The 228065-nt window shown below is 59.2% G+C and carries 228 protein-coding genes and 2 tRNA genes (1 of these 230 cut by a window edge); 129 read left to right on the top strand and 101 right to left on the bottom strand.

All coding sequences use genetic code 11. From position 1 onward, the window contains the following. Positions 1 to 122: 122 nt before the first annotated feature. The 17 genes from BOSE62_RS14680 to BOSE62_RS14600 all read left to right on the top strand — a co-directional run bounded on the left by BOSE62_RS14680 (position 123) and on the right by BOSE62_RS14600 (position 16949). On the top strand, positions 123 to 1379 hold the full coding sequence (locus BOSE62_RS14680) for a bifunctional phosphopantothenoylcysteine decarboxylase/phosphopantothenate synthase (RefSeq protein WP_159647467.1): 1257 nt from the start codon (positions 123 to 125) through the stop codon (positions 1377 to 1379). After that, positions 1379 to 1825: a dUTP diphosphatase gene (dut, locus tag BOSE62_RS14675; protein WP_159647465.1), complete on the top strand. Its 447-nt coding sequence runs from the start codon at positions 1379 to 1381 to the stop codon at positions 1823 to 1825. Before BOSE62_RS14680 ends, dut begins: the two co-directional genes overlap by 1 nt. Before the next feature lie 3 nt (positions 1826 to 1828). Further along, entirely contained in the window at positions 1829 to 2227 is a 399-nt protein-coding gene (locus BOSE62_RS14670) for a hypothetical protein (protein ID WP_159647463.1), read from the top strand. A 4-nt stretch (positions 2228 to 2231) separates the two neighbouring features. Beyond that, the gene (locus BOSE62_RS14665; protein WP_159647461.1) at positions 2232 to 3011 is read left to right on the top strand and encodes a HesA/MoeB/ThiF family protein; all 780 of its coding nucleotides are present in this window, start codon (positions 2232 to 2234) and stop codon (positions 3009 to 3011) included. A 90-nt stretch (positions 3012 to 3101) separates the two neighbouring features. Next, positions 3102 to 4394, top strand: a complete 1293-nt coding sequence (locus tag BOSE62_RS14660; protein WP_159647459.1) for an amidohydrolase family protein — start codon at positions 3102 to 3104, stop codon at positions 4392 to 4394. Between the two features lie 101 nt (positions 4395 to 4495). After that, positions 4496 to 6562, top strand: a complete 2067-nt coding sequence (locus tag BOSE62_RS14655; RefSeq protein ID WP_159647457.1) for a TonB-dependent siderophore receptor — start codon at positions 4496 to 4498, stop codon at positions 6560 to 6562. A 280-nt stretch (positions 6563 to 6842) separates the two neighbouring features. After that, complete coding sequence (locus BOSE62_RS14650; protein WP_159647455.1) at positions 6843 to 7829, top strand: GlxA family transcriptional regulator; 987 nt, start codon at positions 6843 to 6845, stop codon at positions 7827 to 7829. A gap of 155 nt (positions 7830 to 7984) precedes the next feature. After that, positions 7985 to 8632, top strand: coding sequence for an outer membrane protein (locus tag BOSE62_RS14645; protein WP_159647453.1), 648 nt, complete (start codon positions 7985 to 7987; stop codon positions 8630 to 8632). A gap of 69 nt (positions 8633 to 8701) precedes the next feature. Continuing rightward, positions 8702 to 9010 carry a hypothetical protein gene (locus BOSE62_RS14640; protein WP_159647451.1) on the top strand — a complete coding sequence of 103 codons (309 nt, stop codon included), beginning with the start codon at positions 8702 to 8704 and terminating at the stop codon, positions 9008 to 9010. A 25-nt stretch (positions 9011 to 9035) separates the two neighbouring features. Continuing rightward, entirely contained in the window at positions 9036 to 9908 is an 873-nt protein-coding gene (locus BOSE62_RS14635) for an SDR family oxidoreductase (RefSeq protein WP_159647449.1), read from the top strand. Between the two features lie 130 nt (positions 9909 to 10038). Further along, entirely contained in the window at positions 10039 to 12153 is a 2115-nt protein-coding gene (locus BOSE62_RS14630) for a tetratricopeptide repeat protein (protein ID WP_159647447.1), read from the top strand. A gap of 205 nt (positions 12154 to 12358) precedes the next feature. Beyond that, positions 12359 to 12811 carry a hypothetical protein gene (locus BOSE62_RS14625; RefSeq protein ID WP_159647445.1) on the top strand — a complete coding sequence of 151 codons (453 nt, stop codon included), beginning with the start codon at positions 12359 to 12361 and terminating at the stop codon, positions 12809 to 12811. 136 nt (positions 12812 to 12947) lie between these two features. Beyond that, complete coding sequence (locus tag BOSE62_RS14620; RefSeq protein ID WP_159647443.1) at positions 12948 to 13316, top strand: nuclear transport factor 2 family protein; 369 nt, start codon at positions 12948 to 12950, stop codon at positions 13314 to 13316. Between the two features lie 43 nt (positions 13317 to 13359). After that, the gene (locus tag BOSE62_RS14615; protein WP_159647441.1) at positions 13360 to 14646 is read left to right on the top strand and encodes an MFS transporter; all 1287 of its coding nucleotides are present in this window, start codon (positions 13360 to 13362) and stop codon (positions 14644 to 14646) included. Between the two features lie 142 nt (positions 14647 to 14788). Next, positions 14789 to 15376, top strand: coding sequence for a VOC family protein (locus BOSE62_RS14610; RefSeq protein WP_159647439.1), 588 nt, complete (start codon positions 14789 to 14791; stop codon positions 15374 to 15376). A gap of 125 nt (positions 15377 to 15501) precedes the next feature. Then, positions 15502 to 15906, top strand: coding sequence for an MAPEG family protein (locus BOSE62_RS14605; RefSeq protein ID WP_159647437.1), 405 nt, complete (start codon positions 15502 to 15504; stop codon positions 15904 to 15906). 110 nt (positions 15907 to 16016) lie between these two features. Next, the gene (locus BOSE62_RS14600; protein WP_159647435.1) at positions 16017 to 16949 is read left to right on the top strand and encodes an SDR family oxidoreductase; all 933 of its coding nucleotides are present in this window, start codon (positions 16017 to 16019) and stop codon (positions 16947 to 16949) included. 59 nt (positions 16950 to 17008) lie between these two features. Here the strand turns inward: BOSE62_RS14600 and BOSE62_RS14595 are convergent, their stop codons facing one another. The 4 genes from BOSE62_RS14595 to BOSE62_RS14580 form a co-directional block, all read right to left on the bottom strand. After that, on the bottom strand, positions 17009 to 18232 hold the full coding sequence (locus BOSE62_RS14595) for a hypothetical protein (RefSeq protein ID WP_159647433.1): 1224 nt from the start codon (positions 18230 to 18232) through the stop codon (positions 17009 to 17011). A gap of 44 nt (positions 18233 to 18276) precedes the next feature. Then, on the bottom strand, positions 18277 to 18435 hold the full coding sequence (locus BOSE62_RS14590; RefSeq protein ID WP_159647431.1) for a hypothetical protein: 159 nt from the start codon (positions 18433 to 18435) through the stop codon (positions 18277 to 18279). A 124-nt stretch (positions 18436 to 18559) separates the two neighbouring features. Then, a complete protein-coding gene (locus BOSE62_RS14585; protein ID WP_159647429.1) occupies positions 18560 to 18907 on the bottom strand; it encodes a GFA family protein in 348 nt (115 codons plus the stop codon). A 1-nt stretch (position 18908) separates the two neighbouring features. After that, a complete protein-coding gene (locus BOSE62_RS14580; RefSeq protein ID WP_159647427.1) occupies positions 18909 to 19625 on the bottom strand; it encodes an NAD-dependent deacylase in 717 nt (238 codons plus the stop codon). A gap of 147 nt (positions 19626 to 19772) precedes the next feature. On the opposite strand from BOSE62_RS14580, the gene dapB reads away from it, so the two are divergent. Beyond that, positions 19773 to 20501, top strand: coding sequence for a 4-hydroxy-tetrahydrodipicolinate reductase (dapB, locus tag BOSE62_RS14575; RefSeq protein WP_159647425.1), 729 nt, complete (start codon positions 19773 to 19775; stop codon positions 20499 to 20501). Positions 20502 to 20539: 38 nt separating this feature from the next. On the opposite strand, the gene BOSE62_RS14570 is transcribed toward dapB, so the two are convergent. Then, positions 20540 to 21124, bottom strand: coding sequence for a hypothetical protein (locus tag BOSE62_RS14570; protein WP_159647423.1), 585 nt, complete (start codon positions 21122 to 21124; stop codon positions 20540 to 20542). A gap of 40 nt (positions 21125 to 21164) precedes the next feature. On the opposite strand from BOSE62_RS14570, the gene BOSE62_RS14565 reads away from it, so the two are divergent. The 6 genes from BOSE62_RS14565 to BOSE62_RS14540 all read left to right on the top strand — a co-directional run bounded on the left by BOSE62_RS14565 (position 21165) and on the right by BOSE62_RS14540 (position 24296). Continuing rightward, positions 21165 to 21425, top strand: coding sequence for a hypothetical protein (locus tag BOSE62_RS14565; protein ID WP_159647421.1), 261 nt, complete (start codon positions 21165 to 21167; stop codon positions 21423 to 21425). 119 nt (positions 21426 to 21544) lie between these two features. Continuing rightward, positions 21545 to 22321, top strand: a complete 777-nt coding sequence (locus tag BOSE62_RS14560) for a glucose 1-dehydrogenase (RefSeq protein WP_159647419.1) — start codon at positions 21545 to 21547, stop codon at positions 22319 to 22321. A gap of 149 nt (positions 22322 to 22470) precedes the next feature. Then, positions 22471 to 22872, top strand: coding sequence for a hypothetical protein (locus tag BOSE62_RS14555; RefSeq protein WP_159647417.1), 402 nt, complete (start codon positions 22471 to 22473; stop codon positions 22870 to 22872). Between the two features lie 102 nt (positions 22873 to 22974). Then, positions 22975 to 23634 (top strand): endonuclease III, encoded by a 660-nt coding sequence (gene nth, locus BOSE62_RS14550; protein WP_159647415.1) that lies wholly within the window; start codon positions 22975 to 22977, stop codon positions 23632 to 23634. A gap of 83 nt (positions 23635 to 23717) precedes the next feature. Continuing rightward, positions 23718 to 24125, top strand: coding sequence for a hypothetical protein (locus tag BOSE62_RS14545; protein ID WP_159647413.1), 408 nt, complete (start codon positions 23718 to 23720; stop codon positions 24123 to 24125). A gap of 94 nt (positions 24126 to 24219) precedes the next feature. Next, positions 24220 to 24296 (top strand) — tRNA-Arg (locus BOSE62_RS14540). Between the two features lie 446 nt (positions 24297 to 24742). Here BOSE62_RS14540 and BOSE62_RS14535 read toward each other — a convergent pair. Together BOSE62_RS14535 and BOSE62_RS14530 are read right to left on the bottom strand one after the other, a co-directional pair. Continuing rightward, on the bottom strand, positions 24743 to 25720 hold the full coding sequence (locus tag BOSE62_RS14535; RefSeq protein ID WP_201295686.1) for an alpha/beta hydrolase: 978 nt from the start codon (positions 25718 to 25720) through the stop codon (positions 24743 to 24745). Positions 25721 to 25856: 136 nt separating this feature from the next. Beyond that, positions 25857 to 28067, bottom strand: a complete 2211-nt coding sequence (locus BOSE62_RS14530; RefSeq protein ID WP_159647411.1) for a TonB-dependent receptor — start codon at positions 28065 to 28067, stop codon at positions 25857 to 25859. Positions 28068 to 28296: 229 nt separating this feature from the next. Between BOSE62_RS14530 and BOSE62_RS14525 the strand changes: the two genes are divergently transcribed. The 6 genes from BOSE62_RS14525 to BOSE62_RS14500 all read left to right on the top strand — a co-directional run bounded on the left by BOSE62_RS14525 (position 28297) and on the right by BOSE62_RS14500 (position 36770). Next, a complete protein-coding gene (locus tag BOSE62_RS14525) occupies positions 28297 to 30054 on the top strand; it encodes an N-acyl-D-amino-acid deacylase family protein (protein ID WP_159647410.1) in 1758 nt (585 codons plus the stop codon). A gap of 75 nt (positions 30055 to 30129) precedes the next feature. Beyond that, the gene (locus BOSE62_RS14520) at positions 30130 to 30741 is read left to right on the top strand and encodes a TetR/AcrR family transcriptional regulator (protein ID WP_159647408.1); all 612 of its coding nucleotides are present in this window, start codon (positions 30130 to 30132) and stop codon (positions 30739 to 30741) included. Between the two features lie 218 nt (positions 30742 to 30959). Next, the gene (locus tag BOSE62_RS14515) at positions 30960 to 31868 is read left to right on the top strand and encodes a glutathione S-transferase family protein (protein ID WP_159647406.1); all 909 of its coding nucleotides are present in this window, start codon (positions 30960 to 30962) and stop codon (positions 31866 to 31868) included. 340 nt (positions 31869 to 32208) lie between these two features. Then, positions 32209 to 34755, top strand: coding sequence for a TonB-dependent receptor (locus BOSE62_RS14510; protein WP_159647404.1), 2547 nt, complete (start codon positions 32209 to 32211; stop codon positions 34753 to 34755). A 67-nt stretch (positions 34756 to 34822) separates the two neighbouring features. Then, positions 34823 to 35368, top strand: a complete 546-nt coding sequence (locus BOSE62_RS14505) for a nuclear transport factor 2 family protein (RefSeq protein WP_159647402.1) — start codon at positions 34823 to 34825, stop codon at positions 35366 to 35368. Positions 35369 to 35420: 52 nt separating this feature from the next. Next, positions 35421 to 36770, top strand: coding sequence for an aromatic ring-hydroxylating oxygenase subunit alpha (locus BOSE62_RS14500; RefSeq protein ID WP_159647400.1), 1350 nt, complete (start codon positions 35421 to 35423; stop codon positions 36768 to 36770). Positions 36771 to 36839: 69 nt separating this feature from the next. Here the strand turns inward: BOSE62_RS14500 and BOSE62_RS14495 are convergent, their stop codons facing one another. Then, the gene (locus tag BOSE62_RS14495; RefSeq protein ID WP_159647398.1) at positions 36840 to 37463 is read right to left on the bottom strand and encodes a TetR/AcrR family transcriptional regulator; all 624 of its coding nucleotides are present in this window, start codon (positions 37461 to 37463) and stop codon (positions 36840 to 36842) included. Between the two features lie 124 nt (positions 37464 to 37587). Between BOSE62_RS14495 and BOSE62_RS14490 the strand changes: the two genes are divergently transcribed. Genes BOSE62_RS14490 through BOSE62_RS14480 form a run of 3 tightly spaced genes read left to right on the top strand, consistent with a single transcriptional unit; the run spans position 37588 to position 42092 of the window. After that, positions 37588 to 39936 carry a TonB-dependent receptor gene (locus BOSE62_RS14490; protein WP_159647396.1) on the top strand — a complete coding sequence of 783 codons (2349 nt, stop codon included), beginning with the start codon at positions 37588 to 37590 and terminating at the stop codon, positions 39934 to 39936. Positions 39937 to 39956: 20 nt separating this feature from the next. Next, positions 39957 to 40817, top strand: coding sequence for an alpha/beta fold hydrolase (locus BOSE62_RS14485; protein WP_159647394.1), 861 nt, complete (start codon positions 39957 to 39959; stop codon positions 40815 to 40817). An 18-nt stretch (positions 40818 to 40835) separates the two neighbouring features. Beyond that, positions 40836 to 42092, top strand: a complete 1257-nt coding sequence (locus BOSE62_RS14480) for a spinster family MFS transporter (RefSeq protein WP_159647392.1) — start codon at positions 40836 to 40838, stop codon at positions 42090 to 42092. Here the strand turns inward: BOSE62_RS14480 and BOSE62_RS14475 are convergent, their stop codons facing one another. From BOSE62_RS14475 to BOSE62_RS14465, 3 genes are read right to left on the bottom strand one after another with little or no spacing between them, the layout of a single operon-like run. Next, the gene (locus BOSE62_RS14475; protein ID WP_159647390.1) at positions 42093 to 42440 is read right to left on the bottom strand and encodes a nuclear transport factor 2 family protein; all 348 of its coding nucleotides are present in this window, start codon (positions 42438 to 42440) and stop codon (positions 42093 to 42095) included. Positions 42441 to 42450: 10 nt separating this feature from the next. Then, the gene (bla, locus tag BOSE62_RS14470; RefSeq protein ID WP_159647388.1) at positions 42451 to 43425 is read right to left on the bottom strand and encodes a subclass B3 metallo-beta-lactamase; all 975 of its coding nucleotides are present in this window, start codon (positions 43423 to 43425) and stop codon (positions 42451 to 42453) included. 52 nt (positions 43426 to 43477) lie between these two features. Further along, the gene (locus BOSE62_RS14465) at positions 43478 to 44239 is read right to left on the bottom strand and encodes a helix-turn-helix domain-containing protein (RefSeq protein WP_159647386.1); all 762 of its coding nucleotides are present in this window, start codon (positions 44237 to 44239) and stop codon (positions 43478 to 43480) included. Positions 44240 to 44373: 134 nt separating this feature from the next. Between BOSE62_RS14465 and BOSE62_RS14460 the strand changes: the two genes are divergently transcribed. After that, entirely contained in the window at positions 44374 to 44796 is a 423-nt protein-coding gene (locus BOSE62_RS14460) for a hypothetical protein (protein WP_159647384.1), read from the top strand. 105 nt (positions 44797 to 44901) lie between these two features. Here BOSE62_RS14460 and BOSE62_RS14455 read toward each other — a convergent pair whose 3' ends face one another. Next, positions 44902 to 45909, bottom strand: coding sequence for an SDR family oxidoreductase (locus BOSE62_RS14455; RefSeq protein ID WP_236554057.1), 1008 nt, complete (start codon positions 45907 to 45909; stop codon positions 44902 to 44904). 81 nt (positions 45910 to 45990) lie between these two features. Between BOSE62_RS14455 and BOSE62_RS17420 the strand changes: the two genes are divergently transcribed. Next, positions 45991 to 46293, top strand: coding sequence for a TauD/TfdA family dioxygenase (locus BOSE62_RS17420; RefSeq protein ID WP_236554055.1), 303 nt, complete (start codon positions 45991 to 45993; stop codon positions 46291 to 46293). Next, on the top strand, positions 46229 to 46816 hold the full coding sequence (locus BOSE62_RS14450; protein ID WP_443028810.1) for a TauD/TfdA dioxygenase family protein: 588 nt from the start codon (positions 46229 to 46231) through the stop codon (positions 46814 to 46816). Before BOSE62_RS17420 ends, BOSE62_RS14450 begins: the two co-directional genes overlap by 65 nt. A 15-nt stretch (positions 46817 to 46831) precedes the next feature. Here BOSE62_RS14450 and BOSE62_RS14445 read toward each other — a convergent pair whose 3' ends face one another. From BOSE62_RS14445 to BOSE62_RS14430, 4 genes are read right to left on the bottom strand one after another with little or no spacing between them, the layout of a single operon-like run. Continuing rightward, positions 46832 to 47386, bottom strand: coding sequence for a hypothetical protein (locus BOSE62_RS14445; protein WP_159647382.1), 555 nt, complete (start codon positions 47384 to 47386; stop codon positions 46832 to 46834). A gap of 11 nt (positions 47387 to 47397) precedes the next feature. Next, positions 47398 to 47814, bottom strand: coding sequence for a hypothetical protein (locus tag BOSE62_RS14440; RefSeq protein WP_159647380.1), 417 nt, complete (start codon positions 47812 to 47814; stop codon positions 47398 to 47400). Next, positions 47814 to 48845, bottom strand: a complete 1032-nt coding sequence (locus BOSE62_RS14435) for a DUF6607 family protein (RefSeq protein ID WP_159647378.1) — start codon at positions 48843 to 48845, stop codon at positions 47814 to 47816. The genes BOSE62_RS14440 and BOSE62_RS14435 overlap by 1 nt, the downstream gene beginning before the upstream one ends. 19 nt (positions 48846 to 48864) lie before the next feature. Continuing rightward, positions 48865 to 51114 carry a TonB-dependent hemoglobin/transferrin/lactoferrin family receptor gene (locus tag BOSE62_RS14430; RefSeq protein ID WP_159647376.1) on the bottom strand — a complete coding sequence of 750 codons (2250 nt, stop codon included), beginning with the start codon at positions 51112 to 51114 and terminating at the stop codon, positions 48865 to 48867. A gap of 244 nt (positions 51115 to 51358) precedes the next feature. Between BOSE62_RS14430 and BOSE62_RS14425 the strand changes: the two genes are divergently transcribed. From BOSE62_RS14425 to BOSE62_RS14415, 3 genes are read left to right on the top strand one after another with little or no spacing between them, the layout of a single operon-like run. Further along, positions 51359 to 51961 (top strand): PadR family transcriptional regulator, encoded by a 603-nt coding sequence (locus tag BOSE62_RS14425; RefSeq protein ID WP_159647374.1) that lies wholly within the window; start codon positions 51359 to 51361, stop codon positions 51959 to 51961. Further along, positions 51948 to 52448, top strand: a complete 501-nt coding sequence (locus BOSE62_RS14420; protein WP_159647372.1) for a hypothetical protein — start codon at positions 51948 to 51950, stop codon at positions 52446 to 52448. Before BOSE62_RS14425 ends, BOSE62_RS14420 begins: the two co-directional genes overlap by 14 nt. Continuing rightward, the gene (locus BOSE62_RS14415; RefSeq protein ID WP_159647370.1) at positions 52445 to 53326 is read left to right on the top strand and encodes a metal-dependent hydrolase; all 882 of its coding nucleotides are present in this window, start codon (positions 52445 to 52447) and stop codon (positions 53324 to 53326) included. Before BOSE62_RS14420 ends, BOSE62_RS14415 begins: the two co-directional genes overlap by 4 nt. A gap of 23 nt (positions 53327 to 53349) precedes the next feature. Here the strand turns inward: BOSE62_RS14415 and arsB are convergent, their stop codons facing one another. The 4 genes from arsB to BOSE62_RS14395 are packed head-to-tail and all read right to left on the bottom strand — an operon-like array spanning position 53350 to position 55708. Then, the gene (gene arsB / locus BOSE62_RS14410; protein ID WP_159647368.1) at positions 53350 to 54420 is read right to left on the bottom strand and encodes an ACR3 family arsenite efflux transporter; all 1071 of its coding nucleotides are present in this window, start codon (positions 54418 to 54420) and stop codon (positions 53350 to 53352) included. Between the two features lie 3 nt (positions 54421 to 54423). Next, positions 54424 to 54930, bottom strand: coding sequence for an arsenate reductase ArsC (locus BOSE62_RS14405; protein ID WP_159647366.1), 507 nt, complete (start codon positions 54928 to 54930; stop codon positions 54424 to 54426). After that, positions 54927 to 55382 (bottom strand): ArsI/CadI family heavy metal resistance metalloenzyme, encoded by a 456-nt coding sequence (locus tag BOSE62_RS14400; RefSeq protein ID WP_159647364.1) that lies wholly within the window; start codon positions 55380 to 55382, stop codon positions 54927 to 54929. The genes BOSE62_RS14405 and BOSE62_RS14400 overlap by 4 nt, the downstream gene beginning before the upstream one ends. Beyond that, positions 55379 to 55708: an ArsR/SmtB family transcription factor gene (locus BOSE62_RS14395; RefSeq protein WP_159647362.1), complete on the bottom strand. Its 330-nt coding sequence runs from the start codon at positions 55706 to 55708 to the stop codon at positions 55379 to 55381. The genes BOSE62_RS14400 and BOSE62_RS14395 overlap by 4 nt, the downstream gene beginning before the upstream one ends. 140 nt (positions 55709 to 55848) lie before the next feature. Between BOSE62_RS14395 and BOSE62_RS14390 the strand changes: the two genes are divergently transcribed. Both BOSE62_RS14390 and BOSE62_RS14385 read left to right on the top strand, forming a co-directional pair. Next, a complete protein-coding gene (locus tag BOSE62_RS14390; RefSeq protein WP_159647360.1) occupies positions 55849 to 56721 on the top strand; it encodes an alpha/beta fold hydrolase in 873 nt (290 codons plus the stop codon). Positions 56722 to 57003: 282 nt separating this feature from the next. Continuing rightward, positions 57004 to 57552: a cytochrome b gene (locus BOSE62_RS14385; protein ID WP_159647358.1), complete on the top strand. Its 549-nt coding sequence runs from the start codon at positions 57004 to 57006 to the stop codon at positions 57550 to 57552. Positions 57553 to 57583: 31 nt separating this feature from the next. Here BOSE62_RS14385 and BOSE62_RS14380 read toward each other — a convergent pair whose 3' ends face one another. Together BOSE62_RS14380 and BOSE62_RS14375 are read right to left on the bottom strand one after the other, a co-directional pair. Continuing rightward, the gene (locus tag BOSE62_RS14380) at positions 57584 to 59155 is read right to left on the bottom strand and encodes a cisplatin damage response ATP-dependent DNA ligase (protein ID WP_159647356.1); all 1572 of its coding nucleotides are present in this window, start codon (positions 59153 to 59155) and stop codon (positions 57584 to 57586) included. Continuing rightward, on the bottom strand, positions 59155 to 60156 hold the full coding sequence (locus BOSE62_RS14375) for a ligase-associated DNA damage response exonuclease (RefSeq protein WP_159647354.1): 1002 nt from the start codon (positions 60154 to 60156) through the stop codon (positions 59155 to 59157). The genes BOSE62_RS14380 and BOSE62_RS14375 overlap by 1 nt, the downstream gene beginning before the upstream one ends. Before the next feature lie 176 nt (positions 60157 to 60332). Here BOSE62_RS14375 and ribB point away from each other — a divergent pair, with 176 nt between their 5' ends. Then, positions 60333 to 61628, top strand: coding sequence for a 3,4-dihydroxy-2-butanone-4-phosphate synthase (ribB, locus tag BOSE62_RS14370; protein ID WP_159647352.1), 1296 nt, complete (start codon positions 60333 to 60335; stop codon positions 61626 to 61628). 115 nt (positions 61629 to 61743) lie between these two features. Continuing rightward, entirely contained in the window at positions 61744 to 62166 is a 423-nt protein-coding gene (ribH, locus tag BOSE62_RS14365; protein ID WP_159647350.1) for a 6,7-dimethyl-8-ribityllumazine synthase, read from the top strand. A 42-nt stretch (positions 62167 to 62208) separates the two neighbouring features. Here the strand turns inward: ribH and BOSE62_RS14360 are convergent, their stop codons facing one another. Beyond that, positions 62209 to 62727, bottom strand: coding sequence for a hypothetical protein (locus tag BOSE62_RS14360; protein WP_159647348.1), 519 nt, complete (start codon positions 62725 to 62727; stop codon positions 62209 to 62211). A gap of 188 nt (positions 62728 to 62915) precedes the next feature. Next, positions 62916 to 63482 carry a type 1 glutamine amidotransferase domain-containing protein gene (locus BOSE62_RS14355; protein ID WP_159647346.1) on the bottom strand — a complete coding sequence of 189 codons (567 nt, stop codon included), beginning with the start codon at positions 63480 to 63482 and terminating at the stop codon, positions 62916 to 62918. Positions 63483 to 63668: 186 nt separating this feature from the next. On the opposite strand from BOSE62_RS14355, the gene BOSE62_RS14350 reads away from it, so the two are divergent. The 5 genes from BOSE62_RS14350 (at position 63669) to BOSE62_RS14335 (ending at position 70523) form a co-directional block, all read left to right on the top strand. Next, entirely contained in the window at positions 63669 to 64163 is a 495-nt protein-coding gene (locus tag BOSE62_RS14350; RefSeq protein WP_159647344.1) for a Dps family protein, read from the top strand. Positions 64164 to 64199: 36 nt separating this feature from the next. Beyond that, positions 64200 to 64322 carry a hypothetical protein gene (locus tag BOSE62_RS17550; protein WP_268893912.1) on the top strand — a complete coding sequence of 41 codons (123 nt, stop codon included), beginning with the start codon at positions 64200 to 64202 and terminating at the stop codon, positions 64320 to 64322. Positions 64323 to 64525: 203 nt separating this feature from the next. Beyond that, the gene (locus tag BOSE62_RS14345; protein ID WP_159647342.1) at positions 64526 to 65443 is read left to right on the top strand and encodes an ImuA family protein; all 918 of its coding nucleotides are present in this window, start codon (positions 64526 to 64528) and stop codon (positions 65441 to 65443) included. Next, the gene (locus BOSE62_RS14340; RefSeq protein ID WP_236554054.1) at positions 65331 to 66887 is read left to right on the top strand and encodes a Y-family DNA polymerase; all 1557 of its coding nucleotides are present in this window, start codon (positions 65331 to 65333) and stop codon (positions 66885 to 66887) included. The genes BOSE62_RS14345 and BOSE62_RS14340 overlap by 113 nt, the downstream gene beginning before the upstream one ends. Before the next feature lie 129 nt (positions 66888 to 67016). Next, entirely contained in the window at positions 67017 to 70523 is a 3507-nt protein-coding gene (locus tag BOSE62_RS14335; RefSeq protein ID WP_159647340.1) for an error-prone DNA polymerase, read from the top strand. 34 nt (positions 70524 to 70557) lie between these two features. Here the strand turns inward: BOSE62_RS14335 and BOSE62_RS14330 are convergent, their stop codons facing one another. Beyond that, positions 70558 to 72474, bottom strand: a complete 1917-nt coding sequence (locus tag BOSE62_RS14330; RefSeq protein ID WP_159647338.1) for a putative bifunctional diguanylate cyclase/phosphodiesterase — start codon at positions 72472 to 72474, stop codon at positions 70558 to 70560. 304 nt (positions 72475 to 72778) lie between these two features. On the opposite strand from BOSE62_RS14330, the gene hppD reads away from it, so the two are divergent. From hppD to BOSE62_RS14315, 3 genes are all read left to right on the top strand, one after another. After that, on the top strand, positions 72779 to 73879 hold the full coding sequence (gene hppD / locus BOSE62_RS14325; RefSeq protein WP_159647336.1) for a 4-hydroxyphenylpyruvate dioxygenase: 1101 nt from the start codon (positions 72779 to 72781) through the stop codon (positions 73877 to 73879). Next, positions 73879 to 74427: a VOC family protein gene (locus BOSE62_RS14320; RefSeq protein ID WP_159648069.1), complete on the top strand. Its 549-nt coding sequence runs from the start codon at positions 73879 to 73881 to the stop codon at positions 74425 to 74427. Before hppD ends, BOSE62_RS14320 begins: the two co-directional genes overlap by 1 nt. Positions 74428 to 74556: 129 nt before the next feature. Beyond that, entirely contained in the window at positions 74557 to 75567 is a 1011-nt protein-coding gene (locus BOSE62_RS14315; RefSeq protein ID WP_159647334.1) for a fumarylacetoacetate hydrolase family protein, read from the top strand. 69 nt (positions 75568 to 75636) lie between these two features. Here the strand turns inward: BOSE62_RS14315 and BOSE62_RS14310 are convergent, their stop codons facing one another. The 3 genes from BOSE62_RS14310 to BOSE62_RS14300 form a co-directional block, all read right to left on the bottom strand. Continuing rightward, entirely contained in the window at positions 75637 to 76929 is a 1293-nt protein-coding gene (locus BOSE62_RS14310) for an APC family permease (protein WP_159647332.1), read from the bottom strand. 153 nt (positions 76930 to 77082) lie between these two features. Further along, positions 77083 to 77745: a glutathione S-transferase family protein gene (locus tag BOSE62_RS14305; protein WP_268893919.1), complete on the bottom strand. Its 663-nt coding sequence runs from the start codon at positions 77743 to 77745 to the stop codon at positions 77083 to 77085. A 152-nt stretch (positions 77746 to 77897) separates the two neighbouring features. Beyond that, positions 77898 to 78368: an Lrp/AsnC family transcriptional regulator gene (locus tag BOSE62_RS14300; protein ID WP_159647328.1), complete on the bottom strand. Its 471-nt coding sequence runs from the start codon at positions 78366 to 78368 to the stop codon at positions 77898 to 77900. A gap of 118 nt (positions 78369 to 78486) precedes the next feature. On the opposite strand from BOSE62_RS14300, the gene BOSE62_RS14295 reads away from it, so the two are divergent. Continuing rightward, entirely contained in the window at positions 78487 to 79521 is a 1035-nt protein-coding gene (locus BOSE62_RS14295) for a PLP-dependent cysteine synthase family protein (RefSeq protein ID WP_159647326.1), read from the top strand. On the opposite strand, the gene BOSE62_RS14290 is transcribed toward BOSE62_RS14295, so the two are convergent. Beyond that, positions 79511 to 81034, bottom strand: coding sequence for a hypothetical protein (locus BOSE62_RS14290; RefSeq protein ID WP_159647324.1), 1524 nt, complete (start codon positions 81032 to 81034; stop codon positions 79511 to 79513). The two genes, BOSE62_RS14295 and BOSE62_RS14290, sit on opposite strands and share 11 nt — an antisense overlap. Before the next feature lie 91 nt (positions 81035 to 81125). Here BOSE62_RS14290 and BOSE62_RS14285 point away from each other — a divergent pair, with 91 nt between their 5' ends. The 5 genes from BOSE62_RS14285 to yghU all read left to right on the top strand — a co-directional run bounded on the left by BOSE62_RS14285 (position 81126) and on the right by yghU (position 86024). Next, a complete protein-coding gene (locus BOSE62_RS14285; protein WP_159647322.1) occupies positions 81126 to 82337 on the top strand; it encodes a CaiB/BaiF CoA transferase family protein in 1212 nt (403 codons plus the stop codon). 35 nt (positions 82338 to 82372) lie between these two features. After that, positions 82373 to 83485 carry an acyl-CoA dehydrogenase family protein gene (locus BOSE62_RS14280; RefSeq protein ID WP_159647320.1) on the top strand — a complete coding sequence of 371 codons (1113 nt, stop codon included), beginning with the start codon at positions 82373 to 82375 and terminating at the stop codon, positions 83483 to 83485. Positions 83486 to 83497: 12 nt separating this feature from the next. Next, positions 83498 to 84694: an acyl-CoA dehydrogenase family protein gene (locus BOSE62_RS14275; protein ID WP_159647318.1), complete on the top strand. Its 1197-nt coding sequence runs from the start codon at positions 83498 to 83500 to the stop codon at positions 84692 to 84694. A 10-nt stretch (positions 84695 to 84704) separates the two neighbouring features. Further along, positions 84705 to 85019: a DUF1330 domain-containing protein gene (locus BOSE62_RS14270; RefSeq protein WP_159647316.1), complete on the top strand. Its 315-nt coding sequence runs from the start codon at positions 84705 to 84707 to the stop codon at positions 85017 to 85019. Positions 85020 to 85133: 114 nt separating this feature from the next. Continuing rightward, positions 85134 to 86024, top strand: coding sequence for a glutathione-dependent disulfide-bond oxidoreductase (gene yghU, locus BOSE62_RS14265; RefSeq protein ID WP_159647314.1), 891 nt, complete (start codon positions 85134 to 85136; stop codon positions 86022 to 86024). Between the two features lie 36 nt (positions 86025 to 86060). On the opposite strand, the gene BOSE62_RS14260 is transcribed toward yghU, so the two are convergent. The 12 genes from BOSE62_RS14260 to gspH form a co-directional block, all read right to left on the bottom strand. Continuing rightward, entirely contained in the window at positions 86061 to 86555 is a 495-nt protein-coding gene (locus BOSE62_RS14260; RefSeq protein ID WP_159647312.1) for a hypothetical protein, read from the bottom strand. After that, a complete protein-coding gene (locus BOSE62_RS14255; RefSeq protein ID WP_159647310.1) occupies positions 86552 to 87532 on the bottom strand; it encodes an MBL fold metallo-hydrolase in 981 nt (326 codons plus the stop codon). Before BOSE62_RS14255 ends, BOSE62_RS14260 begins: the two co-directional genes overlap by 4 nt. A gap of 21 nt (positions 87533 to 87553) precedes the next feature. Beyond that, positions 87554 to 88186: a TetR family transcriptional regulator gene (locus BOSE62_RS14250; protein ID WP_159647308.1), complete on the bottom strand. Its 633-nt coding sequence runs from the start codon at positions 88184 to 88186 to the stop codon at positions 87554 to 87556. Between the two features lie 36 nt (positions 88187 to 88222). Beyond that, positions 88223 to 89095, bottom strand: a complete 873-nt coding sequence (locus BOSE62_RS14245; RefSeq protein ID WP_236554052.1) for a crotonase/enoyl-CoA hydratase family protein — start codon at positions 89093 to 89095, stop codon at positions 88223 to 88225. Between the two features lie 63 nt (positions 89096 to 89158). Then, positions 89159 to 89941, bottom strand: a complete 783-nt coding sequence (locus tag BOSE62_RS14240; RefSeq protein WP_159647304.1) for an SDR family NAD(P)-dependent oxidoreductase — start codon at positions 89939 to 89941, stop codon at positions 89159 to 89161. Positions 89942 to 90003: 62 nt separating this feature from the next. Further along, complete coding sequence (locus tag BOSE62_RS14235) at positions 90004 to 91176, bottom strand: acetyl-CoA C-acetyltransferase (RefSeq protein ID WP_159647302.1); 1173 nt, start codon at positions 91174 to 91176, stop codon at positions 90004 to 90006. A gap of 134 nt (positions 91177 to 91310) precedes the next feature. After that, positions 91311 to 92741, bottom strand: coding sequence for an aldehyde dehydrogenase family protein (locus BOSE62_RS14230; protein WP_159647300.1), 1431 nt, complete (start codon positions 92739 to 92741; stop codon positions 91311 to 91313). Positions 92742 to 92815: 74 nt separating this feature from the next. After that, on the bottom strand, positions 92816 to 94114 hold the full coding sequence (locus BOSE62_RS14225) for a cytochrome P450 (RefSeq protein ID WP_159647298.1): 1299 nt from the start codon (positions 94112 to 94114) through the stop codon (positions 92816 to 92818). 12 nt (positions 94115 to 94126) lie between these two features. After that, the gene (locus BOSE62_RS14220; protein ID WP_159647296.1) at positions 94127 to 95662 is read right to left on the bottom strand and encodes an acyl-CoA synthetase; all 1536 of its coding nucleotides are present in this window, start codon (positions 95660 to 95662) and stop codon (positions 94127 to 94129) included. Between the two features lie 126 nt (positions 95663 to 95788). After that, complete coding sequence (locus tag BOSE62_RS14215) at positions 95789 to 96538, bottom strand: 6-phosphogluconolactonase (RefSeq protein WP_236554050.1); 750 nt, start codon at positions 96536 to 96538, stop codon at positions 95789 to 95791. Between the two features lie 90 nt (positions 96539 to 96628). Beyond that, entirely contained in the window at positions 96629 to 97033 is a 405-nt protein-coding gene (gene gspI, locus BOSE62_RS14210; protein ID WP_159647294.1) for a type II secretion system minor pseudopilin GspI, read from the bottom strand. Beyond that, entirely contained in the window at positions 97030 to 97488 is a 459-nt protein-coding gene (gene gspH / locus BOSE62_RS14205) for a type II secretion system minor pseudopilin GspH (protein WP_159647292.1), read from the bottom strand. The genes gspI and gspH overlap by 4 nt, the downstream gene beginning before the upstream one ends. 124 nt (positions 97489 to 97612) lie before the next feature. Between gspH and BOSE62_RS14200 the strand changes: the two genes are divergently transcribed. The 6 genes from BOSE62_RS14200 to BOSE62_RS14175 all read left to right on the top strand — a co-directional run bounded on the left by BOSE62_RS14200 (position 97613) and on the right by BOSE62_RS14175 (position 104624). Further along, positions 97613 to 98410 carry an enoyl-CoA hydratase-related protein gene (locus tag BOSE62_RS14200; protein ID WP_159647290.1) on the top strand — a complete coding sequence of 266 codons (798 nt, stop codon included), beginning with the start codon at positions 97613 to 97615 and terminating at the stop codon, positions 98408 to 98410. 90 nt (positions 98411 to 98500) lie between these two features. After that, positions 98501 to 100462: an alkyl/aryl-sulfatase gene (locus tag BOSE62_RS14195; protein WP_159647288.1), complete on the top strand. Its 1962-nt coding sequence runs from the start codon at positions 98501 to 98503 to the stop codon at positions 100460 to 100462. A 45-nt stretch (positions 100463 to 100507) separates the two neighbouring features. Then, entirely contained in the window at positions 100508 to 101662 is a 1155-nt protein-coding gene (locus tag BOSE62_RS14190) for an acyl-CoA dehydrogenase family protein (RefSeq protein ID WP_159647286.1), read from the top strand. A 109-nt stretch (positions 101663 to 101771) separates the two neighbouring features. Continuing rightward, on the top strand, positions 101772 to 102815 hold the full coding sequence (locus tag BOSE62_RS14185; RefSeq protein ID WP_159647284.1) for an acyl-CoA dehydrogenase family protein: 1044 nt from the start codon (positions 101772 to 101774) through the stop codon (positions 102813 to 102815). Positions 102816 to 102885: 70 nt separating this feature from the next. After that, positions 102886 to 103863 (top strand): NAD(P)H-dependent flavin oxidoreductase, encoded by a 978-nt coding sequence (locus tag BOSE62_RS14180; RefSeq protein WP_159647282.1) that lies wholly within the window; start codon positions 102886 to 102888, stop codon positions 103861 to 103863. Positions 103864 to 103943: 80 nt separating this feature from the next. Beyond that, the gene (locus tag BOSE62_RS14175; RefSeq protein WP_159647280.1) at positions 103944 to 104624 is read left to right on the top strand and encodes a PspA/IM30 family protein; all 681 of its coding nucleotides are present in this window, start codon (positions 103944 to 103946) and stop codon (positions 104622 to 104624) included. 123 nt (positions 104625 to 104747) lie between these two features. Here BOSE62_RS14175 and BOSE62_RS14170 read toward each other — a convergent pair whose 3' ends face one another. The 5 genes from BOSE62_RS14170 to BOSE62_RS14150 form a co-directional block, all read right to left on the bottom strand. Beyond that, on the bottom strand, positions 104748 to 105182 hold the full coding sequence (locus tag BOSE62_RS14170) for an RcnB family protein (RefSeq protein ID WP_159647278.1): 435 nt from the start codon (positions 105180 to 105182) through the stop codon (positions 104748 to 104750). A gap of 151 nt (positions 105183 to 105333) precedes the next feature. Continuing rightward, entirely contained in the window at positions 105334 to 106293 is a 960-nt protein-coding gene (locus tag BOSE62_RS14165) for an alpha/beta hydrolase (RefSeq protein WP_159647276.1), read from the bottom strand. Between the two features lie 9 nt (positions 106294 to 106302). After that, positions 106303 to 107061 carry a crotonase/enoyl-CoA hydratase family protein gene (locus BOSE62_RS14160; protein WP_159647274.1) on the bottom strand — a complete coding sequence of 253 codons (759 nt, stop codon included), beginning with the start codon at positions 107059 to 107061 and terminating at the stop codon, positions 106303 to 106305. A gap of 128 nt (positions 107062 to 107189) precedes the next feature. Next, complete coding sequence (locus BOSE62_RS14155) at positions 107190 to 108314, bottom strand: acyl-CoA dehydrogenase family protein (RefSeq protein ID WP_159647272.1); 1125 nt, start codon at positions 108312 to 108314, stop codon at positions 107190 to 107192. 15 nt (positions 108315 to 108329) lie between these two features. Next, a complete protein-coding gene (locus tag BOSE62_RS14150; protein ID WP_159648067.1) occupies positions 108330 to 109544 on the bottom strand; it encodes an acyl-CoA dehydrogenase family protein in 1215 nt (404 codons plus the stop codon). A 146-nt stretch (positions 109545 to 109690) separates the two neighbouring features. On the opposite strand from BOSE62_RS14150, the gene BOSE62_RS14145 reads away from it, so the two are divergent. The 3 genes from BOSE62_RS14145 (at position 109691) to BOSE62_RS14135 (ending at position 113726) form a co-directional block, all read left to right on the top strand. Then, on the top strand, positions 109691 to 111925 hold the full coding sequence (locus BOSE62_RS14145) for a molybdopterin-containing oxidoreductase family protein (protein ID WP_159647270.1): 2235 nt from the start codon (positions 109691 to 109693) through the stop codon (positions 111923 to 111925). Between the two features lie 110 nt (positions 111926 to 112035). Next, positions 112036 to 112800, top strand: coding sequence for an SDR family NAD(P)-dependent oxidoreductase (locus BOSE62_RS14140; RefSeq protein ID WP_159647268.1), 765 nt, complete (start codon positions 112036 to 112038; stop codon positions 112798 to 112800). Between the two features lie 110 nt (positions 112801 to 112910). Continuing rightward, complete coding sequence (locus BOSE62_RS14135) at positions 112911 to 113726, top strand: DUF2189 domain-containing protein (RefSeq protein WP_159647266.1); 816 nt, start codon at positions 112911 to 112913, stop codon at positions 113724 to 113726. Positions 113727 to 113735: 9 nt separating this feature from the next. Here BOSE62_RS14135 and BOSE62_RS14130 read toward each other — a convergent pair whose 3' ends face one another. Then, a complete protein-coding gene (locus BOSE62_RS14130; protein WP_159647264.1) occupies positions 113736 to 114554 on the bottom strand; it encodes a universal stress protein in 819 nt (272 codons plus the stop codon). A 340-nt stretch (positions 114555 to 114894) separates the two neighbouring features. Here BOSE62_RS14130 and BOSE62_RS14125 point away from each other — a divergent pair, with 340 nt between their 5' ends. Continuing rightward, entirely contained in the window at positions 114895 to 115929 is a 1035-nt protein-coding gene (locus tag BOSE62_RS14125) for a rod shape-determining protein (RefSeq protein WP_159647262.1), read from the top strand. Between the two features lie 82 nt (positions 115930 to 116011). Here BOSE62_RS14125 and BOSE62_RS14120 read toward each other — a convergent pair whose 3' ends face one another. The 7 genes from BOSE62_RS14120 to thiS form a co-directional block, all read right to left on the bottom strand. After that, a complete protein-coding gene (locus BOSE62_RS14120; RefSeq protein WP_159647260.1) occupies positions 116012 to 116470 on the bottom strand; it encodes a MaoC family dehydratase in 459 nt (152 codons plus the stop codon). Positions 116471 to 116495: 25 nt separating this feature from the next. Continuing rightward, positions 116496 to 117410, bottom strand: a complete 915-nt coding sequence (locus BOSE62_RS14115; protein WP_100093505.1) for an SDR family NAD(P)-dependent oxidoreductase — start codon at positions 117408 to 117410, stop codon at positions 116496 to 116498. A gap of 75 nt (positions 117411 to 117485) precedes the next feature. Next, positions 117486 to 119027 (bottom strand): WS/DGAT/MGAT family O-acyltransferase, encoded by a 1542-nt coding sequence (locus tag BOSE62_RS14110; RefSeq protein ID WP_236554048.1) that lies wholly within the window; start codon positions 119025 to 119027, stop codon positions 117486 to 117488. Positions 119028 to 119160: 133 nt separating this feature from the next. Next, the gene (locus BOSE62_RS14105) at positions 119161 to 120291 is read right to left on the bottom strand and encodes an EAL domain-containing response regulator (protein WP_159647258.1); all 1131 of its coding nucleotides are present in this window, start codon (positions 120289 to 120291) and stop codon (positions 119161 to 119163) included. A 16-nt stretch (positions 120292 to 120307) separates the two neighbouring features. Further along, on the bottom strand, positions 120308 to 120658 hold the full coding sequence (gene sciP, locus BOSE62_RS14100) for a CtrA inhibitor SciP (RefSeq protein WP_159647256.1): 351 nt from the start codon (positions 120656 to 120658) through the stop codon (positions 120308 to 120310). A gap of 369 nt (positions 120659 to 121027) precedes the next feature. Then, positions 121028 to 121381, bottom strand: a complete 354-nt coding sequence (locus BOSE62_RS14095) for a UrcA family protein (RefSeq protein ID WP_159647255.1) — start codon at positions 121379 to 121381, stop codon at positions 121028 to 121030. Between the two features lie 326 nt (positions 121382 to 121707). Further along, positions 121708 to 122703 (bottom strand): sulfur carrier protein ThiS, encoded by a 996-nt coding sequence (thiS, locus tag BOSE62_RS14090; protein WP_159647253.1) that lies wholly within the window; start codon positions 122701 to 122703, stop codon positions 121708 to 121710. Between the two features lie 84 nt (positions 122704 to 122787). Here thiS and aroQ point away from each other — a divergent pair, with 84 nt between their 5' ends. The 11 genes from aroQ to BOSE62_RS14035 all read left to right on the top strand — a co-directional run bounded on the left by aroQ (position 122788) and on the right by BOSE62_RS14035 (position 134902). Next, positions 122788 to 123225 (top strand): type II 3-dehydroquinate dehydratase, encoded by a 438-nt coding sequence (aroQ, locus tag BOSE62_RS14085; RefSeq protein WP_159647251.1) that lies wholly within the window; start codon positions 122788 to 122790, stop codon positions 123223 to 123225. Positions 123226 to 123246: 21 nt separating this feature from the next. Further along, positions 123247 to 123726, top strand: a complete 480-nt coding sequence (accB, locus tag BOSE62_RS14080; RefSeq protein ID WP_236554047.1) for an acetyl-CoA carboxylase biotin carboxyl carrier protein — start codon at positions 123247 to 123249, stop codon at positions 123724 to 123726. Positions 123727 to 123736: 10 nt separating this feature from the next. Next, entirely contained in the window at positions 123737 to 125092 is a 1356-nt protein-coding gene (gene accC, locus BOSE62_RS14075) for an acetyl-CoA carboxylase biotin carboxylase subunit (protein WP_159647249.1), read from the top strand. Positions 125093 to 125500: 408 nt separating this feature from the next. Next, positions 125501 to 126448 carry an RcnB family protein gene (locus BOSE62_RS14070; RefSeq protein ID WP_236554046.1) on the top strand — a complete coding sequence of 316 codons (948 nt, stop codon included), beginning with the start codon at positions 125501 to 125503 and terminating at the stop codon, positions 126446 to 126448. A 110-nt stretch (positions 126449 to 126558) separates the two neighbouring features. Further along, positions 126559 to 127839 carry a metal-dependent hydrolase family protein gene (locus tag BOSE62_RS14065; protein WP_159647247.1) on the top strand — a complete coding sequence of 427 codons (1281 nt, stop codon included), beginning with the start codon at positions 126559 to 126561 and terminating at the stop codon, positions 127837 to 127839. Positions 127840 to 127848: 9 nt separating this feature from the next. Further along, the gene (locus BOSE62_RS14060) at positions 127849 to 128541 is read left to right on the top strand and encodes a prolyl hydroxylase family protein (protein WP_159647245.1); all 693 of its coding nucleotides are present in this window, start codon (positions 127849 to 127851) and stop codon (positions 128539 to 128541) included. Between the two features lie 133 nt (positions 128542 to 128674). Next, positions 128675 to 130507 carry a DUF885 domain-containing protein gene (locus BOSE62_RS14055; protein ID WP_159647243.1) on the top strand — a complete coding sequence of 611 codons (1833 nt, stop codon included), beginning with the start codon at positions 128675 to 128677 and terminating at the stop codon, positions 130505 to 130507. Between the two features lie 144 nt (positions 130508 to 130651). After that, positions 130652 to 131617 (top strand): hypothetical protein, encoded by a 966-nt coding sequence (locus BOSE62_RS14050; RefSeq protein WP_159647241.1) that lies wholly within the window; start codon positions 130652 to 130654, stop codon positions 131615 to 131617. 79 nt (positions 131618 to 131696) lie between these two features. Beyond that, complete coding sequence (locus BOSE62_RS14045) at positions 131697 to 132218, top strand: rhodanese-like domain-containing protein (RefSeq protein WP_159648063.1); 522 nt, start codon at positions 131697 to 131699, stop codon at positions 132216 to 132218. 286 nt (positions 132219 to 132504) lie between these two features. Continuing rightward, a complete protein-coding gene (gene argE, locus BOSE62_RS14040) occupies positions 132505 to 133662 on the top strand; it encodes an acetylornithine deacetylase (protein ID WP_159647239.1) in 1158 nt (385 codons plus the stop codon). A gap of 178 nt (positions 133663 to 133840) precedes the next feature. Next, positions 133841 to 134902, top strand: a complete 1062-nt coding sequence (locus tag BOSE62_RS14035; RefSeq protein ID WP_159647237.1) for a fatty acid desaturase family protein — start codon at positions 133841 to 133843, stop codon at positions 134900 to 134902. Here the strand turns inward: BOSE62_RS14035 and BOSE62_RS14030 are convergent. Genes BOSE62_RS14030 through BOSE62_RS14020 form a run of 3 tightly spaced genes read right to left on the bottom strand, consistent with a single transcriptional unit; the run spans position 134899 to position 137542 of the window. Next, positions 134899 to 135438: a DUF1003 domain-containing protein gene (locus BOSE62_RS14030; RefSeq protein ID WP_159647235.1), complete on the bottom strand. Its 540-nt coding sequence runs from the start codon at positions 135436 to 135438 to the stop codon at positions 134899 to 134901. The genes BOSE62_RS14035 and BOSE62_RS14030 overlap by 4 nt on opposite strands. A gap of 41 nt (positions 135439 to 135479) precedes the next feature. Continuing rightward, the gene (locus tag BOSE62_RS14025) at positions 135480 to 135959 is read right to left on the bottom strand and encodes an asparaginase domain-containing protein (RefSeq protein ID WP_159647233.1); all 480 of its coding nucleotides are present in this window, start codon (positions 135957 to 135959) and stop codon (positions 135480 to 135482) included. Beyond that, positions 135956 to 137542, bottom strand: a complete 1587-nt coding sequence (locus BOSE62_RS14020) for a lysine--tRNA ligase (protein WP_159647231.1) — start codon at positions 137540 to 137542, stop codon at positions 135956 to 135958. Before BOSE62_RS14020 ends, BOSE62_RS14025 begins: the two co-directional genes overlap by 4 nt. A gap of 86 nt (positions 137543 to 137628) precedes the next feature. Here BOSE62_RS14020 and BOSE62_RS14015 point away from each other — a divergent pair, with 86 nt between their 5' ends. Genes BOSE62_RS14015 through BOSE62_RS14005 form a run of 3 tightly spaced genes read left to right on the top strand, consistent with a single transcriptional unit; the run spans position 137629 to position 141473 of the window. Further along, a complete protein-coding gene (locus BOSE62_RS14015) occupies positions 137629 to 138198 on the top strand; it encodes an NnrU family protein (RefSeq protein WP_159647229.1) in 570 nt (189 codons plus the stop codon). Then, a complete protein-coding gene (locus BOSE62_RS14010; RefSeq protein ID WP_159647227.1) occupies positions 138199 to 140934 on the top strand; it encodes an ATP-dependent DNA helicase in 2736 nt (911 codons plus the stop codon). After that, positions 140931 to 141473, top strand: a complete 543-nt coding sequence (locus BOSE62_RS14005; RefSeq protein ID WP_159647225.1) for a SixA phosphatase family protein — start codon at positions 140931 to 140933, stop codon at positions 141471 to 141473. Before BOSE62_RS14010 ends, BOSE62_RS14005 begins: the two co-directional genes overlap by 4 nt. Before the next feature lie 25 nt (positions 141474 to 141498). Here the strand turns inward: BOSE62_RS14005 and BOSE62_RS14000 are convergent, their stop codons facing one another. Continuing rightward, a complete protein-coding gene (locus BOSE62_RS14000; RefSeq protein ID WP_159647223.1) occupies positions 141499 to 141885 on the bottom strand; it encodes a MerR family transcriptional regulator in 387 nt (128 codons plus the stop codon). Positions 141886 to 141914: 29 nt separating this feature from the next. Continuing rightward, positions 141915 to 142214, bottom strand: a complete 300-nt coding sequence (locus BOSE62_RS13995; RefSeq protein WP_159647221.1) for an integration host factor subunit alpha — start codon at positions 142212 to 142214, stop codon at positions 141915 to 141917. 123 nt (positions 142215 to 142337) lie between these two features. On the opposite strand from BOSE62_RS13995, the gene BOSE62_RS13990 reads away from it, so the two are divergent. From BOSE62_RS13990 to BOSE62_RS13980, 3 genes are read left to right on the top strand one after another with little or no spacing between them, the layout of a single operon-like run. Next, positions 142338 to 143135 carry a thioesterase family protein gene (locus BOSE62_RS13990; protein ID WP_159647219.1) on the top strand — a complete coding sequence of 266 codons (798 nt, stop codon included), beginning with the start codon at positions 142338 to 142340 and terminating at the stop codon, positions 143133 to 143135. After that, positions 143135 to 144445, top strand: a complete 1311-nt coding sequence (locus BOSE62_RS13985) for an FAD-dependent oxidoreductase (RefSeq protein WP_159647217.1) — start codon at positions 143135 to 143137, stop codon at positions 144443 to 144445. Before BOSE62_RS13990 ends, BOSE62_RS13985 begins: the two co-directional genes overlap by 1 nt. Before the next feature lie 3 nt (positions 144446 to 144448). Further along, positions 144449 to 145264, top strand: coding sequence for a class I SAM-dependent methyltransferase (locus BOSE62_RS13980; protein WP_159647215.1), 816 nt, complete (start codon positions 144449 to 144451; stop codon positions 145262 to 145264). 230 nt (positions 145265 to 145494) lie between these two features. On the opposite strand, the gene BOSE62_RS13975 is transcribed toward BOSE62_RS13980, so the two are convergent. The 5 genes from BOSE62_RS13975 to BOSE62_RS13955 all read right to left on the bottom strand — a co-directional run bounded on the left by BOSE62_RS13975 (position 145495) and on the right by BOSE62_RS13955 (position 149144). Beyond that, positions 145495 to 146001 (bottom strand): DUF3299 domain-containing protein, encoded by a 507-nt coding sequence (locus BOSE62_RS13975; RefSeq protein ID WP_159647213.1) that lies wholly within the window; start codon positions 145999 to 146001, stop codon positions 145495 to 145497. 8 nt (positions 146002 to 146009) lie between these two features. Continuing rightward, the gene (locus BOSE62_RS13970; protein WP_159647211.1) at positions 146010 to 147305 is read right to left on the bottom strand and encodes an ABC transporter permease; all 1296 of its coding nucleotides are present in this window, start codon (positions 147303 to 147305) and stop codon (positions 146010 to 146012) included. A gap of 4 nt (positions 147306 to 147309) precedes the next feature. Continuing rightward, the gene (locus BOSE62_RS13965) at positions 147310 to 147963 is read right to left on the bottom strand and encodes an ABC transporter ATP-binding protein (RefSeq protein ID WP_159647209.1); all 654 of its coding nucleotides are present in this window, start codon (positions 147961 to 147963) and stop codon (positions 147310 to 147312) included. 411 nt (positions 147964 to 148374) lie between these two features. Beyond that, a complete protein-coding gene (locus BOSE62_RS13960; protein WP_159647207.1) occupies positions 148375 to 148746 on the bottom strand; it encodes a hypothetical protein in 372 nt (123 codons plus the stop codon). Continuing rightward, entirely contained in the window at positions 148743 to 149144 is a 402-nt protein-coding gene (locus BOSE62_RS13955; protein ID WP_159647205.1) for a MerC domain-containing protein, read from the bottom strand. Before BOSE62_RS13955 ends, BOSE62_RS13960 begins: the two co-directional genes overlap by 4 nt. 83 nt (positions 149145 to 149227) lie before the next feature. Here BOSE62_RS13955 and BOSE62_RS13950 point away from each other — a divergent pair, with 83 nt between their 5' ends. Beyond that, positions 149228 to 150463 (top strand): GTP-binding protein, encoded by a 1236-nt coding sequence (locus BOSE62_RS13950; RefSeq protein ID WP_159648062.1) that lies wholly within the window; start codon positions 149228 to 149230, stop codon positions 150461 to 150463. After that, entirely contained in the window at positions 150460 to 151059 is a 600-nt protein-coding gene (locus tag BOSE62_RS13945) for a DUF1826 domain-containing protein (protein ID WP_159647203.1), read from the top strand. Before BOSE62_RS13950 ends, BOSE62_RS13945 begins: the two co-directional genes overlap by 4 nt. A 236-nt stretch (positions 151060 to 151295) precedes the next feature. Here BOSE62_RS13945 and BOSE62_RS17585 read toward each other — a convergent pair whose 3' ends face one another. Continuing rightward, a complete protein-coding gene (locus BOSE62_RS17585; RefSeq protein ID WP_328799783.1) occupies positions 151296 to 151475 on the bottom strand; it encodes an Arm DNA-binding domain-containing protein in 180 nt (59 codons plus the stop codon). A gap of 165 nt (positions 151476 to 151640) precedes the next feature. Continuing rightward, positions 151641 to 151727, bottom strand: a tRNA-Leu gene (locus BOSE62_RS13940). Between the two features lie 250 nt (positions 151728 to 151977). On the opposite strand from BOSE62_RS13940, the gene BOSE62_RS13935 reads away from it, so the two are divergent. After that, entirely contained in the window at positions 151978 to 152919 is a 942-nt protein-coding gene (locus tag BOSE62_RS13935) for a complex I NDUFA9 subunit family protein (RefSeq protein WP_236554045.1), read from the top strand. 22 nt (positions 152920 to 152941) lie between these two features. Here BOSE62_RS13935 and BOSE62_RS13930 read toward each other — a convergent pair whose 3' ends face one another. Next, positions 152942 to 153736, bottom strand: coding sequence for an undecaprenyl-diphosphate phosphatase (locus BOSE62_RS13930; protein ID WP_159647199.1), 795 nt, complete (start codon positions 153734 to 153736; stop codon positions 152942 to 152944). 268 nt (positions 153737 to 154004) lie between these two features. Between BOSE62_RS13930 and BOSE62_RS13925 the strand changes: the two genes are divergently transcribed. The 5 genes from BOSE62_RS13925 (at position 154005) to BOSE62_RS13905 (ending at position 162250) form a co-directional block, all read left to right on the top strand. Continuing rightward, the gene (locus tag BOSE62_RS13925) at positions 154005 to 155459 is read left to right on the top strand and encodes an NAD(P)-dependent oxidoreductase (RefSeq protein WP_159647197.1); all 1455 of its coding nucleotides are present in this window, start codon (positions 154005 to 154007) and stop codon (positions 155457 to 155459) included. After that, entirely contained in the window at positions 155456 to 156019 is a 564-nt protein-coding gene (locus BOSE62_RS13920; protein WP_159647195.1) for a DUF2059 domain-containing protein, read from the top strand. Before BOSE62_RS13925 ends, BOSE62_RS13920 begins: the two co-directional genes overlap by 4 nt. A gap of 1 nt (position 156020) precedes the next feature. After that, positions 156021 to 156719 (top strand): DUF2059 domain-containing protein, encoded by a 699-nt coding sequence (locus tag BOSE62_RS13915; RefSeq protein ID WP_159647193.1) that lies wholly within the window; start codon positions 156021 to 156023, stop codon positions 156717 to 156719. Next, positions 156716 to 161242, top strand: a complete 4527-nt coding sequence (gene gltB / locus BOSE62_RS13910) for a glutamate synthase large subunit (protein WP_159647191.1) — start codon at positions 156716 to 156718, stop codon at positions 161240 to 161242. Before BOSE62_RS13915 ends, gltB begins: the two co-directional genes overlap by 4 nt. 336 nt (positions 161243 to 161578) lie before the next feature. Next, positions 161579 to 162250 carry a glutathione S-transferase family protein gene (locus BOSE62_RS13905; RefSeq protein ID WP_159647189.1) on the top strand — a complete coding sequence of 224 codons (672 nt, stop codon included), beginning with the start codon at positions 161579 to 161581 and terminating at the stop codon, positions 162248 to 162250. Between the two features lie 71 nt (positions 162251 to 162321). Here BOSE62_RS13905 and BOSE62_RS13900 read toward each other — a convergent pair whose 3' ends face one another. Both BOSE62_RS13900 and ubiG read right to left on the bottom strand, forming a co-directional pair. Next, positions 162322 to 162762: a GNAT family N-acetyltransferase gene (locus tag BOSE62_RS13900; RefSeq protein WP_159647187.1), complete on the bottom strand. Its 441-nt coding sequence runs from the start codon at positions 162760 to 162762 to the stop codon at positions 162322 to 162324. Continuing rightward, positions 162762 to 163490 (bottom strand): bifunctional 2-polyprenyl-6-hydroxyphenol methylase/3-demethylubiquinol 3-O-methyltransferase UbiG, encoded by a 729-nt coding sequence (gene ubiG, locus BOSE62_RS13895; protein ID WP_159647185.1) that lies wholly within the window; start codon positions 163488 to 163490, stop codon positions 162762 to 162764. The genes BOSE62_RS13900 and ubiG overlap by 1 nt, the downstream gene beginning before the upstream one ends. Positions 163491 to 163558: 68 nt before the next feature. On the opposite strand from ubiG, the gene BOSE62_RS13890 reads away from it, so the two are divergent. The 5 genes from BOSE62_RS13890 to BOSE62_RS13870 all read left to right on the top strand — a co-directional run bounded on the left by BOSE62_RS13890 (position 163559) and on the right by BOSE62_RS13870 (position 170115). After that, complete coding sequence (locus BOSE62_RS13890; protein WP_100093282.1) at positions 163559 to 164827, top strand: aspartate kinase; 1269 nt, start codon at positions 163559 to 163561, stop codon at positions 164825 to 164827. 90 nt (positions 164828 to 164917) lie between these two features. After that, complete coding sequence (locus tag BOSE62_RS13885; protein ID WP_159648061.1) at positions 164918 to 165895, top strand: NAD(P)H-dependent flavin oxidoreductase; 978 nt, start codon at positions 164918 to 164920, stop codon at positions 165893 to 165895. Positions 165896 to 165963: 68 nt separating this feature from the next. Beyond that, a complete protein-coding gene (locus BOSE62_RS13880; RefSeq protein ID WP_159647183.1) occupies positions 165964 to 166509 on the top strand; it encodes a PH domain-containing protein in 546 nt (181 codons plus the stop codon). Further along, on the top strand, positions 166506 to 168032 hold the full coding sequence (locus tag BOSE62_RS13875) for a PH domain-containing protein (RefSeq protein ID WP_159647181.1): 1527 nt from the start codon (positions 166506 to 166508) through the stop codon (positions 168030 to 168032). Before BOSE62_RS13880 ends, BOSE62_RS13875 begins: the two co-directional genes overlap by 4 nt. A gap of 310 nt (positions 168033 to 168342) precedes the next feature. Continuing rightward, entirely contained in the window at positions 168343 to 170115 is a 1773-nt protein-coding gene (locus BOSE62_RS13870; protein ID WP_236554044.1) for a DUF885 domain-containing protein, read from the top strand. On the opposite strand, the gene BOSE62_RS13865 is transcribed toward BOSE62_RS13870, so the two are convergent. The 9 genes from BOSE62_RS13865 to BOSE62_RS13825 form a co-directional block, all read right to left on the bottom strand. Then, positions 170116 to 170739, bottom strand: coding sequence for a hypothetical protein (locus BOSE62_RS13865; RefSeq protein ID WP_201295684.1), 624 nt, complete (start codon positions 170737 to 170739; stop codon positions 170116 to 170118). A gap of 53 nt (positions 170740 to 170792) precedes the next feature. Beyond that, complete coding sequence (locus BOSE62_RS13860) at positions 170793 to 171332, bottom strand: demethoxyubiquinone hydroxylase family protein (RefSeq protein ID WP_236554043.1); 540 nt, start codon at positions 171330 to 171332, stop codon at positions 170793 to 170795. Then, positions 171325 to 171810, bottom strand: a complete 486-nt coding sequence (locus BOSE62_RS13855) for a disulfide bond formation protein B (RefSeq protein WP_159647179.1) — start codon at positions 171808 to 171810, stop codon at positions 171325 to 171327. Before BOSE62_RS13855 ends, BOSE62_RS13860 begins: the two co-directional genes overlap by 8 nt. Positions 171811 to 171819: 9 nt before the next feature. After that, positions 171820 to 173184, bottom strand: a complete 1365-nt coding sequence (locus BOSE62_RS13850; protein WP_159647177.1) for a S41 family peptidase — start codon at positions 173182 to 173184, stop codon at positions 171820 to 171822. Positions 173185 to 173311: 127 nt separating this feature from the next. Then, complete coding sequence (locus BOSE62_RS13845; RefSeq protein WP_236554042.1) at positions 173312 to 174508, bottom strand: murein hydrolase activator EnvC family protein; 1197 nt, start codon at positions 174506 to 174508, stop codon at positions 173312 to 173314. A gap of 5 nt (positions 174509 to 174513) precedes the next feature. Then, complete coding sequence (locus tag BOSE62_RS13840; protein WP_159647173.1) at positions 174514 to 174936, bottom strand: 23S rRNA (pseudouridine(1915)-N(3))-methyltransferase RlmH; 423 nt, start codon at positions 174934 to 174936, stop codon at positions 174514 to 174516. Between the two features lie 12 nt (positions 174937 to 174948). Further along, entirely contained in the window at positions 174949 to 175272 is a 324-nt protein-coding gene (gene rsfS, locus BOSE62_RS13835) for a ribosome silencing factor (RefSeq protein WP_159648058.1), read from the bottom strand. A 92-nt stretch (positions 175273 to 175364) separates the two neighbouring features. Further along, positions 175365 to 176006, bottom strand: a complete 642-nt coding sequence (locus BOSE62_RS13830) for a nicotinate-nucleotide adenylyltransferase (protein WP_159647171.1) — start codon at positions 176004 to 176006, stop codon at positions 175365 to 175367. Positions 176007 to 176016: 10 nt separating this feature from the next. Continuing rightward, positions 176017 to 177270 carry a glutamate-5-semialdehyde dehydrogenase gene (locus BOSE62_RS13825; protein WP_159647169.1) on the bottom strand — a complete coding sequence of 418 codons (1254 nt, stop codon included), beginning with the start codon at positions 177268 to 177270 and terminating at the stop codon, positions 176017 to 176019. Between the two features lie 247 nt (positions 177271 to 177517). On the opposite strand from BOSE62_RS13825, the gene BOSE62_RS13820 reads away from it, so the two are divergent. Continuing rightward, on the top strand, positions 177518 to 178711 hold the full coding sequence (locus BOSE62_RS13820; protein ID WP_159647167.1) for a M23 family metallopeptidase: 1194 nt from the start codon (positions 177518 to 177520) through the stop codon (positions 178709 to 178711). Then, positions 178704 to 179126 carry a bactofilin family protein gene (locus BOSE62_RS13815; RefSeq protein WP_236554039.1) on the top strand — a complete coding sequence of 141 codons (423 nt, stop codon included), beginning with the start codon at positions 178704 to 178706 and terminating at the stop codon, positions 179124 to 179126. The genes BOSE62_RS13820 and BOSE62_RS13815 overlap by 8 nt, the downstream gene beginning before the upstream one ends. Positions 179127 to 179180: 54 nt before the next feature. On the opposite strand, the gene BOSE62_RS13810 is transcribed toward BOSE62_RS13815, so the two are convergent. Then, complete coding sequence (locus BOSE62_RS13810) at positions 179181 to 180689, bottom strand: YifB family Mg chelatase-like AAA ATPase (protein ID WP_159647163.1); 1509 nt, start codon at positions 180687 to 180689, stop codon at positions 179181 to 179183. Between the two features lie 174 nt (positions 180690 to 180863). On the opposite strand from BOSE62_RS13810, the gene BOSE62_RS13805 reads away from it, so the two are divergent. From BOSE62_RS13805 to dapE, 9 genes are all read left to right on the top strand, one after another. Continuing rightward, a complete protein-coding gene (locus tag BOSE62_RS13805; protein ID WP_159647161.1) occupies positions 180864 to 181595 on the top strand; it encodes a hypothetical protein in 732 nt (243 codons plus the stop codon). Positions 181596 to 181753: 158 nt separating this feature from the next. Then, on the top strand, positions 181754 to 182089 hold the full coding sequence (locus BOSE62_RS13800) for a PGPGW domain-containing protein (RefSeq protein WP_236554037.1): 336 nt from the start codon (positions 181754 to 181756) through the stop codon (positions 182087 to 182089). A 107-nt stretch (positions 182090 to 182196) separates the two neighbouring features. After that, complete coding sequence (rpmH, locus tag BOSE62_RS13795) at positions 182197 to 182331, top strand: 50S ribosomal protein L34 (RefSeq protein WP_082788408.1); 135 nt, start codon at positions 182197 to 182199, stop codon at positions 182329 to 182331. Positions 182332 to 182337: 6 nt separating this feature from the next. Beyond that, positions 182338 to 182796, top strand: coding sequence for a ribonuclease P protein component (gene rnpA / locus BOSE62_RS13790; protein ID WP_236554034.1), 459 nt, complete (start codon positions 182338 to 182340; stop codon positions 182794 to 182796). Next, on the top strand, positions 182793 to 183002 hold the full coding sequence (yidD, locus tag BOSE62_RS13785) for a membrane protein insertion efficiency factor YidD (protein WP_159647159.1): 210 nt from the start codon (positions 182793 to 182795) through the stop codon (positions 183000 to 183002). The genes rnpA and yidD overlap by 4 nt, the downstream gene beginning before the upstream one ends. Before the next feature lie 53 nt (positions 183003 to 183055). Then, complete coding sequence (gene yidC / locus BOSE62_RS13780) at positions 183056 to 184903, top strand: membrane protein insertase YidC (protein WP_159647157.1); 1848 nt, start codon at positions 183056 to 183058, stop codon at positions 184901 to 184903. Further along, the gene (gene yihA / locus BOSE62_RS13775) at positions 184900 to 185520 is read left to right on the top strand and encodes a ribosome biogenesis GTP-binding protein YihA/YsxC (RefSeq protein WP_159647155.1); all 621 of its coding nucleotides are present in this window, start codon (positions 184900 to 184902) and stop codon (positions 185518 to 185520) included. The genes yidC and yihA overlap by 4 nt, the downstream gene beginning before the upstream one ends. Before the next feature lie 62 nt (positions 185521 to 185582). Then, positions 185583 to 186254, top strand: a complete 672-nt coding sequence (locus BOSE62_RS13770; protein ID WP_159647153.1) for a glutathione S-transferase family protein — start codon at positions 185583 to 185585, stop codon at positions 186252 to 186254. 10 nt (positions 186255 to 186264) lie between these two features. Next, on the top strand, positions 186265 to 187392 hold the full coding sequence (gene dapE, locus BOSE62_RS13765; protein ID WP_443028809.1) for a succinyl-diaminopimelate desuccinylase: 1128 nt from the start codon (positions 186265 to 186267) through the stop codon (positions 187390 to 187392). A gap of 31 nt (positions 187393 to 187423) precedes the next feature. Here dapE and BOSE62_RS13760 read toward each other — a convergent pair whose 3' ends face one another. The 3 genes from BOSE62_RS13760 to BOSE62_RS13750 are packed head-to-tail and all read right to left on the bottom strand — an operon-like array spanning position 187424 to position 189986. After that, on the bottom strand, positions 187424 to 187984 hold the full coding sequence (locus tag BOSE62_RS13760; protein WP_159647149.1) for a Smr/MutS family protein: 561 nt from the start codon (positions 187982 to 187984) through the stop codon (positions 187424 to 187426). A gap of 3 nt (positions 187985 to 187987) precedes the next feature. Beyond that, positions 187988 to 189289 (bottom strand): murein transglycosylase A, encoded by a 1302-nt coding sequence (mltA, locus tag BOSE62_RS13755; protein ID WP_236554032.1) that lies wholly within the window; start codon positions 189287 to 189289, stop codon positions 187988 to 187990. Positions 189290 to 189314: 25 nt separating this feature from the next. Further along, positions 189315 to 189986: a Tim44/TimA family putative adaptor protein gene (locus tag BOSE62_RS13750; protein WP_159647147.1), complete on the bottom strand. Its 672-nt coding sequence runs from the start codon at positions 189984 to 189986 to the stop codon at positions 189315 to 189317. A 310-nt stretch (positions 189987 to 190296) separates the two neighbouring features. Here BOSE62_RS13750 and secB point away from each other — a divergent pair, with 310 nt between their 5' ends. The 8 genes from secB (at position 190297) to BOSE62_RS13710 (ending at position 197701) form a co-directional block, all read left to right on the top strand. Beyond that, positions 190297 to 190806 (top strand): protein-export chaperone SecB, encoded by a 510-nt coding sequence (secB, locus tag BOSE62_RS13745; protein ID WP_236554196.1) that lies wholly within the window; start codon positions 190297 to 190299, stop codon positions 190804 to 190806. 23 nt (positions 190807 to 190829) lie between these two features. Next, positions 190830 to 192419 carry a murein biosynthesis integral membrane protein MurJ gene (gene murJ / locus BOSE62_RS13740; protein ID WP_159647143.1) on the top strand — a complete coding sequence of 530 codons (1590 nt, stop codon included), beginning with the start codon at positions 190830 to 190832 and terminating at the stop codon, positions 192417 to 192419. Between the two features lie 4 nt (positions 192420 to 192423). Further along, positions 192424 to 193419 carry a tryptophan--tRNA ligase gene (gene trpS, locus BOSE62_RS13735; protein WP_159648054.1) on the top strand — a complete coding sequence of 332 codons (996 nt, stop codon included), beginning with the start codon at positions 192424 to 192426 and terminating at the stop codon, positions 193417 to 193419. 77 nt (positions 193420 to 193496) lie between these two features. Further along, positions 193497 to 194780, top strand: coding sequence for a UDP-N-acetylglucosamine 1-carboxyvinyltransferase (murA, locus tag BOSE62_RS13730; protein ID WP_159647141.1), 1284 nt, complete (start codon positions 193497 to 193499; stop codon positions 194778 to 194780). 111 nt (positions 194781 to 194891) lie between these two features. Beyond that, the gene (locus tag BOSE62_RS13725) at positions 194892 to 195275 is read left to right on the top strand and encodes a nuclear transport factor 2 family protein (RefSeq protein WP_159647139.1); all 384 of its coding nucleotides are present in this window, start codon (positions 194892 to 194894) and stop codon (positions 195273 to 195275) included. 12 nt (positions 195276 to 195287) lie between these two features. Continuing rightward, a complete protein-coding gene (locus BOSE62_RS13720; protein ID WP_100093255.1) occupies positions 195288 to 195629 on the top strand; it encodes a putative quinol monooxygenase in 342 nt (113 codons plus the stop codon). An 18-nt stretch (positions 195630 to 195647) separates the two neighbouring features. Next, a complete protein-coding gene (locus tag BOSE62_RS13715) occupies positions 195648 to 196895 on the top strand; it encodes a cytochrome P450 (RefSeq protein ID WP_159647137.1) in 1248 nt (415 codons plus the stop codon). 41 nt (positions 196896 to 196936) lie between these two features. Continuing rightward, positions 196937 to 197701 (top strand): SDR family oxidoreductase, encoded by a 765-nt coding sequence (locus tag BOSE62_RS13710; RefSeq protein ID WP_236554029.1) that lies wholly within the window; start codon positions 196937 to 196939, stop codon positions 197699 to 197701. A gap of 91 nt (positions 197702 to 197792) precedes the next feature. On the opposite strand, the gene BOSE62_RS13705 is transcribed toward BOSE62_RS13710, so the two are convergent. The 3 genes from BOSE62_RS13705 to BOSE62_RS13695 all read right to left on the bottom strand — a co-directional run bounded on the left by BOSE62_RS13705 (position 197793) and on the right by BOSE62_RS13695 (position 199637). Then, the gene (locus BOSE62_RS13705) at positions 197793 to 198524 is read right to left on the bottom strand and encodes a hypothetical protein (RefSeq protein ID WP_159647133.1); all 732 of its coding nucleotides are present in this window, start codon (positions 198522 to 198524) and stop codon (positions 197793 to 197795) included. A 113-nt stretch (positions 198525 to 198637) separates the two neighbouring features. After that, on the bottom strand, positions 198638 to 199075 hold the full coding sequence (locus BOSE62_RS13700) for a DUF1330 domain-containing protein (RefSeq protein ID WP_159647131.1): 438 nt from the start codon (positions 199073 to 199075) through the stop codon (positions 198638 to 198640). A gap of 13 nt (positions 199076 to 199088) precedes the next feature. Further along, positions 199089 to 199637: a GNAT family N-acetyltransferase gene (locus BOSE62_RS13695; protein ID WP_159647129.1), complete on the bottom strand. Its 549-nt coding sequence runs from the start codon at positions 199635 to 199637 to the stop codon at positions 199089 to 199091. A 91-nt stretch (positions 199638 to 199728) separates the two neighbouring features. Here BOSE62_RS13695 and BOSE62_RS13690 point away from each other — a divergent pair, with 91 nt between their 5' ends. Both BOSE62_RS13690 and rarD read left to right on the top strand, forming a co-directional pair. Beyond that, complete coding sequence (locus tag BOSE62_RS13690) at positions 199729 to 199950, top strand: hypothetical protein (RefSeq protein WP_159647127.1); 222 nt, start codon at positions 199729 to 199731, stop codon at positions 199948 to 199950. Positions 199951 to 200024: 74 nt separating this feature from the next. Continuing rightward, complete coding sequence (rarD, locus tag BOSE62_RS13685) at positions 200025 to 200945, top strand: EamA family transporter RarD (protein WP_159647125.1); 921 nt, start codon at positions 200025 to 200027, stop codon at positions 200943 to 200945. Between the two features lie 19 nt (positions 200946 to 200964). Here rarD and pyrC read toward each other — a convergent pair whose 3' ends face one another. Further along, positions 200965 to 201999 carry a dihydroorotase gene (gene pyrC, locus BOSE62_RS13680; protein WP_159647123.1) on the bottom strand — a complete coding sequence of 345 codons (1035 nt, stop codon included), beginning with the start codon at positions 201997 to 201999 and terminating at the stop codon, positions 200965 to 200967. A gap of 53 nt (positions 202000 to 202052) precedes the next feature. Between pyrC and ygfZ the strand changes: the two genes are divergently transcribed. Next, positions 202053 to 202787, top strand: coding sequence for a CAF17-like 4Fe-4S cluster assembly/insertion protein YgfZ (ygfZ, locus tag BOSE62_RS13675; RefSeq protein ID WP_159647121.1), 735 nt, complete (start codon positions 202053 to 202055; stop codon positions 202785 to 202787). 65 nt (positions 202788 to 202852) lie between these two features. Here ygfZ and BOSE62_RS13670 read toward each other — a convergent pair whose 3' ends face one another. From BOSE62_RS13670 to hisS, 4 genes are all read right to left on the bottom strand, one after another. Next, positions 202853 to 203527 carry a DUF4167 domain-containing protein gene (locus BOSE62_RS13670; protein WP_236554027.1) on the bottom strand — a complete coding sequence of 225 codons (675 nt, stop codon included), beginning with the start codon at positions 203525 to 203527 and terminating at the stop codon, positions 202853 to 202855. 237 nt (positions 203528 to 203764) lie between these two features. Continuing rightward, entirely contained in the window at positions 203765 to 204601 is an 837-nt protein-coding gene (gene prmC, locus BOSE62_RS13665; protein WP_159647117.1) for a peptide chain release factor N(5)-glutamine methyltransferase, read from the bottom strand. Next, positions 204594 to 205670, bottom strand: coding sequence for a peptide chain release factor 1 (gene prfA / locus BOSE62_RS13660; protein ID WP_159647115.1), 1077 nt, complete (start codon positions 205668 to 205670; stop codon positions 204594 to 204596). The genes prmC and prfA overlap by 8 nt, the downstream gene beginning before the upstream one ends. Then, entirely contained in the window at positions 205667 to 206998 is a 1332-nt protein-coding gene (hisS, locus tag BOSE62_RS13655) for a histidine--tRNA ligase (protein ID WP_159647113.1), read from the bottom strand. Before hisS ends, prfA begins: the two co-directional genes overlap by 4 nt. Before the next feature lie 119 nt (positions 206999 to 207117). Here hisS and BOSE62_RS13650 point away from each other — a divergent pair, with 119 nt between their 5' ends. The 8 genes from BOSE62_RS13650 (at position 207118) to BOSE62_RS13615 (ending at position 214959) form a co-directional block, all read left to right on the top strand. Further along, the gene (locus BOSE62_RS13650; protein ID WP_159647111.1) at positions 207118 to 209058 is read left to right on the top strand and encodes a M61 family metallopeptidase; all 1941 of its coding nucleotides are present in this window, start codon (positions 207118 to 207120) and stop codon (positions 209056 to 209058) included. Positions 209059 to 209072: 14 nt separating this feature from the next. Beyond that, on the top strand, positions 209073 to 209606 hold the full coding sequence (gene ppa / locus BOSE62_RS13645) for an inorganic diphosphatase (RefSeq protein WP_159647109.1): 534 nt from the start codon (positions 209073 to 209075) through the stop codon (positions 209604 to 209606). Beyond that, positions 209603 to 209917: a hypothetical protein gene (locus BOSE62_RS13640; protein WP_159647107.1), complete on the top strand. Its 315-nt coding sequence runs from the start codon at positions 209603 to 209605 to the stop codon at positions 209915 to 209917. Before ppa ends, BOSE62_RS13640 begins: the two co-directional genes overlap by 4 nt. 13 nt (positions 209918 to 209930) lie before the next feature. After that, positions 209931 to 210446, top strand: a complete 516-nt coding sequence (locus tag BOSE62_RS13635) for a GNAT family N-acetyltransferase (RefSeq protein WP_159647105.1) — start codon at positions 209931 to 209933, stop codon at positions 210444 to 210446. 159 nt (positions 210447 to 210605) lie between these two features. Beyond that, positions 210606 to 211805, top strand: coding sequence for an ADP-forming succinate--CoA ligase subunit beta (sucC, locus tag BOSE62_RS13630; protein WP_159647103.1), 1200 nt, complete (start codon positions 210606 to 210608; stop codon positions 211803 to 211805). 261 nt (positions 211806 to 212066) lie between these two features. Further along, positions 212067 to 212813, top strand: coding sequence for an electron transfer flavoprotein subunit beta/FixA family protein (locus BOSE62_RS13625; RefSeq protein ID WP_159647102.1), 747 nt, complete (start codon positions 212067 to 212069; stop codon positions 212811 to 212813). Further along, positions 212813 to 213742, top strand: coding sequence for an electron transfer flavoprotein subunit alpha/FixB family protein (locus BOSE62_RS13620; protein ID WP_159647100.1), 930 nt, complete (start codon positions 212813 to 212815; stop codon positions 213740 to 213742). Before BOSE62_RS13625 ends, BOSE62_RS13620 begins: the two co-directional genes overlap by 1 nt. A gap of 143 nt (positions 213743 to 213885) precedes the next feature. Beyond that, positions 213886 to 214959 carry a cupin-like domain-containing protein gene (locus BOSE62_RS13615; protein ID WP_159647098.1) on the top strand — a complete coding sequence of 358 codons (1074 nt, stop codon included), beginning with the start codon at positions 213886 to 213888 and terminating at the stop codon, positions 214957 to 214959. An 18-nt stretch (positions 214960 to 214977) separates the two neighbouring features. Here BOSE62_RS13615 and BOSE62_RS13610 read toward each other — a convergent pair whose 3' ends face one another. From BOSE62_RS13610 to BOSE62_RS13560, 11 genes are all read right to left on the bottom strand, one after another. After that, a complete protein-coding gene (locus BOSE62_RS13610) occupies positions 214978 to 215340 on the bottom strand; it encodes a HesB/IscA family protein (protein WP_159647096.1) in 363 nt (120 codons plus the stop codon). A gap of 115 nt (positions 215341 to 215455) precedes the next feature. Next, entirely contained in the window at positions 215456 to 215986 is a 531-nt protein-coding gene (locus BOSE62_RS13605) for an SUF system Fe-S cluster assembly protein (RefSeq protein ID WP_159647094.1), read from the bottom strand. Positions 215987 to 215995: 9 nt separating this feature from the next. Beyond that, complete coding sequence (locus BOSE62_RS13600; RefSeq protein ID WP_159647092.1) at positions 215996 to 217207, bottom strand: cysteine desulfurase; 1212 nt, start codon at positions 217205 to 217207, stop codon at positions 215996 to 215998. Positions 217208 to 217325: 118 nt separating this feature from the next. Then, positions 217326 to 218078 (bottom strand): SufD family Fe-S cluster assembly protein, encoded by a 753-nt coding sequence (locus tag BOSE62_RS13595; RefSeq protein WP_159647090.1) that lies wholly within the window; start codon positions 218076 to 218078, stop codon positions 217326 to 217328. A gap of 151 nt (positions 218079 to 218229) precedes the next feature. Further along, a complete protein-coding gene (gene sufC, locus BOSE62_RS13590; RefSeq protein ID WP_159647088.1) occupies positions 218230 to 218979 on the bottom strand; it encodes a Fe-S cluster assembly ATPase SufC in 750 nt (249 codons plus the stop codon). After that, entirely contained in the window at positions 218980 to 219462 is a 483-nt protein-coding gene (locus tag BOSE62_RS13585) for a hypothetical protein (protein ID WP_159647086.1), read from the bottom strand. It lies immediately after the preceding gene. Next, complete coding sequence (locus BOSE62_RS13580) at positions 219459 to 219776, bottom strand: hypothetical protein (RefSeq protein ID WP_159647084.1); 318 nt, start codon at positions 219774 to 219776, stop codon at positions 219459 to 219461. The genes BOSE62_RS13585 and BOSE62_RS13580 overlap by 4 nt, the downstream gene beginning before the upstream one ends. Continuing rightward, positions 219776 to 221236, bottom strand: a complete 1461-nt coding sequence (gene sufB, locus BOSE62_RS13575; RefSeq protein ID WP_159648053.1) for a Fe-S cluster assembly protein SufB — start codon at positions 221234 to 221236, stop codon at positions 219776 to 219778. Before sufB ends, BOSE62_RS13580 begins: the two co-directional genes overlap by 1 nt. 47 nt (positions 221237 to 221283) lie before the next feature. Next, the gene (locus BOSE62_RS13570; protein ID WP_159647082.1) at positions 221284 to 221739 is read right to left on the bottom strand and encodes an SUF system Fe-S cluster assembly regulator; all 456 of its coding nucleotides are present in this window, start codon (positions 221737 to 221739) and stop codon (positions 221284 to 221286) included. 127 nt (positions 221740 to 221866) lie between these two features. Next, positions 221867 to 222709 carry a DUF6597 domain-containing transcriptional factor gene (locus BOSE62_RS13565; protein ID WP_159647080.1) on the bottom strand — a complete coding sequence of 281 codons (843 nt, stop codon included), beginning with the start codon at positions 222707 to 222709 and terminating at the stop codon, positions 221867 to 221869. Between the two features lie 275 nt (positions 222710 to 222984). After that, positions 222985 to 224802 (bottom strand): DUF885 domain-containing protein, encoded by a 1818-nt coding sequence (locus tag BOSE62_RS13560; protein ID WP_159647078.1) that lies wholly within the window; start codon positions 224800 to 224802, stop codon positions 222985 to 222987. Positions 224803 to 224959: 157 nt separating this feature from the next. On the opposite strand from BOSE62_RS13560, the gene BOSE62_RS13555 reads away from it, so the two are divergent. Together BOSE62_RS13555 and BOSE62_RS13550 are read left to right on the top strand one after the other, a co-directional pair. Next, entirely contained in the window at positions 224960 to 226567 is a 1608-nt protein-coding gene (locus tag BOSE62_RS13555; RefSeq protein ID WP_159647076.1) for a phytoene desaturase family protein, read from the top strand. 88 nt (positions 226568 to 226655) lie between these two features. Further along, positions 226656 to 228065, top strand: partial view of a DUF3604 domain-containing protein gene (locus tag BOSE62_RS13550; RefSeq protein WP_159647074.1) — the 5' portion only. 480 nt of this gene lie beyond the right edge of the window; the window shows 1410 of its 1890 coding nt (coding positions 1–1410); its start codon is at positions 226656 to 226658; the stop codon falls past the right edge of the window.

Raw genomic sequence — 228065 nt, 5'->3', positions numbered from 1 at the left:
CCCGCCTCCCGTTGGCAATTTGGAATGCGACCCGCTGTTTTCGTTGTCGGTCAGATATCAAAGGCTGCCGCGATAATCAAATGTGTTGCATGGCGATCAACCAAAATGCAGAAGGAAGCGCTATGCAAAAGCCCAAACATATACTGTTGATAATCGGTGGTGGAATTGCCGCCTACAAGGCAGCGGAGCTTATTCGCTTAATCCGAAAGGCAGGGATGACCGTCCGATGCGTGCTGACGGAGTCCGGAGCACAATTTGTCACGCCGATGACGCTGGCAGCTTTGTCGGAAAACGAAGTGCACACCACGCTCTGGTCGCTGAAAGATGAAGCGGAAATGGGTCATATCCAGCTTAGCCGCGAAGCCGATCTGGTGGTCGTCTGTCCCGCTACCGCAAATTTGCTGGCCAAAATGGCGGGCGGCGTTGCCGACGATCTGGCGACGACCTTGTTGTTGGCAACCGATACACCGGTCATGGCGGTCCCGGCTATGAATGTACGGATGTGGCAGCACGCCGCGACCCAGCGGAATATCGAACAGCTCCGTTCCGACGGGATTCTCGTGATGCATCCGGATGAAGGCGATATGGCTTGTGGCGAATATGGTCCCGGACGCTTGCCGGAACCTGCAGCAATCATGGCGGAAATCGGCGCTATACTGGGATCACAAACTCCGACAGCGCCCGATCCGGGTCAAAACCCGCTCGACGGACAGCCTGCCTTTGCTCCCGACCGGCATCGTCCATTACGCGGCAAGCATGTGCTGATCACAGCCGGCCCGACCCATGAACCGATCGATCCGGTCCGTTATATCGCCAACCGCTCTTCTGGCCGTCAGGGATTTGCCATTGCCGCCGCTGCCGCAGAAGCCGGCGCACAGGTGACCTTGGTCGCTGGCCCCGTACATCTGACAACGCCTGCTGGCGTCACGCGAATTGATGTCGAGACTGCGGTCGAGATGGAAAAGGCGGTACACGACGCCCTGCCCGCCGATGTTGCTATCATGGTTGCGGCCGTCGCCGACTGGCGCGCAGACAGTCCGTCCGGGCAGAAAATCAAGAAAAAGGGTGCCGCACCTGCACCGCTCAAGCTGACAGAAAATCCCGACATATTGGCCAGCTTGGCGCGCCACCGGCAGCGGCCCAGCCTGCTTGTCGGCTTCGCCGCCGAGACCGAGAATATAGCAGAACATGCCAAGGCAAAACTGGCAAAGAAGGGCTGCGACTGGATTGTCGCCAATGATGTGTCCGGAGACGTAATGGGCGGCGCTGACAATAGCGTTCACATCGTCACCCAGTCGGGCAGCGAGATATGGGATCGCCTTCCGAAACCGGAAGTGGCCCGGCGTATAGTCACCAAAATCAGCGAGGAAATATCCTGATGTTCGAACCCGTCGATATTGCCGTCAAGCGGCTAGACCACGCCGGCGACCTTCCTTTGCCTTCCTATGAAACCAGCGGTTCGGCCGGAATGGATATACGGGCAGCGGAAGATCTCACGATCGCACCGGCCGGGCGGGGCCTGATCGGGTCGGGCTTCGCCTTTGCCATTCCTCACGGCTATGAAATCCAGGTCCGGCCCCGCTCGGGACTGGCGCTGAAAAAAGGGGTCAGCATTCCCAACACCCCGGGCACCATCGACAGCGACTATCGCGGCGAGCTGAAAGTCATCCTGATCAACCACGGCGAGAAGGACTTCGTTGTCCAGCGCGGCGACCGCATCGCCCAGATAGTCGTCGCACCTGTCCAGCGCGGCATTCTCAAAGAGGTTGACCGACTCGACGAGACTGCGCGAGGAGAAGGTGGCTTTGGATCAACGGGAGTGTAGAAAATGAGTATTTCGACTCTAATACTCGCGGCAGCACTGCAGACCGGTTCGGTCAACAGTTCCGCAATCCCGCCGGTACCCGACGATTTACGCGCCGTGCCGGTAGCGGAATTCAGACGAAAGCCGGAATATAGCTACAAGGAATCGCTGGAGGCGAAAAAGCTGACCGACGGTTGCACACCGACAGAAAAGCTGTTCGATGGGGAAAATTATTTTGTCCAGGTCCTGCTGTTGGTGGATGGCAAGAGGAGTCTCCGCCAGGTGACGCCGATTTCCATCCAATGTCCGGCCTTGGAAGAATATGTCGCCCGCTATTTTGCCCGGATCGGCAAGAATAACATGCAATCGACACCCGACAAGAAACCCGCTTGGCGACGCAGCGTCCTGAAATTCTACTGGTAGGCTATTGAACCTTTCTGACGAACAGCTCGACCGCTACGCGCGCCATATTGTGTTGCGCGATATTGGCGGGGCGGGGCAGAAAAAGATACTCGGCGCGCATATTCTGATTGTCGGAGCGGGCGGCATCGGTTGTCCGGCGATTCAATATCTGGCGGCCGCAGGAATTGGCGCGCTGACCATTTTTGACGATGATATCGTTTCCCTCTCGAATCTGCAGCGGCAGGTTTTGTTTACCGAAAATGATGTCGGAAGCGCAAAAGTCGATGTTGCCAAAGTTGCTGCACAGCGGATCAACCCCGATATTGAAGTTAATCCTATAAATCAAAGACTTACCGCGCAGCATTTGAAAGAGGACAGCGCAGCATTTTTTGCACCCTTCGACGCGATCATCGACGGATCGGACAATTACCAGACCCGCCTGCTGGTTTCCGACATTTCGCTCCGGCACCATATTCCGCTGGTTTCCGCGGCGATCGGGCAGTTCCAGGGACAGCTTGGCACGTTCCGCGGCTGGGAAGAGGACAAGCCCTGCTACCGCTGTTTCGTCGGTGACGCGCTCGACCCCGATGATTGCGACAATTGCAGTGAAGTTGGCGTTCTCGGCGCAATGGTCGGCCTGATGGGCAGCTTCGCGGCGATGGAAGCGATCCGCGTGATCACCGGATTCGGCCAGGACCCCGCCGGAAAACTCCTGCTATTCGATGGCCTTGCCCCCGCAATGCGCAGCATCAACCTGCCCAAGGACCCGCATTGCAAAAGCTGCGGCACGCCTGTGCAAACTTAATTGCCGATAGGGTACCATTACCCTAAAATGTCCAGCAGAGTAGAAAATGTCTTGCTCCGAATGATATAGTATATCATTGCGCCATCGGTGATGCGCAAATATTTCCAACATCTTGCCGCGGTTTTCCTGCTGATGGTCATGGCGACCTCCGTTGCGGCCGCGCAGCCTTTCGCCATCGTCGATGTCCGGGTTTTTGACGGCGAAATGGTGGTACCGAAGGCCACAGTGATTGTCGAAGAAGGGGTGATCGCGGCAATAGAGCCCGGGACCGCGACGCCGGAATTCAAACGGCATGAAACATTCGCTATCGTTGACGGCCGGGGAATGACACTGCTTCCCGGTCTGCTCGACGCGCATTATCACACCAGCGGAAAGCTGGAAGGTTTGCAGGCATCGGTCCGTATGGGCGTGACGAGCGTATTTGACACCTATACGCCCGAAGACAAGCTGCAGGCCCTGCGCGCCCGGATCAAACGCGAACCCGATGCCAGCTATGCTGATTTCTGGTCTGCGGGTCAGGCTGGAAATGTACCGAACGGCCATGGGACAAGAGACCCCGAAGCAGACTCGATCAGGAATATTGACGATATCGAGCGGTGGCTCGCCAACCGCATCGCCGCGCGGGTCGATTACATCAAACTGGTAGCGGAACCGGGCTTTTTCCCAGGCATGAATACGCCCAGCATGGACGCCGCCATGATGCACGCGGTTACCGAGGCAGCCCATCGGAAAAATCTGCTGGTGATTGCCCATATCAGCGAGCGCAAGACCGCGCACTGGGCGATTGATGCTGGCGTCGACATCATTGCGCATCCGTGGAGCGGCGGCGTCACGCCGGCGATGATCAGCAAGATGAAACTAAAGAACATCACCCTGATGTCTACCATCGGAGTTTATGCAGGAATGTACAAGCCCGACGGACCGCGCTCCATGCTGCAGGACCCGCGGCTGCGGGCCGAGCTCGACGACAGCGGAGTGGATATGCTGACATCCGAGTTTGACGTGCCCCCGTCACCCCGCAACGGGCCCGAATTGCTGGCGCTGGTGGGAACGTTGCACAGGTCCGGTATCCGTATCATTGTCGGCAGCGACGCGATAAACGGCTGGGTCTGGCCTGGCGTCAGCATGCACAGGGAGCTGGAGTTGCTGGTCGAGAGCGGTGCATCGCCGATTGCCGCCCTTCATGCAGCAACCGCTGCCGTCGCCGACACCTTTCATATTTCCGACCGTGGCCGCATCGCCGCCGGCCAGCGGGCCGATCTGTTGCTCGTATCCGGTGATCCGACGGTCGATATCCGCGATACGCGCAATATCGTTGCAATCTGGAAAGGCGGGCAGCGCGTTGACCGCTCCGGCCCGCCACCGTCCATCACCTTGAATTAACAATATCCGCACTTCCGCAATCCCAATATAGATAGAGCAAATATATGTTACGTTATCTCATACCATTTTTGACTTCCTGTGCCATGGTGTGTCCGCCTGCGATGGCAAAAGAAGCCGGCGACGGTCCGGCAAATGAGCGGCAAAGGAACAAGGACCGGCAGGAGACCCTCGATAGCAGTGAAATTCTGGTTACAGGCCGGATGGTCAACGATTATGTTGCCAGCGACGCCCTGACCGGTACAAAAAATGCCGCCTTGCTGATGGACACGCCATCCACGGTCGTGGTCGTATCGGAAGAGCTGATCGAAGATCGCGGTCTGGTTCGTCTGGACCAGGCCCTGGATACCGTGTCCGGCGCGCAACCCAAGGCAGGTTATGGCGGGACGCAGAATTTCGGCACATTTCTGCGCGGATTTGATCTTGGACAAGTGACCCTGCGCGACGGCTTTCGCGATCCGGGCTTCTATTCCCTTCGCAATACGGCCAATGTCGAACGGTTCGAAGTGCTCAAGGGGCCTGCCTCGGTTCTCTACGGCGCGATCAATCCGGGCGGGATCGTCAACACGATCACAAAACAACCAAAAGACGAAGCCCATCTTGATGCCGTTGCCATCCTGGGCAGTTTCGATTTCTACCGGGCGGAAATTGATGCCGGCACGCCGCTGACCCAGGGCATCAATCTGCGTCTCAATGCCGCCTATGAGGATTCGGACAGCTATCGTGATCTGGTGGAAAGCCGCAGCCTGTTTGTTGCACCGGCCGTCTCGCTGCAGCTGGGCGATAAGACACGATGGCTGGTCCGCGGGGAATATACGGACAGCCAGTTTACCTGGGATATCGGCCTGCCCCGCATCGCCAATTCGCTGCGCGTCCCGGTGAGCCGTTTTCTCGGCGAGGAGGATGGCATCAATGATGTCCAGTCCTATTTCGTCAGTTCCCTGCTAGAGCATGATATTTCTTCGGACTGGCGGATCAGGCAGAATATCAGCTACAGCCGCACCAGTGGTGAATATAATTTGCGGTCATTCTACGCTGTCGACGCGGATGACCGCACGGTTTTGCGCGTTGCCTATGACACCGATGAAAGCCAGTTCGGCTTCATCGCCCAGCATGAAGTGATTGGTGACTTCCGACTTGCCGGCATCCGCAACCAGTTTGCCGCCGGTCTGGAACATTATACCACGGGTCAGGAATTTGCGTTCGAGTTTCAGAATCTCGACAATATAGATCTTTTCACGCCCGTATATGGCGCCGTGGCCGGGGATCAGTTCGCTTTCCCGCTGTTTTCTTCGGACAATGATCGCGATGGCACCGCGCTATATGCCCAGAATCTGATGCATTTATCGGACAGTTTCAAATTGTTGGCCGGCATCCGTCAGGAATGGATCGACAATCGCGATTATGACCGTCTCGCCGACGCGGAAACCCGCAACAACAGCGACAAGGCCACTTCGCCGCAGATCGGCCTGCTGTTCCAGCCAGCCGAGAACACAAGTCTGTTCGGCAGCTACAGCAGCAGTTTCACGCCCAGTTCCGCGCGTCAGGCCGACGGGACTTTCCTTGATCCGGAAACCGGGGAACAATTTGAAATAGGCTGGAAGCAGGTATGGCTGAACGGCCGGATAACGCTTTCGCTCGCAGGGTTCGAAATCACCAAATCCAATGTGGCCACACCCGATCCCGACAATCCTGCGTTCAACGTCCAGTCCGGCAAACAGCGCAGCAGGGGCGTCGAGATGGATATTGCGGCCAATCCGGTGCCTGGCCTGGCTATCACCTTCGCTGCAGCGCATATCGACGCGGAGGTTACAGAAGACAGCCGCTTTCTGATCGGTGCCGCCCTGCCCGGCGCGCCAAAATGGAGCGGCAGCCTGTGGAGCCGCTATCGATTCGAGCAAGGACCGCTCGACGGATTCACCTTCGGGCTCGGTCTCTTCTATTCCGGTAAGCGCGAAGCGCTGCTGAGAACACAGGCGGCTCCCGCCGACGGCTTTCTACTGCCCTCCTATACCCGTCTGGACGCCATGGTCGGATATGAAAAAAACGGCTGGCGCGTGCAGGTCAATGCAGGCAACCTGACCAACGAAAAAATCTATCTGTTGTCCGGAACTGCATTGATGCCACAGGCGTCACGGAACTTTGCGTTCCGGGTCGGGCGGAGTTTCTGAAGGCAGCCCGCATCCGTTTCCGATACGAGAGGCCTGGCGCGACTGATCCCTTTGTGGGCCAGACCAGCGGCGAAGCGGAGTATAGCGCCTGCCGGCATGCGGGCGGCCGATCCGCAAGCCCCGGATTCACGGCCATGTTTCCGACGGTCGAGACCTGGGAAATATTGGCGGGAAAAGTGGGGTCATTGTCCTAACGGCGAAATGCAATCTGCGCTATTGTCTAGCCATGATGAGAAAAGACAATAGAAATCAGCCTGCAAGCGAAGCCCGGAATGTGGTCATGGTTACATATCCGAACGCGCATATATTGGACGTCGCGGGACCGCTCGAAGTGCTCACCGGCGCTACGCTTTTCCTGCCGGAAGGCATATCGCCCTACACGATCCACCTTGTCGCCCATAGCAGAGGCAATGTCTCAACAACCAGCGGTCTCAACCTGCAGGCCGGCCAGTCATTTGCAACCGCGAAACGGGACATCGCAGACATCGACACGCTGATCATTTCAGGCGGTCACGGAACCGCAGAAGCCATGCAGGACAAAGCCTTGATGGACTATGTGGGGCACGCTGCCGCTCGGGCGAAGCGGGTGGTTTCTATCTGTACCGGTGCAATGATCCTGGCGGAACTTGGCCTGCTCGACGGACGCCGAGCGACGACTCACTGGTGGTGGTGCCCGATACTCGGCCAGCGCTATCCGGACGTGACCATCGAACCGGATGCAATCTTCATCCGCGACGGGAACATCTGGACGTCGGCGGGCGTCACGGCCGGTATGGACCTCGCTCTGGCGTTGCTGGAAGAAGACTGGGGGCATGATGTCGCCCTGAAGGTCGCACGCTATAACGTGATGTATATGATGCGCCCCGGCGGCCAGACCCAGTTCAGCGCCAATCTGATCGCGCAGAAAGCAGAAGATCCAAGAATTGGCGAAACGCTTGATCATATTCTGGCGAATAGTGTCGATGACCTGACGGTCGCGTCGCTTGCCTCGCGCGCGGCCATGTCGGAGCGCAGCTTTACTCGCAAGTTCAAGGAAGAGACCGGCATGACACCGGCCCATTATGTCGAAGCGGCGAGGTTGCAGAAAGCGCGGGTAGAACTGGAGCAGACGGATATTCCCGTCGAACAGATTGCCCGCCAGACCGGTTTTGGCACCGCGGAGCGAATGCGCCGGGTTTTCCAGCGCCATCTTGGAATATCCGCGACCGACTATCGCGATCGTTTTCGTATCACCATAGCCAGGACACAGGAGGAGCACGCGCCATGAACCATGTTGCCTGAAGCCTCTGAAGACCGCTGACTAGTCTCTAGCAAACGGTCTCTCTCCCAATTTGCCAACCCGTTCCTTGCGCCAGACTCGTCTGGCGCAGCGGATCAACTCACCCTCAACCCAGACCAAATATCAATCAAAAGGAACCGAATATGAAAACCGAAAACATACAACCAGGCCTGCCCCCATCCGGCATCATCGCCATCTTCATGATAGCGGGCGTAGCCTTTGCCTCTCCCGCCCATTCGCAGCCCAGTCGGAATTATTTCGACGGCATCTCTCTTGGTGTCCAGGCGGGCTGGGAAGAGCGCTCGATCAATGAAACGGTATTGCCTGACACGCTCGATGTCCCCTTGGCCGATAAAAGCAACGGCATCGCCTATGGCGGCATCGTTGGATATGATCACCAGTTTGACAATATTGTCGTCGGGGTCGAAGCAGGCTTCAGCCCCGATGGAAAAACGCTCACGGCGCCCGTTCTGTCCGGCGGATCGATCCAGCTGGATTCAAAATGGTCCGGCGATATTTCGTTCCGGCTTGGCGTAACGATCACGCCGCGGCTGCTTGCTTACGGCCGCATCGGCTACAGCATCAACAGATATCGCATTCGTGCTTATGTTCCGGGCGATGCTTCGCCCGTCGCGAGCGGTAGCGATACCGCCGAAGGGATTTTGTTCGGCGGCGGCCTTGAATATGCAGTGGACAAGAATGTCTCGTTGCGGGCCGAATATCGGCGCAAGGAATTCAATGGATCCCTCGCATCCGATCAGATTCTCAGCGGCGTAACCTTCCGCTTCTGAATCGTCCATGTCCGGACGGGATGTCCCCTGTCCCGTCCGGACCATCCTCCATTATGAAAGTCCATGATCATGACGAAAGCCATTATATCATTGTTTGCGATCCCTTTGCTCGCCAGTGGCTGCACCACCGTTGGACAGCGTGCTGCGAAATTCAGCAACCTGTCCTGCGACCAGCTGGCGACGGCGCTGGATTATGAACGCCGGGCCGAACGCTCGGCGCGCCGCACCGGTGCGATCACCGGAGTCGCCAGCCTTTTCGAAAGTGGCCGCGACGAAGATATGCTGGGTCTGGACTCCGATTTCAGCTTCCTCGAAGCCGATGACCACCGCAGGTCGAGGCGCGCCATTCAGTGGGAGCAACAGCGGCGCTGCCGTTAATCGATTTTCATCCGGGAGACGCTTCATGACCGACCGCAAAGCCACCGTCCTGATCGCCGGCGCTACCGGTTATCTGGGCCGGCATCTGGTCCAGGCCTATCACAGGGCAGGGTACCGGGTGCATGCTCTCGCCCGCCATCCGGAAAAGCTGATCGATCTCGATGACCAGATTGATCGGGTCATCTTCGGCGAAGCGACAAGAGCGAACGCTTTGGGCGAGGTTTTTGACGGCGTAGATCTGATTGTCTCGGCGCTCGGCATAACCCGCCAGCAAGACGGACTGGGCTATGACGCGGTTGACTATCAGGCCAATAAAAATCTTCTGGATGCTGCTGTGCGAGCGCGTGTCGAGCATTTCGCCTATATCCATGTGCTGCACGCCGAAGCCATGGCGCACGTCCCCATGGCGGCGGCCAAGACGCGATTTGCCAAGGCCCTGGCGGAGGCGCCGATCGGGTCGACGATCATCTGCCCCAGTGGCTTCTATACCGATCTTGCCGAACTACTCGATATGGCGAGGAAGGGGCGGATATTTCTCTTTGGTGATGGCGAGGCCAGGATGAGTCCCATGGACGGGGCCGATCTGGCCTCCGCCTGTGTTGGCGCGACCCGGGACCGGATATCCCGCATCCATATTGGCGGCCCCCAGTCGCTGTCCCAGAACGAAATCGCGCAAAAGGCCTTCGAAGCACTGGGTCTACCACCACGCATCACCCATATCCCGCTAGGGCTGGCCCGGTTTTTGCTGGACTGCGGCAAGAAACTGGGCTGGAGTCAACAGCTTGGTCCGATGGAATTTTTCCTCGCCGCCTCGCAAATAGACATGACCGCACCCGCCCATGGCAGCATCACGCTCGCCGAAGATTTCGCCCGGCGGGCCGATGGGAAAACAACATAGCGCCGCTTTCGCAAGATGAAATGCTGCGTGCCACCCGAATCGTCCCTGGCAAAGGCGCCGGCGGCGCCAATTGATTAATTGCACCTGAACCATATCCCGTTATGCTACCCCGCTGGTGGGGGAACAGATTTTGGATTTTGCGAGCAAGCAGGAGAAGTTGTCGCAACCCGTTGCAGCAGCGCGCTCTTCGCTGTTTGGCGGCTTTCAGCTGCTGGCGCCCGACGGCAGCGAAATCATCATCTCCAACCGGCGCGCGCGCGCCGTGGTGGCGATGCTCTGTCTCGCGCCGGACGAGCCGATTGACCGCAACCATCTGAGCAAGCTTTTGTGGCCCGGCCGGTTTGAGGCACAGGCCCGGGCCAGCCTGCGGCAATGCCTGCTCGATTTACGGAAACTGCTGGCCGCAGCGGATTGCGAATTGCTGGAAGTATCGCGGAGCCGGGTGAGCCTGAATAGCGGCTCGGTCCGATCCGAGCTGCAGAATCTGGAAAACGCGCTCGCCGCCGGGGATTGGGCGCAGGCGACAGCATTGCTGCTGGCGATAGGCGGCAAGCCGGTCCTCGATCAGCTGCATTTTGGAGAAGATTTCGAAACCTGGCTTGCCGAGCGCAGGCAATCCATAGAACAGAGGCTGCAAATCAGCGTCAGTGACGCCCTGGCAAAATTGAAAGCATCCGGGGATCTGGCCGCGCATGACAGGTTGCTGGATGCGTGGATGGTACGGCATCCAGCCTCGTCCCGCGTCATCATGGCCGACCGGCAAAGTGGCAGAACACGGATCGCGATATTGCCCTTTGCCTCTCTCGATAACAAGGATGACCGGGGCTATTTTGCCGATGGCATTGTCGACGAACTGATCACCACGCTGGGACTGGTGCCACAGCTCCTGGTCGCCGGTCGTACTTCCTCATTCCAGTTCAAGGATAGCGGTCTTTCGTTGCCGGAAATTGCCGATCTGCTGCATGTCTCCCATCTGGTTGAAGGATCGGTTCAGCGGCAGGGTGGTGATGTCCGCATCAACGTGCGCCTGATCGACGGCCGGACCGGTTTCGAGAGCTGGGGCTATGTCTATGATGGCACGGAAGACGATATATTCGCGTCGCGCGAGCAGGTTGCGCGCGCGGTCATCCGGGAATTGTGCGCGGCGCTCGAGCTGGACATAACGGACCATGACGTCCGCCGGATGACAAATAACAAGGCAGCCTATGGCCTCTATCTGCAGGGCCGGGCCCTGACCCGCCGGGCGATCGGCGATGGTGTACTCGAAACGGCCATCAAACTGCTGGAGCAGGCGCTGGAGATGGAACCAGAGTTTGCCGAATGCTGGACCGCCCTGGCCGAGGCGCATGTCTACACCTCCGTCTTCACCCCTTGTATCGACAAATTGGGTGAAGCGGAACGCATGGCTGAATGCGCGAGAAAGGCCATCGAACTCTCGCCGAAACAGGGACATGCTTATGCCATGCTTGGCCTGTATCAATGGACCAGGAATGACGCCGTCGGTGCCCTGGATCTAGCTTTCAAAGCCTATAAGCTGGAGCCTGAAAATCCTGCTGTAGTCATGCGTCTGGGATCCTTTCTGCTCTATTGCGGACGGACGGCCGAGGCATTGCCCTATGTCGAAGCAGCGATTGATCAGGATCCTGTCGATGGCCGGAATTATGCCATGTTATGCGCGGCCCACCTCAACCTCGGCAATATCGAAGCGGCGATAGAGGCGGGGCAGCGGATGACCGACCTCGGCCAGCCTTCGCTACATCTGGCGGCGGCGACCGCGACATCGGGCGACCGCGATCTCGCGATAGAACAATATCAGAAATCGCGGTCGCTCATGAACAGCGTGATTTTTGCGCCAGCGGGCATGACACCAATGGCCCCCGAAGCGATGGACGCCTATTGGCTGCTCGCGGCCAGAGGCATCCACAGCGGCGACGCAGAGGCGCGCGAGCAATATTGCCAGATTCTGGAAATGCTGCACAGGACGTTGCCCGATCCCTGTGATCCGACCATAGTCTGGCCGGCAGTCTGGATGGGCTATGCGCCGATGGTCTTCAAAACCCTCGGCCAGCAGATCACGCCGCCCAATATGGTTAGCCTGATGTCGCTCTGGGCCGATGTCGAACCGATAAGACAGACTCGCCATCACCCGGGATTCATGGACTTTGCCAGACACATCGGATTGGTCGCGGCATGGGAAAAATATGGCTGGCCGGACCTGTTGCCCGACCCGTCTACACCGAATTGACGTATTATTGACGGTAGCGCCGTTGACGCGATGTTACCTTTGGACGCATCGTCATCCCATCGAATTTGCAGACACAGATGGCAAGTCAGGCGGACCGGAAATCCCGGTTTTTGACAACGGGAGAGCTGTGTTTGCCGAACATGGGGGGCTGTAAAATTCGATATTGCCTTAGCCTCGCTGACCGAAAAAAAACAGGAGAAGACGTATGAAACTGATGAAAAAGATGATGATGGCAACCGCCCTCACCGTGGCAGCGCCACTGGCTCTGGCCACGCCGGCGATGGCCGACGAATTCCCGCTGGTCGCCGGTGACTACACGACCATGACCGGCATTTATCTGGAAGATGGTGGCACGCTGGCCTATGCCAAATTTCTGGCTGGCGAATGGAAGAAAAATCAGGACTTCGCCAAGTCGAAGGGCTGGATCAGCGATTATAAAATCTACTTCACGATCGATCCCCGTGAGGGCGAACCGCACATGTATCTGACACAGACCTTTCCCTATCTCCCTAGCGGCGCCGAATATGAAAAACGGAACAAGGAATGGGAGGCTTTCGACAGCAGGACCAACGCGCAGCTCGATGCCGAATCCGGTAACCGGGCGAAATTTCGCAAGGTTACAGGGTCGATGACGCTGCAGGAGGCGACCATCCGCTAGCTTCGCAATTCGGTCTGACCGGAGATCGCATCCCTTTGCATCAACCGGCCAGGCCGCACCCCAATCCGGCGGATGGTTTTGCGACCCGCCCTCCGCCGGATTCTTCTGCTGGGCCCGAACACAGGAAGAGGACGATATGAATGATCTTGGAGATCTGGCGCATGATTTTTCATCATTGCTACTAAGTGGGCGGGCGGTTTCTGCGGCAGAAAAATATTGGGCCGTCGATATCGTCAGCATGGAGCCGGATAATAGCAGGGGACGTGGCCCGGCCATCGTATCGGGATATAAGGCCGCGCACGACAAGCTGACTAGCTGGCTGGAGCACAGCGCGATGGAAGAGCTCAACATTGATGGCCCTTTTATCACAGGCGACCATTTTGCTCTGTTTATAGACATGTTGATCAAGCGCCGCGCCACGGGCGAGCGGCAACCTTTTAGCGAGATCGCCACCTACAGCGTCCGCGACCAAAAGATCGTTGAAGAGCGATTTTTTTATGGATGATCCAAGTCCTGCCCTCCACCGGGGTTACCCTGCTTTTCCGGCAATGTCCGAAAGCATATATTTGCGGTGTACCGCGATCATATTGCTCTATTTCATGCAGGGTATCGTTGTCGGGTTGAGCACGATCGCCATTCCCGCCTGGCTCGCAGACCGAGGCGCCTCGCCGATAGAAATTGGCGGCTTTGTGGGAACAGCGTTATTCCCCTGGTCGCTGAAACTTTTTAACGGCCTTTTGATGGACCGGTTTACCTATCGACCGATGGGCAGGCGTCGGTCATGGATATTGGTCGCTCAAACATTGATGATGACAACCTTGTTCGGCCTGGCAATTGCCGATCCGGCTGCCAGCCAGATATTATTGCTCACGGCCTTCTGTTTCACACTCAATCTGTGCGCCACCTTCAATGATGTGGCCGTCGATGGCATGACGGTTGACCTCGTGCCGGAAGAAGAGCGAACCACCGTTAATGGCTTCATGTTTGCTTCCCAGACACTGGGCATTTCTACCGCCGCCTTTATCGCCGGACAACTGTTGGTCGATGACCAAATTTCGATCATGGCGCTTCTGTTTGGCCTTTTTGTCGGGATTGCTTCCCTGTTCGTTTCGCTGTTCCGGGAACGGCCCGGAGAACGGCTTTTCCCTTGGACCGGCGGCCGACCTTCATCAGAATGCACCGAACGCCAGCACGCAGCCTGGCTCCCGATCCTCGCGGGTATTTTCAGGTCATTGCTATCGCTGCAGACTCTCCTGTTCCTGGCCGGGGCCGGATTGGCCATGGCAACTTTTGCTTTCCTGGATTCCGTCGCGCCCCCGCTCGCGGTCCAGCAACTGGGCTGGGGGAGTGACGACTACAGCAGTTTTGCCAGTGTTGTCGGGCTGGTCGCAGCAATCGCCGGTGCCACGATGACAACATTTCTCGTGCGCTGGGCGGGCCTGCGCAATTCTACGACGGTGCTTTTTCTTATCCTGGCTCTTGCGGCAATCCTAGCGGGTGCAACCTATAAAATATGGCAGGGCAGTACAGCCTTCATGGCAATATATGCTATCCAGTATATTGTCGCACTTCTCCTGACCATCGTTCTCATCGTCTGGGCGATGCGACTTTGCGATCCGACCGTTGCCGCAAGTCTGTTTGCCCTGTTCATGGCCGCTCCCAATCTCGCCAGGTCACTCTTATCGGGCGGCTCGGGATGGGTCGTCGAAAGCAGCGGCTATGCGGGGGCCTATTATGCGGTAGCTGCCCTGTCTCTTGCCGGACTGGCCCTGTGCCTGTTCGCCGGAGTTGGCGCCGGCAGTCGGGCGAATGAATACGAACAGCGGGCCGGCTAGTGGGCGATATAAAACCCCATATTCTGGCGCACCTCGGCCTGGCTCTTGCCTCTTCCGCCTCGGCGATACCGCGTACAGTGCAATTTCTGGGCGCGGAAGACTGTGCCCCTTCCCGAACCCTTATAAACACAGGAGACCCTGCATGATCAAATCACCCTCTGCGCTCGCCCACGTGGTCTACCGGACCCGCCGCTTTGAGGAAATGTTGCAATGGTATGCCACGGTTTTCGGTGCCAGAATTCAATACCAGAACCCGGCGCTGGCCTTCCTCACCTTCGATGAAGAACATCATCGCTTCGCTTTCGCCGATCTCGGCGTGATCCGTCCGGACGATCCGGACGACAAGGATGACAGCGGCATGATTGGCGTCGATCATGTCGCGTGGGAATATGAGTCACTGAACGATCTGCTGACAAATTACGAAACGCTGAACGCGTCGGGGATCCGGCCCTATTGGTGCGTCAATCACGGCATGAGCGCATCGCTCTATTATGCCGACCCCGATGGCAACCAGATGGAATTTTCCGTCGATGTGTTTCCGACCAAAGCAGAAGGCAGCGCCTATTTCCATGGCGAAACCATTGACCAGAACCCCGTTGGTACAGAATATGACCCCGACGACTGGCTGGCACGGCTCCGCAACGGGGTGCCGCCCGATGAGCTCATGCTGATGGATCCGGCTGCCGCGGTTTCGCCGATACGGGGCAGAATGACCGCGCCCTCCGCATGAAAATAGCTGCACGGTCGATTCTGGTTGCCAGCAAACCCGCAAGAGCAGCAGCCGCGTCCGCCTGCCCTGCAAGTTGCGCTTTACCCAGAATCGGTTAAACTCCCGAAAACACAGGGAGGAATATCATGACATTACCGGTAACCGGCCTCGCCGCCGCGATTTGTGCGCTGCTGCTGATCTATTGCGCCTATGCCACGGTCAAGGTCCGCATTGCTAACCAGATCGGCTTTGGTGATGGCGACAATCCCGATCTTCTCGCCGCCCGGCGCACCCATGCCAATCTGTCCGAACATGCTCCGATCTTCCTGATCATGCTCGCGATCCTCGAACTCGCCAATGCCCATCATATCGGCATCACGATTATCGCCGCGGTCTTCCTGATCGGCCGGGTTGCCCATATTGTCGGCATGGCCCAGCATCACAGGGGCGGCTCGCCGCGCTTTCGCCAGCTGGGCGTGGTGGCGACCTGGCTGATGATGGTGGCGCTGGCGCTGTGGATCATCTTTCTGTTCGTGACCAAGCATCTGTAGAGGGCGCTCCGCAAAAGGGCAGTGCCAGCCCCCTGACTAATTGATGCATTGAGAGAGCACAGCCGCGCGCCTAGATTTTCCTCCTAGAAAATAAAACAGGAGAGAGATTGATGGCATTGGTATCCGTAGTGGGCGCAACCGGACGACAGGGTCTCGCGCAAATGAGACAGCTGGCCGCGGCCGGGCACAAGGTCCGGGCCCTTTCGCGCAGCGAAAACCCCGACCTTGGCGGCAGCAATGCCGCCGATGAGACCCGGATCATTGATCTGTCCGACGAATCCACATTTGTGCCGGCACTGGAAGGCTCGGACGCGGTGTTCTACACCCATCCCCTGCAATCGCCCGGCAATCGCGCGGAGCTGGTCGCCAAATTGGGTTCGGCGGCTCTCGAGGCCGGCCTTGACCGGTTTGTCTGGAACACGTCGGGCTGGATTCCCGATCAGCCCGGTGAAGCCCATAGCTACGGCGAGAACACCCCGGCGATCAACGCCCTGTTCCGCACCGGCATACCGGCGACGGTCTTTGGATCGGTGCTGTTCATGGACAATCTGCTGACCAATTGGGCGCGCCCCTTCATTGTCCATGAAGATCGCTATGTCTATGCGCACAAGCCCCATCTGACGGCCAACTGGATCAGCCTCGACGATGTCGGAAAATGCATGACGGCGGCGCTGGCCCGTCCCGATCTGGAAGGCGCCTGGATGAATATCGGCGGCCCGCAGGCGCTGAAACCGACCGAGGTGACCGAGGCCCTGTCGCGCGTGTTCGGCCGGGAAATCAGATATGATCCCTGCACACCGGAAGAATTCGGTGCGCTGCTGGTCGACGCTCTGGGCGATTCGATGGCGGAAGAAGAGAAACAGCCGATGCGCGACTTTATCGCGTCCTTCTATCATTATAATAATGATTCCCCGACCCAGCCGTTTCTGGTCAACACCGATTACATGCACCGGCGCCTGCCGGAGGTCGAATTTGAAACGCTCGAGCAATGGGCAGCACGGCAGGACTGGTCCGATGACGCGCACCGGCCGTCGGCGGGCTAGAGCCAGAACCATTCACGGGCCCCGTTCCGCCTCTGTAGTGGGCGGGGCCCTTCGCATATTCAGTCACGCCTGATATAGGCGCCGCCGCTGCCATCCGCCGGCACCAGCCGGTCGCCGCTAATATTCAGCCGGAGCTGCTCGAACGGCGGCTTTATCAAAACCCTGCGGTCCAGCTTCACTTCATGAACCCGCGCATCGGGGTCCGGCGCAAGCTCAAAGCGGGAAGAATATTCGCCACCGTCGTGCCGCAGGATCAGGCTGATCGCCTTCAGCTGGCGATTGGCGGTCGCGGGGACAAAGGCGAAACCCAGTTCATGGCTGCTGGCCGTCTCGACACCACCGTCGGCGAAAGTGAAGGCGGCATCGATATCCAGCCGAGCGTCGGGCCGCTCGCGCCGGTTGACCCAAATGCCGACACCGTCGCGCCAGTCGATCCAGGGCCCCGTTTGATCGCCGGCATATTCGGGCCGGTAGTCGGACAGGAAGAAACAGTCGGCGGGCAGCGAGGGCGGTTGATAGCGGGCGGTCTTGCCCACCGCCCGCGCGCTCTTGGCTAGCACTGCGACCGCATGGCCCCAGTTTCGTCTCGCCGTGCGCGCGGAGACCTCCAGACTGTCATCGGGATCGGACCGGTCACGGGCGAAATAGGCGTCGATTGCCTGCTCATAAGCGGCCCGCAATTCCTGTTCGCTGGCGACAGCGACTTCATAGCGCTGCGCCGGAGTCATATCTTCCTGCGAGATAGGAGCGCCGGAAGACGCATAATAGCCGCCATTGTCGAGGAAGGCGCATTGCCACTTCGCGCGATTCTGCAGACGGATCATATCGCGGCCATGAGCGGACTCTCTTTCTTCGTCACCCCAGGGATAAGATGCCCCCAGCGCAAAAACCGGCCGGTCATTGCCGAACCGGTGCGGGCCGAGAACCACCTGCCCGTCCGCCTGGGTCCAGCGGCCTTCGCTATACAGGTCGAGATTGCCGACCATCAGCACCCATTTATAGCTGCCATCTGCCGCCAGCTGCAGTTGCGCCGCGGTTTCCATCACCCCGGCGAGGCTGTAGCGGCCCGCCAGGCTATTGGCCGTCGCCTGATCGCCGCTGCCCTCAGGCTGCTGTCCAACAGCAGCGGGAGCCAGCACAAAGGCGCAAATTGTCGAGAGCAGGCAGATGGGAAATTTTCGCAATGTCAGGCTCCGTATCCGGTGCGGTTGAAAGACAGCGAAATTCTCCATCACCCGGGCGTAGACCGACCGGTCTTGTCCGCTCGACAGACCGAGTTGCATACAACGCGCTCGGGCCGTACAAATGGCGCCACGGGCGCTATCAGCTAGCTGACTCCGAAACCACGACCCGCAGACGTGCCCTCGTAGGTGCGCGAGAAAGTCTTTCCTTCAACCCTCGTCGGATCGCTCAACAGGACAAGGGTCGGCTTTTCATATTTTCTTTTCCCGATCCGGCCAGCAGGCTTCTGCTCATTCTCGTTCATAATTTTACTCCCTGTCGCTAGTTCGTTGTCCGGTTGCCGCGACAACTGTAATCAACGGCAAAACTGCAATCGGCTTAACGAACCATTATCATATTGAAAAGAAGAGTCTTTACGCCGCGCGTGGCTAGAAGCGCGCGCCGTCAACGTCCAGAACCGGCAGATGGCGCCACTCCTGGCTATCGAATATCCGCATATTCACGCCCATGCGTTCGGGCGGCGCGGTCCGCGGGGTCCAGTGGCCAGGCGTGCCGCAGCGGGCGCAATTCCATGTGGTGATCATCCTGTCGCCCTGGACATAAGGGTTCAGCGCATCGGGCTGCGCTTCTATCGTCACCTCATCGGGATGCCAGTAGCCGCCGATCCAGCCGGTCATGCGGCACAGCGAGCAGTTGCAGCGCGTCACCTGTTCGGGCGGGGACGGGACGGTGATTAGCACCGCGCCGCAGTGGCAGCTGCCTCGCATCGACGCCATCTCAACACAGCCCGTGCGACAGGACCTGTTCGACCCAGTCGGGCACCAGCTCGCCTGCCCTGCCCATTCGGCTTTCGTGGAAATGAAAACTGCCCTCCGACGGATCGAGGTTCATCTCCAGCGTGCGAGCGCCGTGATAGCGCGCGGTCTGGACGAAGCCGGCGGCCGGATAGACCGCGCCCGATGTGCCTATCGACACGAACAGATCGCATGAACGCAGCGCCTGCTCGATCCGCTCCATCTGATAGGGCATTTCACCGAACCAGACGATGTCGGGCCGCAGGCTTCCGGTCTGACCACAGGCAGGACAGGGCGGGCCGGAAGCCATATCCCCGTCGAACGGCGAGCGCGCATCGCAGGCCAGACACCAGGCGCGGTTCAGCTCGCCGTGCATATGCAACAGGCGCTGCGAACCGGCGCGGTCGTGCAGGTCATCGACATTTTGCGTCACCAGCAGCAGTTCGCCCGCCCAGGTTTGGTCGAGCCTTGCCAGCGCCTGATGCGCGGCATTGGGCTCCACCGTCTTCAGCTTGGCGCGGCGCTCGTCGTAGAATTTCTGCACCAGATCGGGATCGCGGACAAAGGCCTCGGGCGTCGCGACATCCTCGACTCGGTGCCCCTCCCACAGGCCATCCGGCCCGCGAAAGGTGGCCACCCCGCTCTCGGCGCTGACGCCGGCGCCGGTGAGGATGACGATATTGTTGAATCTTTGCAGCATTCGGCCCCCATAACCGTTCGCTTCGAGCGAAGTCGAGAAGCATATGGGGCGCAGGCGCGAGAAATTTCATTCCAACGTGTCTCGACTTCGCTCGACACGAGCGGCTAGAGAGTGTCGCACAACAGGACCAAAGACAGGGACCCCAACATGACAGCCATCGGAATTATCGGCAGCAAGGGCCGCATGGGACAGGCGCTGTTCGCGGCGATAGAGGAAGCGGGCCACAACCACGCCGGCGGCGCGGATCAGGGCGATGATGTGACGGCGCTGGTGGCGGCAAGCGACGTGCTGGTCGACTTCTCCTCACCGAAAGCGCTGCAGGCAACGCTCGATGCCTGCGTGGCTGCCGGCAAGCCGATCGTCATCGGCACCACCGGTCTGGAAGAAGCGCATCATGCCGCCATCGACGAGGCCGCGATCAAAATCCCCGTGCTGCAGACCGGCAACACCTCGCTCGGAGTCAATATGCTGGCGGCGCTGGTGGAGCAGGCGGCGAGCCGGCTGGGCGACGACTGGGATATCGAAATCGTCGAAATGCACCACCGCCACAAGGTCGACGCCCCCAGCGGCACCGCGAAATTACTGGGCGAAGCAGCGGCGCGGGGGCGCGCCATTGATCTGACCAACAACAGCGAAAGCGGCCGCAACGGCATCACCGGCGCACGCAAAAAGGGCGCGATCGGTTTTGCGGCATTGCGCGGCGGATCGGTCGCCGGCGATCATACGGTCATATTGGCGAGCGACGAGGAACGGATCGAGCTGACCCACCGGGCGGAAAACCGGATGATCTTCGCGCGGGGGGCCGTGAAGGCGGCTGGCTGGTTGGTTGAGCAGAGTGCCGGGCGGTATGGTATGGACGGGGTTCTTGGACTGTAGAGCACCGCTTGCGAATAGAACCGGTTGCTCCGGTCCCGCTAAGCTCCGCTAGCCGACATGGCCGCCATTTCTGGCGCATCCCTGACAGCGCCGACATTGATAGGGGCATAGACGTCCCTGGGGTCCTTCCCCTCGCCCGCAACCTCTGGATAGCCGGTATCCGAGCCGAAAGCCCCCTCGCTCCAGGCCTGCAGCCGCTTCAGCCGTAGCCGGTCGGCCTTGCGGGCCGGTTCCTGCGGCGCCAGAATGCGGACGCCCTTCTGATAACGGCCGATCTCATAGCCCGCGCCGGTATGGTGCGCAGGCTGCACCGGGGTTGTTCTGGCCGGAACATGGGGCATCTTGTAGGCATTTTGCCCGAGCGCATCGCGCTCGACCGGATCGGCTGCGAGCGGGGCGTAGAGACGGGCGTGCATCGCTTGCCGGGTCAGGTCACCAAGCGCCATGCCCGCCAGCAGCGCCAGCGAGAGGCCAATTGTCGTCCAGGAAAAAATCTCCGTCGCTGTCTTTCTTGTCCCCATGCCCAGAATACGCGCGAGGTGGCGATCCGTTCCCGGTGGAGGGGGGAAGCCGTCCCTGTTCCCTTGCGCGCCATCCGCAGATCCGAGCGCCGTCTCGGTCACCCGGCTTGCCAATATCCACCGGACAGCATAAGCCCGCCCGATGGATTTTAATGACCAGTTGCAACGCTATTTCGGCACCGCCGACCTTGCCGCCATCCAGCCGGAAGCGATGGACGCGGGTATCGAACATATGCGCGTCGACTTCGGTCTGGAAAAGGATCGGGGACGGCGCTTTGCTCTATGGGCAGTGCTTTATATGCTCGGCACCCATCTGGATCTCGACAAAGCCTTCGAGGACGAGGCCGATCGCAATTCGGCGCGGGATTTCATGGACATGATGGACCGGGTTCAGGGCGACTGAGCGCACCACCCGCAGCAACGATATCGTTCGCCACCCGCCGCACCAGTCACGCGTGGACTTTTCCGGGGCGATGTGAAAGGGGTGGCAGCTTGTGAATTAACGGGAGAACGGGCGTGTCGATGAAGAGCTTATTTGATGTCCAGGGTAAAGTGGCTGTGGTCACCGGTGGCTCCAGCGGCATCGGCGCGATGATGGCGCGCGGCCTGATCGAAAATGGCGCGAGGGTCTATATCACCGCCCGCAAGGAAGAGCGGCTGATGGCGATGGCCGCCGAACTCTCCGAAATGGGCGAATGTATCGCGATCCGGGCCGACCTGTCGAAGGTCGAGGGTATCGCGGCGCTGGTCGCGGCGATCGGCGAACGCGAAGAGAAGATCGATATCTTGATCAACAATGCCGGTGCGAACTGGAGCGCCTCGATCGAGGATTTCCCGGAATCGGGCTGGGACAAGGTGATGGACATCAATATCAAGTCGATCTTCTTCGCCACCCAGAAATTCCTGCCGCTCCTGAAAGCCTCCGGCAGCGCCGATGAACCGGCGCGGGTGGTCAATATCGCGTCGATCAACGGCATCCGAAATTCGGGCATGCCGACCTATGCCTATACCGCCAGCAAGTCCGGCGTGATCAAGCTGACCGAACATCTGGCCACCGATCTCGCCCAATATAATATCAACGTCAACGCGATCGCGCCCGGCTTGTTCCCGAGCAATATGACCAAGCAGATTGTCGAGAATGACGGCATGACGAAAATGGCGCTCTCGCAGATCCCGCGTGGCCGCATGGGCGCGCCGGAGGATATCGCCGGCACCGCTCTCTATCTCTGCTCGCGCGCATCCTCCTGGATGATCGGCCAGACGCTGGCGCTCGACGGCGGGATGATTGCGCGGCCCTGATCCGGGCGCCTTCTGCTCGCCAAAACTGCTGTGACATCCTCACATTTGCCCACAATTCATTCAGTAAAGCGCAACATATTTCTAGTTATGGCCGGAAGGACCGGGGGGGCACCGTCGACGGGGCGGGACAAGGAAAAAGGCCGGAAATCATGTCCTCCAGAAACTTCGCAACCACCGGCCTGATCGCCATCACGGCCCTGCTCTGGTCGGTCGGCGCGGTTGCCGACCCGACCCCCGAGCTCGACACGCCGGAGCGGATCAACATTCTCGTAACCTTCGGCGACGACGAATGTCCCGAGGCGGAAGGTGACGAGATTGTCGTTTGCGCCCAGCGCCCCGAATCGGAACGCTATCGCATTCCCCCCGAATTGCGCGAAAGCAAAGAGGAGCAGGCAGGCGAACAGAGCTGGTCCTCCACCGTTGCCTCGCATGATGAAGCCGCCCGCCCCGGTCGCCCGGACAGCTGCTCGGTGGTTGGCACGTTCGGCTTTACCGGCTGCCAATCGGCGATCATGCGGCAATGGTTCGACGAGCGCCGAACCTCCCAATAAGGCCAGTTCGCCGGCGATCCCGGTTGCCATCCGCCGCCGGCTCCCACGGCACCAGCCGCCAGGCGATTGTATTTTGATCGCCGAACGGCCATGACGGCGCGCATGAAAAAAGCCGATATCTTCGAATTCTATTCCCGCCTCGCCGCCGACAATCCCGCGCCCGAAACCGAGCTCAACTATGGCAATGTCTATCAGCTGGTGGTCGCCGTGGCGCTATCAGCGCAGTCGACCGACATCGGCGTCAACAAGGCGACCCGGCGATTGTTCGCCGAGGTCAAGACGCCGCAGCAGATGGTCGACCTCGGACTCGACGGGCTGAAGGAACATATCAAGACAATCGGGCTCTATAACACCAAGGCGAAAAATGTAATCGCGCTGTCGGAAATGCTGATCGCCGACTATGCCGGCGAGGTTCCGGCGGACCGCGACGCGCTGGTCAAGCTGCCCGGTGTCGGGCGCAAGACGGCCAATGTGGTGATGAACTGCGCCTTCGGTGCCGAGACCTTCGCGGTCGACACGCATATTTTCCGGGTCGGCAACCGGACCGGTCTGGCGCAGGGCAAGACCGTGCTGGCGGTCGAGAAAAAGCTGGAGAAGCAGACCCCTGCGCCCTTTCGCGTCCACGCCCATCACTGGCTGATCCTGCATGGCCGCTATATCTGCAAGGCGCGCAAGCCGGAATGCTGGCGCTGTCCGGTTGCCGATCTGTGCCGCTTCAAGAAGAAGACACCGGCACCGGAAGGCTGGACGGGAACCCCGTAATATTGCGGATGATATTCAGCTTCGCGAAATGTGATTCAATGTAAACTGAAGCCCAAGATGGAAACCATCCGCAGGAGACGACTATGCGCTTTCAGACCCCTCTCATCCTCGCCTCGGTCCTCGCCGCCGGCAGCGCCGCCTTTGCCGCCGACAGAGCTTCGGACGATGACAAATATGAAATTCGCGAAATTGGCGAGCCGGAAAGCTGTATCATGCGCTCCAGCATCCGATCGACCGATGTGATCGACGACCAGACCATCGATTTCAAGATGCGCAACGGCGACATCTATCGCAACAGGCTGCCCAGCAAATGCAGCGGCCTCGGCTTTGAAGAAGCCTTTTCCTACAAGACCTCGACCAACCGGCTGTGCAATGTCGACATCATCCATGTGCTCAGCCAGACCGGCGGCCGCCTCGACACGCGCGGTGCCTGCGGTCTCGGAAAGTTCCAGAAAATCGAGAAAATTCCGAAAGAAAAAAGCCAGGACTAGCGCTACAGCCGGCGGCATTTTCCGGACATGGAATAATCTGTTGGCAAAGCGGCAAATCCGCTGCTACATGCGCATCCGGCGAAACAACGCCCCGGCACCCGTAGCTCAGCTGGATAGAGCGCTGCCCTCCGAAGGCAGAGGCCAGAGGTTCGAATCCTCTCGGGTGCACCATTATTTCAATGGGTTATGCGAGACGACTTGGAAGCGTTTTCCCATTGATCATCAGACAGCAAACGTAGGATTTACACTAAGCGCTGAAGGCTTGCCGGCAGATCGAGGCGATTCATGCTCGTGCGTACGCCGCCTATGCTTGATTCAAAAGTGATCGGCGTCCGTTCCAGTTCGATGTTTCCGTAGTGCATCTGCCAATGCAGCCGAGCCACACATCTCTTTGCAAACCCGATACTCCGAAACCATGCCTGCCTCCCGGGTCGTCGGCCAAGGCACTCGTCGAGACCAGCGGTGCCTTCGCTGTGGCGGCGGGCCGGGAGGGAAAGGCGTTACAGAGGGTCGGCAGGCCGCACCAGATATCCGGTTCGACGCTGTTGCGGATGCCACTCGTCGCGGCCTTTCTCCTGTCATCGCCACACGACCGCTGGTTTCACCGACAAATGGCCCTATTCCGTTGCCCAGGTTTCAAACCGCCCGTCCATGGCCTCGGCAAAGGCGGTGAGAAAAAACGCTACCATCGCCTTGCTGACCGAAGCCTTCGGAGCAAGCACTTCGGAGCCATGGAAGGCGCCGGGATAATATTGGAATTTAACCGGCACGCCGGCTGCGCGCAACCGGTCGACATAGGCAAATGTTTCATCCTTGAACGGATCGAGTTCAGAAACATAGGTGACGGTCGGGGGCAGGCCCGAAAAATCAGTCGCCCGTGCGGGAGCCGCATCATAGGGAATGGCGCATCGTCGATCGTGCAGATCCCGCAGATAAATGTCCCAAGCCAGGCGGTTGCTTTTCTCGTTCCATGCCGGCGCATTATTGTCGACGACCGACGGATTGTTCATCCTGTCGTCAATCATCGGATAAATCGGCATCTGGAACGCGATATCGACCGTTTTTCGATCTCTTGCGCGCAAGGTGACGGCTGCCGTCAGACCACCTCCGGCACTGTGCCCGACGACAGCAATCCGATTATCGGCAGCGCGCAGCGGCTTCCGATGGCTGTCGATCCACAATAGAGCGTCAAAACAGTCGTCGATGGCGGCAGGATAGGGAGCCACTATCGATTTCCGATAGTCCGGCGCCACCACAATACACGGCCGGGTTTCGATCATTCTGGCGATCACCGAACCGGTCGCTTCAGGATTTCCCATCGCAAAGCCGCCACCGTGCAGGTAGAGGATGACCGGAAGTTCGGATTGGGAGGCGGCTGTATCCGGTCGGTAAACACATAGCCGGATGCGCCCCCTTCCATCTGACCGGTCGATCCATCGTTGCTCCAGCGAGAGACCCGCCGACACTTTTCCCTCCAGCCGGGACATCAGCCAGTGCATCAATCTGAAATGCCATAGCGCGGGGCGAAAGAGAATCTTCGCCATGATGGCCGTCCGTCTCAATTGCGGATCAATATCGCCCAGTTCATGATGCATGAATTTTCAGTCCCACAATTGCACAGGTGTGCATCCCTCCGGAACGACGCCTGCGATGTCCGAGTTTTGCAAATTGCGTGGTGGCCGGACAACCACCACGCTCAGGTTTGCCGACCGTCAGTATCGGCACGGGAGGTCAGAAACGGGCGGAAAACGAAACGCCGCCATGACGCGGTTCACTGTGAATAGCGATGAACGAACCGCTCGTTGCCAGGAAGCTGGCATTGTTAAGGATGATCTTGTCGGTGACGTTGTTTACATAGGCGCGCAACTGGAACCGGTCGGAACTGTCGGTCAATGTAACCGACAGATTTGCCGTGGCATAAGCGCTTTGCGTCGTTTCCGGATAGGCGAAAAAGGTAAGCTTGAAGCTGTCCGAATAGAACAGGTCGCCCCTGAAGGTGATATTTCCGAGAAGTTCCGATTGCACCGGAATATTCCACTCGGCTCCGGCGTTGAATGTCACTTTGGGCGCCCTGATAAGCTCGGCCCCGGAAAGGTCGACATTGGGTGATCCCGGCACGGTCTGATCGGCCGAGGTCAGATCGGTATATTCACTGTCCAGAAACGATGCACCGAAGTTCAGCTTGATATTATCGGCAGGCACGACGAACAGTTCGGCTTCCAGCCCGAATATTTCGGCATCGCCGCTTTCGATCTGCGTTGTCGTCGGCGGAATGGTGATGGTCGCCTGCAAGTCCTTATAGTCATAGAAAAAGGCCGATGCGTTGAAGGTGACCATTCCATCCAGCCATCGCGACTTTATGCCACCTTCAAACGAATTGAGTTCCTCGGGAGCGAACAGGTCCGGCGCCGCCAGTTGATGTCCACCCGACTTGACGCCCTTCTGCCACTGGACGTAGAAATTCACGTCATTATCGATCTCATACTGGAGGCCCAGCTTAGGCAGGAAATCGCTGGTGTCGATCTTGCCAGCCGGTGAAGGCGCTCCAAAAAAGGTGAAGTTCTTTTCCTCCCAGTTCAGACGCGCCCCGGCGAGCAGCTTGAGCGATTGGGTAATGGAAATCTCCAGATCGGTAAACAAGGCATAGGACGTCGTTTCCTCTCGCAGGTCGCCAGCCAAGACGGGGACCCGTACATTGGGAGGCCCGATGCCCAGAGCCGCGGCATTGAAATCGACAGGCAGAGTCAGCCCGAAATCTTCCTCGTAATAAAAACCGCCCACAAGCCAGCTCAGCCACTGGTTCTCGCCATAGAACATAAGTTCTTGGCTGAAGGATTCCGATGGTCGAGTGGAATCGACCAGATCGGCGAAAAAGAAATCGGTTCCGTCCGCATCGAAATAAGTGCTCACATCATGATCGACATAACCCGTTGTGCTGCGAATCGACACCTCGTCTGAAATATCCCAGTTCAGCTTCAGCGAAGCGATGGTGGTCCGGTTCGAAGCGCTGTTCCGGCCATCGTTGAACACGGTATTGGGAACGGTGGAAAAATTGGGGACCGGAAGACCGGCGCTGGTCGGGGGCGCATTCAGCAACTGAACCAAGCCCAGAACATTCACTGGAGCGGTCGATATGGATTGCCAGCCGACATCACCATCGCTTTTTTCAAACTGCACGGCCATATCCACCGTCAGGTTGCTCGATGGTTCGATACGGACGGCAAGGCGTCCGAAGTGGATATCGGTCTCGCCCAGATCTTGCCCGGTGTTGAGGACTTCCACATAGCCATCCTGTTTTTCGAAACCGCCGCTGACCCTGACCGCCACATTTTCGCCGAGCGGTCCCGAGAGATAAGCGCTTCCGCCGTAGCCGTTGCGGCTTTCACCAAAAACACGAAACCCGCCTTCGAAATTTCTGCTCGGCGCACGCGGCACGAAATTGATCGCGCCGCCGGTTGCGTTTCGGCCATAAAGCGTTCCTTGCGGCCCCCGCAATACTTCCACCCGCTCGAGATCGATCTGGCGCAAGACCCCCATCGTGGAACGCGGCAGGAAGATACCGTCGACATAGGTGGCGACCGATGGCTCGGCCACGCCGGAATCAACCGTCGTCCCGATACCCCGCAAGGTGATGAAGGAATTGACGCCAAATTTCCCGAAGGTCAGATTTGGAATTTGCGCGGACAGGTTTTCAATGTCGCCAATGCCCCGCATTTCGAGGTCATCACCACCGATTTGTGAAATTGATGCTGCAATATCCTGAATATCGGCGGCGCGTTTCGTAGCCGTCACCACGATGATATCGGAAGCCTCGTCGGCATTGTCGGTCGGACCGGCCTGCGCCAGCACTGTGCCCGGCAAGATAAACGCGCTGCTAACCATCAGCACAGATTTCAAAAAACGACCACGAGCGTGAAAATTCGAGCCATTGGCACGCGACATAACATCCTCCCTTGTTTTCGCAGTCGGGTCTATGCCCGATCCTGCATTGCTTGTCTCTTGATACATAGTTTGTTTTTTGTGTCAATAATCAAGTGACATATTACGATATATGTGTCATGTGCCAAAACTGGACCATATGTTTGGATACCCGCCTCGCTGAAGAATTCGGCGGAATTTCAACATATTTATCAAGTTTGTGAGTCGAAAGGTCGACCTGAAGGAGAGAGCGATGCAGATATTTGATACTATCATCGAAAATGGTTTTGTTGTCGATGGCACTGGTGGTGCGGGCACATATGCTGATGTGGGGATCGTCGGTGACACGATCATCGAAGTCGGAAATCTGAAGCGAAGAGAGGCGAACAAGCGCATCGACGCATCAGGCCGGATTGTCGCTCCCGGGCATATCACGCAGCACACCCATTATGACGCGGCCCTGTTCTGGGATCCCTATTGCCTCGACGCTGCTCACAATGGCGTGACGACGGTCGCCAACGCCAATTGCGGGTTCGGCATCGCTCCTGTCCGCGAAAAGGATCGCGAGCGACTGATGGGCATGCTCGAAACAACCGAACAAATACCCGTGGCCCATCAGCGAGCGGCGCTGCCCTGGAACTGGGAATCTTTTCCGGAATATCTGGAAAATGTTCGCAAGCTGGCCAAGGGCGTGAACGTCCTGACTTATTTGCCTCTCAACCCGTTGCTCATTTATGTCATGGGCATCGAAGCGGCCAAGACGCGCAGCCCGAATGCGGAAGAAATGTCCGAAATCCATCGGCTGATCAACGAGGCGATGGATGCCGGTGCGATTGGTATTTCCATGTCGGTCATGGGTGCCGAGGGAAATTCGCACCTCGACATCGACGGAACCTGCATGCCGACGGATTCCATGGATCATGATGCCATAGTCGAGATTTGCCGCGCGCTTGCGGACCGTGGGGAAGGCATCATCCAGATGCTCCCGCAAATCGTCTATTATGGCGACCGTTCGATCACTGAGCGGGTCGCCGAAATGGTGAAAGGCACCGGGGTCAGGGTGATCCACAATACGTTCCTTACCCATGACATGCTTGAAGATATTGTATCCCACGACCTGGACTGGCTGGATGCAATGCGGGCTGGAGGCTGTGACATCACCGCGGGCTGCATGTTGAATCGCGGCTGGGTGGAATGCGGGATACGGGAACTGGACACTGCGGGTGGACAGTTGCCGGCAATCCGCGAAATTGTTGCCTGCAATTCCGATGAACAGGTGCTCAGGCTGATCGACAATTCGGAATTTGTCCAGCGGTTCGAGCAACAATATGCCGAAGCCGGCCCCTCGAGCGGTGCGGCAGGCTTGGCAGGGCAAACCGTCATAGCGGTGGGTGACGAACCCGCGCTGAAACCGTTTCTCGGCAAAACCCTTGCCGAGGTGGCGGAACAGATGGACATGAGTGTCATTGCTGCCATGCTGGATCTGGGCGTGCGTTCGCGACTGGATTTGCAAATGAAGTCGCCGCCAATCTCCGCAACATCACCGGAACAGGCACTGCAATATCTTTCCCACGCCGGTGTCGTTGGCGGCGGGTCCGACGGAGGGGCCCATACGAAGGCGTTCGGACTGGCACATTATGCAACCGATCTGCTGATCTGGCTGGTGCGCGAGGAAAAGCGGATGACGCTAGAGGACATGCATTTCCAGCTGAGCCTGAAATGTGCAAAGTCGCTGAAAATCCGCAACCGAGGCGCATTGCTGCCAGGGTTCAAGGCTGACCTGCTCGTCTATGACCTCGACAAGCTTCATTTTGACATGAGCCAATATGAACTCGTCCATGACATGCCCGGCGGCGACTGGCGGCGTCAGGCAAGAGCCGGGGGTTATGACTATGTGCTGGTGAACGGACAGATTACCCATGAACAAGACAAGCCAACGGGGGCCACTCCCGGCATCTTTGATCGCGTGACATCGGTATCGTCCCCTCTATTTGCGGTAGCCGCCGAGTAATCGGACCGCGATTTCTCGATCTGGACGTATCCTTACCGGCTGGCCTATAGACGGGAAGAAACAAGGGGAAGTGTGTTGGAAAAGGATGCAGAAGCGGAGACCGAATCCAGTACCACCAATGCCGCCAAACAGACCGTTTGCGATGCGGCCATACGATGCTTCCAGCAATATGGCCCGCAGCGCACGTCCATGGCGGACATTGCCGATGAAGCGGGTATTTCGCGCAAAACCCTCTACCGTTTGTTCGACGACCGGCCGACGCTGATTGAACATATTCTCAATCAACGTCTGAACGAGATGGGAGCCGGCGTGAAATCGCGGCTCCGTCAGTTCAAAACCATTGAAGACGCCCTGATCGAAGGATCAATCGAATCCGTTGCGGCCGGACGGCAGGACAAATTGTTTAGCGAAATTGTGAGAGAAGATACCAATCATCGTGTCGAACAGTTCATGTTTCGGGGAACCGATACCGTTCGCAAGAACATGATGAAGATCTGGTCGCCCGTGCTGGAGGAAGGCCGAAAACATGATCTAGTGCGTAACGATCTCACCAACGAACGCATCGTTGACCTGATCCAGAATGTCCATGCACTGCTCTTTATTCGCGATGATTATGGAGATAATGATCAGCGGGCCTTTCTCAAAGACTTTCTGCTACCCGCAATCCTCAAGGTCAGGAACCCGTGAGCGCGGTCAGATCGACGGCTTGCAAAGCCGAACCCCCATTGACCCAATAGCCGGCATGCCAAGCAATTCGCTTGTACCGTTTCGTCCGGAGACCTCCATGCGCCCCCCGGGAATGCCTTTCACGGATCGGGCGAGACGGGGTATCGAATGACGCCATATCACGTTGACCGCTTCTGCCAATTCCGTCATCGACTGGAAACGTCGCCGGAGGAGCCGCAATGACCGCCATTCTTTTTCATCAATATGACAGCTCGCCATTTTCCGAAAAGATACGGGTTTGCCTAGGCATCAAGAAGCTGGCCTGGGCAGCAGTCGATCAGCCGGTCATCATGCCCAAGCCGGAGCTGGTGGCGCTGACCGGCGGATACCGCCGTATTCCGGTAATGCAGATCGGCGCAGACATATATTGCGACAGTCAGTTGATCGTGCGCGAACTGGAACGACGCTATCCCGATCCGACCTTGTTTCCGCAGGGCGATTCTGGCCTGGCTTATGCCAACGCATTATGGTCGGACCGCGTGCTGTTTCAGGCCGCGGTGGCGATCATCTTCGGAGGGCTCGGCGACAAAGTCCCGGATGCCTTTGTCAAAGATCGCATCGCGCTTTCCGGACGTCCGTTTGATCCGGTGGCGATGCAGGCCGCCATTCCCCATATGGAAGCGCAGTTCCGGGCGCATATGGCCCTGCTATCCGATCAGCTTGCGGACGGGCGCAGATTTCTGACCGGCGATCGCCCGGGACTGGTCGATGCGAACAGCTATTATAACCTGTGGTTCGTCCGGTCCGCTTTCCCGCCAGCGGCAAGCCTGTTCGAGGATGTGGCGCATGTGCCTCACTGGCTGCAGCGGGTGACGGCGGTTGGCCATGGCGACCGATCGTCCATGAGCCGCGAAGACTCGCTCCATCTGGCGCGGACTTCCGAACCGCTGTCGGGCACAGTCGCGCCTCGCGACGCACAGCTCGAAGGCAAGGCAGTAACCGTTGCCGCCGACGATTACGGACGCGACCCGGTCACCGGCATCCTCGTCGGCTCGTCCGAACATCATGTCGCGATCAGACGCGAAGATCCGTTGACCGGGGCGGTCGTTGTCCATTTCCCGCGCATAGGATTTTCCGTGCAGGATTGACGCACGCCGGAGCATGGGCAGTCGGGAGTTCGAGCGAATCGACGCATCCGGAGCGGGAGGTCAGGTCGGGAAACATTTGTGACATGGTGAACCACCGGCGCGACGGGCAACCATGGTGCCTGGAGACGCCGGAACATCCGCAGTCAACTTGCAGCCCGCCAGCCCCTCTCCTATCAACTTTAATAGCTACAACTATTTCTCCCAATAATAGCGCCTCTTTATTGCATGCTTACTCGCTCCTTATTTTGTTAGGGCATTTTTGCTAGGCGCAAAATATCCGCAGTTCGATAGCTTTCCGGAAAGCGCAAAAGCGCACAAAATTTCTAGGAGGGATGACGGAATGGCAAAGACCGCTTTGCGTGCAGATTTACTTTACGGAACATCGATTGTGGCGGCCCTGCTGGTGGCGCCGACGGCGGTCCATGGACAGACCTCCGGTGCCCAGCCGCAGGGCGGCTCCGTTGCGATCGAACCGGGTCATGGTCTCGCTCCGCCCATTTCAAGCCAGGCCGCTGTCGACTCGGCCGATTCGTCCGAAGCGGACATCAGGGACCAGTCCGGCGGGCTGCAGGCGATCGTCGTGACCGCCCGCCGCCGCGAGGAAACGGTCCAGTCGATTCCGGTGTCGGTCCAGGCAATCACCAGCGAGGAAATCCAGCAGCGCGACCTGTCGAGCCTGGAGAAAATCGCCGCAGCGACTCCGAATTTCACCATCGCCCGCGCCTCCAACGGGGCCGGGGCGCAGCTGACCCTGCGCGGCATCGGTTCGTCCGCCACTTCCATCGGGATCGAACAGTCGGTCGCGATCGTCGTCGACAGCGTCTATTACGGTCAGGGCCGGATCATCAACGAGGGCTTTTTCGATCTCGCCCGCGTCGAGGTGCTGAAAGGCCCGCAGTCGCTGTTCTTCGGCAAAAATGCGACCGCTGGCGTGATTTCGCTGACCACTGCGGATCCCGGCTATGATCCGGAATATATCGGCCGGGTCGGCTATGAGTTCGCTGCCGAACGGGCGTTCGCCGAAGCGATTGTTTCGCAGCCCCTGACCGACAGTCTCGGTGTCCGGGTCGCGGTGCGCGGATCGCGCATGTGGGGCGGCTATTATACCAACCAGCAGCAGACGATCGACTATCCGACGCTCGATGTCGCCACCGGCACGACCAATCCGCACACTGCCGCGCCGGCAGCAACGAAAGCCCCGCAGGAACGCGAGCTGATCGGCCGGGTGACCCTGAAATATGAACCGGACGACCGGCTGACCGCCAAACTCAAGGTTTCCGGCAGCTATAATCGCACGGTCGGCAATGGCTGGAACTATGTCGCCACCAATTGCGTCACGGGCCAGACCACCAATGCCCCCAATTATCCGTGTGACGGCGGTTTCGTCACCCACCAGAATGATTTCCCGGTCGATATCGCCCAGGATTATCCGTTCGCGCGCGACGACGGCGCACTGTACAATAAATATAAAAGCTGGGCAGCGACCGGATCGCTCGAATATGCGCTCGATTATGTGACGATCAGCTCGATCACCAACTATAACTGGAACAACAACAAATTCGCCTGCGACTGCGACTTTCTGAGCGCCGGCGTCTGGGCAACGGAAAATGCCACCTATCACGCCTTCAGCCAGGAACTACGCGCGCTGACCGATTTCGATGCGCCGGTGAACCTGATGATTGGCGGCCTATACCAAAGCACCAAGCGCGATTTCTACCAGGCGGTGATGTTCGCCAATCTGGAGGATTCCAGCGCATCGGCACAGAACCGCTATGTCGCTTATTCCAAGGATTCAGAAACCGAGGGTGAGACTCTTTCCGCTTATGGTCAGGTCATGTGGCAGATCACGCCGACACTCGAAGCGACCGGCGGTGTCCGCTATATCCACGAAACCAAGGAAAGCCGCTTCAGCCAGCCTTATGTCAATAGCGGCTTGCAGGGGCTCTTCCTGCCCGAAAGCGCAGCGGTAAACGGCACGATTTTTGGCGACCAGACCTTCAACGACTGGTCCCCCGATTTCACCCTGCGCTGGAAGCCGACCGACGATATCATGCTCTATGGCGCCTATCGCGTCGCCTATAAATCGGGCGGTTTCTCGAATAGCGCGATCAATTCGGCCCTGTCGCCCGATCCGGCCGGCGACCTCACCTTCAATCCGGAAAAGGGCAAAGGCTATGAAGTTGGCATCAAGTCAAACCTGGCCGACAACCAGCTGCAGGCCAATCTGACCTATTATAATTATAAATATACCGATCTGCAGGTCGACTTTTTCAACAGCGCGATCTTTGCCTATATCACCTATAATGCGGGCAGTGCTCGCAGCGAGGGGGTCGAGCTGGAGCTGGAATATGCACCTTATGCAATCCCCGGCCTCCGGGTCCGCGGCAATCTGAACTATAATCAAGCGCGCTATGAGGATTTTATCGCGCCTTGTTACAGCGGCCAGTCGATCGCCGCTGGCTGTTCGCTGGTGGTCGGCGGTGTCCCCTCCCAGGATCTCAGCGGCGTTGCAACATCGGCGGCACCGGACTGGACCGGCACGCTCGGCGTCGCCTACGAGACTGAAATATCCGCCGGTCTGAAGTTCGGCACCAATGTCGATATGCGCTACAGCGACTCCTATATCTCCTCGAGCTTCGGCGATCCGGGCACCAGACAATCCTCTTACGCCATCCTCGACGCCGGCCTGCGTATTGGCGCTGCGGACGACCGCTGGCAGCTCGCCCTGATCGGCAAGAATTTGACCAACAAATTCTACTTCACCGGTGGCGGCTCAGCGCCATCAACCGGGTCGGGTACTGGCACGGCGACGGCGGTACCGAGCGACAATATCGGCTATGGTGCCTTCCCGCGCACAGTAACCCTGCAGGCCACTGTGCGCTTCTAGCGCGCGTTTGAACAAGGGCATGGCGATGCTGACGGATCGCTATGCCGACAGACAAGGAGACTGGACCATGACCACAGCCGAACCGCGATCTGCACCGTCGCGCGAACAACGCATCTCCGATATGCTCGACAAGCAGGACTGTGCCGAACTGGTGCATCGCATGGCGCGGGCGATCGACCGCTGCGACGCCGGGCTGGTCGACCAGCTGTTCCATCCCGATGCAACCGATGACCACGGCAGCTACAAGGGCAGCGCGAAAGATTTCACCCCCTGGGTGATGGAAGTCCTGTCAGGCATGCACCGTACCCAGCATATGATCGGCAATGTCCTGATCCGGCTGGACGGCGACACCGCTTATGGCGAAAGCTATTTCATCGCCCATCACGCAATACCCGCAGAGGACGGCAGCGACAATTTCATGATTGCCGCCGGCCGCTATCTCGACCGGTTCGAGCGCCGCGACGGGGCGTGGCGTTTCGCCCATCGCGGGGCAGTCTACGACTGGAGCAGCATCAGCCCGTCGACCGACATCTGGGACCGTGCCAACATGCCCGATTACAGTTTTGGCGTCCGCGGCGAAGAGGATCCGTCCTACGCCCATTTCGCCCGATAGCCCGCATATGATATTATAAGCCCAGTACAGGAATATTTTAGGAGATAGTACCATGTCCGACGTCGTCACTGCAGACCGCTCCGCCGCTTCGCTGAAGGCCGCGACCGAGAAGCTGCGCGATCCCGAATTCCGCAACACGCCGATTACGCCTGACCGCTATTATTCGCAGGAATGGGCCGACAAGGAATGGGACACGATCTGGACCAAGACCTGGCAAATTGCCGGGGTTGCCGACCAGCTGCAAAAGGCCGGGGACTGGATCACCGCCGATTTCGGGCCGGAAACCATTGTCTGCATCCTCGGCGAGGATGGCGAGACCCGGGCCTTTTACAATGTCTGCCAGCACCGCGGCATGCCGTTGGTCACCGGCGAGCAGGGCAATGCCCGGGGCAAGAGACTGACCTGCCCCTATCACGGCTGGGCCTATGAATTTACCGGCAATCTCAAGGCAGTGCCCGACGAGGCCGACTTTTTGCAGGGCTCGCCCTGCGGCAAGCTCAATCTCAAGCCCGTGCAGTGCACGGTCTGGGCCGGGTTCATCTGGATCAACATGGACGAAAATGCTGTGCCGCTGCGCGAATATCTCGGACCGATTGCCGAGCAGATCGAAACCTATCCGATGGACAAGATGAAGCGGACCCACTGGGTCACGGTCGAGGGCAATTTCAACTGGAAGCTGATCCAGGACAATTTCAACGAAAGCTATCATGTGCCTTTCGTCCATCCGCAGACCAAGTTCGTGATGGAATATTCGCACCATCACTGCAAATTTGATCTCTATCCGGAAGGCCATGCGCATATGATCATGCCCGGGGCCGGACCGACCAAGACGCTTCGCGGCGGCGAAAAGGAAACATTGGAGCAACTGGCCGAGGAACTGGAATTCTGGGGCCTCAATCCGGATGACTACCGCCAGGGCAAAACCGGCGAGATCCGCTTGGCCCTGCAAAAGGCCAAGCGCGAACTGGGCGCGGAGAAAGGTTTCGACTTCTCCGCCTATCAGGACTCGCAGCTGACCGATCACTGGCATTATACGATCTTCCCGAACCTGTCGTTCAGCCTGAAGCCGGACGGCAATATCTGGCTGCGCGCGCGGCCGCACGAGAGCGATCCGCAAAAATGCTATTTCGACATGTGGTATATGACCCTCTTCCCCGAAGGCACCGACCGCTATTATTCGCAGAGCATGGCCGAGTGGGTCGACACGTCCGTGCCGGCGCCCCATGTACAGGGCACCGTGGAAGAGGTCTCGATGGGGCCGGGCATCGATCAGGATGTCGAGGTCTGGGAAGTCCAGCAGCGCGGTCTGCGCTCCCGCGGCTACGAGCGTGACTATCTCGCCTGGCAGGAGCGCCGGGTTCGCTATTTCCACGAGAATCTCGAAGCCTGGATGGCGAAATAGGCCGAATGGAACAGCAACGCACCGGCGGCGGCAAGGCCCTCGCCGGTGCGGACATCCCGATAGGAGGGACTAGCGTTTTATCGCGATACCTTCTGCCAGCAGACTGTTGGCCAGCTCGGCAATTTCGCCGGGCGATTTTTCTTCTGACCAGATTCCATAGCGCAGGCCGAGAAAGACGTTCATTCCCATGATCGCCCAGGCGTGCGCCTCTTCCAGTCCGCCCCGCAAGTCTCCGGCGCTGCTACCTTCCTGCAACCGTTCGTAAATGCGCCGGGCCGTTTCTTCATAATGCATGCGATAGCTCGCCGGATCGACAAATTCGGCTTCATCGATGATTCGATAGATTTCCTTATGCTCGCGCGCGAAGGTCATGAAGGCTTCGAGCGCCTGCTTCTCCCGCTCCAGCGCATTCTGCCACTCGGTCATTGCGCCCGCCGCATGGCTCTTCACCCGCGCGCTCATATCCCTGACCAGGGCGCTGAACAGCTCGTCCTTCGAATCGAAATAAGTGTAGAAACTGCCCAGCGCGGTGCCCGCCCGCTGGGTGATTCCGGTGATCGAGGCTTCGTGGAAACCCTTCTCGCCAAATTCCAGCGCCGCCGCGTCTAGCAGCTTGCGCTTGGTCCTCAGCCCGCGCGCGGTGCGCGGCTGTTTGTCCTTAGACTCAATATGTTCGCTATATTCAGTGGCCATAATGTCACGGCTAACCGCATTTAACCGGATAAGCAAATTTCTAAGTTGAATATTGGTTCAACTTTCAATATAGGCCGGCCAACGACCTGGAAATGCCAGGCAGATATTCAAGGAGGATGCTTTCATGAAATTTCAGCACAGCGTTAGTTATGCAGCGATCATCACCGGCCTCGCAGGTGGTCTTGTCGCCCCGGCCGCAGTTCAGGCTCAGTCTTCGGAAATGGCTTCGGAAGACAATGATGACGGTGCGATCGTCGTCACCGCCCGGCGCCGTGAAGAACGGCTGACCGATGTGCCGATCGCGATCACGGCTTATTCCGCGGAGAGACTGGAACAGCAAGGCGCGGTCGACATTACCGATATCGGCCTGACCACGCCCAACACGACGCTTGAATCATCGCGCGGCACCAACTCGACCCTCTCCGCCTTCATCCGCGGCATCGGCCAGCAGGATCCGGTTTCCGGTTTCGAGCAAGGTGTCGGAATCTATCTCGACGATGTCTATCTCAACAGGCCGCAAGCTGCGGTGCTGGATATTTATGATGTCGAGCGCATCGAAGTGCTGCGCGGACCGCAGGGCACGCTTTATGGCCGCAATACCATCGGCGGCGCGGTCAAATATGTGACCAAACGTCTGCCACAGGATCCATCGTTCAAGGCGCGGGTCAGCTATGGCACCTATGATCAGGCCGAGGCCGTGGTCACGGCCAGCATGCCGCTTGGCGACATTGTGCGCGTCGGCGCTTCCGGCGCCCGGCTTTCGCGTGGCGGCTTCGGCGACAATCTGACCAATGGTCTGGAAAATTATAACAAGGACATCTGGGCCGGTCGCGGCACCCTGGAAGTGGGTGGCTATGGCGAACCCGTTCTTGTCCGGATTTCCGGCGACTATACCAAGGACAAGAGCAATCCGCGCGGCGGCCATCGCCTGATCCCGGGAGCCGTATCCGGCGCGCCGGTTCTCGACGATGTGTTCGACACGCGCGGCGGCCTCAATGATCCGGTCCAGGAAATTGAAGCTTATGGCCTGGCCATGAATATCACGGCCAATCTCAGCGATACCGTGACTTTCCGTTCGATCAGCGCCTGGCGCAAGGATGACACGGCCACGCCAATCGATTTTGACGCGCTGCCGGCGGTGGATCTGGATGTACCGGGCTTTTACCGCAACGAACAGATCAGCCAGGAATTCCAGCTGCTCTACGAAGGCGACAAGCTCAATGGTCTGGTCGGCTTCTACTATCTCGACGCCAAGGCCGATACATTGTTTGATGTCCGCCTGTTCACGACCTTTGCCGGCCTCACCGCCTTTACTCAGGCCAATGTCGACACCGAAACCTATGCGGTTTTCGCCGATTTCACCTATGATTTTACCGAGCAACTGAGCCTGTCTCTTGGTGGTCGATACACATGGGATGAACGGTCGGCCGACATATTGCGGCAAAATTACCTGGGCGGCGGTTCACCGACCTTTGGCGGCGCCGGTATTCCATTCGGCGCGCCGGGCACCGATTTTGAAGGCAGCTCGAAATTCAAGAAATTCACGCCCCGCGCCTCTCTGAGCTTCAAGCCGACACCGGATCACAATATCTACGCCAGCTTCTCGCAGGGCTTCAAGGGCGGCGGTTTTGATCCGCGCGGTGTCGGCGTCAATGCACCGACGACCAATGCCAACGGCGTTCCGAGCGACGCCGAAGTCGCGTCTTTCCTCAGCTTCGCGCCGGAATCGGTCGACAGCTATGAAATCGGTTACAAGGGCAGCCTGCTCGATGGTGCGCTCACTATCGCGCTCGCCGGTTTCTACACCGATTATACCGACGTGCAGATCCCCGGATCGGTGGCATGTACAGTCGCTGGTTTGCCATCCTTCTGCGGTGTGATTAACAACGCCGGCAAGGCGACGCTCAAGGGTATTGAACTCGAGGCTTCTGCCCGGCTCGGCGAGGATCTGATGACCGGCGGCGACCGGCTGATGTTCTCCGGTGCGCTGGGCTATATTGATGCCGAATATGACGAATATATCACCAACATCGGCGGTGTTCCGACCGATGTTGCGGAATTCCGTTCGGTCCAGAATACACCGAAATGGACCGCCAGCGGGACATTGTCCTATTCGACGCCGGCGGGAGACGGTGATATCTATTTCGGCACCACCCTGTCCTATCGCAGCAAGACCAACCAGTTCGAGATTGCCAATCCCTATATCGATCAGAACGGCTTCGCCCTGCTCGATGCCAATCTTGTCTATAACGCACCGGACAAGCGCTGGAGCATCGGCCTGCACGGCAAGAACCTGACCAACAAGCGCTACAAGACATCGGGCTATACCTTTGTCGCCGCCGATCCGGTTACCGGCGAAATCGTGACCGGTGCCAACGGGCAGCCGATTGGCACGCTTGGGCCCGAAGGCACGCTGACCGCCTTCTACGGCAATCCGCGTCAGGTCTTTGTCACGGCCGGGGTGAAATTCTGACCGACGCCCGGGCAAATCCAATGACATATGCCGACCATAGCTACCGGAGCGCAGACAACCGGCTGGACCTTTATGCCCGCATCTATGACGGGGATGGTCCGCCGCTGCTGCTGATGCACGGCTTGACCCGGAACAGCGGCGATTTCGAGGCGCTGGCCGGGCATCTCGCCGGAAAATATCAACTGATTGTCCCCGACCAGCGCGGTCGGGGACGGTCGGACTATGATCCGGATCCCGAAAATTACACGCCCGCCGTCTATGTCGAGGACATGTTCGCGCTGGTCGACGGGCTGAAGCTCGGCACCATGGGCATGATCGGCACGTCGATGGGCGGGCTGATGGCCATGATGATGGCGGCCAGAACGCCCGACCGATTCAACAGCCTGATATTGAACGATATCGGACCGGCGGTGGAAGCAAGCGGCCTCGCCCGGATCCAGTCCTATGTCGGCCAGCCGGCGGTCTTTGACAGCTGGCAGCAGGCGGCTGACCATTGTCAGGCGGTGCAGAGCGACAATATGATCGGTTTTGGCGCCCGGGACTGGATGGCTTTCGCCCGCAACACCTGCGAAGAAACACCGGACGGTACGATCCGCTTTGCCTACGATCCCGCGATCTCCGATGGTCTGTCGGGCAGTGAGCAGACCGTGGTGCCGCCGGATCTCTGGCCCATGTGGGACACGCTGTCCGCCCTGCCTGTGCTGGTCATTCGCGGTGCATTGTCAGACATATTGTCCCCCGCTACCGTCACCGAGATGGAACGCCGGCATCCGGACCATTTTCGCGCCGTGAATATCGAAGACCGCGGCCACACGCCAATGCTGGACGAACCCGGTGCGCTGGAAGCGATTGACCGTTTCTACGCGGACCTAGGCAAATAGATCCCGGAGCAGCTAAGCATGAAAAGCCGGACGACCTCACCCAATATCGCGCTCGGCATGTTGCTGCTGGTCTATATTTTCAATTTCGTCGACCGCCAGATACTGGCGATCCTCGCCGGGCCGATCCAGGCCGATCTCGGCTTGAGCGATACCCAGATGGGGCTGCTCGGCGGCATTGCCTTTGCCCTGCTCTATTCGACGCTGGCCGTGCCGCTGGCCTGGGTAGCGGACAAGACCAGCCGCAGCTGGGTGATCACCATCTCGCTGGCGATCTGGAGCGGATTTACCGCGCTGACCGGACTGGCGCAGGGCTTCTGGTCGATCTTCCTGAGCCGGCTGGGCGTCGGTATCGGCGAAGCGGGCGGCGTTGCGCCGTCCTATGCGTTGATCGCCGACCATTTCCCGAGCGAGAAACGGGCCCGGGCCTTGGCGATCTATTCGCTCGGCATTCCACTGGGTTCAGCCACCGGGGTGATCGCGGGCGGCTATATCGCGGCGACTGTAGACTGGCGACTAGCCTTTTTTGTTGTCGGGCTAGCGGGCGTATTGATCGCGCCCTTTTTCAAATATTTTGTGCGCGACAAGAGCAAAGCTCCCGCACCGGCAGACCAGACGGTCGCGCCATACAGCTTCAAGGGTACCGTGGTCCTGCTGGCAAAGAAGAAGGCCTTCTGGTTTTTCGCCTTTGGTGCGGCCTCCAGTTCGATGCTCGGCTATGGCATCGCCTTCTGGCTGCCCAGCCTGCTGCAGCGCAGCTTTGGCCTGAGCCTGATCGACACGTCGCTTTTTTTCGGCGCAATCCTGCTGATCGGCGGGGTCGCCGGTGTGCTCGGCGGCGGCATGATCGGCGACTGGCTGGGCAAGAAAGACAAGGCGGCCTACGGGCTGGTTCCGGCAGCGGCCTTCCTGCTGGCCGTGCCACTGTTTGCCGCCGGTATCATGAGCGGTTCGGCGACCGTCGCCTTCATCCTGTTCCTGATCCCGCAGGCGCTGGCCTATTTCTGGCTTGGCCCCGTCCTCTCGGCGGTCCAGCATCTGGTTCCGGCCGACGCACGCGCAACGGCTTCGGCCCTGTTCCTGCTGATCAACAATCTGATCGGTATCGGCGGCGGCATATTCTTCCTCGGTGCCCTGTCCGACGCGCTGATGCCGATCTACGGCGAGGAAGGCTTGCGCTATTCGATGCTCTACTCGCTGACCTTCTACGTGATTGCCGCCCTGCTGATGGCGCTCGCCGCGCGGCCGCTGCGCAGCGAATGGGTCAACGAGGGCTGATCAGCTCTCCGGCACCGTATAACAGTCCCGGTAGGCGGTGAGCTTGCCATCGGCGACCCGGTAGAGACCGACGCCCTCGATATCGCCATCGGGACGCTTCCACAGCCAGCGCGACCAGGCGACCTGTTCGTCGCCGGCAATTTCCAGCACTTGGAAATGCATCTTCTTGTCTGCCAGTTCTTTTGTCAGATGATGCAGCAGCGCGGAGATCGCTTCTATGCCTTCGATCCGGCCGATCGCAGGGTCCTCGAACACCGCATCGTCGGCGAACAGGGGGATCAGCTTGCTATAGTCATGGCCATCCTGAAGCTCCCAGAACGTTTCAATCAGCGCTTTTGCCTGTGCCATGTCTATTCCCTCACTCGCTCATGATCGCATTATGTTTCAGCGTCTGCTTTTCCAGCGCCGCTTCGAACGCCTGTTCCATTTTCGCGATGAAGACGGAAAACTCGCTGTCATTGACAAAGGCCAGAGGGTCGCCAGCCGCGAGTTTCTCCTGCTTGGCCGCCATGCCGAAAAACTGCGGATGGTTGGACAGAAAGACGTCGGGTTTCCAGTCCCTGGTCAGCGCGAACGTCTTGCGATAATCCTCGACGATACCTTCATATTGAGGCGGTCCGATCAGCCGGTTGGCGGCGACCGAGGCGGAGCAGAAGAACAGCGTCTTGTAGCTCCTGCCGTCCTGTTCGACATCCATGGTCCATGAGGTGCAACCACGGGTGTGGCCCGGCGTCAGGCGCGCGGTGAGCGCCACATCGCCAAGCTTCACGACTTCGCCGTCGGCGATGAGCCGGTCGACCTTGACCGGCGGCGCGCCCATCGAGGCGTCGTCCTCCGAACCGAGATAAAAGCCGCCCTCCAGCGCCGACCGGTCGCCTTCGCTGGCGAGCAGTTTCGCGCCGGTGAGCTGCTTCAGCTCGGCTAGGCCGCCGCTATGGTCGAAATGGGCGTGGCTGTTGAGCAGGATTTTCACGTCGGCTGGATCATAGCCAAGCTGCCTGATATTGTCCCAGACCAGCTGGCCCTGGCCCGGCATGCCGCCATCGATTACGATATGGCCTGCGCTGGTGGGGATGAAATACATGCCCAGCCCTTCGGTACCGACGAAATATACGCTTTGCCCCGCGTTACCGATCATCCGGAACGGTTCGATATTGGCAAACCAGGAAGGGAATTGTTTTTTCATGGCAGACAGCGCAGCGCTCTGGGCAGCGGTCTGATCGCCGGTAACCGCCAGGCTGTCCGGCGTCCCACCGCTTTCCTCCGGGACGACTGGTGCGCAAGCCGCGAGACCCGACAGCCCCAGCAACAAAGCCGATTTCATCGCTCGCATATTATTTCTCCCTCTCCCTGTCCTATCTACCGTAAACCGACTTTGCCCGCCGCTATCTTTCGAAAAACTGAACCGTTTCCGCATCCATCGGGAACATCAGTTCGATCCGTGTCTCTCCCGCCCTGATATCCTGCACCGATCCGAACTGGGCGATGACGGAGAAGAGCGACAGGCGGTTCTCCCCGACACGAAAGATTGTCGGAATCACCGCCTGGTTGAGATTGATCGATCCCATATCGGCCTTGCGGACCCGCTCGTGCTCGGCCAGCCGGGCGGCCAGCGCGGAGAGCTGATCATCCCCGCCCAGTTCCAGTATCTCGGTGCGCAGGCGCGAGAGGGACAGGACCGCCACCTCGTCCCAATTCTCGATCAGGTCGAGCCCCGCGCAGTTGATCAATATGTCGATCAGATTGGCCGGACCGCCCGGGCTGGCCAGCGCCAGGATCATCTGCGCGCCCTGATTGCTGCTGGCGATATTCCAGTGGCGGTCGATGGCATAGCCGGGAAAGGGATCATGATGGTCGAGCATCGTGCGGATCGCCTGGTTGACCGGAGCCAGTTCGGGCGCGTCGTCGGACAGACTGGGATAGACCGGCGCAAAGCCCGCGGCATGGAGCGCCTGATTGGCGGCCGACCGGGGAAGGTGCAGGGCTTCGGAAAGACGCAGCACCATCTCGCGACTGGGGTTAGCGCGGCCCGATTCAAGAAAACTCAGATGCCGGGCCGACATTTCCGCCTCGAGGCTGAGGTCAAGCTGGCTGAACCGCCGCGTCTTGCGCCAGTCCTTCAATATCGCACCAAATTCCGACGGCATGATCGTCTCCCGCATCCAGTTCCCGGCTCATAACCCGATAGCATGAAATACCCCGCATGCACTTACCCCGCAGGTAATTGTTTTGATGACCGCCGCATGGTCTAAAGGCAATGAAACCGAAGGAGGAGCAGATCATGTCACCACAAGCCGCTGGCCGCTATATCCGTATCGTCGGCAGTTTTTCGATCATCGTTGCCATCATATTCGCTTTTTCAGGGGTGAATGACTTTACCGGCGCCAACGAGATTTTCTTCCAGTTCGCCTCTTCCGGCGGCAATGGCGTGGCCGGGCTCGACACACCGGAAGCAAAAATGGCGATGGCGATCGCCGGCGGCGTCTTCGCTGGACTGATGGCCATGTATGTCTTTATCACCGCGCCCGGTATCGAACAGGGCAGCGACCTGATCCGCAAGGGATCAATCTATACTTTCCTGGTCTGGTTCGCGGTCGACAGCGGCGCATCGGTAGCCTCGGGCAATGCGCCCAATGTCATCCCCAATAGCGTCTTCCTGATCGTCTATCTGACGCCGCTGCTGCTGGTCAAACGGGCAGCCTGAACCGCCCGCTGGAAACAGGGAACGCTGCACTTGATGCGGAGTTCCGGAGGCTGGACACCGTTTGCCCGGCAGAGCTCCGCATCAAGTGCGGAGCACATCCCGACGTTAGGTCCGTTCGTTCACATCCTTGACCCAGGGACCGAAGGGTGAATTGCCGAGCATGGCAAGCTGCGTCTGCGCGCTCACCTGGTTGATCGCCAGTTGCGGTTTGCCGCCGGGATGGACGGGAAGCCGCAGCGGCCTCTTGCCAGGAGCCTTGGCAATCACGTCGGCAATGGCGCGCGGCACGTCGATCGGATCGGTCGACCCGCCGCTATTGCGCAGCGCACCGTCGACCAGCGCCTGATAGGCCGCCTTGCGCTCGTCATCGGCTCGTTCCAGCATCGGCGCGGTATATTGATTGCCGTTTTCCCAGATTTTCGTCGGGAAGCCACCGGGCTGCACGATGGTCACGTCGACACCGTGCGGAACGAGCTCATAGGCCATTTGCTCGCTCATCGATTCCACCGCGAATTTGGTTGAACTGTAGAAGCCCATGCCCGGCACCATCACCCGTCCGAGCTGTGACGAGACATTGACGACCAGACCGGATTTCTGCGCGCGCATCTTGGGCAGGGCCGCGCGGGCGACCCGCTGGTAACCCATCACATTGGTGTCGAACAGAAGCTGCATGGTCTCGAGATCCTGCAGCTCCACCGGAGCGCCGGTGCCGATTCCAGCATTGTTGATGACAACATCCAGCGCGCCGCCATTCAAACGCTCGGCTTCGGCGACAGCCTTGTTCACCGATTCGTTCGACAGCACATCGAGCTCGAGGATGGTGATATCCAGATTCTTGTCCTTGGCCGCCTTGGCCAGCGCATCACCTTCCGCGCGCGGCAGATTGCGCATGGTGGCAAAGACTTTCGCGCCCTGTTCGGCATAGAGGATCGCGCCGAGATAGCCGAAACCGGAGGAACAGCCGGTGATCAGGATCGACTTGCCGCTGAGGTCCGGCTTGCCTGCAACGTCGGTCGCGGTCGCCGGACCGGCGGACATCACAGCCCCGGTGGCAGCACTGGCCGCGAGCAGCTGGCGGCGGTTGAGGGATGGCATTTTGCTTGTTTCCGGCATTGAAGGACTCCTAAAATCTCTATCTGCTGCTACACTAGCATGAAATCCGTTCCAGAGAGAACGGGATAAAGGGAGAGCAGCATGCGGATAGAAAAAGCCGGCGAGGCGGTCGGCGCGATTGTCGAACATGTCGATGTCACCAGCCTGAGCGATCAGCAATTTGCCGATATCCGGCGCGCCTTTCTCGAACATGGCAGCTTGTTCTTCCGCGACCAGAAGCTGACCCCCCGAAGACCATATCGCCTTTGCCAGACGCTGGGGCGCGATCGACCTCAACCGCTTTTTCAAGCGGCGCGACGGCTATCCGGAAATTGCCGAAGTGCTGAAGGAACCGGACCAGCAGCTCAATATCGGCGGGGGCTGGCACACCGATCACAGCTATGACCAAGCGCCGGCCATGGGGTCTATCCTATACGCGCTGGAAATCCCGCCGAGCGGTGGCGATACCTTGTTCGCCGGCATGGCGGCGGCCTATGACGCGCTCGATGACGAGATGAAAGACCGGATCAAGGACTTGAAAGCGCGGCATGGCAATGCGCATGTGTTCGGCGAGGAGAGCGCCTATCGCAAGGCGATCGGCGACCGCTACACCAATGCCGATCAGGCGGGGCAGAGGGCGATCCACCCGGTGGTGCTCGCCCATCCCGAAACCGGAGTGAAGGGCCTCTATGTCAATCCCGGTTTCACGCTAGAGATTGTCGACATGGATCCGGACGAGAGCCAGGCGCTGCTGCAGCAGCTCTATGACCATATCATGCAGGACCGCTTCCACTATCGGCACAAATGGCGCGAAGGCGATCTGGCGATGTGGGACAATCGGTCGACCTGGCATTATGCCCTGAACGACTATCAGGGCCACCGCCGCTATCTCAACCGGATCACGATCGAGGGTGTCGCGCTGACGTAAATTGCGCCGGGCGGATCAGATCGCGAATCCGAGCGCCCAGAAGGCCATGGTACCGATCGCCAGCGAAACAAGCGTCTTGCGGCGATAGGCGCGCGCCATCAGCCCGACGACCAGACCGCCGACAATGACCAGAAACAGGGCGATGCCCGCGATCAGCTGATAGGATTTGAACAGCGCGGGGCCGTGGCCCTTGTGCAATTCCATCATCGCATATTGAAAGCCGGGCTTGTGCAGCGATGCCTCCAGACCATCAGGCGTCTCGTTGATCCGCGCAAAGGTCCGCGAGGTCGGCCGGGTGGTCATCTTTCCGTCCCGGCTGCGAACGCTTTCGATGTCCAGATCAATGCCCTGCGCCGCGAGAACAGCGCCGATATCCTGTGTCAGCGTCGGGCTGTCCGGATCGATCTGCGTATCGGCGGGCAGTTCAATCGGAATATCCTCGATCGACGCTTCCACCCCCGCAAGCTTGAGCGCGCCGGTAATGCCGACCAGCAGAAAGGAGGGTGCCAGAAAGGCGGCAAGGAACAGATGAACCAGTATCAGCAGGTTCCGGGTTTTGACTTTATTCACGCAATATTTCCTTAGCGCTGGAACCGGCCGGCAAATTTGGTGAAGGCGAGATGCAGCTTCTGCCGGTCCGACCGGCCAATCATCTCCCCGAGCAGGCCATGGAAATGTTCCGGTTCCCGCTGAACCGCCGCCGTTGTCAGATCGAGCATCAGCATCTCGTCATAGCTTGTCTGCTGGCAGCAGGGCCGGTGCACGGCCACCGGCTCGGGCCAGCAATCGCTCATCAATTCGATGATATGGGCGAAATGGCGGGCCGCGATTTCATCCCCCAGTTGCTTGACCAGATAGGGTTTCGGGTCCTGATGCTTGCGCCACGCGAGCACGGCAATCCGCATCGAGACAATTATCCGCATTTGCGCAGCGGGCAAGGCGGCGATCTTGGGGGTCGCGGCCAGCGATTGCGCAAATGCGGATATCGGCCCCGGCATCAATAGTCTGCTGATGCTGGAGCTGTCTGTGCAGCGGCCTGGGACGGTTGCTTACTGGTTGCGTCCCGTATCAGCGCCCGCGCTTCGTCGACCGCTGCAGTTTCGGTCAACGTTCCATCGGCAATTTCCGTACCCATGGACAAAAGGCGCGCACTTATGACGGTTCCGGTCTGCGCTTCCTCCTCGACGGTCACGCCGCCATGAACAGCGATCGCGGCATCCCACTCTGCCCGCACCTGCTCCCAATAGCCTCTGGTTTTCGCCCAATAGTCATCCGCCGCGCTGACGCTATAGCCGTCGAATTTCGTGTATGTGTTGAGCACCGATTCCTGGACATAGGGAACGGCCTTGCCGTCGACCGTCTTCATCTTTGTATTGTCCTGCCAGTGGATCCAGCCACCGGGCATCGGCTGGTGCCGGTTGATCGCCTGATAATGGTCATAGACCGGATCGCGCACCGCGTCGCGGCGGGCCAGAGGGCGGGCGGTCCAGTCGCTGGTCCAGCTGCGGACGCCGTTGACTGTCTGCCATTGGCCGACACCGCCATAGCGGGGGCTGTCGTCGACCTGCCAGACGGTTTGCGACCAGCTGCCCTGGCGTTCGGATTCCGGAACATCCCTGTTCACCCATTTTCCGGCCCCGGCATAGACCAGCACCTTGGCCGGTTCATAGACCCAGTCCTGACGCCAGTGCTTGATGATAAACGTATTGCCCTCATGTTCGGCGACCAGAAGATGCTGCAAAACGATTTCCCGGCCGGTATCCTTGATCACGCGGACACTTTCATGGCCGCCGGAAATTTTCGCCTTGATCGGTTCGTAATCGTCCCGCCATGATGTGGTTTCCGCCATATCGAATTTGACCTTATAGTCTCCCGCCATCGCCAAAATGTCGGCGCGGTCCTGTTCGAAGGACACCTGCGCAGTCGTCGCCACCAGGTGCGGCTGGTCGCCTGCGGCCAGCGCCGGTGATGTCGCCATGGCCAGCGCAAACAGGGCTGTTCCCCAAAGTGTCGTCAATTTCGTCTTCATCTTTATTCTCCCCCTGCAATTAGAATGATATGCTGAGCGAAACGCTGGCGTTGCGGCCCGGCTGCGTGAAGGCGTCGATGATCGGTGATGTTGCCTCCAGCCCCCGGACGCTGCTCCAGACCCAGTATTTCTTGTCGGTGATGTTGAAAATGCCGGCCCGCAATTTGAAATTCTCGGCGATCCGGACATAGGCCGTGGCGTCGACGATCAGCGATTCATCCGGTCGGAAGCAGGCTGCGCTGCATACGCCGGTGGTTTCGTTAAATTCCTTCTGCGCATTATAGCTGAAGATCAGCTCGCCCCCGAAGGCACCGGTCGGTTCGCGATAACCCAGACCCAATATAGCGTTGATCGGATCAACCGTACCCAGCGATGCCGGCGGATTGTTCGGTGACTTCACCGTGCCGTCGGCAAAAGCAACGGCGAAGCGGGCGCGGAAGCCGTTGTCGGCTTCATAGCTGGCCTTGGCCTCGACACCCTTGACCGTCACATCATCGAGATTGATGAACTGGTAGATCGCCGGATCGGTTGGCGTGAAGCTGCCGCCGACAACTTCCTGACTGATGAAGTCGGAATAGTCGGCGGTGAAGGCGGTCAGCGACAATCCGACCTTGTCGGTTGCATAGCGGATACCGGCCTCGAAACTGTCGCTGGTTTCCGGTCCGAGATCGGGATTGGCCGCCGATGTGTAGCCGAAGGCGAGATTTTCAAAGAAATTATTGACCTGGCTGGGCGTCGGCGCGCGGAAACCGCGAGCATAGTTGCCGAACAGGCGAATATCGCCGAGTTTGACCACCGCGCCAAGCTTGGGCGACAGTTTCGATCCGTCCTGCGCGCTCGGCGTAAAGCTCGGCAGCAGCGGATCGTCGGTCGGGTTCAGATCGTAAAAATCGTAGCGTAGCGCCGGATAAAGCGTCACCATACCATCGGCAAATTCGATCGCGTCGCCGATATAGAAGCCGCCGAGTGTGAAATCCGTCTTCGGAAAGGCCCGGCTCGGAAAGACCTCTCCGAACGGCGGCTCGGTGCCGTCGCGCAGACCATCCTGCTCGGTCTTGCTGATATCGCCACCAAAGGTGATCGTATGCTTGACCGCGCCGGTGCTGAAGGTCGAGCGGAATTCGGCAACCGCACCGATAACTTCATTGTCAAATGTGTTCAGCCGTTCCCGGTCCGGGCGCGGCGTAGAAGAGGTCGGCGTTCGCTCTTCTAGCGCAAATTGCCGGTCGGTCCCGTCCTGCCAATAAGCGGCGAGATGGGCATAGTCGATAAAGCCGGACCCTTCTTCACCGGCATCATAGGTATAGTCGAGCGACACGCGGCTGCGCTTGGTTTCATCCAGTGCCGTCAGATTGTCGACGATCCAACTCGGCGTGGGGCCGAACAGAAAGACCGGACCACGGCCCGACAATATGTCCGAGGAAATCTCGCGTTCGAGATATTCGCCGGTCAGACGAAGCTTGTGGGTGCCATTGTCCCAGACCAGCTTGCCGAGAAAGGCGTTGGACTCGCCCTCCTGCGGATTGGGGGTGGTGCGGGTCGCGTCTTCCGTGTCGATCGTGCCCTTGTTGTCCAGCTCTTCGAAATCCCGCCGCGAATAGGCCAGCATGGCCGAAAAATCGCCCGTTCGGCCAGCCAGCGCTATGGTCTCGGAAAATTCCTGATCCTCGGAACTATATTGCGCCCGGGCAAAGCCGCCAAAGCTGTTGCCGTCGCTGATGAAGTCCACGGGGTCGGAAGTGATGAAGCTGACCGCACCGGACAGCCCGTCGCTGCCATAGAGCGCCGAGGCCGGACCGCGCAGGATCTCGACCGACTTGATCAGGCCGACGTCGGTCGCATTGCCGCGCCCGACTTCCTGCGCGCCGAAAGTATAGCCCTGGGGAGAACGAATGCCATCGACCTGAATAAGCACCCGGTTGCCACCAATACCGCGGATATTGAAATCCTCGTTGCCGGCCCGGCCTGTGGTGCCGAGCGCCGCGCCGAAGCGCGCGGGAGCACGGCGCACCGTTACACCCGGTTCAAAGCGAACGATATCGCGGACATCGGTCGCCATTTCATCGGCGATCTGCTCCTCGTCGATGACCGTGACCGTGGCCGGTGCATCCGCGACATCCACGGGCGCACGGGTCGCCGTGACCGTGATCGTGTTGTCATCCGCGAAACCGGCAGCATCGTCACCCGCGGCCATCGCCGTGTGGGAAAAGCCTAGTGCCAGAAAACTGCATGTAAATGCAGTCCCCCGATGACGAAAGTTCGGTTTCATGAATTGTGCCCCTGATTAATGATAATGCGAATGATTCTCATTCTTAAATAATCAACTGTCACTCAAGCTGTCAAATCATAATTGAGAAATTTGGAAATATGCCGGATTTCCGGGACTTCAACATGAGGCGTGAGCAGCCGAGCTGGCAGATACAGGCGCGCGGAACTCTTTCACCAGACTGGCTTGACTTATATGCAACTTGTGTCATATTAATATTCCACTAGTAGAATATTGGAGAGACGGGATGTCCCTGAAATATGCAATTCTGGTCTGCCTGTCGGACGGACCAAAATCGGGCTATGACATTGCCAAGCAGTTTGATGAGAAGACCGGCTTTTTCTGGCGCGCACGCCATTCGCAAATTTATCGTGAACTGGGAAAGATGAAGGACAATGACCTGGCCCGGGCCGAGGAAGTCGAGCAGTCCGGCAAACCCAACCGAATCGTCTTCACCATCACTGAAGCAGGCCGAACGGCCTTGCTGCAATGGTCCCGCGAACCCTCCGAACCACAGGTTCTGAAGGATGATTTTCTGGTGCAGCTCTACGGCATTGAATCGATCGATCTGGATGCGCTGCGCCGCAATCTGCTGTTGCGGCTAGAACGGCATCAGGACCGCCACGCCGAGTATCTGGTGAAACAGAAACTGCTGGAAAATGGCAATTCGCTTGGAGATCTCGGGCGGCAACTGGCGCTCGATGTCGGTATCCGATGGGAACATGAATGGATGGACTGGTGTACCAAGGCGCTGGAAAAGCTGCATCCCGACGCGCTGGCAGACGCGCGGGCCACACCAACAAATATCATTCCGATGGACATGGGGGAGACGAGAAATGCTGAGCGATAAACGCCGGACCTTGCTGGTTTTGAACGGGGTCGGGCTGTTGCTGTCTGCGGCGCTGAGCGGCTGGCTCTATTTTTTCTTCCTGCTGGGAGCGCTTGACCTGTGGCCCCTGTTTACCGACATTCCGGTGGAAATAGGCGGCGATCGCCGCGCTTGGAACATGGCGCATCTCGAAGGCATCACCAATGGCCTGATCCTCATCGCGCTGGCCGCTGCGGCGCCCTTTGTCCGGCTGGGGCCGAAAGGTCAGACCTGGCTGTTCTGGTCCTCCCTGACCTATGCGTGGCTGTTCACCCTGCCCGCCATTGCCAATGCCCTATTCGGCACAAGGGGACTGGAATTTGGCGGCGGCCCCTTTGGCGGCGATGTGACGGTCAACAATGTCATTTATCTGTTCGGCTGGCCGCCAATCATCGCTGTTCACATCGGCTTCGGCCTGTTTGCCTGGGGCGCTTGGCAAAAATATAGATCGCTGGAGTCCGGCGCGTGAACGCACCGACCAGACAGCCGCCGCAGTCCGGCGAGATCATCGTTCGCGCCATTCCCTTTGCCTTTGCCGAGAATATCGATCCGGCATGGCATCCGGATCGACGGGAATGGAGCCATATGGCGAACGGCGCGTCTCTGACCATGCCCTATCTTGAGCCTTTTCTGATCAAGACGGTCCGCGAGGCTCTGAAAAAAGCGAGCAACCCGCAGCTGAAGCAGGACGTTCACGGATTCATTGCGCAGGAAGGCAATCACTTCCAGAACCACCGCCGCTATAATGAAATATTGAAACGCAATTATCCGGAACTGGCCGATGTCGAAAGCGAAATGGCGGCGGACTACAAGCGGTTCCAGACCAAGAGCCTGCGGTGGCGTCTTGCCTATACCGCCGGTTTTGAAACGATGACCATGGGCATAACCGAATGGCTGATCGGGGACCGGCGCAACCTGTTCAACGATGCCGATCCCTCGGTTTCATCGCTGATCCTGTGGCACATGGTGGAGGAAACCGAGCATAAAAATGTCGCTTATGATCTCTATCAGCATCTCTATGGCCAATATTGGCCCCGCGCCTGGGGTTTGGTTTACGCGAGCTGGCATGTCGCCCGGTCGAGCCGCAAGGGATATCGGCGCATGCTGAAACGCGACCGATTATGGAACCGCCCGGCCAGCCGGTTGCGGCTCTGGGCCATGGTGATACGCTTTCTGATGAAGGCCTCACCCGCCATGTTGCGCTCACTGGTGCCCGGCTATCATCCCGGCAAGGTGACGGACCCCGAGTGGGTGGCCCGCTGGACCAGCGCCTATGCCGGTCTCCCGGAGGACGCGATCCCTCTGCTCGATACAAGCGATCCGGAGATCCCGGCACAATTTGCGTAACAGCAGACCGGACGCTTGCCTCTTTATCCGTCCGGCGCGAATTTGCTCCGGGTCCGGTTGGCTATGGCGACCAGCGACAGCATCACCGGCACTTCGACCAGCACGCCGACCACGGTGGCGAGCGCCGCGCCGCTGCCCAGTCCGAACACACCGATGGCCACGGCTACGGCCAGTTCGAAGAAATTGGACGTCCCGATCAGCGCGCAGGGTGCGGCGACATTATGCGGCACTTTCCACGCCCAGGCGGCGGCATAGCTGACGAAGAATATGCCATAGCTCTGGATGATGATCGGTACCGCGATCAGCGCGATCAGCAGCGGCTGGGTCACGATGGTCTGCGCCTGAAAGGCGAACAGCAGCACCACCGTCAGCAACAGCCCCAAGACGGACAAAGGCTTGACCCGGTCGGTAAAAGCGGTGACGGCCGCTTCCCCGCTGCTGGACCGGGCCAGCAATGTGCGGCGGGTCAGCGCACCGGCGACCAGCGGAATGACGACATAGAGTAGGACCGACAGCAGCAAAGTCTGCCACGGCACGGCGATATCGGCAACGCCGAGCAGCAGCGCAACAATCGGCGCGAAGGCGAAAATCATGATGATATCGTTCACCGACACCTGCACCAGGGTATAGGCGGGATCACCCCTGGTCATCTGCGACCAGACGAAGACCATCGCCGTGCAGGGCGCAGCGCCGAGCAGGATCAGCCCGGCGATATATTGCTGCGCATCATCGGCGGACATCAGCCCGGCAAATATATATTGGAAGAATAATACCGCCAGCGCCGCCATGGTGAAGGGCTTGATCAGCCAGTTGACAATGATGGTTATGAACAGGCCCTTCGGCTTTTCGCCGATATGCCTGAGGCTGGCAAAATCGACGCCGACCATCATCGGGTAGATCATCGCCCAGATCAGCACCGCAACCACGAGATTGACCGAGGCATATTCGAGGCGGGCGAGGATCGCGACCGCGTCGGGCGCCATATTGCCGATCAGGAGTCCCAGTAATATCGCGGCTCCGACCCAGAGCGACAGCCATTTTTCGAACAGGCCGAGCCCGGCGTCCGCCGGGCTTTCAAGGGGTTGCGTTGCCATGTATCAAACTCCGATTTTCTCTGCGCCAATTTCCCGGAGCCGGTTCTGCAGGCTCATCTTGTCAATGCTTTCCAGCGGCAAGGCCAGAAACAGGCTGATCCGGTTGAACATCATCCGATAGGCTTCGGTGAAGGCCGCCCGCTTCTCGGCCTCGCTGCCGGTTGCTGCGGCGGGATCGGCTATGCCCCAATGAGCGGTCATCGGCTGACCCGGCCAGACCGGACAGGTCTCGCCGGCGGCATTGTCACAAACGGTGAAGACAAAGTCTAGCGCGGGTGCGTCGGGTCCCGCAAATTCGTCCCAGTTCTTGGAGCGCAGTCCCGCAACCGGATGCCCCATGGTTTCGAGCAGATCAAGCGCATAGGGATGAACCTGTCCGGCCGGATTGCTGCCCGCACTCAGGGCATTGAACCGCCCCTTGCCTTCGCGTTGCAAAATCGATTCCGCCAATATCGAGCGGGCGGAATTGCCGGTACAGAGAAACAGCGCGTTATAGATTTTGTCGCTCATGACAGGGCAGCTTTCGAAGGCGCGTAGCAGCTGGTTTCGGCAGCATTGCGCGACACGGCGGACAGTTCGGGCGAATCGCCATAGACGACGGATTCACCGTCGGTGTAAAAGGCTTCCCAGACGACGCCGTCGGGATCGGCAATCCAGCTTTTTTCCGACTGGGCATAGCAGCAGGTGGTCTGCCCCTCTTCCAGAACGGGCGCGTCGGCCTTGCGCAGGCGGGTGAAGACCTGTTGAAGTTCTTCCGGATTTTCGGTCTGGATACCGAGATGCTCGATGCCCTTGGCCGCATGATCTTCCGACGAGATGGCAAAATTCACACGCGGATCGTCGAGCATCCATTTGGCATAATCATCTTTGACCACCGTCGGCTCGGCGTCAAACAGCGTAGAGTAAAATTGGATCGAGGCGGCGAGATTATCCACGCCGACATGGATGTGCATCCGTTTCATTGGCAGAGCCTTTCGAGTTGGTTGGTAAGGGGCGCGCATTCCTCGCCGGAACAGCAATTTTCCAGCAGGAAGGCGACGAGGCCGTTCATCGCGGCGAGATTGGCGCGATAGATGATCAGGCGGCTGTCGCGCTTCGAGGAGACAAGATCGGCGCGCGACAGGGTGGCCAGATGCGAGGACATGGTATTTTGCGGAACGTCCAGCCGCCTGGCGATCTCTCCCGCCGGCAGGCCGGCCGGTTCATGACGGACCAGCAGCCGAAAAACATCGAGCCGGGTATTCTGCGCGAGCGCACCGAGCGCCTCTATTGCCTTAATCGAATCCATATTTCTATATATGTCGATATATGGATGATTGTAAAGCATCAAATGCAAGCAGGGCGGTTCTTTGTCTGACAGATGCTTGTCGAACCCCGTCGCGCCCAGTAGAGACGGGTTCAGATTTTCCTTTCCGGATGGAACCCCGCATGACCCTGATCGGCCCCGCCTCGCACAGCTATTTCTCGCAACGGCTCAAACTGCATTATGCGGACTGGGGCAATGAGGACAAGCCGCCGCTGATCCTGCTCCACGGCGGCAAGGACCATTGCCGCAACTGGGACTGGACCGCACAGGCATTGCGCGACGACTGGCATATCATCTGCCCCGACGTTCGCGGCCATGGCGACAGCCAGTGGAGCACCGACGGCAATTACGCCAATATGGCGATGGTCACCGATCTGGCGCAATTGATCCACCAGCTCGACCTGTCGCCGGTCACCATCGTCGCGCACAGCATGGGCGGCAATATCGCGCTGCGCTATACCGGCCTCTATCCCGATACGGTGCGCAAGCTGGTCGCGATCGAGGGGCTCGGCCCGAGCCCCGAGATGCTCGCCGAGCGCGAGAAAATCGGCCAGCTGCAGCGGGTGCGCAACTCTATCGAGGAAAAGCGCAAGGCCGCCGGGCGGCAGGTCAAACGCTATCCGACATTCGAGGACGCGCTGGGCCGGATGCAGGACGCTAACCAGCATCTGTCGGATGAACAGGCCCGCCATCTGACCACCCACGCGGTGATCCGCAACGAGGATGGCAGCTATAGCTGGAAATTCGATCCCTATGTGCAGCACTGGGACAGCATCGACCTGTCTCAGGACAGCATTCACGAATTGTGGGGCAATATCAGCTGCCCGACCCAGCTCCATTACGGCGCCGACAGCTGGGCCAGCAATCCGGAGAAAGACGGCCGCATGCAATATTTCGGCGACAATGTGACAGTGAAGGAATTTGCCGACGCCGGCCACTGGTTGCACCATGACCAGTTTGAGCTGTTTGTAGAGACGCTTCGGGAGTTCCTTTAAATCTAAGCAGATGGCCCTGCTCTGATAAACAGAAACCCTCAGCCGGATCGCCGCTTAGGTATATTCCCTGCGTTTAGTAAGCCTGTGACCGATGTTACAAGCACTCACTATAGGAAGTTCATGGGTCAAGCGCATTGGCATTTCTTGCGATCGAGCCATATCATCGCCGCCGGTTCCACAGCATTCCGGCGACAAGAAGCTTGCGGATGATTGACCGGTCGGAGGTGTGACAGCATCAAATGATTCGCTTCTTGTTTAACTACGCACAAAAAGAGGCCTCATATGAAAGCAACCGCACCCCCCGCACGCTATTCGTCCCTTTCAATTTTCCTCCACTGGGCAATGCTGCTGCTGATATTCGCTGTCTATAGCGCCATTCTCCTGCGCGAGAATTTTCCCAAAGGCAGCGATTTCCGCGAAGGATTGAAGAGCTGGCATTTCATGCTCGGCCTGTGCGTGCTGCTCCTCGTTATCATCCGGATAGTCACCCGGCTTGTCACTGCAAAACCGCCGATCAAACCCGAGCCACCCGTCTGGCAAATGCTGTTCGCCAAGGTCACGCATCTGGCGCTCTATACTTTCATGCTGGCAATGCCGGTTGCCGGATGGCTGATCCTCAGCGCCGCTGACAAGAGCATTCCGTTCTTCGGCTTGGAGCTTCCCGCGCTGGTTACGCCGGACAAGGCTCTGGCGGGGCAAGTGAAGGAATGGCACGAAACATTTGGCACGGTCGGGTATTTTTTGATCGGCCTGCATGCCTTGGCGGCGTTGTTCCATCATTATGTCGTCAAGGACAATACACTCCGGCGGATGCTCCCCGGCAAGCGCTAGGGGTTGCAGCTGCTAGCTGAACGGCCAACGCTCAGGAAATCATTGTCTGCAAGGTCGCGATCCGGTCCGCCTCTTCCGCCGGCTTGTCCTTGCGGATGCGGTTGATGCGGGGGAAGCGCATGGCGAGGCCGGATTTGTGGCGGCCGCTTTCGTGGATGGAATCGAACGCGACTTCGAGCACCAGTGACTTCTTCACCTCGCGGACCGGGCCGAAGCGGTTCAGCGTATTCTGCCGGACGAAACGGTCGAGCCATTTCAGCTCTTCGTCGGTGAAACCGGAATAGGCCTTGCCGACCGGCAGCAGTTCGCCGGCCTCGGTCCAGCAGCCGAATGTATAGTCGGAATAGAAGGACGCGCGCCGCCCGTTGCCGCGCTGGGCGTACATCATCACGCAATCGGCATTCAGCGGGTCGCGTTTCCACTTGTACCAGTGACCGGTGACCCGGCCTGCCAGATAGGGGCTTTCCCGCCGCTTCAGCATCACGCCCTCGATCGCCGCGTCGCGAGCCCCGGCGCGCATCATCTCCAGCGCGGCAAAATCATCGACCTCGACCACCGCCGACAGGTCAAAATGGTCGGCATTGAGTTTCGGCACAAAGCGCTCGAGCCGCTGGCGCCGTTCGTGCCAGGGCGAGGGGCGCAAATCGTCATCCCCGTCCATCAGCAGATCATAGACCCGGACAAAGGCGGGAAATTCCTGCCGCATCTTTTTCGAGACCGTCTTGCGCCCCAGACGCTTTTGCAGCGCGTTGAAACTGGCCGCTTCGCCGCCCTGATCGGTGCCGCGCACCAGTAATTCGCCATCAATCACGCCGTCACGGTCGAACGCCTCGACAATGTCGGGGAAGGAGGCGCTGATATCATCGCCGCCGCGGCTGTAGAGCCGGGTCTCGCCGCCGAGATGCACCGCCTGCACGCGGATGCCGTCCCATTTCCACTCGACCGCATATTGGCCGAGATCGAGACTGTCGCCCTCGAACGGGTGCGACAACATGAACGGCCGGAAGAAAGGCGTCGCCGAAAGGTCGGGACGATCCCCGCCCTGCTCCGCCCATTGAAACAGAGCTTCGTAAGGTGGATCAAGCGCGTGCCAGAGCTCCTCGACATCGTCGAGCGCCACATCAAAGGCCTGCGCGAAAGCGGTTTTCGCCAGCCGTGCCGACACCCCGACCCGCATCCCGCCAACCGCCAGCTTGAGCAGCGCATAGCGACTGTTCGAATCCAGGCTGTCGAGCAGGGAAGCGACAATGTCGGGAGCGGTTGCGCGACTGGCAGCGGACAGCGCCTGCACCACTTCGTCGATGCTCGGATCGCTCTGCTCCCGCCCTTCCGCTTCCGGCCAGACCAAAGCCACGGTCTCGGCGGTATCACCGACATGATGACGCGACAGGCGGAACAGTTCTGGATCAATCCGCGTCCCTGCCAGATTGCGGATGGTGGCGGATTTCACCGCCGGAAAGTCGAGACTGTCGGTCAGCGCCGCCAGCGCCCAGCCGCGATCGGGATCGGGCGTTTCGCGCAAATAGGTGGAAATCGCCGCCAGCTTGGCGTTGCGCGACCGGGTGTAGACCAGACTGTCGATCAGGGCGGCAAAGCGGCGCATCAGCCGTCATCCCCTTCTTCGCGCCCGACCATCGCCAGCGCCCGCGCCTTGATCTGATGCAGCTCGCACCAGCGCAGCAGGCCGTCCTCGCTGCCATGGGTGATCCAGGTTTCCTTCGGCGCCAGTTCGCGGATCGTCTCGGTCAGTTCATCCCAGTCGGCATGGTCGGAAATGACCAAGGGGATCTCGACCCCGCGCTGCCGCGCCCGCCCGCGCACCCGCATCCAGCCGGACGCCATGGCGGTCACCGGATTGGGCAGCCGCCGGCTCCATTTGTCGGTCAGCGCCGAGGGCGGCGCGATGATGATCTGGCCGCGCATCTCGTCCTTCGGCGTATCCATCACCAGCCGCAATTCGCCCAGCGACACGCCGAGTTCCTCGTAGAGTTCGCACATCCGGACCTGCGCGCCGTGCAGATAGATCGGCTTGTCCCAGCCCGCCCGGCGCAGCTCGGCAATCACCCGCTGCGCCTTGCCCAGCGCATAGGCGCCGATCAAGATGCTGCTGTCCGGCTCGGCGTCTAGCCGCGCAAAAATCTTGGCGATCTCGCCCGCGATCGGGGGATGCTGGAACACCGGCAAGCCAAAGGTCGCTTCGGTAATGAATATGTCGCAGGGCACCAGTTCAAACGGCGCGCAGGTCGGGTCGGGGCGGCGCTTGTAATCGCCGGTAACGACCACCCGCTCGCCCTGATATTCCATCAGCACCTGGGCCGAACCCAGCACATGGCCCGCCGAATGCAGGCTGAACCGGACCCCGCCACGCTCGAACCCCTCGCCATAAGCGGTGGGTGTGCCCGCCTCGGTCCCATAGCGCAGACCCATGATCGCCAGCGTCTCCGGCGTCGCCCAGACATCCCTATGCCCGCCGCGCGCATGATCGGCATGGCCGTGGGTGACGACGGCATTTTCCTTCGGCACGGACGGATCGATCCAGACATCGGCAGGCCGGACGTAGATGCCCTGCGGATGCGGCTCGATCCAGTGTTTCGCTTTTGCCATGGCCTAATAGCGTATTGGTGTAGGAAAGGTTCCGGTCAAGAGCGAGCGGGACCTGAAACACGTTCCGGATGACGAGAGCGCAACACATTATGTGAACCCAATGTGATAATCACCCTAGACCGATCACACCCCAATGTGATACCCGGTCTCCAACATCACATTGAAAGGCCGAGTCTATGAGCAAGATCCTGATCGAAAAACTGGTCGCCCTGATCGAATCCGGTGAGGAAACCCGCGCCGGGCTGGCTCGGGCCGCCGGGCTGCACGCCAACAGCCTGCGCAGCCTGGGGCAGGAGGACTGGAACCCGACCGCCGAAACGCTCGGCAAGCTGGAAACTTATCTGGCGCGCGGCGGTAGCGGGGTAATGGCGAGCGCGGAAGAGATTATCAACGAGGCGCGCAACGGGCGCATGTATATCCTGGTCGATGACGAGGACCGCGAGAACGAGGGCGATCTGATCATCCCGGCGCAGATGGCGACCCCCGATGCGATCAATTTCATGGCCAAATATGGCCGCGGTCTGATCTGCCTGGCGATGACCCGCGACCGGGTCGAGGAACTGGGCCTTGACATGATGAGCCAGAACAATCGCGGCGCCTATGAGACCGCCTTCACCATTTCGATCGAGGCGCGCGACGGCGTCACCACCGGGATCAGCGCTGCTGACCGGGCGCGCACCGTGGCCGTGGCGATCGACCGGACCAAGGGCAAGGAAGAGATTGTCACTCCCGGCCATGTCTTTCCGCTGCAGGCACGCAATGGCGGGGTGCTGGTCCGCGCCGGCCATACCGAAGCGGCGGTCGATGTCTCGCGGCTGGCCGGCCTCAACCCGTCCGGTGTAATCTGCGAGATCATGAAGGATGACGGCGAGATGGCGCGGCTCGACGATCTGATCGAATTTGCCCAGCATCACGGCATGAAGATCGGCACGATCCGCGACCTGATCGCTTATCGCCTGCGCCACGACCATCTGACCGAACGGCGGGAGGAAGCGCGTTTCACCAGCCGCTGGGGCGGGGAATGGACGGCCATTACCTATTATAATATGGCCACCGAAAGCGAACAGATCGTGTTGCAGAAAGGCCATGTCGACCCCGACCAGCCGACTCTGGTGCGGATGCACGCGACGGCGATGTTCCCAGACCTGTTCGGGCTCGAGACCGGACGCCCCAACATGTTGCAGGAATCGATGAAGATCATCGGCGAAGAAGGCTCGGGGATCATTGTATTCATCAGCCCGCGCCTGCCCGATTTCTATTCGGCTCAGGTCCGCAGCCTCGGAGGCGGAAAGCCGCCGCCGATGGATCAGCAGCGCGACTATGGCGTCGGTGCGCAGATTCTGAGCGAGCTCGGTGTCCATGATATGGAATTGCTGACCAATACCAGCCATGATCTGGTCGGGCTCGACGCTTATGGCCTGCGGATTGTCGCCCAGCGCGAAGTGCAGGCCAGCGACAGCGACCCGGCATAGAAATAAGCGGAATGGGCCTGACCGGCCCGTCGTCCTGATCTAATCCAGGGCCTGCAACGAACATCCACCCGATCCTGACAAATGGTCAGGATGACCCGATTGAAAGAGACAGAAAATGGCAAAATTCCTGATCGTCGAAGCGCGTTTTTACGACCATCTCAACGACATGCTGATCGAGGGCGCGACCGATGCGCTTGAGGCGGCGGGGCACGAGCACGAGATCATCACCGTGCCCGGCGCGCTGGAAATTCCCGGCGCGATCTCGATGGCGATCGACAGCGAACAATATGACGGCTTTGTCGCGATCGGCGTGGTGATCCGCGGCGAGACCTATCATTTCGAGATTGTTGCCGGTGAAAGCGCGCGCGGTATCATGGCCTTGTCGATGGACGGCGCGGCGGTCGGCAACGGCATCATCACGACGGAAAATGAGGAGCAGGCGCTGGCCCGCGCGGACAAGACGCGCAAGAACAAGGGCGGCGAAGCGGCCCAGGCGGCGATAGCGATGTATGAACTGGGGTTGAAATTCAGCGCCTAGCAGCGGCAGGATCATTGTCCTGCCGCCGTCAGGGCAAATGGCTTACTGGGTACCGGCAAGCGCGGCTTTGAACTGGTCTTCGGTCATCGTGATCGAAACACCGTCCGGCTGGGCCATGAACGCTTCGACCGGCAGCTGAACCGGTACGCCTTCATGCTCGACCGTCACGAATTCGGTATCATTTTCCTTGATGGTGCCGATGACTGCGGCGCCGGTTACGGTTTTCACTTCGGTGCCGGGGGTCAGGGCAGCCAGCAGCTTGGCTCTGGCATCGGCCGCCGCTTTTTCAACAGCAGCGTCCAGATCAACCTTGGTCATCGTGATCGACAAGCCGTTTTCTGCCTTGGCAAAGGCGTCTGGCGACAGTGCGGCCTTGTTGTTGCCGGTATCGATTACCACGGCGCCACCAGCGACGGATTCAACCGTACCCACGGGACCGCCATTGGGTCCGAACACCTTCATACCGGCTTCCACTTTGACTGCCGTGGCAGCATCTTGCGCCAGGGCCGGGGTAGCCGCAAGCAGCGCAGCGCCGGTCACGAGGGTCAGAAAATTCTTCATATTTTACTCCTTGGGGTTACAAAAATGGCATTTTTCCATACAATCCGCTCGCTAAAAAGCGACGGTTGCCTTTGTTAAGGCGATTGAGGCGAGTCGACGCAGAGGCAGGACAAAAGACAAATCAGCGATGATCTGCCGCAGGGGACCGGCTCCGGAAGAGCCGGTCCTCGCGCCACCGGCGCCCTGATTCAGGCCGCTTTTTGCGTCCGCTTGTGAATGCCTTCTCTGACCTCCTCGATGATCTTGCCACAGAATGCGTCAAGGTCGCCCGGATCGCGCGAGGTGATCAGGCCGTTGTCGACGACCACTTCGCTATCCTCGAATTGCGCGCCCGCGTTGATCAGGTCGGTCTTGATCGAAGGATAGCCGGTAACCTTGCGACCCTGCACCAGATCCGCCTCGATCAGCAGCCACGGCGCATGGCAGATGGCGGCAAGCGGTTTGCCGGCATCGAAAAAAGCGGTCACGAATTCGACGGCCTTATTCTCCACCCGCAACAGGTCGGGGTTCATCTGTCCGCCCGGCAGGACCAGCGCGTCAAAATCGCCTTCTCTGGCTTCGTCCAATGTGATGTCGACCGCGATGCTTTCGCCCCAGTCCTTTTTATCCCAGCTTCTGATCGAACCGCTCTCCAGCGACACGATAGTGATGTCCGCCCCGGCTTCGGCGAGCTGTTTTCTGGGTTCGAAAAGTTCCGATTTCTCAAAACCGTCCGTTGCCAATATGGCTATTTTTGCATTTGAAATGTTGGTCATTTCTATCGTCCTTTCGTTGGGGGTTATGAGGAATCTACGCAGCGGAAAGCGGATTGGTTCCAGCCAATTCCCGCCGCCGGATTTCTGCTCGGGTCGGGGAACCAATCCGTGAGGGATGCGTAAGTCAGGCAGGTCCCGCGCTCCGCCCGTTCGTCGAGCGCGCCAAAACGAAAGGAAGATAATCTTATGACAACGACCATCAAATCCGCAGAACTTCGAGAAATGAAAAGCGATATCAAGAAAACCGACCGTGCCGAAATGGCAGCAAAGCTCGGTGATGCTCTGGCGTCGACGGTTGTGCTTTATCACAAGACCCAGTCGGTCCACTGGAATGTGACCGGCCCCCAGTTTCACGGCGTCCATATGCTGACCGAAGGCCAGTATGAAGATCTGGCGGCCTCGATCGACGAAATTGCCGAAAGGATCCGGGCGCTCGGCGCAAAAACGCCGGTTGGCCTGTCGACCTATGTCAATAATAGCGTGATCGACGACCAGACCGACTGGGGTGATGTCGAAGCCATGCTGAAGCAGCTTTCAAACGACAATCTCGCCGTCGCCGACCAGATGCGCGAATTTGTAAAAACCGCAGAGGAAGCCGATGACGTCTTCACCGCCGACCTGCTGACCGCGCGAATCGGCGCTCTGGAAGAAGCATCATGGATGCTCTCATCCAGCTTGTAACCCATCCTCGATAAATAGAAAAAGCAGGAATGACATATGAAAAAATTGGATAAAACCCGTGCCCGTCAGGGCTTCACCACCCGCCATATGATCATGGTGCTGGGCATATCGACCCTGTTGGCGGTCGTGGCGCTAGCCGCTGTGACGGGTTTCTTCTGAGCCAATTTTCAAAGATTGCCACTTCCACCTTGCCCGCTTCTGCCTCTGCAGAAGCGGGCTTTTTTTGCGGGCCGGCCTGCCCGGATATCTCCATTCTTTTTCCGGTATCACCGTTCCGGGCAGCGATCCGTGCCCGCCCGGCCTTGCCCCGAGCCGTGGAATGACTTGACCCTCAAACGTTCTTCTATATTTTAGAACATATCATGAACACTATCGATTCGGATTCGGGACAGGCTGTCGAGCCTTCACCGGACACCCCCTCTGCTGTACCTCCGGCAAGCCCGGCAAAAGCCTCTGCCTTGCGGACCAAGCTCGCCAGAATATTGGCGGCTTCCGGTGTGAGAACATCGGAAGATAAAGACGCGCCGTCGCATTTCGGCTTCGGAGTCGAGGCGATTGATAGCGCCTTGCGTGGCAATGCGAAAGCCGACGGCCTGCCGCGGGCGGCGTTGCACGAACTGCATGCGGAGAGCAAGGATGACCGGACCAGCGCCGCGGCAATGGCGCTGTTGCTGGCGCAGCGTTGCCGGAACCTGGATCAGGAGGCGCGCCCCGTCCTGTGGGTCAGCGAAAGCGGCGAGGCGAGACGGCAGGGCCGGCTCTACCCGCCGGGACTGGCGGAGCTGGGAATTGATCCCGACAGCATCCTCCATGTCGATGCGCCCGACAGTATCGCGGCACTGCGCGCGGCCGCCGACGGGGTGCGATCACCGGCGATGGCGGCGGTGATCATCGAACTGGCCGGAAAGAAGCCCAGGGGTCTCGACCTGACCGCCACTCGCCGCCTGTCGCTGTCGGCGCAGAAATCCGGTGTTCTCAGCCTGATGCTGCGCTCCAACAGCGATCCGGACAACCCCCTGCCGACCGCTGCCTTCAGCCGCTGGTTGGTGGCTGCGGCGCCTTCGCTCGCGCTGGAGGCCAATGCTCCGGGCCATCCTGCTTTCGATATCAAATTGCTGCGCCATCGCAGCGGGCTTTACGGGCTGAGCGCCCGACTGGAGTGGAACCGTGACGATCAAGTCTTCCGCGAGCAACACAGCGAGCAGAGCGCGCCGGATACTGGCGCTGTCCCTGCCCTGGCTGCCGTCCGAACGGATCATCAGGGCACACGGGCCGCCTGACCATCCCTTCGCGCTAACCGAGAAAATCCGCGGCGCGATGGTGATCATGGCGGCGGACCGGCAGGCCGTATCGCTGGGACTCGGCCCGGGGATGAAGCTTGCCGACGCGCGGGCGCGGGTGCCGGACCTGCATGCCTTTGATCATCAGCCGCTGGCCGACGCCGACCTGCTGTCGCGACTGGCCGAAGCCTGCGAGCGCTATACGCCGATGGTCGCGGTCGAGCCGCCTCATGCGCTGATCCTCGACATTACCGGCGCGGCGCATCTCCACGGCAATGAGGAACGGCTGGCGCAGGACGCCGAGGATAGACTCGACGCTGCGGGTTATAGCGCCTGCTGGGCTCTGGCCGGAACCGCCGATGCCGCATTGGCGCTGGCACGGCACGGTCTGAAGGAAGGCGCGGAGGCCCAGCTGCCGGTGGCGGCGCTGGCGATGGACGCAAAGACCCACCAGTCGCTGGAACGGGCCGGGCTCTATCATATTGGCGATCTGGCCGAGCGACCGCGCGCCAATCTGGCGGCACGCTTCGGGATGGAGCTGACGGTGCGGCTGGACCGGATATTGGGACTCGAGGATCGGCCGATTGATCCGCTGCGCCGGATCGGCAATGTCGTCACCGAGCGACGCTTTGCCGAACCGCTGACCCATATCGACGGCGCGCTGACCTGCCTGTCGGAATTATTTGCCGAAGCCTCCGAACGACTCAACGAGCGCGGCCAGGGCGCGCGGATGATCCGGATGATGCTGTTCCGCTGCGATGGCGATGTCGCGCGGCTCGGTCTGGAAACCGGCGCGCCGACCCGCGATGCAGCCCTTTTCAAACGCCTGCTACGCGAACGGATCGAGGCGCTCAACGACGAACTCAACCCCGGTTTCGGCTATGATCTGATCCGGCTGAGCATTGTCGCTTCCGAAGCGCTCGCGCCGCAGCAGTTGCGGCTCGAGGGCGGCGAGGACCGGCGCGGCGATGCGGTCTCTCTCGTCAGCCAGCTCAGCACCAGAATGGGCCGCGACCGGGTGCAGAAATTTGCCGCCGCCGACAGCCATATTCCCGAACAGGGCCTGCTCGCCCTGCCCGCGCTCAACGCTCCGCCGCCGGTGCCGTGGCAGCGGCAGTCTCCCGACAATCCGCCGATGCGGCCTTTGCACATGTTCGACCCGCCGCAGCGCGTGCAGGTGATCGCCGAAGTCCCCGACGGCCCGCCCTATCGCTTCACCTGGCGGCGCAAGAGTCACCAGGTGATGCGCTATGAAGGGCCCGAGCGGATCGCCTCGGAATGGTGGCAGCGCAAGGACGGACAGCAACCCGGCAAGGGCGGCCTGACCCGCGACTATTATCGCGTCGAGGACGCCCGTGGCCGGCGCTACTGGCTGTTCCGGCACGGGCTTTATGGCGAGGAAAAAGCAAACCCGGACTGGTATGTGCATGGGCTGTTTGCGTGATGGAGAATATCTGTTGCCCAAAATCCGTTCGTGTCGAGCCTTTCGACAGGTTCAGGGTAAACTTCGGCAGTTCCTGCCGAAGTCGAGACACCTCTAGCAGCCTCTCGACTTCGCTCGAGGCGAACGGATATGTCTGAATTCGCCGAACTGGCGGCTTCCACCCATTACAGTTTCCTGCGCGGCGCCTCCTCCCCCGCCGACATGGTGCTGCAGGCAATGGCGCTGGGCATGACCGGGATCGGCATTGCCGACCGCAACAGCGTTGCCGGTGTCGTGCGGGCGCATGGTGCCCTGCGTCGGGCGCGCGAGGATGCGGCGGAAGAGGGGCTGATGCTGCCGGATTGCAAGCTGATCGTCGGGTCGCGGCTGGTCTTTGCCGACGAAACGCCGGAAGTGATTGTCTATCCCCGCAACCGGCGCGGCTGGGGGCGGCTGACCCGGCTGCTCTCGACCGGCAATTTGCGGGCGGAGAAGGGGGATTGTTTTCTCTATGCGGCGGATTTGCTGGAATGGTGTGACGAGGACTGGGCTTTAATCATCCTCCCTGAAGCGTCAGCTTCGGGGAGGGGGACCGTCAGCCAGAGCGAAACGGCGGCTGATGGTGGAGGGGTTAGCGGCGGGGGCACTACACTGAAGGCACCCCTCCACCATCCTGCGCATGGTCCCCCTCCCCACGCTGCGCGCGGGGAGGAAATATTGGGGCGACTCCGCTCTCTCACGCCCCATATCTGGCTGGGCGCAGTCATGCCGCGTTCCGGACCGGACAAGCGTCATCTTGCCAGGCTGCACCGCCTCTCCGAAGCGACCGGCATCCCGCTCCTGGCAACCAACAACCCGCTCTATGCAACGCCCGAACAGCGTCCGCTCCACGACATCCTGACCTGCATCGCCGAGAAGACCACGATTCCCAAAGCGGGCCGCCTGCTCGCTGCCAATGCCGAACGCTTTCTCAAGCCCCCCGCAGAAATGGCGCGCCTGTTCCGGGACTATCCGGAAGCGATACCCGAAACTCAGAAACTGCTGAGCTTGATCACCTTCACGCTCGATGAACTGAGCTACCATTATCCCGAAGAACCGGTGCCCGAAGGCTGGACGCCGCAAGGCTGGCTCGCCCATCTGACCTGGACCGCCGCCCATGAGCGGCATGGGGACAACCTGCCGGAGCGGTTGCGGTCCAAGGTGGAAGAGGAATTGCGGCTGATCGAAAAAATGGATTATGCGCCCTATTTCCTGACCGTCCACGACATTGTCAAATTTGCCCAGACCCAGAATATTCTCTGCCAGGGGCGCGGATCGGCGGCGAACAGCGCGGTCTGCTATCTGCTCGGCATCACCTCGGCCGATCCGATGGAACATGACCTGCTCTTCTCGCGCTTCATCTCCGAGGAACGGCGCGAGCCGCCGGATATCGACGTCGACTTCGAACATGAGCGACGCGAGGAGGTGATCCAGTATATCTATGCCCGCTATGGCCGCCACCGCGCCGGGATTGCCGCGACGGTGATCCACTATCGCTCGCGCAGCGCGATCCGCGAGGTCGGCAAGGCGCTCGGCCTGTCGGAGGATATCACCAGCCGTCTGTCGAGCACCGTCTGGGGCAGCCACGGCGGCAAACAGCCTGACAAGCGCTTTGCCGAGACCGGCCTCGACCCGGACAATCCGGAAATCCGGCGGCTCGGCGATCTGGTGCAGCAGATCCTGCAATTTCCCCGCCATCTGTCGCAGCATGTCGGCGGTTTCGTGCTGACCCAGGACCGGCTCGACGAAACCGTGCCGATCCACAATGCGGCGATGGACGACCGCACCTTCATCGAGTGGGACAAGAATGATATCGACACGCTCGGCCTGATGAAGGTGGATATATTGGCGCTGGGGATGCTGACCTGTATCCGCAAGGCCTTTGATATGCTTAATATATTAGAGGGGCGTATTAATGAACCGTGCTCCGCACTTGATGCGGAGCCCTGCACGGAGGTCAGCGATCGCGGCCCCGAGCTCCGCATCAAGTGCGGAGCACAAGCCCTCACCCTCCAGAACGTCCCGCACGAGGATCCGGCGACCTATGACATGCTGTGCAGGGGCGACAGTATCGGCGTGTTCCAGGTCGAAAGCCGCGCCCAGATCAACATGCTGCCACGGCTGAAACCGCGCGAATTCTATGATCTGGTGATCCAGGTGGCGATTGTCCGGCCGGGGCCGATCGAGGGCGAAATGGTCCATCCCTATTTGCGGCGGCGGTCGGGCGTGGAAAAGGTCACCCTGCCCTCGCCCGCCCCGCCGCATGATCCGGACGAGCTGAAATCCGTGCTCGGCCGAACCTTCGGCGTGCCGCTGTTCCAGGAACAGGCGATGAAGCTGGCGATTGTTGCCGCCGATTTTTCGCCAGCCGATGCCAACAAGCTGCGCCGGGCGATGGCGACCTTTCGCAATGTCGGCACGATCCACCATTTCGAGGCGAAGATGATCGAGGGTATGGCCGCCAAGGGCTATGAGCGGGAATTTGCCGAGCGCTGCTACAAGCAGATCCAGGGCTTCGGCAGCTACGGCTTTCCCGAAAGCCACGCGATCAGCTTTGCCCGGCTGGTCTATGTGTCGAGCTGGATCAAGTGCCACCATCCGGCGGTGTTCGCGGCGGCCTTGCTCAATTCACAACCGATGGGATTTTACGCGCCGGCGCAGATTGTCCGCGACGCGCGCGAACACGGGGTGGAAGTGCGGGAGCCGGATGTGAATTACAGCGAGTGGGATAACCGGGTGGAGAAAAACTCCCCCCTCCGCATCGGGCTGCGCCAGATCGACGGTTTCCGTGAAGCCTGGGCGGAACAAATCCTCGCCGCCCGCCCCTTCCGGACCATCGAGGAACTCGCCCATAAAGCCAACCTCCCCGCCCGCGCCCTGCGTCTGCTCGCCGATGCCGATGCCTGCCGGTCGCTGGGGCTCGACCGGCGGCAGGCCTTGTGGGAAGTGCGCCGGACTCCGGTCAACACCTTGCCGCTGTTCGAGGCCGCACAAGCCAAGGAACTGGGGCAGGAGCAAGACGCCCGTCTGCCCGCGATGACCAAGGGTGAGCATGTCGTTGCAGACTATCAAAGCGTCCGCCTGTCGCTGAAAGGCCATCCGATGGAATTTCTGCGCGAACGCTTGCGGGAAATCGGCGTCCTCAGCTGCGCGGAACTGGCAAAGGCAAAAAACGGCTCGCAGGCGAAAGTCGCCGGCGTTGTCCTGATCCGCCAGCGGCCCGGCAAGGGCAATGCGGTGTTCATCACGCTGGAGGATGAAAGCGGAGTCGCCAACCTGCTGCTCTGGGCCAGCCGCTTTGAGAAGATGCGCCGTCCGGTGATGGCGGCCCGGCTTATGCTCGCCACCGGAGAGGTTCAGCGCAGCGTCGAGGGCGTGACCCATCTAATGACCACGCGCGTCGAGGATTATACGTTCATGCTCGACGAGATTACCGACCACGACCGGCCGGATATCCCCATGGCCCGCGCCGACGAGGTCAGGCGGCCCATCTATCGCAACGAGGACCGCTGGGCGGCCCGCCAGCAAGAGCCGGCGGCAGGACCGCAGCCTGCCTATCCCCGCCACGGGCATCCGCGCAATGTTCGGATTCTACCGAAATCCCGCGATTTTCACTAAACGGTGGGAAAGCGGAATTGAGCCCGCGCAATGTTCATCGGTTGATCGCGTCCCGTTCGACCGATTCTTCGACACGCCCGTCCCGCTGCACGAGATAGGCGGGCAATTCTGTCGCGGTCATTGGTATTCCGAACAGATATCCCTGGACCATATGCGCGCCGACCCGCTTGGCAATGATCAGCTGGAGCTCGTCTTCCACTCCTTCGAGCAGGCAATCCACGCCAAGCGTTTTCGCCATTCCGACCAGCGACTGCAGAAATTTTTCCGTCATCGGATTCGCTACATCATTGAGGAAGGAGCGGTCCACTTTCAGCTTGCTGATCGGAAGCGACCGCAAATAGCTGAAATTGGAATAGCCGGTGCCGAAATCATCAAGCGCCAGCGGGTGCCCTAGCGCCGCCAGCCGCAACATATTGCTGCTGGCCTTGTGCGTATCCGCCATCATCGCGGTTTCGGTAACCTCGAATTCCAGCAGCGCCGGATCCAGACCGCTGGCTTTCACCTGTGCGATAATCTGGCTGATGATCTGGTCGGACAGCAAATCTTGGCCCGACAGGTTGATCGACAGCGGGACCGGCTCATGCCAGCGTTTCAGTGCAGCAATGGCCTGCTTCAGCACCGCGAGGGTGATATTGGCAATCAGGCCGCTTTCCTCGGCAACCGCGATGAACCACGCGGGCAGGATTTCTCCAATCACGGGACTGTTCCACCGGGCGAGCGCCTCGGCCCGGACAATCCGGTTTTCCCCAAGGTCGAACTGCGGCTGGAAGAGCAATTCGATTTCGGTGTCGAAATCGGCAACGCGCAGGGCTTGCTCGATCCTGAACCGTTCGGCCGCCACCGCGGCATGTTCCTCACAGAACACGACGACCCGGTTCTTGCCGTGCTTTTTCGCGTGCAGCAAAGCAAAATCGGCATCCCGGACAAGCTGGGCGTCGCTAACCGCCGGGTCGATCCGGTGACAGCCGATGGATGCGGAAATCTGCACCAGACGATCCTCGATCAGATAGACCCGTCCGATATATTCCAGCAGCCCACGGCACCAGGCTTCGACGACGCACGGTTCCGCGCTGTTGGACAGGATTATATTGAATTCATCACCCCCCATGCGGCTGAGATGGGCCTTGCTGCCGCAATAATCCTGCATGCGGACGGCAACTTCTTTCAGCAGTTCGTCGCCGATTAAATGGCCATAACCGTCGTTTACCGCCTTGAACCCGTCGAGATCCAGCAACACCAGCCAGTTGGCAAAACCCGCGCCTTCCTCGCGCTTGCTCAGCTGGAAGGCCTCGAAAAAGGCACGGCGGTTGGGCAGGCCGGTCAGGCTGTCGGAAAGCGACAGATAGCGCATTTCCTCGCTGAGCATCTCCGCCCGTTCCAGCCGGTTTTCCGCCTCATGCCGGGCGAGGGCGGTGCGGGCAATGGTCCGGCGGAGGAAGATCGTGATGGCGATCGCCGTCATTGCTGCGGCCGATGTGACAAAGGCATAGTTGAACAGCAGCTCGGGCGCATTGTGCACCAATGTGTAGAACAGCCCGGCGATCACCGCGGCGATCGAAACCAGCGCCTGCTTGATGCTGGTGCAGGCGAGCGCAAAGACCATGACCATGATGACGAAATAGACCAGATCGGTCTGGGCAAATTTGATCTCCATCGCGATCATCACATTTGCCAGCATGAACATATTGGCGATCGTCGTGATAATGTGCAGATCAGCGAATGTGTCAGGCTTGCGCAATCCGTACCAGAAAAAGGCGAGAACCGCACTGGCGATGGAGGAGGCAGTGACGATGGCCAGCAGCGCCGACCCGCTGTGGACCCCGAAATGCATCAGCGTCAGCACAGCATAATAGACCGCCGCTACCCCGAAATATCCCCGGATCATCGGGCGATAAATGGTGGCGACAATCGGGGTGATATCCGGACGGAGCGAAGGGGGTGCTATGGTCATATGTTCCGCCTGCGCGCCTATTCGGATAAAGTTAATAATCTGTATTTACGGTATTTTTTTCCTCACTTAATGGCATGCTGCTCTGCGCCAGACCCATTGTCCGCACCCGCAGCAACGACAGCGGTCGAGCCGGTGCGCGGAAATCGTCTGTGAGCCAGCCGAAAGTCTTTTGATATATGCGCCATCTGCGGTGCCTATACGTGCAAGAACCACCGGCTAATGCCTTGCATATCCCGCCCGAACTCCCTATAGTATCATTTGTAACTATAACGCGCCACGGCGCCTGTTGTCCCGAGGAAATATTGTGGCTGATCTGTTTGAAAATCCCGTTGGTCTCGACGGTTTTGAATTTGTCGAATTTTGCGCGCCCGAGCGCGGCGTACTCGAACCGGTGTTCGAAGTCATGGGCTTCACCCGCATCGCCCAGCACCGCAGCAAGGATGTCCATCTGTGGCGGCAGGGTGGCATCAACCTGATCATCAATTACGAGCCGAAGTCGGCCGCCTGGTATTTTGCCCGCGAGCACGGCCCTTCGGCCTGCGGCATGGCTTTCCGGGTGAAAGACGCGCGCAAGGCCTATGCCTGGCTGCTCGAAAAAGGCGCCGAGCCGGTGCATGTCGAGACCGGACCGATGGAATTGCATATCCCCGCGATCCGCGGCATCGGCGGCGCAATCCTCTATCTGGTCGACCGCTATGACGGCGGCGAGCGCGGCGAGAATCTGTCGATCTACGATATTGATTTTGAATATCTGCCGGGCGTGGACCGCAATCCGGTCGGCGCCGGCTTCCACACGATCGATCACCTGACCCACAATGTCTATGGCGGCCGGATGAAATATTGGGCGGACTATTACGAGACCCTTTTCAACTTCCGCGAGATCCGCTTCTTTGACATCAAGGGCGAATATACCGGCCTGACCTCCAAAGCGCTGACCGCGCCCGACGGCAAGATCCGCATCCCGCTCAACGAGGAAGGCGAAGGCGGCAAGGGCCAGATCGAGGAATTTTTGCGCGAATTCAACGGCGAAGGCATCCAGCATATCGCGCTGATCTGCGACGATCTGGTCGCCTGCTGGGACCGGCTCAAGAAACTCGGCGTACCGTTTATGACCGCGCCGCCAGCAACCTATTACGAGATGCTCGACGGTCGCCTGCCCGGCCATGGCGAAGACGTAAACGCGCTGCAGACGCGTGGCATATTGCTCGACGGCACCACGGAGGGCGGCGAGCCGCGACTGTTGCTGCAGATTTTTGCCGAAGCACAGGTCGGACCGGTTTTCTTTGAATTCATCCAGAGAAAGGGCGATGACGGTTTTGGCGAGGGCAATTTCAAGGCCCTGTTCGAGAGCATCGAACGCGATCAGGTCGCGCGCGGGGTGCTGAATGTAGAGGAGCCTGCATGATGGCCGCACCAAAAATCAATGGCATCCACCATGTAGCCTATCGCTGCAAGGACGCCAAAGAGACAGTCGATTTTTACCAGCGCGTGATGGGCATGGAATTCCAGCTTGCCTTTGCCGAAAATGAAGTCCCCTCGACCGGCGAGCACGACCCCTATATGCACATCTTCCTCGATGCCGGCGGCGGCAATATCCTCGCCTTTTTCGAGCTGCCCGAGCAGCCAGACATGGACCGCGACCAGAATACACCGGCGTGGGTCCAGCATATTGCCTTCAAGGTGGGTTCGCTCGACGACCTGATGGCGGCCAAGGCCAATGCAGAGGCCGAAGGGCTGGAAGTGCTCGGCCCGACCCATCACGGGATTTTCAAGTCGATCTATTTCTTCGATCCCAACGGCCACCGGCTGGAACTGGCCTGCGATATCGGCACGGACGAAGAGATGGCCGAATTGCGCCGCGTCGCCCCCGCCATGCTCGAGGAATGGAGCCGGACGAAGAAGGCACCGCAACATGCCGCCTGGCTGCACGCAAAGGTGCGCGACGAGCATTAGGTTTTCGCATTGAACAATGCCGTGCTCCTGCGTAGGCAGGAGTCCATCTCCCGAAGTTTCCGCTAGAGGCAATGGTGAGAGATGGGCCCCCGCCTTCGCGGGGGAACGGAGCAGGATGAAGGAACGCACATGAAACTCGCTACCCTGAAAAATGACACCCGCGACGGCCGTCTGGTCGTGGTCTCGAAAGACCTCACCCGCTGCTGCGAAGCGAGCAATATCGCGCCGACCCTGCAGGCGGCGCTCGACGACTGGGAACAATGCGCGCCGAAGCTGGAAGCGCTCTACCGCGACGTCGAACATGAAACCGTACCCTGCGAGCGCTTTCACGAGCGGCTCGCCGAATCCCCGCTGCCCCGCGCCTATCAATGGGCCGACGGCAGCGCCTATATCAATCATGTCGAACTGGTCCGCAAAGCCCGCGGCGCCGAAGTGCCGGAGAGCTTCTATACAGATCCCCTGATGTATCAGGGCGGCAGCGACGCCTTCCTCGGCCCGCGCGACGATATCCCGCTCGGCGACCCCAAATGGGGCTGTGACATGGAAGGCGAAGTCGCGGTCATCACCGATGATGTGCCACCCGGCGTCAGCAGCGAGGAAGCCGCCGACCATATCAAGCTGGTCATGCTGTGCAATGACGTCAGCCTGCGCGGCCTGATCCCCGGCGAATTGGCCAAGGGCTTCGGCTTTTTCCAGTCGAAACCGCCATCGGCTTTCTCCCCGGTCTGCGTGACCCCAGACGAACTGGGCGACGCTTGGAAGGGCTCGGTCATCCACCTGCCGCTGCAGGTCGACTATAACCGCGAGCCCTTCGGCCGCGCCAATGCCGGCAAGGACGCGACCTTCAGCCTCGCCGATCTGGTCGCCCATGCCGCCAAGACCCGCCCCCTGTGCGCCGGCACGATCATCGGTTCCGGCACCGTCTCCAACCAGGGCCCCGACGGCGATCCCGGCAAGCCGGTCAGCGAAGGCGGCCTGGGCTATAGCTGTATCGCCGAAATCCGGATGATCGAAACGATCAACGACGGCGAGGCGAAGACCCCGTTCATGAGCGCTGGGGACACGGTGAAAATCCAGATGCTGGATGCAAACGGCCATTCGATCTTTGGCGCGATCCGGCAGGAGGTTGTGGCGGTTTGATGGGGTTTAATCTCCGCAGATAATGCAGAAGGTGGAGAAAGCGCTGGAGGCATAAGCCCTGCCCGGCATTCAGCCCGCAGGAGCCGTCCCGCGGGCACGCGTCCGTCCTCCGATCAGGAAATGCAGCGGCGCCGCGACCAGAATCAGCAGGATGCCGAGACCGCCCGCTTCCAAACCAGTTCCGTAGAGCACCCAACAGCAGAAGCCGAGGCCAACCACCGCCAGGGTGCGCTGAACATGCGCCACCAGAGCGGCAATGCAAATGGCGGCATAGAACCAGATCGCCGAAGCGGTCGTCAGCCGCAGCAGGAAGTCCAGCACTCTCTCGCCGATGCCTGTCGCGCTCCCGAGCATCAGTATAATCGCCAGCAGGCTACCCAGCAGCAAGGGTCGCGCCGCCACGTCGTGGCGGTTGGCCGGCGCCATATAGTCGGGCAGCTGGCCATCGCGGACCATGCCCAGCGGGAGCTCGCCCATGAACAGGATGATGCCGTTGATACAACCGATCGCGGAGATCGCGGCGAATAATGCCACGGCATTTCCCGCCCACGGTCCCAGAAAACGCGTGACAAAATAGGCGATCGGGGCGGAGCTGGCAGACAGTTCGTCCGCCGGGCTTGCCATCATGATACCGGTGCTCACGATCATATAGATGACAAGCACCAGCGCGAGACCGAGTAATGTGCCACGCACGACGTTGCGAGCCGGGTCGCGCACCCGTTCCGCCACCAGGCCCGCGGATTCGAAGCCGAGCAGGGCGAAAAATGTGATCGCCAGCGCCGGCGTCAGCGACGCCGCCGAAAAGGGAGCCAGCGGCGCCTGGCTATAGGTCGCCGGCGCGCTCACGGCGAGCCACGCGACGATTGCAATGACAACGACGAGCGGTACGAGCTTGAGCAACGTGGCGGTCACCTGAAAATTGCCGGCGCTGCGCACGCCGCGGATATTGATCGTGGTCAATGCGGCAACAATTGCCGTTCCGCCGATCGCTTGCTCCAGGGGGCCGTGGGGAAGCGACGGGAACAGATGCAGCAGATAGGCGGCACCGGCCATGGCGACCACCGCGGCGCTGCCGATCAGGGAAACCCAGTAGCTCCAGGCGATCACCCGCCCCGGAAGCAGCCCGAGAATGTCACCACAGATCGTCAATATGCTAGGCTCCTGGCATCGCTGGATCGTGAGATCGGCGATGATGCGGGCAATAGCCAGTACGCCCATGCCGCCGACGATCCAGCTGACCGCACCGGTCCAGCCAAGCGGCGCAAGCTGTCCAGGCAGAACAAAAATACCCGCACCAATCATCGTCCCCACGACCATCGCGGTCGCCGTCCAGACACCGAATGGTCTTTCCAATTTGGCCATGTAACTTGTCCCCCCCGGACAGAGACTTGCATGTAACTTGCTTTTTACAAAGAAATTTATTGGATCGAGGGGTTCCGGCAGGATGTTGTGGCGGTTTGACGGGGTTGGTTTTGCCGACCGCTAAGTCCCGAAACGGACGATCACAACCCGGGTCTAGCCGCTGATTGCCGCGTCCATTCTCGAGCGCCACTCCACCAGGGCGGGCCGGCTTGCAAAGGCCTCGGCAAATTCGGGAGTCGCGCCGGAAAACCCGGTGGTGCTGACGCCGTAAATCGCAAAATCCGCGACGCTGGGCCTATCTGCATGGAAAAACGGATCTCGCGCGAGCAATGTTACAAGATTGCCCAGCCGCAGCGCGAGCTCGGCAATCAGCATTTCCTCTGGCAGTCGCCCCAGCCCTTGCGCCTGAGGTTGTTTGCCGACCAGACGCCGCAAAATGGGTTTCGCGAACAGGCGAAGCGGGGCGGGCACGAATTTGCGGTTTTCCGCAAGCGTACGCGGCTCGTTCTTGTCGCTCCAGCGCAGCGCCTGAACATACCAGTAAAGCGATTCATCGCTCCAATCTTCCAGCAGATATTGCCGGGCTGCGGTCGCGGGATCCTCTGCGATCAAAGGGGGTGATGGCTGCTGTGCGTCCAGCCGGCGCAAGATCAGGCTGGAATCAAACAGGACATCCGTTCCAAACAGGGCGATAGGGACTTTGCCGGTTTGCGGGTTCAGTTTTCTGAGTTCGGCAATACCGACATATTCCCGATGTTTGAACGGCAGTCGCTTGTAGGCCGTCGCGGCTTTCACCTTTGTTACAAAAGGGGAAATGGACGGACCGATGATGGTGATGCTTGAAATATCCGCCTCCCTGTCTGCTCTACATTACGCATGGGTTAGGATGCCGGCCACCCCCAAAAATATGACCACCCCAACCAAGGGAATGAATGGGAAGACATTTAAACGACGTAGCAAAAACACTCTCAAATCGGCACCGCCGTCTCGTATTTGATCCGCTCCATCGCGAAGCTCGCCGACACATCGGACAGCGGCACCGCCTTGATCAGTTTCTTGTAGACCCGGTCATAGTCAGCGACGTCGCGGACCAGCAGTTTGAGCATATAGTCGACCTCGCCGGCCATCCGGTAGAATTCGACCACTTCCTCGATTGAAGAGGCAGCCGCGGCAAATTTTGTCAGCCATTGGTCGCTATGGTCGCTGGTCCGCACGGCGACAAACACGGTCATGTTCAGGCCGACCGCTTCCGGATCGACGATCGCCACCCGGCGGGCGATGATACCGTCCGCCTCCATCCGCTTGATCCGCCGCCAGCAGGCATTGGTCGAGAGGCTGAGCTGCGCCGCGAGATTTTCCAGCGACAGGCTGGCGTCCCGCTGCAAGGCTTTCAGGATATTCCGGTCATTATCATCAATATTTTTTATCTTCTGTCTCATATCCGGAATATTATCACATTATTATCGCAAGGCCATCAAATAATGACAAGGATTTTCCGCATCAGCATCAGCATCAGCATCACCATGATCCATGCAGATCAACAGAGAGGAATTGGCCATGCTGGATATTGTAGACCGGGAACGCGGAGACAAGTTGCAGTCGCTATCGGCGCTGATCGGCAATACGCCGATGATCAAGATCCTGGCGCGATATCAGGGACAGGAGGTCACCGTCTATGCCAAGGCGGAAATGTACAATCTCTCCGGCAGTATCAAGGACCGCATGGCACTGGCGATCCTGCAGGATGCGATCCGGCGCGGCGATCTGCAGCCCGGCCAGACAATTGTCGAGGCAACCAGCGGCAATAGCGGGATATCCTTTGCCGCTATTGGCAGCGCGCTCGGCCACCCGGTTACCATCTTCATGCCCGACTGGGTCAGCGCCGAGCGCGGCGCCCTGCTCGCCGTATATGGCGCCGACGTCCGGCTGGTCTCGCGCTCGGATGGCGGCTTTCTTGGCTGCATGACCGCCGCCGAACATTGCGCACGGCAGGGTGCCTATCTGCCGCGCCAGTTTTCCAACCCGGTCAATGCCGACGAACATGCGCAGGGCACCGGCCCCGAAATATGGCGACAGGTTGCGACCGACGGCGCCGCTCTGGGTGGCTTTGTCGCCGGCGTCGGCACCGGCGGCACGGTGATGGGGATCGGCCGCTATCTCAAGGACCGCGATGCCGGCATCCGCGTGCACCCGGTCGAACCGCTGGAATCCCCCACCCTGTCGGTCGGTCACAAATGCGGCCAGCACCGGGTGCAGGGCCTGTCGGACGAATTCATCCCCGCCCTTCTCGACCTGTCCGAACTGGACGGCGTGATCGGCGTGCACGACGGCGACGCGATCCTGATGGCGCAGCAGCTGCTCCGCCAGTTCGGTCTCGGCGTCGGCATTTCCAGCGGCATCAATCTGGTCGCCGCCATCCGCCTCGCACTGGAGCAGCCGGCCGCCGCCGACGGCACGCGCAAGGCGGTGGCGACCATTTTCGCCGACAGTAACAGCAAATATCTGTCAACCGATCTGGCGAAGGACGAACCCTGCCGGGACGGCTATTGGACGCCGCAGATGGAACTGTTGGATATCGAGACTATCCGCTGAGCTTGGCGATATTGCGTTCGTCAGCGGTAACCACATCGACCGCCAGGCCGATCAGGTCAGTGTCTTCCGGTGCATCGGGCAGGACGCCGATGGCGGGCAGGCCCAGCTCGTCCTCCAGCCACAGGCTCGCCGCGCCGCGGCTGGCTTTGCCATAAGGCATGACGTAGCTTTTGATCACCGCCTTGCCGCTGAAGAAATGGTCCGGCTTGACATGATCCGGCTTCGGGATGCGCACGGGTTCGGCGATCCGGTCGGGCGACCAGCCGCCAGCCACCGGCTGAGCGGCGTAGATGCCCACCGATTCCTTGTTGATCACGCCGCCATTGGCGGAGATCATGCCCGGCTTGCTGCCGTCCTTGCGCAGCGCCTGGACCAGCGCGACAATGCCATGGGCGCTGTAGCTGTTGCCCGGTCCGCCAAAGAAACTGAGCCCGCCAGTCAGGGTGTAGGAAGACAGCGACCTGTCGGGTGATCCCAGCGCGTCCATCGCCAGCGAAACCGCCACCGGGAAACAGCTATATATGTCAATCGGGCCGAGATCCGCAGCATCCACTTCCGCCAGTTCCAGCGCTTTCGGGAAAGCCACCTGCATCGCCGGGGACACCGACAGATCATCCTGCAGGCTCATCAGCGGCACGCTCGCGTCGGCGCCACTGTGCAGATAGATCATCTTGTCTTCGGATATGCCCAGTGCCGCGGCATGGCCCGCCGTGGTCAGGATCACCGCCGCGCCCAGTTCGACCGCATCCTGCGCCACCATCCAGCGGCGATAGGGGTCGTTGAGCCGATAATTGCCATGATCGTCGGCGAGCAATTCTTCCGCCGTCCAGTCGCGGGCAAATTGCGCATGCTCGCGGGTCAGCGATACGCCAGCAAAAGCTGCCCACAATTTGGCCATGTCTTTCGCATAGCTGTCGCGATCCATGCCAATCCGCGCACGCCGGGCATTTTCGACAATGCCGTAGGCCATTGGCATGTTGATAATCCCCTGCCGCCATTCATAGGCGGTCAGCATCTTGTCTTCCTGGGTGATCAGATCGGTCATGTCGCGGGTCGCCGGCTGGTTCCAGTCCAGCTCATGACCGCTGCGCCGCGCCCGTTTGACGGTGCCCATATTCTCGGCGCTGGACAGGACCACCGCCTTATATTCGCCGGCATGGACTTGGGCCGCGAGCTTGTTGAGATGCTTCTGCGGACTCTGCCCCCCGACATCGCCATAGAGCAGATGTTCGGGATCGAGGCCAGAGGCCGTGGCCACCGCTTCGGGGAGATTTTCCGGCGAGCCGCAATCATGCGGCAGACCGCTGTCGTGGAAAAGGCGAATCGAGAGCAGGCAGTCAATCGACGCCGCCAGTTTTTCTCCGGCACCGCTGTCGGCCAGCGCCTGCTTCACCGCCGCCGAGGCAAGGTCAACCGTCGAGGGCCATTCAAGCCCTTGCGATTGCTTCAGTTTTGCGCCGCTTGCCTCGCCGACACCGATTAGTACCGGTGCCTTGGGATCTGCCAATTCCATCCTAATTCCCTCAAAATAAACAGTTCATCAATCGATTAAACATGATAACAGCATGCTGTAATCATGCACTAGCTAAAATGGAGAATATTGAATGAGCGGCTGGCCGGAACTTAAATGGGACACGGAACCGACAGGCCCCCTGAAGGGCTTGAAAATCGTCGACATGTCTACCGTCGTCCTTGGTCCTTTTGCCACTCTCAATTTTGCCGACATGGGCGCCGACGTCATCAAGATTGAAAATGGCGAAGGCAAATTCGGCGGCGACATGATGCGCCATGCCGGTGACAATCCGACCGGTGACCTCGGCCCGATCTTCACCTCGCTCAATCGCAACAAGAAATCGGTCACGCTCAACGGCAAGAATGAAGACGATAAGGCCGTCATCCTCGAGCTGCTGAAACATGCCGATGTGTTTTTCCACAATGTCCGGCTAGCCGGCATGGAACGGCTCGGCCTCGACTATGAAAGCGTCAAGGCGATCAACCCCGGCATCGTCTATGTCCATTGCGCCGGCTTCGGCAAGGGCGGCGAATATGAAAAGCGCCAGGCCTATGACGATCTGATCCAGTGCGCCTCCGGCTTCGCCAGCCTGTTCGAGATGCGCGGCGACAGCGGGCGGCCGCTCTACATGCCGTCACTGGTCGCCGACAAGACGATCGGCCTGTTCGCGGTCAATGCCACGCTCGCGGCGATGTATCACAAGGAGAAGACCGGCGAGGGACAATTTGTCCAGGTACCGATGTACGAAGCCTTCACCTGGTTCAACATGGTCGAGAATCTGTGGGGCGAGACCTTCATTCCGGGCAATGGCAAGCTGGCCTATACACGATCGATCAACGCCAACCGCAAACCCTATCCGACCAAGGACGGCTACATCGGTCTGGTGCCCTATAATGATGCGCAATGGCGGAAATTTTTCGAGCTGGGCGGCAAGCCCGGGGTCTTTGACGAACCCCGCTTTTCCGACTATTCGCAGCGAACCAAGAATATCACCGCGCTTTATGCCCTGATCGAGGAGATTGCCGCGACCAAGACTACGGAGGAATGGCTGCCGCTGCTCGACGAACATAATATTCCGGCGATGCGCTATAACAAGATGGAAGATGTACTGACCGATCCGCATCTCCAGCAGGTCGGTTTCTGGCAGGAACGCGAAGGCGAGAAGATCGGCAAATATAGAACGATCAAACATCCGGTGCACTATTCCGCCAGCCCGGCCAATATCTACGCCGATCCGCCGACTCTGGGTGCGGACAATGACGAAATACGCGGAGCACTGAACATGCCCGCCAACGACGACTGATATAATAATATAAACAACGGGATGAGGCCTGAACCATGAATTTTGATTTTTCCGACGATCAAAAGTTTCTTCGAGACGAAGCGCGCAAGTTTCTGGAAGCCCAATGCACCACCGCGCATGTCCGCGAAGTGCTGGACGATGACAGCAAGAGCCACAATGAAGGCGTCTGGAAGCAGATTGTCGAAATGGGCTGGCTCGGCGCAGCGATCCCCGAAGAATATGGCGGGCTTGGTCTCGGCATGCTCGAGCTTTGCGTGATTGCCGAGGAACTGGGCCGCGTGCTGGCGCCGGTTCCGTTCGGGTCATCGGCCTATTTCTTTGCCGAGGCGCTAAAACTGGCGGGCAGCGACGAGCAGAAATCGCAATTGCTACCAAAAGTGGCCGACGGCAGCCTGATCGGCTGCATTGCGGTCAGCGAAGGGCCGGGCGAGATCAAGGCCGGCACTATTGCCACGCGGCTGAAGGACGGCGTGATCTCCGGCAAGAAAATCCCTGTCACCGATGGCGATATCGCCACCCACGCCATCGTGCTGGTGAAGGACGGCAGCGGCGAGAGCCTCGTCATTGTCGACCTCAACCAGAGCGGCGTATCGCGCGAACCGGTCAAGACGCTCGAACCGACGCGCAGCCATGCGACGATCAGTTTCGACGGCGCATCAGCCGAGCTTCTCGGCGAAGCGGGCAATGGCATGGCGCTGCTCGACCAGATCAACGACCGGGCAGCGGTCTTGCTCGCTTTCGAACAACTGGGCGGCGCGTCGCGCTGCCTCGAAATGGCCAATGACTATGCCAAGGAACGCGTCGCATTCGGCCGCGCCATTGGCGGCAACCAGGCAATCAAGCACAAGCTGGCCGACATGTATGTGAAGAATGAAGTCGCCCGCTCCAACGCTTATTATGGCGCATGGGCGCTGTCGAGCGACGCCGCCGAGCTGCCCGAAGCGGCAGCGGCCGCCCGGGTCGCGGCCTCGGAGGCCTACTGGTTTGCCTCGAAAGAGAATATCCAGACCCACGGCGGCATGGGCTTCACCTGGGAAGTGGATTGCCACCTCTTCTACCGCCGCGCCAAATTGCTGGCCGTGCAGGCGGGCAGCCCGGCGGTCTGGAAAGAGAAGCTGGTCAGCGCGCTCGAAGCGAAAAATGGTTAGAAGGAATTAGACATGGATTTCAACGACACACCAGAAGAAGCAGAATTTCGCGCCGAAGCGAACGCCTTTCTCTCGCAGCATCTCAAGCCCAAGACGCCGGGCGCCTTGCGTTCGGTTGGCCGCGAGGATTTTCTCGAGCGCGCCAAGGCCTGGCAGAAGACCAAGGCGGAAGGCGGCTTTGCGCAGATCACCTGGCCCAAGGAAATGGGCGGCCGCGGCGGCACCGTGATGCAACAGGTCATCTGGGGCCAGGAAGAAGCCAAATTTGACGCGCCGACCGGCCCGTTCGCAATCGGCCTCGGGATGTGCGTGCCGACGGTGATTGCCTTCGGATCGGACGAGCATAAGAAACGCTATGTCCAGAAAGCCCTGATGGGCGAGGAAATCTGGTGCCAGCTCTTTTCCGAGCCGGCAGCCGGGTCGGATGTTGCCGGTCTCAAGACAAAAGCGGTCAAAGATGGCGACGAATGGGTCATAAATGGTCAGAAAGTGTGGACTTCCGGTGCCCATTATTCCGATTATGGTATCCTTCTGGTCCGTACCGACCCCAATGTGCCCAAGCACAAGGGCCTGACCATGTTCATCGTCGACATGAAGCAGAAGGGCGTCGATGTGCGGCCGATCCATCAGGCGTCCGGCGGCAAGGAATTTAACGAGGTCTATTTCACCGATGTCCGCATTCCCGACAGCGACCGGCTCGGCGAGCCCGGCATGGGCTGGAAGGTCGCGCTCGTCACCCTGATGAACGAACGGCTCGCAGTTGGTGGTTCACCGGGTCCCGACTGGAAGGAAATCATGGATTATGCGCGCTCCGCCGGCACATTGTCCGACCAAGCCTTCCGCGCCAAACTGGCCGACTGGTATGTCGCGGCGCAGGGTTACAAGCTGACCAAATTCCGCACCCAGACCGCTCTGTCGCGTGGTGAAACACCAGGTCCGGAAAATGCCATCGGCAAGATCATCAACGCCAACCATCTGCAGGATATCTGCAACAGCGCGATCGAGATGCAGGACCATTTCGGCCTGATCGTCGACAAGGACGAAGCGCCGTCCGATGCGATTTTCCAGGAAAGCTTCATGTGGGCGCCGGGCCTGAGAATCGCCGGCGGTACCGACGAGATCCTGAAAAATATCATCGCCGAACGGGTGCTGGGCCTGCCGCAGGATGTGCGGGTAGACAAAGACAAGACCTTCGCGGAAATGAACTAGGAAACAGATGATGACCGCACAACCCGTCCATGTCGTCGCCAATTTCACCGTCCAGGACGCGGCGAAATATCGCGAATATGAAAAGGGATTTTTTCCGATCCTCAAACGGCATGGCGGGGAGTTCATTACTTATGATGACGGCAGTGTCACCTTCGAAGGCGCAGCTCCGCCCGAAGGCCGGGTGGTGATGTTCCGCTTCCCCAACGAAACGGCGGCCACGGCCTGGTATAAGGATCCCGATTATCAGGCTCTGTCCGAGCATCGCCGCGCCGGCACGACGCTGCAGTTCCTGACCATGGTGCACAGCATTCCGCCGCGCGACTAGGCTGCGACCAAAAGTCCGCTTGGAGCGGACGCAGAAAAACTTGCGTGATCGGTTCGGTTGCAAATGCTACCGCTTGTCCAGAGCAACAACGGCCAATCCAAAAAGGAATGATCCATGACCGACAATCTGCCCGATTACACGCCCCCGAAAGTCTGGAAATGGGACAAGGCCAATGGCGGCCGCTTCGCCAATATTAACCGCCCGATCGCCGGCCCGACCAAAGACGTCGAGCTGCCAGTCGGCGAGCACCCACTGCAGCTCTATTCGATGGCAACGCCGAATGGCGTGAAGGTCACCGTCATGCTCGAGGAACTGCTGGCGCTGGGCCACAAGGGCGCGGAATATGACGCCTATTTCATCAATATTAGCGAAGGCGACCAGTTCGGCAGCGGTTTTGTCGACATCAACCCGAACAGCAAGATCCCGGCGCTGATGGATCATAGCACCGACACACCGACGCGGCTTTTCGAATCCGGCTCGATGCTGCTCTATCTTGCCGAGAAATTCGGTACATTCCTCCCCAGCGATCACAACAAGCGCACCGAAGCGCTCAACTGGCTGTTCTGGCAAATGGGCAGCGCCCCCTATCTCGGCGGCGGTTTTGGCCATTTCTATGCCTATGCACCGGTGAAGATCGAATATTGCATCGACCGCTTCGCGATGGAGGTCAAACGCCAGCTCGACGTGCTCGACCGCCATCTCGCCGACAATGAATATATGGCCGGCGACGAATATAGCATCGCCGATATCGCGATCTGGCCCTGGTATGGCGCGCTGGTCAAGAATGTCGTCTACGAAGCCGCCGAATTTCTCGACACCGCTTCCTACAAGCATATGAACCGCTGGACCGACATGATCGGCGAGCGGCCGGCGGTGCAGCGCGGCAAGATGGTCAACCGCGCCTGGGGTGATCTCGAAGACCAGCTGCGCGAGAGGCACGATGCGAGCGATTTCGAATTGCGCACACAGGACAAGTTGGAACCGGAAGGCGAAGCGGCGGAATAGCCATCCCTTGATGGCGGGCGGCCAAATGCTGAAAACTTATTGAAGTTTTTTGCAACGCCCCCAGCGGATGGACAAATGGCCATCTTCGCCGCCCGCCCATTCGAAGCCAGCATGATGGAAAGAAAAATCACCATCCTCGTTTGAATGCACAGTCGCATGGAAGGTCACAAATGCTTCGCTGTCTGATGCTTTGAATGTGACGCCGTCTCCAACATAAACGCTATGCAGAACGCTATTTTCGGTATGCCACTCAATTGGATCTAGATCGGGCCCCTGATAACGAATTTCGGCCATTTTATAGGTGGCTGGATTCTCGTCGTCGCTGGTAATTCGTAACCCGAAGCGCGTCGGCAATTGATCATCGATAAAAGCCTTGGGAGGCGGAGCGCCTTCCAAATGCGTTGTCGCGATGGAAGCTTTTTCCACGATCGTGCAGAGATAATTGCCAACGAGATCGGGTTGAGCATTCATTGGCGCAGTTACTGTCAAGGCCATCGCAAAAGCGACTGCGGAAGTCGCAGCGCTTATCATTCCCGCGTCAGACTGGCGTAAACACGGCTGAGGAAGCTTGGCAGCATCATCTCGTTGGCTTGGAATTCCTCATCGAAGTCCGCCGTCGGTTTTGCGGCCATGATTTCCGCCAGGCTTTTGCCATCGTCGATCAGCGCCTGCACGCGGCCCTGGATGATGGTCAGCACCTCGATATAGCGGGCCAGCCTGGCGCGGTCTGTGACCGGACCGTGCCCCGGGATGACGATCGTATCATCGTCGATCGTATCATGGACCGCCTGACAGAAAGCGATCATGCCCGCGAGGTCGCCACCATTGTCGGCGTCGATGAAGGGATAGCCGCTATTGTTGAAAACATCGCCGAGATGGACGGCATTCGTCCCGCGGAAGAGGACCGCCGTATCGCCGTTGGTGTGCGCCGGGCCGACGTGCAGCAGGTCGATCTTCTGGCCGTTGATATGAAACTGCATGGTCCGGTCAAAGGTGATGTCGGACAGGGCATGTTCGGGATAGGCTTTCTGTTCGCCGGCAAAGGGTCCGAAATTGACGACCTGGTCGTCCAGCATCATCGCCCGGCTGTTGGACTGGCTGACGATCCAGCTACCGTCCTTACCCAACGTCATATTTCCGTCGGCATGGTCAAAATGCCAGTGGGTATTGACGACGAAATCGACGCCTTCGCTGCCGATTTCCTTCAACGCCGCCTTGATCTTCGGCATCAGCTGCGGGAACTGGTCATCGACGATCAATGTGCCGTCCCTGCCGACCGACACCGCGATATTGCCGCCGAGCCCGAACAGGACATAGAGTCCGTCGGCTACTTTCTGGGTTTTGATCTCGACCGTGTCAAAATCCCAGCCGAAGGCCGAATAGATCTGATCGGCGCTCATCACCGGGCCGTGGGACGGGGTCTCTGCCGCCTTGCTGCCATGGGCGAGGGCCGGCGGAGCGATTGCCAGTGATAAAGCCAGTCCGAATAGTCCCGCAGCCTTGCTCATGTGATCGCCCCCTAGCGCTGGTTATTGTTTGAGAATCCCCGACATGATCAGGTCGACCGTCTGCTCGCGATAAGCATCGCGCATCCGCTCGTCAAAATCCTCCCGGCCATAGCAATATTTCCACACCAGCTTGCCGGTAAAGAACCGATCAGCCGAACCGGTTACAGCGGAATAGAACAGGTCGGGGTCGACTTCGCGAAACACCCCCGACTTGATGCCTTCTCCAACAAAAATATTATAGGCCTCAGAGAGCGGCTTCAGATATTTGTCGGCAATTTTACGCGCCCCTTCCGGTGGCAGTTCGCGAATCAGCCGCATGGTCAGCCGGTTCAGATAAGGAAATTCATAATAGGTATCGATTACCGCGCCGATATGGTGACGCAGCTTGTCCTCCGGCGGCCAGTCCTTCTTGATCAGCAGACCCACCTGCTCCAGAATATTGTCCATGTCGCGCTCGAGGATCGCTTCGAGCAAGCCATCCTTGTTGCCGAAATAATATTTGACGAGCGCGCTGTTGAGGCCCGACAGAACGGACAGTTCGCTGAAGGAAATATCGATCGTGTCGCCCTTGCGCATGATCTGGCTCGCGGTTTCGATCAGCTTGTCCCGCGCCCCTGCTTCACTCTCCTTGGCCCCCATTTTATTGGTTGGCATTCGTCTTCCCCTTTGACGCACTATGTCACTAATCTGTCACTTATAGACAGGTTCTTTCCACCATGGGAAGCTGTCTGGCAAGTCGCTCGACACTTTATCCGGATAGTCCGGACTGCGCTTCTCCAGAAAGCTTGTGATACCCTCTTTTGCGTCGGCAGATTTGGCCCGATTGTAGATAATCCGACTGTCGACCTTATGCGCCTCCATCGGATGTCCCGCGGCCGGTAATTGCCACAGCATCTGCCGGGTGACGGCGATCGAAACCGGCGCCGTATTGTCGACAATCTCGCGCGCCAGGGCATATGCGGCGGGCAACACATCTTCCGGCTTGTGCAGCGAACGGACGAGACCGCCTTTGATCGCTTCGGCCGAGTCGAACACACGTCCGGTCATACACCATTCCAGCGCCTGTGCCCGGCCGACCAGATTGGGCAGGAACCAGCTGGCCGCGCCATCCGGTGCAATGCCGCGACGGGCAAAGACAAAACCGAAGCGCGCGCCCTCGCTCGCAAGCCGCATATCCATCGGCAACAACATCGTGGCACCGACGCCGACGGCGACACCGTTGATCGCGCCGATTACCGGCTTGAGACATTGATAGATACGCAGCACCAGCAACCCGCCACCGTCACGCACGCGCGGATCGGAATAATCCTCCACCGGATCGGCGCTGGCAAAGGGTCCACCACCATGTTCGGGGGTCAGATCGGCCCCGGCGCAAAAGGCGCGATCCCCGGCACCGGTAACCACGACCGCACGGACATCATCATCGGCATCAATCCGGTCGAAAGCGTCGATCATTTCCTTCATCATCGTGCCGGTAAAAGCGTTCATCTTTTCAGGGCGGTTGATCGTGATCGTCGCGATATTGTCGGCGACGTCGTAAAGGATCTGCGTATATTCGGTCACGAGCTTCTCCATCAGATACAAAAAGGGCTGCGAGTTTCTCGCAGCCCTTGATGGTTCGGTTTTTTAGCGGGGGGCCATCCGGATGGCGCCATCCAGACGGACGTCTTCGCCGTTGAAATATTGCGTTTCAATCATGCACATCGCGAGCGCGGCATATTCGTCTGGCTGGCCAAGGCGCGGCGGATGCGGGACCATGGCGCCCAGAGCGTCGCGCACATTCTGTGGTGCGCCAGCGAGCAGCGGCGTATCGAAAATACCGGGCAGGATGGTGTTGAGACGGATGCCCTCGCGGGACAGGTCACGCGCGATCGGCAAGGTCATGCCGACAACGCCGCCCTTGGAAGCGGAGTAAGCCGCCTGACCAATCTGGCCATCTTCAGCCGCGACCGATGCGGTGTTGACCATTGCACCACGATCACCGTCTTCCATCGGATCCAGCGTCAGCATGCCGGCCGCCGATTTGGCAATGCAGCGGAACGTTCCGACGAGATTGACCTGGATGACAAAATTGAAAGCGTCGAGCGGGAAATGTTTGATCGATCCGTCTTCCTTGGAGCGGCTGACGGTCTTGATTGCATTGCCGATGCCGGCGCAGTTCACCAGGATGCGTTCCTGGCCATTGGCGGCGCGGGCCTTTTCGAAGCCGGCGTCGACGCTCTCGTCTTCGGTCACATTGACCTTGCAGAAAACACCGCCGAGTTCGGATGCCAGTGCTTCGCCCTTTTCCTCGTTTAGGTCGAACAGGGCAACCTTGACGCCCTTGGCAGCCAAGCGACGGGCGGTTGCCGCACCGAGGCCGGAAGCACCGCCGGTGATGACGGCTGAAATATTACTGCTGAGTTCCATGATCTTCTCTTTCTTCTATCAGTCGTCATCCTGAACCGGGTTCAGGATGACGATATTTTCCATTAACCGAGGCGTTCGATAATCGTGACATTGGCCTGGCCGCCGCCTTCACACATCGTCTGCAGGCCATATTTGCCACCGCTCTGCTCCAGCGCGTTGAGCAGGGTAGCCATCAATTTGCTACCCGAAGCGCCGAGCGGGTGGCCCAGAGCGATCGCGCCGCCGCGAACGTTGAGCTTGGCCCGGTCCGCGCCGACATGCTTGAGCCATGCGAGAGGCACGGGCGCAAAGGCTTCGTTCACTTCATAGAGATCGATATCACCGATTTTCATGCCGGCCCGCTCCAGTGCGCGATCGGTCGCGAACAAGGGTTCTTCGAGCATGATCACCGGGTCACCGGCAGTCACGGTCAGATTGACGATCCGTGCGCGCGGGGTCAGACCATGGTCTTTCAGCGCCTGTTCGGAACAGACCAGAACCGCACTCGATCCGTCGCAAATCTGGCTGGCATTGGCGGCGGTGATCGCGCCTCCTTCCTGCAAAACCTTAACGCCGCCGATGCTTTCCATGCTGGCGTCAAAGCGGATGCCCTCGTCAACCTTGTGCAATTCCTTGCCCTCGGCGGTTTCGATTTCGATCGGCACGATTTCATTGTCAAAAGCACCCGATTCAACAGCCTTGATCGCCTTCTGGTGGCTTTCCAGAGCGAACTCGTCGAGCTGCTCGCGCGAGAAACCATATTTCTTGACGATCATTTCCGCGCCCATGAACTGGCTGAACTGAACGCCGGGATAGGCTTCTTCGAGACGTTCCGACTTGTTGGTGCCGAGACCGGCATCCTTGAACAGTTTGAAGGTCGACCCCATGGGTACACGGGTCATGCTTTCGATGCCGTGGGCCAGCACCATATCCTGCGTGCCGGACATGACCCCCTGGGCGGCAAACTGGATTGCCTGCTGCGAGGAACCGCACTGCCGGTCGATGGACACCGACGGAATGCTATCCGGAAGCTTGGAAGCGAGAACAGCATTGCGGCCAACATCGCCGCTCTGTTCGCCGCCCTGCATGACGCAGCCGGTAATCACGTCTTCAATTGCGCTCGCATCGAAATCATTGCGGTCGGCAATCGCGTCAAGCGTGGCAGCACCCAAGTCTACCGGATGCACACCGGCCAAACGACCGCCGCGACGACCACCAGCGGTACGTACCGCGTCAACAATATAGGCTTCTGCCATAATCTTTTTCCTTTGGTTGGTTGAGAGTCGAAAATTTAACTGACCGGTTAAACCGCGCAAGCGCTAGCGTCAAATAAAAAAGCCGATCATCACAATAGTGATAATCGGCTTTGTTCCGGATGCATCAATGCCGCTTAGGCCGGCACGTTGTCTTTCTTGACCGTGATTACCTGCGGATAGGTAAATTCGAGCAAGCCTTCCTTGCCATATTCGGCACCGAAGCCGGATTGTTTATGTCCGCCAAAGGGCGCAAAGGGAGACAGGTGCAGGAATTCATTGACCCATACGGTGCCGGTTTCCAGCTGTTCGGCAACGCGAACGCCTTCGTCGGGATTGGCCGTCCAGACCGCGCCGGCCAGACCATATTCGCTGTCATTGGCGCGGGCGATGGCTTCGTCGGTGGTGCTGAATTTCATCAGCGGCATCACCGGACCGAATTGCTCCTCGGCCACAATCCGCGCATCTTCCGGCGGGTTGTCGAGGATCGTGATCGGCACATAATAGCCCGGGATGCTGTCGTCGGGCGTATCGCCACCGACCAGGAATTTATAATCATTGTCCTTCGCGTCCTGGATCAGCTCCAGCACCCGCTCATATTGCTTCTTGTTCTGGATCGGACCGACTGCCGTGCCCTGCTGCGAACCGTCACCGACTTTCACATTCTTGGCAAATTCCGCGATGGCAGCGCTCAGTTCATCATAAATATCCTCGTGGATATAAATGCGTTTGGCGGCCACACAGATCTGGCCGGCATTGGTGAAGCTGGACCAGAACAATTGTTCGGCAACCTTTTCGACATTGGCATCGGGGAGGACAATCGAGGCGTCATTGCCGCCCAGTTCGAGCGTGATCCGCTTGAGATCCTTGGACGCGCCTTCCATGATCTTCTTGCCCGTAGCGGTTGAGCCGGTGAAGGTAATCTTGTCGATATCGGGATGCGACGTGATCAACGGACCAAGGCTGTCTTCGCCGGTGATGATGTTGACGACGCCAGCCGGAGCCACGTCCTTGATCAGCTCGGCCAGACGCAAGGTGGTCAGCGGCGTAAACGGAGACGGCTTGAGCACGATCGTGCAACCGGACAGCAAAGCGGGGGCAATTTTCTGCACCGCCATCATGATCGGGAAGTTCCAGGGCACAATACCGCCGACGACGCCGACGGGCACGCGGCGGGTACGGCTCAGCCGTTCGTCGCTATCCTCGTTGATCTCGTCTTCCAGTTCCAGCGTAGCCTGCGAGCCGGCCATATAGGCAGCGCCCATGATCTCGCCCTGTGCCTGCGCGTGCGGCTTGCCCTGTTCTGCGGTCAGCAGACGGAACAGCTCGTCATTATTGTCATTGATCACGCCGGCAATCGCCTGGACCACCTTGCGGCGATCATCGATCGGGGTCTTTGACCAGCTCTTGAACGCCGCTCGGGCCGCGGCAACCGCCTGGTTGAGCTCGGCTTCGCCGCAAGCGGGAACCTGGCCGATCACTTCTTCATTGGCCGGATTGACGACATCCAGCATTTCCGCCGTGCTGACCATCTCGCCATTGATCAAATTTTTATATTGGGTAACCATCTTGCTCTCCTTTGGGCTGTGCCATGCATTCTAATTGAGTCGTCTATACTGTATTACAAGGGCGCATGCGTCCTTCATTTTGATAGAGTATAACGGATCGGCAGGGTTTTGAGGCCGCCGACAAATGTGGATTTGGCGCGCGCCGGTTCGCCCGCCAGTTCCAGCGTCTCGATCCGGTCCAGCAACTCGTTGAACAATATCTTCATCTCCAGCCTCGCCATGTGCAGGCCGAGACACTGATGGGCGCCCGCGCCGAACGCGAGATGCCGGTTGGGCGAGCGCGCCGCGTCGAATTTGCGCGGATCATCAAACTGGTCCGGATCATGATTGGCCGCAACATAATTGATCATCAGCCAGTCGTCCTTGGCGATCTTCTGGCCACCAACCTCGGTATCTTCGGCCGCGGTACGCATGAAATGCTGCACAGGGCTGGTCCAGCGGATCGCTTCCTCGACAATGCCGGGCAGCAGGCTCCGGTCCGCCTTGACCCGCGCGAACTGTTCCGGGTCCTGTGCCAGCGCCATCATCGCACCGGCCGTGGATGCCGATGTCGTGTCGTGGCCGGCGCTGGCGACGATGATATAATAGCCGGCCATATCCCGGTCATTCAGCGGCTCGCCATCAACCGTGGCATTGGCGATGACGCTCGCCACATCATCAGTCGGATTTGCCCGCCGGTCGGCCGCCAGAGCCGCAAAATAGCGTTCAAACTCGGCCACCGCGCCCGCGACGACCTGAGTGATCTGTTCCGGTGTCATGTCTTTCATGCCGGTACCCGACAGATCCTCGTCCTGTCCGCCGAACATTTGCTGGGTGAGGAACAGCATGCGCTGCTCGTCTTCTTCCGGCACGCCCAGGATCTGCATCACCACGTGCAGCGGATAAGGCGCGGAGACCAGCGGGACAAAGTCGGCCTCGGTGCCCGCATTCACCAGCCGGTCGACGGTGGTTCTGGCCAAAGCCTCGATTTCCGCTTCTATGGTTTTCAGATTTTTCGGCATGAACCATTCCTGGGTCAACCGGCGATATTTGGGGTGGATGGGCGCATCGAATGTCACCAGAGAATCCACGAGCATCTTGCTACCGGTCACGCGCTCCGAAAAGGCGATTGCCTCTTTCGTCGTGAACACGGTCGACCGGGGACGGTTGAGGAAAGTCTTGTTGTTCTTCGACACATGCATGGCGTCTTCATAACGAGTGACCAGCCAGAACGGATCGAAGCTGTCATCCTCCGCGACAACCCGTGCGACCGGCATATTCTCGCGGAGCAAGTCGAATGTGTCGAGCAGGCCATCCCATTCGGCATAGCTTTGCGGGTCGATAATCTTTGTCCCCATTTCCGCTGACAAGGTTGGATACGCTTCTGTTACCATCATCTCGATCCTTTAGCTGGATTGGCCATTTTTCTTATTCCAATATTCGTCGCGGAGCAGCCGCTTATAGAGCTTGCCGGTCGGATGACGCGGCAGGTCGGGACGAAAATCAATCTGCCGGGGCACTTTGACGCCCGAAAGCGACTGCCGGAGATAGGCTTCCAGTTCCTGCGCCAGTTCCTCGCCCGCCTCCGCCATATCCATCGGCTGCACGACGGCCACCACTTTCTCGCCCATATCCTCGTCCGGCGCACCGATGACCGCGGCATCGGCCACCTTGTCATGGGTGACCAGCAGATTTTCGATTTCCTGCGGATAGATATTCACCCCGCCGGAAATGATCATGAAACTTTTGCGATCGGTCAGATAGAGAAAGCCGTCCTCGTCCAGCTTTCCGACATCGCCGAGCGAGGTCCAGCCCTTTTCATGCGTCGCCGCCTTGGTTTTCTCCGGATCATTATGATATTCGAACTTGGAGCCGCTCTCGAAAAAGATCTGGCCTTCTTCGCCGACCGGTACTTCTTCCCCGTTTTCATCGCAGATATGCACCACGCAATTGATCGGCTGTCCGACCGATCCCTTATGACCGAGCCAGCCTTCGCTGTTGCAGAAGACAAAGCCATTGCCCTCGGTCCCGGCATAATATTCGTTGAGCACCGGCCCCCACCAGTCAATCATTGCTTCCTTGATCGGAATGGGCACGGGAGCCGCAGCATGAACCGCGCTCTTGATCGAGGACACGTCATATTTATTGCGCACCTCTTCGGGCAATTTCAGCATCCGGATGAAATGGGTTGGCACCCACTGGCCGACGTCGCATTTATATTTCTCGATCAACTGCAGCGCCTGCTCCGGATCGAATTTCTCCATGATGACACTGGTCCCGCCGAGCGACTGGACCGCAATATTCCAGCGCAATGGGGCGGCATGATAGAGCGGCGCCGGGGACAGATAGACGCAGTCCTTGTGAAAACCGAAAATCATCTGTGCCAACCCGGCGATGCCATTGGGTCCGGCGATATCCTCGTCTTCGGGCAAAGGCAGCTTGACGCCCTTGGGCTGGCCTGTGGTGCCGGAAGAATAAAGCATGTCGACGCCGGCACGTTCGTCGGCAATCGACGTGTCGGGAATCGATTCCAGCGCCGCTTCCATATTCCGTTCGTCATCCGCGCCGTACACCAGCTGATCGACATCCGGGTTCAGCGTGCGCAACTGATCCAGAACCGGCAACATTTTTTGCGAGCCGATCAACAGCTTGGCGCCTGAATCCTTCAGGATATAGCTGACTTCTTCTGCTGTGAGCCGGCTGGAAATGGCGACCTGGAACAGGCCGGAGCGCTGCGATCCCCAGGTGACCGGAAAAAATTGCGGGTGATTTTCCATGCAGATGGCGACCGTATCACCGATCTGTACATCGCGCCTGCGATAAAGCTGTGCAATCTGGTTCGAAAGCCTGTCCAGCTCCCCATAGGTGATAATTTGCCCGGACGTCGCCATGATCACGGCTGGCCTGTCAGGATTTTCCCTTGCGTGGACGGAAGGATGCATAGTCTGGCGTTCTCCAAGATACCGGTCGCCTGACTCGACGACTCGCTTTCCCGGCACCATGGTTTAATCGCGTGGTTAAATCAATATATAGTGACATCAACCGTCGACAAAGGAGAATATTACCGCCTAGTTTTCCACATAGATATCCACAGGCACCGTCAAATCGGCAAATATCCGGCCGATCGGCGCCATGCTGGTAGCACCCAGTTCGATTTCCGATTCGAGCATCGTCTGGCTGCTTGCACCCTGCAGCAACACGGCCACCGTCCGCGCTTCGCAAATCGCCGCCTTGGTAATTGTAACCAGTGGCGTATCCCAGTCGTCGGGCAGCAGGCCAACGGCGATTTTCTCCGGCGGACCGTCAAGCGCTTCTTCCATATCCGCGCTTTCCCGGATGCCGGCGGTGCTGCCGTCGGGGCCCATGCCGAGCAGGACCAGATCCGGCGGCCATTTCGTGTCGCGCAGCCGGGCGTCGGCAGCGGCACCGGCCATATGATAATCCTCATGCTCCGGTGCCAGCGGCAAGACGCGGGCGCCGCGCGTCAGGAACAGTTGCGCCAGCTTTTTTACATTGCTGCGCGGATCGTCGAGCGGCACCAGCAGATCGTCGGTCGGCACGATGGTGACATATTTCCATTTGATCGGCTTTTCCGCCAGCGCCTCGAGCACCGGCATGGCTTCATCGCTGGCGGGCAGCGCCAGAAGCGCGTCACCGCGCGCGTCGAGGGCGCTCTCGATGATGAACTGGATATCGCCAGCGACCGCTTCAACCATCTCGTCGCGGTCGTCAAAATCCCACCATTCCAGCATCGACTCTTCCTCTTCCGGAATATCGTCCATGTCGAAATCTTCTAATGCATCTTCGAGTTTGCTCATTTTTCTGTCCGTCAGCCAAATTTTCTCGCGCTTCTAACCTGTGTACCGGTCGAAACAAAGGTCAAACATGAGAATTTTCCCGACGCTCCGCTAGTCGGCAGGTGCTGTGGCCTGCGGTTCGTCAAGCACCAGCCCGGACGGCCGCAAGATGGTCAGTGACGCCGGAGCGCCGCTTTGTTCTTCGCGCGCGCTGATATCGACCTGGATGAAGTTCTGGTCCTCGGTCAGCTTCGCGTCCTGCGTCCATTGCCATTGCCAGCCACCGTTCTCAACTGCACCTTCCTGTTTCCCCAGCGCCGGCGGCCGCGGGTCGGTGAGAATCTCGACCGCACGGTTGCGGACCACCGATTGCGCGACCACGCGCAGCTCCAGTTCTGCCGCATTGTGGGTCGTGAACGCCTGCAGCCTGATCAGCGCCAGCGCGGCGAGGCTGAAGACCGACAGCGCGACCAGCATTTCGATCAGCGTGAAGCCGCGCTCGCCGGGAGGCTTCATGGCCTCGCTCCGGCTAGCGTCACGTCGCCCATCGGGGCGATCAGTACGCGGCGGCTCTGCTCCTTGCCCTGCAAGACCAGCTCGGCCTGCTCGCTCGGCAGGCCGGTGCTTTCAAAACTGATCATCATCGGTCCGGTCTCGCCGGTTGCGGCGCGGACGCCGCTGGACCAGTCGGTCGAGACAAAGGGCTTGTCCTCGATCACCGACCAGCTGCCCTTGCGCCGCTCGAGAAAGCTGTAGCCGGAGGGCGTGACCTGCACCGCCATCGGCCGCGACTGCAATATCGCATTGTCGCGCAACGCCGCGGTGCGCGCGGCAAACCTCTGGGCATCCTCCTCCAGAGCGCTGCTGCCGCTCGGAAAGGAAAAGACAACAATCGATGCCATCAAGCCGACGATCAGCAACACGACCATCATTTCCACAAGCGTGAACCCGGCGCTTTTCTGCTTTGCCATCGGGATGTTCTGTCTCATCATTATCGTTCATTTAGCGAGTTGGCCGGAGCGAGTCTTGCAGAATCCATTATCCCCTGCAATGACGGCGGCATAGAAACGAATAAGGTGGGAAAAGGAAATCTTGATGTCTGACGTCGCTCTCTACGAGAAAAATGACCGCATCGTTACAATCACATTGAACAAGCCGGAGACACGCAACGCACTGTCAAAGGATCTGTGCGAGGCGCTGGTCGATGCGATCAACAAGGCCGATGCAGACCCGGGTGTCAGCTGCGTCGTGCTGGCGGCCAACGGCAAGAGCTTTTCCTCCGGCGGCAATCTGCACGAGATCAAGGCGATGACCGCCGAACAGAATATGACGCCGCTGGAAATAGAGAATTGGTACAAGACCGGTATCCAGCGCATCCCGCTTGCTTTTTCACAAATCTCGGTACCGGTGATTGCAGCGGTCAACGGTCACGCGATTGGCGCGGGCAATGATCTGACCACCATGTGCGATATCCGCATCGCCGGTGAGGACGCAATCTTTGCCGAGAGCTTCCTGCGCGTCGGCATCATTCCCGGCGACGGCGGCGCCTGGCTGCTGCCGCGGATCATCGGTCAGGCGCGAGCCAACCAGATGCTGTTCACCGGCGAATTTATCGATGCCGCCAAGGCGCTGGATTATGGCCTGGTGTCGGAAGTTGTGGCGAACGACAAGCTGCTTGAACGGGCCTATGAACTGGCCGAAATGGTCGTCGGCCTGCCACCACTGGCGATCCGCAAGACCAAGGAACTGGTGCGCACCGCGCAGAGCGTGACGCTGAAGGAAAATCTCGATCAGGCGGCCTTGTTCCAGGGCGTTTTGCAGCAGCTCGACGATCACCGCGAGGCGATTGACGCGATCCTCGAAAAACGGAAGCCGGTGTTCAAGGGGGCGTGATCGACGGGGAGACATTTCTCCCCATTTTACCTGACGGGAATTTCGGGAGATAGACCTCTGATATACAGAGGCATCTGAAGGAGAGAGAAAATGAAAAAGACCGCTGTTTCACTGATTGCCCTGATGATGGCGGTCCCGACCCAGGCTGCTCCTCCGAAAGGTGTCGCAACCGAAGCCACCAGAGCCGCCAACGCCAGGGTCGCAGCCAGCCTGTCGATTGCCGACCAGACAGATTTCGAAAATGCCAATCGCGGATTTCTCGCCCGGATTGAAGAAGACCAGATCCTCAACGAGGACGGAACGGTCGCCTGGGATTCGCGCCAGTTCGAATTTCTGCAGGGCGATGCACCCGACACGGTCAATCCCTCGCTCTGGCGGCAGGGCAAGCTCAACAGCATCCACGGCCTGTTCGAGGTCGTGCCCGGCATCTACCAGATCCGGGGCTATGATCTGGCGCAGATGACCCTGATCCCCGGCGAGACCGGCTGGATCGTCATCGACCCGCTGACCACGCCCGCGCCGGCGAAAGCCGGTCTTGCGCTCGCCAACAAGACGCTCGGCGGACGTCCCGTCGTCGCGGTTATTTTCACCCACAGCCATGGCGACCATTTCGGCGGCGTCGCCGGCGTCGCTTCGGCCGACGATATCCGGTCGGGCAAGATACAGGTAATCGCGCCGCATGGCTGGCTGGCCGAGTCGATCGGCGAGAGCGTGATTGCCGGCACCGCGATGAACCGGCGGGTGCAATTCCAGTTCGGCACCGCCCTGCCCGTGGGCAAGACCGGTCATGTCGGCGGTGGCCTCGGTCAGAAACTCTCAAGCGGCGATGTCGCGCTCGTGCCACCGACCCGGTCGATCAGCAAGAGGGGCGAGACGCTGATGATCGACGGCATCAGCTTCGACTTCATGGATGCCGGAGAGACCGAGGCTCCGGCCGAGCTGGTCTTCTATCTGCCGCAATATAAGGCGCTGCATACCGCCGAGGTTGTGACCCGCACTTTCCACAATGTGCTGACGCCGCGCGGCGCGCTGGTCCGCGACACGCTGAAATGGAGCAAGGTGATCGACGAGATGCTCGCCCGCTATGGGACGAAATCGGAGCTGATGCTGGCCTCGCACCACTGGCCGACCTGGGGCAGCGACAATGTGCAGGCGGCGCTGAAAAACCAGCGCGGTATCTATCGTTATGTCCATGACCAGACCATGCGGCAGGCGAATCAGGGCGCCACGATGCACGAGATTGCCGAAAATATTGGCAAGCCGCACTTTGCCGAGAACGACTTTGGCGTGCGCGACTATTACGGCACGCTCAACCACAACAGCAAGGCGGTCTACCAGCGCTATTTCGGCTGGTGGGACGCGGTTCCGGCCCATTATCACCAACTGCCGCCGGTCGAGGCCTCGCAGAAATATGTCGCGGCGATGGGCGGCGCGGACAAAGCGCTGGCCGTCGGGGAGAAAGCTTTCGCCGCAGGCGACTATCGCTGGGCGGCGACCGTCTTCAACCACCTGGTCTTTGCCGATCCGGCCAGCCAGAGTGCCAAGGACTGGCTGGCGGCGACCTATGAACAGCTCGGTTTTCAGGCAGAGGCCGGAACCTGGCGTAATATCTATCTGGTCGGCGCGAAGGAGCTGCGCGAGGGCAATACTGTCAAGGACTCGATCAGCACAGCCAATGAAAAAGTGTTGAGCGGCATCCCGGCGGTCGACCTGTTCGACGCCATGGCGACCCGCTTCAACCCGGCCAAGATGCAGGGCGATGGTGGCATCATCCGCTTCTGGTTCCCGGACCGGAAAGAGGCCGTCAGCATAGATCTTGGCAAAAGCGTGATGTTCCCGCGCGGGGAAGATTATGCTGTAACGGCGGACGGATCGGATACGCAGATCACGATCAGTCGTGCGCTGTTCACGAAATTGCTGATGCGTCAGGCCAATCCGCTGGAGCTGATCCAGAACAAGGAAATGGTCATCAGCGGCAATGCGGCCTTAATGGCATCTATGTTCGGCGCGCTTGACGAGGTAGACCCGCAATTTGATATCGTGACGCCATGACCGGATCTGCGCCAATCACCGTTCGTGCTGTAATAAGGATTGCCCATGCAAAGATTTAACTTTCCCGTTGTCCAGCCCGACCCGGCGCTCGAAGAATTGCGCGGCGAATTGCAGGCCTTTCTGAAGGAAGAGCGCGAGGCCGGCAATTTCCGGCCCGAGCCGGAATGCTGGATGGCCTCCGCCGACCCGGAATTCTCGAAAAAAATGGGCGAGCGCGGCTGGATCGGCCTGACCTGGTCGAGCCAATATGGCGGGCACGACAAGAGCGCGCTGGAACGCTATATTGTCACCGAGGAAACCCTGCGATCGGGCGCGCCCGTCGCCGCCCACTGGATCGCCGACCGGCAGCACGCGCCGATGCTGCTCGCCCACGGCACCGAGGAACAGAAGCTCGATATCCTGCCGCGCATCGCCGCGGGCGAATGTTATTTCGCCATCGGTCTCAGCGAACCCGGCGCCGGCTCCGATCTCGCCAATGTCAAAACCAAGGCCGAGAAGGTGCCAGAAGGCTGGAAAATCAACGGCCAGAAAATCTGGTCCTCCGGCGCGCATATGTGCCATTATATGGTCGCCCTGCTGCGCACTTCGCCGGCCGACGGCCGCAACCGCCATGTCGGCCTGTCGCAGATCATGATCGATCTCAGCCTGCCCGGCGTCACCATCAAGCCGATTGTCGACCTGTCGGGCGACGCCCATTTCAACGAAGTCTATTTCGAGGATGTCATCGTGCCCGATGACTGCCTGCTCGGCGAGGAAGGCGGCGGCTGGAAACAGGTGACCGGCGAACTGGCGATGGAACGCTCCGGACCGGAACGCTTCCTGTCCAGCTATATCACGCTGGAAACCGCGCTATACCAACTCAGCGGGAAAATGGGTTCGGACAGCCACGCCCGGCTTGGCAAGCTGATCGCCGGTCTGCGCACGCTGAAGGGCATGTCTTGGGGCATTGCCAATCTGCTCGATCAGGGCGTGTCGCCGGAGACCGAAGCGGCGCTGGTCAAGGATCTCGGCAACCGGCTGGAAAACGACCTGACCCAGCAGGTGCGGGCGATGCTCAACGATCTGTCGTCCGAGGACTGGAGCCCGGACATGCGGCGGATCATGAACATCGGCGTGCTGCGCTCTCCGCCCAATACATTGCGCGGCGGCACGACCGAAGTGATGCGCGGGATCACCGCGCGGCAATTGGGGCTGAGATGATGATATCAGAGCATTGTGCACCGCACCTGATGCGAAGCCCCGGAGGCAGGAGCCTTCTTTCTATTGCAAAACTCCGCATCAAATGCGGAGCACAGGTGGAAACCATCTTATGATAAACACGCAAGGCATGGTCGCCGAAACGGCCACGAAAATCTACACCGACCTGTGCGCACGGGAAGTCCCGCACGAAGCCGAAGCGGGTCGCTATCCGCAGGCGCTCTGGGATGCGCTGACCGAAAACGGACTGCCGCTGGCTTGGGTCAGCGAAGCCAATGGCGGCTTTGGCGCCGACCTTGATGAAGTTTTTGGCGCGATCTGGGCTTCGGCGCAGGCCGCCTCTCCCGTACCCTTTGCCGAAACGTTGATCGCCAACTGGATGCTCGACCGGGCCGGCCTTGCCCCGGCGGACGGCAGCGCCAGCTTTGCCCTCAGCGGCCACACACCCAGCGCCGACATTCCCTTTGGCATGCACGCCGACAAGATCGTGCTGTTCGACGAGGCGCATCACGAAATTTCGCTGTTCGACAACCGTGTCGCCGTCCGCTCGCCGGAAGAATCGCTGTCGCCCGACGGCATGACGCAATTTGTCTTTTCCGGCCATGTCGCCGAGCAATCGGCCAAAACCGATCTGTCGCGCCAGGCGTTTGAAGCGCTGATTCTGACCGTCCGGGCCGTGCAGATGGCGGCGGCGATGGAGAGCGCGCTGAACCTGTCGATCGACTATGTCACCCAGCGCGAGCAATTTGGTCGGCCGCTGTCGAAGTTCCAGGCGATTCAGCAGCAACTGGCGGTCGCCGCGTCCGAATGCGCTGCCGCGACCATGGCGGCGACGCAGGCGGCCAGCGCCATTGCCCGGCACAGCAACGATCCGGAACAGGCCTGGCACGAGGCGGTCATCGCCAAGGTCCAGATCGGCCATAGCGTTGAAGCCGTCACCGTGCCTTTCCATCAGGTCCACGGCGCGATGGGCTATACGCAGGAATATGATCTGCACCATTATACCCGTCGCCTTTGGGCCTGGCGCGACGCGCTGGGCAACGAACATCTCTGGTCGAAACGGCTCGGAGAAGCGCTCGCCGTAACGTCACCCGATCAAGTCTGGAAAGGCGTGACCACAGGCGACTGGACGGACCGCAAATCGGTTGCTAGTTAATCGCTCGATTAAATGATTCCCGGATGGAGCAAACATGCTTCCAATCCTTCCAGAAACAGGAGCCAAGCCCATGAAAACACGTATCACAGAGCTATTCGGTATCGAACATCCAATCATTCAGGGCGGCATGCATTATGTCGGATTCGCCGAGCTCGCCGCAGCCGTCTCCAACGCCGGTGGCCTTGGCATCATCACCGCGCTGACCCAGCCGTCCGCCGCCGCGCTGGCCGATGAAATCGCCAAATGCCGCGACATGACCGACAAGCCGTTCGGCGTGAACCTGACCTTCCTGCCAGTGGTCAACGCGCCGGATTATGAAGGCATGGTCAAGGCGATCATCGAAGGCGGCGTGAAGGTCGTCGAAACCGCCGGCAACAATCCGGTCCAGGTGCTCCCCGCTCTGCACGATGCCGGCATCAAGGTGATCCACAAATGCACCGCCGTCCGCCACGCGTTGAAGGCCCAAAGCATCGGCTGCGACGCGGTCTCGGTCGACGGCTTCGAATGCGGCGGCCATCCCGGCGAAGACGATATTCCGAACATGATCCTGCTGCCCCGCGCCGCCGACGAACTGGATATTCCTTTTGTCTCCTCCGGTGGTCAGGCCGACGGCCGCAGCCTCGTCGCCTCGCTGGCGATGGGCGCCGAGGGCATGAACATGGGCACTCGCTTCATCGCCACCACGGAAGCACCGGTGCACCAGAATGTGAAGGACGCGATTGTCGCCGCCAGCGAACTCGATACCCGCCTCGTCATGCGCCCACTGCGCAACACCGAACGGGTGCTGACCAATGCGGCGGTCGAACGGCTGCTCGAAATCGAGAAGGAAAAAGGCGCAGACCTTGAATTCAAGGATGTCATCGAGCAGGTCGCGGGCGTCTATCCCAAGATCATGATGGAAGGCACGATGGATGCCGGTGCCTGGAGCTGCGGCATGGTCGCGGGCCTGATCAATGACATCCCGACCTGTCAGGAACTGATAGACCGGATCATGGCCGAAGCGGACCAGATCATCAACGAGCGGCTCAAGGGCTTTGTAGCGGGCTGATCGTTCCCATTTGCTCCGGATTGACTAATAGCCAGTTTCGGTTACCCATTGGACTTTAATCATATCCGGAGCATCCGAACATGGCAGAACCTTTTTACTTGCGGGCGAAGCGGGTTGTTTCGGCGGGGATCGAGTCCGCTCTCGATCACGCCGAACGCGCCAGCGGGACCAGCCTGATGCGCGAAGCCATTCGGGAGGTTGACCGGGCGATGGAAAAGGTTCGTGGCGAACATGAGGAGGCCCTCGATCGCCAGAGCCAGGCCGTTGGCCAGCAGAAACTGTCGGCCCGGCGCGCGGAAGAATGGTTGGGTAAAGTGCAGTTCACCCTCGAGAAAGGCCGCGAGGATCTGGCGGAAGCCGCGATTGTGCAGCAGATGGAATTTGAGGCGAAGGTCAAGCATTTCAAAAATCTCGAAGCATCGGCCAGAGCGGATGCCGGCCGCCTCGACAGCTTGCTGGAGGACCTCGCTGCCCGCAAGTCTGGGATGGAGGATGAGCTCGCCGGTTTTGAAAAAATGATGAGCGAGAACAGCGCCGCAGGGGACGACCGGTCAGAATCCGACCGGACCGTCGATCGGAAGGTTGAACGCGCGGCAGCAACTTTCGAACGGACCATGGAAATGGCCGGCGGTGTGAATGGTGCTTCAAGACAAGCTTCTGAAATCGGCGAGTTGCAGCGCAATTCGGAGGTCGAACAACGGTTGGCTGCCATGAAAAAAGCGATGAAAGCCAAAAGCGGCAAGGGCGAGAAAAGCAAATAGGCCGGCCAAGGGCTTTCGGTATTTCCAGACCAGAGACGCTTCATTCATACCGGCCTCCAGTCCGCACAAAAAAGCCCCCGGAAATGCTTCCGGGGGCTTTTGTTTAGTGGTTGATCGTTCGATTTAACGGGAAATCGCGTTGCCGATGACCGCTCCGATGATGCCGCTGGTCACAGCGATCAGCACCGCGTCATTGCCGGACCGGACCCACTGGTATCCGCGCGGCGCATTGGAGAGCCGATAGGCCCGCGGATTGTCGATCACCCGGTAGTTGGTCGCGTAGCGCCGGTCAAACTTCTGGCCCTTGGACCAGTTGCGATGGTTCTGCCGCACCACCGTTGATGTTCTGCTATAGCGCGCGGGGGCCGCTTGCTGCCGGGTAACTGTCTTGGTAACGGTACGCTTGCCCTTCTGGTTAGCGGTCGTTTTCTTCACCGTCGTTTTTGTCGTCGTTTTATTCTTCTTGGAAGACTGGTGCGGGGCAGCTTCTGCCTGGGCGGTAACCACCGGGGACACCGCCATTGTTGTCACTGCCAAAGCCATCAGAAACTTTTTCATCTTCAATTCCTTTTTCTATCCGGCGCCAACTGCGGCGTCACAGGTAGAAATAGGGGAGACCTGTCCCAGACATTTGTCAGATTCGCGCTATTTTGTACTAGATTGTCGCAGAACCCCGCTTTCGTTCATCTGGCAATCAGCTAGCGGGCCGTTAATCCCTCCAGAGAGCCAGGATCGACCGCAAAGCCGTGACCAGCGCCAGCGGTTGATCCAGCATCAGATGATGTTCTGCCTCGGGAATCGCGATCATCGGTATATGGTCACCGCCCAGTTCGCGCAGATAGGCCGCACTGTCATCATCAAAAAGCTTGCTGTTCTCGCCATAGACGATCGCCAGCCGGTGTGGCAGATCGACGATCCGCTGTCCCGTCTGCGCCCATTTCGCCATATCATTTTCATTGCGATGGAAAACCATCGGGTCAAATTTCCACGACCAGCCCTTTTGCTCGCCGTCCTGCACGGCACGGAGCGAATGATAGGCCATATATTCCAGCAGAAACGGTTCCTGCACCGGCTGCGGCGGCGACAGGACAAAGCGGCCACGCGCGCTGTCGTAATCGGGATAGACTTTATTGGGTCGATCCGACCGGCCGGAACCCGGTGGACCACCGCCATTTTCAAAATGGGCTAGCAGCCTCTCGGGGCGCATAACCATCAGGTCACAGATGATCAGGCCGCCAAAGCGTTCTCCCGCCATTTCCATGGCGGTCAGGGCGACGCCGGAACCAAAGCTGTGCGCGATGATCTTCGGCTTCACCGGGGTCGAGAACAGATCGAGCGCTTCAGCTAGGGTGACCATCGCTGTAGCGCGCTTGTCACCATCGCAATCGGCCGGAATTTCACTGTCGCCCATCCCGGCAAGGTCATAGGCGACAATATCATAATTCTCAGCGAGAAACGGCGCGATGAAGGCAAAGCAGCGTGCGTGCGCCAGAAAGCCGTGGGTCATCAGCAGCGGCGGTTTGCCGCGTTTTCCCCAGCGGAAATAATGGACCCTGGCACCATCGACTTCGACAAAGGCTTCCTCGCGCGGCACGGCCATCGCCTGCACGAACCATGCGGGCAGGTCTTGCGACGCTGCCCACTGGTCTACAATATCTGTGTTTGCCATATATCGGACTTATTCACCCTTCCAGTCAGGCTTGCGCTTCTGGGCGAAGGCCAAAGAGCCTTCCTGCGCATCCTTGGAGGTGAACACCGGCGCCATGATTTCACCCTGTTTCTTCCAGGCTTCCTCGCTGGTCCAGTCATAGCTTTCATTGATGATTTTCTTGGTCGCTTTCAGCGCCAGCGGGCCGTTCGCTGCAACCGTAGATGCGAGCTCGATCGCCGCATCGATTGCGGCGCCTTCGGTCACACGATTGACGAATCCCACTTCATAAGCGCGCTGCGCCGAGACGAAATCGCCGGTCAGGGCCCATTCCATGGCAATGCGCTTGCCCACCAATTGCTGCAGCTTCAGGACACCGCCTGCACCGGCGACAAGGCTGCGCTTGACTTCGGGAATACCGAATTTCGCGTTGACGTTCGCGACGCACAGGTCACAGGCCAGAGCCAGTTCGAGACCACCCGCGAGCGCATAGCCTTCAACCGCAGCGATCAGCGGCTTTTCCGGACCCTTTTCGGTGATCCCGCCAAAGCCATAGCCTTTGACCGATGGCGTTTCGCCGCGCAAAAAGCCTTTGAGATCCATGCCGGAACAGAATGTCCCGCCAGCACCGGTGATGATACCCGCGTTGAGACTATTGTCATTGTCGAGCTGCTCCATCGCCGCGCGAATGCCTTCGGCTGCCGCCTTGGTCATCGCATTTTTGGCATCGGGCCGGTTGATGGTGACGATGATGAAACCATCCTGGATCTCGGTAAGTACTTCTGACATATTATTTCTCCTTTGTATCTTTAAGATCATGCCCCGGCGAAAGCCGGAGTTCCTCTCCTGAAATTGCGTATAGAGGCTATGACAAGAGATGGGCTCCTGCCTCCGCAGGAGCACTGCTCATGCAATTCCTAGTCAAACAACAATCCCGCCAATTTCGACCGCTGGTAGGCCGCGTCGCCGATCAGGGCACCTGACAAAATCGCCTTGCGCCGGTGCAACTGGGCGTCGCAATCATGGGTGAAGCCAAAGCCGCCGTGGAACTGGATCGCCCGGTCCGCGGCCGTGGAATAGCTCGAATGCGATTGCGCTGCTGCCATACGGACAGCAACCTCGCCGCGCCCCTGCTCGCCCCAGCTATGGGCCGCGCTGTAGAGATGCGTCCGCGCTTTTTCATATTCGACATAATTGTTCACGGTCGGGTGTTTCAGCGCCTGATAGCTGCCGATGATCTTGCCGAACTGCTTGCGGGTCTTGAGATATTCCAGCGTATAGTCAATCACCGCCTGCGCGCCGCCGGTCATTTCCGCAGCATGGAGCAGGCCCGCCGCCAGTTCGATCTTCTCCAGCGTCTCACGGGTCCGGCTGGCATCAAACAGGGCATCGGCCGAGACGGTCACGCCGTCGAGAGACACCTCATAGCTGCGCGCGGTTTCGTCGATCACCGTCTCCCGGCGCAACGATCCTTCCGGCAGGGCCGAGCGTTCGATCAACACGAAGCGCACCGCGCCGTCGACCTTGACGGACGCGATGATCAGTTCCGCGCTATCGGCCCAGAGCACCAGCTGCTTCTTGCCGGACAGGCTCACATTGTCGCCGCTCACATCGCCGGTCGCGTCTATGTTGGACAGGTCCCAATCGCCATTGTCTTCGCGCAAGGCCAGCGTCGCCGCAGCACCCGCCGCGATTTTCGGTAGCCACGCGGCTTGCTGCGCTTCGCTGCCACCGGCGAGCAAAGCCTGTGCCGCCAGCGTCGTCGACCCAAAAGGCGTGCTCATCAGATTGCGGCCCATCTGCTCGGCAATCGGAACGACTTCGGCCATCGACAGGCCAACCCCGTCATGCGCTTCGGGAATCGCAATCGCCAGCCAGCCCAGCTCGCCAATTTCTTTCCAGATGCCGGGATCATAGCCGAGATCATCGTCGATCAGCGCCCGCACCTTGTCGACCGGGCTTTTGTCGCGACAGAAATTGGTCGCCACGTCCATCAGTTCAATCTGCTCTTCGGTTGTTCCGATTGTGCCTAAATTATCCATGATATTGCTTTCCGATCAGCGAGTTTTTGGGAGACCGAGCGCATGCTCTGCGACAATGTTGCGCTGAATTTCCGAGGTACCTCCGCCAATCGTGGCCGAGAAGCTGTTGAGATAGCTGCGATGCCAGTAACCGTCGTCGATCGCGTTTTCGTCGCCGACATAATAGCCCGCCTTGGTACCCTGAAAGGCCAGTGAAAATTCGGTCAGCTCGCGGATCAGTTCGGTCCGCGCCAGCTTGTTCATCAGCGGCAATCCCATCGGCCGATCCTGCATCAATTGCGGCATCCGGCGGCGGGTGTTGTTGAGATTCAGCGCCTGGATATCGATCATATATTGAGTCATCTTGTCGCGCATCACCGGATCGTCGAGCAAAGGCTTGCCATTGCGGACCGAGTTTTTCGCCAGTTCGACAATTTCCATCACGTCCAGCTCTTTGACGAAGAAACCGCCCACCGGCTTGACCTTAGCGCCGCGCTCATATTCCAGCGTCTTCATCGCCATCGACCAGCCATTGCCCTCGCCGCCAAACAGGCAGTCTGCGGAAATGCGGGCATCGGTGAAGAAGGTCTGGACGAAACCATATTCGCCAGTCAGCTTCTTAATCCGGCTGGTGGTGATGCCGTCGATCTTCATCGGATTGAGAAAGAAGCTGAGGCCGGCATATTTGTTCGGCGCATCAAAATCGGTGCGCGCGAGCAGGATCATATATTTCGCGCGGTCTCCCAGCGAGGTCCAGATTTTCGAGCCGTTGAGGACATATTCATCGCCGTCGCGGACCGCCTTCAATTGTGCGTTGCCGAGATCGGAGCCATTTTCCGGTTCGGAAAAGCCCTGGCACCAGATATCCTCGGCGCTGAGCATCGGCTTGATATATTTCTGCTTCTGCTCTTCAGTGCCGAGATCGAGGATCAGCGGCCCGGCCCAGCCATTGCCGATCGCGTTGAGCATGATCGGCGCGTCATATTTTTTCATTGCCCTAGTGGCCGCACGCTGAAACTCGCTGTGCAACCCGCCGCCGCCATATTCCTTCGGCCAGCTGGCGCCGAGATAGCCTGCCTCGTAAACCTTGCGTTGCCAGTCGCGAAGAAAATCGAACTGCTGGTCGGTCGACACTTCCATGAAGGTCAATGGCAGCATGAAGCCGGGATCGCGCACCGTATTTTCCTTGAACCAGGCATCCGCCTGTTCGGCATAATCCTTGAGTTCGGCTGCACTCGGTTTGTCCGGCATCATCTTGCTCCCAAATTCTTATCAATAGGGCCAGTGGTCCGGCCCCGTCGTCTGCGATATTGCTTGAATCACTGCTGGGTTAATTGAACGATTAAATTGCAAAAAGCAATGGCCTCACCCTGCTAAATTAGACTGTGGAGAGAAATATGGTCAGCGAAGCATTCACTGGACAGAAGCATGTGATGTGCCGGGCCTGTCACGCCCATTGCGGCCTGATCGTCGATTTCGAAAATGGCGTGCCGGTGAAGACCCATGGAGACAAGGATAATCCCGAGTTCGAGGGCTATAGCTGCATCAAGGGCCGGCAGTTGGCCAATTACCACAGTTTCGACACGCGCCTGCTGACCAGCTACACTGGCATGAAAAACGGCAACAAGCAGGCCGTGCACTGGCGCGACGCCGCGCGCGATATTGCTGCGCGGCTCGAGCGGATCGTCGACGAGCATGGCCCGGACAGCGTCGCCTCCTATGTCGGCACCTTCGGCTATAATAACGTCAACGCCCATGCCTTCATGCTGGCGCTGATGGACTCGATCGGATCGACCTCGGTCTATGACAGCGTCACCATCGACCAGCCCGGCAAGGGCATTGCCCGCGCCCTGATCGGTCCCTGGCTCGCCGGCGCGCCGCGGGTTGGCGACTGGGACGGGCTGATGCTGATCGGCACCAATCCGGTGGTGTCGATGAACGGTGGCCTCGGCATGAACCCGGCCAAGAAACTGCATGATGCGAAGAAGCGCGGAATGCAGCTGATCGTAATCGATCCGCGGGTGACCGACAGCGCGCGCCAGGCCGACATCCACCTGCAATGCCGGCCCGGTCAGGACCCGATCCTGCTCGGCGCCATTGCCAAGGTGGTCATAAACGAAGAATTATACGACAAGGATTTCGTCGCCGGCGATGTCGACGGCTTCGAGGCGCTGAAAAAAGCCGTGCAACCGTTCGACGCCGGACCAGCCGCCGACCGCGCGGGCGTCGCGGCAGAAGATATCGTTCGCGCGGCGCGCATGTACGGCAGCTGGAACAAGGCCAGCATTAGCGGTGGCACCGGTACCAATATGTCGGGCGGTGGCAATATCACCGAATATCTCAACCTCGCGCTGACTTCGATCATGGGCCACTGGCTGCGCGAAGGAGACCTCAACCGCCGGACGGGCGTATTCACCAAGCCCGCCCCGCCGATCGCCGCGACGCCCGGCCCGATCCCGGCCTGGGGTTTTGGCCGCAAGCTGCACAGCCGCGATCTGGAGCAGAGCATTTCCGGCATGCCGACCTCGGCGCTGCCCGACGAGATCCTGACGCCCGGCGACAAGCAGGTGAAGGCACTGATCTGTCTCGGCGGCAATCCGATGCTTGCCTGGCCCGATCAGCTGAAGACGTTCGAGGCGATGAAGGCGCTCGACCTGCTGGTCTGCATCGACCCGCGCATGTCGAAGACCGCCGAACTGGCCGACTATGTCATCGCACCCAAGCTCCATTATGAAGTGCACGGCAATACGGCGGCGCCCGAAATCTACGGCGGCTTTGGCGCCGGCTGGGGTTTCGAGAATAATTATGCGCAGGCCAGCCCGCCGATCATGGATGTGCCGGAAGGCTCGGACCTGTGTGAGGAATATCAGTTCATCCACGCGCTCGCCTCGGAAATGGGCAAAACGATCAAGGTCAAGTCCTGGGCTTTGCTCGCCCATCCCGACGAGCGCGAGGAAAAGGCCACCGCTTTCCCGCCCGGCGAAGCCCCCGATCCGATCAGCGCGTGGAGCGCATCGCTCAACGGCTGCCCCGCCGATATCGGCAAGCTGTATGAGGATGACGAGGTACAGAAGGGCAAGATTGTCGAAGCGCAAGCGCTGCTCGTTCAACCCAAGCCGACCGGCTGGGAAGGCAAGCTGTCGGTCGGCAATGAAGCGATGATGGCAGAGCTTTCCGAATATGCGGCCAAGCTGGGCGAACCGGTCGAGGCAGGAGAATATCCCTTCCGGATGATCGGGCGGCGGATGACCGCGATCCACAACAGCAATTGGCACGAGGATCCGGTACAACGCAAGCGCGTGCCGCACCACCCCGCCTTCATGAACCCGGCCGATATGGAAGCGTTGGGACTATCCGAAGACCAGCCGGTTGAACTGGAATCAGCCCGCGCCTTCATCAGTTGTGTTGCCAAGGCCGACAAGACCGTGCGCGCCGGCTGCGTCTCCACACCGCACAGCTGGGGGACCAATCCCGACGAGAAAGAAGACCCGCTCGGCGCCGGCGGCAATACCGGGCGGCTCTCTTTCAACGACCGCGATTATGACAAGCGCACCGGCATTCCGCTGATGAGTGCGATCCCCATTAGGGTACGAGCCAAGCAGGCCAATGCAGAACTGGAAGCGGCGGAGTAATCGAACCCGGCAGAAAATCCGTTTGTGCCGAGCCTGCCAAAGCACCGGACTTGACCCAGTCGACTCTTCGCCAAGCTCAGGGCAGACAATAATTTTCAGGAGAAACAAAGATGACCAATCCGCTGTTCGACCTCACAGGCGAAACCGCCGTTATCACCGGCGCCGGCCGGGGCATCGGCGAAGGCATGGCCAGGACGCTCGCCGATGCCGGCTGCAATATCGTCTGCGCCTCGCGCAGCATCGACGAGATCAGCCGCGTTGCCGATGAAATCAATGCCAGCAACAGCAGCGGCCGGGCGATCGCCCATGCGACCGATGTCACCAGCGCCGCGGATATGGACAAGCTCGCTCAGCGCGCGATCGACGAATTCGGCCGGCTCGATATCTGGGTAAATAACGCCGGCGGTTCGCTGGTCTCGGCACCGCTGACCGAACTGGACGAAGCGGAATGGGACAAGACACTGGCAACCAATCTGACATCGGTCTTCCATGGTGTGCGTGCCGCCTGCAAGCATTTCGGCGAGGGCAGCCGGATCGTCAACACATCGTCCCTGGCCGCTGAGGAACCGTTCCCCGGCAGCGGCCATTATAGCGCCGCCAAGGCCGGTGTGCTGATGCTGACCAAGACGCTCGCCCATGAGCTCGGGCCGAAGACGCGGGTCAACGCGATCCTTCCGGGCTTTGTTCCGACCGACACGGTCAAAAAGGCGCTGGATATGACGGACGAGGATTTCATCGGTTTTGAAGACACGCTCGGCCTGCCAGCCGGACGGCTGGGTACACCGCAGGATATCGGCGCGCTGACGCTTTATCTTTGCGCTCCGGCATCGGAATGGCTGACCGGCCAATGCATCCGCATCGCCGGCAAGCCCTGATCATCAGGCGGTGTTCAAGGCGCAGCAGACCAGTTTCAAACCCGTCGAACCTTGATATGAAACAGAATCTGCTGCATTCTCTCCAAATATTTCCGCGGGGAGGAGATGGCATGAACGCAGGCGAGCAGGCACAAATCTTACCGGCCACGATTGCCAGTGATCTCGCGCCGGGCGATCTGCGGGCCGCACTCGTCGCGGGCTGGAATGATTTCAAGGCCTATCCCGCCTTCGGACTGTTTTTCGCCGCCATCTATGTCGGCGCCGGCATGTTTATCTATTTTGCCCTGTTCGAGCGCGGCAAGATCGCGTGGCTGGTCCCGGCCGCTGCGGGCTTCCCGCTGCTCGCCCCCTTTGTTGCGGTCGGCCTGTATGAAGTGAGCCGGCGCCGGGAAGCCGGCCTGCCGATGAGCTGGCGCGCGATACTCGGGGCCTTGCGCGGACGCGGCGACGAGCAGATTTTGAGCATGGGCGTCATTCTGTTTGTCGCCTTCGGCTTCTGGCTGATGGTTGCACACGGGATATTCGCGATTTTTCTGGCCGAATCCGGCATCGGGTCGGAATCCGTCGCGCTGCTGGCCACTGGCGCGGGATTGATGATGCTGCTGGTCGGTGGCGTCGTCGGCGCGCTGATGGCGCTGGCCTTTTATGCGATCACAGTTGTCAGCCTGCCAATGCTGGTAGATCGCAACGTCGACTTTATCACCGCCATCATTGTCAGCCTGGCATCGGTGCGATCGAACAAATTCATACTGCTGATCTGGGCGACATTGATTGCGATGGCTCTGTTTGTAGCCATGCTGCCGCTGTTCCTCGGTCTGCTCGTCGTACTGCCGGTGCTTGGTCACGCGACGTGGCACCTCTACCGGCGACTGACCGGCCCGCCCGATGCCGCGCATCGGCAAGCTGTTGAACAGGCGCTGGCCTGAAAGCCGGACCTAGTCGGGTTTTCCGACCATCAGAACGTCTACCGGCGACCAGCCCATCATTTCACTGGCACGGCTGCCGATGGTGGCCATGACAAAACCGCCCCGCCCGTGCGTTCCGAGCACCAGCAGATCAAATTCACGATCATCGAGCATCTTGTACACCGACTGGTGCAGATTGCCTTCGACAAGATGCGGACTGACGCGCGCGGCATCGCTCGCCGACAGGTTGAGACCAGTCATGAAATCCTGCAGTTCCTTCTCCGCATCGGACAGCATCTCGTTGGCAACGCCATCGGATTTCAGCCATGCCTCATAGGCAACATGATAGGCGTGCACGAGATCGATTTTCGCGTCGGGGAAGAACGCCAGCGCGGTGCGCAGCGCATGGGCGGCAAAGTCGGAAAAGTCTGTCGCCACGAGAATGCGGCCATATTGCGCGCGGGGGCGTTCCTTCACAATCAGCACGGGAGATTTGGCGTGGTGAACCAGATGGTCGACCGCCGTGCCAAGGAAAAAATCGGAAATATTGTTGTGGCGCGCCGCCCCCACAATGATAAGGTCGCTGTCCAGCTGCTCGGCAGTATGGGCAATCACCTGGGGTGGCTTGCCATAGTTGATGGCGAGGTTGCAGCCTTCGGCATCGCTACCATAATTGCGCAGCAGTTCCGCCTCGACCTTCGCGATGTCGACCTCTTTCTTGGGACTGCTCACGAACAGCAGGGTGCGCGTGGCGTTCCAGATATCGGCGAGCAGCTTGGCCCGGGCAAATGGCCGGTCCGCCCGCGCCGTCAGATCGGTGGCGACCAGAATTTTTGTGGGTACGGGCATGGAATATTGCTCCTCTCTCTTCAATTGTCAGGCCACCGGTTCCGTCGAAACCGACGGCGACAGGCCTTGATCACTGACAATAGCCTTTTGCCGGCCGATCGACATCAGTATCTCTACGGAGAGGCCAGGCCAGAAGCGGGCAGCAAGATTAAGGAATTTTTACAGCCATTGCCGCGAACCGTCCAACGGTTCGACCGAATTATCCACCCCTGTGACGAATAGGCAGGCCGCTGGCACCAAATGGCTATACAGCGCAGGTTCATTACCATGCTGCCACTCCGACCATAACCCCAATGACATTGGCAATATGGCCGCTCTATTTGAAACACTCCCTTTTTTTATGAACAATTTTTTCAAGCTCCGGTCGCATGACCTGGCGATCGACCTCGGTACGGCCAACACATTGATTTACGCGCGGGATCGCGGGATCGTACTCGACGAACCATCCGTGGTTGCGCTCGAGACGATTGACGGCGTAACCAAGGTCCGTGCGGTGGGCAGCGATGCCAAGCTGATGATGGGCAAGACACCGGTCAATATCCGGGTCATTCGCCCGCTCAAGGACGGTGTTATCGCCGATCTCGACGTCGCGGAACAGATGATCACCCATCTTATCCAGAAGGTCCACAAGAAGAAAACCGGGATATTCAGTCGCTTCGACATCATCGTCTGCATTCCGTCCGGTTCCACCAATGTTCAGATCCGCGCCTTGCGGGACGCGGCCTCCAATGCCGGTGCGTCTGGCATATTTCTGGTCGAGGAACCGATGGCTGCGGCGATCGGTGCCGGGCTGGCGGTAACCGAGCCGACTGGCGCAATGGTGGTCGATATCGGCGGCGGAACTACCGAGGTTGCGATATTGTCGTTGCAAGGCCTGGCCTACAGCACATCGGGCCGGATGGGCGGTGACAAGATTGACGACACCATCACTTCACATATCCGCCGCAAGCATAATCTGGCCATCGGTGAATCCACCACCGAACTGATCAAACACGGTATAGCCAGCGCGATGACGCCGTCAGGCGAGGGCCGGACAATGCATATCAAGGGCCGCGATCTGGTCAGCGGCATGCCGAAGAAAATTGCCATCACCGAAGCCGAAATTGCCCGGGCGATCGCGGAACCGGTCGGCCAGATTGCCGAGTCAGTGCTCAACGCACTCGAACACAGCAAGCCGGAACTGGCAGCGGATATCATGGAACAGGGGATAGTCCTGACCGGTGGCGGTGCCTTGCTGGGGCGAATTGACGAATTTATCTCGGAGAAAACCGGGTTGGCGGTCACCATTGCCGATGATCCGCTAACCTGCGTCGCCAATGGCGCAGGCGGGGCGATGGAAGATCCGTTACTGCGCAACGTACTGATAGCGGCCTGAGACCGGAAGCAAAAACAGTACCCATGAAAAAGGGCCCCGGAAGTGGTCCAGAGCCCTTTTTCTCATTCGCTCTGCATACAGCCTAGCCGACGACGATCATCACCAGCGATGTCGCGATCAGCGCCGGTGTGTCGATACCTTCAATCTCGACAACGACATTATAGGTCAGCAACCAGCGGCCTGGCTGTTTTTCTACGGCATCCACCAATGTGTGACGGCCGCGAACCTTGGAGCCGGCGCGCACCGGATTGAGGAAGCGGACCTTGTCGAAGCCGTAGTTGATCCCCATCACTGTCCCCTCGAGGCCCAGCGTTGTGCCGTAAGACAGTTTCGGCAGCAGTGAGAGCGTCAGCAAGCCATGGGCGATGGTGCCGCCGAATGGCGTTTTTGCAGCGGCCTCTTCATCAATATGGATGAACTGGTGATCTTCGGTGCAGTCAGCGAATGTGTTGATCCGGTCCTGATCGACCAGGACCCAGTCGGATACACCGACTTCCTTGCCCTTCCAGGATTCCAGTTCGCTTGCTTTGATCGTTGGCATATTATTTCTCCTGTTCGCGGGTCTTTTAGCCCTTCATGACTTCCTGCATCCGGCGGAAGAACTTGCCGCCCTGGCCGCCGCCATTGGCATATTCCTGCATGCCGGTTTCGTCCAAAATCTGGTCGATATTTTCGGCAATGGATTCGGCGCTGCGCTTGTCTTCCGGCAACCAGATGCCTTCTGTTTCGAAAATTTTCGCCGCTGCGTAGCCGCCGGCACCCGCCGTCAAAATGGTCTTCGAAGGCGCGCCGTCGCTGCACAGATAGACAACCGCAGGTGTCACCGCTTCAGGAACCAGCGCTTTCAGCGCTTCTTCCGGCATGATATCTTCGGTCATGCGGGTGGCGGCCACAGGCGAAATGCAGTTGGTGTGGATGCCCTTGCCTGCGCCTTCCTGGTGCAGGCTGTTCATCATGCCGACCAAGGCCAGTTTCGCCGCGCCATAATTGACCTGTCCGAAATTGCCGTAGAGACCGGTCGAGGATGTGGTCATCACGATCCGCCCATATTGGCGTTCGCGCATATGATCCCAGACGGCCTTCGTGCAATTGGCGCTGCCGGTCAGATGCACGTCCATGACGAACTGGAAATCTTCCATGCTCATCTTGTGGAAGCTCTTGTCGCGCAGCACGCCGGCATTGTTGACCAGAATGTCGACATGGCCCCATTTGGCGATCGCGTCGGCGACCATTTTTTCTACCGCAGGCATGTCGGTGACGCTGCAGCCGGCTGCCATGGCTTCGCCGCCCTCGGCTTCGATTTCGGCTACAACCTGTTCGGCGACCGTGGCGGACCCGCCGGTGCCATCACGTGCGCCGCCGAAATCGTTGACGACAACCTTCACGCCGCGACGCGCCAGTTCCTTGGCATGTTCGCGGCCCAATCCGGCGCCCGCGCCGGTAACAATGGCAACGCGGTCGTTAAATTCTACAGTGCTCATGGCGAGTCCCTCTTTAATTGAATGATTAACGGCACCGATGCGCAATCAGACCCATCAAGTCAAGCCGGAAGGACGCTATTTTACCGTCGTTTTTGTCCGTTGCCTGCCCGCCGTAGCGGCAGAAGAGGAAACGCGCTTCTTCGGCTTTTTCGGTTGCTTGGACTTCTTGGCCTTGGCCTTTTTGGAATCCGACGCCGCCTGTTTTTCCGCTGCCGCCAGAAGATCGGCAAAACTATCGGAAATACAGGCCGCATAAAATTCCGGATCGGGCATGATATTGCGATCCGCCAGAAAGGTCAGGATGACTTTGCCGTTATAGCTGGTCACCACATGGAATAGTCCCTGCCCTTCGGCAAGAATACCCATGCCGAAGCTCTTGACCAGCTCCGCCCCGGCAAAATACATCGGCGTCATCGGTCCGGGAACATTGGTCACCACGGTATTGACGGCGGGATTGAGCCGCTCGACCAAACCGGCGCGCACCATCATCTTGGTGCCTGCTGCGGTCAATCCGGCCGGCATTGCGCCGGACAGTTCCATCAGCGTCTTTGCGCCAAGTGCCTGGGTCATCGCCTTGGATCTCCGGGTTTCCGCCATGATGAATTTCAGCCGTTCGCCCGCATCGGCGAGATGAGTACCGACGCCCACCTGCATCATCGTCACCTGATTGCCGGCGCTATCCTTGTCATCGTCGGTCCGGACCGATACCGGCGCTCCGATCTTCAATGTTTTTTCGGGCAGATCATCTTTCGCTTCCAGATAGCAGCGCATCGATCCGCTAACCACGGCGATCATCACATCGTTCACCGTCGCTCCGGGAAAAGCCTCACGGATTTTCTTGATATCGGAGAGCGCAAACTCCCGCCCGTCAAACACGCGGTGCGGGCTCAGCTTCTTGTTGAAGCGCGTCTTCGGGATACTGCCCTTGGCGTCATCGCGCTGGCGAAATTCGCGCTGCACATCGAATAGCCGCTTTGGCATCGGAAGCAACTTCTGCAGATTCTGCAGCCCGCGCACAGGATTGGCGATATTGTTAAACTGCGCCTTGGCGAGCAGGGCAACCGGATTGGGATCCTGCTCCGGCTGGAACTGCATGTCGAACTTGCGCGGCTTCATCTCGGCGTCGAGATCGTGCAAAGCCAATGTCATCTGCAATCCCGACTGGCCGTCGATCGCGGCATGGTGCATCTTGTGCAGCACCGCAAAGCTGCCTTTCGGCACGCCCTCGACATTGTCCAGCCCCTCGATCACCGTATATTCCCACAGCGGCTTGTTCATATCCATCGGCCGGGCGTAGATGCGCGCCGCCTGGATGCACAATTGGCGCCAGTCGCCCGGCTTCGGCAAAGCGATATGGCGGACGTGAAATTCGAGATCGAAATTGGCATCATCGACCCAATAAGGATGATCGAGGTCCAGCGGCACCCGCACCAGTTTCTGCCGGAAAATCCGCGCGCCATCGAGACGCCCTTCGATATAGCGCAATATGTCCTTGAACCCGACCTTGCCGCCCGGCGCGGTCGCGGGATCATAGATCAGCAGCTGCCCGATATGCATCGGCGTGTTTGCCGTCTCCGTATAAGCAAACATCGCATCCAGTGCGCTAAGCTGTTTCATGACAATCCCCTCAAGCCGCTGATATTTCTGTCAGCATAGTGTAAATATGCCGTATATGCGAATCCATAAACCACAGTCTGATTATGACCGCGAGCCCCCGATATTGCGACTGAAAGATCCCTCGACGAAATGATCAGGGTCCGTGCCAGTCCTTGACCAGAAATTGCGGCGGAACCGCGCGGCCCCAGTAGAAACCCTGTCCCTGATCGGCGCCGAGCAGCCGCGCTTTTTCGAGATGGAACGCGGTTTCGATCCCCTCGATCACGGTTCTGGCGCCGCGTGAACGACAGAAATCTATGATCGATCCGAGAACCGTCATCGGCACGCGGTCGTTGCAGAAGGCCCAGAAAATCTGCTTGTCCAGTTTCAGTTCGGCAAAGGGAATTTCGGCGATACGGTCGAGATTGCTGTGACCGGTGCCATAATCGTCGATCGACACTTTCAGCCCATATTGGCCGAGCATCTGGCAGATTTCGGACACGATCTGGATATTGGCGACCCGGTTCTCCTCGGTAATCTCCATGATCACCGAACCGCCGATATGCGGCGACTGCTGCAACCGGGCAAAAAGCGCGTCGACGAAGTCGGACCGTGTGAGCAATATCGCACTGCAGTTGAAGGATATCGGCAATTTTTTCCGCGACTGACGCAACGCAGTCGCTAGTTTTATCACCTGGTCGATGACGTTCATCGTCGCCTCGATCTCCAGCGATATTTCCGTAGCGGCGGAGAAAATCGTCGCCGGGCTGATCGCCCGTCTGGTCTTCAGCCGGGACAGCGCCTCGTAACCCGTGATATGTCCATCCTCCAGAGCATGTTTCGACTGGAACTCCACCACGAGATTGTCGAGCAGCCTGTTGCTGGCAATCAGCGCCTCGATATATTCCGCGTCCAGATTGATCTTCTGGCTGTCGGTTGCATAACGATCAATCAGCTCGGCAAGCATATTGGGTTCGAATGGCTTCGGTATCGTCGCGACAATTTGTGAATTGGCGGCCGTTATCGGCTCATTGCCATCCTCAAGCCATTGCCTGTCCGTGCCGGTCATCAGAACAAGCGGCAATTTGTGCAACAGGCCGGCGTTTCGCCAGGAAAGCATTTTCCGGTCGGCGAGGATGACATTGGGGGCAAAGGCCGTGGCGCTATTCTCATCACCGGGGGAATAGACGCATGCTACGGATATTTCGCGCCGCTCCAGATCATCCTGCAGAAAGCGCGTGAACGCGCTCTCTTCGTCGATGACGAGAACTCGCTTGTGGGACATGATAAGGGTCTTTCAGTTAGTGAAGATCCGTCACCGGATCCCGGGGTGATTGCGACCCTGTCTGTGCTGGCTTTTCCTGTCTGGCCCGATATTCTGTGCGATATTTGGATAGATAGCTGATCCGCAGGCCGGGCAGACCGGACTTGTCGATGGATTCCTGCCAAGACAGAAACTCCTCGAGCGAGAGATCATAACGTTCACAAGCCTCTTCAAGACTGAGCAAACCACCGGTAACGGCAGAGACCACTTCGGCTTTGCGTCGGATCACCCATCTGGTGGTATTGCTTTTCGGCAGATCATCGAGGCTCAGGGCTTCGCCGAACGGACCTATGACTTTCTCCGGTTTTTTCTGCCGATCAACTTCCATAAATCCTCCCGGAGGCTAGCGCTTTCTGCGGCTCCAGCATCTTGAAGCAGCAGACTTTATGACGCGCTCCGTTACAATCATTTACATATGGAGCCAAGCCGTTGCCATAGGGTTACCAACCGTGGTTAATAGGCTAAAAATACTTGCAGATTCAAAATCTGCCGGGCATTTCTCTAATATTGATATGTATCATATATTTAGAACAAAGTATTACCGATGAAAATATGTTTTCAATTCTCGATTTCATTATGCCTATAAAGAAACACCCCATAAAAGAAGCCCCGGTGTAAGGGACACCGGAGCTTTTGCAGGCTGTTTTGGCCAAATTGCGGCCGCTTTTTGGGGCTTTGCGGCTCTTGGAGTTCTACTTTATTTGCTGATCACGACAGCGGTTTCGACAGGCTTGTTCGATTTGGCCGCAGCCATGATCGTCACACTGGCGCGCTGGGCCGATGCGTTTGCTTCCTGCATACAGGTTTGATGGTCCTGCATATCGGCCAGATTTTTCGTGTCGACGCTGCCACAAACCTTGCGTACTGCGCCCTTCAGACGACCCTGCAAGGTCGATTGGCCATCTTCGCTGGTCAGATCCAGATCGGCATATTCAACCGTAGCGGTCCGGGTAACCCGGTTCTGGGCACTGGCACTGGTGGCGAAGCCGGCTGCGGCAACAGCGATCGCTGCGGCGGCACCAAGGGATTTGGTAAAGTTAATGTTCGACATTCTCTCACTCCTCAATAATTTTCTGGGCGTTGCCGGAAGAACAAGGGGGGGCCGGCGCCGCCCGTTAGGGGCTGAGGTCGGGAGCGGTTTTTCCGTCGTGCCGGGGATGGGCTGTCTGGAGAGACTGGTTATGCTCCCGCCTCACCATCTTGGATAGGGGAGCATGGCCCGGCGAGCACCCGGACTTCGATAAACCGCCATTTTGATCGGCAAACGGCAAACCGCTTCGACCAACGACAATCGCCGGTCGACCAATGCAACATCATGTAACTTTTGTTACGAATCAATCAGTTACAGATTAGACCGAATCGCAGTGTATTAGGACACTAAATCAGGCCGGAAAGCGGACTCGACGGGTCGGCATACATGCGGCGGCCCATGCGACCGGAGAGATAGGCCTCGCGCCCCGCCTCGACCGCGAGCTTCATCGCCCGCGCCATCCGCACCGGCTCCTTCGCCTCGGCAATGGCCGTATTCATCAGCACGCCGTCACAGCCCAGTTCCATCGCCACCGCTGCATCACTGGCGGTCCCGACCCCGGCATCAACCAATACCGGTACATTGGCACCCTCGACGATGAGCCGGATCGTTACCCGGTTCTGGATACCGAGCCCGGAGCCAATCGGCGCGCCCAGCGGCATGATCGCCACGGCCCCTGCGTCTTCGAGCTGCTTCGCGGCGATCGGGTCATCGACACAATAGACCATCGGCTTGAAGCCCTCCTTGGCCAGCACCTCGGTCGCCTCGAGCGTCTCGCGCATATTGGGATATAATGTCTTTGCTTCGCCGAGCACTTCCAGCTTGACCAGATCCCAGCCACCCGCCTCGCGCGCCAGCCGCAGGGTGCGGATCGCCTCGTCCGCGTTGAAACAGCCGGCGGTGTTGGGAAGATAGGTGGTCTTCTTCGGATCGATAAAATCCATCAGGACCGGCTGGTTCCGGTCCATCACATTGACCCGGCGCACCGCCACGGTGACAATTTCCGCGCCGGAGGCTTCTACCGCCGCGGCATTTTCAGCAAAATCCTTATATTTGCCGGTACCGACGATCAGCCGCGACTGGAAGGTCCGGCCAGCGACAGTCCAGCTGTCGTCACCAGAACCGCCACCGACAAAATGCACGATTTCCAGCTCGTCACCCTGCTCAACCACGACATCTTCCAGCGTCGACCGGGTAACGATCTCGCGGTTGCGTTCCACGGCCACCTTCGCCGGGTCCAGCTCGAGCGAGCGCACCAGATCGGCGATCGATCCACCAGCAGCAAATTTGTGATCATCGCCGTTCAACCGGATCTGAATTTCAGCCATTTCGGTAACTTTCATGTCTTTAATCTCGCTTTTCAAAAACGAGCCATATAAAGAGGGCGCTCCAGTCGCAACCAAAAGCCTTTGGGAAGGACCAATATCTTGGCGGCCAAGACCATCTTCGTATTGAACGGGCCCAATCTCAACCTGCTCGGCATGCGCGAACCGGAAATCTACGGTTCGGAAACGCTCGACGAGATTGCCGGCCAGATTGAAGACCATGCCCAGACGCTTGGTTTCGATGTCGACATTCGCCAGAGCAACCATGAAGGCCATCTGATCGACTGGCTGCACGAAGCGGCGGCGGAAGACGCCCATGCGGTAATTCTCAATGCCGGAGCATTGACTCATACATCGCTCGCCCTGTTCGATGCGATCAAGGCGATTAACACGCCGGTCATCGAAGTGCATATTTCAAATCCGGCGGCGCGCGAGGAATATCGTCACAAGAGTTTCATTGCACCGGTTGCAAAAGGAAGCATTTGCGGCTTTGGTGCTTTGGGCTACCAGCTGGCGCTGGATGCAGCGAGCAAATTTTAACGACAAGCATAAGGACAAAAAATGTCTGCAAAGAAAGAAACGGGTGAAGGCATGAACGTGGACATCAAACTGGTCCGCGATCTTGCGGCCATTCTCGACAAGGCCGGTCTGACCGAGATCGAGGTTGAAGATGGCGACCGCAAGATCAAGGTTGCGCGCGGTGGCGGTCAGTTTGTCTCTGCACCGGTGGCAGCTGCCCCGGCACCCGCTGCCCCCGCAGCGCCTGCTCCGGCCGCAGAAGCCGCTGCCGTACCGGCAGACGACCATGCGGGCGCACAGAAATCGCCGATGGTCGGCACCGCCTATCTGGCGCCGGAACCCGGTGCCGCTAATTTCATCAGTGTCGGTGACAAGGTTGCCGTTGGCGACACGTTGCTGATCGTGGAAGCGATGAAGGTGATGAACCCGATCACGGCGGAAACCGCCGGCACGGTCAAAGCTGTGCTGGTTGAAAATGGCCAGCCGATCGAATTCGACCAGCCCCTCGTCGTGATCACTTGAGGTTTGCCGCGTGACCATTGAGAAAATCCTGATCGCCAATCGCGGAGAAATTGCTCTCCGGATTTTGCGCGCGGCCAAAGAGCTGGGCATCGAAACCGTCGCCGTTCACAGCACCGCGGACGCGGACGCCATGCACGTGCGGCTCGCTGACCAGGCGGTCTGCATCGGACCGCCCGCCGCCGCCGACAGCTATCTGTCGATCCCGGCGATCATTTCGGCCGCCGAGATCAGCGGCGCGGACGCGATCCATCCCGGCTATGGCTTTCTTTCCGAAAACGCGCATTTCGCCGAAGTTGTCGAGGCGCATGGTATCAAGTGGATCGGTCCCAAGCCGGAACATATCAAGGTGATGGGTGACAAGGTCGCCGCCAAGAAAACCGCCGGCGATCTGGGCATCCCGCTTGTTCCCGGCTCCGATGGTGCGGTCAGCGAAATTGCCGAGGCCAAGAAGGTCGCCAAGCAGGTCGGCTATCCGGTGATCATCAAGGCCGCTTCCGGCGGCGGTGGTCGCGGCATGAAAGTGGTCAACAGCGAGACCGAGCTGGAAACCCAGATGAAACAGGCGGGCACCGAGGCGAAAGCCGCCTTTGGCGACGCCACCGTCTATATCGAAAAATATCTCGGCGATCCGCGCCATATCGAATTTCAGGTGTTCGGCGATGGCCGCGGCAATGCCATCCATCTCGGCGAACGCGACTGCTCGCTGCAGCGCCGGCACCAGAAGGTGCTCGAAGAAGCGCCTTCGCCAGTGATCAGCGCCGAACAGCGCGAAAAAATGGGAAAGGTCTGCGTCGATGCGATGAAAGGCATGCAATATCGCGGTGCCGGCACCATCGAATTTCTCTACGAGAATGACGAATTCTACTTCATCGAAATGAACACCCGACTGCAGGTTGAACATCCGGTCACCGAAATGATCACCGGCTTCGATCTGGTGCGCGAACAGATCCGCATCGCCGACGGCCGCGATCTTTCGGTCAAGCAGGAAGATCTCGTGTTCAGCGGCCATGCCATCGAATGCCGGATCAATGCCGAAAATCCGAAAACCTGGGCACCATCGCCCGGCAAGGTTACCAGCTATCACGCCCCCGGCGGCATGCACGTCCGGGTCGATAGCGGTCTCTATGCCGGCTATTCGATCCCGCCTTATTATGACAGCATGATCGCCAAGCTGATCGTCTACGGTCGCACCCGCGACGGCTGCATGATGCGGCTGGCCCGCGCGCTCGACGAGATGGTCATCGAAGGCGTCCAGACCACCATCCCGCTTCACCAGAAGCTGGTCTATGACGAGGAATTCCAGTCGGGCGAATATACGATCAAGTGGCTGGAAGAATGGCTCGAGAAGGATAATCTGAAGGATTAGATTGGTGGAACTGTGCCCCCGCGCAGGCGGGGGGCCATCTCTTGGATACGAGCCGTTCGGCAAGATGATGGATCGTGCCGCTGGGGTCGCGAGCTCGAAATAACAGATTGCCAGACTGGATTGTTCTCCCGCGAAGGCGGGAGTCCATCTCCTGAACTTGCATCAAAAGGGAAAGCGTTGGTTCTCACCGCTCGTTCGTCAGCAAACCAATCAGAAAAACAAATCGATTAGAGGACCCGTGATGGACCCCGGACCAAGTCCGGGGTGGAAGTTATCTGAACAGCAATGTTCAGATAACTTCCACCTTTCCTGAACATAACAAGTCAGTTCAGGAGTCCGACAGGGTTAATAAACTATCACCTGTTTCACAGATGCGGCAAATGGAGTCGCCAGCAACAGGAGAAAGCCATGCGTATATTTTTAGTCCCCGGCCTGATGGCGGCCACGATGTTGACGCCAGCCGCCGCTTCCGCCGCGGAAATTGCGCCCAATCTCAACAAAACACCCGGACTGGTCAAAGTCGATCTGACCGGCAACGTCGCCCTGCAGCGCGAAGGCCGCAGCGAGCGTCGCGCCAATCGATCCAATCGTCAGGGCAACCGCGGACAGGCCCGGTCGCAGACCCGAAATAATCGGGGACAGGCTGATGTGAGTCGGCAAAGCCGGTCCTCAGCCCGGAGCGACCGCAACGAAACGCGCGAGACCCGTCGGGCCACCCGCGCGGAACAGTCCGCCAACCGCAATGTCAATCTGGCAACCCAGCGGGAACGGCGCGTCGACAGGCAGCGCGCGGCCACCAGGTCGGCCACCCAGAATCGACGCACCGCAGACCGGCGCGCAGCCAGACGGGGCGATACCAACCGCGATGGCCGGGTCGACCGGCGTTACGACCGCAATCGCGACGGACAGATTGATCGGCGCTATGACCGCAACAACAATGGTCGCGTCGACCGGCGGGTAGACCGTAATCGGGATGGCCACATTGATCGCCGCTACCGCGACAACCGTCAGGTCAGAAATGACCGCAATTATAACCGCAACAATCGCAACTGGAACCGCAGCTGGCGCCAGGACCGGCGCTATGACTGGCGGCGTTACCGCCAGGCCAACCGCAGCTATTACCGGCTGGGACGCTATTATTCACCCTATCGGTCGCACAGCTACCGCCGCTGGAACATCGGGGTCTTTCTGGGCGCATCTTTTTACGGATCGCGTTACTGGATCAACGATCCCTGGCGCTACCGTCTGCCCACGGCCTATGCGGGTACCCGCTGGATCCGCTATTATGACGATGTCCTGCTGGTCGATACCTATAGCGGCGAAGTCATCGACGTGATCTACGACTTTTTCTGGTAGGACTGGAAAAACGCTACCACGAGACCCGCTGCCCGGAAGGGCGGCGGGTTTTTTGTTGCATCATGCGGGGCCGCCAAGCAGAAGTGCGTCAGGACAAGAGGAGACTGAAGATGATACGCGCGCTCGGCCTGACCATTTTAACCCTGGCGCTGGCAATGTTACCCGCCGGTGCCATTGCCCAGGACCAGATCATTCGCGTGGGCAATCTGCTGACCGATGCTGACGCGCAGCCGAGCGGACCGGCAACGATCATCGTTCGGGATGGCAGGATCGCCGAGATCCGGCGCGGGCCGGACGCAGCATATGATGCCGTAGCCACCATCATCGATCTCTCCACAAAGACCGTCATGCCCGGCATGATCGACCTTCATGTGCATCTGACCGGCGATCCCGGTGGCGATTTCTGGAAAGCCACCACAGAACCGGCCGAATGGGGCGTGGTCGTCGGCGCGAAAAATGCGCTGGTGACCGCCAAGGCCGGTTTCACCACGGTTCGCGAGGCTGGTTCTTCGCAATATAGCGCCTTCTCGTTGCGCCGGGGTACCGCCGAGGGGATCATTCCGGGTCCGCGCATCATCGCCGCCGGCCCCGCCCTGGCGATTGTCGGTGGCCATGGCGATGTGTCGGGCTTTACCGAGGAGGTGAACGATCTGCTGACCGGAGGCTATAGCTGCACCGGCGCGGTCGAATGCGCTGCAAAGGTTCGCAAGGCATCGCGCGCGGGTTCGGACATTATCAAGATCACCGCCACCGGTGGCGTATTGTCGCAACAGGGCCGAGGGCTGGACACACAGTTTACCAGCGAAGAAATGCAATCGATCGCCGACACCGCCCACTCGCTCGGCCTGAAAGTCATGGCCCATGCCCATGGTGCGCGCGGCATCGAGGCGGCGGCGCGGGCGGGTATCGACACGATCGACCATGGCACATTTGCCGACGAGGCCGCGCTCAGGGTGATGAAGGACAAGGGGACGGTCCTGATACCGACGCTGATGGCGTTCAAGGGTGTCAGCGAAAGGCTGGACAAGGGCATTTACACGCCGGTGGTCGAGGAGAAGATCCGGATGACCATGGGCCGTGTCGGCAAAGCGGTGACGCTGGCGAAGAAACTGGGCGTGCCGATCGCCTTTGGCACCGACGCCGGCGTCTTTAACCACGGCCGCAATGCCGAGGAGCTGCAGCTGATGGTCGATGCCGGACTCACTCCGCGCGAAGCCATTGCCAGCGCCACCACCATTGCTGCCAAAACGCTGGACATGGATCAGGAAATCGGGCGGATCGCCATCGGCTATTCCGCCGACCTGATCGCCTTCGACGGCAATCCGCTGGACGATGTCCGGACGCTGGAAACGGTCGACTGGGTGATGGTCCGCGGCCGCGTCATCGACTAGGCGGCGACCATGGCCAAGGTCTTTTCCAAAAAGCAGACGGAATTATTCGCCAGCCCGCAGCGCATGGCGCAGCTCGGCCAGCAGGTCACCGAAAGGCTCAACGCGCATCCCCGCGTGCAGTGGCTGGAAAGCCCCTTTGTGCAACTCTACGTCCACCAGAATTTCCTCAGCGACGCCGATTGCGCCCTGCTGATCGACATGATCGAAAGCAACAGCCAGCCCTCGACCCTGTACAAGGGCAGCGAGCGCAACGGCTACCGCACCAGCTACAGCTGCAATGTCGATCCGGCCAACCCCGACATCCAGCGCATCGACAAGTCGATCTGCGACCTGCTGGGCCTGCCGCAATCGCATAGCGAAATCCTGCAGGGCCAGCGCTACCGCGAGGGCCAGCAGTTCAAGGACCATCACGACTATTTTCACCAGAGCGAATCCTACTGGCAATATGAAGGTCCGCACGGCGGCCAGCGCAGCTGGACCGCGATGGTCTATCTCAACGAGCCGGAAAAGGGAGGCGCCACGGCCTTCCCGCAACTGCAATATGAGGTTGAACCGCGCCGCGGGATGGCGTTGATCTGGAACAATATGAAGCCGGACGGGACGCCCAATATCCAAACGTTGCACGCCGGAACGCCGGTCGAGCAGGGCACGAAATATATCATCACCAAATGGTTCCGACTCAACCGGTGGGGCGGAAGCTGATCTCCGGCAAGGGGCCCTTTCCCGATGAACGCCCGACCGGCTTCGATTAACGACATCCCGCTTTGCGCGAAGTCGTTGCGGGCGAAACTATAGCGTGTTAGCTGGGCATAACAGTTTTGGATAGGAACCAGATATGACCAAGAATTCTCTCGCGCTTCTGCTCGGCACCAGCCTGCTCGCAACCGGCAGCATTGCAATGGCCCAGCCGCTCGCCGCAACCGGCGCGGCAACCATGGAGCATCACGAAGCCGCGGAAATGACAGAGGGCGAGAAGCTGAAGGCGCTGTTCGCCAAAAGCGACGAGGATAATCTCAGGCGCAACCCGATCGGCGCGCTGTTCCGTGGCGACGAACGCTATGCCGACCAGCTGGGCGATTATATTTCCGACGAATATTTCGCCAAGGAGAAAGCCGCCGAAACCGCCGAACTTTCGGCGCTGATGAAAATCGACCGCAGCCAGCTGAGCGCCACCGACAAAATCGCCTATGATGTGTTCAAACGCACGAAGCAGCAGGCGCTGAAAGGCTATTCCGATGAAATCATGGCTTTGACTGTCGTGCGGCCGGTCAACCATTTCAGCGGCTTTCACACATTCTATCCCAATTTTGCATCCGGCAAGGGCGGCGCGCCGTTCAAGACGGTGAAGAATTACGAAGACAATCTGAAGCGGCACAAGCAGTTTATCACCATTGGCGACCGTTCGATCGACCGTTTCCGCGAAGGCATGGACAGCGGTGTTGTCGAGACCAAGCTGACGATAACCAATGTCATCGAACAGCTTGCCACGCAGATCGGTCTCGGCCTCGAGAACAGCCCTTTCATGGCGCCGACGAAAAATTTCCCCGAGGATTTCAGCGACGCTGACAAGGCGCGTCTGACCAAGGAATATGAAGCGGCGACCAAGGATATTTTCGCCAGCTATCAGCGGATGCATGATTTCCTGAAAGACGAATATCTCGCCGTAGCGCGCGACGAAGTCGGCCTGTCGAGCATGAAGGGCGGTGCGGTTCTTTATGAAAACATGATCGAGAACACGACCACCTTGCCGCTGAAAGCCCACTATATCCACAATCTGGGCCTCAGCGAAGTCAAGCGGATCAAGACCGAGATGGAAGCGATCAAGACCGAGGTCGGTTTTGACGGCACATTGTCGGAATTTTTCGAATTTCTGCGCACCGACGAACAATTTCACCCCGAATCCCGCGAAGCGCTGACCCAGGCCTATTACGACATGGGCAAGAAGGTCGACGCAAAAATCGGCGAACAGTTCAAGGTGTTGCCAAAGTCTCCGCTGGAAATCCGGCCCTATGATGAATCGATCGAGAAATTCCAGGCTGGCGGCTCCTACCAGAGTGGCACGCCAGACGGCTCGCGTCCCGGCGTCTTCTATTTCAACGCCTATGACCTGCCCTCGCGGAACACCTCTGGCATCACCACGCTTTATCTGCACGAAGGCGCACCGGGCCATCATTTCCAGATTTCTCTGGCCCAGGAAAATACCGACCTGCCGAACTTCATGCGCTTTGGCGGCAACACCGCCTTTGTCGAAGGCTGGGCTCTCTATGCGGAAAAACTCGGTTTCCCGATGGAGCTCTATGACGACCCCTACCAGCGCTTCGGCCATCTCGACGACGAGATGCTCCGGGCAATGCGGCTGGTCGTCGACACCGGCCTGCACAGCAAGGGCTGGGGCCGTGACAAGGCGATCCAGTATATGCTCGACAACAGCAGCATGGGCAAAACCGATGCAACCGCCGAAGTCGAACGCTATATCGCCATTCCCTCGCAGGCGCTGGCCTACAAGATCGGCGCGCTGACCATCCAGCGGCTGAAAAAAGAGGCACAGGACGCGCTCGGCGACAAGTTCGACCCGCGCGAGTTCCATGATCAGGTGCTCAACACCGGCGCGCTGCCGATGACCGTGCTGGAAAGCAAGATCCGCGATTGGATCAAGTCGCAGGTCTGACCGGAGCCTTCCCGTCAATAGAAGCCGGTATGGAGGATGAACGTCCCTCATACCGGCATGATCTCCGGGGGCCAGCCGTAAATTTGCACTAACCGCATTTTAAGCAATTTCATCTAGTCACAATCCCGAACCAGCGGGATGAATATGATGAAAATGGACGTATCGGGACTGATCGGGGATATCAAAGCCAGACAGGCAATCAGCGCGGCAGATGTCATGTCGTTGCGCAAGGAGATCTGGCCCGACGGTGTGATTAGCGCGGATGAAGCCGGGCTGCTTTTCGAAATCAACGATCTGGACAGCCAGCCGGGCGGAGAGTGGCTCGAATTTTTCGTCTCCGCAATCACTGCATATATTGTCCAGCAGACGGAGCCGAAGGGCTATGTCAGCGAAGATAATGCCCGTTGGCTGATGCAGAGAATCGACCATGACGGCAAAGTCGAATCCGCCGCGGAGCTGGAACTGCTCGTCCGCACGATGGAAAAGGCCACCGGTACGCCGGAAATCCTGCAGGATTATGTACTCAAGCAGATTGAGGACACCGTCCTGACCGGCAAGGGTCCGAGCCGCGATGGCGGCGCTTTACAACCCGGATCGGTCAGCGACAGCGAAGTGCAGATACTCCGCCGCGTTTGCTACGCCGCGGGCTCCGACGGTCCCGGGCGGATCAGCCGCAACGAAGCCGACATGCTGTTCCGGATCAAGGATGCCACGCTCGGTGCAGACAATAGCAAGCACTGGCCGAAACTGTTCGTCCAGCTGGTCGGCAATTATCTGATGGCCTATGGCGAATATGAAATGCTGTGCCGAACAGAAGCGGCGCGTCTCGAACGGTTCATGGACGACAACAAGCCGAGCGTCAGGGGCTTTTTCGGCCGGATGAAAGATACCGACATTGGCGGGACGTTCCGGAAAGTGTTCGACAGCGATATATTCGGCGGAAAAAATGCAGAATGCGGTCATATCGATGCCGTCGAGCAGGCACGCAAGCTGACCATCGTCGAGAATAGCTGGCTGCATGGCAAAATTCACGCCGACCAGAATCTGGACCCGATCGAGAGCGACCTTCTCGACTTCATTGCCGAGGAATTGGCGGGAACAGGGCATTAGATCGATCGGATCCAGCCGGGTTCAGGGTCAGTTCAAAATAAGGGAAGGATATTCCGCTTCTTTGCGAGGAGAATGCGTGATGCGAAATTCCGGACTGCTGCTGGTGTGTGTTGCGGCCACCATGCTGTCAGCCTCGCCGCTGCAGGCCGCTTCCGATAGCACGCAACAGATCGACTATCCCGCGTTTCTCGCGCTGAGCCACGAAGTCGCCGCAAAACGGCAGGAACGGCTGATCGATCTGGCTGAATTCCGCCGGCGGGCAGCCAGGCCTGAAACGCTCATTCTCGACACCCGTTCTGCCGCGGCCTTCGCCGAGGGTCATATGGCCGGTGCGATCAATCTGCCCTTTTCCGACTTTACCGACAGCAAGTTGCGCGCCGTGATCGGCGCCAATCTCGACCGGGAAATCCTGATCTACTGCAACAATAATTTCAGCAACAATATCCGGCCGATCAAGCTCAAACGGGCACCGCTGGCGCTGAACATCCCGACCTTCATCAATCTCTACGGCTATGGCTACCGCAACATTTACGAACTGGGCACCGTCGTCGATCTCCATGATCCGATGGTGCAGTGGGTAAGCGATGCGCCTGGCTCCTGAATAGTTTCTGGCCGGGCTAGCTACAGTTTCCCGTCAGGGAGAATGACCGACCGTCCCAGAGGCCTTCGCTACAATGTATACACAAGCAGTGGAACAGCTATACCTCCTTGCTCCCGGAAGGAGGGCCTTGATGCAGAATTCGCTGTCCTACATCCCGCTTGTTGTGATAATCGCACCCCATGGTCATATTCAGTATTTCGTCTCCGAAACCGCCATTTTTTGCCGTTTTCGAGCCAGTTAGCATTTTTTCTTTTAACACTGTAAACTTTGTAAAGATCATTGCCCCATGACCAGCGCTCTGCTCCCCGCCGCTCGCGAAATTCTCGCCACATTGATTGCCTTCGACACCACGTCGCGAAACAGCAATCTCGAACTGATCGGATGGGTCGAGGATTATCTTGGTCACCATGGCGTTTCATCGGCGCGGGTCGTTAGTGCGGATGCCAGCAAGGCCAATCTTTACGCCAGCGTCGGTCCCGATGGGAAAGGCGGCGTCATTCTCTCCGGCCATAGCGATGTCGTACCGATCGACGGACAGGACTGGGATAGCGATCCGTGGACCGTCACCGAACGGGACGGGCTACTGCACGGGCGCGGGACTTGCGATATGAAGGGTTTTATCGCGCTGGCGCTGGCCGCTGTGCCGCTGTTCAAAGACTGCGCGAAGCCGGTTCATCTCGCTTTCAGCTATGACGAGGAAGTCGGCTGCCTCGGTGCACCGGCGATGATCGAAGAGATGGCGGCAAAACTGCCGAGCCCGGCGCTGGCAATCATCGGCGAACCGACGATGATGAAGGTGATCAGCGGTCACAAGGGGATCACCGTGCACGAGGTCGAGGTGCTGGGCCACGAAGCCCATTCGAGCCTCACCCATCTTGGCCTGTCCGCCAATATGGTGGCTGTGGAGTTAATGCACGATCTGGCCGAACTGGCGCGCAAATTGTGGGAGGAAGCCGATCCGGCCTCGCCCTTCATTCCACCACACGCAACACTGACCATCGGCAGGATGGAAGGCGGGACTGCGGCCAATATTCTCGCGCGCCGGGCCCATTTTGTCTTTGATCTGCGTTGCCCCCCGGAGGTTGATCCGGAAGCCGTACTGGCGCCTTTCAAAGCGAAGGTTGCGGCGCTCGATAGCGAGATGCGCGGAGCCTTTCCCGAGGCCGGCGTCACCATAACGCGCCTGTCCAACGCGCCGCCGATGACTCCGGCCGGATCCGCGGAAGCCGAGGCCTTTGTCCGCCGCCTGACCGGCGACAATAGTCCCTCGGGCGTTGTCTCTTATGCCGCCGAGGCCGGGCAGTTCCAGCAGGCCGGTTTTCCCACCGTGATCTGTGGCCCAGGATCAATCGAGCAAGCACACCAGCCGAATGAATATCTGGCGGTCGACCAGTTTGCACGCGGCGCGGATTTCATGGAGAGGTTGGCCGAGGCACTGGTGTGAAGGCGCACCTGAATTGCCGTTCGGCCTGAACCGGTCGAAGGGCGGTTGCGTGGAGGCCCGTCCTAGGATTGGCCTCGAAGAAGCGAATCGCCGCCACTTCAGCGTAACGCTACGGCATTGCCGAAATTTGTAAAATCGGCGGAAAACAGCTATATTGGGATGAGAAAAGGATAGCAATATGCCCGCTGTAAAAGCCGCCAGACCCAACGAGATTTTCACGTCCGAAGAGTGGAAAGCACTGACCCGCGTGTCACGCTGGCACGGTCTCTGGCTGTCGATTCACGCCTGGCTGATGGTGGCATTGGTCGCGGGTGGAACGGCCTTGCTCTGGCAATGGCACTGGCTGGCCGGCCTGATCGCGACGCCGCTAGCGCTGGTACTGATCGGCGGGCGACAGCTCGGCCTGTCGATCCTGATGCACGAAGGCGCGCACGGGCTGCTCCATCCGAAACGCAAGATCAACAATTTTCTCGGCCAGTGGATCACCGGTTCGGCGACCGGCAGCGACCTGCACAGCTATCGCGCCTATCATCTGACCCATCACCGCTTCACCCAGCAGAGCGAAGATCCGGACCTTGGCCTGTCCGCGGCTTTCCCGACGACGCCCGCCAGCATGAAACGCAAGGTCATCCGCGACCTCACCGGGCAGACCTTCTTCAAGCAGCGCAGCAATCAGTTCGCGGTGGCGTGGAAGGGCCTCAAGACGATGCTGTCGGGTGCGAGCGATACCACTCCTCCGGCCAAGCGCGATACATCTGCCGGTACGCCGCTCAACCGCAACGGTGCCGCCGGTGTCGCCGCGCCGGTAGTCGATATTGACGGTGCAAAGCGGACCACGCGGACGGTCGGCCGCTTCCTGCTGATCCAGCTGGCGGTGCTGCTGGTCAGTCTGGCGACGCTAGGCATCATTCCCTTCCTGATCTGGCTGGCCGCGCTGGCGACCACGTTCCAGCTGATCCTGCGGATCCGCAATATCGCCGAACATGCCTGCACCACCACCGGCGGCGATGACCCGTTCAGCCATGCGCGCACGACAAAGGCCAATATGCTGATGCGGATGACGCTGGCGCCCTATTGGGTCAATTATCACAGCGAGCATCATCTGTTCATGGGTGTGCCCTGCTATAATCTGCCCAGGGCGCACGAACTGCTGATCGCCAAGGGCTATGGCCCACGGATGACGATCGCGAACAGCTATGCCGAGGTCTTGCGGACAGTGACACGGCCGGTTGCTGCCTAGGCCGACTGCACCGCCGTCTTGATCTCGCCAAGATCAGCCTCGAGCTTCGCGATCTTCTCGAGCATCAGCAGATCGATTTTCTCGTGCAGGCGGATGATGTCGAGCTCGGCCCGCAGATTGACTTCATAGTCGTGCGCGGCGGCGATCCGGTCCTTGTTGGAGGCGCGGTTCTGGCTCATCATGATGATCGGGGCCTGAACGGCGGCCAGCGTCGAGAGCATGAGGTTGAGGAAGATGAAGGGATAGGGGTCGAAGGCGGCATCGAACCGGGTCAATATTTCCGAGTTCAGCAGCATCCATCCGAACAGGACCAGCGCGAAGGTGATGATGAAGCCCCAGGAACCGCCAACCGCCGCCACCTTGTCGGACAGACGTTCACCGAAACTGGTCTGCTCGTCGGCCAATATTCCGGCATCATCCGCAACGATCTCCCGCGATACGATCGCTTCGAGAACGCCCCGCTCTTCGGGAGACAGCGCCGCCAGCGGCTTGTTGAGCAGCTGCTCGCTGAGTTGCTCGACCGTGCGCTTTGCCATCCCAAACTCCCCGTTGCCGTCCCTATGTGCCGGACATGATCCTAGTCCCGGACAAACCGGTGCGCCGAGCGGTCCTTGTGCGTCTTCGCCGGGTCAAAGACCTCGCCGTTCATCGCGATATAGACGCCGTGCGGCAGGGTCTGGGTCGCGGCGAGGGCAAAGCCGACGTTGAACTGGGCATCGCTGATGCGCAGCGACGCCGGCTGCATCGAACCGGTCAGCACGATCGTCTTGCCGCTGATGCCGGAAAGCACCCGCGCCGTGTCGACCATCGTGTCGGTGCCATGGGTCACCAGTATCTTGTCGGCATCGCTGGCCACCACCGCGTCATGGATCGCCGCCCGGTCCGCATCGGTCAGTTCGAGACTGTCCTTGCGCATCAGCTGCGTTACCCGGTGGGCGACAAAGACGTTATTCTCCTGCAACATGTCGGGCAGCGCCGTCGCACCGATCTGATATTCCGACAAGGCGTCGAAATAGACCTTGTCGATCGTCCCGCCGGTGGTGAAAATATCGATCATGACGACGCCAGTGCTTCGGCAATCAGCTTGCGGCTATTGGACAGGCCATAGAGCGCAATGAAGCTACCCATGCGCGGGCCCTGCGAAGAGCCGAGCAGAGTCTCGTACAGCGCCTTGAACCAGTCGCGCAGATTGTCGAAGCCGCCTTCCTTGCCAATGGCATAGACGATATTCTGGATGTCCTCGGCCGGCGCATCCTCTGGCAGTTCCGCTAGCTCACTGCCGAGCCGCTGCAGCGCCGGCACTTCGACGCCTTCCGGCTTGCGCCGGTGCAGCGTCGGAGCGATGAAGTCCTTGTGATAGGCCATCGCATTGCCGATCAGTTCGTCGAGATCGGGATAGCGCTCTGGCGTCGCGTCCGGCGCGTATTGGCGCAGATAGGCCCAGATCTGCTCGCGATCCGCATCGCCCATCACGCCGACGAGGTTAAGCAGCAGACCGAAGGTGACCGGGATCGTATCGGTTGGCACGTCCCCATTGTGAACATGGTGCACCGGATTGCCGAGCCGCTTGTCTGGCGCCTGGTCGTGCCAATTGGCGCGGAACTGGAAATATTCGTCCACCGCCTTGGGGATCACGCCCATGTGCAATTGCTTCGCCGACTTGGGCTCGCGGAAGATATAGAAAGCGAGGCTGTTCTCGGAACCATAGCGCAGCCATTCCTCGAGACTGAGACCATTGCCCTTGGACTTGGAGATTTTCTCGCCCTTTTCGTCGAGGAACATCTCGTAGATCAGACCCTCGGGCTTACGCGCGCCCAATACCTTGGCAATCTTGCCCGACTGCACGCCGCTGTCGGTCAGGTCCTTGCCGTACATTTCATAGTCGACGCCAAGCGCGGTCCAGCGCATCGCCCAGTCGACCTTCCACTGCAGCTTGGCGCCGCCAGTCAAAGCATTATGCTCGATCATCTCGCCGTCATCCTCGAACCGGACAATCCCGGCTTCGGCGTCGACGATCTCGACAGGCACCTGCAGGACATGGCCGGTCTTGGGGCTGATCGGCAGGATCGGCGAGTAGGTCGCCTGCCGCTCCTTGCCGAGGGTCGGCAGCATGATATCGAGTATCTGCTGGTTGCGGGCGAGGACCAGCTTCAGCGTCTCGTCAAAGGCGCCGCTGCGATATTGCTCGGTCGAGGACATGAATTCATAGTCAAAACCGAACTGGTCGAGAAAGTCGCGCAGCATCGCATTGTTATGCGCGGCGAAGCTCTCGAACTTCCCGAACGGGTCCGGCACCTGGGTCAGCGGCTTGTGCAGATGTTCGGCCAGCATCTCCTGATTGGGGACGTTGGTCGGCACCTTGCGAAAACCGTCCATGTCATCGCTGAACGCGATCAGCCGCGTCGGATTGCCAGTCAGCGTTTCATAGGCATGGCGGACCATCGTGGTCCGCAGCACTTCGTTGAACGTGCCGATATGCGGCAGCCCCGAGGGACCATAGCCGGTCTCGAACAGCATCGGCTCGCCACCCGGTTTGGGTGCCGGTGCGCCACGCTCTCCACGATAGCGTTTGAGCAGCTTGCGGGCTTCCTCGAACGGCCACGCTTTGGAATTTTCAGCTGCTTCGCGATAATCGGTCACAATTTGTCCTTTTCAGTCAATGCTGCGCAAATAGTAGCCTTAGCCTATATGGCAAGGTAGAACGCAACAAAAGCGGGAGATTGAACATGGCAATGCTGATTACGGGGGTTCTGCTGTGGAGCCTGGTCCATTTGATGAAGTCGGTGACGCCGGGCCTGCGCGCCTCGATTCAGGACGCTATCGGTGAAGGCCCGCACAAGGGTCTGGTGGCCCTGTTGTTGCTGGTTTCGCTCGCCCTGATAATCTTTGGCTGGCGCTCAACTCCGGCCGAATTCGTCTATGATCCACCGGCGTGGGGCCGTCATGCCAATATGACGCTGATGTTTGTCGCGATCCTGCTGCTGGGCGCTGCGCAGGGTTCGTCCCGGATCAGACAATGGATCCGCCATCCGATGCTGACCGGTGTTCTGATCTGGGCGGTCGGCCATCTGCTGGCCAATGGCGACAACAAGTCGCTGATGCTGTTCGGCGGGCTCGGCCTATGGGCGCTGGTCTCGATCATCACCATTTCCCGCAACGAAGGCGCATGGGTAAAGCCGGCCAAGATCGCTACAGCAGGCCGCGAATTGCTGAGTCTGGTGATTGTGACAATACTCTATGCCATTCTGATGTTGGTCCATCCGTGGATCGCTGGCGTACCGGTCGTCGGCGGCTAAATGGTCGCATCACTCCCCTACCCCGCGCTGCATGCCAGCCATAGCGGCATCTGGATTTGCTCGAGCAAGGGCGAAACCCGTGCGATCGGCAAGGGCGAGGCTATTGGCCGGGTGGCGGAAACACCGCATATTCTGCTCAATGCGCCGCTTCTGGGGCAGCGGCTGGGCTATCCCGATCTCTCGGGGCTGGACCTGCTCGAGCTTTACGCTTTCATCCACCCGGCGCAATTTGTAGTTCCGACTCCCTCTGGCTTGGCCAAGACGCTGGGTCTGGCGCCGCCGGATCAGGAGGCCGATATCGCGGCTTTCTATCGGCAAGCGGCGAGCCTGCTGCTGGACGGGCTGGAAGCGCCTTTCTGGAAAGAGCGGGAAGGCGCGTGGAGCAGCGCGCAGGCACTCTACCGGCTGCGCTGGCCCTGGGCGCAGGAGGTCGGCAAAAGGCTGACCAAACCGGTGGGGACCGAACGCTGGCTATTTTCGAAACTCGACGAATGGGAAGAAGAGGCCCCGCGCCCCGCGCCCCGTTCGATCACCGTCGACAAGCAGGAAACGCTGGCCACGCTCGACGCTCTGACCGGTGAAGGATCGGAAGAGCGGGAAGGCCAGAAAAGCTACGCCGCCGCGGTCAGCGAGATATTCAATCCGCGCAAGATCAGGGGCGCGCCCAATATGCTGCTCGCCGAAGCGGGCACCGGGATCGGCAAGACGCTCGGCTATCTTGCGCCCGCTTCGCTCTGGTCCCGCCAGGCCGGGGGCGCGGTATGGATTTCCACCTTCACCAAGGCGCTGCAACGCCAGCTCGACCGGGAAACCAGGCGCATCTATCCGGACGAGGAGACTTTTCGGCGGAAGGTCGTGGTGCGCAAGGGAAGGGAAAATTATCTCTGCCTGCTCAATCTGGAGGATGCGCTGCAAGGCGGCTTTGCCGGGCGGGCCGCGATCCTTGCCCATTTGGTCGCGCGCTGGGCCGCCTATAGTAAAGATGGCGACATGGTCGGCGGCGATCTGCCCGGTTGGCTGACGACATTATTCCGCCGCAACGGCGCCACCGCGCTAACCGACCGGCGCGGCGAATGCGTCTATGCCGGCTGCCCGCATTATCGCAAATGTTTCATCGAGAAAGCCGCCCGCGCCAGCCAGCAGGCCGACATTGTCATCGCCAATCACGCGCTGGTCATGGTCAATGCGGCGCGGGGACGCGAACAGCAGAACCGGCCGACAAGGCTGATCTTCGACGAAGGCCATCATCTGTTCGACGCCGCCGATTCGATGTTTGCCGCGCGCCTGTCCGGACAGGAAACCATCGAAATCCGCCGCTGGGTCATCGGCCCGGAATCCAAAAACCGCGGTCGCCGGCGCGGACTTGCCGCGCGGCTCGCCGATCTCGCTTCCTATGACGAGGAAGGCGGGCGCGCGATTGAAAGCGCGCGCCAGGCCGCCGAAGCGTTGCCCGGTGACGGCTGGCTGCAACGGGTGGCCGAGGGCGAGCCCTATGGGCCGGTCGAAACCTTGCTGCAGGAAGTGCGCGCCATGGTCTTTGCCCGCGACGAAAGCCAGAGCGCCGACGCCGGCTATAGTCTGGAAACCGAGCTGACCGACATCAAGGGCCCGATGATCGACGCCGTCGCCAATGCCGCGACTGCGATGGACGCGCTGCTCAAGCCTCTTGTCCGGCTGGGCCAGCGGATCGAACATCTGATCGAGGAGGGCCCCGACTGGATGGACGCGCAGGCCCGCGCCCGGATGGAAGGTGCGCTGTCGAGCCTCGGCTGGCGCCGCGACACGTTGACGAGCTGGCTCTCCTTATTGTCGCGCATCGGCGGGCCGGCCGACCCCGACTTTGTCGACTGGCTGATGATCGACCGGTTCGAGGGCCGCGAATATGATATCGGGATATGCCGTCACTGGCTCGATCCGACCATCCCGGTCACCGAGGTCGTCACCAAGCCCGCCCACGGCGTCATGATCACGTCGGCCACGCTGAAGGGCGGCGGTGGCTGGGAGACCGCCAGAGCCCGCAGCGGCGCAGTCCATCTCGATCACGCGCCGCGGGAATTCGAGGTCGCCAGTCCGTTCGACTATCCCAACCAGGCCAAGGTCATCATCGTCACGGATGTGAAACGCGGCGATATGGCCGGGCTAGCAGGCGCCTATGCGCAGCTGATCGAGGCATCGGGCGGCGGAACGCTCGGCCTGTTCACCGCGATCAGGCGCCTGCGCACCGTCTACGCCCGGATCGCCGACCGCATGGCCCAGAGCGGCCTGCCCGTCTACGCCCAGCATGTCGATCCGATCGACACCGGCACCCTGGTCGATATTTTCCGCGATGATCCGAAGGCCAGCCTGCTCGGCACCGATGCCCTGCGCGACGGCGTTGACGTGCCCGGCCAAAGTCTGCGGCTGGTGGTGATGGAATCGGTCCCCTGGCCGCGTCCCGATATTCTCCACCGCGCGCGCAAAATGGCCGGCGGCGGTAGCGCCTATGATGACAGGATCATCCGCGCCCGGTTGGCTCAGGCCTTTGGCCGGATCATCCGGCGGACCGACGACCATGGTCATTTTGTGATCCTGTCCTCCGCCTTCCCTTCGCGGTTGCTTTCGGCCTTTCCCGAAGGCACGCCGGTCGAACGCATGCCCCTCGATCAGACGCTGGCGGAGATCCGCAAGGCAAAATCGGATATGCCGCAATCCGGTCTTTCAACTGAAACAAGTTTGATGCATGACAAGCTGCAATGAAAAAGCTGACACTCCTGCGCCACGCCAAATCCAGCTGGGATGATCCGGTTGACCGCGACTTCGACCGCCCGCTCAACAAGAAGGGCAAGCGCGCTGCAGCGGTGATGGGCCGCTTCATCCAGCGCAATCGACTCCGCTTTGACCAGATTCTTGCCTCTCCTGCCGTCCGGGTGATCGAGACGCTGGAACATGTCGAGGAGGCCAGCGGACAGGCGATGGAACCGACCTGGGATCGCAAAATCTATCTCGCCTCTTCGGCGACTTTGCTGGATGTCTTGCGCGGTGCCAGCGACGATGCCGATCATGTTCTGATGGTGGGCCATAATCCCGGTCTTGAAGATCTGGTCTTTGATCTGGTTCCCGACGACGGCAGTTCGCCGGCCCGCGACGAGGTCGAAACCAAATATCCGACCGCCACGCTGGCCGAGATGACGCTCGCCATTGACAGCTGGGCGGATATTACCGAAAAATGCGGCTCGCTGGACCGGTTCACCCGCCCGCGTGATCTGGATCCCGAACTGGGCCCCAATTACGACTAGAAACCGTTGGTTAAACGGCTGGATTTCAGGCGTGATCGAGCGCGTGTGATAACCGGTCGCGGATCGATTTCAGTTCGGCGATGCTCGGACCGCGATAGTCCGGCTCCGGTTCAGCTGAAGACACCGGTACGGAACCGGGCTGCGGTGCATCCTCGACCATTTCCGGCCTCCGCCGCCGTGACGCGAGAAATTTGCGGGCGCCCTTGATCGTATAGCCTTCTTCATTGAGCAGACGATTGATCGTCTTGACGATCTCGACATCTTCCGGGCGATAATGGCGGCGTGATCCCGCCCGTTTCAGCGGAGCCAGAACAGCAAACTGATCTTCCCAGTAACGCAGGATATGGGGCTTTATGTTCAGCTCTTTGGACAACTCGCCGATGGTCCGGAAAGCCCCTAGTTCCTTGGTCATACTCTACTCCCCCGGTTTCGCCGGGTCCATTAACCTGCGGCGATAATCCTGTCACGCATCGTCTGGCTTGCACGAAAGGTCAGAACCCGGCGCGGCGCAATCGGCACTTCGACTCCGGTCTTGGGATTGCGCCCCGTGCGCTCCCCCTTGTCGCGCAGGACAAAGGTACCAAATCCTGAAATCTTGACATTCTCACCGTCGACCAGCGCCTCGATCATATGATCGAGAATAGATTCCACCATGACCGCGCTATCGGCACGCGAAAGGCCGACCTGCCGGTTCATGGTATCGGCCAGATCGGCGCGGGTCAGGGTGTTGGTGTAGTTCATCAAAAAATCTTTCAGTAAGAGTCTGAAAATTCACCAAAGCTATAAATCAAATCTCGGCTTTTGTAAATGTTGCCAGCAAACTTACCAGTGGATTTCAGCCGATTAGCCCGATAAGCGGAATGGATGACAGACAAACATCCTGAACCCATAGCCCTTGCCGACCTGCTCAGCCAATGCGGAGCCGGCGGTCCCGAAAATCCGGTCACGCTACCGCAAAGCTGGACGCAGGGACGGACAGCCTTTGGCGGCCTGTCCGGAGCGATCGCTTATCATGCAGCCAGCCTTATCGAGGCGGACCTGCCGCCGCTGCGGTCAACGCAGATCGCGTTTACGGGGCCTTTGTTCGGTGCCTTGATCGCGGAAACCGCAATGTTGCGCCGTGGCAAGAACAGTGCCTTTGTCCAGTCCGAGATCTTTGGCGACAAGGGTCTCGGCCTGCACTGCAACTTCATTTTTGCCGCCCCCCGGCCGACCGAAGTGAGGACATATGATATTGCGGCGCCGGACTTTCCGCCGCTGCCCGGAGACAGCGACCTGCACAGCGGCCCGCCGCAATTTTTCACATCCAATATGGAATATGTCGGCAAACGGATCGACACCAGCACCAAGACCAACCGCCTGACCCGCTGGATGCGGCTGAAGCAGCGCGCCGGCCTCGATCCGGTGGCCGAAATTCTCTGTATGTGCGATAGCCTTCCGCCTTCGGTCATGGGTCTGCTGGACAAGAATGCGATGGTCAGCTCGATGAACTGGCAGGTCAATCTCATCGCCGAATCGCCCGCAACGCAGGACGGCTGGTGGCTGATCGACTCCCACACCCATCATGCCGATCACGGTTCAAGCAGCCAGTATATGAGCATCTGGAACAGTCATCGTGAACTGATCGCAACCGCGATGCAAAGCGTGGCCTATTACGCCTGATGGATTCCGGCGCGGACTCGCAGGGCAAACCCCGTCTCGCCGTTATCGGCACCGGGATTGCTGGCCTGTCCGCGGCCTATTTGCTGAAAGACGATCATCAGGTCACGGTTTTTGAAAGCCAGGCGCGCGCCGGCATGGGTGCGCATAGCGTCGATTATGCCAGCAAAGGCATCACCAGCCGGATAGATATCCCGCTGCGGATATTCTGCCACGGCTATTATGACAACCTGCTGGCCCTCTATGACCATATCGGCGTGGAGATACTGACCAGCGACCATAGCGGCATATTTTCGGACGAGACCGGCCGTGTCCTTCTGCATTACGGCAATTTCCGGCTGGGTTCGGTCCATTTGTCCCATTTGAAAGGGAACAGCTGGCTGAATCCCGCAGCCTGGACCATCGGCCTGCAGAGCAGGCGCTTCTTCGCCCGGGCAAAGCGGGATGTCAGCCGGTCCGGCCTGGCCGAGCTGTCCTTCGGCGAATATCTGCAGCAATCGGGCGCGGGCCGGGAATTTGTCGCGACCGTTCTGCTGCCGATGATGTCAGTGACCTGCACGTGCAGCTATCAGGCGGTGCGCGACTATCCGGCCGATCTGATGCTGGAATATCTGACCTGCGGCGTGCACGAGCTGGGGATCATGACCGCGGCAAAAGGCGTCGACGATATCGTACCGCGCATGCTGGTCGATGTCGAGTTACAGACCAACAGCCCGATTGCCCTGGTCGAACCGGACGGAGAACAGCTCCGCGTGGTCACGAAAGCGGGTTCGACCCGGCATTTTGACCAGGTTGTGATTGCCGCGCAGGCGCATCAGGCCGCAGCGATGCTAGCCGGTTTTGAAGAGCGTCGGGTCCTGCTCGGCCGTATACCCTTCGAGCGGTCAAGCATGAGCGTACACAGCGATCAGGAAATTCTGCCCGCTCCGGTCAAGGGCCTCTCCCCGGTCAACTACCATGTCCCGCGTGACGCCGAGCGTGCCGAAGTATCCGTGGATCTGACCAAGGCCATTGCGCGCCTGTCGGATCAGGAGACCGTATTTCAGACCTGGAACCCGATACGCAGGATCGCTCCCAATCGCGAACTGGCGAGAGTCGAATTCACCCGGCCCACGGTAACAAGGGACAGCCGCAAGGCGGTCATCGCCTTGCGCGAACAGCACTGCCAGCCGGGCAACAGGCTCTGGCTCTGTGGCTCCTATATGACCGAAAAAATTCCCCTGCTCGAGGCTGCGGTTGATTCCTCGGTCGCTGTTGCCGGACATCTCGGCGCCGCCATACCGTGGAAAACCGATACGCCCTCTGCGGTTTGAGCGATGACCGAATTTCACGATCTGGCAGAACTGGCACTCAATCGTGATAACCAGTCCTGGGGAAATCTGGGATATTGGAAAAGCGCGACGGAATATTCGGACGCTTGCCGCGCCCTGGCGCTATTGCTCGGCGAACAGGCCGGGCTGGATAGCCAGTCGGAAGTTTTCGACGCGGGCTTCGGGTGCGGCGACCAGTTGTTGCTCTGGCTGACCGATTTTCGCGTGGCTGAAGTCCGCGGCGTCAACCTATCCCGCAGTCAGACCGCTTTTGCCAGAACAAAGCTCGCAGCAGCCGGTTTCAAGGCGGCTGCTATTGTGCAGGGCGACATCAACAACAGCGAGACGTGGCATGTTGCGCTCGGGGGGAACCGGCCCAGCCATGTGCTGGCGCTGGACTGCGCCTATCATTTTCCCAGCCGGCAGGCTTTTATCGCCCAGGCACACCGACAACTCGCACCGGCAGGCCGCATTGCGCTAACCGATTTCATGCTGTCCGATCGGCACCGGTCCGGGTCCTTCACCCACCGGCTATTGGTCTGGATGCTGAAACGCTCGCATATTGCCGAGACAAATATCGTGCACCGCGCCCGCTATCTGGACCAGTTGCGGACGGCCGGATTTGAAGAGGTGCGAATTACCGATATCAGCCAGCATGTGATGCCCGGTTTTGCCAGTTTCGTCCGGACATCCCCGGCAAGCGCAAAAGCGGATTGGCCAGCGCGTCTCAAACATGCGGTGACCGGCCGATTTCTACAATGGGCCTATCGCCGGTCCGTCTTGCGCTATTTCGTGATCAGCGCGACAAGATCCGGTCGATGATATTCTCGGGCCGCCGGGAACCTTTTTCCAACAAGGGCTCGCAAGCACCGGCAAAACCATAACCAAGGCTGGCCCGGCCGACAGCTATTCAATAGGCCATTATCACCGTTGCTGCTGGTTCGATGGGCAGCCAGCGCGCATTGGATCGTCAGTGCATGGGTGGCGCTCCAAGCTTTTATTTTCAGCCTGATATCCGCCTGTTCCATAGTGGCCACGAGATCGGTAGTGGATCATTTGGAACCGGCAGGACTTGCCGCTTTCAACCGGTAGAATATTCCGCTTTCATCCTGGCCGGTCAGTTCCAATATGCCGCTGACGACATGTATTTTTCTTTCATCGGTGGGAAAGGGAATGTCGGCGAGCACCTCGATGAACTGGTTTGGCATTGCGTGAAAATGGAAAGGGCAGCCGGGCGGGTAGGCCAGCAACACGAATCTTTTCTGCCGGGCACCTTGCTCCAGCGGGGTCATCCAGCCGGCGACCTTTATCCGCTTGCCGGCGAGGGATTTTACCGCCGGTGAGAACAGCGGTTTCGAATAGATATAGCCATCCTTCCCGGTACGCGTTTTTTCCTTCGTCGATTCCAGCACAGCCCACGACACCCCGCCCTTGGGAGTCCTGGCAGGCTTCCATACATCATCTGCCGGCACCTTGCCGCCGTTTTGCATCGCCGAGGATGCGGATGCAGCGGGCAGGAACGTTGCTGATGCAAGGATGAGGGCATAAAGAATTTTCATCGGGGGCCTCATGATGATCGGGCGAGTGTAAGCGCCAGGTTGATGCGGAAAATGCGCGCAGCGGGAATAAGCGCGGCGATAGCGCCAATCAGGAGGACCGTTGCGAAGATTGCAAGTTCGGCAGGGTCGAATCGCGTTGCACTGATTCCGAGATCACTCAATGTCTGGAAATTGCGGCCGGCCAGCAAGAGCGCCAGATGCGCGCCAATGATGCCCAGGATGGCGCCCGAGGCCGCTGTCATCAGGCCTTCCAGTAATATCGTGCCGAACACCTGAAGCTTGCTGGCGCCCATGACTCGCAAGAGAGCGAGGTCGCCTTCCCGTGCCCGCGCCATGTTCAGCAAGGCTATGAAAATGGCAAGACCACCGGTGACCGCAAGTATCCAGGCGAATATACGTGCACCCTCTATTCCGGCACCAAAGAGGGATAGCAAGCGCGCGGTTTCCGCTGCGGGCGATGCCGCTTGCATTTCAGTCTGGCGGTTGATCATCGCAGGGATGCGCATTGCGCCAGCCGCATTGCGATAGCGTAGCAGTATCGCGGTTATTTCCGGTTCCAGATGCCCCTGTGCGGACAGGGCGTGCTGTTGTTCGTCCAATTCATGGCCGGATCCATGACTATACTCCTCTGCTTCGTGATCTGCGGCCTCGTGATCGGCATGATCCGTTTCAGCATGATCATGCTCTATGCCGTGCACGTCCCAGATGCTCTCGATCGACGTCAGGATAAGCCGGTCGATGACACTGCCGGTTGGCGCCAAGATGCCAACGGTGGTAAAGGGCGCGTGATCGTGCCCCTGCCCATCGCCTTCGGCGGTTTCAAGTCCATGGCTGCCAATGAATTTCTGGCCAAGCTGCGCGCCGGTTGTTCTCGCTACCGACGCGCCCATAACCGCATCCATCGGCTTTTCGAACATTTTGCCCCGCGCGATTTCACCGCCATATAGACGGGCATAGCCTGCCTCCGTTCCGACGATACGGAAGCCGTCAAAATTGTCTCCGAGCGCCAGCGGGATCGCCTCTTTGACGGCCGGGTCGCTTCGCACCATAGCGAGGCTTTCAAGCGGGATATTACCGGTCGGCTGGTCGATATGAAAAATGCTCGAAAGGATAAGCTGCAGCGGTGACCCTTTGGCACCTACAACCAGATCCACATTTTCTGCATCCCGGTCCAGGCGGTTTGAAAACTGATTGGCAAATTGCACCAGCAGAACCAACATCGCAACCGATATGCCCAACAGAAGGACATTGAGCGCTGTGGTCAGGCTGCGATCCCGCAGATAGGCAAGAGCAAGTCCGAACATCGGGTCAGGCCACCTTTGCCACAGGCCCGGTCAGAGCGATACGATTGGAGAAAAGCGGGTCCAGCCGGTCGTCGTGGGTGGCGATCAGCAAGGTGACCCCATAGTCCGCAGCGCATTCCAGCAAGAGATCCGCGACCTGGCGGGCATTGCTCTTATCGAGGGAGGACGTCGGCTCGTCGGCGATCAGCAACCGCGGCCGTGTAACCAGCGCCCGGGCGATTGCCGCCCGCTGTGCTTCGCCCTGGCTCATTTCGTGCGGCTTTGCCCGCGCTCGATGGCCGATACCCAGCCGCTCGAGAAGAGAGTGGATCAGGGACCCGTCGGTGCTACCCCGTGCCAGTCGCTGGGCCAGCAAGAGATTGGCGGACAAGTCCAGCGCCGAAACCAGACGCAACGTCTGGAACACCATCCCGATATTTTCGCGGCGGATTTTATCGCGCCCGCTTTCGGAAGCGGCAGCTATATTCTCGCCCGCCACTCTGATCTCGCCATGATCTGGAGACAGCAGGCCGCAGACCAGATTGATGAGTGTTGTTTTCCCCGATCCCGACGGCCCCACCAGAAGATGATGGCTTTGTGCCTCGACCGAAAGCGAAAATCCTTCGAACAGGGGCTTCCCTCTGATGGCATAGTCTAGATTTTCGATTTTGATTACCATGGAACTAGTGAAACGTCGTCCTGTCGGCCGGCAATCCGCCGTCTTGGCGCGGATTGGCCTCTATTGTAGCCCCCTGGTCGTTTATATTCGACATGACAGGCACCATTTGTTCAGTCGGCTGACTGGCGTTGTCCGGCTCCTTTGCAACCGGCGTTTTCAGCTGCACGGGACCGATGGTATTCTGGTTACGCGCGTCATTCCGAAACCGGTCGGTTGGATCGGACTGCATCGTCTGGAATGGGTTGAACCGGTGCATGTCAAATCCGCCCTCGAGACTGCATGCATGCGCGGGAAAGCCAAAGCTCAGCATTGCTGCAAAAAGAATGGAATGACGCAGGAACATTCATGTAATGATACATCATAACTAAAGACCATTCAAGCGAAATTGATCCGGTCGGGACCGGCGAAACATTACTCTCCGTTATGGCAATTTCGGCACGTCCCGGCCATTTCCAGACATATCTCCCTGATCCGGAACGCCCGGCTGTCGCAAAGATTCGCCAGACCACTGACAAAATCGGGACATTCCAGCAATTGGAATTCATCGCATTTGCTGCAAATGGCGATCAGATCGGTATCGGCCGATATCGCGACGAAGCGGTTACGCGCGTTGATCCGCCTTGCCCTGTCCTTGGCGATCAGGCGCTCCAGCGCCCGATAGACCTGCGTGGTTGCGACCTTTGGCAGCCTCTCCGCTATCTGATAGGCACCAATGGGCCTGGTGCATTGCAGCAGGATTTTCTCGACCTGCTGGTCGACAGCAAAGGCTTTCCGTCGTTTCAATTCCGGCCACCAGGTGCAACAGCACACCGCGTGCGCCGTCTCCAATTGGAAAGATGGGCCAGAGCCACAGAACTGGCACCCAACAGGGTCAAGATGACTTCCGCGTGGTGATATTTTTCACTCAGCGCGACCGCCATGAGCAAAAGTCCGAAGGTGCCGATTGCCAGTGGTGTGAACGACCTGTGCTGGCTTGCGCCATATATCAACGATGTCAGGCTCAGGGGAACGGCCAGCAGCAATGCGTAGGCATGGAATGCATCCGGAAAGGCAAAGACATTCGCAAACACAGGCACGACAAGGAAAAGCAGTGGAAGCCCGATGCAATGGACAACACACAGGCCCGACAGAAACAGAGCGGATGTTTCGATCCGGTTGGCATATTGCGGCGACATGGTCATATTTTCCTTGCGGATTCGGAGGGTCAAACTTAGTTCATAGATGATATGATACAACATTACATGATTCGCAAGAGGCCAGTTTGATGAATTCCGCTCTCACCCCGCTTTTACCCGTCACCGTTCTCTCCGGTTTCCTCGGAGCTGGCAAAACCACGCTGCTGAACCATATTCTCGGCAATCGCGATGGCAAACGGGTGGCCGTCATTGTGAATGATATGTCAGAGGTAAATATCGACGCGAATCTGGTGCGCGGCGGCGAGGCCGCTTTATCGCGCTCCGAAGAAACCCTCGTTGAAATGACCAATGGCTGCATCTGCTGTACCTTGCGGGATGACCTGCTTCTGGAAGTGCGCAAACTCTCCGAAGAGGGCCGGTTTGACTATCTCGTCATTGAAAGCACCGGGGTATCCGAACCCTTGCCGGTGGCCGCCACCTTTTCCTTTCGCGACGAGGACGGCCAATGCCTGGGGGATACAGCCAGACTGGATTGCATGGTCACTGTCGTGGATGCGATCAATCTTCTCAGCGATTATTCCAGCCATGACTTCCTTGCCGACCGGGGCGAAACCGCGGGTGAAGGGGATGATCGTCGTCTGGTCAGCCTGCTGGTTGAACAGATCGAATTTGCCGATGTTGTCATCATCAACAAAGCGAGCGAAGTCTCAGCGGCTCAACTGGCGGTAGTCAGACAGGTTGTGGCCTCGCTCAATGCCGATGCCAGGATCATCGAAACCGATTATGCCAGTGTCGATCTTGGCGAAATACTCGACACCGGTCTTTTTGACGAGGAGAAGGCGGAAACGCATCCTCTCTGGGCAAAAGAACTTTATGATCATGACAGCCACCGCCCCAAATCGGAAGAATATGGTGTCGAGAGTTTTGTCTACCGCGCCCGCCGTCCGTTTCATCCTGCCCGCTTCTATGACTTCCTGACGCAAAACGGGCTCGATAACGTGATCCGCGCCAAGGGCCATTTCTGGCTCGCAACACGCCCCGATTTTCTGGGAGAGCTGGCCGTAGCCGGTAGCCAGACGATCACCGCACGTCTGGGCCGCTGGTGGGCAGCGGTTCCCAAGAACCAATGGCCGGAAGAAGAAAGTTTCGAGAAGTTCGTCATGAAACACTGGGACCCGGCCTGGGGTGACCGCCGTCAGGAACTCGTTTTCATCGGCATTGGCATGGAAGAGGCGCGCATCCGCCGGGAACTGGATGACTGCCTGGTGGCAAGCGCTGGTTTTACACCGGAACAATGGTCTTCCCTGCCCGACCCTTTCCCGGCCTGGGAAAGGTCACAGCCCGTTCTGGAGCCGGCCGAATGACCGTCGATGCAAAACGCCGTTCGATTGCCCTGATTGAAGGATATAGCAAAGCCCTGGATGCCATCCGCGATGAGCATATCTCCATTGCCCTCTGGCAACGCGAACCCGCCATTGATCTGGCAAGCGTCGATATGGATAAGATTAGCGATATCCGTTTTACATCGGATATCGGCGCACTGGGTGGAATGCTTGCCGATGCACTGGCCGATGCGGGCTATGCAGAAGGCCGATTTCGAAAAGCCTTGCATGATGACATTGTCAGCCTGGCCAGCCGCTTTGCCGGGATCATGAAAAGCGACGCCGTCGAGATCCGGCTGGAGCATATCACCACCAATGCCTGCAAGAAATTTCACAGCGATTATGTCCAGGCGCGACTGATCACGACCTATTCGGGTCAGGGTACACAATGGCTGGATATTGACGAGACCGCGGATTGCGATTGTGGCGAGCCGCATAATATCCAGCAGATGCAAACCGGCGATGTAGCGCTTTTCAAGGGGCGTCTCTGGTCATCTCGTGCCCCGGCCATCCACCGCTCGCCGCCGATTGAAGGCACTGGCGAGGAGCGGCTGATGCTGGTGATCAATCCTGAATAGGTGCGTGCCGAAAAATTTTGCGCGATGCTGAAACTATCGCCCGATTGCACCGCACGGAATCATAGCTGACCAACCCCCAGTAGCTGGTCCAGTGCACGAGTAAGAGCACTGCGGTTAAAGCCATGCACGGGCCGAACCAGAGCGTAGCGCAGGGCAGTCCGTCTCCGAGTTTTCAGCGCCATTGTCATTGCGGATAATCTCGCAGCTAACTACCGGCTCAAATATGGTTATCCGGATCAAGACGAAAGTGATGCACGCAAATATGCCCGCTTGTCACGTCCGGCTATCCGGTATTTGAGTCGCCAAAGCTTTCCCCCGCTAGGTTGAAGCAACTGGAACAACCCTCTTTCGTCGAAAAGCTTGATCGGTTTCGGGCCATGTTTAGCCGCTTTAATTGCTGTATCAGTCAATGCCATCTGGGGACCACTCCTATCGGTCCGCATAGCAATGGCCCCAACGTGGCCCCCGAAAGATCGCGATTGCACACGAACACGGGCGGACGCCAACGGTCATTTGAGGAGTATTTTTAGCAGTTTTACGGTATTCTAGCAAGCTTTGACGAACACTTGCGAACGTATATCTGGTGCCCAGAAGAGGACTCGAACCTCCACATCCTTGCGAATACATGCACCTGAAGCATGCGCGTCTACCAATTCCGCCATCTGGGCCCATGCAGGCGGCGATCGTCTCGATACCACCTGATAGAGGCGGCCGATTAGCCGCTGGATGGTTCTGCTGTCAATGATTCATATCGGCAAAAATGCAAACACGCCGTCCGCCGCTGTGCCGGCCGGGTGCTGCGGGACATTTGCGGGCGGTGCGGCAGCGGGAAATATGCTATTGCCGGACCGGAATCGCCTGTTGCGTCGCTCGCCCGGCTGGGGCAGAGGCATTTGGAAACCAGAGCACGAGTGGAAGATGGACATGGATCTCGACGGACAATTGATTTGCATATTTGGCGGCGGCGGATTTCTCGGCCGCTATGTGGCGCAGGCGCTGCTGGAGCGTGGTGCGCGGCTGCGCGTGGCCGAGCGCAATGTCAAAAATGCGGTGCACATCAAGCCGCTCGGCAATCTCGGCCAGACGCAGCTGATCAGCGCCGACGTCACCAAGCCGGACAGCGTCGCCCGCGCGGTGCACGGCTGCGACGGGGTGGTCAATCTGGTCGGCATATTGAACGGCAATTTCGAGGCGGTCCATGTCGCGGGCGCGCGCAATGTTGCCGAAGCCGCAGCCCGCGCAGGATGCCGGACGCTGCTGCACCTGTCGGCCATCGGCGCCGACACTCAATCACCTTCGCGCTATGGCAAAAGCAAAGGCGACGGCGAACAGGCCGTGTTGAAAGCCTTTCCCGAGGCGATCATTTTCCGGCCGTCCATTATCTTCGGACGGGAAGACCAGTTCATCAACCGCTTTGCTGCGATGATCCAGATGCTGCCCGTCGTGCCGGTTATCGGGAGTAATACAAAATTCCAGCCCATCTTCGCCGGCGATGTTGCTGACGCGGCAGCCGAGGCGATCAGCCATCCGGAAGCTTTTGCCGGCGAGACGTTCGAGCTGGGCGGACCGGAAGTGGTCAGCATGGGCGATCTCAACCGCCGGATCGCCAGAATGACCGGACGCGAGCGGACCTTTGTCGACGTGCCCGATGCCGCTGCGAAAATATTGGCCATGCTGCCCGCCTCGCCGATCACCACCGACCAGTACAAGATGCTGCAGAAAGACAATGTCGTAGCGGAAGGCGCCAACGGGCTCGACCGTTTCGGCGTGGCACCGACGCCGATTGCAGCGTTAGCCAATGGCTGGATGGAAAAATATACCGCGCACGGCCGCTTCGGCGCCCGCGCCAAGGCCAGCTAGCTATTGTAAGAAAAGGGCGGACCTAGAATAGCGCCAGCAGCGCGATGCCCATCGCCACCCGGTAGACGACAAAGACCATCATCGAGGCCTTGCGCAGAAAGCGCATCAGGAAGGTCATCGTCGCCAGCGCCGCCAGAAAGGTCAGCGCGCCGGTGATCAGCGCTTCCTTGAGCAATTCGGTGCTCGCTCCCATCAGGTCAGGAATGATCAGCACGCCGGCACCGGCCACCGCCGGTATCGACAGCAGAAAGGAAAAGCGCGCCGCTTCGACCCGGGTATAGCCGAGAAAGCGGGCCGCCGTCATGGTCACCCCGGAACGGCTGGTGCCCGGTACCAGCGCCAGAGCCTGGGCCAGACCGACGATGATGCCGTCCTTCAGCGTCAACTGCTCGAACGATTTGACCTGCCGCCCGAAACGATCGGCGATGCCCAGCAGCACGCCGTAAACGATCAGATTGACCGCAACCAGCGTGGTGCTGCGGAACCCGTCCAGATAGCCGCCGGTCTTCAGAAACAGGCCGACTATGACGGCGGGTATGGTGCCGAGGATGATCCACCAGAACAATCGCTTCTCCGCCGGCGCCTGGCCGATGCCGATGGTGGCGAGACCGCCCTTGCCGAGCGACCAGACATCCTTGAAGAAATAAGTGATGATCGCGAGCAGCGAGCCGACGTGTACGGCGATGTCGATCATCGGCCCCTGATCGGCATAGCCGGTGAAGACCGGCAGCAGGATCAAATGGCCGGAGGAAGATATCGGAAGAAATTCGGTAACGCCCTGCACGATCGCGAGAAGCAGCATTTGAATGAAGGTCATGGACAGCCTGTATTTTTATTTTCCGTTCAATAGCTCTTCAATATCTGCTTGTCGTGAGGAAAATATAGGTCCGTATTGATACCATTTATCGAAAAAGACATATTTTTCTTTATCGGCGCGAACGGTTTAATCATAATATAAGACAGAATGTCTGTCCTTTATTGCAATTTGCGCGTGACTCCCGCCGTTTTTTTAGCTAGTTCAGCCGCAACATCCCGGCGAGCGGGCTGTTGCGACACTCAAAATTTACGGGAAACGGGTATCTGGCATGGCAAAAGCCCCGCAGAAACTGGAAATGCTGAAATTCGTCGAGGAGGGCCAGGCCTATCCCGAGAAACGCAACGCCGATCTGCGCGCGGAAGATTTCCGGGAAATTGCCGACCGCTACGCACCCGAGAAGGCGGCGGAACAGGCCGCCCGATGCTCGCAATGCGGCGTGCCTTACTGTTCGGTCCACTGCCCGTTGCACAATCATATTCCCGACTGGCTCCGCCTGACCGCGGAAGGCCGGCTGCGCGAAGCCTATGAAATGTCCAACCTGACCTCGACCATGCCGGAAATCTGTGGCCGCATCTGTCCGCAGGACCGCCTGTGCGAGGGCAATTGCGTGATCGAGTTTTCCGGTCATGGCGCCGTTACCATCGGCTCGGTGGAAAAATATATCACCGACACGGCCTGGGAAGAAGGCTGGGTCGAGCCGCTACAACCCGGTCGGCCAACGGGCCAGTCGGTCGGCATCATCGGCGCCGGACCGGCCGGCCTGACCGCGGCGGAATATCTGCGCGTCGCCGGCTATGATGTGCATGTCTATGACCGGCACGACCGCGCCGGTGGGCTGCTGACCTACGGCATACCCGGCTTCAAGCTGGAAAAGCATGTGATCATGCGGCGGGTGCAGCGACTGAAAGACGGTGGCATTCATATCCACGAAAATTTCGAAGTTGGCCGCGATGCCACGCTGGAAGAATTGCGCGAGAAACATGACGCGATCCTGATCGCGACCGGCGTCTACAAGGCGCGCGAAATCCAGATGCCGGGCGTCGGCGCGCCGGGCGTCGAGGAAGCGCTCGATTTCCTGATCGCCTCCAACCGCAAGAGCTTTGGCGATGATGTGCCCGATTTCGATAATGGGCGGTTCAACGCGCAGGGCAAGAATGTTGTTGTCATCGGTGGCGGTGACACGGCGATGGACTGCGTTCGCACCTCGATCCGGCAGGGCGCGACATCGGTCAAATGTCTCTACCGCCGCGACCGTGCCAACATGCCAGGTTCGCAGAACGAAGTGCGCAATGCCGAGGAAGAGGGCGTCGAATTTGTCTGGCTGTCAGCACCGAAGGCGGTCGAGGGCACCGATCATGTGACCGCGGTCCGGGCGAACCGCATGCGGCTCGGCGCGCCCGATGCCAGCGGCCGTCGCTCGCCTGAAGTAGAACCGGACAGCGACTTTACGGTCGAGGCCGATCTGGTGATCAAGGCTCTGGGCTTTGACGCGGAAGAATTGCCGACCCTGTTTGACTGCCCGGACCTGTCGGTTACCCGCTGGGGCACTTTGCGGGTCGATCACAAATCAATGATGACCAATCTCGAAGGCGTTTTCGCCGCGGGCGACATCGTCCGCGGCGCCAGCCTGGTTGTTTGGGGTATCAGGGACGGTCGCGATGTGACCGAACATATGCATCGGTACCTGAAAGCGAAAAAACTGGCTGAAAAGGAGGCAGCATGATGACACGCCCGCTCCTTGTCGGTCTGGCCTTGATCCTGTCTGCGCCCGCCCATGGCCAAAGCCCGGACCAGCAGTTTCCGACAGACAATTCCACTACCGAAGCCGCCGTGGAGGCGAGTTACCGGCTGCTCGACAGCACGGGATATGATGAACAGCTCAAGGCAACAATAGGCCCGATGAGCCTTATGGTCTTCGACGAAATGCTCTTGCAAAGCATGAAAAGAGAAGGGGTCGAACTGGACGATGAGCTGAAGCAGAAACTGCGCGCTGCATTTGCCGAAGAGATGGATCAGCTCGTGGAAGAGTTTACCCGGGATAGCAGGATCGAAGCCGGCCTTGTCTATGCCCGCTATTTTTCGGCGAGCGAACTTGACCGACTGACCGAAATATATCGTGATCCTGTGATGCGGAAATCGCTGACCATCGGACCAGAACTGCAAACGGAACTGATGACGATTGGTATGGACAATATGCGCAAGTACCAGCCAGGTATCGAACACCGCATGAAGGCGGTCATGGAACAATATCTGTCCGACCTTCTTGCTACGGAGACATCTTGACATGCTAGGAATGTTCAAAGCCGCCGCTGCCGGCGCAGCCATCATTATCGCCAGCCCGCTGCTGGCACAGGACGAATCCCCGGCTCCACAGCCAACCGGTCAAGAGCTTCCGGTCGACCCTGCCCGTCTCACCGCTGCCAAGGTCACGGTCGACTATCTTTTTCCGCTCGGCACCTACGAGCGGATGATGAAGGGCACGATGGACCAGATGATGGACAGCATCATAAGCCAGAGCTTTGACCAGCCGATGGCAGAGACCATGAAAGGCATGGGCGTTGACGATCCGGAGCTTGATGATCTGGGTGATGCGTCGATCAATGACATGATGCTGGAAAGAGACCCGCATTTTCGGGAGCGGATGCAGATATCGACCCGGGTCATGACCAATGAGATGGTCGACCTGATGACCAGCATGGAGCCGGCGCTCCGCGAAACACTTGCCAGTATCTACGCCCGGAAATTCACGGCAGACCAACTTGGCGAGATGAATGCCTTTTTCGCCACCGAAACCGGTAGCGCCTTCGCGCGCGATTATATGATGGTCTTTGTCGATCCGGAAATGATGCAATCGATGATGAGCTTTGTGCCGGAGATGATGCAGGCCATGCCCGCGATCATGAAAAAGGTCGAGGAAGCGACCGCCCATCTCCCTCCGGTCGGGGCCGTGTCCTCGGCAAGCCCGGAGGTTGAAGACGAATGACCCACCAATATCCCACTTCCGAACATGAACGGCTCGCCCGCGATGGCATGTACCGGCCGGAATTCGAGAGCGACGCCTGCGGTGTCGGACTGGTTGCGGCGACCGACGGCAAGCCGTCGCGGCGGGTTGTCTCCTCGGCGATTGATGCGCTGAAAGCGGTCTGGCACCGGGGCGCGGTCGATGCCGATGGCAAGACCGGCGACGGGGCCGGCCTGCACGTCGATCTGCCCGAGCGGTTTTTTGATGACGCGATTGCCGACAGCGGCCACAAGGTCCGCCCCAACCGGCTCGCCGTGGGGATGATCTTCCTGCCGCGCACCGACCTCAATGCCCAGGAAATGTGCCGCACCATTGTCGAGGCGGAAATCATCGAATCCGGCTATACGATCTACGGCTGGCGCCAGGTGCCGGTGGATGTTTCGGTGATCGGCCAGAAAGCCCAGAACACCCGCCCCGAGATCGAGCAGATCATGATCGCCGGCCCGATGCCGGACCGGCAGGACGCGCGTGAGTTCGAGAAGAATCTCTATCTCATCCGCCGCCGGATCGAGAAGAAGGTGATCGCGGCGCAGATTCAGGATTTCTACATCTGCAGCCTGTCCTGCCGCTCGATCATCTACAAGGGGCTGTTCCTCGCCGAATCGCTGTCGGTCTTCTATCCCGACCTGACCGACGAACGGTTCGAAAGCCGGGTGGCGATTTTCCATCAGCGTTATTCCACCAATACATTCCCGCAATGGTGGCTGGCCCAGCCGTTCCGCTGTCTCGCCCATAATGGCGAGATCAATACTATCCGCGGCAACAAGAACTGGATGAAGAGCCACGAGATCAAGATGGCGAGCCTCGCCTTTGGTGATCACAGCGAGGATATCAAGCCGGTGATCCCGGCGGGTTCTTCCGACACTGCCGCTCTCGACGCGGTGTTCGAGACCATCTGCCGCTCCGGCCGCGATGCACCGACCGCGAAGATCATGCTGGTCCCCGAAGCCTGGCAGAACAACCCGGATATCGATCCCGCCCATCAGGCGATGTACGAATATATGGCGAGCGTCATGGAGCCGTGGGACGGACCGGCGGCGCTGGCGATGACCGACGGCCACTGGGCCGTTGCCGGGGTCGACCGCAACGCTCTGCGTCCGCTGCGCTATTCGGTCACCGCCGACAATCTGCTGATCATCGGCTCGGAATCCGGCATGGTCGTGGTTCCGGAAAGCCAGGTCATCGAAAAAGGCCGTCTTGGCCCGGGCCAGATGATCGCCGTCGATCTCGACGAAGGCGCCCTGTTCAAGGACCGCGAGCTCAAGGACCGGATCGCGGCGGAAGAGCCCTATGCCGATCTGGTCAAGGGATTCCTGACCGTCGACGATCTGCCGCCCGCTCCGGAAAATTCCGGCATGGGCTATTCCAGGGAAGAACTGATCCGCCGCCAGACCGCGGCCGGCCATACGCTGGAGGACATGGAAATGATCCTCGCGCCGATGGTCGAGGACGCCAAGGAAGCAATCGGTTCGATGGGCGATGATACGCCGCTCGCGGTGATCAGCGTCAAGCCGCGCCAGATCAGCCATTTCTTCAAGCAGAATTTCTCACAGGTCACCAACCCGCCGATCGACAGCCTGCGCGAACGCCATGTGATGAGCCTGCGCACGCGCTTTTCCAACCTCGCCAATATTCTCGAACAGGACAGCCAGAACGAGGACGTGATGGTGCTGGAAAGTCCGGTACTCAGCTGCGCCCTGTGGGAGCGGCTGAAGCTCGGCTTTGGCGACGCGGTGGCGCAGATCGACTGCACCATGAGCACCAGCGGCGGGGCGATCGAGCTGCGCGATGCGCTCGCCCGGATCCGCTCCGAGGCGGAACAGGCGGTGCGCGCCGGCAAGACCGAGATTTTCCTGACCGACGAGGATATTGACGAGGACCGGATGGCCATTTCGATGGTGATCGCGACCGCGGCGGTGCACACGCATCTGGTCCGCAAGGGTCTGCGCTCCTATGCCTCGGTCAACGTCCGCGCGGCCGAATGTCTCGACACCCATTGCTACGCGGTGCTGATCGGTGTCGGCGCAACCACCGTGAACGCCTATATGGCAGAAGCGGCTATTACCGACCGCCACGCCCGCGGCCTGTTTGCTGAGCTGACGCTGGACGAGTGCCTCGCGCGGCACAAGCAAGCGGTCGACGACGGCCTGCTAAAGATTATGTCGAAAATGGGCATCGCGGTCATCTCCAGCTATCGCGGCGGCTATAATTTCGAAGCCGTGGGCCTGTCCCGCGCATTGTGCAACGATCTCTTCCCCGGCATGCCGACCAAGATTTCCGGCGAAGGCTATGCTTCCCTGTTCATCAATGCGCAGGACAAGCATGAAGCGGCCTTCGAGCCGGCGGTCGTGCGCCTGCCGGTTGGCGGCTTCTACAAGCAGCGCGATGGCGGCGAAGCCCATGCCTATAGCGCACATATGATGCATCTGCTGCAGACCGCCGTCGCCCAGGACAGCTATTCTTCCTATCTCCAATTTTCGCAGGCGGTGCGCGAAATGGAGCCGATCTATCTGCGCGATCTGATGGAGTTCAACTATGCGCCGGAACCCGTCCCGATCGACGAGGTCGAGGCGATCACCGAAGTCCGCAAGCGGTTCAACACGCCGGGCATGAGCCTCGGCGCGCTCAGCCCGGAAGCGCACGAGACGCTGGCCATCGCAATGAACCGGATCGGCGCGAAATCCGTCTCCGGTGAAGGCGGCGAGGAAATGCGCCGCTACACGCCGTTTGAAAATGGCGACAATGCTTCCAGCCCGATCAAGCAGGTCGCCTCCGGCCGCTTCGGCGTGACCTCCGAATATCTCGGTGCCTGCGAGGAAATCGAGATCAAGGTCGCGCAGGGCGCCAAGCCCGGCGAAGGTGGCCAGCTGCCCGGCTTCAAGGTCACCGAATTTATCGCCAAGCTGCGCCATTCGACGCCCGGCGTCACCCTGATCTCGCCGCCGCCGCATCACGATATCTACTCGATCGAGGATCTCGCCCAGCTGATCTACGACCTCAAGCAGATCAATCCGCGCGCGCAGGTCTGCGTCAAGCTGGTCTCCTCGGCCGGTATCGGCACGATTGCTGCCGGCGTGGCCAAGGCCCATGCCGATGTCATCCTGATCTCCGGCAATACCGGCGGCACCGGCGCGTCGCCGCAAACCTCGATCAAATTCGCCGGCACGCCGTGGGAAATGGGCCTGACCGAAGCCAATCAGGTGCTCACCCTCAACGGCCTGCGCCACCGGGTGAAGCTCCGCACCGATGGCGGGCTGAAGACCGGCCGCGATATCGTCATCGCCGCGATCCTCGGCGCCGAGGAATTCGGCATCGGCACGCTCAGCCTGGTCGCGATGGGCTGCATCATGGTCCGCCAGTGCCACAGCAACACATGCCCGGTCGGCGTCTGCGTGCAGGATGAAAAGCTGCGCCAGAAATTCACCGGCACGCCGGAAAAGGTGATCAATCTGATGACCTATATGGCCGAGGAAGTGCGCGAGATCCTGGCGCGCCTCGGCTATCGGTCGCTGAACGAGATTATCGGCCGCACCGAACTCTTGCGTCAGGTCAGCCGTGGCGCGGAGCATCTTGACGATCTCGACCTCAACCCGATCCTCGCCAAGGTCGACGCGCGCGACGACCAGCGCAGCTTCAACATCGACACGCCGCGCAACGAAGTCCCGGACAGTCTCGACGCGGAAATGATCGACGACGCGAAGCCGGTGTTCGAGCGGCGCGAGAAAATGCAGCTCACCTATACGGTGCGCAACACCCATCGCGCGGTCGGCACGCGCTTCTCCGCCGAGATTACCGCAAAATATGGCATGCGCAGCCTCAACGAGGATCATGTCCATATCCGCCTGCGCGGATCCGCCGGCCAGTCGCTCGGTGCCTTCCTCTGTCAGGGGATCACGCTGGAAGTGTTCGGCGATTCCAATGACTATGTCGGCAAGGGCCTGTGCGGCGGCAAGATCGTCGTCCGCCCGATGGTGAGCTCGCCGCTGTTGAGCCAGGACAATACGATCATCGGCAACACCGTGCTCTACGGCGCCACCGCCGGGCAACTCTACGCCGCCGGCCAAGCGGGCGAACGGTTCGCCGTGCGCAATAGTGGCGCGGACGTGGTTGTCGAGGGCTGCGGCGCCAATGGCTGCGAATATATGACCGGCGGCAACGCTGTCATCCTGGGCCCGGTCGGCAGCAATTTCGGCGCCGGCATGACCGGCGGCATGGCCTTCGTTCTCGATATCCAAGACGATTTCGAAAAGCAGGCCAATGGCGAGAGCATCATCTGGCAACGACTCGACAGCAGCTATTGGGAAGCGCATCTGCGGTCGCTGATCGAGCGGCATCAGCAGACCACCGACAGCAACTGGTCGGAAGCGATATTGCGCGACTGGGACCGCTGGCGGGATCGCTTCTGGCAGGTCTGCCCGAAGGAAATGGTCAGCCGGATCGCGCATCCGCTCTCGGATGGTGAAGCCATTGAGGCAGCCGAGTGAGTTGATCCGGCGGGAAACCGTCTCGCCATTTGCCCGCCTGACTAGCCTGCACCAAGGTTACAATTATTTACCAGGCAATTTTCGTTGCACCAGCAGAGTTCGGACCGGTACGACCGATCCTGACATTTTCGATATTATCGAATGAGGGAAGGCCCGAAAGGCGCGATCTCCGCGCAGATTGCGGTACTTGTTTCGCAAGTGCAGGCCATGATCGGGACAATGAATCGTCTGATGGAACAGACTGAATAACCATGCGTAGCTTTCACTGCAGGACATTGTGGGAAACCTGCATCAAAGCTCTTCCCCAAAACTCTATTCGGGCCTAACACCAATATCATGTGGCAGTTGTACCAATTCCCTCTTTGTCCGTTTTCGCGCAAAGTCCGCTTGCTGCTGGGCGAGAAGTCGGTCGGCTACGAGCTTGTCCGCGAATCACCATGGGAACAGCGCGACGAATTTCTGTCGATGAACCCGACCGGCCGGACCCCGGTGATGAAACATGGAGAGCGCGACATCCATCTGGTCGATAGCGTCGCCATCTGCGAATATATCGAGGAAACGGTCGAGAAGGTCCCGATGATCAACGGCACAGCGGTCAACCGGGCCGAGATCCGGCGTCTGGTCGCCTGGTTCGACGAGCAATTTTACGGCGACGTCACCGCGCCGATGCTGCACGAACGGATGCACAAACGACTGGTCCGGCGCGAGCCGCCCGACGCCAAGGTTCTGCGGGAGGCGATGCGCCGGGCGAATTCGCATCTCGACTATGTCGACTATCTGATCGACCATCGCAGCTGGCTGGCCGGGGCCACGATGAGCCTCGCCGACCTTGCGGCAGCCGCCCAGATTTCGGTTGCGGATTATCTCGGGACGATTGACTGGACCGGTCACGAGCAGACCAAGGCCTGGTACAGCATGTTCAAGTCTCGCCCGTCCTTCCGACCCTTGTTGTCCGAACGGATGGAAGTGATCGCCCCGCCACCGCATTATGAAAAAGTGGATTTTTGACGCGCCACGGAATGCGATAGCGTTCCGCAGCGTCAACCCCGGACTTGATCCAGGGTCTGGTTACGACAACCCTAAAGCGTCTTGATCATCAACACCTTGTCCATGCCCGGCGCAAAGCCGTCTTTTTCCCGGCCGGTTTCGACAAATCCGAATTTTGCGAAAAAGGGCGCGATCCGTGGCGTGGTGGATAGGTCAGCTTCGCTAAAGTCGCCGGACCTGACAATTTCCTGCAGCCGGTGCTCGGTCAGCAGTCGTCCAAGTCCGTCGCCGTGGAGCGCTTGATCGACCATGCCCCAGGTAAAGCGCGCCTGCGCCCGCCCTTCCCTGGCAAAGCCACCGCAACCGACAATCCGCCTGTCCTTTTCGATGCAGAAATACTGCCCTTTCGGCCGGTCGAGAAATTCGACAAACAGGTGACGCTCGGTCGGATCGAAAAAATCCGGGACATTGCTGTCAAACAGGGCAAGGCAGGCGTTCTTGTCGGCAATGGCATAGGGCCGGACTTCGACCATCAGGCTTTGACGACAGTCATCAGATAGTTGAGCGCCAGATTGTCGGACAGCGCGAAACCTTTCGACGGACTGTAGGACAGGCCGCTGGTGTCCACGACCTCGAGGCCGGCGTTGTTGAGCAGCGTCTCCAGCTCTTCCGGCGTGATAAACTGTTCATGATGGTGGGTCCCGCGCGGAATCTGTCCGGTCCGCTCGGCCAACTCGACCAGCAACAGGTTGGAAAGCGCCGTGCGATTGGGAGTCGAGAGGATCATCAGCCCGTCATCGGCCAGCGAGCCGGCCAGACCGTTGACGAAAGCCTGCGGGTCATCGACATGTTCGATCACCTCCAGCGAGGTCACCAGATCGAAATCTGTCCCCGCGAAATCCTCGACAGCCTCGTTGCGATAATCGATATCCAGCCCCTGCGGTGCGGCATGTGCCCGCGCCACAGCAATATTTTCCGCTGCCGCGTCCAGACCGGTCACGCGCGCGCCCAGTCTCGCCAGCGGTTCGCAGAGCAGGCCGGCGCCGCAGCCGACATCCAGCGCTGCCTTGCCGGCAAGCGGTCTCAGCAGGCTGGAGTCGCAATGGAAATGCAGGTCGATGGCGTCACGGATATAGGACAGTCTGACAGGATTCAGCCGGTGCAACATGGCCGAAGTGCCTTTCGGGTCCCACCAGTCTGCGGCCAGCGCCCCGAAATGTGCGGCTTCTTGGGGCTTGATTGTGCTACTTGCCTTTGTCATGCCGCCTCTTTATCAGGCTTTTCAATCCTGTTCAGGCCCTTTTTATCGAAAGTTTTAGCGACAGCAGCATGGCACGCATAGTGATGAAATTCGGCGGCACCTCGATGGCCGGAATTGAACGTATCCGCCGGGTGGCGCAGATCGTCAAACAACAGTCCGACGCCGGTCACGAAGTTGCGGTGGTGGTTTCCGCCATGGCCGGCGACACCGACCGGCTGGTCAATTTCTGCCGCGAGGCCAGCTCGCTTTACGATCCTGCGGAATATGACGTGGTCGTGGCCTCCGGCGAACAAGTGACTTCGGGCCTGCTCGCCATCGCCTTGCAATCCTTGGGCGCCAAGGCACGCAGCTGGCTCGGCTGGCAAATGCCGATCCATACGATCGAAGCGCACAGCAAGGCGCGGATCGATTCAATCGACGCAACGGCGCTGACCACGGCTATGCAGAGCGGTGAAATCGCGATTATCCCCGGCTTCCAGGGCGTTAGCGACAATGGCCGGATCACCACGCTGGGACGCGGCGGATCCGATACCAGCGCGGTTGCCATGGCGGCCGCGGTCAAGGCTGACCGCTGCGACATCTATACCGACGTCGATGGCGTCTATACGTCCGATCCCCGGATCGTGACCCGGGCGCGCAAACTGAAAACCGTGACCTTCGAGGAAATGCTCGAACTGGCGAGCGTCGGGGCAAAGGTCTTGCAGACCCGCTCGGTCGGACTGGCGATGAAGGAAGGCGTGCGCATCCAGGTGCTGTCCTCCTTCACCGACGAAAATACCAACTGGACCGCCGACGACCTGCCCGGAACAATGATTATCAGCGAAGACGAAATGGAGACGGACGATATGGAAGGCCAATTGATTACCGGCATCGCCCACGACAAGAATGAATCCAAGATTACCCTGACCCGTGTCCCCGACAAGCCCGGCGCGGTCGCCAATATCTTCGCGCCGCTCGCCGATGCCGCGATCAATGTCGATATGATCATCCAGAATGTCGGCCGCGAGAAAGGCGAGACCGACGTGACCTTCACCGTCCCCAGCGCCGACCTCGACCAGGCGATGCAGGTGCTGGAAGGCGCCCGCGAGGGCATCGGTTTCAACCGCCTGATCCCCGACAGCAATGTCGCCAAGATTTCGGTCGTCGGCGTTGGCATGAAAAGCCATGCCGGCATTGCCGCCACCATGTTCAAGGCACTGGCCGAACGCGGCGTTAATATCCAGGCGATCACCACCTCGGAAATCAAGGTCAGCGTGCTGATCGAGGAAGATTATACCGAACTGGCGCTACGCGTGTTGCACACGGCTTATGGGCTGGATGCAGAGGATGCGGCCTGAAGCCAAACGGACCAAATCCGGCGCGGCATCGCACGCGGAACCAAAATTTGTGAATAAGGATCTTTTATCTTGAGCGATCTCCAAAGCCTGATGCAGCGCGGCACCGATTTTCTTGGCTGCGACACCGCGATCATGTGCGGGGCGATGTCCTGGGTATCGGAACGCAATCTGGTCAGCGCGATTTCCAACGCCGGCGGCTTTGGCGTGATCGCCTGCGGCGCGATGACCCCGGATCTGCTCGACACCGAGATTGCCGAGACGAAAAAACGCACCGACAAGCCGTTTGGCGTCAATTTGATCACCATGCATCCCGACCTGATGGAGCTGATTGCCATTTGCGGCAAGCATCAGATCAGCCATGTCGTGCTGGCCGGTGGCCTGCCGCCCAAGGGCAGCCTCGAGGCGATCAAGGAGACCGGTGCGAAGGTCATCTGCTTTGCCCCCGCGATGGCGCTGGCCAAGAAATTCGTCCGTTCCGGCGTCGATGCTATCGTTATTGAAGGCATGGAAGCCGGTGGCCATATCGGACCGGTATCAACCTCGGTACTGGCGCAGGAAATATTGCCGGAAATCGCCGATCAGGTGCCGGTCTTCGTTGCCGGCGGCATCGGCACGGGTGACATGATCGCCGCCTATCTCGAAATGGGCGCCAGCGGCGTCCAGCTCGGCACGCGCTTTGTCTGCGCCCATGAATCGATTGCCCATCCGGATTTCAAGAAAGCCTTCATTCGCGGCAACGCCCGCGACGCGATTACCAGCGTCCAGGTCGATCCACGGCTGCCGGTGATCCCGGTCCGCGCGCTGAAAAACAAGGGCACCGAAGAATTTACCCGCAAGCAGATCGAAGTCGCCAAACTGTTGGATTCGGGCGAGATAGAAATGGGCGAAGCGCAGCTACAAATTGAACATTTTTGGGCAGGAGCGCTCCGAAAAGCGGTCATAGATGGCGATATTGAACATGGAAGTGTCATGGCCGGGCAATCTGTCGGCATGGTCAAGACCGAGGAATCCGTGGCCGAAATTATCAAATCTTTGATCGAACAGGCCGAAACCGCCCTGGCCCGCTAGGTCAGAATGGTGCTGCATCACGCATCATCTGTCTTGCTTCGATAACACAGTTCGGCCATATCAGTCCCATGGCCAAACATGCTTCCAATTCTTCCAGTTCCGATCCCGCCACCGCGCCGGACTCCGTTCTGTCGCCCAGATATAATCAAGGTCTGACGCCGCTCCATCCACCGCATGAGAATCTGCTCCGGACCCAGATGATCCTGCGCGCGCTGATCCTGCTGATCCTCGCATCGGTCGCCGAAACGTTGATCTATATGCACCACGAGATGCCGGCGGGATTGGTCCTGGTCCCTGCCGCGGTCATTGCCTTTCTGACGGTCGCTATCCTGCCGCACCGCATCTACCGCCGCTGGGGCTATGACATGGGTGACGCCCAATTGCGGGTGCTCCGCGGCTATCTCTGGCGCACCGACACGATCGTCCCGTTCAACCGGATCCAGCATATCGATGTCGCGCAAGGCCCGTTGCAGCGTTTCTTCGGCCTCTCGACCCTGATCGTGCACACCGCCGGAACGCATAACAGTATCGTCACCTTGCCCGGCCTGGCCACCGCCGATGCCGAGGAAATGCGCGACACGATCAAGGGCCATATCCGCCAAGACATGATATGAACGAGGCCGCAGACACATCACCAGCGCAGGACAGCGCGCCGTTCCGGCACCTGCACCCGCTCAGCATCATATTGAAATCGTTGTCGATGATCGGACGGAATATTGTCGCTGTTGCGGTGCTCCACTTCAGCCTGTTCGACCAGAATATCGCCTATACGATGCTTGCCGCATTGGCACTGGTGGCGCTTGTCACCGGGGTGACCACGCTGATCTGGTCGCGCTTTACCTATCAGGTTACCGAACGCGAAATCCGGATCAAGAGCGGCCTGCTCAATCGCAACAACCGCTCGATTCCCTTTGACCGCATTCAGGATGTCAGCCTCGAACAGAAGCTGCCCCATCGCCTGCTCCGCCTTGCGACGGTCGCGCTGGAAACCGGTTCGGGTGGCGGCGAGGATGGCCAGCTGGAAGCCCTGACACGGTCCGATGCAGAAGAGCTTCGCGACACGATCAGAGATTACAAGGCCGGCCGGAACGTGGACTCGCGACGCTCGATCGAAGAGCATGCCACCGAAGAAGCCCCCCCGCTGTTCGCAATGGACAACCGCCGAATTTTCATCGCGGGACTGTTCAACTTTTCCTTTGTGCTGCTCGCCATTCTGGGTGCCCTCGCGCAAAATCTCGACTTCCTGCTCCCCGGCGACTTTTTCGATCCGCGCAACTGGTTCAATGCTCTGTCCAATCAGAAGATCATCGACGGGCTGAGCTTCTGGATGCGGGTCGCGGGTGTTCTGGGCGCCATTTTCTCGCTGATCATCGTCGGATTTGTCAGCGGGATCATTCGCACATTCATCCGCGAATATGGCTTCCGCCTGGACCGGGTCGACAGCGGGCAAGCCGGTTTCCGGCGGCGGCGCGGTCTTTTCACCCTGACCGACATGGTCATGCCGATCCACCGGGTCCAGGCAGCGATCATCCAGACCGGACCGGTGCGCCAGCGTTATGGCTGGTATCATCTGAAATTCAAGTCGCTCGCCGGTGACGCCAGCGGAGAGACCGACCATAGTGCCGCCCCTTGCGCGACCGGCCCAGAGATCGACACAATTCTGGGCCAGTGCAATATCTCTCCACCAGCAGAGGACGTGGAATTTCATCCGGTCAACCCTGCCCTCTGGTGGCGCCGCGCAATCCTGATCTGCTTTGCTTCCGCCGCCCTTGCCGCCGTGACGGCATCCGCCGTTCATCCGGCTTTTTCTACGCTCCTGCTGCTGGCCATTCCGGTCAGCTTCATCCTGTTTCTCAACTGGCGACAGCATCAATATGCGCTGAGCGACGGCCAGCTCGTCGTCCGGTCCGGATGGTGGCGCCGCAGATTGACGGTGCTACCGCTCAGCAAGATCCAGACGGTTGATGTCGGCCAAACGCCTTGGGATCATCCGCTGGATCTCGCCACAATCATCATCGGTATCGCCGGCGGGTCAGCGATTGCACCGTTGACCATACGGGCTATTGGCCTGGATCGGGCGAGCGATCTCCGCCGCCAGTTGCTCAGCCGAACAGACAGCCGCCCAACAAGCGGTTGAAGGGAAAGGTGAAAAAGCCACCGACCAGCGCCATCCCAGCCGCCGGTCCCCGTGCGGCCGCCACAGCATGACGGGGGTAGGCAGCAGGGCAAGACTGATCGAGACTATATGGGCCCAGACCGACCAGGATATTTGCGCCCATTGGTCCTGTCCTCGCAGGACAGCGGCGATTAAGCCTAGCATCAGAATGATCGCCAATATTCCTAGCACGCGGTCAAATCCATAGGGCAGAAGAAGTTGCCTGTGCCCACGCGACCGATTAGTCTCTGCTTTTATGAAAATGACAATCTCCGTCAGTTCTGGCGACTATATGAAGGGGAAGAAGATGCGCAAGTTGATATTGGCCATGGGAACGGCGGCGACTGTGGCGTTCGCAACACCGGCTATCGCCCAGCAGGATCCCGGATTGAAAGATATTGTAGACGCCTATTGGGCCTATCAGCTGGAACAATATCCTGAATTTGCCTCCTCGCTCGGGGTCGATGATCCTGTCGGCCGGGTCAGCGATGCCAGTCTGGAGGCGGAAGACAGGCGCGTGGCCAAGGCAAAGGCCTGGCTCGCGCAACTCGACGCGATCGACACGGCGACATTAAGCGAGGATGACAAGACCAACTACGGGATATTGCGCCGCTCGCTGGCTGAGCAGATTGAAGCGAACAGCTATGGCCAGCGCACCATCAACTTCACCAATCGTGGCGGCTGGCACCAGAATTTTGCCAGCATGCAGAACAATCTGCCATTCCGCAACGCGCAGGACTATCAGACCTATATCAACCGGCTGAAGCAATATGCCAAGATCAACGACCAGTCGATTGCAGTCGCCAACCAGGCCCTTGCCGGCGGCTATGTCCAGCCTTGTGTGTCGATGGTCGGTTACGAAACAAGCATCTCCGGTCTGATCACGGATGATCCGCGCGAATCTCGTTTTTTCGAACCGTTTAAACGCAAAGTGCCGGACGGCATGGACCCCGAAGTTTTTGAAGGCTTGGCGGGAAGCGCCATGGTCACCATCAGCGCGCTGATCAATCCTGCCATAAAGAAGCATCTCGACTGGTATATGGAAGATTATGCCCCGAATTGCGCCAAGGCACCGGGCGTCTCGGCACAACCCGGCGGCGCGGAATATTATGATTTCCGCATCCGCCAGATGACGACCACGGACAAGTCGGCCGACGAGATCCACAATATCGGCCTGAGCGAAGTGGCGCGAATCCGCGCCGAGATGGTCGAGGTGGCCAAAGAGGCCGGCTATGATAGCCGCGATGCATTTATCGAGCATCTCCGCACTGATCCGCAATATTACGCCAAGACGCCGGAAGAGCTGATGGAGAAGGTCGCCCGCGTGACCAAGATGATCGATGGCAAAATGCCTTCGATCATCGGCAAGCTGGCGCGCCTGCCCTACGGTATCAAGGAAATCCCTGCCGAAACCGCTGAAGGCACAACCACCGCTTACTATAATCCCGGTTCGCCGGATGTCGGGATTGCCGGCTATTATTATGTCAACACGTCGAAGCTCGACCAGCGGCCTTTCTGGGAAATTCCAGCGCTGAGCGTGCACGAGGCAGTGCCCGGTCACCATCAGCAGATCGCGTTGCAGCAGGAACTCGATATGCCCGACTTCCGCAAACATGGTGCCTTTTTCACCGCCTTTGTTGAAGGCTGGGGGCTCTATTCGGAACGGCTCGGGATCGAAATGGATCTCTATGATACGCCAGCCAAGAATATGGGACGGCTGTCCTATGAAATGTGGCGGGCCTGCCGGCTGGTCGTCGATACCGGCATTCACAGCAAGGGCTGGAGCAAGCAGCAAGCGATCGATTTCATGACCGACAATACCGCGCTCAGCGAGGCCAATATCGAGGCCGAGGTAAACCGCTACATCAGCTGGCCTGGTCAGGCTCTCGCCTATAAAATGGGCGAACTGAAAATCCGCGAATTACGCGCGAAAGCGACGAGCGAACTGGGCGCAAAATTTGACCTGAGGGAATTTCACGACGTGGTACTGGGACAGGGTGCGGTGCCGCTCGACATGCTCGAAGCGCAGGTGAACCGCTGGATTGAAGCCCGGAAGGCTAGCTAGTCATTCTTCATCCGGACCGGGGGTTTCATCCGCCCCCGGTGGCACGGCAAGATCATCGGTGGCTTCCAGCGTATCCGCATCCCTTGCATCAAGCCGGTCTCTGGCGGCCTCGGCGGCGGCTTCACGCGCTTCCCGCTGGGCTTCGATTTCCAGCAAGCGCTCTTCCACCGCTTCGGCTTCGGAGTCGATTCGCGACAGGCGCTTCTGACGTTCCTCCTCGATCAACTGACCCCAGTTGACCGTGTCATCAATGCCTTTCTCGGCATAGGCCTGACGCAATAATTCTTGCGTACATCCGGTGAAGCCGCCCGCGCCGGTCGGCGAACAGCTGCTGGTGCCGGAAGCGCCGACATATTCGTAGGATCTGACGCGTTCCGACCAGGCCTGATTCTTGGCATCGCCAAGACTGCCGCTTCTCAATGTTTCAGGGATGCGGTAGCGTTCTCCCTCGTCCTTGCGCGCACAGACGACAATCTCGTCTTCGCTGCTCTGGGGACAGGGGTCATCGCCGTAGATAACCAGTTGATTGACCCGGTCTCCTGCCTGATCCTGCGCCTGCGCCGGTACGGCGGACAAAGCGGTAGCGGAGAGCACAGCACAGGAGAGCAAAAAATTCTTCATCATATCGTTCCTTTGTTCACACCCGCCTGAACCGGTGCTGAAGCGGTCTACGCTCCCTAGATTCTTTTCGACAATCCTATCGCTACCCGGCAACCCAGCCGGATAGCCGCGCTCAACACCGGATAGCCGGGCGTGTCTTCCGCCCCCGATGCAATCGCTGTTGCCTTATGCTCCAATTCCTCTTCGCGAAACTCCGCAATCTTACTGGTCAGTTCGGGTTCGCTTTCGGCCTGGAGCGTATCGAGCTGTTCCTGATAATGTTTGTCTATCTCGGTTTCGACCGCCGCCGTACAGGCCATTGCCGCACGCGGCCCCATGGCGGCGGTGGTCGCGCCCAGCGCATAGCCGGCCATTTTCCAGAAGGGCTGCAAAATTGTGGGCCTCACGCCGCGCTCGGTAATCATCTGGTCAAAAGCATCGAGGTGCCGCTGCTCCTGTTCCGCCATATGGTGGATTTCGCTGCTTTGCGGCGCATGGTCGCCCATCACCGCCAGCTGGCCCTTGTAAATTTGCGCCGCGCCATATTCTCCGGCCTGATTGACCCGGATCATCGACGCGATATCGGCTCTCGTCTGTCCCAATTTTGTCTCAGACATGGCCTGCATCCTTTCGTCGTTTGGCTAGCATAACTAAAATGAGAACGGCACCGCTTGCGGACAAGAGGAAATTGAATCCGGCCAGCGAAATATCGAACAGCGTCCAGGGCGCAACGTCACAACGCGTCAGCGGCGCATTCATGATCGAATCCAGCATATCGCCACCGGTCGGCATATTGGTCGCGCAGGAGGTCAGTCCTTCCCACCAGCCATATTCGACTCCGGCATGATATCCGCCGATCAGGCCGCTGACCAATATCGCGATTGCAGCGGCAATCACGAGAAAAAGCGCTGCCGATCTGTCGCGCAATATCAACGCAAGCACAGCAAGAATGATGGCAGCGAGATGCGGCCATCTTTGCCACATGCACATCTCGCAGGGGTAGAGACCAAAGCCATATTGGCCAATCAGTGCGCCGCCGAGCAATGCCGCCGGCAGCAGGAACGCCAACAAGGCAGCGTTGCGGAAACTTGCCATCCTTCGGCCCTAGTTTTTCGCGACCAGAGTTTTCTTGGCAGGCTTTTTCGCCGCCTTGTTGATCGCCATTTTCAGTCCGTCGGGTCCGAGGCGGCCAATGGTCTGCAACGCATAATGCAACTGGAAATCTTCCACGCCCTGCTCTTTCAGCTCCTCGGCCGTCTGGGTGAAGCGGGGATCATCCTTGCTGTCTTCCTCAAGCACTTCATCTTCCAACTTGATCTCGTTGACCAGATGGCGGCGCAAGTCGGATTCGCGGAACCGCGGACGGGTCTTGTAATCCGGGTCGGACAATTGCGGCACATTGATATCCGGTTCGATCCCGCCTTCCTGCACCGATTTGCCCGATGGCGTATAATAGCGCGCCGTGGTCAGCCGCAGCGCACTGTCATTGGATAGCGGCAGCAAGGTCTGCACCGATCCCTTGCCGAAGCTGCGCTCACCCATTACCAGCGCGCGATGATGATCCTGCAAGGCACCGGCAACAATTTCGGAAGCCGACGCGGAACCGGCGTCGATCAGTACAATCACCGGCAGCCCGCCAGCGGCATCGCCACTCTTGGCAAAATAGCGTTCGATATCGGATTTTTCGCGTCCCCGTTGCGACACGATTTCGCCGCGCGACAGAAATACATCGGAAACCGACACCGCTTCATCAAGCAGTCCGCCCGGGTTGGAGCGCAGATCCAGCACATAGCCGAGTGGCTTCTTGCCCAGCGACTGGTCGATACCGGCAATCGCGGCAGCAACATCGGCACCGGTGTCATTGGAGAAACTGTTGATGCTGATCACGCCGATCTGGTCCCGGACTTCCCAGGTAACCGGCTTGAGATCGATAATCGCGCGCTTCATGGAAACATCGAACGGCTTGTCGCGGCCGGGGCGGACAATCGTGATGGTGATCGGCTCGCCGGGCTTGCCGCGCATTTCATCGACCGCTTCATCCAGCGTGCCACCGTAAATCAGTTCGCCATCAATATGGGTAATATAGTCGCCCGCCTTGACACCCGCCTTGTCGGCAGGCGTGTCCTTGAACGGAGCGATGACCTTCACCGCACCGTCTTCCAGCGTCACCGAGAGACCGAGGCCACCATAATTCCCATCGGTCTGGGTCCGCAGATTTTCAAAATCCCGGGCGCCGAGAAAACTGCTGTGCGGGTCAAGGCTGGCCAGCATGCCTTCGATGGCACCCTTGATCAGATCGGCATCGTCAACCTGGTCGACATAGTCGTTCCGCACCCGCTCAAAGACGCTCATGAACTGTTCCATTTCGCGATAGGTATTTGCGTCGACGGCCGAAATTGCAGACGTTGTCGCGGGCAAAAGCGCGACGGTCAGCACAAGAGCGGCGGCTTGCAAAACGGGCTTTTTCATCAATAATGTCCTGTCGGTCTAAATCGGCGCCAAATATAGGCTGGAATCGTCCGTAAAGCAAAGCAGCTTAACCAATAATGACGGAAGCGTTCGACCAACGCCGCTTTTTGCGTCCTTGAGTCCTTTTTCAGCCAATCAGCGCGGCAATATCGATCGGTCTGCCATTGCGCCGCAGCTCAATAGTGACTGTCGGATCATCGGAACCCGACCGCCCGACCGGAGCGCCCTGCCCCACCCGGTCGCCGACCGCTACACCGCTCGACACCATATTGGTGATCAGGCTGGTCCAGCCGCCGTCATGTTCGATGATCAATATGTTGCCATAGCCCCGGTAGCGCCCGGAATAGGCCACCCGGCCGGCTGCCGGCGCCACAATCTGCGCGCCGGGATCAACCGCAATGGTAAGCCCACGCGAGCGATAGCCGCTATCCGATATCTCGCCGAGGCCGGTGACAATATCTCCAATCACCGGCAAGCGATAAGCACTCGCAAGGTCGCCCTCCGGCGAAGCCTGGTCGACCGGTGGCTCCTCACCCTGGCCGGGCCGCAGCACGGGGCCTTCCAGACCAGCCAGTGATTCGCGCACCGCTCCGCTTTCGCGTATCCGGTCCATCAGGTCCAATATGTCGCGCGCCTCCTCGCCAAGCGCCAGCGCCTGATCCTGCTCGATCCCGGCATCATCGGAAAATCGCTGGGCTGCTATCCGTTCACTGGCCTCGAGACTGGCCAGTTGCCGCCGCCTTTCGGTCAGCCGACGCTGGCTTTCGTCGAGCGAGGCAAGCGCCCGGGCCGCCTGCTGCCGAAGCGCCTCACCCTGCCTGACCTCGTCGCGCAGGCTGGCGGTCCGCCTTTCAATTTCGGGCATCACCGCAGACAGGATCGAGCGCATGTAGATGAGCTCGTCAAGCGACCGCGGCTCCACCAAGGCAAGTGCGGTCGGTTTGCGGGTCATCATCTGCAACGCTGCCGTCAGCCGGATCATCGGCCCCTGTTTTTCCGCCAGCCGGGCCCGCTGGCGCTGCTGGAGCTTGGTGACAATGGCAATACGGGTACGGGCGGCTCTGATATCGGCCTCTGCGGACTGGATACGGGCAGCGAGCGCCGCGGCTTCAGCGGTGATCCGGTCGGCATCATTGCTGGCCGCATCGGCCTGGCGACGCAAGGCCGCAGCCCGCTGGCGGGCACGCTCGGACTGTTCGCGTGCGGTCAGCAGGCTGCGTTGCTGTTCGGAAAGGCTGGGCCCGGAGGACTGCGCAGAAAGCAGCGCGGCACCGGTCGTGGCAAGGCCGAGAAAGGCGATCAGGGCAAAGACAGCACGTATCATCTTGCTCATCCTTCCCGGTGATAGGGATGACCGGCGATGATTGCGGTGGCCCGAAACAGTTGCTCTGCCAGCATCGCCCGCGCCATCATATGCGGCCAGGTCGCCTTGCCGAAGGAAAAGAAATGGTCTGCGCTGGCGCGTTCGTCCGCGCTCAGGCCGTCTGCGGCACCGATAAGGAACCGCGCTTCGCGCGTGCCATCATCACGCCAGGTGGACAGCAGGTTGGCAAATTTCTTCGACGTCCAGTTTTCACCGGTCTCATCCATGGCGATGATTCTGGTTACGCCCTGCAGTTTCGGCATCTTGCCGCCCTGATCCGGAAGCTCGCTGATCTTCACATCCCAGCCGATCCGTTTCACATAGCGGTCGACAAGCTCCGCTTCCGGACTGCGGCCGATCTTGCCGCGGGCGACGATATGCAGCCTCATCGCCCGGCTATATCAGGCTTCGGCGACTTCCGCCGCATCGCCTTCCTCGTCGACAGCCCACATCCGTTCCAGATTGTAGAAACTGCGGACTTCCGGCCGGAACAGATGCACAATCACGTCGCCAGCATCAATCAATACCCAGTCGGCATTGGCAAGGCCTTCGATTCGCGCGGTGCCGCCCGCTTTTTTTACGCGCTCGGCAAGCTTCTGGGCAATCGCTGCGACCTGCCTGGTCGAACGCCCTTCGGCGATCACCATATGGTCCGCAATATTGCTTTTGCCGGCCAGCGCTATGGACACAACATCCTGCGCCTGATCATCGTCGAGCGATTTCATGACAAGCGCGTGGAGCGCGTCTGATTCGGCCTTTCCTTCCTTGGAAGTGGCAGATTTCAGAGCTTTTACCTTCGGTTTCGTCAACTTAAATCCTAATCTTCTGGGCCAATCAGCCGGTGTGTCACCGCGTCGCGGACGCGGCGATCATCATATTGCTGATGCCAATGGGGCCGGGCCATCCGGATCGCGGTGGCCGAGCGTGGGTCGGGACGATAGCGCAGGAATGTCAGCGCCGGCGTACTCCAGTTGGTCCAGTTACGACGCTGGCGCGCGGGGTGGACGAAGCGCCGCAGCCAGGCCATTGCGGGAGCCGCAAAAGCATCGTCATCATAGCCGGGTCTCGAAATAACTGCAATCGGCAATAATCGGGCGATCTTTCGCCAGTCCTTCCAGCGATGGAATTGCGCCAGATTGTCCGCTCCCATGATCCAGACAAACTGCCGTTTCGGATAGCGGCGCACCAGTTTGCGCAGCGTGTCGTAAGTATAGCGCGTGCCCAGGTCCTGTTCGATGGCCGTCGGTTTGATCCTGCTGCGGCGCGCCATTTTCCGGGCCGAAGCCAGCCGTGCATGCAGCGGCGCCATGTCTCGGGCCCCTTCTTTCAGCGGATTGCCCGGCGAGACCAGCCACCAATATTCGTCCAGGTCCAGTTCTTCGACGGCAAACAGGCTGATCGAGCGGTGCGCGCCATGAGCCGGATTGAATGATCCGCCGAGCAGGCCGGTGGTTTTCACCGAATCCCACTCAAGGCCGTATCTGCCCGGTACCGCGTACCACCCATTTATAAGTCGTCAGTCCCTCCAGAGCCACCGGACCACGCGCGTGCAGCCTTCCGGTAGAAATGCCGATTTCCGCGCCCAGGCCGAATTCGCCACCATCGGCAAACTGGCTAGAGGCATTGTGCATCACGATCGCGCTGTCGGCCCGCAGGATGAACCGTTCGGCCAGATCGGCATCTTCGGTGACGATGACGTCGGTATGATGCGAACCATGTTCGGCAATGTGCGCCAGCGCCTCGTCGACGCCGTTGACCATCGCGACCGACAATATCGGCGCGAGATATTCGGTGTCCCAGTCCGGAGCTTCTGCCGAGACGATCCGCTCGTCCAGTTCAAGGATGCTGTCGTCGCCGCGCAGTTCGCAGCCAGCGTCGAGCAACGCGCGCACCAACGGGCCGGGCGCGGGATAATCCTGATCAATCAGCAAGGTTTCCATGGCGCCGCAAATGCCAGTGCGTCGCATCTTCGCATTAACGGCAATGGCAATCGCTTTGTCCTGAGCCGCGTCCTTGCCGATATAGCTGTGGTTGATACCATCAAGATGCGCCAGCACCGGCACCCGGGCTTCATCCTGCACCCGCTTGACCAACGATTTGCCGCCGCGTGGAATGATGATGTCGATCAGGCCGCTGGCCTTCAGCATGGCACCCACCGCAGCGCGGTCGGTGGTCTGGACCAGCTGGATCGCATCGGCGGGAAGCCCCGCTTCGACAACGCCCGCCGCCATGGCTTCGAAAATCGCCCGATTGCTGTTGATCGCCTCTGACCCGCCGCGCAAGATGACAGCATTGCCGGACCGCAGCGTCAGCGCTGCCGCATCGGCGGTCACATTGGGGCGGCTTTCGTAAATAATGCCGATAACGCCCAGGGGAACCCGGATCCGTTCCATCACCAAGCCATTGGGTCGCTCGGTGCGATCGATGGTCTGCCCGACCGGATCGGGCAGGTCCGCAACCTGCTCCACTGCAGACGCAATGGCTTCAAGCCGGCCTTCATCGATCATCAGACGATCGATCATGGCAGCACTCAGTTCCCGTTCCCGGGCGCTTTCCACATCGCGCTGATTGGCGGCCAATATGGTCTGTTGATTGGCGCGCAGATGACGCGCAGCCGCTTTCAGGGCGGCAGATTTCTGGGCATCGCTTACGCCTGTCAGCTTCGAGAATGCAGCCCGTGCCTTGCGGCCCATGTCGGTGATCAGTTTTGCAGATTCAGTCATAGAGGGGCTGCTAGCATGGCGGCGGCGGCAATTTAACCCACAATCGCCACATATTCTGGCAAGAAAAATTTGTCCTGGAGCAACAATCCGTTCCCGCGAATCGCCTTTTCTGCAGACATATCAGACGATATCGCGCAATTCATCGTATGACTCGTTCGACTCGTCACGAGTCGGCCCGCTGTGAGTCGCCAGCCCGGCTACCCTCTGCTAGCGAACCATCGGGGATTACGAATAGCTACGGCGGGTCATGCACAAACAAAATACCGGAAAAGGGCTAAAAGCCCGGCTGGACCATATGTTTACGGATCGCGAATTTTTCATGCGATCGCACGGACAGGTCCGTTTTCTGACGATTTCGGCAAGATTGCAGAAACGTCTCTTCTATACTGTCGCGGCGGCGCTGATATTCTGGCTTCTGGTCACGCTGGCCATGATGGTCAATCAACTGACGGTGACAAGCGAACGCATGGCGCTTGCCCAGAAAGAAGCCGAGGTCAACAGCACCGAAAGCCGGGTCGCCAATTACAAGGCTTCGATTGAAGATGTTGCTGCCGATCTCAAGCAACGGCAGGATGTTCTCGACCAGATGACCGAGCAGTTTGTCGGCGAGCAGACGGAGGCCGCCGAAACAGCGGCCCAGAAACAGGCCGATGAGCAACTATTCGAAAACACCCGCAAGATCAGCGCCGCCTTCCCCGAAGCAGCGCGGCTGGCCGAACTGGAAGCCCGGCAGATAAAATTCGCCCGGCGCCTCACCATGGCCGCAATCCAGCGCACCAAGCAAGCCGAGGAAGCGATCCGCAAATTTGGCCTGAATCCCGAGAAACTGACCAAGAATTCCATGGCAGCCATGGGTGGTCCGCTGATTCCCTTTTTCAGCAACAAGGACCAGCAACTGCACCCGACGCTCGAACGGCTCAATCTGGCGCTGCAGCGGATGGACGCACTGGAGCGGACGCTGATCGCGATTCCGTCTGGCAAGCCTTCCAGCACGGGAATGATATCGAGCAGCTATGGCTATCGTCGCGACCCGTTTACCGGCGGCGGCGCGATGCACAGCGGCATTGATTTCAAGGGGCCTCGCGGCCTTCCGATCCTCGCGGCCGCCGGCGGCAAGGTCACCCATGCCGGATGGAAATCCGGCTATGGCAAGACGGTGGAAATCACGCATGGCAACGGCCTCATGACCCGTTATGCGCATTTATCGAAGATCGGCGTAACCACCGGCCAGAAGATTGAACAGGGAATTCAACTGGGGGCTATGGGAAGCACCGGGCGTTCGACCGGCACCCATCTGCATTTCGAGGTGCGGCTAAACGGACGCGCCATCAACCCCCGACCATTTTTAGAGGCGAATAGTGATGTTCTCAAGATCAAAGCCATCGCGCGACAGCGCGCCAGCTCACCGAAACGCACCGAGTCAGGCGCCGACCGTGGCTAGAAGCAGCGGCAGCAGCGGGTCGAGTTTCTCGATTATCGGCGACGGTATCGTCATCACCGGCAATATCGAATCGAAGGTCGATCTGCATATCGACGGAGAAGTCATCGGCGACGTCAAATGCCTGTCGCTGGTCCAGGGTCCGTCAAGCAAGATCAAGGGCGCGATTGTTGCCCAGAATGCCAGCCTGTCCGGCGCGGTCGAGGGATCGATTGACGCTGGCGACTTGGCCATTGCCTCCACCGCCCGTATCGGCGGTGACGTCACCTATGAAAATGTGACGATAGAGCAGGGTGGCCATGTCGACGGCAAGTTCAAGCATCGCAGCAGCAAATCGCCAAATCTTGCCAAGTCGACAGTGGACGTGAAAGAAATGGCCATTCCACTGGAGCTGACTTCGGACGATCGGGCGGCCTGACGGCGATACCCTCGCATTGCCATTCTGCCCGTTCTCGCGATTGCGCGGCCAGCATCAGTTGCGCGGCGCCTGTCTCCGATAGCTGAGCGCTTCGGCCACATGAATTCGGCCAATATCCGCTGCGCCGGCTAGATCGGCGATGGTGCGGGATACGCGCAACACTCTGGTATAACCGCGCGCGGTTAGTCGCATCGCTTCCGCCGCCTGCCCTAGCAACGCCTGTCCGGGCTCGTCGGGCGTCGCATATATTTGCAGCGTCTCACCGTCTATTTCGCTGTTGGTCCGAGCGTCCAGATCGAGATAGCGCTGACTCTGGATCGATCTGGCCCGGGCGACCCGCACGGCCACGCAGTCCGAACCTTCTGCCGGTGCAGGCATGGTCAGATCAGCGGCAGACAGGGCTTCCACTTCGATGTGCAGATCGATCCGGTCGAGCAACGGTCCCGAGACCTTGGCCTGATAGTCGGCCGCGCATCGTGGTGCCCGTGAACAGGCCAGCGCGGCATCGCCGAGATGGCCGCAACGGCACGGGTTCATCGCCGCGATCATCTGGATGCGGGCCGGAAAGGTGACGTGGGCATTGGCCCGGGCAACGCTGACCTCCCCGGTTTCGAGCGGTTGCCGCAGCGAATCAAGCACCGCTCGCTGGAATTCCGGCAATTCGTCGAGAAACAAAACGCCGAGATGGGCCATGCTGACTTCTCCCGGTCGCACCTTCAGCCCGCCACCGACCAGCGCCGCCATCGATGCGCTGTGATGCGGAGCACGAAAGGGCCTCTGGCGCGACATCTGGCCACCTTCCAGCGTGCCGGCCACCGATGCCACCATCGACACTTCCAGCGCTTCGGATGGGGAAAGCGGCGGTAATATGCCGGGCAGACAGGAGGCGAGCAGCGACTTGCCCGATCCCGGGGGGCCGTTCATCAGCAGATTATGACCACCGGCTGCGGCGATTTCGAGTGCCCGCTTGGCAGTCTCCTGCCCCTTTACCTCTTTCAGGTCCGGACCGTAATCCGGTTCGGGCGCATCACCGGTTTCCGGCGGGGACAATATCGACTGGCCCTTGAAATGGTTGAGCAGGGCCAGCAGGTCCTCCGGAGCCAGCACCTCGACATCGCCGGCCCAGGCTGCCTCGGGGCCCTGCATTGCCGGACAGACCAGTCCCAGATTGCGGCCCGAGGCATGCAGCGCCGCCAGCAGCACGCCCGGTGTGGCAGCCAGCCGGCCGTCGAGCGACAATTCTCCGACGACCAGATAGCTCGCCAGCGTTTCCGCATCGATAATCCCCATCGCCCCGAGCAGCGCCAGCGCGATCGGCAGATCATAATGGGAGCCGGCCTTCGGCAAATCGGCAGGCGACAGATTGACGGTGATTCGTTTGGGCGGCAGCGAAAGGCCCATCGCCGCAATGGCGGCGCGGACCCGCTCGCGACTTTCGGCCACCGCCTTGTCGGGCAGGCCAACCACGTTGAACGCGGGCAGGCCCGGCGCAACCTGACATTGCACCTCGACGCCCAGTGCCTCCAGTCCGAGATAGGCCACCGTCTGAACCAGCGCCACCATTATAGCCGCCCCAATATCATGGCGGGAATAGTGGCAAAGCCGCTGAAATGAGTCGAGCAGCAACCGCCCCATGTCCGCAACGGTCAAAACCGGGCGATGGGCGGGGCGGATGGTTAATATCGGCTAACCAGACTCCGATACTTTGTGGAAAGCGCCAGACCACAGAGAAACGGGATGAGCAGCACTGACCACCTCGACATAATCGCAACAGCAGATGAGCCGGCCGGTTCGCGGGGCGGTTTTCTGGTCGGGGCCTTCCTTCTGTTTGCGCTGCTCCTCTTCCCGGTCCAGCCCGCAATCAGCGCCGGCAGCTATACGGTCACCGAAACGGTCGAGATTTTCGAATATGGCCTGGAAGAGCCGGACATATGGGCTGAACCGGCCGGCACTGCCTATGGCCAATATGGTCCGTTCCGGGTCGTTGCGGCCGATACCGTTGAAATGACGGGCACGGTCGACAGCTACACGCCGGCATTGTTCCGGCAGATGATGAACCATTTCCCGGGGATCAAGCGGATCGAAATGCTCGATTGCGACGGATCTGTCGACGAAGAGGCCAATCTCAGGCTGGCCCGGATGATCCGCAACGCCGGCATCAGTACCCACGTGCCGGCGGGTGGCTCGGTGCGATCCGGCGCGGTCGAACTGTTTCTCGCCGGTATCCGCCGCACAGCCCACCGCGATGCCGAATTTGTCGTGCACAGCTGGATGGACGAGGATGGCCGGGAAGCCAATGACTACCCGGCCAATGATCCGGTCCACTCGGAATATCTGGATTATTACGCAGAAATGGGCGTTCCAAGGGGCACCGCTCAGGAATTTTATGCGCTGACCAACAGCGTACCCTTTTCGGAACAGCTGCGCTTGTCGCGCAATGACATGGCCCGCTTCCAGATGGTTCATTGACCCCGGACAGCGCGTTTGCGCCAGACCGTTCTCCTAGTGCATCGGCACAGGCTTTCGTTCAGCTCTTATGCATGGGCCGGGAACAATTATCTCTTTCACGCGCTTTAGATGACAAAGCGGACTTGCGACTCCGCTCGCAAAGCACCAAGTGGAACGAGATGACCGACAAAATGACCAATACGCGCTGGAAATATACTTCAGGATCGCGATTCGCGCTCACGGTCATCGGATTCACGCTGATCATCATTTCACCGATCATCGGCGCCATCCCCGGCCCCGGTTTCATCATCGTCTTTCCGATTGGCCTGGCGCTGGTCCTGCAAAACTCGCGCTGGGCGAAGAAACGTTATGTCGATTTCAAACGACGCTTTCCCCATTATGGCAAATGGACCGACTGGGCGATGCGACGGCGGCACCACAAGACATTGCCCGACGATTTTGAACTGCCGATTTTCGGCAAGGTGAAGACCGGCGATCGGGACAAGAAAGTCTAGCGCAAACGCTTGACTTTCCGCGCCTGCCTGCCTAATCGCAGCGACAACGTATCGGCCGCAGCTTATGGCGGCCTTTTTTATCGAAATTTTGACTTAGGATAATCGCGATGAAGCGTACATTTCAACCAAGCCGTCTGGTCCGTAAACGGCGCCATGGTTTCCGCGCCCGCAAAGCCACTGTCGGTGGCCGCAAAGTACTGGCTGCCCGCCGTAGCCGTGGCCGCAAGAAGCTCTCTGCCTAAAAGCAAATGACCGCACGTGCTGCGCCCGTCGAAGCACGCCCATCGCCGGATCATCTGGATTTGAAGAATCCTTCAGCCGATTCGGCATTTGCTGATTCAAACCAGCCCATCGAAGTGATTCGCAAACGCGCGGATTTTCTCGCTGCCAATCGTGGCAAGCGATTCGTCACCCCCCATTTTGTCCTGCTAGCGCATCGCCGTCGCCCTGATCATCCGGTTGAGGCGAACAGCCTCCGTTACGGGATTACGGTGACCAAGAAGATCGGCAATGCCGTCGCCCGCAATCGCATGAAGCGCCGCTTCCGGGCCCTGCTTGCGCAGAGCCTGCCGGACCACGGCATCGCCGGCGTCGATCATATCATGATCGGTCGAAAGACAAGGAACGAGAGCGATTTTGCCACCATGAGGGCCGATCTGGAAAAGGGCCTGAAATTTCTGGCGAAGAAGCTGGGCCAGGCCGGATGAAAGCGGTTTTCATCTTTTGCGTGCGATGCTGGCAATGGGGCCCGTCGCGTATTCTGCCCCCGACTTGCCGTTTTCAGCCGACTTGCAGCGCCTATACGATCGAGGCGATCGAAAAGCACGGTGCAATTAGGGGTAGCTGGCTGGGGGCTAAACGGCTATTGCGCTGCCATCCTTGGGGGGGCTCGGGTTATGACCCGGTGCCGTGACACCCTGAACACCGATCATAGTTACAACAAATGGCCGAAAGCAGGACAAGATAGTGGACGACAAGCGTAATATTATCATGGCGATACTCCTCACGGGGATCATCCTGTTCGGCTGGCCCTTGCTGATGGAGCAATTCTTCCCGGACATGGCCAACAAGAACGAAGTCGTTGAACAGGCCGATGCGCCGGCCAACGACCAGGTTGGCGGCGACGTTTCGGTTCCGGGTACCGGTAGCACGGACATCGGCGCTGCAGCCGCACCGGCCGCGATCAGGCCTCTGGCCACTGTCCTGCGCGAAAGTCCCCGCGTATTGATCGAGACACCACGTATCCAGGGGTCGATCAATCTCAAGGGCGGTCGTATCGATGATCTCACCCTCACCGATCATACGGTTGATATGAGCAAGGATAGCAAGCCCGTCCGGCTCTTCGCACCTTCCGGCACCGAAAACGCCTATTTCAGCCGCGTCGGATGGGCCGGCGACGGCGTTGCTGTTCCCGACGACAATACGATCTGGTCTGCTGACCAGAGCCGGCTGACACCGGACACGCCAGTGACGCTAAGCTGGTCGAACGAAACCGGACAGACCTACAGAATCAAACTGTCGATCGACCCGGACTATCTGATCACTACCGAACAGAGCATCGTTAATCGCGGCGAGAATGCAATTGCGCTTCGACCTTACGGGCTGATCAACCGGAAGCGGGATCTCGACAATATTCCGGCCAATGAAGCCAGCACCTGGACCATCCACTCCGGCCCAGTCGGTGTCTATGAAGGCGCTGCCAATTATGACGTGGATTACGAAAATCTGGCCGGTGAAGAACCGGGCTTTTTTGCAGGCCTGTTCGGGACCTCTGCGGTGGCCGGAACCAACAGCTATGACAAGGAAGTCAGCTGGCTCGGCTTTACCGACAAATATTGGCTCGGCGCCCTGATCCCGGAAAATATCAACGATGTGGACGCCAAATTCCGTTCTGGCGGCGGCGATATTTTCCAGGCGGAAATCGCCAAGAAGAGCGCGCAGATTATCGCCCCCGGCAAACAGCTGACCACCACGACCCGGCTTTTCGCCGGCGCCAAGGAAAACGCGCTGCTGGAAAAATATGAAGCGGAATATGGTATCAAGAATCTGGATCGCGCGATTGACTGGGGATGGTTCTACTGGTTCGAAAAACCGCTGTTCTATTTGCTCAACTGGCTGTTCAAACTGGTTGGTAACTTCGGGGTTGCCATCATATTGATGACTTTCGTCGTGCGCGGCCTCATGTTCCCGATCGCCCAGAAACAATTTGCCTCGATGGCGCAGATGCGCGCCGTGCAGCCGAAAATGAAGGCGATCCAGGAAAAATACAAGGACGACAAGCAGCAGCAGCAGCAGGAGATCATGAAGCTGTACAAAGACGAGAAGGTCAATCCGCTCGCCGGCTGCCTGCCGATTTTCCTGCAGATTCCGATCTTCTTCGCGCTCTATAAGGTGCTGATGCTGTCGATCGAGATGCGTCACCAGCCGTTCGTGCTGTGGATTCAGGATCTCAGCGCACCCGATCCGCTGACACCGGTCAATCTGTTCGGTCTGCTGCCGTTCGATCCGCCGAGCTTCCTGGCGGTCGGCATATTGCCGATCCTGATGGGCATCACCATGCATCTGCAGTTCAAGCTGAACCCGGCACCGATGGATCCGATGCAGAAGCAGATTTTCAGCATCATGCCGTGGATCCTCGTATTCATCATGGCGCCCTTTGCCGCCGGCCTGCAGCTTTACTGGACCGTGTCCAACGTCCTCACCATCGCGCAGCAGAAATGGCTCTATTCCCGTCATCCGCAGATGAAGGAAATGATGGCGAAGGAAGCTGAGGAAAAAGCGAAAAAAGCGGCCGCTGACAAGGCCGGGGCATGACACCCCTTCATCCGAAAATCTTTTCGGGGCCTATCAGCTTTCTGAAAAGCGCGCCGCAACTGCAGTTTCTGCCGGATCCGAAGGTACCGGAAATTGCTTTTGCCGGCCGCTCCAATGTAGGCAAGTCATCGCTGATCAACGCGCTGACCAACCGCAATGGTCTGGCGCGGACGTCAAATACGCCCGGACGGACGCAGGAATTGAATTTCTTCGACATCGGCGATCCGCTGATCTTCCGGATCTGCGATATGCCGGGTTACGGATTTGCCAAGGCACCGCCAAAGGTGGTGCAGAAATGGCGCTTCCTGATCAACGACTATCTGCGCGGCCGGGCCGTTCTGAAGCGCACATTCGTACTGATCGATTCCCGCCACGGCATCAAGCCGGTCGACGAGGAAGTGATGGAAATGCTCGACAAGGCGGCTGTCAGCTACCGGATCGTGCTGACCAAGGCAGACAAGGTGAAGCAGGCGCAACTGGATGCGACGGCGGAACAGGTTGCGGCCATCGCCAAGAAACATCCTGCCGCCCATCCCGAGCTGCTGCTGACATCATCGGAAAAAAAACAGGGTATTGACGAACTGCGGCAAGCCGTACTCGACGCCGTGCAGGACTAGTCTGCCGGCGGCCTTAACGCTTTTCACTACACAGCGCGCCATATTTGGTTATGGAACAGACTATGAAACTGATAATCGGAAACAAAGCCTATTCCAGCTGGTCGATGCGCGGCTGGCTGGCGTGCAAACAGTCGGGCTTGTCCTTTGAAGAACTGACCGTGCCCCTGTTCGGCGATGACTGGGACCATGTCCGCGAGAGCGAGAATTTCGCACCGTCGGGTGGCAAGGTTCCGATCCTCTGGGACGGCGAGACCGTTGTCTGGGACAGTCTGGCGATTATCGACTGGCTGGCCGACAAGACTCACCGCGACCGTTTCTGGCCCAAGGACGAAACCGCACGCGGCATGGCCCGCTCGATGGCTGCCGAAATGCATTCCAGCTTCATGGCGCTGCGCCGGCAATGCCCGATGAACACCCGCAAGATTTACGAAGGGCTGGCGCTGAGCGACGAAGTCAAGGCCGACGCTGCCAGGATCATCGAACTCTGGGCGCAGGCGCGGGCGCGTTTTGGCAGCGGTGGACCGTTTCTGTTCGGGACCTATGGCGCCGCCGACATCATGTATGCACCGATCGTCTCCCGGTTCCAGACCTACGGATTCCGGCTGCCGGGGTTTGCCACCAGCTATATGCAGACGATATTGGACCATGAATGGACCGCGCAATGGATGGAGGCAGCCGAAGAGGAGCCATGGGTTGTCGAGCGGCTGGAAAATCCCGAAGCGGCAAATGGCTAGAGACCAGAACATGACCGCAGCACCAGCACTCGAACTGGCCAAAAGGCTGATCGCCCACAGCAGCATCACCCCCGCCACCGGCGGCGTTTTTGATGAAATGGAGGCCATGCTCGAGCCGCTGGAATTCGAGGTCACCCGCTTCATCGCCGGCGATCCGCCGGACGGGCCGGTCGAGAATCTTTTTGCCATTCGTAAAGGCCCCGCCGGTTCCCGCCACTTTGCCTATGCAGGGCATCTGGATGTCGTGCCGCCCGGTCAAGGCTGGCAAACCGATCCCTTTGTACCGGAAATCCGCGGCGACCTGCTCTACGGCCGCGGCGCTGTCGACATGAAGGGCAGTATCGCCGCCTTTGTCGCCGCGCTGCATGACGTCCCGGATGATCTGGGAACGATAAGCCTGATTATCACCGGCGACGAAGAAGGTCCCGCGCGCTTCGGGACGGTGGCGCTGATGGACCTGATGGCCGAGCGCGATATCATCCCCGATCTCTGCCTCGTCGGTGAACCGACGTCGGTAAACCGGCTGGGCGACATGATGAAGATCGGACGGCGCGGGTCGGTCAACATGTGGGTCACGGTCAATGGCACGCAGGGCCATGTTGCCTATCCGCAAAACGCCGATAATCCGATCACCAAGCTGGGCAAAATCCTGAGCGAGATTGATGCGCTGCAACTGGATGAAGGCACCGACTGGTTCCAGCCGAGCAATATCGAATTTACCGACCTTCACGTCGGCAATCCGGCGCATAATGTAATCCCGGCCAAGGCAGAGGGGCGCCTGTCGATCCGCTTCAACGACCGGCATAGCGGCGAAAGCCTCAGCGCCATGGTGCAGGAAATCGTCGAGCGTCACGGCGGTGAACTGAAGCCAATTATTTCCGGCGAACCCTTTTTAACTCCGCCGGGCGAATTTTCCGACATCGTGTCTGGCGCAATTCGCGAGATCACCGGCGTAGAACCGGAACTGTCCACCTCGGGCGGAACATCGGACGCGCGGTTTCTCGCCAAAATCATGCCGGTGGTCGAGTTCGGTCTGTGCAATGCGACGATGCACAAGCTCGACGAAGCCGTTGCGGTTGAGGATCTGGAACAGCTCTCCAGAATTTTCACGCTGATCGTCAAGCAGGCCTTGCGCTGACCACCGGAGAGCCACAGCTCCTCGCCCCCGCTTAGCGGTGACGCCTCAATATGATGTAAAGCGCGCCGGCGCCGCCATGCCGGGGATGGGCCCGGCGCACGGTCGCAATATGCGCGGCATGGCGCGATGCCGCGAGCCAGTCGGAAATGGCCGAGCGTATTGCGCCGCGCCCGCCCGCCCGACGCCGTTCCTCGTCGCTACGGGCCTTGCCGGTAATCAACAGGATCGCACGATGCCCGGCCGCGATGCTCAGTTCCAGCGCACTGTCGAGCCTGCCATGCGCGGAGGACAGGCTATAGCCGTGCAGATCAACCGTGACATCGGGATGGACCATGCCCTTGGCGAGGCGACGATCCCAGCCGCCGTCTAGGCCATGTTTGGTCGGTACCGGCTTCTGATCGCGCAGCGGGACGGCTTCGGCGGGTTTTCCGCCGAAACTTTCCGCCGTGATCGGCCCGGAAATATCGCGCGGCCGTCGGGCTACCGGAAGGCTTTCCACCCGTTTCACCCGCCCCTGGTCCAGCGGCTCGACGCTCTCGATAAATTTCTGCCAGAGCGCCTTTTCGCCGGCGGTAAGAGGCCGGTCCGGCATCGATTACTGGCCCGGGTTCCGGCGGGCTGCGACGAGCCGGGACACCGTTCCCTTCGGCAGGAAGATCAGCGCCTGACCGCGAGACGACATGCCGCCCGCGATTCGGGCCGCTTCCTCGCCGGCACCCCAGAATGTATCGAAACGGTTGGGCCCCTTGATCGCGCCGCCGCTATCCTGCGCCACCCAGAGACCATCGGCGATATCATGTTCCATATCGAGGAACACCGGCGCGCCCAGCGGCACGAACATCCGGTCCGCCGCGACCGAGGTCCGCGCGACCACCGGATGGCCCATCGCACCCAGAGGCCCCGGACCGGTCAGCTCCTGGAAAAAAACATAGCTTTTATTCTCGCGCATGATCTCCGTGCCCGCTTGCGGATTGGCGCGCAGCCATTCGACAATGCCCTGCATATTGGTCTTGCCGTCAGCCAGCAGTCCGCGTTCCCGCATCACCCGTCCGATGCCGGTATAATCGTGGCCGTTCTGTCCGGCGTAACCGATTCGCATGACCGACCCGTCGGGCAGCGCCAGACGGCCGCTTCCCTGGATCTGCAGAAAGAAGAAATCGATATAATCGCGGGCCCAGGCAATCTCGAGCCCCTGTCCGGCGAGGGCTCCGTCATCGATGGCTGCCCGATCTTCGAACGGCACCAGCTTGTTGCCGTCGACCTTGCCACGGACGCGCTTGTCTTTCAGCGCTTCGGAAAAAAGACCGAGATCGACATCGACCAAATTGGGAGGACGGCGATAGATCGGCACCGGATAGCGGGCATTCCGGACTCGCGAACCCTCAATCTGCGGCTCGAAATAGCCGGTGGCGAAAGCCTGGCCATCACCGACCTGCACCGCTTCGAAATAGGAGGTGAAAAAGCCGCTCGCGTCCCGCTCCGGCCAGCTCTGGGCAGCCTCGCAGGACAACTGCCAGTCACCGCCTCTAGTCAGTCCGCTATTATCCTCACGCCGGACCAGGGAGGAGCAGCTTGTCCGATAGGATAGCAGCGCTGATGAGGCCTTGGCGTCAGACAGTCGGAGCGTCGCGATATCCGGCCCCAGCGCGATGCCGGATCCGGTGGCGCGAGTCGGATCATCACCGATCTGCACGAGCTGACCCGGATCGACCGGCCGAAATGTCGCCGGCGCGCCATTTTGATAGGCCGGCGCTGTGGCGGCCGGCGCGGACTCGTCCTCGATAACCCGTTCGCCATCTTGCTGCGCGGAATGGCTTTGCGCTGCGCCTTGGGGAATGATGGTCATGGAACAGGCACTGACCAGAGCCATCGCGCCGAAAAGCGTCCCGAATTTCATGACCCCGTTGCTCGCCGACCGGGGGTCAGGCCTCATCGGTTTCGTCGAGCAGCCAATTGGGATCTGCGCTGGAGAGATCGCGGCTGAAGGTCCAGACATCGTGGGTTTCGGCAGCATCGGAAAGCGAGCCGCCAATCAGATTGCCTTTCTTGTCCTTGACCACAGCAACGATATCGGCATCGAATTGCACCGTGATGCTGGCAACAGGCCGGCGATATTCCGCTGCCGAAATACGGGCATTGTCGATTCGCACCAGCTGGTTTTCCAGTATCTCGCCGCGTTTCTCGCGCGCGTCGATGACTTCGGCAAAGCTTTCGTAAACATCTTCGTCGCACAGCAGCTTCAATTCTTCCTTGTCGCCTTTCCAGAAAGCCTCCAGAATCATGCTGTAGGCGGCTTGCGCGCCCTCGATGAAGCGGCCGACATCAAAATTGCGATCGGCGCTGAGAATTTCCCGCATTCCGGCTTCGGCGCTGCTGTCATAGACCATATTCGGTGCACCGGCAGCCGCGTGGGCCGGAACGATATCCGGAATATGCGGCTTCGCGTCTTCCAGTGGGCGGCGATCGCCCGCACGCGGCTCGATATTGCGCGGCATATGTTCCTGCTCATGACCACTGCGCTTGCCCAGCACCGAATAGAGGCGCAGGCCAAGAAAGGCCGCTACCATTGCCAATAATATAATTTCGATGGTCACTTCAGTATCCAATCATGTCTTTGACCCTATACATAGGGGGAAACAGGGGCGGTTTCAAATAGCATTACTGAAAAAGCCGATCTGCCCCGGCTGGCCAGCTCTTTCTAGTGCCCGATTTGTGAACCTGCGCTTACAAACGGGTCCCGAGGCGGAGTGTCCGATCGGTGGTTTACTCTTTCGTTGCTCTCGGTTCTTTCCCCTGCTAGGCGCGCAGCGAACGGCGCGGCAATATGCGCTTGAGGACATGTTTGACTGATTTTCCGAAAGGACAGGCCCGATGGCTGATGAGAATGAAAAGGACGAAAGCAAAATGGAACCGAGCGGCAATGTGACCACCCCGGATCCGCTTGCCAATGGCGCCGATACCCAACCCCAAATCGGCGTGATTTCGCAATATGTGAAGGATCTTTCGGTCGAGAATCCCAATGCACCGGACGTCTACCAGTGGAACGCTCAGCCGCAGATTGATGTACAATTCAACATTGGCTCTTCCCAGATCTCCGATGAAGTTCATGAGGTCGAACTGAAAATCGATGTTACCGCCAAAGCGGACGAGGGCGTCGCCTTCGCGATCGAACTGCTCTATTGCGGCCTTTTCGGACTGCGCAATGTTCCCGAAGACCAGGCGCATCCGTTTCTGTTCGCTGAAGCACCGCGGCTGCTCTTCCCCTTTGCCCGGGCGATCATCTCGGACGCCGTGCGCGACGCCGGTTTCCAGGCCCTGTTGCTCGAGCCGATTGATTTCACCGCACTTTACATGCAGCAGCGCGAACAGATGGCGGCACAGCAGACAGGCGAGCAACCGGTTGGCAACGCCTAGGCGATCTCGCTAGGGTTGCAGGGATGAACCTGCTGAAATCCACCGGGACGATCGCCGGGCTGACTCTGGTCAGCCGAATCTTCGGCTTCGTCCGCGATATCCTGCTGGCCCGGATGCTTGGTGCCGGTGCTGCAGCCGACGCTTGGCAGCTGGCTTTCCAGTTGCCCAATATTTTCCGCCGCCTGTTCGCGGAAGGCGCCTTCTCGGCGGCCTTTGTGCCGTTGTTCAACCGCAAGATGGAAGAAGACGAGAACCGGACGGCGGCGCAGAATTTCGCGATTGACGTGCTGTCGGTATTCGTGCCGCTGCTGCTGGTTTTTTCCGCGGTGATGATGCTCGTCATGCCCGGCATCATCTGGCTGATCGACGATTTTGGCAGAGGCGGCAGGACCGACGATTTTTCCATATCACTGGCGCGGATAACCTTTCCCTATCTCGGCCTGATCAGCATCACCACCCTGTTCGCGGCGATATTGAACTCGCTGAGCAAATTTGCGGCAGCGGCAGCAGCGCCGATCATGCTCAATATCTGCATGATCAGCGCGCTGCTCGCGGCGCATCTCGTCAATGACGGCAACGACCCGCGGCAAACCGCCTATTTCCTGGCCGTTGCCGTCGCGACCGCCGGCCTGGTGCAAATGCTCTGGCTTTACTATTGGGCGCGCAAGACCGGCTTCCGCTTTCCGCTCAAAATGCCGCGGTTCAACGCCGATGTGAAAGAGCTGGGCGTGCTGATCCTGCCCGCCGTGTTCGGTGCCGGCATCTACCAGATCAGCCGTTTCATCGATCTGTTCTTCCTCGGGCGGCTGCCGGAAGGGTCCTTTGTTTATCTGGCGATGGCAGACCGGCTGAACCAGCTACCGCTCGGCATTATCGGCATCGCGCTTGGCACCGCGATCCTGCCGGCGCTGTCGCGTTTCATCGCCAAGGAAGACCAGGGCGGTGCCCAGCGTCTGCAAAGCAATGCCATCGAACTGGGCCTGCTGCTCACCATTCCGGCCGCCATTGCCCTGTTTTTCGCCGCCGGACCGCTGGTCACCTCTTTCTATGTCGGCGGCAATTTTACCGCTGCCGACGGCCAGACAACCGCTGCGGTTGTCGCCGCGCTGGTCATTGGATTGCCCGCCTATGTGCTGGTGAAGGTACTGATCCCGGGCTTTTTCGCCCGCAAGGATACCAAGACCCCGGTCTACACAGCAGCGATTTCGCTGATCATCAATATCGTGCTCAATCTTCTGCTGATTCCGCTCTACGGTATCAAGGGACTCGCCGTGGCCGGCGCGATCGCCGCCTGGTGCAATTGCGCGATGCTGTACACGATGCTCCACCGGCGGGGTCACTTCCATCTAGAATGGACCTTGCTGCTCCGGATCGGACGAATCACATTGTCTGCAGCCGGCATGGCGGTCGTGCTGGTCTATGCCGCGCCGATCGGGGAAGGCCTCTATGACGGGACGGTCTGGCAACGGGTCGGGTCGATCACCGCTCTGGTCAGCGTTGGCGGACTGGTTTATGCGGCACTCGCATGGCTGACAGGTGCGATCGATCCCGACAAGATCACCATGCTGACCAAGAAGAAAGCGGCAGAAGATGCCGCAAGCGAAGGAATTTGAAACAATGCGGACGGTATCGGGCATCCAGCCGACGGGAAATCTTCATCTCGGCAACTATCTGGGCGCGATCAAGAACTGGGTGAAGATGCAGGACGATAGCGAATGCCTGTTCTTCCTCGCCGACCTGCACGCCATCACCGTCCACAACGACCCCGCTGAACTGGCTTCGAACTGCCGCGAAATGGTCGCTGCCCTGGTCGCCGCCGGCGTCGACCCCGACAAGTCCATCCTGTTCAACCAGGCCCGCGTGCCGGCGCATCCCGAACTGGCATGGATGCTGATCTGCAACACGCCGATGGGCTGGCTCGACCGGATGACCCAGTTCAAGGAAAAATCCGGCAAGCATAAACAGCGCGCCTCGCTCGGCCTTTACGGTTATCCTGTGCTGCAGGCGGCGGATGTCCTGCTTTATCAGGCGACCCATGTGCCCGTGGGCGACGATCAGAAGCAGCATCTTGAACTGGCCCGCGACATTGCGTCCAAATTCAACAGCGATACTGGCACCGAAACCTTCACTCTGCCGGAAGCCTTCATCGGCAAGACAGCGGCGCGGATCATGAGCCTGCGCGACGGCAACGCAAAAATGAGCAAATCGGATCCGTCCGATCTCAGCCGGATCAACATGAGCGACGATGACGATACGATCGCGCGCAAGATGAAAAAGGCAAAGACCGACCCGGAACCGCTACCCGACAATTTGGCCGATCTCGCCGGTCGCCCGGAAGCGAAAAATCTGATCGGCATATACGCCGCGCTCGCGGACCAGTCGCAGGACGCGGTCATCGCCGAATATGCCGGCAAGGGTTTTGGCGACTTCAAACCGGCACTGGCCGATCTGGCCGTCAGCACATTGTCGCCAATCCGCCAGCGGTTCGAGGAGTTGCGCAAGGACACGGATGCGATTGACGCGATTTTACGTGAAGGATCGGAAAAGGCTTCGGCTATGGCACGGCCAACGGTGGACGCCGCCTATACCGCGCTCGGTTTGCTGCGGGGCTAGTCCGCCCGCCGGCAATGCCGGAGTCACGACGGCGCAATAGACTTGCCTGCATCAGCATTTCCGGTAAATGCTAGACCATGGATATTATCTCAATACGCGGCGGAAATCGCCTGTCCGGAACAATTCCGATTTCCGGAGCCAAGAATAGCGCCCTGACCTTGCTGCCTTGCGCGCTGCTGACTGATGAACCGGTAACCCTGCGCAACCTGCCGCGACTGGCCGATGTTGACAGTTTCGGCCACCTGCTCAACCAGCTGGGTGTCTCGACCACAATCGAGGGAGCACGACCCGAGGATTTCGGCCGGGTGATGACGCTCAAAGCGGGCCGGATCACCTCGACCGAAGCGCCTTATGATATCGTCCGCAAAATGCGCGCTTCCATACTGGTGCTGGGGCCCTTGCTGGCCCGCGCCGGAGAATGCCGGGTCTCCCTGCCCGGCGGCTGCGCCATCGGCAACCGGCCGATCGATCTGCATCTCAAGGCTATCGAGGCGCTCGGCGCGATCATCGAGACCACCAGCGGCTATGTCATCGCGCGCGTTCCCGACGGCGGCTTGCCCGGCGGCGATTTCACCTTTCCCGTCGTCTCGGTCGGCGCAACGGAAAATGCCCTGATGGCAGCGGTACTGGCGAACGGCATCAGCGTGCTCAAAAACGCCGCACGGGAACCAGAAATTGTCGATCTCTGCAATATGCTGGTCGCCATGGGCGCGGAGATTGAAGGGATCGGTTCGTCGACCCTGACCATCACCGGTGTCGACCGGTTGCACGGCTGCACCTACCGGGTGATGTCCGACCGGATCGAGGCGGGCAGCTATGCCTGTGCTGTCGGCATTGCCGGCGGTGAAGTCGATCTGCTCGCCGCCAAGGCCGACGAAATGGAAGCCACGCTCGATGCATTGCGCCATGCCGGGCTGCAAATCGATGTCCACGCAAAGGGCATCCGGGTTTCCTCCGACGGCAAGCTGAAACCTCTCACCCTGTCCACCGCGCCTTATCCCGGCCTGGCCACCGACATGCAGGCGCAGCTTATGGCGATGCTCTGCCTCGCCGATGGCGCCAGCGTGCTCACCGAGACCATTTTCGAGAACCGCTATATGCACGTGCCCGAACTCAACCGGATGGGCGCCGATATCGAGACCAAGGGCCGCACCGCCGTGGTAAGAGGCGTGCAGAAACTGACCGGCGCGCCGGTCATGGCTACCGACCTGCGGGCCTCGATGAGTCTTGCCATTGCCGGACTGGCGGCCGAAGGCGAAACCCGATTGCAGCGCATTTACCATCTCGATCGCGGCTACGAGCGGCTGGAGGAAAAACTGGCCGCCGTAGGAGCGGATATCGAGCGTATCGGCGGCGATTAACCCCCTCTCGCTAGCACTTATGGCAGCTTGTCTTTGCGGCGCTTTTGCCGTGTAGTCTCCCGATAATCAGGAGAGGACGAGTCCATGTTTTCAGGGCCGATAGAAGACCGATTGGCAATTCGCGAACTGCATGATGCCTATTGCGATGCCGTACTGCGGAAAAATCCCGAAGACTGGGGCGCATTATGGACAGAAGATGCTGTCTGGTCGCTCATGGGCACCGAGGTGGTCGGTCGCGAGAATATCGTCAATCTCTGGAACGGTGCCATGGCCCAGTTCGACGCCGTCAGCTTTCTGGGCATACCCGCCAGTCTGGAAGTGACGGGTAACACAGCATCCGGTCGCTATCAAACCCACGAGATATTGGTGGAAAAGGGCGAACCCCGGGTAGCCGGCGGCCGCTATAACGATGAATTTGTCAAAGTCGATGGCCAGTGGCTCTACAGCAAACGCATTTTTGTCGTCGTCGCGCAATTTGGCGGAAACAAGCTTTAAGGGAGTATCGCCATGGCGAAAATATTGATCGCTGCGCATATCGACGTGGAACCGGCAACCCGCGAGGAATGCCTGAAGCAAGCCCAACCCTTCATCGATGGCGCGCTGAGCCAGGACGGCTGCCTCTGCTACAGTTGGGCCGCCGACATGCATAATCCGTCGCGCATCGAAGTGTTCGAGGAATGGACCGACGAGGAAGCCCTCGCCCGGCATTTCCAGAATGTCCATTATGCCAATATGCTTGCCCATATCGGCAGCTTCGGCCTGATCAACGCTGTCAGCGCCAAATATCGGGTCGATGCCGAAGGGCCCGTATATAATGCAGATGGCAAGCCCACCCCGTCGTTTGACTAGCATAAACAGGAATCTGTCATGAACGAAGCCGTATCCAAATCCCTTTTTCAACCCGAGATTCTGGTTGATCCATTCGATTTCTACGAAGAGAAGCGCGCGGAAAGCCCGGTCTTTTTCGATGAAGCCAGCGGCACCTATGTTGTCCTGGATTATGACCTGATTTCCGAAGCGGTGGGTCGGCTGGATGATTTCTCCAACAATTTCAATGCACTGCTTTCCGGCGGAAAAAGCGAGGAAGAGCTGGCAAATGACGAGGAACTGCAGGCCATCCAGGCCAAGGGCTGGCCGCAGGTCAACACCCTGCTAACCGCCGATCAGCCGGTTCACACGCGGTTCCGCAAACTGGTCAATCTCGCTTTCTCGATGCCGAAAGTGAACAAGCTGGAAGACAGTATGCGGGCAATGTCGAACGAATTGATCGACGGCTTTATCGACAAGGGCGAGTGCGAATTTGTCGAGGAATATGCCATCCCGATGCCGGTCCGCACGATTGCCGTGCAACTGGGGCTCGACGTGGCCGACGAGCATACGATCAAGCGCTGGACCAACGCCTTTGTCGACCGCCTGTCCGGCATGATGACTCGCGAGCGGCAGCTGGAGACCGAACGCGAAGTGGTGGAATATCAGCACGCGCTCAAAGCCAATATGGATGAACGGCGCAAGGAAGCGAAAAACGATATTCTGTCCGACCTGGTCAATGCGCAGGTCGATGGCGAGCGGCCGCTCGACGATGCCGAATCCCTGTCGATCGTCCAGCAGCTGATGGTCGCCGGCAATGAAACCACGACGGCGGCGCTGGCCGAAGGCATGCGGCTTTTCGCCACCAATCCGGATCAGTATAAGATGATCCAGGATGATCCGTCGCTGATCCCCAATGCGGTCGAGGAAGTGCTGCGCATGTCGAGCGGGTCGTCGGGAATCTGGCGGGTGATGCACCGCGATGCCGAACTGGGCGGGGTGATGCTGCCGAAGGGCGCGATGGTGATGATGCGCTATCATGCGGCCAATCGCGATCCCAAGCAGTTCGAGAACCCGAACGATTTCCGGGTCGACCGCAAGAATGCCCGCACCCATATGGCCTTCGGCAAGGGCATCCACATGTGCGTCGGCAATATGTTGTCGCGCAAGGAAATGACCGTGTCCTTCCAGCAATTTGCCAAGCGGATGGACAATATCCGCATCAAGGAGGGCGCAGAGCTCAACTATCCGCCCAACATGATGCTGCGCGGACTGGCCAATCTGCCGATCGAATTTGACAAGAAATAGGCTGGAAACGGCAGACCAGAAAGCGGGAATTTACGATGGGCATGATGGATGGAAAAGTCGCACTGATCTCGGGCGGCGCAGAAGGTATCGGCGGCACCGCCGGACAACGCGTGGTCGAGGAGGGCGGCTCGGTGATGCTGGCCGATATCCAGATCGACAAGGCCAGGGAGCTGGCGGATTCGCTGGGCGACCGCGCCGATGCGGTCGAACTGGATGTCCGTAATCTGGACCAGTGGCAGGCCGCCGTCGATGCCACGAAGAAGCGCTTTGGCAAAATGACGACCTTGTTCAACGTCGCAGGCATTTCGGAACCCGGATCGGTTGACGAGGTTGATCTCGACAGCTGGAACCGGACCATCGATATCAATATGCAAGGTACATTCTACGGCTGCCGCGTTGGCCTTCCGGCGATCCTTGAAAGCGGCGAAGACGGCGCGATTGTCAATATCGGCTCGATGCTTGCCATGCGGCCCGGCGCCCAGTTCGCCGCCTATTGCGCCAGCAAGGCTGCTGTCACTTCGCTGAGCAAATCGCTTGCTCTTCATTGCGCTGCCGAAAAATATCCGGTGCGGGTCAACACCGTTCACCCCGGTGCCATCGATACACCGATGTACCAGCGCTATCTCGCCGCCTATCCCGGACCGCATGAAGAAGCGGTGGAACTGTTCAATCGCAACCATCCGATCAATCGGGTCGGTGAGGCGGTCGAGGTTGCGAATGCGATGCTATGGCTGGCCAGTGACCTGAGCAGCTTTACCACGGCCAATGACATCACCGTCGACGGTGGCGGCAGCTACCGCGAATAGCACCCAAAAAAAAGGCGGCCGGAGCGGGGCCACCTTTTCAACCGGATGATGTGAAATGCGGTATCCGGCGTTATGAGTTCACCTTCGTCTTCTAGCGGCCGTTGCTCGCCACAATGTCGACAACCGTTCCACCACCCGAACGCTTGTTCAGGGTGATCACATAGGCGCTATCGTCATTCGGCTTCGAGCCGCCGAGAACATGTTCGCTACCGCGCAACAGATATTCCGCGTCATAGCCGCCCTGTTTGGCCTTGGTATAATAGAAGTCGACAATATTCTTGATCGGTGTCGCGGTGGTGAAACTGACCACCCGCAAATCGCATTTTCCGGCTGCTTCCTGTACATTGGCTTTCGGATAAACCGCAAATTCCGGCGGCATTTTGTTCGCCCAGGCCATGTCATAGGTCAGCTTGTCCTTGCACACCGGCTTGTTTTCGCGCGCGGCCTGCAACTCAGCCTTGTCTCCCAATGTCAGGGTTTCATCATCGGATGTCATTTGCCGCGGTTTTGGCGCCGCCAGCATTTTCCCGCCAAGCGCCGCCTTGGCAGCCGCGCTCCCGTCTGCACCGGTTCCCGGTGGCACCGATCCGTCTACCGCGCCATTGGCACCGCGTATGGCGTTGCGGTTTGCCTGTTCGGTAAGCTCGGGATCGACCAGAATTGCATCTTCAAGCGCATCGTTCATTGCCGGATCGGAAGTCAGATTGTCGTCCAGCTTCGCCAGCTCTTCTTCGCTCGCCTCGTTGCTGCCACAGGCTGCCAGCGTCAGCGGCAGTGCGAGCGCCGCAGCGGACAGCCACAAGGATCGGGAAAGATTAGACATGCAATTTGCTCCTGAATTTAGGGAATTACATGGATAAAAAGCGTTAATATTCCGTTAGGGAATCTGGTTAATCGGGTGACTTTCCGTTAACTTTTTGTCCTGAAACGGGATAATCAGCCGAACGTATCCGGCCCGTCCATTTCTCCGAAACGGATCAGCCGCGAGGTCATCACAGCCGCCTGACGATTGACCACAGCCTTTTTATATTCCGCATCGGTGACCATTTCCATGAAAGCACCGCTATTGGGGTAACGCGCAATGAAAGATGAATCCCATTGCTTGTCATCCGGGCCGATCACCATACATTCCATCTGACCCCGCCAAATCACTGTGCCGCCGACCCGCTGGAATATCGGACCGCTGGTCTTGCCATATTCTTCATAGGCGCGCGCACCGCTCCATCCCTTGCCGGCATTGGGATGATCCGCAGGATATTGCGCCTCTTCATGGAAGCGAAGCAGATTGAGCATATTGATCGGCACATCGCGCGGCAGCGCCTTGAATGCGTCGAAACTCTCTCGTGTCGGGTCGAGATAGCGGTCTTCCGTCATGATCATTCTCCTACTAGAATATTTTTCTGTTTTCCACCCACTGGTCGCGCGATTGCCCCCAGTCGTCAACCCGTGCATCCTGATAGGGTGCGGGCAACCGTGTCGCACCGCGGTTTGTCGAACCCAGCCGCTCCGCCAACCGGATCGACGCCCGATTGGCCGGATCAATCGTATGGCAGATATCGCTCCAGCCCAGCGTGTCTACCGCATAGTTCATGCTCGCCACCGCCGCTTCCAGGGCATAGCCCTTGCCAGCAAAGTCCGGCGCAACGCCCCAGCCTATCTCTGTTCCCGGCCAGCCGTCGGGATACCAGGGCCCGATCCGCCCGATCCACTGGCCGCTATCCTTCAGGATCAGGGAGAACATGGCGAAGCCGCGTACATGCCACGCCCCCACCATGGCGCACAGGTCGCGCCAGCTTTCCGCCCGGCTTTTCGCGCCGCCAATGAAAGTCATGGTGGCGGCATCCGACTGGAAGTCCGCCCAGGCGTCAAAATCGTCGGCATTGGGCGGTCGCAGGATCAAACGCCCAGTTTCGATTCTGATATTCTCTACAGCCATCGCCAGTTTTCCTCCCGGACGGTCAGCCTACTATGAGCCTGTTTGATTGGAAATGCTTGAAATCAGGGTGCACTACTCCTACAATACAGTAATGTTCAATCTTATTTCCATCCTGATCGGTATAATTGCCCTGACACTCTCTTTCATCGGCCTGGTTCCCCTGCTCGGATGGACCAACTGGCTGATCTTGCCGATTGCCGGCGTCGGTGCGCTGTTCGGGCTGATTTCATCCCGCGCAAGCGGCATGTATTTCTGCATTATCGTGATGTGCATCTGCGCCTTCCGGCTTTGGATCGGTGGCGGCATCATCTGATCCTGCGGTCGGTTTTTCCGACCGATAAGATTTCTTGATTGCCCGGTGTCGGCGCGAGGCTTAAGCGCTGAAAAATGTCCAGCGCGCTCTCCTCCCGTCGAATAGGTCTTGTTCAGGCCCTGACCGCCTGCATATTCTGGGGTCTGATGCCGGTCTATTTCAAGCTGCTGCAAAATGTCGGCGCGCTGGAAGTGGTCGCTCACCGTATCGTCTGGTCGGTGCCGCTGTTGCTTGTCATCCTTTGTGTTCGCAAGAATCTGGCCAGTCTGGCATCCGCGCTGGCGAATGCCAAATTGCGGCGGGCAATGTTGGCCAGCGCCTCGCTGATTGCCGCCAACTGGCTCATCTATGTTTGGGCTGTCCATCAGGATCATATTCTGGCGGCCAGCCTAGGCTATTTTATCAGCCCGTTGCTCAGCGTCCTGATGGGCAGGCTGTTTCTGGGTGAAAAGCTCTCCCGCATAAAATGGATCGCGATTGCCATCGCAACCGCCGGTGTATCGGTGCTGGCGCTGCAAGCCCTTGATACGCTCTGGATCAGCCTAGCGCTGGCGATGAGCTGGAGTAGCTACGGTCTGGTGCGCAAGATTGCCGACATCGGGCCGATTGTCGGACTGACCGCAGAGACGGGCATGCTGTTTCTGCCATTCACCCTGTTGCTGGTCTGGCTGACCATCGCCGCGCCTTCTTCCGCCACCGGCCTGCATCTCGGCGATGACCCTATCATTGACCTGTTGCTGATCGGGGGTTCAGTCGTCACCGCCATCCCGCTGCTGCTGTTCGCTTCGGCGGTCAAGAAGATGACGCTAGGCGCCATCGGCCTGCTCAACTATCTTGCACCAACGATCCAGTTTCTGGTCGGCGTCCTGATCTACAAGGAAGCGCTGACACCCTCGCACATCGCCTGCTTTGTGCTAATCTGGATCAGCCTGGCGATCTTCTCGACCGATTCCTATCTGACGGGCAAGGCCGAACGGAATCTGCAGTCTGCCTGATCCTTTGCGGGATGCGAAACTAGAGAATATGCCAGTTCAGCACGGATCCGGCGTGAAAGGGAACCAGATTCGCGCCGCCCGATTCGATCTCGGCCGGTATCATTGTCTCGCGCCGTTCCAGACTGACGGTCGCTTCATTGACCGGCAAGCCATAGAATGCCGGACCATGTATCGATGCGAAACCCTCCAGCCGGTCGAGCGCATCCTCTTCCTCGAACACCGCCACATAGCTTTCCAGCGCATAGGGTGCATTGAAAATCCCGGCACAACCACAGGCAGATTCCTTGGCGTGAATTTCATGCGGCGCGCTGTCGGTGCCGAGGAAATATTTCGGTGATCCGGACGTTGCTGCCTTGCGCAGCGCCAGCCGGTGCCGCTCCCGTTTCGCCACCGGTAGACAATAAGCGTGCGGACGCATGCCGCCCACCAGCATGGCATTGCGGTTGATATGCAGATGATGCGGTGTGATTGTGGCCGCAATATTGGGACCGGCGCTATCAACGAACTGAACCGCCTGCTCGGTGGTGATATGTTCGAACACGATTTTCAGATCCGGCAGTTTCGCGATCAGCTGTTTCAGGATCTGCTCGATAAACACCGCTTCGCGATCAAAAATGTCGATCTCCGCGTCGGTCACTTCGCCATGGACCAGCAGCGGCATACCAATCTCCTGCATCCGTTCGAGCACCGGCATGATATGGGCCACATCGGTCACCCCGTGGGCGCTGTTGGTCGTCGCATTGGCGGGATAGAGCTTCGCGGCGGTGAAAATACCGTCAGCGTGCCCCGCGGCGATGTCGTCTGCATCGGCATCATCGGTCAGATAGCAGGTCATCAGCGGTGTGAAATCGGAGCCAGCGGGCAAGGCTGCCATGATCCTGTCCCGATAGGCTGCGGCATCGGCAGCACTGGTCACGGGGGGCGAAAGATTGGGCATGACGATCGCCCGGCCGAACTGCTTTGCAGTAACCGGGGCAACCGCTTCCAGCATCGCACCATCGCGAAGATGGAGGTGCCAGTCGTCCGGACGGCGTATGGTAATCGTGTCGGTCATATTGCTCCGTGCAAAGGCTTGGTTTTTGGCTCCGCACACCCTACCTAATTGCCATGACCGAAACCAGACTTAATGACCGCGCCATCGTCCGTCTCTCGGCAATCGATGGGTCGGAAGATATCCGGGCATTCCTGCAGGGGCTGGTCACACAGGATATGACCGATGTGCTGGAAGGTGCGCCGCAATGGTCGGCGCTGCTCACCGCCCAGGGGAAAGTCCTGTACGATTTTATCCTGTGGGTCGACGGCGACGCGATCCTGATCGACTGCGAGGAAGAACAGGCCGATGCGCTGGTCAAGCGGCTGAAACTCTACCGGCTGCGCCGCAAGATCGAGATCGCCCGGGACGATAGCCTCGGCGTTTACTGGGCCTTGAACGCCATCAACCAGCCAGCTGATCCGCGACTGGCCGCACTGGGCCATCGCTGGCTGGCCGAAGCAGGGCAAGGTAAAGCGGCCGACGAAGCCTATCGAAAGCACCGCCTGTCATACGGCGTGACCGAGGGGGTTGCGGAATTGGGCAGTGACAAGACCTTGTGGCTGGAGTGCAATGCAGCCGAACTAAACGGCGTCAGTTTCACAAAGGGCTGCTATGTCGGTCAGGAGAATACCGCACGGATGAATTACCGGCAGAAGGTCAACCGGCGCATTGTCGTCGTACCGGTCGCGCAGGCGGATGAAAAACGCCAACGCATCGTCTATCCGTACCTTGGTCTGTCAATCGAACATCGCCGTGTCGATGATCTGGAGACGCTCGATCTGCCCGACTGGCTGCGAAAGGCGCTTTGACGGAGAGCTGACAGGCAGCAGCCTTCGCTGCGATGCCCGTCATGTCTCAATCTGATCGGGCGTACTCAGGCAGCGTCGCTTTCTTCGGTTGCCTTGGGTTTCGTCACCCGTTTCTTACGCGCCGGTTTCTTTTCCACCTCGACCTCGGCCGACTGTGAAATTGCCGGTGGCAGGGCGCTGGCATCAAGACCGTTGCTCTCGCCATTTTTCTCGGCCGTGTCGGCGTGATCCGTGGCCGCTTCAACCTTGCGCGGACGGCGGCTTCGAACCGGTTTTTTCTTTTCCGGCGTTTCATCCGTGGCTGTTTCGGCTTCGTCAGTCCGCTCATCCCGTTTCGGACGGCTTTGCTGTGTCTGCTGGGAACGGCTGCGCTGTCCATTGCCGTCATGGTCGGCGGAATCATCCTGGCCATTGCCACGATTGTCATTCCGGTTGTCCGACCGGTTATCGCCACGCGCTTCTTCGCGCGCAATCCGCTGTTCCTCACGGCGGGCGATCGTATCAGCATTCACGCGGAAATAATGGTCGGCAAATTGATGATAATATTCGGCCTGGACGCGGTCGCCATTAACCTGCGCGTCCTGCGCCATTTTCTTGTATTTATCGAGCATCTGCGCAGCGTTGCCGCGCGCACGGTTATCGATGCGGTTATCGCGATCCGATCCACCACCGCGGTTACCCTGCGAGCGGTTATTGGTGTTCCGGCTGCGCCCACGGCGGCCAGGCTGACGATTGTTCATCAAATTTTAGGTATCCTTATACCGATAATAAACTTGGTCTTTCTCAAGTCATAGCCACACGCTGGCGGCGATTGCGCTACGGACAACCTGCCCACAGCGGCCCATACAAGACAAATGCACGCCGAAAACCAGCAACATTATCGAGTTGGGGGCAGGCCAGAGATTTAGGGAAAAAGCCAGAAATCCTCTGGGCCTGAGCAAGTCTTAGCGAGTCGCTCGGTCAAATCCAAGCCCTTTTTAGTGGCGGAGTACCAGCAAGCGGTCATTTCCACCAAAATCCTTTTTTAATTCAACATGATAACCACTATCCGAGGCCAGTTGCGAAACCGGTTTCGCCTGATCAAAACCAATTTCCAGCATCGCAATTCCCCTTGGCGAGAGCAGTTTTCCCAGCGCCGGAATGATGATCCTGTAATCGTCCAGCCCCTCGGCACCGGCGAACAAGGCCCGATGCGGCTCAAAACTGGCGACATCCGCGGAGAGGCGGGTACCGGTAGAGATATAGGGCGGGTTGGCGAGGACCAGATCGAAGCCGGAACCGAGCGCGCTCGCCCAGTCTGCCGAGGTCCAGTCGAGCAACAGGAAACGGGCACGATCGGCCAGTCCGAGCGCATCCGCATTCTCGTGGGCGACCTGCAGCGCGGCCGCGCTGGCATCCATGGCCAGCCCCCGGCTTTCCGGAAATTCATGCAGCGCCGCGAGCAGCAGCGCGCCGCTGCCCGTGCCCAGATCTGCGATGCGCTGCGGATGTGCGGAAGCAAACAGGCGGACCGCTTCCTCGATCAGCAATTCGCTGTCGGGCCGGGGAATCAGGACATCGGATGTAACCCGGAAATCGAGACCCCAGAATTCCTTTCTGCCAATGATATGGGCGACCGGTTCCGAGCGCTGGCGCCGTTCGACCAAAGCGGAAAATTCCAAGGGCGCTTCCAGTCCGGGCAGATTCAGCAACAGTTGGGACCGTTCCATCTGCAGCGCGTGGGCCATCAGCAATTCCGCGTCCAAGCGCGGGCTATCGGAAATATCCGACAGTTTCCGGGCCGCCTCGCGCAAGGCGGCGGCTGCATCACCCATCCAGATTGGCGAGCCGGCTGGCTTCATCCTCAGCGATCAGCGCGTCTACCAGTTCACCAAGGGCGCCGCCCTCAACAATCTCGGGCAGCTTGTGCAGCGTCAGGTTGATCCGGTGGTCGGTGACCCGCCCCTGCGGATAATTGTAGGTGCGGATGCGCTCCGAACGGTCGCCGGAACCGACCATCGACTTGCGCGCTTCCGCCTCTTCGCTCTGCACCGCATCGCGCTCCTGCTCGTAGAGCCGCGCCGCCAGGACCTTCATCGCCTGCGCCTTGTTCTTGTGCTGCGACTTGCCGTCCTGGCATTGCACGACAAGACCGGTCGGCAAGTGGGTTATGCGGATCGCGCTGTCTGTCTTGTTGACATGCTGGCCACCGGCGCCGCTCGCCCGATAGGTGTCGATGCGCAGATCTTCGGTGCGGATTTTCACATCCACTTCTTCCGGTTCCGGCAGAATGGCAACGGTCGCCGCCGAGGTATGAATACGCCCGCCGCTTTCGGTTTCCGGCACCCGCTGCACTCTGTGAACACCGGACTCGAACTTCAGCTTGGCGAACACCCCTTTGCCCTGAATATTGGCAACAACTTCCTTGAACCCGCCGACTTCCGAAGCATTGGCGGAAATCATTTCGACCTTCCAGCCCTGATCCTCGGCATAGCGGCTATACATGCGGAACAGATCGCCGGCGAAAAGCGCCGCTTCATCGCCGCCGGTACCGGCGCGGATTTCGAGCATCGCGGGACGGTCATCGGCGCTGTCCTTGGGCAGCAATTGCAGCGCCAGCGCATGTTCGGCCTGTTCCAGCGCCTTTTTTACGCCGTCCACCTCGTCGGCGGCCATGGCCTTCATCTCGGCATCATCACCGGCGAGCATCTCGGCCAGCCCCGTTTGCTCGTCGCGCAGATTCTTGACCTTTGCCGCGGCCTCGGCCACCGGTTCGATCTCGGCATATTCCTTGGAGACGGAGACAAATTTGTCGCTGTCGAGATCACCGGACGCCATCATCGCCTGCAACTCGGCAAAACGCGCTTCTATCTGCGCCAGTCTCTGGGGAGTGATGGTGGTCAATCACTCTCTCCCGAAGACATCACATCCTGTTCCAATGCCTGAATATCGGAGTCGAGCTCATCAAGGTCGTCGGCAAATCTCAGGTCCCACATTTTTTCCGCAATCTCTGCGATATCCAACCCCGTCTGCTCGCCGGTCGCCAAATTTTTAAACTGCAGCTTGCCGGAGGCCAGCTCGTCTTCGCCAATGATGATTGCCGCCAGCGCGCCCGCCTGATTGGCGCGCGCCATCCGTTTCTTGAACTTCCCGCTTCCGAAAATATCGGATGAAAAGCCGGTCTTGCGCAGTTCGTTCGCTACCGACAGCGCCTTGACCGTGGCTTCATTGCCCACCGGCACAATCGCCAGCTCCAATGAAGCTTCGGGCGCTTCGGCCAGTAACATGCCCAGACGCTCGATACCGGCGGCCCAACCGACAGCAGGGGTTGCGGGGCCACCGAGAGTCTCGATCAAACCATCATAGCGTCCGCCGGCCAGCACGGTTCCCTGTGCGCCCAAGCGATCCGTGACAAATTCAAAGGCGGTATGGCGGTAATAATCAAGACCACGCACCAGACGGCTGTTGCGGGTCCAGGCCACGCCGCAGGCATCCAGGCCCTCGGTGACCTGCGCAAAAAAATCTTTCGCCTCGGTCGACAGATAAGCGTCGATATCCGGAGCCGCATCGGCGATCGGACGGTCCTGCCGTTCCTTGCTGTCGAGAATCCGCAACGGGTTGCGCTCCAGCCGGTCCTGGCTGTCCTCCGACAGGTCCTTGCGATGCGCCTGAAAATGCTCGACCAAAGCGTCGCGCCAGGCATCCCGGCTTTCCGCGTCACCCAATGTATTCAGCTGCAGTATCACGCCATCGGCAATGCCCAGTTCCTGCAAAAGCTGGTCGGCAAAGCAAAGCAATTCGACATCCGCAGCCGCTTCGCCTGCGCCGATGATTTCCGCATCCAGCTGGTGAAACTGTCTGTAGCGGCCCTTCTGCGGGCGCTCATAACGAAAAATTGGGCCATGGGCGGACAGCTTGAGCGGCATGTGCTGCTGCCAGCCATTGGTCAGGAACGCACGCGAAATCCCCGCGGTAAATTCCGGCCGCAGGGTCAGGCTGTCCCCGCCGCGGTCCTCGAAGCTGTACATTTCCTTGGACACCACGTCGGTGGTCTCGCCGAGCGAGCGGGCGAATACCGCGGTCGGTTCGAACACCGGCAGTTCGACGCCCCTGAATCCATACAGCCGCCGCACGCGTTCGAACGTCTCGACAACATGCTGGAAACGCTCCTGCTCTTCGCCGAATATATCCTGGGTGCCCCGTACGGGCTGGGGTGTCTGTATCTTTGCCATGGGGAGCGCTTTAGCCAGTGAAGCGGCAAAGCGGAAGTGGCTTATTTGCACATGGACTCTGGACGAAAGTTGCAAAATCCCCCATTTACACGCGCCAATCATCAAGGGAATTTGTGCGAATGCGCCTGGTTGCTATTTTCGGTCTGGTCCTGACCCTCGGCATTTCTACAGCAGCGGCAGCTATGCCGGAAAGCCTCAGCAAGCCGGACTATGTTGCACCCCAGGATAGCATTCCCGCGCCACAGGACATCCCCTATCCCGGCACCATGACCCTCACCGTCGACGCGCGCGATCATGAACAGGGCATTTTCCGCGTCAGCCAGACCATACCGGTGGCAAAAGCCGGTCCTCTCACCCTGCTCTATCCGGAATGGCTACCCGGCAATCACGCGCCGCGCGGCGAGATCGAAAAGCTCACCGGACTGGAAATCACTGCCAATGGCGAAAAGCTGGCCTGGGTCCGCGACGATATCGATGTCTTTGCCTTCCATCTCGATGTGCCGGAGAATGTCGGCACGATTAACGCGAAATTCCAGTTCGTCTCCGCCACCACCGGCAGCCAAGGCCGCATTGTCATGGCGCCGTCGATGCTCAACCTGCGCTGGCACCAGGTGTCGCTCTATCCGGCCGGCTATTATGTCCGGCAGATTCCGGTCGAGGCGACGGCCATCTATCCGGAAGGCTGGCAGGCCGCGAGCGCCCTGCGCCCGAAATCGACCAGCGGCAACACCGTCATCTATCAGAAGACCGATTATGACACGCTGGTGGACAGCCCGGTCTTTGCCGGACGGCATTTCCAGACGCATCAGTTGACCAGCCGCGTCCATCTCAACATCGTCGCCGACGACGCCAAATTCCTGAAGCCCAAAAAGGACCATATCGCCCGGCACATCAAACTGGTCAGGGAAGCAGAAGCTCTGTTCGGCAGCCACCCTTACGACCGCTATGATTTCCTGCTGGCGCTGACCGAAGAAATGGGCGGCATCGGTCTGGAGCATCACCGGTCGTCTGAAAATGGCGTGAACCGCGAATATTTTACCAATTGGGACAGCGGGCCGGGCCGGCGCAATCTGCTGCCGCACGAGATTACCCACGCCTGGAATGGCAAATATCGCCGCCCCGCCGGCATGTGGACGCCCGATTTCCGGCAACCGATGCGCGACAATCTTCTCTGGGTCTATGAGGGGCAGACGCAGTTCTGGGGCTATGTGCTGGGCGCGCGATCCGGACTCTATTCCCAACAGGATACGCTGGACGCCCTCGCGGCGATCGCGGCGGGCATGGACCAGCGGGTCGGACGCAGCTGGCGCCCCTTGATCGACACGTCCCATGATCCGATTATCGCGGCCCGGCGGCCCAAGCCATGGACCAGCTGGCAGCGCGCGGAAGACTATTATAACGAAGGACTGCTGATCTGGCTCGAGGCCGACCAGATCATCCGGCGTGAATCGGGCGGCAAAAAGTCGCTGGAAGATTTCGCCCGCGCCTTTTTTGGCGGCAAAAACGGCGACTGGGGCGTCGTTACCTACGAGCGGCAAGATGTGATCGCGGCGCTGAACAGGATCCAGCCTTACGATTGGGACGCCTTTATCGAGGAACGGGTCTATCGGACCAGCAGCGAGGCCCCGAAGGACGGCCTTGTCCTCGGCGGCTACCGGCTCGTCTTTGTCGACAAGCCGAGCGCCTATATTCTGGCCAATGACAGGCGGCGCAAGCAGCTCGACCTCAGCCATGGTATCGGCCTGATAATGGGCAGCAAGGGGACCATCAAATCGGTAATCTGGGACAGTCCGGCATTCCGGGCGGGCCTGAAGCCGGGGCTGACCATATCGGCGGTCAACGGCAAGGCCTATAGCGACGAAGCGCTCAAGCAGGCGATCGAGGAGAATCGCGGCCGCGAGGGCATGATCGATATTTTTGCAAAAAATGGTGATGCCTATCACAATTTTATGGTCGACCATTCCGACGGCCTGCGCTATCCGGCGCTCGAGAAAATCACCGGAGAGGGTGTTGATCAAAAAGGCGGCATAGACCGTCTGTTGCAACCAAAAACCAGATAAGGATTCCCTTTTCCATGGATATTACCAAGATTCCGATCGGCGATAATCCGCCCGAAAGCCTGAATGTTGTTATCGAAGTTCCCGTTGGCGGAGAACCGGTAAAATATGAATTTGACAAGGAATCCGGCGCGCTGTTCGTCGACCGTATCCTGCACACCCCGATGCGCTATCCTGCCAATTACGGCTTCATACCGCACACTTTGTCGCCCGACGGTGATCCGCTCGACGCGCTGGTTGTGGCGCGCTCGCCCTTCATGCCGGGCTGCGTTGTGCGCTGTCGCCCGATCGCGGTGCTCAACCTCGAAGACGAGCATGGCGGCGATGAAAAGCTGCTCTGCGTGCCGATCGACGCGACATTCCCTTATTACCGGAAGGTGGATGAAGGCACCCATCTGCCCGAAATCGTGATGCAGCAGATCGAGCATTTCTTCACCCATTATAAAGATCTCGAACCCGAAAAATGGGTCCGGGTCGGCAAATGGGGCGATGCGGACGAAGCACGGCGAGTCGTGCTCGAGGCGATCGAACTGGCGAAAAGCAAGAAATGAACAGATTCCGCGTCATTGCCCTGATGACCGGACTATTGACCCTGGCGGCCTGCGCCACCCCCGAAACCCGGGTTCGCAACGGGCTGATGAGCGCTGGACTGTCCGCGCCGGTATCGGCCTGCATGGCAGATCGGATGGTGGATCGCCTGTCTCTGGGCCAACTCCGGAAGCTCGGCGATCTTGGCAAGCTGAAGAATCGCGATCCCGGTGAGGTAACGGTCAAGGAATTTGTCAAAGAGACACGGTCGTTGCAGGATCCGGAAATTCTCGGCGTCGTCACATCGTCGGGACTGATCTGCGCGGTTCAATAGGCGCAGCGCGACAATGGCGGGCATCTCCATACGGGCAGCAACCAGCGATGATGCCCCCAGCCTGCCCGAGATAGAAAGTTCGGCAGCGAAGGCCTACCTGTCGGTTCCGGGCCTGGAATGGATTGCCGGCGACGCCCCAATGCCGGCCGACTCGCACCGGATTTACATCGCCGAAGGCAGCGTATGGGTGGCGGTGACCGACAGGCATTGCGTCGGCTTTCTGACAAGCACGATATTCGACGACGCCTTGCACATCATCGAACTGTCGGTCGCAGACGGCTATCAGGGCCAGGGGATCGGGCGTCGCCTGATGGAAACAGCAAGAGAATTTGCCGCTGAACAGAATAGCCAAGCCCTCACCCTGACCACCTTCCGCGACCTGCCATTCAACGAGCATTTCTATCGCACTCTGGGCTATCAGACGCTGGAATCGGCCGAAATGCCGAAACGACTCGCGGACATACTGGCTGCGGAAAGCGAGAATGGTCTGCCGGGAAATCGCCGCTGTGCCATGCGTTTGATGCTTTAGTTTGCCTGCCGCCAAGGCGAGCCGGGGAAACCGACTAGAACATCTGATAATTATCACGAAACAGGGTGGAAATAGGCGGCTGACTATGCTTTAGCCAACCCGAATAATCGCCGGTCTTAAGTTTCAAGGCCTCTATTTTGAAAGGTGCTTTCCCTTCCCATGAACATTCACGAATATCAGGGCAAGGAACTACTTGCCAAACACGGCATTGCCGTTCCCGCAGGCTATGCTGCGCTCACCGTTGACGAAGCGGTTGCCGCGGCCGAAAAACTCCCCGGACCACTTTATGTCGTCAAGGCGCAGATTCACGCAGGCGGCCGCGGCAAGGGCAAGTTCAAGGAACTGGGCCCGGACGCCAAGGGCGGTGTTCGTCTCGCGCAGTCGATCGACGAAGTGCGCACCAACGCAGAAGAAATGCTGGGCAACACATTGGTCACGATCCAGACCGGTGACGCCGGCAAGCAGGTCAACCGCCTCTATGTCACCGACGGCGTTGATATCGAGAAAGAATTCTATCTGTCGATTCTGGTCGACCGGGCCAGTGGCCGCGTTGCCATGGTCGTATCGACCGAAGGCGGCATGGACATCGAGGAAGTCGCCCATTCGACTCCCGAAAAGATCCGCACGATCACCATCGATCCGGCACAGGGCTTCATGCCGCACCACGGCCGCGCGATCGCTTTTGCCCTGCAGCTGAAAGGCGACCTCAACAAGCAAGCGCAGAAGCTGGGCAAGAAACTCTATGACGCCTTCCTCGCGATGGATTGCGAAATGGTCGAAATCAATCCGCTTGTGGTCACCGAAGACCAGCAGCTGATCGTCCTTGACACCAAGATGAGCTTCGACGGCAACGCGCTGATGCGGCACCCCGATCTCGCCGCGCTGCGCGACGAAACGGAAGAAGATCCGGCGGAAGTCGAAGCCAGCAAATCCGACCTCGCCTATATCAAGCTCGACGGCAATATCGGCTGCATGGTCAATGGCGCCGGTCTGGCGATGGCAACGATGGATATCATCAAGCTGAATGGCGCATTTCCTGCCAACTTCCTCGACGTAGGCGGCGGCGCGACCAAGGAAAAGGTCACGGCAGCGTTCAAGATCATTCTCGCCGATCCGGCGGTAGAAGGCATTCTCGTCAACATCTTTGGCGGCATCATGAAATGCGACATCATCGCCGAAGGCATTGTTGCTGCGGCCAAGGAAGTCGATCTGTCGGTGCCTCTGGTTGTGCGCCTCGAAGGCACCAATGTCGAGAAAGGCAAGGAAATCCTGGCGAACAGCGGTCTGCCGATCGTATCGGCCGATGATCTCGGCGACGCCGCGAAGAAAATCGTCGCTCAGGTGAAAGAAGCCGCCTGATGTGATTGCACCCCCTCTCCTCCAGAGGAGAGTGTGGAGCGGGGCATGTCCCGTTCACCAAATTCGGAGGCTGGCATAAAGCCGGCCTCCTGAACCACCCAATGTGGTAGCAGATTCATCCACCGGATGACGCCAGAAGCCGCCACACTCCCCGCCCTCGAACGGGCGGGACAGAATCAGAATGCTGCACCGCAGCGCAAAACTTGACGTTTACGTGAACGTAAGTTAATTGGTTAGTGAAATTAGGAAAAGGAAACAGCAATGAAAATCCTGGTGCCCGTAAAGCGGGTGATAGATTATAATGTGAAACCGCGGGTCAAGTCCGACGGCAGCGGCGTCGATCTTGCCAATGTCAAAATGTCGATGAACCCGTTCGACGAAATCTCCGTCGAGGAAGCCATCCGTCTGAAAGAGGCCGGCAAGGCGGAAGAAATCGTCGCGGTTTCGGTTGGCCCGCAAAAGGCGCAGGAAACACTGCGTACCGCCCTCGCCATGGGTGCAGACCGGGCGATCCTGGTGGTCACCGACGAAGAAGTCGAACCGCTCGGCGTTGCCAAGATCCTCGCGAAAATCGTCGAAGAAGAAGCTCCGCAGCTGGTCATCACCGGCAAGCAGGCGATTGACGACGATTCGAACCAGACCGGCCAGATGCTCGCAGCCCTGCTTGGCTGGGGCCAGGGTACCTTCGCCAACACCGTTGAGCTCGACAGCGACAGTATAACCGTCAAACGCGAAATCGACGGCGGCCTGCAGACGGTCAAGCTGAACCTGCCCGCCGTGGTCACCACCGACTTGCGCCTCAACGAACCGCGCTATGCGTCGCTGCCGAACATCATGAAGGCGAAGAAAAAGCCGATGGATGAGAAAACGCCAGCCGATTACGGCGTCGACATCAGCCCGCGTCTGACCACCATCACCGTCAGCGAGCCGCCGGTTCGCCAGGCCGGTGAAAAGGTCGAAGACGTCGATGCGCTGGTCGCGAAACTCAAAGCTGTGGGAGCGATCTAATGAAAACTCTTGTACTCGTAGAACATGACAACACCGACATGAAGGACGCGACGCTGGCCGTCGTCACCGCCGCGTCGCAACTGGGCGAAGTCCACGCTCTGGTCATCGGCTCCAGCTGTGGCAGCGTTGCCGAACAGGCCGCCAAGGTCGCTGGCGTCGCCACCGTCCATGTCGCCGACGACGCCGCGCTCGCCAACCAGCTCGCGGAAAATGCCGCGCCGCTGATCGCCAGCCTGATGGAAACGCATGACGCGTTCCTCGCGCCCGCCACCACCACCGGCAAGAATATCGCCCCGCGCGTCGCAGCGTTGCTCGACGTCATGCAGATCAGCGACATTCTCTCGGTCGAAAGCGAAGACACGTTCACCCGGCCGATCTACGCCGGCAACGCGATCGCAACGGTCAAATCTTCGGATGCCAAGAAGGTCATCACCGTCCGCGGCACCGCCTTTGACAAAGCGGCAGCCGAAGGCGGCTCCGGCACCATCGAAGCCGTTGGCGGCGCCAGCGACGCTGGCCTGTCGAGTTTCGTCAGCGAGGAAATCGCCAAGTCCGAACGCCCCGAACTGACCAGCGCCAAGATCATCGTTTCCGGTGGTCGTGCTCTGGGTTCAGGCGAGAAGTTCGAGGAAGTCATCACCCCGCTCGCCGACAAGCTCGGCGCCGGCATCGGTGCTTCGCGCGCTGCGGTCGACGCGGGCTATGTCCCGAACGACTATCAGGTCGGCCAGACCGGCAAGATCGTCGCTCCGGAAGTCTATATCGCCATAGGCATCTCCGGCGCGATCCAGCATCTCGCCGGCATGAAAGACAGCAAGATCATCGTCGCGATCAACAAGGACGAAGACGCCCCGATTTTCCAGGTCGCGGATATCGGACTGGTTGCCGATCTGTTTGATGCGGTGCCGGAATTGACTTCGAAGGTTTGAAGTCAACACAGCGCTCCGTCTACTCGTCATGCTGAACTCGTTTCAGCATCCCTCGAGAGGCTGGCGCTAACCGCATACGATCCTGAAACAAGTTCAGGATGAAGAAATTTTAAACCCCGGCGTGAAAGCGTCGGGGTTTCTTATTGGCTAATCCGAACCGCCAGCGTCATTTTTCTGACACCAATCGCGCTTATGTCATTTTGATGATAGCCACCACCACTCCCAAAAACCGCCCGGACAAGCGCGATGTTCTGGCTCAGGCGATTCTCGACGGATGTCCGGTCAGCGACCTCGCGCAGCGCTTCATAGCCGCCGGCTATAGCGAAAAAGCGGCCCATTATGAGGCCAGGCGAGCGCTGAAAGACCCGCTCTTCAACGCCGCCAAGACGATCAGCAACCGGGTCGGCAAGCGCGACTGGACGCTGGATATCTATCGCCGGCTGCACGAAACAGAAACGGACGGAGACCGCAATATTCCGGTCGTTGACAAGATCGAACCGGAGATATTCTTCCGCGACTTTCATAACCGCAACCGGCCGGTCAAGCTCACTGGACTTGTCGATCATTGGCCGGCGATGAAGCGCTGGACATTCGATTATCTAGCGCAAAAAATCGGCAACAATGTCATTGAGCTTCAGGGCCAGCGTCTGTCGGGCGAGGATTATGAACTGGTCAAGGACCGCTACAAACGCCATGTAGCTTTTGGCGAATTCATCAAGCTGCTCCGCAAGACCGACAGCAGCAACGATTTCTATATCACCGCCTATAATGACACGGTCAACAAGCGGGCGCTCGCACCGCTGTGGCAGGACGTCGGCGATATCGCACTGCTCAAGGCAAGCGGTGGCCAGGATGGCTTCTTCTGGATGGGACCGAAAGGTACGATCACGCCCTTTCACCATGACCTGACCAACAATCTATTGCTGCAAATTTCCGGACGCAAAAAGGTGAAAATGGCAGCCGCCTATGACCTACCCCAAATGCGCAACCATCAGCATTGTTTCAGCTTATGGTCCTCAAGCGAGGAAATCACGGCTCAGGGAGAGAATGCTCCCACTATCTGGGAATGCGAAATTGGTCCAGGCGAAGCGATATTCCTGCCCGTAGGCTGGTGGCATCATGTCGAAGCGCTCGACCACACGATCGGCATGTCCTTCACCAATTTCCCGGTCGATAATGATTTTTACACGAACTATCCGAGCGAAACCGCTTTCTGAATCGAGGAGTATCCGGCTCTAAACCGTAAAGCTCTCCCCACACCCGCAAGCGCCCTTGGCGTTCGGATTATCAAACACGAACCCGGCGGTAAAATCATCTTCCACCCAGTCCATCGTGCTGCCGATCAGGTAGAGCACCGATCCGCCGTCGACGTAAAACAGGCCGCCGGGGGTGACGATCTTCTCGTCGAACGGGACTTCCTCGGTGACATAGTCGACCGAATAGGCCAGGCCCGAACAGCCGCGGCGCGGGGTGGAGAGTTTGACGCCGATCGCATCGTCGGGCGCCTTGGCCATCAGGTCGGCGATGCGCTGCTCCGCGGCGGGCGTCAGGTTGATCGCGGCGGGTATTTCGCGGGTTTTGGTTTTCGTGTCGGTCATTTCATTCTCCTTCTCCCTTCCCGTTTACGGGAGGGGTCGGGGGTGGGATTGTAGATGGCCTTAGGCCCACTCTGGGCCCACCCCTAACCCCTCCCGCAAGCGGGAGGGGGATATCCTACAACATCCCCAGTTCAAGCTTCGCTTCGTCGCTCATCTTCTGCGGGTCCCATGGCGGGTCCCAGACGAGATTGACCTCGGCGTGGCCGACGCCGGGCACGCTGCCGACCTGCAGCTCGATCTCGCCGGGCATGGATTCGGCGACCGGGCAATGCGGCGTGGTCAGGGTCATGGTGACAATCGCGTGATTATCCGGCGTGATCTCGACACCATAGATCAGGCCGAGATCATAGATATTCACCGGAATTTCCGGATCGTAGATAGATTTCAGCGTATCGATCACCGCTTCGTAAATATCGCCACCGGCTTCTCCGGCCGATACCTCGGTCGGTTTCTGCGCGAGAAAGCCTTCGAGATAGTCCTTCTTGCGATTGAGCTTCGCCGCATCGCTTTCCGCTTCATAGGGCGATGGTGCCATCACAGGCGCGGCCTTTTCTTCCGGACTGTCCACCGCATCCTCGACTTTCGCCAGTTTCGGTTTCTCAACTGACTCGACCTCTTCCACCAATATCTTGCGTTCTTCGTTCATATCGTCACCTTACCCGAAAATCTTTCTGACCCGATTGATGCCGTCCACCAAGGCGGCGACATCATCGTCATCACTATAAATCCCGAAACTCGCCCGCGCCGTTGCCGCCACGCCGAGAGTATCCATCAGCGGCTGCGCGCAATGATGGCCGGCGCGGATCGCAACCCCGCCTTCATCCAATATAGTGGCGACGTCGTGCGGATGCACGTCACCGACCGCGAAACTCAAAATGCCCATGCTCTTGTCCGGGCCAAAGACCCGCACCGAGTTGATGCCGGACAAGGCTTCGCGCGCCTTGGCCAGTGTCGCATTTTCATGATCCGAAATGACGTCGAGACCGATGCCCTCGACATATTGGATCGCGGCATCCAGCCCGACCACACCGGCGATATGCGGCGTCCCCGCTTCAAAGCGGCCTGGCGGCGGTGCATAAGTCGTGCCGTCAAAAGACACGCGGTCAATCATCGACCCGCCCCCTTTCCAGGGTGGCATAGCTTCGAGTGTTTCATAAGGTGCCCACAAGGCACCTATGCCGGTCGGCCCGTAAATCTTGTGCCCCGAGAAAACATAAAAGTCGCAACCAAGATCCTGCACATTGACGGGCAGACGCGGCGCGGCCTGACATCCGTCGAGCAGCAGCTTAGCGCCAGCCTTGTGCGCGATGGCCGCTGCCCGTTTCGCATCGAGCAGGGACCCGAGCACGTTGGAAACATGGGCTAGCGCGACCAACTTGTGCTGTTCGGTCAAATGCTCTTCGATCCAGTCGAGATCGATCTGGCCATCATCGGTCAGCGGCGCGACATCGATTTGCGCCCCGACCCGCTCGGCCAGCATCTGCCACGGCACGATATTCGAATGATGTTCCAGCTGCGACAGCATGATCCGGTCGCCATGCCCGACAAATTTGTTGCCCCAGCTTTCCGCGACCAGATTGATACTGTCGGTCGCGCCGCTCGTGAAGACAATTTCATTTTCGGATGCACCGCCAAGAAAACCGGCGACGCGTTTGCGCGCGGCTTCATAGGCGAGTGTCATGTTGGCGGAGCGCGCATAGACGCCGCGGTGGACGGTGGCGTAATCCGGGCCGTAGGCGCGGGCTATGGCGTCGAGCACGGCCTTGGGTTTCTGCGCGGTGGCGGCGGAGTCGAGATAGTGCCAGTCAGGCCCGATGCCGGGGAAATCGGCACGGTGGCTGGTCCGTATGATAGCGGGAGCGTTCATGATCGCACTTCCTCGTCATCCTGAACCTGTTTCAGGATCCATCGCGCCGCAAACACAGCCTGTGCGCTTGGAGAAGTGGACCCTGAAACAAGTTCAGGGTGACGAGCGCGAATTCTCCTCACGACAAAGCCTCCAACACCTCAAGCGCCTTGCCCTCGATCGCGTCCCTAACGGCATCATCATCAACCGACACAAAAGCATCGGCAATGAACGCCTGCAGCATCAGCTTCTTCGCCGGCGCCGGCGGCAGGCCGCGCGAAGCGAGATAGAAAAGCGCCTGCTTGTCGAGTTCGCCAACGGTCGCGCCATGGGCGCATTTCACGTCGTCAGCGAAAATTTCCAACTCGGGCTTGGCATTCGCGGTCGCGCCGCGATTGAGCAGCATCGATTTGACCGACTGGGCCGCATCGGTTTTCTGTGCATGGCGGGCAACATTGATGCTGCCGAGAAAACTGCCCGTCGCCGTGTCCGCCAGCACCGAGCGCACCACCTGATTGGAGGTCGCATTGGGTTCGGCGTGAACGGTCTCGGTAACGATTTCCAGCGTCTGTTTGCCCGATCCCAGGATCGCGCCGCCCAGTTCAAAATGGGAGCCGTTGCCGAGGGTCGCCCTGACCTGAATCCGGCCATAGTCGGCATTATGCGCGAGAATATGCAGATTGAACGTCGCATTATCTCCGATGGTCACATCAAGATCGACCAGGCCGACGCCGTCGATCACCGGCAGTTCAGCAATCTGGTGCGACACGGTTTCGCCTGCGGGGACGATGATTTTCTCGGGGCCGGCCAGTTTCGGCCAGACAGGTTCAAGCGCCTTGAGATCGGCATAACGCCATGCCTCGTCGCGGCGCGTAGGAAGCGGTGCGGTCATATCATTTTCCTCCCTGAAGCGAAGCTTTGGGGAGGGGGACCATGCGAAGCATGGTGGAGCGGTAATGCGCGAACCGCCCCTCCGTCAGGCCTGCGGCGTGCCACCTCCCCATGTCCTGCGGACACAGGGAGGAAAGAGTTAGCGCAAAACATCATGCCGCCTCCGCGATCGCTTCATAGCCTTCATTCTCAAGCTGCAGCGCCAGTTCCGGCCCGCCGGTCTTCACGATCCGGCCAGCCGCCAGAACATGGACAAAATCGGGCTTCACTTCGTCGAGCAGACGCTGATAATGGGTGATCAGCAGCACCGCCTTGTCGGGCTTGCGCATGATCGCGTTGATGCCGGACCCCACGGTGCGCAGCGCGTCGATGTCGAGGCCGCTGTCGGTCTCGTCGAGGATCGCCAACTTGGGATCGAGAATCCCCATCTGCACCATCTCGTTGCGCTTCTTCTCGCCGCCGGAAAAGCCGACATTGACCGCGCGTTTGAGCATATCCATGTCCATCTTCAGCAGCGCCGCCTTGTCCTTGGCCAGCTTGATAAATTCCGCTCCGGTCAGCGCCTCTTCGCCGCGCACCGCGCGCTGGGCATTCAGGCTTTCGCGCAGAAATTGCAGGTTGGATACGCCGGGAATTTCAACCGGATATTGGAAGCCGAGGAAGATGCCCGCGGCAGCCCGCTCGTGCGGATCCATATCGAGCAGATCCTGCCCGTCGAAGCTCGCGCTGCCCTCGGTCACTTCATAACCGGGCCGTCCGCCCAGCGCATAGGCCAGCGTCGACTTGCCCGCCCCATTGGGTCCCATGATCGCATGGATTTCACCCGCCTTCAATTCGAGCGAGAGCCCCTTGAGGATTTCTGTGTCGCCGACGGTGGCGTAGAGGTTTTCAATTTTTAGCATTTAGTCATTCTCTTTTATCAAGGGAGAAGAGGGTGGCACGGGCGCAACTAGTCGGGGTGCTTGGAAGTTACCGGCTTTGAACATCTTCAGCATGCCATCCAGATGTTCTAGGTTTCCGTATATTTGTGCAGCAAGGTAACGAGATTCTTGCCAGTGCATGTCAGGATTAAGCTGCTCTACCTTGGTCTGTATCTGCTGCTTGGCTTCTTTGATTTTGCATTCACGCTCCATGCCATCACTTATGGCGTACATTTCCATCATATATGCGTTTGATTGATCTTCAGGAATTTTCTCCCCTTTTGAAGCTTTCCGAACCAGTGATTCATATTTCTTATCAAGGGCCTGATTTTTAACATCATATTTGGTGCGACAGTCAAAGCTGGGCTGTAACAATTCTGCATAGTCCAAAACACTGTAGTCCGAGCTCAGCTGGTTCGGTTCAGTGGAAGCCAAAGCTTGGGCCAAGATTAGTTCGATAATCATACCAAACGTCCTTTTAGGCCCACTGCGCCTTCGAGCAATTTCTCTTCAGCGGAGGGGTTGAAGCTAGGGCTGACGACTGTGCACAATGCTTTGAGTATAAAAACCAATACGCGTTCCGGAAAACTCTTCGTGCCTTCGTGTCTTTGTGCGCCAAAATTTGACTCGCACGAAGCCACAAAGCCGCGAAGAAAAGCGATGTTTCCGGCTCCGTCATTGCGAGAAGCCGCAGGCGACGTGGCAATCCAGCTGGCGCGCATGCCGCTCTGGATTGCTTCGCTGCGCTCGCAATGACGAGGGTGGAAAGCGCGGAACATCACCCCACGCTCCCCTCAAGACTGATCGCCAGCAGTTTCTGCGCCTCGACCGCAAATTCCATCGGCAGTTCCTTGAGCACTTCCTTGGCAAAGCCGTTGACGATCAGGCTCACCGCCGCCTCTTCGTCGAGGCCGCGTTGCTGGGCGTAGAACATCTGGTCGTCGCTGATCTTGCTGGTCGTCGCTTCATGCTCGATCGTCGCGGTCGGGTTCCTGACCTCGATATAGGGCACAGTATGCGCGCCAGACTGGTCGCCGAGCAGCAAGCTGTCGCACTGGGTGAAGTTGCGGACATTTTCCGCATTGGGACCAACCCGCACCAGACCGCGATAGGTGTTGTCGCTGTGACCGGCGCTGATGCCCTTGGAGATGATCGTCGAACGGGTGTTCTTGCCATTGTGGATCATCTTGGTTCCGGTATCGGCCTGCTGATAATTGTTGGTCAGTGCGACCGAATAGAATTCGCCAACGCTGCCCTCGCCGTTCAGCACACAGCTGGGATATTTCCAGGTCACCGCGCTGCCGGTCTCGACCTGGGTCCAGCTGATCTTGCTGTTCTTGCCCTGGCACAGGCCGCGCTTGGTGACGAAATTATAGATGCCGCCCTTGCCGTTCTCGTCGCCGGGATACCAGTTCTGGACGGTACTATATTTGATCTCCGCATCGTCCATCGCAACCAGTTCGACCACGGCGGCGTGCAGCTGGTTCTCGTCGCGCATCGGCGCGGTGCAGCCTTCGAGATAGCTGACATAGCTGCCTTCGTCGGCGACGATCAGCGTCCGCTCGAACTGGCCGGTATTTTCCGCGTTGATCCGGAAATAGGTGCTCAGCTCCATCGGGCAGCGGACGCCCTTGGGGATGTAGACAAAGGTGCCGTCGCTGAACACGGCGCAATTGAGCGTGGCGAAATAATTGTCGTGCATCGGCACGACCTTGCCGAGATATTTTCTGACCAGATCGGGATATTCCTTGATCGCTTCCGATATCGACCGGAAGATCACGCCCGCCTCTTCCAGCTCCTGCCGGAAAGTGGTCGCCACCGAGACGCTGTCAAACACGGCGTCGACCGCTACCTTGCGCGCCCCCTCGACCCCCGCGAGAACTTTCTGCTCCTCGATCGGGATGCCGAGTTTCTCGTAGACCCGCAGAATTTCCGGATCGACCTCGTCCAGCGAGCCCAGCTTTTCCTTCGCCTTGGGCTCGGCGTAATAATAAGCATCCTGATAGTCGATCATCGGGATCTCGAGCTTGGCCCAGTCCGGCGATTCCATCTTCTCCCACTGGCGGAAAGCCTTGAGACGCCATTCCAGCATCCACTCGGGCTCGCCCTTCTTATCGGAGATGAACCGCACGGTCTCCTCGTTCAGACCCTTGGGCGCGAAATCCTGTTCGATGTCCGACGACCAGCCGAACTCGTAAGTGCTCGCCTTGTCGACCGCTTCCTGCGCCTCGGCGTTCATTTCCGCGCGCTCGGCATCATAGTCGGATGTTTTGACGTCTTCGCTCATCATGCTTTTTCCATCGTTCGAATTTGGGGGGCGACTGGCAAATCCGACAGGCTGGCCAGGCTGACATCGGCCAGCGCCTTGCGAATTGTCCGGTTCACTACGCCCCAATGGGGCTTCACCGTGCAACCGTCCTCCAGCATACAATCGTGATTGCCGTCAATGGTACAACTGGTAATCGCCAGCGGCCCTTCAACCGCTTCGACAATTTCGGCGAGGCTGATCGAAGCCGGCGGGCGCGCCAGACGGATGCCGCCACCGATACCGCGCGTCGATTCGAACAGTCCGGCGGTGGTCAGCTTGCTCACCAGTTTCTTCGCTGTCGGCAGCGGAACACCAGTCTCCTGCGACAGCTTCGTTGCGTTCAGCTTCCCTTCCGCGAGCAGCGCCGCGCCGCAATGGCGCGCCGCAGCGGACATCAGGACAACAGCATAGTCTGCGAGGTTGGAAAGACGCATTTTTCTCGATTCGCCGAGGGTGAAAGTTTAAACAAGACCAATTTAGTCTCATTTATCCAACATTGCAAGTCCAGCGGGGCCTTGCCGGGTCGGGCAAAAGCGGAAAACATGCTTCCAGTACTTCCAGTCAGGTCTCGGTCGTCAGCGGGGCGATCTTGCCTTTCAGATTGGCGCGCTGGTCGATCAATCGCGCGATTTCGCCCTCACCCACACGGAGTTGGGTGGGAGTCACGCCGGCGAAGAATTTCACTTCCCGGATCATATGCGACTGGTCGTAAAAGGCGTCGACCAGTTCCAGCAACTCTTCCTCATTATGCTCGGCATAGGCCCGGGCTGCCCGCAGCGCCCGATATTTGCGCGCGAGATATTTCGGCGGCATGCCATAGAGCTTGTTCACCGTCCGCAGCACCTGCCGCGAGCTTTGCGTCGACCGCTCCATCAAGCCACTGATCGGTGGCGACGGCTCCGAAGACAGCCACTCATCGACCATCTTGGTAAAGGCGGCTGTTTCCGGCTTTAGCCGCGGTTTCAGCGAGCGATAGACTTTGTCTGCCCAGGCAACCATTTCTTCAGGGGTCTTGCAACCACGCAGATATTCGAGATTCTTATCGATTTCCTGGGTAAAAACCTCGGCCGCATTGACCGCCTTGTCGGTATATTCTGCCGCCGATTTCCGCGTCGAGATCGCCCATCCAGCGGGCAAGACGCCAATTCCGAACATCCGGAACGGTCCGGTCACGTCCACATGCATTGCGCCGGTCGACGGCCCCTGCAACACCGCCCCCTCATGCGAGAAACTGCTACCATCGGCGAAACTTATGACCGCGCTGCCCTCCAGCAGAAAGCGCAATTGCGCAATCGCGGCCCTCTCGTTATCCGCAAAGCGCGGCTGATCATCTTCGAAAAGATAATAGACCGAAACGAGGTCCCGCACATCTTCCGCCGGCGCAAAATATCTCAAGCTTACCAATTTACGACCCCTTGATCTGCCCCTCCCCAGGTTCAGATTCCCTATGGAATGCGCTTTTATAGCAAAGAAATATAGTTAAAAAAAAGGCCTGACCAAAATAATGGTCAGGCCAATAAGGAAAAGAACTCCGATACCGTCGGATTACGATGGCAGGAGCCCTTCGGGTCGCCCTGTCGCTATGCACCGCTAATGGTTCGGCGCGATTGGACAAATACGACATATTCGCCACATAGTTTTGACATTTAAGGACAAATGCTTCTTTTCCCGGTGGCCGATCAGCGGCTCGCCGCAATCCAGGCGTCAACCCGTTCTTCCATGATATCGAGCGGTACCGGGCCGCTTTTCAGGATCACGTCATGAAAACCGCCCATCGTGAACCGGTCGCCCAGAGCTTCCTGCGCCCGTGTCCGCAGCTCAAGTATCTTCAGCTTGCCGATCATATAGGCGGTCGCCTGGCCGGGATAGACGATATAGCGTTCGATCGCCTTGCGAATGTCACCGTCGGGATTGGGCGTATTTTCGGTCAGATATTGAATCGCCTGTTCGCGACTCCAGCGCTTGTCATGGATTCCGGTATCCACAACCAGCCGGCACGCCCGCCACAATTCCATCCCGAGTCGGCCGAAATCGGAATAAGGATCGGTGTAGAAGCCCATATCCTTGCCCAGTTCTTCGCTATACAGGCCCCAGCCTTCCGAATAGGCAGTCACACCACCGAATTTGCGAAATGCGGGCAGATCACCGAGTTCCGTCTGGATAGCCAGTTGCAGGTGATGGCCGGGCAGGGCTTCGTGATAGGCCAGCGCCTCCAGCTCGGTTTTCGACATGCTCTTGAGATCGTAGAGATTCACATAATATGTGCCCGGCCGCGAGCCATCGGGTGCCGGCCGCTGGTAAAAGGCCTTGCCCGCGGATTTCTCACGAAACGCTTCCACCGGCTTGATCACAAAGGGAGCATTGGGCAGCGTGTCGAAAAATTCGGGCAGCTTCTTTTCCATCGCCGCTAGCTTGCTATTGGCCTCGGCCAGATAATCTTCGCGGCTGGTGTGATAATATTGGTCGCCGGTGCGCAGATGGACGAAAAATTCCTGCAGGCTGCCTTCAAAGCCGACATCCGCCATGATCTTGCGCATCAGTCCGTGAATGCGCGCAACATTGTCGAGTCCGATCTGGTGGATCTCGTCGGCGCTCAGATCTGTTGTCGTGTAATTCTGCAACCGTTCGGCATAATAAGCCTCGCCGTCCTCGAACCGCCAGATACCGTCGCCGTCCCCGGCCATCGCCTGCTGACGCTCCATCTCGGCAATAAGCTTCTCGTAAGCAGGCTTCAGACTGTCGAGCAGCGCTTCCTCGCCGCGGGCAATCAGATCCGCCTTTTCGCTCTCCGCAATATCGAGCGCATTTACCTTCTTCTTCAGATCGGCAAATATCGGTGAGTCATCGCCTTCGGTAAAGGGCGCGCCGGCGATGACATTGCGGGCATCGTTGATGACATAGGGAAACACCCAGTCCGGCACCATGATCCCGTCATCGGCCCGCTCGGCAGATTGCGCGACCAGCATTTCCATCATCGGCCCTGCGCCGAAGAGGCGGCTGACATAGGCGCCCGCGTCGGCCTTGCTGGCAACCCGGTGAATATTGATCATGAACGCCGGAATCTGACTCTGCGCACCATTCATCTGGTCAAAAATATAGCTGTTCCGGCGGAACGGGAAAGCATTGCGGGAACGTTCCGCCCTTGCTTCAAACAGGCGATAGCTCAACTGGCCGGCTTCGTTCAGCTGGTCCTTGTCAAACTCCGCTTTCATTTTCGCCAGCGCAGCCTGTCCGCGCTCATATTGCTCGATTGCCGCGGCTTCGCTCGGATCATCCCATTTGCCGTAATCGTCGTCACGAATGCCGCGATAGGCTTTCGACAGAGGCGAATGGGCCAGTTCCTGCTCGTCATATTGCTCGAAAAAAGCGGACAGTTGTGCGTTGATATCTTCCCTGGCCTCGCTGGCACTTTCGCTGGTCTGCGCGTGGCTTGCAGTTCCGACAGTGACCGCAGAAAGGGCCAGGGCAGACGCGGCGGTCAGCAAAAAATTTCTCATCCTCAGATCATCCTTATTGGGTAAAGTTTTGCCGATCCTATCACCCAGATTGCTTTTCGACAAATTGCGCCTTTGGCGCTGCGCGCACCGGACGATATGCCGTCCCGTCAATTGCCGGTTGCTGGCTGCACGATCCACCGGTAGGTCTCATGCTATCATGAATGCACATGCACCGGACGCACTGATTATCGGCGGCGGCCATAATGGTCTGGTCTGCGCTTATTATCTCGCCCGCGCCGGTATGAAGGTCCGGATACTGGAAGCGCGCAAGGTGATCGGCGGCGCGGCGGTGACCGAGGAATTTCATCCCGGGTTCCGCAACAGCACGGCTAGCTACACGGTCTCGCTGCTCCAGCCGAAAATCATCGCCGATATGGGACTGGTGGAGCGCGGCTACCGGGTGATCGAGCGGCCGAAAAGCAACTTCCTGCCACTCGGCGGTGGCGAATATTTGCTGATGGGCGGTTCTCTCGAAGCAACTCAGAAGGAGATCACACGTTTCTCCGCAGCCGATGCAGCGCGCCTGCCGGCTTATTACGAAATGCTGGAATCGGCAGCGGCAATATTACGCGAGCTGGCGCTGGAAATTCCACCGAATGCCGGAGGTGGAGCAGCGGCCGTGCTGGCGGGGATATCCGCCGCCCGCCGGTTCACGCGGCTTCCGGCGCAGCAACAACATGATATTCTCAAGCTGTTCACGCTGAGCGCCCGCGAGTTGCTCGACCAGTGGTTTGAAAGCACGCCAGTCAAGGCGGCCTTCGGCTTTGACAGCATCGTCGGCAATTATGCCAGCCCCGATACGCCGGGCAGCGCCTATGTCCTGCTCCACCATGTTTTTGGCGAGATCAATGGCAAGGCGGGACAATGGGGCCATGTGATTGGCGGTATGGGCCGGATCACGCAGCTGATGGCCGCGGCCTGCGAAGAGGCCGGCGTCGAAATCCGCCTGCAAACACCGGTCCGGAGACTGCTGGTCGAGAACGGGGCTGCCGTCGGACTGGAAACCGCGAACGGCGAGCAGATTCGCGCGCGGAAGATTGTCGCCAATGTCGGCCCGAAACTGCTTTATGACGAGCTGATAGATAACGCCGATCTGCCAGCCGGATTCCGCCGGATGATGGACGGCTATCAATGCGGTTCCGGCAGTTTCCGAATGAACCTGGCGCTGGACGGTCTACCCGACTTCAGTGATTTGCCCGGACCCGGCGATCATCTGAAATCCGGGATCATCATGGCCCCCTCGCTCGATTATATGGACCGGGCCTATCAGGACGCCCGTCGATATGGCTGGGCGCGCAAACCGGTGGTCGAGATGCTGATCCCCAGTCTGGTCGACGACAGTCTCGCTCCCGCCGGCCAGCATGTCGCAAGCCTCTTCTGTCAGCAATTTGCGCCCGAATTGCCGGAAGGTCGTGTCTGGATGCATGATCGCGATGCTGCGGTGGAAGCCATTTTGAACGTTGTAGAAAGCCACGCACCGGGCTTTCGCAAGCTGATTCGCGGCCAGATGGCGCTGTCTCCGCACGATCTGGAGCGTAAATTCGGACTGGTCGGCGGCGATATTTTCCATGGCCGCATGTCCCTGGACCAGCTTTGGGCCGCGCGCCCGGTGGTTGGTGCGGCCGGTTACAAGGGACCTTTCGAAGGTCTGTATATGTGCGGATCGGGCACCCATCCCGGGGGCGGTGTAACCGGTGCACCGGGTCACAATGCCGCCCGGATCATTCTGCGGGAGCGCAGCTTTTTCAGGCGATGGCTTGGCTGACGCTACGTCAGGCTAACCAGAACAGCTGCCTATTGCACCGGGCCGCCGGGAGGGATAGCTTCCTGTTCTTGGGATGGGAGACTCAATTATGCGCAAAACACTGATGCTGGCAGCATGCACCGCTGCTCTGGCCTTGTCGGCCTGTTCAGAAATCAACAATGAGGACGGCGGCGGCGCAGAGATTGCGAACACGGAATATCCCGAACAAGTGTTCTGGGGCGACACCCATCTCCATACCGACAATAGCATCGACGCTTTCGGTTTCGGCAACCGGCTCGATGCCGAGAATGCCCTGCGTTTTGCCCGCGGCGAAGAAGTGACGGCAACAAAGGGGGCCAAGGCAAAATTGTCCCGGCCCCTCGATTTTCTGGTGATCGCCGACCATAGCGATGCGATGGGCGCAACCAAGGCGATCATGGAAGCCCCGCGTATCGCCTTGCTCACCAATAAATTCCTGCTGCGCTGGCACGACATGATGAACGAGAGCGACGAGGGATCGTTACAGGTCACGGCAGAGCTGATCGATGGCGCGGCCAAGGGCACGTTGCCGGAATCGCTCACGGATCCGGAAGAGACGCGCGAACGCACCGCAGATCTGTGGGAAAAGCACGGCGAGATCGTAAACCGGTATAATGAACCGGGGAAATTTACCGCCTTCATGGGCTTTGAATATACGCCGATGCCGCAAGGCGACAACCTCCATCGCGTCGTGATGTTTCGCGACGATCCGGAGGAAATGGGTGATACCATTCCTTATGGGGCGCTGGGATCGCAGGACCCGGAAAAGCTTTGGACCTATATGGATGCCTATGAGAAAAAGACCGGCGGCAAGGTACTCGCCATTCCGCACAACAGCAATGTCTCGAATGGCCGCATGTTCGCGATGAACAAGTTCGACGGCAGCCCGATTGACGCAGCCTATATCAGGACCCGTGCGCTGCGCGAACCGATTGTCGAGGTCACGCAGATCAAGGGCGACAGCGAATCCCACCCCTTTCTGTCGCCCAATGACGAGTTTGCCAGTTTCGGCGTCACCGGATGGGACAAATGCAATCTGAGCTGCACCAGAGACATGCCACCGGAAAGCTATGGTGGCAGCTATGTCCGCGAAGCGCTCAAACGCGGGCTGGAACTGACCCTGTCCGTCGGCGCCAATCCTTTCAAATTCGGCATGATCGGATCGACCGACAGCCACACCTCGCTGGCAACGGCAGACGAGGATAATTTCTTCGGCAAGCACAGCGCGAACGAAGCGAATAACAAGCAACGCGCTCTGGAGCCACAGAATCTCGGCACCCGCGAAGGACGGTTCGGCTGGCATTATCTGTCCAGCGGCTATGCCGCCGTCTGGGCGACCAGCAACACGCGCGAAGCCATTTTCGATGCGATGATGCGCCGCGAAGTCTATGCGACAACCGGCCCGCGGATGCAGGTCCGCTTCTTCGGCGGCTTTGATTTTTCTGCCGATGACACCGCTGATCTGGTCAAGGCCGGCTAT

The organism is Sphingorhabdus sp. 109, from assembly GCF_902506555.1.
Lineage (GTDB): Bacteria > Pseudomonadota > Alphaproteobacteria > Sphingomonadales > Sphingomonadaceae > Parasphingorhabdus.
The sequence above is the reverse complement of the archived record's forward strand: the minus strand, read 5'-3'. Positions and strand labels throughout refer to the sequence as shown.

Coding starts and splice junctions, on each gene's coding strand:
- BOSE62_RS14375 (WP_159647354.1), bottom strand. CDS start 60,156: ATGGCAAAAGCGAAACACTGGATCGAGCCGCATCCGCAGGGCATCTAC.
- BOSE62_RS14175 (WP_159647280.1), top strand. CDS start 103,944: ATGGCAGAACCTTTTTACTTGCGGGCGAAGCGGGTTGTTTCGGCGGGG.
- ribH (WP_159647350.1), top strand. CDS start 61,744: ATGGCAAAATTCCTGATCGTCGAAGCGCGTTTTTACGACCATCTCAAC.
- BOSE62_RS13995 (WP_159647221.1), bottom strand. CDS start 142,214: ATGAACTACACCAACACCCTGACCCGCGCCGATCTGGCCGATACCATG.
- BOSE62_RS14590 (WP_159647431.1), bottom strand. CDS start 18,435: ATGAACGAGAATGAGCAGAAGCCTGCTGGCCGGATCGGGAAAAGAAAA.
- BOSE62_RS13820 (WP_159647167.1), top strand. CDS start 177,518: ATGCACAAACAAAATACCGGAAAAGGGCTAAAAGCCCGGCTGGACCAT.
- BOSE62_RS13975 (WP_159647213.1), bottom strand. CDS start 146,001: ATGAAAATTCTTTATGCCCTCATCCTTGCATCAGCAACGTTCCTGCCC.
- BOSE62_RS13970 (WP_159647211.1), bottom strand. CDS start 147,305: ATGTTCGGACTTGCTCTTGCCTATCTGCGGGATCGCAGCCTGACCACA.
- rarD (WP_159647125.1), top strand. CDS start 200,025: ATGTCCAGCGCGCTCTCCTCCCGTCGAATAGGTCTTGTTCAGGCCCTG.
- BOSE62_RS14515 (WP_159647406.1), top strand. CDS start 30,960: ATGACCGCCATTCTTTTTCATCAATATGACAGCTCGCCATTTTCCGAA.
- BOSE62_RS14225 (WP_159647298.1), bottom strand. CDS start 94,114: ATGGTAACAGAAGCGTATCCAACCTTGTCAGCGGAAATGGGGACAAAG.
- rnpA (WP_236554034.1), top strand. CDS start 182,338: ATGACCGCACGTGCTGCGCCCGTCGAAGCACGCCCATCGCCGGATCAT.
- BOSE62_RS13900 (WP_159647187.1), bottom strand. CDS start 162,762: ATGGTCGAAGTCCGGCCCTATGCCATTGCCGACAAGAACGCCTGCCTT.
- BOSE62_RS14255 (WP_159647310.1), bottom strand. CDS start 87,532: ATGAGCAAGGCTGCGGGACTATTCGGACTGGCTTTATCACTGGCAATC.
- BOSE62_RS17550 (WP_268893912.1), top strand. CDS start 64,200: ATGAAAAAATTGGATAAAACCCGTGCCCGTCAGGGCTTCACCACCCGC.
- BOSE62_RS14465 (WP_159647386.1), bottom strand. CDS start 44,239: ATGCCGTCGGAATTTGGTGCGATATTGAAGGACTGGCGCAAGACGCGG.
- BOSE62_RS14495 (WP_159647398.1), bottom strand. CDS start 37,463: ATGGCCACTGAATATAGCGAACATATTGAGTCTAAGGACAAACAGCCG.
- BOSE62_RS14360 (WP_159647348.1), bottom strand. CDS start 62,727: ATGAAGAATTTTCTGACCCTCGTGACCGGCGCTGCGCTGCTTGCGGCT.
- BOSE62_RS14350 (WP_159647344.1), top strand. CDS start 63,669: ATGACAACGACCATCAAATCCGCAGAACTTCGAGAAATGAAAAGCGAT.
- sufB (WP_159648053.1), bottom strand. CDS start 221,236: ATGAACGCCGAGGCGCAGGAAGCGGTCGACAAGGCGAGCACTTACGAG.
- gspI (WP_159647294.1), bottom strand. CDS start 97,033: ATGAAGCCTCCCGGCGAGCGCGGCTTCACGCTGATCGAAATGCTGGTC.
- BOSE62_RS14330 (WP_159647338.1), bottom strand. CDS start 72,474: ATGACCATAGCACCCCCTTCGCTCCGTCCGGATATCACCCCGATTGTC.
- BOSE62_RS14480 (WP_159647392.1), top strand. CDS start 40,836: ATGAAAAGCCGGACGACCTCACCCAATATCGCGCTCGGCATGTTGCTG.
- ubiG (WP_159647185.1), bottom strand. CDS start 163,490: ATGACAAAGGCAAGTAGCACAATCAAGCCCCAAGAAGCCGCACATTTC.
- BOSE62_RS13585 (WP_159647086.1), bottom strand. CDS start 219,462: ATGATTATCGAACTAATCTTGGCCCAAGCTTTGGCTTCCACTGAACCG.
- BOSE62_RS14010 (WP_159647227.1), top strand. CDS start 138,199: ATGGTCGCATCACTCCCCTACCCCGCGCTGCATGCCAGCCATAGCGGC.
- sucC (WP_159647103.1), top strand. CDS start 210,606: ATGAACATTCACGAATATCAGGGCAAGGAACTACTTGCCAAACACGGC.
- BOSE62_RS14240 (WP_159647304.1), bottom strand. CDS start 89,941: ATGGAACTCAGCAGTAATATTTCAGCCGTCATCACCGGCGGTGCTTCC.
- BOSE62_RS13570 (WP_159647082.1), bottom strand. CDS start 221,739: ATGCGTCTTTCCAACCTCGCAGACTATGCTGTTGTCCTGATGTCCGCT.
- BOSE62_RS14565 (WP_159647421.1), top strand. CDS start 21,165: ATGGATTTTAATGACCAGTTGCAACGCTATTTCGGCACCGCCGACCTT.
- BOSE62_RS14615 (WP_159647441.1), top strand. CDS start 13,360: ATGTCCGAAAGCATATATTTGCGGTGTACCGCGATCATATTGCTCTAT.
- dapB (WP_159647425.1), top strand. CDS start 19,773: ATGACAGCCATCGGAATTATCGGCAGCAAGGGCCGCATGGGACAGGCG.
- BOSE62_RS14600 (WP_159647435.1), top strand. CDS start 16,017: ATGGCATTGGTATCCGTAGTGGGCGCAACCGGACGACAGGGTCTCGCG.
- BOSE62_RS14440 (WP_159647380.1), bottom strand. CDS start 47,814: ATGCCGGGGCCGATATCCGCATTTGCGCAATCGCTGGCCGCGACCCCC.
- BOSE62_RS14650 (WP_159647455.1), top strand. CDS start 6,843: ATGGTTACATATCCGAACGCGCATATATTGGACGTCGCGGGACCGCTC.
- BOSE62_RS14385 (WP_159647358.1), top strand. CDS start 57,004: ATGAAAGCAACCGCACCCCCCGCACGCTATTCGTCCCTTTCAATTTTC.
- BOSE62_RS14400 (WP_159647364.1), bottom strand. CDS start 55,382: ATGAAACGGATGCACATCCATGTCGGCGTGGATAATCTCGCCGCCTCG.
- BOSE62_RS13935 (WP_236554045.1), top strand. CDS start 151,978: ATGGACATGGATCTCGACGGACAATTGATTTGCATATTTGGCGGCGGC.
- BOSE62_RS14055 (WP_159647243.1), top strand. CDS start 128,675: ATGACCAAGAATTCTCTCGCGCTTCTGCTCGGCACCAGCCTGCTCGCA.
- BOSE62_RS14115 (WP_100093505.1), bottom strand. CDS start 117,410: ATGAGCACTGTAGAATTTAACGACCGCGTTGCCATTGTTACCGGCGCG.
- prmC (WP_159647117.1), bottom strand. CDS start 204,601: ATGGGTGATGCAGCCGCCGCCTTGCGCGAGGCGGCCCGGAAACTGTCG.
- BOSE62_RS14285 (WP_159647322.1), top strand. CDS start 81,126: ATGAGCGGCTGGCCGGAACTTAAATGGGACACGGAACCGACAGGCCCC.
- argE (WP_159647239.1), top strand. CDS start 132,505: ATGACCAGCGCTCTGCTCCCCGCCGCTCGCGAAATTCTCGCCACATTG.
- BOSE62_RS14120 (WP_159647260.1), bottom strand. CDS start 116,470: ATGCCAACGATCAAAGCAAGCGAACTGGAATCCTGGAAGGGCAAGGAA.
- BOSE62_RS14660 (WP_159647459.1), top strand. CDS start 3,102: ATGCGCAAATATTTCCAACATCTTGCCGCGGTTTTCCTGCTGATGGTC.
- BOSE62_RS14505 (WP_159647402.1), top strand. CDS start 34,823: ATGACCACAGCCGAACCGCGATCTGCACCGTCGCGCGAACAACGCATC.
- BOSE62_RS13955 (WP_159647205.1), bottom strand. CDS start 149,144: ATGACCATGTCGCCGCAATATGCCAACCGGATCGAAACATCCGCTCTG.
- BOSE62_RS14280 (WP_159647320.1), top strand. CDS start 82,373: ATGAATTTTGATTTTTCCGACGATCAAAAGTTTCTTCGAGACGAAGCG.
- BOSE62_RS14060 (WP_159647245.1), top strand. CDS start 127,849: ATGGCCAAGGTCTTTTCCAAAAAGCAGACGGAATTATTCGCCAGCCCG.
- BOSE62_RS13620 (WP_159647100.1), top strand. CDS start 212,813: ATGAAAACTCTTGTACTCGTAGAACATGACAACACCGACATGAAGGAC.
- BOSE62_RS14545 (WP_159647413.1), top strand. CDS start 23,718: ATGCGCTTTCAGACCCCTCTCATCCTCGCCTCGGTCCTCGCCGCCGGC.
- BOSE62_RS14430 (WP_159647376.1), bottom strand. CDS start 51,114: ATGAAACCGAACTTTCGTCATCGGGGGACTGCATTTACATGCAGTTTT.
- BOSE62_RS14395 (WP_159647362.1), bottom strand. CDS start 55,708: ATGGATTCGATTAAGGCAATAGAGGCGCTCGGTGCGCTCGCGCAGAAT.
- arsB (WP_159647368.1), bottom strand. CDS start 54,420: ATGGCAACGCAACCCCTTGAAAGCCCGGCGGACGCCGGGCTCGGCCTG.
- BOSE62_RS13635 (WP_159647105.1), top strand. CDS start 209,931: ATGGCGGGCATCTCCATACGGGCAGCAACCAGCGATGATGCCCCCAGC.
- BOSE62_RS14130 (WP_159647264.1), bottom strand. CDS start 114,554: ATGCCCGTACCCACAAAAATTCTGGTCGCCACCGATCTGACGGCGCGG.
- BOSE62_RS13650 (WP_159647111.1), top strand. CDS start 207,118: ATGCGCCTGGTTGCTATTTTCGGTCTGGTCCTGACCCTCGGCATTTCT.
- BOSE62_RS14140 (WP_159647268.1), top strand. CDS start 112,036: ATGACCAATCCGCTGTTCGACCTCACAGGCGAAACCGCCGTTATCACC.
- BOSE62_RS14610 (WP_159647439.1), top strand. CDS start 14,789: ATGATCAAATCACCCTCTGCGCTCGCCCACGTGGTCTACCGGACCCGC.
- BOSE62_RS13625 (WP_159647102.1), top strand. CDS start 212,067: ATGAAAATCCTGGTGCCCGTAAAGCGGGTGATAGATTATAATGTGAAA.
- BOSE62_RS13850 (WP_159647177.1), bottom strand. CDS start 173,184: ATGAAAAAGCCCGTTTTGCAAGCCGCCGCTCTTGTGCTGACCGTCGCG.
- BOSE62_RS14000 (WP_159647223.1), bottom strand. CDS start 141,885: ATGACCAAGGAACTAGGGGCTTTCCGGACCATCGGCGAGTTGTCCAAA.
- BOSE62_RS14065 (WP_159647247.1), top strand. CDS start 126,559: ATGATACGCGCGCTCGGCCTGACCATTTTAACCCTGGCGCTGGCAATG.
- BOSE62_RS13885 (WP_159648061.1), top strand. CDS start 164,918: ATGCAGCGCGGCACCGATTTTCTTGGCTGCGACACCGCGATCATGTGC.
- sciP (WP_159647256.1), bottom strand. CDS start 120,658: ATGGAAGTTGATCGGCAGAAAAAACCGGAGAAAGTCATAGGTCCGTTC.
- BOSE62_RS14635 (WP_159647449.1), top strand. CDS start 9,036: ATGACCGACCGCAAAGCCACCGTCCTGATCGCCGGCGCTACCGGTTAT.
- BOSE62_RS14150 (WP_159648067.1), bottom strand. CDS start 109,544: ATGCCGGACAAACCGAGTGCAGCCGAACTCAAGGATTATGCCGAACAG.
- BOSE62_RS13760 (WP_159647149.1), bottom strand. CDS start 187,984: ATGCCGGACCGGCCTCTTACCGCCGGCGAAAAGGCGCTCTGGCAGAAA.
- dut (WP_159647465.1), top strand. CDS start 1,379: ATGTTCGAACCCGTCGATATTGCCGTCAAGCGGCTAGACCACGCCGGC.
- BOSE62_RS13845 (WP_236554042.1), bottom strand. CDS start 174,508: ATGATACGTGCTGTCTTTGCCCTGATCGCCTTTCTCGGCCTTGCCACG.
- BOSE62_RS13925 (WP_159647197.1), top strand. CDS start 154,005: ATGGCAAAAGCCCCGCAGAAACTGGAAATGCTGAAATTCGTCGAGGAG.
- BOSE62_RS13905 (WP_159647189.1), top strand. CDS start 161,579: ATGTGGCAGTTGTACCAATTCCCTCTTTGTCCGTTTTCGCGCAAAGTC.
- BOSE62_RS13595 (WP_159647090.1), bottom strand. CDS start 218,078: ATGACCGCACCGCTTCCTACGCGCCGCGACGAGGCATGGCGTTATGCC.
- BOSE62_RS14110 (WP_236554048.1), bottom strand. CDS start 119,027: ATGAAACAGCTTAGCGCACTGGATGCGATGTTTGCTTATACGGAGACG.
- BOSE62_RS14155 (WP_159647272.1), bottom strand. CDS start 108,314: ATGGATAATTTAGGCACAATCGGAACAACCGAAGAGCAGATTGAACTG.
- BOSE62_RS14165 (WP_159647276.1), bottom strand. CDS start 106,293: ATGGCAAACACAGATATTGTAGACCAGTGGGCAGCGTCGCAAGACCTG.
- BOSE62_RS13695 (WP_159647129.1), bottom strand. CDS start 199,637: ATGGCTGTAGAGAATATCAGAATCGAAACTGGGCGTTTGATCCTGCGA.
- BOSE62_RS14335 (WP_159647340.1), top strand. CDS start 67,017: ATGTCTGAATTCGCCGAACTGGCGGCTTCCACCCATTACAGTTTCCTG.
- BOSE62_RS14475 (WP_159647390.1), bottom strand. CDS start 42,440: ATGGCACAGGCAAAAGCGCTGATTGAAACGTTCTGGGAGCTTCAGGAT.
- BOSE62_RS14185 (WP_159647284.1), top strand. CDS start 101,772: ATGATAAACACGCAAGGCATGGTCGCCGAAACGGCCACGAAAATCTAC.
- yihA (WP_159647155.1), top strand. CDS start 184,900: ATGACACCCCTTCATCCGAAAATCTTTTCGGGGCCTATCAGCTTTCTG.
- ygfZ (WP_159647121.1), top strand. CDS start 202,053: ATGACCGAAACCAGACTTAATGACCGCGCCATCGTCCGTCTCTCGGCA.
- trpS (WP_159648054.1), top strand. CDS start 192,424: ATGCGGACGGTATCGGGCATCCAGCCGACGGGAAATCTTCATCTCGGC.
- BOSE62_RS14530 (WP_159647411.1), bottom strand. CDS start 28,067: ATGTCGCGTGCCAATGGCTCGAATTTTCACGCTCGTGGTCGTTTTTTG.
- BOSE62_RS14235 (WP_159647302.1), bottom strand. CDS start 91,176: ATGGCAGAAGCCTATATTGTTGACGCGGTACGTACCGCTGGTGGTCGT.
- BOSE62_RS14640 (WP_159647451.1), top strand. CDS start 8,702: ATGACGAAAGCCATTATATCATTGTTTGCGATCCCTTTGCTCGCCAGT.
- BOSE62_RS14680 (WP_159647467.1), top strand. CDS start 123: ATGCAAAAGCCCAAACATATACTGTTGATAATCGGTGGTGGAATTGCC.
- BOSE62_RS14275 (WP_159647318.1), top strand. CDS start 83,498: ATGGATTTCAACGACACACCAGAAGAAGCAGAATTTCGCGCCGAAGCG.
- BOSE62_RS14170 (WP_159647278.1), bottom strand. CDS start 105,182: ATGAAAAAGTTTCTGATGGCTTTGGCAGTGACAACAATGGCGGTGTCC.
- yidD (WP_159647159.1), top strand. CDS start 182,793: ATGAAAGCGGTTTTCATCTTTTGCGTGCGATGCTGGCAATGGGGCCCG.
- BOSE62_RS13930 (WP_159647199.1), bottom strand. CDS start 153,736: ATGACCTTCATTCAAATGCTGCTTCTCGCGATCGTGCAGGGCGTTACC.
- BOSE62_RS13610 (WP_159647096.1), bottom strand. CDS start 215,340: ATGACCGACACGAAAACCAAAACCCGCGAAATACCCGCCGCGATCAAC.
- BOSE62_RS13890 (WP_100093282.1), top strand. CDS start 163,559: ATGGCACGCATAGTGATGAAATTCGGCGGCACCTCGATGGCCGGAATT.
- mltA (WP_236554032.1), bottom strand. CDS start 189,289: ATGAAATTCGGGACGCTTTTCGGCGCGATGGCTCTGGTCAGTGCCTGT.
- BOSE62_RS14390 (WP_159647360.1), top strand. CDS start 55,849: ATGACCCTGATCGGCCCCGCCTCGCACAGCTATTTCTCGCAACGGCTC.
- BOSE62_RS13980 (WP_159647215.1), top strand. CDS start 144,449: ATGACCGAATTTCACGATCTGGCAGAACTGGCACTCAATCGTGATAAC.
- BOSE62_RS13860 (WP_236554043.1), bottom strand. CDS start 171,332: ATGTCTGAGACAAAATTGGGACAGACGAGAGCCGATATCGCGTCGATG.
- secB (WP_236554196.1), top strand. CDS start 190,297: ATGGAACCGAGCGGCAATGTGACCACCCCGGATCCGCTTGCCAATGGC.
- BOSE62_RS14045 (WP_159648063.1), top strand. CDS start 131,697: ATGCGAAATTCCGGACTGCTGCTGGTGTGTGTTGCGGCCACCATGCTG.
- BOSE62_RS14070 (WP_236554046.1), top strand. CDS start 125,501: ATGCGTATATTTTTAGTCCCCGGCCTGATGGCGGCCACGATGTTGACG.
- BOSE62_RS13840 (WP_159647173.1), bottom strand. CDS start 174,936: ATGAGGCTGCATATCGTCGCCCGCGGCAAGATCGGCCGCAGTCCGGAA.
- BOSE62_RS14160 (WP_159647274.1), bottom strand. CDS start 107,061: ATGTCAGAAGTACTTACCGAGATCCAGGATGGTTTCATCATCGTCACC.
- BOSE62_RS14300 (WP_159647328.1), bottom strand. CDS start 78,368: ATGAGACAGAAGATAAAAAATATTGATGATAATGACCGGAATATCCTG.
- BOSE62_RS14180 (WP_159647282.1), top strand. CDS start 102,886: ATGAAAACACGTATCACAGAGCTATTCGGTATCGAACATCCAATCATT.
- BOSE62_RS14490 (WP_159647396.1), top strand. CDS start 37,588: ATGAAATTTCAGCACAGCGTTAGTTATGCAGCGATCATCACCGGCCTC.
- ppa (WP_159647109.1), top strand. CDS start 209,073: ATGGATATTACCAAGATTCCGATCGGCGATAATCCGCCCGAAAGCCTG.
- BOSE62_RS14425 (WP_159647374.1), top strand. CDS start 51,359: ATGTCCCTGAAATATGCAATTCTGGTCTGCCTGTCGGACGGACCAAAA.
- BOSE62_RS13880 (WP_159647183.1), top strand. CDS start 165,964: ATGGCCAAACATGCTTCCAATTCTTCCAGTTCCGATCCCGCCACCGCG.
- BOSE62_RS14645 (WP_159647453.1), top strand. CDS start 7,985: ATGAAAACCGAAAACATACAACCAGGCCTGCCCCCATCCGGCATCATC.
- BOSE62_RS14220 (WP_159647296.1), bottom strand. CDS start 95,662: ATGCATCCTTCCGTCCACGCAAGGGAAAATCCTGACAGGCCAGCCGTG.
- BOSE62_RS13580 (WP_159647084.1), bottom strand. CDS start 219,776: ATGTTCCGCGCTTTCCACCCTCGTCATTGCGAGCGCAGCGAAGCAATC.
- BOSE62_RS14295 (WP_159647326.1), top strand. CDS start 78,487: ATGCTGGATATTGTAGACCGGGAACGCGGAGACAAGTTGCAGTCGCTA.
- ribB (WP_159647352.1), top strand. CDS start 60,333: ATGAGCAAGATCCTGATCGAAAAACTGGTCGCCCTGATCGAATCCGGT.
- BOSE62_RS14035 (WP_159647237.1), top strand. CDS start 133,841: ATGCCCGCTGTAAAAGCCGCCAGACCCAACGAGATTTTCACGTCCGAA.
- BOSE62_RS14195 (WP_159647288.1), top strand. CDS start 98,501: ATGAAAAAGACCGCTGTTTCACTGATTGCCCTGATGATGGCGGTCCCG.
- BOSE62_RS13915 (WP_159647193.1), top strand. CDS start 156,021: ATGCTAGGAATGTTCAAAGCCGCCGCTGCCGGCGCAGCCATCATTATC.
- BOSE62_RS13600 (WP_159647092.1), bottom strand. CDS start 217,207: ATGAACGCTCCCGCTATCATACGGACCAGCCACCGTGCCGATTTCCCC.
- gltB (WP_159647191.1), top strand. CDS start 156,716: ATGACCCACCAATATCCCACTTCCGAACATGAACGGCTCGCCCGCGAT.
- BOSE62_RS13555 (WP_159647076.1), top strand. CDS start 224,960: ATGAATGCACATGCACCGGACGCACTGATTATCGGCGGCGGCCATAAT.
- BOSE62_RS13670 (WP_236554027.1), bottom strand. CDS start 203,527: ATGAACAATCGTCAGCCTGGCCGCCGTGGGCGCAGCCGGAACACCAAT.
- hisS (WP_159647113.1), bottom strand. CDS start 206,998: ATGGCAAAGATACAGACACCCCAGCCCGTACGGGGCACCCAGGATATA.
- BOSE62_RS13690 (WP_159647127.1), top strand. CDS start 199,729: ATGTTCAATCTTATTTCCATCCTGATCGGTATAATTGCCCTGACACTC.
- BOSE62_RS13950 (WP_159648062.1), top strand. CDS start 149,228: ATGAATTCCGCTCTCACCCCGCTTTTACCCGTCACCGTTCTCTCCGGT.
- BOSE62_RS14230 (WP_159647300.1), bottom strand. CDS start 92,741: ATGGTTACCCAATATAAAAATTTGATCAATGGCGAGATGGTCAGCACG.
- BOSE62_RS14655 (WP_159647457.1), top strand. CDS start 4,496: ATGGCAAAAGAAGCCGGCGACGGTCCGGCAAATGAGCGGCAAAGGAAC.
- BOSE62_RS14555 (WP_159647417.1), top strand. CDS start 22,471: ATGTCCTCCAGAAACTTCGCAACCACCGGCCTGATCGCCATCACGGCC.
- BOSE62_RS13700 (WP_159647131.1), bottom strand. CDS start 199,075: ATGACGGAAGACCGCTATCTCGACCCGACACGAGAGAGTTTCGACGCA.
- bla (WP_159647388.1), bottom strand. CDS start 43,425: ATGCGAGCGATGAAATCGGCTTTGTTGCTGGGGCTGTCGGGTCTCGCG.
- BOSE62_RS14095 (WP_159647255.1), bottom strand. CDS start 121,381: ATGTCGAACATTAACTTTACCAAATCCCTTGGTGCCGCCGCAGCGATC.
- BOSE62_RS13965 (WP_159647209.1), bottom strand. CDS start 147,963: ATGGTAATCAAAATCGAAAATCTAGACTATGCCATCAGAGGGAAGCCC.
- rsfS (WP_159648058.1), bottom strand. CDS start 175,272: ATGAAATCGCTCGACGATGATCAGGCGCAGGATGTTGTGTCCATAGCG.
- BOSE62_RS14620 (WP_159647443.1), top strand. CDS start 12,948: ATGAATGATCTTGGAGATCTGGCGCATGATTTTTCATCATTGCTACTA.
- BOSE62_RS13870 (WP_236554044.1), top strand. CDS start 168,343: ATGAAGGGGAAGAAGATGCGCAAGTTGATATTGGCCATGGGAACGGCG.
- BOSE62_RS13990 (WP_159647219.1), top strand. CDS start 142,338: ATGACAGACAAACATCCTGAACCCATAGCCCTTGCCGACCTGCTCAGC.
- BOSE62_RS14455 (WP_236554057.1), bottom strand. CDS start 45,909: ATGCCGGAAACAAGCAAAATGCCATCCCTCAACCGCCGCCAGCTGCTC.
- BOSE62_RS14320 (WP_159648069.1), top strand. CDS start 73,879: ATGGCCGCACCAAAAATCAATGGCATCCACCATGTAGCCTATCGCTGC.
- BOSE62_RS13605 (WP_159647094.1), bottom strand. CDS start 215,986: ATGAACGAAGAACGCAAGATATTGGTGGAAGAGGTCGAGTCAGTTGAG.
- BOSE62_RS14270 (WP_159647316.1), top strand. CDS start 84,705: ATGACCGCACAACCCGTCCATGTCGTCGCCAATTTCACCGTCCAGGAC.
- BOSE62_RS13945 (WP_159647203.1), top strand. CDS start 150,460: ATGACCGTCGATGCAAAACGCCGTTCGATTGCCCTGATTGAAGGATAT.
- BOSE62_RS14485 (WP_159647394.1), top strand. CDS start 39,957: ATGACATATGCCGACCATAGCTACCGGAGCGCAGACAACCGGCTGGAC.
- BOSE62_RS13875 (WP_159647181.1), top strand. CDS start 166,506: ATGAACGAGGCCGCAGACACATCACCAGCGCAGGACAGCGCGCCGTTC.
- BOSE62_RS14030 (WP_159647235.1), bottom strand. CDS start 135,438: ATGGCAAAGCGCACGGTCGAGCAACTCAGCGAGCAGCTGCTCAACAAG.
- murA (WP_159647141.1), top strand. CDS start 193,497: ATGGATATTATCTCAATACGCGGCGGAAATCGCCTGTCCGGAACAATT.
- BOSE62_RS14145 (WP_159647270.1), top strand. CDS start 109,691: ATGGTCAGCGAAGCATTCACTGGACAGAAGCATGTGATGTGCCGGGCC.
- BOSE62_RS13810 (WP_159647163.1), bottom strand. CDS start 180,689: ATGGTGGCGCTGGTTCAGACGGTGGCCTATCTCGGACTGGAGGCACTG.
- BOSE62_RS17420 (WP_236554055.1), top strand. CDS start 45,991: ATGCGGATAGAAAAAGCCGGCGAGGCGGTCGGCGCGATTGTCGAACAT.
- BOSE62_RS14525 (WP_159647410.1), top strand. CDS start 28,297: ATGCAGATATTTGATACTATCATCGAAAATGGTTTTGTTGTCGATGGC.
- BOSE62_RS14250 (WP_159647308.1), bottom strand. CDS start 88,186: ATGCCAACCAATAAAATGGGGGCCAAGGAGAGTGAAGCAGGGGCGCGG.
- BOSE62_RS14050 (WP_159647241.1), top strand. CDS start 130,652: ATGATGAAAATGGACGTATCGGGACTGATCGGGGATATCAAAGCCAGA.
- nth (WP_159647415.1), top strand. CDS start 22,975: ATGAAAAAAGCCGATATCTTCGAATTCTATTCCCGCCTCGCCGCCGAC.
- BOSE62_RS13855 (WP_159647179.1), bottom strand. CDS start 171,810: ATGGCAAGTTTCCGCAACGCTGCCTTGTTGGCGTTCCTGCTGCCGGCG.
- BOSE62_RS13705 (WP_159647133.1), bottom strand. CDS start 198,524: ATGTCTAATCTTTCCCGATCCTTGTGGCTGTCCGCTGCGGCGCTCGCA.
- pyrC (WP_159647123.1), bottom strand. CDS start 201,999: ATGACCGACACGATTACCATACGCCGTCCGGACGACTGGCACCTCCAT.
- BOSE62_RS14190 (WP_159647286.1), top strand. CDS start 100,508: ATGCAAAGATTTAACTTTCCCGTTGTCCAGCCCGACCCGGCGCTCGAA.
- BOSE62_RS14200 (WP_159647290.1), top strand. CDS start 97,613: ATGTCTGACGTCGCTCTCTACGAGAAAAATGACCGCATCGTTACAATC.
- accB (WP_236554047.1), top strand. CDS start 123,247: ATGTCTGCAAAGAAAGAAACGGGTGAAGGCATGAACGTGGACATCAAA.
- BOSE62_RS14135 (WP_159647266.1), top strand. CDS start 112,911: ATGAACGCAGGCGAGCAGGCACAAATCTTACCGGCCACGATTGCCAGT.
- BOSE62_RS14420 (WP_159647372.1), top strand. CDS start 51,948: ATGCTGAGCGATAAACGCCGGACCTTGCTGGTTTTGAACGGGGTCGGG.
- BOSE62_RS13640 (WP_159647107.1), top strand. CDS start 209,603: ATGAACAGATTCCGCGTCATTGCCCTGATGACCGGACTATTGACCCTG.
- BOSE62_RS14345 (WP_159647342.1), top strand. CDS start 64,526: ATGAACACTATCGATTCGGATTCGGGACAGGCTGTCGAGCCTTCACCG.
- BOSE62_RS14585 (WP_159647429.1), bottom strand. CDS start 18,907: ATGGCGTCGATGCGAGGCAGCTGCCACTGCGGCGCGGTGCTAATCACC.
- BOSE62_RS14125 (WP_159647262.1), top strand. CDS start 114,895: ATGAACAATTTTTTCAAGCTCCGGTCGCATGACCTGGCGATCGACCTC.
- BOSE62_RS14595 (WP_159647433.1), bottom strand. CDS start 18,232: ATGCAACTCGGTCTGTCGAGCGGACAAGACCGGTCGGTCTACGCCCGG.
- BOSE62_RS14290 (WP_159647324.1), bottom strand. CDS start 81,034: ATGGAATTGGCAGATCCCAAGGCACCGGTACTAATCGGTGTCGGCGAG.
- BOSE62_RS14380 (WP_159647356.1), bottom strand. CDS start 59,155: ATGCGCCGCTTTGCCGCCCTGATCGACAGTCTGGTCTACACCCGGTCG.
- BOSE62_RS13800 (WP_236554037.1), top strand. CDS start 181,754: ATGACCGACAAAATGACCAATACGCGCTGGAAATATACTTCAGGATCG.
- BOSE62_RS14605 (WP_159647437.1), top strand. CDS start 15,502: ATGACATTACCGGTAACCGGCCTCGCCGCCGCGATTTGTGCGCTGCTG.
- BOSE62_RS13720 (WP_100093255.1), top strand. CDS start 195,288: ATGGCGAAAATATTGATCGCTGCGCATATCGACGTGGAACCGGCAACC.
- BOSE62_RS14105 (WP_159647258.1), bottom strand. CDS start 120,291: ATGTCCCACAAGCGAGTTCTCGTCATCGACGAAGAGAGCGCGTTCACG.
- BOSE62_RS14560 (WP_159647419.1), top strand. CDS start 21,545: ATGAAGAGCTTATTTGATGTCCAGGGTAAAGTGGCTGTGGTCACCGGT.
- BOSE62_RS14510 (WP_159647404.1), top strand. CDS start 32,209: ATGGCAAAGACCGCTTTGCGTGCAGATTTACTTTACGGAACATCGATT.
- BOSE62_RS14535 (WP_201295686.1), bottom strand. CDS start 25,720: ATGCATCATGAACTGGGCGATATTGATCCGCAATTGAGACGGACGGCC.
- BOSE62_RS14460 (WP_159647384.1), top strand. CDS start 44,374: ATGTCACCACAAGCCGCTGGCCGCTATATCCGTATCGTCGGCAGTTTT.
- BOSE62_RS13770 (WP_159647153.1), top strand. CDS start 185,583: ATGAAACTGATAATCGGAAACAAAGCCTATTCCAGCTGGTCGATGCGC.
- BOSE62_RS14435 (WP_159647378.1), bottom strand. CDS start 48,845: ATGAAGACGAAATTGACGACACTTTGGGGAACAGCCCTGTTTGCGCTG.
- thiS (WP_159647253.1), bottom strand. CDS start 122,703: ATGAAAGTTACCGAAATGGCTGAAATTCAGATCCGGTTGAACGGCGAT.
- BOSE62_RS13715 (WP_159647137.1), top strand. CDS start 195,648: ATGAACGAAGCCGTATCCAAATCCCTTTTTCAACCCGAGATTCTGGTT.
- BOSE62_RS14580 (WP_159647427.1), bottom strand. CDS start 19,625: ATGCTGCAAAGATTCAACAATATCGTCATCCTCACCGGCGCCGGCGTC.
- rpmH (WP_082788408.1), top strand. CDS start 182,197: ATGAAGCGTACATTTCAACCAAGCCGTCTGGTCCGTAAACGGCGCCAT.
- dapE (WP_443028809.1), top strand. CDS start 186,265: ATGACCGCAGCACCAGCACTCGAACTGGCCAAAAGGCTGATCGCCCAC.
- BOSE62_RS14355 (WP_159647346.1), bottom strand. CDS start 63,482: ATGACCAACATTTCAAATGCAAAAATAGCCATATTGGCAACGGACGGT.
- BOSE62_RS14670 (WP_159647463.1), top strand. CDS start 1,829: ATGAGTATTTCGACTCTAATACTCGCGGCAGCACTGCAGACCGGTTCG.
- BOSE62_RS14015 (WP_159647229.1), top strand. CDS start 137,629: ATGGCAATGCTGATTACGGGGGTTCTGCTGTGGAGCCTGGTCCATTTG.
- BOSE62_RS13805 (WP_159647161.1), top strand. CDS start 180,864: ATGAGCAGCACTGACCACCTCGACATAATCGCAACAGCAGATGAGCCG.
- BOSE62_RS13865 (WP_201295684.1), bottom strand. CDS start 170,739: ATGATGAAGAATTTTTTGCTCTCCTGTGCTGTGCTCTCCGCTACCGCT.
- BOSE62_RS17585 (WP_328799783.1), bottom strand. CDS start 151,475: ATGGCATTGACTGATACAGCAATTAAAGCGGCTAAACATGGCCCGAAA.
- BOSE62_RS14260 (WP_159647312.1), bottom strand. CDS start 86,555: ATGATAAGCGCTGCGACTTCCGCAGTCGCTTTTGCGATGGCCTTGACA.
- BOSE62_RS13985 (WP_159647217.1), top strand. CDS start 143,135: ATGGATTCCGGCGCGGACTCGCAGGGCAAACCCCGTCTCGCCGTTATC.
- BOSE62_RS14215 (WP_236554050.1), bottom strand. CDS start 96,538: ATGAGCAAACTCGAAGATGCATTAGAAGATTTCGACATGGACGATATT.
- gspH (WP_159647292.1), bottom strand. CDS start 97,488: ATGGCAAAGCAGAAAAGCGCCGGGTTCACGCTTGTGGAAATGATGGTC.
- yghU (WP_159647314.1), top strand. CDS start 85,134: ATGACCGACAATCTGCCCGATTACACGCCCCCGAAAGTCTGGAAATGG.
- BOSE62_RS14500 (WP_159647400.1), top strand. CDS start 35,421: ATGTCCGACGTCGTCACTGCAGACCGCTCCGCCGCTTCGCTGAAGGCC.
- BOSE62_RS13920 (WP_159647195.1), top strand. CDS start 155,456: ATGATGACACGCCCGCTCCTTGTCGGTCTGGCCTTGATCCTGTCTGCG.
- BOSE62_RS14025 (WP_159647233.1), bottom strand. CDS start 135,959: ATGATCGATATTTTCACCACCGGCGGGACGATCGACAAGGTCTATTTC.
- BOSE62_RS14625 (WP_159647445.1), top strand. CDS start 12,359: ATGAAACTGATGAAAAAGATGATGATGGCAACCGCCCTCACCGTGGCA.
- BOSE62_RS13710 (WP_236554029.1), top strand. CDS start 196,937: ATGATGGATGGAAAAGTCGCACTGATCTCGGGCGGCGCAGAAGGTATC.
- BOSE62_RS14405 (WP_159647366.1), bottom strand. CDS start 54,930: ATGAGCGACAAAATCTATAACGCGCTGTTTCTCTGTACCGGCAATTCC.
- BOSE62_RS14310 (WP_159647332.1), bottom strand. CDS start 76,929: ATGGCCAAATTGGAAAGACCATTCGGTGTCTGGACGGCGACCGCGATG.
- BOSE62_RS13825 (WP_159647169.1), bottom strand. CDS start 177,270: ATGACTGAATCTGCAAAACTGATCACCGACATGGGCCGCAAGGCACGG.
- sufC (WP_159647088.1), bottom strand. CDS start 218,979: ATGCTAAAAATTGAAAACCTCTACGCCACCGTCGGCGACACAGAAATC.
- BOSE62_RS14315 (WP_159647334.1), top strand. CDS start 74,557: ATGAAACTCGCTACCCTGAAAAATGACACCCGCGACGGCCGTCTGGTC.
- murJ (WP_159647143.1), top strand. CDS start 190,830: ATGAACCTGCTGAAATCCACCGGGACGATCGCCGGGCTGACTCTGGTC.
- BOSE62_RS14005 (WP_159647225.1), top strand. CDS start 140,931: ATGAAAAAGCTGACACTCCTGCGCCACGCCAAATCCAGCTGGGATGAT.
- BOSE62_RS13560 (WP_159647078.1), bottom strand. CDS start 224,802: ATGAGAAATTTTTTGCTGACCGCCGCGTCTGCCCTGGCCCTTTCTGCG.